This window comes from Sphingomonas xinjiangensis (genome assembly GCF_014199255.1).
GTDB lineage: Bacteria > Pseudomonadota > Alphaproteobacteria > Sphingomonadales > Sphingomonadaceae > Sphingomonas > Sphingomonas xinjiangensis.
Genome location: NZ_JACIJF010000005.1, coordinates 1 through 227,627, shown reverse-complemented (window position 1 = coordinate 227,627; position 227,627 = coordinate 1). Strand labels below are relative to the sequence as shown.

The following is a 227,627-nucleotide window of genomic DNA, read 5'->3' as shown; positions in this document are numbered from 1 at the left end:
GTATCTGGGCATCGTTGGCCCCGCCACGTCGGAGCTTCGCGCGCTGGTGAACAACATCAACATCCAGCGCAAGAAGCAGTATACCGATCAGGCGGCGTCGGGCTCTACCGTGGAGCAGATGGCATTCGTGACCGGGTGCAACCTGATCGCGCGGAGTGCTGCCGGGGAAAAGTACCGCGCGCCCGATGGGCGCTGGCTGACCCGCGGCAGCGATGCGCCGGTTCGGGATCCTCGTTGTCTCTGAACGGCGGTAATATTCGTCCAAGTCGCAGACGCCGAGGTGGAAGTTATCCTGTCCACCTTGGAGCGCGGGACTGCTACGCGAGGCGATGCTTCGATCTGCCGCCGCGCGGAGCGGCTATTGTTTGCTCCAGAACCTGCTTTTAACTCATGTGCCACGTTGCGCGATCCTCACAGCCGATGACTCTGCATTGCGACGTATCAAATCAGCGGCTGCAGGATTGGCTGCGCACGAAGATCATTAGCATTCCTCCGAGGAGTGCCAGCAGCGCGAGTGTCACCATCAACAGCGTGAAATTTTGAGGCGTTGCCAGCAACCAAGTCAGTGCCGGGCCCACTACTGCTGGCAGGGTGTTCGCTAAGTTGAGCAGGCCGAGGTCACGGCCACAACGCGCACGGTCGGGCAGCACTTGCATTGCGACCGCGGCATGAAGGTTCACGAAGACCTGCATGCCGATGACGTTGATGCCAAAGCCGATTGTTCCTATGAGTGGGTCGCTTGCGATTGCCATTACAAGCAGACCTGCCGTCATCAATATCGAGGCGCCAAGCAGGAAGGGCTTTCTTTGGCCGAGACGGTCGGAGAGGATACCAATCAACAGTGCGATTGGGAGTGAAGCGATATATGCGAGCGCTAGGGCCTGGCTGACTTGCGCCGCCAGCACAGCAGGCGTGATGTTAGGGGCGATACTTTCGAAATAATAAACGAGATACAGCGCCAATACATTGCCGGCGACCTGGACAAGCAGGCGTGCTGACCAGGTTATCATAAGATCATAGCGCGACACCTGCTCACTCGGAAGAGATGGAGTCTTGAGCTCGCGGAGCGGCGAGCGGATCAGCGCAAATGGTGTAAGGCAGGCGATCGCCACTGCCGCCACTACGCCTAAGCGTTCTGCCTCAGTGAGCGGGGTCGTAACGACGAGCGCGGCGAGCGCCGAGGCAGCCGGACTGGCCCAGGCCATGAGGCCTGCCATCAGGCCTTTTTGGGCGTCGGGTATTTCTTCGGCGAAGATCGCGAGGAGGGGGGCGAGGATCGCGTTCACTGCACATTGGAACAGCATGATCGCCACGATGAGATCGCCTGCCGAGCCAGCTTCGAGAATCAGCCCGTAAGCAAGCACGAGCCCCATGGCCCCCAGCAGCATCCAGCTGCGCCGGCCCCGGCGGCGTGCCACCGATCGGTCGCTCAGCCACCCGAAAACGATATTGGACAAGCTTGCCGCGATCGCCCCCCAGATCGCGGTAGCGGTGAGCACGCCGATCCGTTCCGCGCCTGCCATGGCAGCCACCTTGATGGGTAGCAACAGCGTCAGGAGGGGTAGATAGGCGATCGTGCCTCCTGCATATGCAAGTGCCGCGAATAGCAGCAGCGTAGTTGGCCGAGCCTTGAGGAGCGGAGAGGGTTGCATAGGCGACCAAACCCTTGCCCGCCCGCACCTTGCGGAGCAACGGCTGTCATCCACCTGCGCGATTGTCTCGGCTCAAAGCTTCACCGTTCTCGCGCGACGGCGGTGCTCCCATCGCGATATGCGGGCGCGACAAGCTGAAAGCTCAGACGAATCCGCAGGTTGTTGAGAGACGGCGCTGGGGAAATGCGGAGCCTGTTCCTTGCTGCTGAATGCCTTATCGGCAGTAGCCGGGCGGATGCCGCGGCGCGCGGCAGGCTTACCGATGTCACGCGAACTGAATGGGTCACCGTCAACGTTGACACGGAGCCTTGACAGCCTGCGACCATGGGAGGCATGTGAACGTTCTCAACGGCACGACTTTGTCTCAAAGACGATGTTCAAGATGCCGACAGATATAGGGGAGGAAGATCATGCGCCGCTCAAAGGCTCGCATCGTTTCACAGTTGTTCATCGGCGTCTCCACGCTCGCGGTTCTGGGAATGCCCGGTTTCGCCGCCGCGCAGGATGCTGCGTCGACCGTCGGCCAGCCCGGCCCGTCTGACATTCAGGATCAATCGGTGGCTGAAGAGCCGCAGGGTGACGACATCATTGTGACTGGCATCCGCGCTTCGTTGCGCGAAGCCGTCGACATCAAGCGTGAAGGTCAGGGCGTTGTGGACGCGATCTCCGCTGAAGATATCGGCAAGTTCCCCGACACCAACCTTGCTGAGTCGCTGCAGCGTATCAGCGGCGTCTCGATCGACCGGTCGAACGGCGAAGGTTCGACGGTGACCGTGCGCGGCTTCGGCCCGGAATATAATCTGGTTACTCTGAACGGCCGCCAGATGCCCACAGCGACGCTGGGTGACGGCGCCAGCGCGCCCGCCTCCCGGTCGTTTGACTTCGCCAATCTAGCTTCTGAAGGCATTGCCGCAGTCGAGGTCTACAAGACCGGTCGCGCCGCAATTCCGTCAGGGGGCATCGGCTCCTCGATCAATATCCGCACCCCGCGGCCGCTCGACAAGCCGGGCATGCGCGGCAGCATCGCGGCCAAGGCCGTCTATGATTCGTCCAGGAACCAAGGCGATCCGATCACGCCGGAAGTGTCGGGCATCTTTTCGTCGACCTTTGCCGACGATCGCTTCGGCATCCTGCTCTCGGGCTCGTATCAGAAGCGCGAGGCGAGCGTGAACTCGGCCAGTGTTGGCTTTCGCGACGGCTTCCTGGGTGATCCTGCGGCCAACGCGGCTGCCAACAATACGTGGGGTGAGCTTTCCCCTGCAGGCACGAACGTCACGAACCGTCCCACCGGCAGCGACGTGTATGAAATTCCACAGAGCGCGGCATACGATCTCCTCGACATCAATCGTGAGCGCATCAACGGGCAGTTGGTCTTGCAGGCGCGGCCCAGCGACAATCTGACCGCAACGGTGGACTTCACCTATTCGCGCAACAAGGTGGAAGTGCGTGACAGCAGCGTCGGCATCTGGTTCAACTTCGGCGACACTTCGAGCGCGTGGACCGATGGACCAAATGCCGGGCCGACCTTCTTCTCCGAAAACTTTACGCCTGGGGCGCTGATCAATCCCACCACGTCGACGGGCAAGGACCTGTCGTACAGTGGCGCGCTTTCGGCCAATCAGACCGAGAACAAGTCGCTGGGTGGCAATCTGACCTGGGAGGCGCCGGGGGGCGTGACGGTCTCGCTCGACGCACATCATTCCACGGCCGAGTCCAAGCCGACCAACAAATACGGGTCGAGCACTTCCATCGGTACCGCCATATTCGGCGTCGCCAGCCAGTCGATCAATTTCGAGAACGACCTGCCGGTCCTGTCCTACACCATGTCGCCGGGCATCGATCCGCTGAACGCGGGACTGATTACGCCGACCGGCAACTCGTTTCGCAACGCTTACTTCAAAGACGAGATCAACCAGGTCCAACTCAAGGGACACTACGACCATGAGGGCGACTTCCTGGACAGCATCGATGCGGGCTTCTCCTTCGTGGAGAACAAGGTCCGTTCGGCCTACGGCTTCATCCAAAACGAAACCTGGAGTGGCGTAGGGCCGGCATCTTCGGTTCCAGACGATCTGTTCGAGCTCGTCTCCATCCCCGACAAGTTCAAGGGTGTGCAGGGGAGCGGGACTGCGGGGATGATCCCGTCGTTCTACACCTTCGATTTCGAACGCATGGCCGACCTGCTGGAAAGCCAATACCAGGTTTGCAGCAACCCCGGCGCAGGCGAGGCCGCGCCTGGCACCTGCCTGGCGTCCTACACCACCGATCGCCGGCTCACCGAGAAGACGATCTCGCCCTACATCCAGTTCAACACCAAGTTCGAACTGGCGGGCCGGCGCGCGCACCTGATCGCAGGCGTGCGATACGATCAGACGGTGATCGACTCCACTGCTTTGGTGCCGATCCCGACAGGCACGCGCTGGACCGGCGCAAACGAGTTCGCCATCAACTTTGCAGGCGCGGACTTCACCCGCTTCAAGGGAAGCTACCAGAACTGGCTCCCTGCAATCGACTTCGACATCGAAGCGATCGACGATGTGAAACTACGCGCATCGTACAGCCACACCATCACGCGTGCTGATTATGGCAGTTTGCAGGGCGGACGTTCGATCGATACCAACCCCCGCATCGGTGGCGGCACGGGCAGTCAAGGCAATCCAGGCCTGATCCCGTACAAGTCCAAGAACATCGATTTCTCGGCGGAGTGGTATTACGGACGCGAGAGCTACATCTCGGTCGGCTATTTCAACAAGGACGTGTCGAACTTCATCGGCAATACGCTGATCAACACGCCTGCATTCGACCTGCGCAACCCGGGTGCGGGTCCGCGCTACCAGGCGGCGGTGGCGGCGCTGGGCACCACAGACGGGGTGCGCGTTCGGGATTACATCCTGCGCAACTTCCCTGCGTCCTCGCTGGTGACCGGCACGAGCGCCGATGGGCTTCTGACTGGAGATATCTTCGGTCTGCCCGAGGATCCGCTATACAATTTCCAGATCACCCAGCCGTTCAACAGCGATCAGAGCGCCAACATCCATGGCTGGGAATTCGCGGTGCAGCACCAGCTCTGGAACACTGGTTTCGGTACCATCCTGAACTATACGATCGTTCGCGGTGACGCGACGTACGACAATAGGGAAAGCCCCTATGTCGGGCAGTTCGCGCTGACCGGTCTCAGCGACAGCGCCAACGCGGTGCTGTATTACGACAAGAACGGGTTGCAGGCGCGCGTTGCGTATAATTGGCGCGACGGCTTCTACGCCGGCGGTTCGTTCGATCCCACCTATGTCGAGGCCTATGGCCAGTTCGACGCGAGCGCGAGCTACGAATTCGTGCACGGCCTGACGGCATTCGTGGAAGCGATCAACCTGACCGGGGAGAGCCGGCGCGGGCATCGCCGCTCGGAGAATTTCGTTACTTTTTCCCAGCCCGGCTATGCGCGCTACTCGGGCGGCGTGCGGTTCACCTTCTGAATCGCGCACCTCTCAGGTGAAGCATAAAGCGGGAGAGGCCACCTTCGCATGAGGGTGGCTTTTTCCGCTGCCACGAGGCAATCTTCGTGCATTGGCGGGATCGGGAATGGACGGGCTAGTCTCCAGGGTTGTCGTGATCGGCGGGGGCACGGCCGGCTGGCTTGCGGCATCGCTGATCGCAGCACGGGCTGACCCGGCCGCCGCGGTTCCCCTGATCGTCACGCTGGTCGAATCGCCCGATATCCCCGCGATCGGCGTAGGCGAGGGGACGTGGCCGACAATGCGGGCCACGCTGCAATCCATCGGCGTGAGCGAAGCCGAATTCCTGTTGGCGTGCGACGCGTCGTTCAAGCAGGGTTCGCGCTTCGACGGGTGGCGCACCGGTGCTGCCGGCGATTCCTATCTGCACCCCTTCACCCCGCCGCCGTCCGTACCTGCGCTCGACTTGGTGCGCGGCTGGCAGGCCCAGGGTCGTAACTTGAACTTCGCTTCGGCGGTGAGCGCGCAGGCGCGGGTCTGCGGGCTGGCCCTTGCTCCCCGGCAACGCGCCATGCCCGATTATGCCGGGGCGCTGAACTACGCCTATCACCTAGACGCTGCGAAGTTCGCAGCGTTCCTTTCAGGGCATGCGACGGGCAAATTGGGTGTGCGGCACATTCGCGACCATGTGGTCGCGGTGGATCGGGCAGAGGGTGGCGACATCCTTGCGGTGCGGACCGCGGCGTCTGGCCCTGTCGCAGGCGACCTCTTCATCGATTGCACCGGGCATGCTGCGCTGCTGGTCGGCGATGCGCTGGGCGTGCCCTTTATCGACCGGAGCGACGTGCTGTTCAATGATCGCGCGCTCGCGGCACAGTTGCCGGTTGCCCCCCACAGTCCCGTCGCGGCGCAGACCAACGCTACAGCGCATGCGGCGGGGTGGATTTGGGACATCGGCTTGCCGACGCGGCGCGGAATCGGCTGCGTATATTCGTCGCGGCACCTTACCGACGACGCCGCTGCCGCGACGCTGACCGGCTACCTCAAAGACACGCAGCTTGCAGGTGCCGGCGATTTGCCGTTCCGTCGGCTTACGTTCCGTTCCGGGCACCGCGAACGCTTCTGGGAGCGGAACTGCGTGGCGGTGGGGCTTTCGGCAGGCTTTTTGGAACCGCTGGAAGCGTCGGCGATCGTACTGGTGGAGCTCTCCGTGGGCGCGCTGCTCGATGGCTTTCCGCGCACGCGGGCCGCAATGGACCTGCATGCTGCTCGGTTCAACACGCTGTTCCGCTATCGCTGGGACCGTATCGTCGAGTTCCTCAAGCTGCATTACGTGTTGAGCCAACGCGACGAACCATATTGGCGCGACCATCGCGACGCCGGCACCGTGCCGACGCGCCTTTGTGAGCTGTTGCGGATATGGCGCGACCAGCCGCCCTCGCGAACCGACCTTCTGCAGGCTGATGAGATATTCCCGGCGGCAAGCTATCAATATGTGCTCTACGGGATGGGCTTTGCCACGCCGGCACAAGGACCGCTTCGGGTCGAAGCGCCCGATGCCGACGCGGCGCTCCGCGCCGTAGAACAGCGCGGCCGGACGTTAGCGGCAAGCCTTCCATCCAACCGCACCTATCTCGACGCGCTCAGGGCCGCTTCGCCCGCACTCAGGGAACAGATCAGCTGACATGGCCAATCACACGCTTCTGACCATCGAAGATCACCGCGACCTGCGCGTCCATACCCAGCGAGGAGCCGCCTTTGGCGACGATGTGATGAGCTGCATCACCGTGCCCGACGAGTTCCGCCGGGTGCAGAACCTGTACCCCATTTTGTTCCAGCGCGGCCGTGAGCGTGACGGCTTCAACGCAGTCGCGCTGTTCGGGTTCGAAGAAGGGGAGAACCTGTTCCTGGACGGCGGGCGATGGGATGCAGCATATCGGCCGCTCGCAATGGAAATCCAGCCCTTCCTGATTGGTGGGGCGGCAAGCGGATCCGACGCCAAGCAGGTGCATGTCGATTTGGACAGCCCCCGTATCGCGGCGGGCGAAGGCGTTCGGGTGTTCGACGAGTTCGGTCGTCCCACGCCGTATCTGGACGCAGTGGCAGAGCAACTCGGGAGCCTGGACATTGGCTATCAGCGCGCCGCAGACTTCTTTGCTGCGCTCGACCGGTTTGACTTGTTCGAGCCGCTGACGCTTGAGGTCACACTGGAAGACGGGTCTACCAACAGGCTGGTCGGCTTCCATGTTGTGGATGAGGAAAAGGTTCGTGCGCTCGACTCCACGGCGCTCGGTGAACTGCACCAGGCCGGGCACCTCATGCCCATGTTCATGGCGATCGCCTCGCTTGCCAATCTGGGCGCCCTGATCGAGCGCAGGAACCGGCGGCTGCGCCATGGCTGAGGCCGATCCGCACCATTTGGCCGCTGCTGCCCCTCTTCGCGAGATTGTTGTTGCCGGGAGCGAGGCGCTCAATGCGGCGTTATGGGGTGCCACCGAGCCCTTTGTGGTTCGCGGACTTGTGGCGGACTGGCCCTTGGTCGAGGCTGGGCGGCAGTCCGGGAAGGCTGCGCGCGATTACCTGCTGCGGTTCCGGCGCGATGTTCCCTTCGCCGTATCGGTCGGCGAACCGAGGGGTGACGGGCGGCTGTTCTACGATCAGACGATGCGCATGAACTTCCGCATGGCCCACGCCAAGCTGGAAGACGTGTTTGCTCGAATCGATGCGGAGGCGGGCAACCCTGAGGCGGCGCCGCTCTACCTCGCTTCCATCGACATCCATCAGTTCTTTGCGGGACTGCATGAAGCCAATCAGGTCGATCTTGGCGACCATAGCGTGCTTGCGAGCATCTGGATGGGGACGCGGACGCGCATCGCGGCCCACAATGATTTCCCGCAGAACCTGGCCTGTGTCGCGGCGGGGCGCCGACGCTTCACGCTGTTTCCGCCCGAACAGTTCTGCAACCTCTATTTGGGGCCGATCGACAACACACCGGCCGGCCGCGCCATCTCAATGGTCGACTTCCACAACCCCGACCTCGATCGGCATCCGCGTTTCGCCGAAGCGATGGGTCATGCACTGGTCGCTGAACTGGCGCCGGGGGACGCGATCTACATCCCGCCGATGTGGTGGCACCATGTCGAGGGGCTCGAGCCGTTCAACGTGCTGGTCAATTATTGGTGGCGCGAAACGCCGCGCTGGATGGGGCAGCCTCAGGAGGCGCTGAATCATGCCATCATGACCATCCGCGATCTGCCGCAGCATGAGAAACAGCACTGGCGCGAGGTTTTCGATTATTACGTGTTCAACAATGGCGATCAGACCGTCGGTCATATTCCGGAGGAAGGACGCAGCGTGCTCGCACCCCTAACGCCCGAGAGCGCAGGGCGCATCCGCGCGTTTCTGCTGCGGCAGCTCAGCCGATGAACGCACAAGGCGTGCGCCGAGTCGTGGTCGCCGGCGGCGGCACCGCCGGGTGGATGGCAGCCGCGGCGATTGCGCGGACTATGGGCCGCGCGGTCGAACTGACCCTGGTCGAGTCCGAAGCGATCGGCACGATTGGTGTGGGCGAATCCACCATTCCGCCCTTGGTGACCTTCAACCGTTTGATGGGCATCAACGAAGCCGAGTTCATGCGGGCCACCCAGGCGACGTTCAAGCTCGGGATCCTGTTCGACGGGTGGAAGGATGGCAGTGACCAGTATTTTCACAGCTTCGGCAACACCGGCAAGGATCATTGGGCGGCGGGGTTTCAGCATTTCTGGCTGCGTGGCCGTGAACTTGGACACGTTGCGCCCTATGACGAATATTGCTTGGAGCTAACTGCCGCACTGCAGAACAAATTCGCGCATCTACCCGACGACCGGATGAACTATGCGTATCAGCTCGACTCAGGGCTATACGCCAAGTTCCTGCGCAATCTGGCGGAAGGCGACGGCGCTCGCCGCATCGAAGGCAAGATCGCGCAAGTCGAACTGCACCCGGAGCGCGGTGATGTCGCCGCGCTGCGCCTAGATTCGGGCGAACGGGTCGAAGGCGATCTCTTCCTCGACTGCACCGGTTTTCGCGCGCTGCTGATCGAAGGAGCGCTTCATGCCGGCCATGACGATTGGACGCACTACCTTCCCTGCGATGCGGCGATTGCCATCCAGACGGAAAGCGTTCGACCTGCGGCTCCCTATACGCGCGCCATGACTCATGATGCCGGCTGGCAGTGGCGCATTCCCCTGCAAAGCCGGGTGGGCAACGGCATCGTGTATTGCAGCCGCTATCTCGACAAGGATGACGCGCTCGAACGGCTGCTCGGCAACATCGAAGGCAAGACGATCGTGGAGCCCAACTTCCTGCGTTTCGGCGCGGGCGCACGGCGGCGGCAATGGCACCGCAACGTGGTGGCCATCGGCCTGTCCGGCGGCTTCATGGAGCCGCTGGAATCGACCAGCATCCATCTGATCCAACGCGCGATCCTGCGCCTGTTGCGGATGATGCCGCTACGCGAGATCAGCGCGCGCGACATCGAGGAGTTCAACGATCAGCAGATGCAGGAAATGCTGCAGATCCGCGATTTCCTGATCCTGCACTATAAAGTGACGCAGCAGCGCGACAGCGCGTTTTGGCGTTATGTCTCGGATATGCCAGTGCCTGACACGCTTTCGCAAAAGATCGAGCTGTTCCGAGAGACGGGCCGCGTGTTCCGCAAGAATGACGAGCTATTCGCCGAAAATAGTTGGGTGCAGGTGATGATGGGGCAGGGGATCATGCCACGCGCCCGTCACCCCATCGCGGAAAAGCTGCGCGACGAGGAACTGGATACGCTTCTTGCGACGCTCCGCGAGAATGTCGCGCGCACGGTGTCGCAACTCCCCGACCACGCCACCTATGTCGCGCGCTATTGCGACGGCACCGGCGCGCGGGCGGCGTGATTAGAGGAAAGGCGCGATGGCGCGGCACCGTCAGGCGGTAACGATCAAGCACGTCGCGGCGGATGCGGGCGTGTCGCTTCAGACCGTCAGCCGCGTGATCAACAAGGAACCTAATGTTCGCGCCGAGATGGTCGACCGGGTTCAGGCGTCGATCGATCGGCTGGGCTATGTACCTTCGATCGCGGCGCAGCGGATGAGCGGATCGCGCTCTTATCTGATCCTGGCGTTGAACGATCGCGAGCGCACCATCGCCGACTGGCGTGCGCGCCAGGGCACCGACTGGGTGGACCAGATGCTGCTCGGCAGCATGCTCGCCTGCGCGCCGCACGGGTACCGCGTGATCGTCGAGCTGGTCGACACGCACAGCGATCATATCGAGCGTGAATTACTCGCTGCCATCGCAGCGCTGCGTCCGGATGGTGTTATCCTCACGCCGCCGCACTCTCAGAATCCTCTAATCACCGGCTTGCTGGCTCAACAGGGCATAAGCTTCGTTCGGATCGGATCGCTTGCTGAGGGACCCGGCTTTGCCTTGACGATGGGCGACCACGATGCGGCGCAATTGGCGACCGAGCATTTGATTGAGCTTGGTCATCGCCAGATCGCACTGATCGCGGGTTCGCCTGAGTATGAATTGAGCTCATGGCGGATCGCTGGCTGGCGTGCCGCGATGGCGCAGGCTCAATTCAGTTGCGAGCAGATGCTGGCGCACGGCGACTTCAGCTACGGCTCTGGCCTGAGCGCTGCCCGCCAGCTCCTGGCGGGCCCACAACCACCCACAGCCATCATCGCCAGCAACGATCAGATGGCGATGGCAACACTCTTTGTCGCACGCGAGATGGGGCTGAGCGTTCCCGACGATCTCTCTGTCATCAGCTTTGACGACACGCCGATCGTGCGCTTCAACCATCCGCCGCTCACTGCCATAGTCCAACCTATCGCGGAGGTAAGCGCGCGCGCCGCGGAACTGATCATAGCCGAGCGGGGAGGAAAGGATGTAGGCGACAGCCCTGCAATTCCCGCCAAGATAGCGATCCGAATGTCGACCACAGTTCCGAGAAACCCGACCCGCGTTGACTGTACCTCCCCTGCAAGACGCGGCTCGACCATTAGCAGCGATCATGGGTCGCAACGGTATTGATGTGTAACGATCCGCCGCTTTCCTTGGAAGGAACTTCGGAACCGAAGGCCGCGCTCGTCACTGGCTTATCGCTGCCCCAATAGACTTGGCCGCGATAGTTGATGCCGCCGCCGATCGTCAGTCCTTCGAACACGCTTGGCAACTCGTAAGTCGTGACGATCTTGAGCAGCCGGCGCAGCTGGTCGCCTGCGGCGCGAGGCCGCAGAGGACGTTGCTGTCATCGGCTATACGTCGGAAGAGGATGGGCTGCTTGGCGCGTACAATCGCGAACAACGGCTGTTGCCGCGACGACAGGCAGGCAGTGACTTCGCTGCCGCTCGAGAGAAGAGCCAAGCCGCACGGTGCTAAGGTGTCGCGGTTCGGCTCGGCTTGGAAGCCGCCGCCATCAGTCAGCTAGGCGGCTTCGATCCTTTGCTCCGGCGCAGCATGGCGCGCGCTTCCGACCGGGCGGCTTGCGTAGCATCATTGCAATGTTGTCCCGGTAGCCGCGCAAGTTCCTCCGGCTGACAGCGCATGATGGTAACGCACGCAATCGCGACTTCCCGATACCTTCGACGCATGTCCTTCAAGGTGGCCGGCGTATTTGCGCATGCTGCGTCCGAGGCGCGGCTGTTCGCTTATGCGTGCGGCAATTTCGGCAAGGGACTGGCGTTCGCCGGGGCCGATCTGACGATGTTGTTCCTGCTGACCGATCTGCTGGGCCTTAGCGCGGCGGCGGCGGGTACGCTGATGCTGGTGGCGGTTGCCGGAGATTTAGCCTTCGACCTGCTCGCCGCGAAGCTGGTCCTCCGCCTGCGCCGCTTCGGGCGCGACTACCGCTGGGTCGTGGTGGTCGGCGCCGTGCCGTGCGGCACCGCCTTTGCCGCGCTCTATGCACTGCCGGTTTGGGGCGTGACGCACTGGGCGATATTGGCGGGTGCGCTGCTGGCATTCCGCGGCGCCTATGCGGTGATCGACGTCCCGCACAACGCGCTGATGGCTCAACTTACCAGCGATAGCCGCGCGCGGGGACGTGTTTCGGGATATCGGTTGCTGTTCAGTACCGCCGCGTCGCTTGCGGTCGCCGCAGTTCTGACGCCGCTGGTGCAGCGGGCAGGCCACGAGAATGCGTTCGACACCTTGGCGCTGATCGGCACGATCGCCGGCGCACTGTTCATCGTCACGATGATCCTCAGTTCTGTGATCGGACGGAGCTCCGCACCCGCTGCTTTGGCAGCGAGCCGGGACGGGATAGACATTCCGTTACGCGACCCGCTGGTGATCGGCATGCTGCTGATCGCGCTGATCACGGGCTTGGCGATGCCCACCTTCGGACGGATGCTGCTTTACCTGTCCACTTATCTGCTGGATCGCCCTGATCTGGCCCGCACCATGCTGCTCGCAATGACGGCGGGGCAGTTTGCCGGGGTGCTTGCCTGGACCGCGCTGACCGGCCGCTTCGACAAGAGCCCGCTGCTCGCCGCGGGGCATGGAGTAAGTGGGGTGGGGCTAGTGCTGTTCGGGATTTGCCTGGGGCGGCCCGACGTGCTGCCTATATGTGCGGCGTTGATCGGCTTCGGCTTTGCCAGCGTGTTCATGCTGCCTTGGGGGCTACTTGCCGACAGCGTTGATTTCATCGCCCTGCGGCACAAGCGGCGTATGGAGACAGGGCTGTTCGCAGGCTATCTGGTCGCGGTGAAGGCGAGCGGCGCGGCGGGCAGCGTGCTGATCGGCTGGTCGCTGGGCTGGCTTGGCTATGTGCCGGCCCAGGTGCAGGCGGAGCCGGTCCGGCTGGGCATGGCGGCAATGGGCTTGGGCGTTCCGCTAGCCGGCTGCATCGGCGCGATGCTGGTGCTGCGCCGCTTCGATATCGGGCATCGCCGCCATGCACGTGCGGTCGCCGCACTCGGGCGCCGCGGAACGCTTTAGCCGGGCGCGGAGCCGGTCTCCGGATTGAAGCGCGGATTGGAAAAGTCGAGCGGACCGGGCGCGACCCGGGCTGACGGCACTGCACTTTCCGCCCATGCTCGGCACAGCATGTCGCGCAGCATCGCCGCACCCGCAGCGGTCTGCGTATAGATGAGTTCGCGGACATCCTTGTCGCCGAAGTCGGCGAAACGGGCACGCTTTTCGAGCTTGTACACCGTTTCCATCTTGTCGCCGGCGCTATCGAGGAAGGCGAGCACTGCGTCGAACATGTCACCGCTGCGACGGGCGGGGGCGCCGATCCGCGGGGCGAGGTCATCCGCGGTCAGGCCTATGCCATCTACAAATGCGCTTTCGAACCGGCCATGGATCGAACGATCGGTGGTGTAGCCGTTCGGGTTGGCGCCGCGCCAACCATCGCTGTTGACTGAATCGTGCAGGGGCTGGGCGCCGTCGCCAATATAATGACCCAGCCGGATCGCCTGGAACGCGCAATGCTGTTCGGGGACCGACGCGTCGGCGCCCTCGGACTGGGCGCGGCGGATCTGGCGCATGCACACGATCAGCCGCTGATAGGCTTCCATCGCCGCATAGGGCAGCGTGCCGGTCCAGCGAACATTGGTGCGTGCCGCAGTGGCGGGGTCGCGCACCTTGATCTTCTCATGCTGCTTGAACAGCGCCAGCACGAATTCGTAGCGTGATCGCGGGATCGGCTTGAGGAAGGTGAACTGTTCGCGGAACCAGCCATGGTTCGGGTCTTCCTCGATCTTCGAGAAGTTCTCAGCGTCGCCGCGCCAACTGTCGGGAAGCGATGCTGAGGTGGCGATGTAATCGGCATAACGTCGCAGAAACACGGGTCCGTCATCCGGGATTGCGCGAATGGCGGCGCGGTCGATCACCGCGTGCGCGGTGCCGCCCCAGGCAAGCGCAAAGGCAGGCGCGAGAGGAAGAGACAGTGCGGCGATCGTCGCAAGCAGGAAAGAGCGCATTGGAAGCTCCGTCAGGTTGAGCGGGTCAGGGGTCGAGGGGATCGCGCGGGTCGATCCACTCGGACTCAGGCGAGGGGCGAAACTCCAGCTCGGTCGGCGACATTCGCCGGCCGACGTGCCCGGGCTGATATCCCAGCTCCGCCATGTTGCGCGCGGCGAATTGGGGGCTTGCGAGGTTGGCGCTCTGCCCGGGATTGCAGACGATCAGCGCGTCTCGGCCAAGCGGCGCGCCCATCGTCATCAGCAGCCGCGTGGCGTTGCGCAGGTTGGTGGTGGTGTGCCGCGCATAGGGTTCGATCACGATCGCTGCGGCGGGCACCTTGTAGCGATCGATCAGCGCGGCGCGCATCTCGTCGGCTTCCACGAAGCCTGTGGCGCGGGGATGGGCGCGGCCGCCGGTCACGATGATGAACGCCGCGTCGCCGCGTCGCCGCGCTCCGCCGCGAGCCGCAGATGATATTTGCCGAATGGACTGAGCGGCATGTCGGGCACTTCTGGGCCGACGCCGGTGACGATCAGCGCGGTATAGCGGTACCGTTTCCAGTCGATGCTGCGGGCCCGCTGCATCGCGGGCGCGTTGAGGCCCTCGCCCAGCGGCTCGAAGCCGATCGCGTCGGTACGGTCGTTGGTGTCGAGTAGAGCCAGTGCGAATTCGGCACTGGGATCGAACGCGGCAAGCGAGCCCTCGCGCGGCGCGTCCGCAAGCCAGAGGGCGGCTTGAAGCCTAGCGCGGGTTTCCTGTGGATCGAGCGTGCCGGCGCCGTCGATCTCCGGGTAGTTCGGCGACTGACCCAGCGCATAGGTGCGCAGGATCACGTTGATCCCGCCGATCTCCCGCGCCGCCTGGGCGGCAGCGCCGTTGCCCGTGACCGCTGCGGAAAGCGTCGCTGCGTCGCTCTTGGTCCACACCATCGCCTGCGCGATGCAGGACAGGTCGTCGCCGCAGGCCGCGCGGGCGGATCGCCGTGCCTGAAGGATCGCGGCGATCTCGGGCCGCGCGCGGACGGGGCCAAGCTTGTCGGGACTGTCCGCAAGCGCGGTCAGCAGCGGGAACAGCCGGCGCGCGAGCAATTCCATTTTCACGTCGCGTACCGCCCCGGCCGAAGCCGGGGCAGCCGCGAGGACAAGCGCCGCGGCGGCGACGATCGGCGCGATTCTCACCAGGAGGTGCCGACCACGAGGCGGAAGTTGCGGCCGAAGATCGGACGGCCGTAGATCGCTTCCGCGCTGCCCTGTCCGCTCAGCGAATCCGTGCGGGTGTTGCCCTCGGTCAGGCCGTGCGCGTTGAACAGATTGTCGCCGACGAGCTGGAGCTGCCAGCCGCCGCGGCGCAGCGTCACGCCCGCGCCGACGGTGCCGTACGCGGGCAGTGCTGTGTTGTTGTACAGATCGACATAGCGCTTCCCCATATAGGTGTAGCGGCCGTAGACGGAGACGTCGGTACCGGCCGTGGTGAAGTCGAAGCTGGGACGGATGTTGCCATAGACCTTGGGCTGGCGGACAATCTGATTGCCTTCGGCCTGCTCCGGGTCGGCGCCGGTCGAGCTCTGGAAGTTCTTGTACTTGGGGTCGCTGATCGTCAGTGCGCCGTTCAGCGTAAACCAGGGCGACACGCGCCATGCGCCGTCGAACTCGATGCCCTTGACCTGTGCCTCGCCGATGAAAGGCACGTTGACGTCGTTGCGCCCGGTGTTCGGATCATAGGCCAGGAACGACGCATTGAGCGGATCGAAGTTGGTGTAGAAGCCGGTCACGTAGAGGTAGGAGCGGCCAGCGGCGAGCTTCAGACCAACCTCGTACTGATCGGCCACGGTGGTGATGATCGTGGGGTTGATGCTCATCACGGTCTGGACGTTCGGTGGCGTTTCGAGGTGCGAGGCGCGGCCATAGATGCCGATATGATTGTTGAAGTCGTAGTTCGCGCCAACGGTCCAGTTGGTGACATTGGGGGAGAGGCCGGCATTGACGACGGCGCCGGTGAAGGCGCGGGTGGTGTCGTCTGCCAGCGTGGTAACGTCGCCCAGGTTCGCCTGGCTGGTGAGCGCGGCCCAGCCCTCATAGTCATAGCGCTCGTGGCGGATGCCGGCGTCGATCCGCAGCCCCGGCACGATCTCCCAAGTGTCGTTGGCGTAGATCGCGATCATCTTGGCGTCGGAATCGCCCTTGCTGAGGGTCGCTGCGTAGTTGAGCACGCCATTGTCCGTCACGCGGCCGAGCACCGCGCCAGCTGCGGAATAGGCAACCAAGTCGAGGGTGCGAGGCTTGCTGGCGACCTCGATGAGGTAGTTCTGATAGGTGGTGGTGCTGTTCTCACCATAAAGGCTGGCGTAGAGGCCCAGCTTGAGGTCGTGGCTGCCGATCCCGGTGTCGAAGCGCTTGGCAACCGACAGGTTCGCCTGTGCCGAATAGAAGTTCGAGTGAATGTCGCGATACTGGCCCTGCATCACCAGGCCCGAGGCCGCATTTGGATCATATGCAGTTGTAGTACCGGCAAGCACGTAGCCGAAGCGCGAGACCGCGCCGAATGCCGAGGTCGCACGCGCCAGATAGCCATTGGCGAAGCTGGCGCCGTCTGCGGGATTGGTGGTCGAATAGAATGCAGAGAAATCGAGCTTGCCCTGCGTGTATCCGGCCTTGGCAGAGACCAGCCAGCCGCCATGATCGGCGTCATATTGGATGCCGATGTTGCCCATTTGCATGTGGCGTCCGTCGGACAGGTCGCTGGTGCGGTTCTGGATCACGCCCGCGCCATCACGGTACCTCAGGTCGACGTTCCGCAGGGCAGGCGAGTTCATCGTGCCGTTGAAATAGTCGATATAAGGATCGAGCGAGACGCCGGGGTTGCGCGGATCGGCGGTCGGGATCGGCAAGTAGAAGACATTGTGATCGTTGACGTAGTTGACGTTCAGTTTGATCGACCCGTTGTCCAGATCGTGCTTGATGTTGGCACGGAGCTGGCCGCCCTTGTCATTGGGGAAGCCGTTGTCGCGATAGCCGTCGTGATAGCGCAGAAAGCCGCCGATCGCGTAATAGGTGTTGCCGCCAAGCGGGCCCGACTGCACGGCGTCGAGGCGATATAGCCCGGTGTCGCCAAGCGTCACCTGCGCGCGGCCTCGCGGCGTATCGCCGCCGGTTACCGTGATGGCGTTGACGATCGCGCCCGAATAGCTGGCATAAACCGGGGCAGGGCCGCCGCGCACGACTTCCACGCGCTCGGTCATCAGATCCTGCTTGAGGATCGCGTCGCCGCGAAAGAACACGCCATCGTTCTCGTGGAACAGTGGCAGGCCGTCCTGCTGAAAGCTTACAAAGCCCCCATCGTTCGGCAAGCCGCGAATGCGGTAGATGTTCTGCACTTCGCCGCCGGTGATCTCGGTTTGGAAGCCGGGCAGCTGGCCGATCAGGTCGGCGAAATTCACCGGAGCGATCTTCTCGATATCCTCCTGCGAGATCGTGTTGATCGCGTAGGATGCGTCGAACCGGCGCTGGGCGCGTGTGGAACCGGTGATGATGACATCGTCGGCCTCGCCATCGGCGGGATCGCCCGCTGCAGTGGTTTCAGGGCCTGCGGTTTGCGCATGTGCAGGTGCCATGGCGCAGACGGTGAGCGCGAGCAGCGCGGTGCCGGTGGCGAGTACAGTCTTGAGCATGAAGCCCCCCCAAAGTTCAAATCGCGGCGCCGTCGAAGCGGCGGCGGGGACCCGTTGGCGGCGCAATGTGACACTCTTAATTATTCTTCAAATAATAAATAGAAAACGCATCATGCCACGCTAAACACCGTGCACATGCACGTTCCCGCATTCGGCAATGATCAAAGGCGGCTGATACGCGAGCTGCGCCGCGCGGGGCCGCTGCCGCGTTCGGCCCTGTCAGCGCGGTTGGGGTTGAGCCCGACTGCGCTCACCAAGCTTTCGCGCGAGCTTGCGGCTTGGGGGGTGATCGAGGAAGTCGCGGAGACGCTGGAGCAGCGCCGCGGGCGTCCGGCGGTGCCGCTGCGGCTCGCCGCCGGCGGCGGCTATGCCGTTGGCGCGACCGCGCACAAGGGCATGCTCGACATCGCATTGGTCGACTATGCGGGTGCGACCGTGGCGACGCATCACGAGCAGAGCGGGCCGCTCAACCCGCGCGACTTCGCCCGCCGCGTGCGGATGCGTACGCACGAACTGGTCGATCGACACGGCCTATTGGGCCGCCGCATGCTGGGCATCGGCGTGGCGGTGCCCGGGCCTCCGCTTTCGCTGGAGGGCGACCGCTGGAGTGTGGTCGACGACATGCCAGAGTGGCGCGGAGCCGATCTGCGTGAGATATTGCATGCCGAGCTTGGCTGGCCGCTCTGGATCGAGAATGACGCGAACACAGCCACCATCGCCGAGTTCTACCTGGGCGGGTTGCTTCGCGAAGCTTCGACGGCGGTCGTCCTGCTGTTCGGCTATGGCATCGGCGCGGGGGTGATCGTCGACGGGCGTCTGGTACGCGGGCAGTTCGGCGCGGCCGGAGAGATCGGCTGCCTGTTCCCCGGCGACCGGCCGCGTCCAAGCCCGCTAGACTTGCTTTCCTGCCTGCGCGCGTCGGGATGCGAGATCTCATCGGTGGCTGACATCGACCCCACCGCGGAACAGCAGGCGGCAGTGATCGCGAACTGGATGGACCGGGCCGCGCAGCAGCTCGAGGTCGTGTGCAACACCGCTTTGGCCTGGCTCGATCCAGGCGCTATCGTGCTTGCCGGGCCGCTGCCCGGTGCCATTTTGCGGGGAATCGCCGAGCGACTGCGCGGCGCCGACCTCGCCACCACGGTCCACGACCGCAAGCCGCCAATCCGCGTCTCCCACCTGCACGGCTCGCCGATCACGCTGGGGGCGGCGTTCCTGCCGATCCATGTCTCTTCGGCGGAACGCTGACGGGCTGAATGAATCCAGCGCGACGGCGAGCGATAGCAAGCCAGGCATCTTCGAAGCCGCCGTAACCTCATCAGCGGACGAACGGGTCGATCATCTGGATCGTGCCGTCGGCATTGAAGGTCAGCGGTGTGACCTTGACGTTGCGCAGGTAGTTTTTACCCGAGCGCTGGGTGTCGTGGTAGAACAAATACCATTTGCCACCGACCTGCGTGACCGAATGATGCGTGGTCCAGCCCTGCACCGGTTTCATGAAATGGCCGCGGAAGGTGAAGGGGCCATAGGGCGTGGTGCCGGTGGCATAGGCCAGCATGTGCGTGTCGCCGGTCGAATAAGTGAAGTAATAGGTGTCGCCGCGCTTGAAGGTCCAGCTGCCTTCGAAAAAGCGTCGGGCATGGTCACCGCCAAGGATCGGCTTGCCGGCTTGATCCAGAATCTGGACGTCGCGCGGCGTTTCGGCGAACTGCTTCATGCTGCCGTCCAGGCGGGCGATCTTGGCTGACAGTGCCGGTTTGTCATCCTGCTTCAGGTCGGTGTCGCCGCCATTCGGATCATAGCTGCCGTTCGCCCAACGCTGCAGCTGTCCGCCCCAGATGCCGCCGAAATACATGTAGCTTTGGCCGTCGCTGTCGGTGAACACTTGGGGGTCCATCGAGAAGCTGCCACGGATCGCTTCGGGCTCGGCCTTGAAGGGGCCGGTCGGCGACTTGGAAGTCGCCACGCCGATGCGGAACACGCCCTGCGGATCGCGCGCGGGAAAATAGAGATAGTAGGTGCCGTTCTTGTACGCGGCATCTGGCGCCCACATCTGCTTGGAGGCCCAGGGTACGTCCTTCACGTCCAGCGCGACGGGATGCACCGTCACTTTGCCGCCGATGCGGTCCATCGACAACACCCGGTAGTCACGCATCGCATATTGGGTGCCCAGATCATCATCGGGCACGCCGGACTCGATATCATGGCTGGGATAGATGTAGATGCGGCCATTGAAGACGTGCGCCGACGGGTCGGCAGTGAAAATCTCGCTGGTAAGCGGTTGCGACAGATAGCGTGCGTTGGCGGGGGGCGTCGGATCGCCGTCCTGACGGGCGGTCTGAGCGAGCAGGGCGGATCCGCTGGCAAGCGAAAAGCCCAGCGCCACGGCGAGTTTGAGGCGGTGCATGACTGTCTTCCTTCTCCTGGTTCGCGGACGTCTTCGTGCCTCCTGCGAACATGTTCGGTAGCGCTACCATATGCAGCGGCCGCGCTACCGGCAAGCGGCGCGGCTGGGTGATCAAGGTTCAGGCGATCTCGATGGCAACCGATTCCAGATCGGCCGAGTTCGGGCCCGCCATGATTATGAACCTGCCGGGCTCGACCACTTCCTCAAGCTGTCGATTCCATAGCGAGAAAGCACGCTTGTCGAGCGTCATCTTCACGGTGCGGCTCTCGCCTGGGGCGAGCGTGACACGCTGGAACTCGACGAGCTTCTTCACCGGCTGAGTGACGCTGGCGATTTCGTCATGAAGATACAGCTGGACCACTTCGTCGCCGGCGCGCTGGCCGGTGTTGCGGACGGTCACCGTCACGTCCACCGATCCTTCGCGTCCAATGCGAGGCTGCGACAGCACCGGCGCGCTCATCTCGAAGCGGGTGTAGCTCAGGCCATGGCCGAAGGGGAACAACGGACTGGTGGTGTCGAACAGATAGCCTCGCCCGACGCTCGGCTTCGCGTCATAATAGAGCGGTAACTGACCCACATTGCGGGCGACGGTCACCGGCAGCTTCGCGCCCGGATTCACATCACCCCACAGCGCGTCCGCCATGGCGGTGCCGCCTTCCTGGCCCGGGTACCAGCAGCCAAGCACGGCGTTGGCCTTGGCGACCACATTGGGCCAGCTGGGCGGGCGTCCGTTGATCGCGCATACCACAATCGGCTTACCCAAGGCATGAAGCGCATCGAACAGGGCATTCTGCTCTCCGATCAGGTCCAGGCTGGTGCGGTCGCCCAGATGGTTTCTGGCAAAGCCCTCTCGGCTGGTCTGTTCGGTATCTCCGATCGCCAGGATCACGATGTCGGCGTTGCGCGCGACCTCCACCGCCTGCGCCATCAGGCGACGGTTCTCGGCCGGATCGGCGAGTTCGACCAGATCGGCGGACCGGTCTTCGGACCGAGTGATGAACACGCCCTGTGCGTGCAAGACCTCGGCGCGCCCGCCCAGCTTGGCGCGCACCCCGTCCAGCAGCGACACCGCGACCTTGGGCTGACCCGAATAGCCGCCGAGCCGCGCCACCGCCGCGTTGGGGCCGATCACCGCCACCCGCTTGTGCGCACCGGGCGCCAAGGGGAGGGTGCCGTCGTTGGTGAGCAGGCACAGGGAGCGGTGCGCGGCCTTGAGCGCCAGCGCGCGCGCTTCGGCATTGCCGGTCAGGCGAGCCGCCACCCGGGCATCGGCATAGGGGTTCTCGAACAGTCCGGCGCGGAACTTGAGCGCCAGCATGCGCCCGCACGCGGCGTCCACCGCCGCCTGCGCAACGCGCCCGTCGCGCACCTGCGCCACCAGCGTGCGAAAGGCGGTGCCATCGGGCAGTTCGCTATCGACCCCGGCCGCTAGCGCGGCACGTGCGCTTTCTTCCTTGTCGGCGGTGACATGGTGGATGGTGCCGAGCTCTTCCACTGCGCCGTAATCGCTGACGATCGCGCCCTTGAAGCCCCATTCACCGCGCAGCACGTCTGTCAGCAGCCACTTGTTGCCGTGACTGGGGATGCCGTCCAGTTCGTTGTACGACGGCATCACTGCGGCGATGCCGGTGCGTTCGACCACGGCGCGGAATGGAGGGAAGAAATGCTCGCGCAACTCGCGCTCGGCGATGGGAGCGGGACCAATATTGTTGCCCGCTTGCGGCTGACCATGCCCGGTCATGTGTTTCAGCGTCGCGAAAACCTTGCCGGGCGCCAGCGTGCCGCCATCCCCCTGAAGCCCCCGCACCGCCGCCACGCCCATTTCGCCGCAGACATAGGGGTCTTCACCGAAGGTTTCCTCGATGCGGCCCCAGCGGGGATCGCGGGCAATGTCGACCACCGGGGATAACGCCAGATGGCTACCATGCGCGCGCACCTCGCGCCCGATCACCGCCTGCACATCGTGCATCAGTTCCCGGTCGAAGCTGCCGGCCATGCCGATCGCCTGGGGGAACATGGTCGCGTCGGGTGCCATATAGCCGTGGAGCGATTCTTCGTGAAAGATCACGGGAATGCCAAGCCGCGTCTCCTGCGTCGCCCAGCGCTGCACGGCATTCACGAACGCGATCGTCGAAGCGCCGCCGCGCCAGCGTGCGCCGGTTCCGCCCGCTACCGCCGCGATTTGCGGTCCGCCGCGTCGGTCGGACGGGCGCGTGACCTGTCCGAAGCCGTGCGGGTAATTGGTGCTCGCCTTTGCCGCATCGAAATCGAGCCCGCCGGAGACCATGATCTCCGACTTGGTGCCCCAGAGTGAAATGATCTGACCAACCTTCTCCTCCAGCGTCATCCGCCCAAGAAGATCGCGTACGCGCAAGTCGACCGGCGCGCGCGAGTCCTTGTAGACCGGGCCGACAGCGGCCAGTGCGGTGCCGGGGTTCAGCGCCAGAACCGAGGCGGAGCCTAACCAGCCCAGCAGCCCACGGCGGCTGGAACGCAGCCCGATGATGTCGCGCGAACCCATTGCTATCCTCTCCTTGGCCGCTCCCGGCCGAACGGCGGCTTGAGCCGCCTTGTCATTGATAACGCTACCATGATAGCCATGCCGCAATTGTCAAGGCCGCGCCGCGTAGCGACGGCTCATGGAAAAGGAGAGGCAATGCGCCGTCTTGTCGCACGATGTGCAGTGGTTCTGGCCCTGATATTCGGTGCCGCACCAACTCTCGCCGAGGATGGCTATGACCTGTGGCTGCGCTACCATCCGCTCTCGGCGGCGCAGAAGGCCGACCTGCCATCGTCGGTGTACGCCGAGGAAGGAGACGCCACCCTGCGCGTAGCTGCTGATGAAGTGACACGGGCACTCGCTGCTATTCGCGGTGAACCGGTTGTTCGTACATCCGGCGCGGCCCCCAGAGCCATTCTGCTGGGCACTGCCAACACCCCCAGGGTCGCGGCGCTGAAGCTGCCGCTCGCCAGCCTCGGGGAGGAGGGGTATCTGCTCCGCACCGCTACCGTGCACGGCCAACCGACAACCGTGATCGCCGCCAATCGTCCCGTGGGCGTACTCTATGGTGCCTTCGCGCTCATCCGCCGCATGCAATTGGGGCAACCGCTCAGTGGCCTCGACATCGTCGACCGTCCGCGCGTGAAGCTGCGCATCCTCAACCATTGGGACAATCTCGATCGCAGCGTCGAGCGCGGCTATTCCGGGCAGTCGATCTGGGATTGGTGGCGGCTGCCCGATGCCAAGGACCCGCGCTACATCGACTATGCGCGCGCCAACGCCTCGGTTGGCATCAACGGCACGGTACTCAACAACGTCAACGCCAAGGCCGAGAGCCTGACCGCGCCCTACCTCGCCAAGGCCGCAGCCGTTGCCGACATGCTGCGCCCCTATGGCATCAAGGTTTATCTCTCAGCCCGCTTCTCTGCACCGATTGAACTGGGCGGACTCAAGACCGCCGACCCGCTCGATCCCGCCGTGCGTGCCTGGTGGAAGGCCAAGGCCGATGAGATCTACCGCACCATCCCGGATTTCGGCGGCTTCCTGGTCAAGGCAAACAGCGAGGGCCAGCCCGGCCCGCGCGATTATCACCGCACCCATGCCGATGGCGCCAACGCGCTCGCTGCCGCGGTCGCCCCGCATGGCGGCATCGTGATGTGGCGCGCCTTCGTCTATGCCGAGACCGATCCGGAGGACCGCGCCAAACAGGCCTATACCGAGTTCAAGCCGGTCGACGGCAAGTTCGCCGACAATGTGCTGGTCCAGGTCAAGAACGGCGCGATCGACTTCCAGCCGCGCGAGCCCTTCCATCCGCTGTTCGGCGCGATGCCGAAGACGCCGATGATGGTCGAGTTCCAGATCACCAAGGAGTATCTCGGCTTCTCCACCCACCTCGTCTATCTCGGCAGCCTGTTCGCCGAGACGCTCAACGCCGACACCTTCGCAAAGGGGCGCGGCTCGACCGTCGCCAAGGTGGTGGATGGATCACTCGACGGGCACCGCCTGTCCGGCATCGCCGGCGTCGCCAATATCGGCAACGACCGCAACTGGTCGGGATCGGTGTTCGATCAAGCCAATTGGTACGCGTTCGGCCGCTTCGCCTGGAATCCGGGGGCCGACCCGCAGGCGATCGCCGCCGAATGGGCCGGCCTGACCTTCACGCCCGATCCGGCCTTTGTCCGCCCGGTGACGCAGATGATGATGCGCTCGCGGCAGGCGGCGGTGGATTACATGACGCCGCTGGGCTTGGCGCACCTAATGGCGACCGGGCACCATTACGGCCCGGGACCTTGGGTGTCGGACCTGTCCCGCCCCGAATGGAACCCCACTTATTATCACCGCGCCGGCGCCGATGGCATCGGCTTCGATCGCACCCGGACCGGCAGCAACGCCGTCGCGCAATATGCTGCACCGGTCGCCCGCCGCTTCGCAGACCCGGACAAGACCGGCGAGGACCTGCTGCTCTGGTTTCACCACTTGTCGTGGGATCGGCGCATGGCCGATGGCAGCACCCTGTGGGACACGCTGGTCCGCCGCTACGACCGCGGAGTGGCGTCGGTGGACGCCATGCGCGGCCAGTGGGACGCGCTGCGCCCGTTCGTCGGTTCGGAGCGCTGGCAGCACACCGCCAGCTTCCTGGGTGTACAGGCGCGGGAGGCGCGCTGGTGGCGCGATGCGAGCATCGCCTATTTCCAGTCGGTCAGCCGCCGTCCGCTGCCTCCTGGCACCGCCGCGCCTCCCCACACGCTCGACTGGTACAAGGCGCAGAGCTTCCCGTTCGCACCCGGCAATTAAGCCCAGTTGTATGACAGCTGTCCATTGACACGATGCCGCGTCGATTGTTACCGAGCAGAAATGTGATCGCTACCATAACCGGCTGAAGCCGGTGTGCGGATGGCAAGGAGCGGTCCTGGGAGGATGAAAATGACTGATCGTGCCACCACGCTTGCCGTGCGCCGTCCGCTGGCGCTCGCGACTACCTTGTTGCTGACCACCGCTGCCTGGCCCGCCTTCGCGCAGGTGCAGGGCACGCCTACCGCTTCGTCGAACAGCAGCGCCGAGACGCCCGCCACGGCGCAGGATACCGGCGCTGGTCAGACTGCCCCGACGCAGATCGACGATGCCGGTGCACAGGCGCAGCCCGCCGATCCCTCCGCCACCGGCAACGAGGATATCGTCGTCACCGGCTATCGCGCCTCCTTGCAGAGCCAGACCAACGCCAAGCGCAATTCGATCGGCTTCACCGACACGATCTTCGCCGAAGATATCGGCAAATTCCCCGACACCAACATCGCCGAATCGGTCAACCGCATTCCCGGCGTCACCATCAGCCGCGAAGTAACGGGGGAGGGCTCCAACGTCGCGATTCGCGGTCTGGGCACCAACTTCACGCGCGTGCTGCTGAACGGCGCGCCGGTCGCGATCGCATCCGTCCGCTTCGACGCACAGAGCACGAACCGCGAAGTCGATCTCGACATGCTGCCGACCGAGCTGTTCACCCAGCTGACGGTCAGCAAGTCGCCGGTCGCCAGCCAGGTCGAAGGCGGCGCCGCCGGCACCGTCAACCTGCGCTCGGCACGCCCGTTCGATAATCCCAAGCCCTATGTGAGCTATGCGCTTCAGGGTTCCAAGTCGGGTCCGGCGGACAAATGGGGCTATCGCGGCCATGTGCTGGCCAGCGCCACCTTTGGCGATTTCGGCCTGCTGGCCGGCGCGTCGCTTTCGCGCAACGAGTTCCGCGTCGACGGGTTCGAGACGATCGGCTGGACCAATCCCAACCTCCTCACGCCAGCGGTAACAGCCGGCGCCACTGGGCCCACCGCTGCGCAGATCGCTGCGGCCCAGTGCCGCACCGCCTGCAACACCACCGGCGGCGGCAACTTCACTATTCCAGGCACCGTACCGATCAACGCCGGCAACGGCCTGACCGTCGGCGCGCCGCTCAACCAGGAAGCGCTGCTCGCGCTAAATCCGGGTGCCAACATCACGCAGATCGATAACGGTCTGATCCCGCGCCTGGGCCGCCCGCGTACCGAGATCGGCTATCGCGACCGCAAGAGCTTCCTGGCCTCGGCCGAATGGCGGCCGAGCGATGCGCTGCATTTCTATGTCGACGGCATGTACGGCCGTCGGGTCAGCGAGTTCACCCGCACCGCGATGAACTTCGTCGGCCGCAACGGCGCGGCGATTCCGATCAACACCACGTATGATCGCAGCGATTGCACCACTGGCTGCGTGGTCACCGGCGGCACCTATGCCAACGCCCAGTTTTTCCTCGAATATCGTCCCTATCGCGATGTGCAGGATTATTGGGGCGTCAACCCAGGCCTCGATTTTGAAATCAACGATTGGGTCAAGGGCGACCTCCAGGCCAACTACACCAAGAGCAATTTCCGCCGCGAAAGCCCGACGGTGCTGGTCATCACGCCGCCCAGCAGCGGCACCACGGCCACTTATGTCAATGATGGCGGCATTCCGCAGATCAGCGCGAACATCGACCTCAACGATCCCCGCAACTTCGGCTGGAACGGCGGCGGCCGCGTCAACCTGAACGGCGAGGAACGCGCCACTGAGACCAAGGGCATCCGCGGCAGCCTGTTGTTCGGCGATGCGCGCCGCTTCAGCGTCCGGGTGGGCGCGGCCTACGACGATACGAAGCGCCGGATTACCCCGTTCGACAACACCAATCCGTGGCAGAACGCGATTTGCGGCAACGGCATCAACATCGCCCTGCTGGCGCCGAACACCGGCACCACTCCGTGCACCGGGCTGAACCAACCTGGCACGGCGACACCGGCCGGTTTCCCGACTTTCCCAGGCTATGGCACCAACGCCACCGTCGGTGCGCCACCGATCTCCTATGCCGGATCGCTGATCCCTACCGCGGCGGTGCCTGGCTTCCTGCGGCCGAACGACACCGGCTACGTTACCGTCGATTGGGACAAGTTCCGCACGGCTACCGGATATGACACCCTGTTGTCGCAGGCGACCGAGACTGGCGCGGGCAGCAGCGGCGCCAATGGCGGCCTGATCCAGGAAAAGGTCACCGGCACCTTTGCCGAGGCCAACGGTATCTTCGATATCGGCGACAACACGCTGCGGCTGAACGGCGGCCTGCGCTATGTCCGCACCGAACAGATCGTCGGCGGGCGCGTCAGCGTTCCCGATCCACGCAACACGCTGGCGGGGGGCGGTACGCTGCCGGACGGGGGGCGCTATCCCAACGTCAACACCTTCCCGAACACGCGCACGCTGTATTCCAACTTCCTGCCCTCGGCGAGCATCGCCTTCGACTTCGCGGGCAAGGCAGTGGTGCGCGGCTCCGTGTCGAAGACGCTGACCCGTCCCGATCCTAACGCTTTGCTGCCCGGCGCCAGCTTCGTTCAGCCTTCGGCGGACATCGGCACGGTGGGCAACAGCGCGCTCGATCCCTACATCTCGACCAACATCGATTTTGGCTTTGAATATTACACCGGCGGAGAGGGCGTGATCGCCTTTGCGGCGTTCCGCAAGTCGATCACCGGCTTTACGGTCAACGGCCTCAACACCGTGCCGTTCTCGTTCCTCGATCCCTATGGCATCACCATCGACTCGCTGACCCAGGCCCAGCGTGACGCACTGGCGGCGCGCGCTGCACCCGGCCAGTCGCTCAGCTCGGTGCCGATCGTGATCCAGCAACAGGTCAATTCGGACGGCAAGCTCAAGGTCAACGGCCTGGAATTTCAGATCACCCAGCCGCTCGACTTCCTCACTCGGTATATCGGCGTGGAAGGCTTCGGCTTCCAGGGCAACCTGACGCTGATCGACCAGAAGGGTGAGGGTGCCGGCGCGCCGGCCGTGGCGATCGGCGTCGCGCCGACTACCTACACCGCAACCGGCTATTATGAAGGCAACGGGGTCTCGGCGCGCCTGACCTACACCTTCAACGAAGGATCGCAGGGTTCGGGCCTCAATCAAAACGGCATCCCTAACGCCGCGATCTTCGGCCGCGATTATGGTCAGCTCGACTTCTCAGGCAATGTCGATCTGAGCAAGGTGCTCGGCGCAAAGTATCTGCCGACCCTGGTCCTCAATGTGATCAACATCACCAAGGAAGCGCAAAGCAGCTATTTCCAATTCGAGAATGCGACCTTCAACTCTTACAATCCGGGCCGCACCGTACTGGTAGGTATCCGCGGCCGGTTCTGACCCCTTTTAACAAAACCCCCCACTGGGCGGCAGACCTACGGGCCTGCCGCCTTTTTGTTGTTTGCTGGAAACGTTCAATGTTTTTTGAATAATGCCAATGGAACGGCCTGGCCCATCGCCCGGTATCCCGCCATCGACGGATGAAGATGGTCGCCGGAGTCATAGGCCGGGTTCAGCCGGTTAGGGCGGGCGGGATCGCGCAGAATTTTATCGAAATCGATGACCGCGTCGAACTGTCCGCTGGTGCGGATGAAGTGGTTCACTGCCTGACGCGCTGCCTCCAACGCAGGACCCGGGTGGTAATATTCGTTACCCCCAAAGGGCGTGATCGTCCCGCCGATCAGCTTGATCCCATGCGCATGCGCACGTGCGGCGACTTGCGAATAGGCCTGGATCAACTGAGTGACGATCGCTGCATGTGCCGCAGGCGTCGCCGGCGCATCGCGGGTCAGCATGCCCAGATCGTTGGTGCCTTCCAGCAGGATTGCCCAGCGCACGCCGCTGCGCGCGATCACGTCTCGGTCGAAGCGCGCGATCAAATTGGGTCCCGATCCATCGAGCAGGATGCGGTTGCCGCCGATCCCCGCATTGACGACCCCGATTCCCCGTGTCGCCGGATCGGCACGCAGTCTCGCCGCAAAGGCGTCGGTCCAGCGCCCGTGCGTGTCCGGCTTCACACCGTAACCGTCGGTGATCGAGTCTCCGATCGCCACCACCGCCGCGCTATCATCGGGCGCTTCGACTTCGATGTCTGCCAAGGCCCACCAGCGTGGCGATGGTTCGGCACCTGCCGGCGCGTCGTCGGCGGCGCGGTTTCCCGCGATAAGGAAGCTCGTCGCGCGCGATCCGGGGTGGCCGGTTTGAACGGCTGGCGCGGTGGGCAGATACAGGCTGACCGCCAGATCGCCGCCCGGCGCGACTGCCATCGAGATGGGATCGCTGTATATCTCGGCGCCTGCCGGAATGGTGATGCTGCGCTGGCCAGCAAAGCTCAGGCTATGGCTGCTGCCTTTCACCAGCGCCACGCCGCCCGGCGCAGCCTGCCTTCCCAGATATGCCGCGCCGATCACCAGCGGCGCGGTGCCGAACGCATTCGAGAAGCGGACGCGCAGCCGCTTGCCGCCTACGGAAAGCCGCACCACCTGACGCAGGGTAACGTCGCTGGCCCGCGCCGCCGGCAGCGCATTTTCGTCCAGCGGGATCATCTGGGCGGAACCCCAGCTGGCGACCCAGCGCTCGCCGGCCCAGGCGGGGCAGGACGCCAGCAATGCCGCAATCAAAGCGCCGATATGACTGGATCGCATTCGTTGTCCTTATCGAGTGCCGCTTGAGCTCCGCTCAAAGCGGGGAGGGGCAGTAGATTTTCAGGACCTCGGCATGACGGGGCATCGCCTTCACCGCGGTCATGACCTCTTGCCGGAGCGTATCCAGCGTCTTGCGCAGATTGTCGGCAGGCATCATCCGCGCGAGTTGGTGATGGCCCTGCGGCGCCAGCCCTTGCCCAAGCAAGACCTGCACCCAGCTATCGACGCGGAACAGATCGTCTCCGGCTTGATATGCCTGTGCCGCCTCCACGAACAAGGCGAGGCGCTCTGCCAGCGTTTGAGGAATGGCCATGGTCCGGCACCGCTCCCAAAATGGCTCTTCGCGGTGGTTGAGATGATAATGGAGGATGATGAAGTCGCGGACGCCTTCCATCTCGTGGCGAGCCTGGGCATTGAACCGCGCCGTCTGCGCTTCGCCGATGCCTCCAAACGGAAATGCCTGGATCAGCCGCGTGACGCCGGTCTTGATCAAGTGGATGCTGGTGGATTCCAGCGGTTCGATGAACCCGCTCGACAGGCCCAATGCGACGCAATTCTTGTTCCAAACCTTGCGCCGCTGCCCCGTGCGGTAGCGGATCAGCCTTGGGTCGAATAATGGCCGTCCATCCAGCGCATCGAGCAACTGTTGCCGCGCCGCTTCGGGCGACAGGAACTCGCTGCCAAACACCAGCCCGTTGCCGACGCGATGCTGAAGCGGGATCTTCCAGCGCCACCCGGCCTGGTGGGCGATCGCTCGGGTATAGGGTACCGGCGGCTCCGCCGTTTCCGTCTGCACCGCAAAAGCGCAGTCGGTGCTGATCCACTGACTCCAATCCTCGAACCCGCTTTGAAGCGTCTGCTCGCTCAGGAGCGCGCGAAAGCCGGTGCAGTCGAGGAATAGATCGCCCTCGATTCGCGCGCCGGACTCGAGCACCAGCGCCCTGAGGAAGCCGGATTCGCCATTCTGTTCGACGCGCGTGATCTTGCCTTCGACGCGGCGTACACCGGCATTTTCGCTCAGCCGCCGCAGGAAGCGGGCATAAAGCGTGGCGTCCAAGTGGAATGCATATTGAACCTGCGCCTGTGCCCCGACCTCCATGCGCCCGCTGGCCGCTGCGTTCAGTTCCAGGCTGTAGTCGGCCAGGTGACCGCCAAAGCCCTGGCTTTGTGCTTCCAGCCAGAAATGGTGGAAGTCCGCCATCCAACTCGCCTGCCGTCCGATCTGACCGAAGGAGTGGAAATATCGGTCGCCCTTGCGGGTCCAATCCTCGAACGAGATGCCCAGTTTGAAGCTCGCCTGGGTTTCGCGCATAAAGGCCGGCTCGTCGATGCCGAGCATCTGGTGAAAGCGGCGCGACGTCGGAATGGTGGATTCCCCGACGCCGACCGTGCCGATCTCGTCCGACTCCACCAAGGTGATATCCAGCAACGGGCCCAGTTGCTTCACCAAAGCCGCCGCTGCGATCCAGCCTGCGGTGCCGCCGCCGGCGATCACCACGCGGCGAACCCGTTGCTCGCTCATCGGTTCAACTTCCCTATAAGTTGTGCGCGAAGCCTGCGTGCCGTGGCGGCATCCAAACTACTCAGCGGCCCGCGCGCGTGTTCAGGCAAGTGCGCGCTCGCGCGCTCCGACGGGCCGAAAATGTAATAGTCGAATAACGCCTTCCACGCCGTTTTTTCAGGAGCAGGCCGATCCCGAAGGCTCAGCATGGCATGGAGCAGCGTGTTCTGCGGCGTGTCCATGAAGGCGGGTGAGGTGTTCCACCAATAGTTCACCAGCACGTTGAACGGATCGAGCGCTTCGACATGGTGCCACCATAAAGCCGGGTAGAACAGCACGTCGCCCGGTTCCAATTCGGCAATTTCGGCGGTCTCCAGCGCCGTTCGAAAGTCAGGGTGCGCGGCGAAGTCCGGCTGCCTGAAGTCGACCATGCTGACCACTTGCCCGCCCGGCGTCGGCTCCAGGGGCCCCGGATACAGGTTTGCGACTTGCTCGGGTGGAAACAGCGTGAACCGGCGCCTCCCTACGGCGCAGCAGGCAAGATTATGGGACATGTCGTAATGGGCCGTGGCGACGGTGCGGTTGCCGATCCAGATGCTCGTGATCGGCGGGTTCGCGACGAACATCGCATGGTTCAGGACTAGGTCGTTTCCCGCCTCACGCAGTCCGGGCAGATACGTGCCGAGATCCGTGGAGCCGATGTAGAAAGACGGCGCGTCGACGTCGACCAGATGATCGACAATGCGCTTCAGCATGGCCGACAGGCCCACCCGCGCTCCTTCGAAATTGAAGCCGGTCAGCGCCTCGTTGTAGAAGAACCGCCCCTGGATGGCAGGCGCGCCGGTAAAGGCCACAACCGACCGCCCGGCGTCGAAGCCCGCGAGATAATCGAGAGCGCTCTTGGCGGAACCCAAACCTTCGCGAACCAGTGGCCAATCGCATGCCACACCGCGAAGGATCGCAGGCTGTTGCTCCACCATCAAGGCGTCGAACGGGATCGCATCGGGCGCAATGCCTTCTATGACGCGCGTGCGCCGCTCCACGCGCGCGGCATGGCTCATATAGCTGCTAGCCGCGCGTTCTTGCGGGCGATCAATTGGCTGATGTTGCTCAGCGACGCCGCGATCAGGAAGGCGGGTCCGAGGAAACCCCTTTGGTGGAGCGCGGCCAAAGCAGCGCCATTCAGTGCCGCCAAGCGTTCGGCGGACAGCACCTCGTGCCCGGTAATCGCATAACGCTGTTCTTCGTTCAGCATCACCTCCAGCGCAATCGGTTGCACCAGCCCGAATTCGTCGAACGCGGCATACATAGCTTTGGCGGCATCCACCCCAGCATAGATCGCCTGAAAGAGCTTTGTGATATGCTCCAGATAGCGGGCGTTGCCCCCGTGCGGCAGGAACAAGGGCGCTCCGTCAGCCGCACCGACGCGGGGGTCGTCTAGATCGATGTGGAGCATAGGCTCTCCTGCGCCTGGCGCTGGCACATCGATCGAGAATGGCCCGCGCTGCTGGACCAGCGGAATGTGCCGGCTCTGCCAGCGCTTTCCCTCCAGAAACAGGTTCTCGTCGCGGTCGAGCCCGAGCAGGGCTACCGCTTCGAGCTCATCGCCTCCCCGGCGGAACAGGATCGGGAAGTCCCGCTGTGCTTCCTCAAATTCGGTCGGAAGAACCAGCACCTGATTTACCGCATCGCCGAACGCCGCTCCGTGGCGTATCGCCACGACCAGATCGGCATGCTCGACATTGTTGAGTACGACCGTGTTGGCCATCGAGCGTCATCCAACTGCTTTGATGGATTGCGAACATCATGGCGCAAAGCCTGCTCGTCCTCAACCAGCGAGAAAGAGCCGCTGCTCGCGCAACGGCCCTTCTCCATTTATTCCGACAAGCTGCTCAGAACCGGAACCGCGCGCCAAGCAGGAAGCGCCGATCGAGCTCCTGCGCGAACCACAATTGCTGCTCGTCACGCGCATAGGTGCGCACGCTTTCTTCCAGCAGGTTGATGCCCTCCAGTGTGATCGCGATTTGCGGCGTGATCTCGTAGCTGAGGGTGGCATCCAGCTGGCCGAACGGGGCCGTAAACTCCGGATTGCGCGAAGACCCACGGTTGATGCCCGACAGGAAGTTGTCGCGCCAGTTATAGGCGACCCGGGCAGAGAGGCCGTTCTTTTCGTAGATCAGCGTGCCGCTGACAGTGTCGCTGAGTCCCAGCAGCGCGAACTGGTCCTCGCTTGGACTTGCGCCGATGTTGAACCCGACATCGCCCCGAACCAGCGTGTACGCCGCGGCAACGCCGAAACCGGTGCTGCCGAGGAAATACTGACCTGCGATTTCCATGCCATAAATCTCGGCATCGCGATTGTTGATCGGACGCGTCACCTGGAACTGGTAGAGCGGGTCCGTCGGCAGCGCCGCCACGTCCAGCGAATTGTTGATCGACTTCAAGTAATCATCGTTCAACGACCGTGTGGCCGGATTGTAGTTCGCGCTGAACTGAGTGGTCGCGGCACCGATCGAGCCGGTCGAATCTAGCAGCGCGGTCATCACGAATAGATTGGCGTCGCTGATGTCCGCGCCCAGGCCGACCAATGCATCCCGGGCGATGCCGGACCGGCTTCCCGCTGCACCCGAGCTTGGATCGCGCAAGCCGTACAAGTCCGAGGTGAACTGGCCGTTGCCTATGAAATTACGCACCCGCTTGTCGAACAACGCGATCGACACATAGCTGTCCGGCTTGAAATACCATTCGAGCGACGCATCGAAATTGTCCGAAATCAGCGGCCGAAGGCGAGCGTTGCCGGTGTTTGCAGTGGCAATGCCGCCATTATTGATCGGGCGCGGTGGCCCCCCCACGGTGGTGGCGGTGTACAGGCTGCCATAGTTCGGGCGGGAAATCGTCTTGCTGTACGAAATGCGCCCGAGCAGGTTGCGGGCCACTTCGACCTGAAAGTCGATCTGAGGCAGGATGTTGTCATAGCTGCCGCTCTCGGTGACGAACCGCGTTTCATTGGAAATCGACACGGTAAAGTCGTTGTCCGACACCCAGGTGATCGCCCCGGGGATCGCCTCCAGGGAGGTGGTCTCCGACTTGGTATGCTCGTAGCGGATTCCTGCCACAAGCCGGGTTGGTGCACCCGCCAATTCGCCCTTCCAGGTGAGCTGGCCATAAGCGGCCCAGATTTCTTCCTTAACCCGGTTGTCTTGATTGCCGGTCACGCCGACCGCGTGCGGACGCGCCGCGCCGGTATCCAGGCCGGCATAATAAGGCGAAAGGATCGAGTAGATAGACGACGCGTTGCCACGGAATGCAACTTGCGATTCAGGATCGCCGCCGGGATTATACTTGTCGAACTTGCATTCGAGACAGAAGGTCTGAAGCGCACCCGGCGCCAGTCGCTCGACATCGCCGGGGTTGTTTATGCCCCAGTCACCCAGCGTTTGTTGTGTCGAAACCGATGTCTGGCGCATGTCGGCGGTGCGATAGTTCGCGCCGAAGTCGAACCGGTTCTCTTCGCCCAAGTTCCAGCCGAAATCGGCCCGGACTTCCTTGACCTCCTGCTCCTGGGTGTTTGTGAAGGTACGTCCGATTTGCGAACCGACATCGCCAAGGTCGAGCGGGCCGCTGGGTCCGAAGCTGATATCCTGCTGCGGGATACCGTTACTATAGTCGACGGAGTGCTGCGACACGACGTTGGCGCCCAATCCGACGAGTGTAGAGGAGGCGCCATTGGGGTTGTCCGGGCGGCTCGACGCTTTGGAATAGTGGCCATCCAGGTTGAGTGAGAAGTTGCTCGCCATCTCCCACTTGGCGTTCAAGCCATAATCTTCGAGTTTGCCCTTCTGACCGCGCGTTTGTGCTTCGAAGCCTTCGTCCTTCTGGCCGTTGATCGTCTCGCGCAGATAATTTGCCGTGGCGACGGTCGTGTTGCCGTCAAACGTCACGACGTCGAACGGGCGGCTGAACCAGTTGGAGAGATCCGAGCGGATTTCCGACTGGGTGTTCTGCGCATACAACGCGTCGGCGGTGAGTGTCAGCGAATCGGTGGGCTTGAACTGCACCACTGCCTGGCCGTTGATGCGCTCGCGCGTGCCCTCAGCATAGTGGTAGCGGCTGTCGTTCGGGATCGCGACCAATTGGTTGGGATCGGTCGGCGCATTGTTGACGACCGTGCAGGTGGGCGAGGGCGTACCGCCCGCACACGCACCGCCGCTGCGGGCGAAACCGCCGGTCAGGAAAGTGCTGTACGGAATGATGTTCCAATCGTTCGACGTGGCGGCGATCGACGTGAAGTTCCGCTTCTGATAACTTCCGAACAGCGAGACGCCGAAGCGCTGGTCCGGATCGCTCCAGCTCAACACGCCGGAAAACTCGGGCGTCACCTTCGAGCCGCAATCGATGCAATCGTTCACGCTGGTGTCGTACACCGCCTTCGCGCCGATGCTGCCGTTCAGCCCGGAGTCGCGGCTATCGAGCGGGCGGCGCGTGACCACGTTGATCGTCGCGCCGATGCCGCCCGACGGGATGGCTGCGCGTCCGGTCTTGTAGACCTCCAGCGTGCGAACGCCTTCGGTGGCGAGGTTCGAAAAGTCAAAGGAACGGCTGGTGCCCTGCGCGCTGTCGGCGTTCTGATCGCCGCCGACGACCGACACGTTGGACGTCGCCAGCTGACGGCCGTTCAGCGTCACCAGATTATAGGTTGGGCCAAAGCCGCGCACCGTCACTAGCGAGCCTTCGCCGTTGGTCCGGTTGATCGACACGCCGGGAATGCGCTGGAGCGACTCGGCCAGGTTCGTATCCGGGAATTTGCCGATGTCCTCGGCGGAGATTGCGTCGACAATGCCCGATGCATCGCGCTTGATCGCGATCGCACGCTCGAGTGACGCGCGAATGCCGGTGACGACCACTTCGTCGGTGGTCGGTTCCTCTTGTGAGATGGGGGAAGCGGCTTCCGCCCCGGCGGTGGTGCCTGAAGATGCGGCGTCCTGCGCGGCGGCTGTGCCGGACATCAGGAAGCCAGTGGTGATCGCAAGAATCGAAGCTGAGCGCGACAACGCCAGCGCAAGTCGTGAACTAGTCATATCCCCTCCTGGACAATGGCTGCTGGAGAGCCACTTGTGTCACCGGCATGCATTTTTGCCTTGCCGGTGATAACGCTAACACAGGCGGGAGTGTTGTCAAGCGTTGTCAGGCCTACATTCCCAAGACGAACTAGCTACGCGTCGACACGGCGCAAAGGCTGCGCAAGTGCAATTTATAAGATTAATAGTTGGTTCTGCGCCTAGGAGGCTTCGCCATCATAAGCCCCTCGTCTGCACTCGTTGCGAATCGGAAGACCTTGACGCTGTGCAGTGGGTTCTTGGGTCAGGACACTGTGGCAACAGGCGCCCGCGGCCACCCTCATCATCGGTTGACGGGTGAATTGCGCCCTGATCCACCGCGAGCGGGCCGTAGCTATTTTATTGGCTTCGTCAGCCTGACTCCCCGCCGGCGGCCAGCGCAGGCTTTTCGCGTCCTGCCAGCCGCAGCACCGCCATGTCCGCAGTGACATTGCCGACGGTGCGGAACAGATCGGGGATCGTCTCGACTGCAAGGAGGAGCGGTAGCAGTTCGACGGGTACGCCAAGCGCGAGGCAAACCGGCCCGATGGTCGCGAAGAACGATACCTGCGCGGGCAGGCCGACCGCGGCAAGGCTGACTGCGGCGGCGGCCAGCGCGCCGATCACCAACATGCCCGGGCTCGGAACCTGCCCGTAGAGCGCGGCAAGATACAGCGCCACGGCGATGTTGGCGGCTGCGCTAGCCCCCCGGAAGATCGAGACCGCGAGTGGCAGGATGATCCCCGCCGAAGCCCGGCCGACCGACAATCCCGGCGCGGCTTCGATCATGGCGGGGAGGGTGGCGAGCGAGGATTGCGTGCTGAGGGCGACGATCTGCGCCGGCAGGGCCGCTTTGGCAAAACGCAGCGGCGACAATCGCCCGAACACGAACACGGCGGCGTAGGCGAGAATGAGGATCAGCAAACAGGCGCTGGCGACAGTGACGATGTAATGCACCAGCACGCCCACGCTGTCGGCGCCGGCGCGAACGCCAAGCCCAAAGGCAAGGGCAAAGACCCCGAGCGGCGCGACGATCAGCACCCAGTGCACGACAACCAGCATCGTTTCGGCAATGGCGCGGAACAACAATTGCAGCGCGCGCTGCAATTCGGCCGGGATGCGTGCGGCGGCAAAGCCGAAGAAGAGCGCGAACACGACGAGCGGCACCATCGCCGTCTCGGCTGCGGCCTTGATCGGGTTGGTCGGGATGATGCCGCTGATCCAGTCGGCTGCACCGCCAAACGCCGGCACGGCGCCTTCGGGCCGCAGGCTGGCTGCGGCGTCGCCGACTGGCCAGAGCTGGAGCAGCAGCGTGGTGCTCATTGCCGCTGCCAGGCACCCGCCGGCTAGAAGCGCCGCAAACCAGAGCATCGCCCGTAGCGCGACACGGCTCTGGCGTGCATCCTCGGCGGCTCCCAGGATGCCGGTGACCAGCAAGGAGAAGACCAGCGGCACCACGGTCATCGTCAAGGCGTCGAGCCACAAACGCCCTATGGATGCCGTCACCGCCAGGATGGGCGTCGCGCCGGCCCGGCCTGCCATGATGCTGCCGCCGACCAGACCCAGGGCAAGGCCGCACAGGATGCGCAGTGCCGCCCGGTTCATGCTCCTGCCTCAAGTGTCTGCGCCACGCGCGCCCGGGTTAAGAAGGAGGCGGGCATGCAGATTCTCCGGGTGAGACGGGCTGGGTGATAGACTGATGTGACGCGCTGAATGCGCTGGTGGTGCGACACCATCGCGGACTTGGTGGAAAGGGCAAGCAGCATTCTTGAAGCCCTTGCGGCAGCGTATTTGCCGAGCGCGGCTTTCTTGCCCGTGGCTGCCCTGATGGAATTGATGTGGCCCCAGAAGACTTCGGTGTTGCCGGTGCGCAGACGCGCCACCAACCGCCAATAATCGGTGAAGGGGGCTGCGGTCGGACCGATTGTCTTCACATATCCGCCGGCCATGGTCGCGGTTAGGTAGAGCTTCTTCGCCATCTCCGCGCATTAGCGGCTTGTGTGCCTGAACGCACGGCGCCTTCGATAAAGGCAATGTGCCTTCGAACACCCTGACTCTGGAACCGAGCTGTTTCCCGCTCGTACTCCCGCCATCACGGCAAGGGATCAGCTATGGCGCGAAGCATCGGTCAACGCAGCCGCGGGCGACTGGCGATAGGTGGGCATCCCATTTATTCGACTCTTTTGCCCATCCCGATCCTGTGCTTCATCGGTGCACTGGTCACGGACATCGTCTACACTCGCTCTCCGGAGATGATGTGGCTCGATTTCTCGAGCTGGCTACTGTTTGCCGGCTTGATCGGCGGTGGAATAGCAGGTGCCATCCTGATCATCGAGTTGGTCCGCTCAGGCCGAGCGCGTAGCGGCGCGTTGTCGATCCACTTCGTGCTGCTGCTTTCGGCCTGGATCGTGGAAGTGCTGAACTCCTTCATTCACGCGCGCGACGGTTGGACGGCCGTGGTGCCGACAGGCATGACCCTGTCAATCGTGGCAGTGGTGCTCAGCCTGCTAGCAGGCTGGTTCTGGCAGTCGGCAAATAATGGAGATCGGCGATGAACAATCGGGTCGCGGCGATCTTCGCACTTCTGCCGCTTGCGGCCTGTGGCGGTGGGCAGGACATTGACGCGAACAAGCAATATGGCGCTACGCCGTTGCTTCCCGAGCCGCACGAGCAGTTGATCGCCGACGTCGGCGTTTACGAGACGGTGGGCTGGAAGCCTGGCGAGACTCCCACCGTTCCGGCCGGGTTCCGTGTTGAGGCGATCGCCACCGGGCTTTCCAATCCCCGCAACATCTTGCCGCTGCCCAACGGCGACGTGCTGGTGGTCGAATCCAAGAACGAAGCCGGCGAGCCGGTGCAGCGGCCCAAGGATCCGATCCGCGACTGGATCATGGCGCGTGCGCACAGCCAGTCGCAGAGCGGGCAGGCGCCGAATCCCAGCAACCGCATCACGCTGATCCGCGACGCCAACGACGATGGCCGGCCCGATGGCCGTTCGGTGCTGATCGACCACCTGAACGCGCCGTTCGGCATCACCATGATCGGAAACGAGCTGTACGTCGCCAACACCGATGCGATCGTCCGCTATCCGTTCACGCCGGGGCAGACCCGGATCACGGCGCCTGCGGTGAAGATCGTCGATTTGCCAGCCGGACCGATCAACCACCATTGGACCAAGAGCCTGACCGCCAGCCCCGATGGTACCCGCCTGTATGTCGGAACCGGATCGAACAGCAACGCGATGGAACGTGGTCCCGAAGCTGAGGCAAACCGCGCTGCCATCTTGGAAGTCGATCCGCGCAGTGGCCTCTGGAAGGTCTTCGCCAGCGGGCTGCGCAACCCCAACGGCCTGACCTTCTATCCTGGCACCAGCACCCTGTGGGCGGTAATCAACGAGCGTGACGAACTCGGACCCAACCTGGTGCCGGATTATATGACTTCGGTCCGCCCGGGTGCGTTCTATGGCTGGCCGTACAGCTATTACGGCCAGCATGTCGATCCGCGCGTCCGGCCGCAGCGGCCCGACATGGTCGCTCGTGCGATCGCGCCCGATTACGCGCTAGGGTCGCACGTCGCGGCGCTGGGGCTCGCCTTCTATGCGGGGCAAAGCTTCCCCGCCGGGTACCGCGGCGGCGCCTTTGTCGGTGAGCATGGCAGCTGGAACCGCAGTGAGCCGCACGGTTACAAGGTCGCTTTTATCCCGTTCCGTAATGCCAGGCCTGCCGGTAATCCGGTCGACTTCGTCTCCGGGTTTCTGAAGGACGGCAAGGCGCGCGGCCGACCGGTTTCGGTCGCGGTCGATCGAGCGGGGCGCCTGCTGGTGGCCGACGACGTCGGCAACACCGTATGGCGGGTCAGCTACGCGGGGCGCTGAGCAGCGGACAGCGGCCGGAAACCCTGTGGTTCCGATGCTGGCCTTGTGATCGCGGCTCGAAGACCGCACTTCGCGATCGTCACTGCGTAGCGAGGTCGCCATGAAGAAGATCGGGTTCCTGTCTTTCGGCCATTGGTCGGCGGCCCCGCATTCCGCGACTCGCTCGGCCAGTGACGTGCTGATGCAATCGATCGAACTGGCCGTAGCTGCGGAGGAACTCGGCGCGGACGGCGCGTACTTCCGTGTCCATCACTTCGCCCAGCAACTGGCCTCGCCGTTTCCGCTGCTTGCAGCGATCGGCGCGCGGACCAAGCGCATCGAAATCGGCACCGGCGTGATCGACATGCGCTACGAAAACTCTTTCTACATGGCCGAGGATGCCGGCGCCGCCGACCTGATCGGTGGCGGACGGCTGCAGCTGGGCATCAGCCGCGGTTCGCCCGAGCAAGTGATCGAGGGCTGGCGCCATTTCGGCTACGCGCCCGCGCAGGGGGAAAGCGACGCCGACATGGGTCGCCGCCATGCCGAGGTGCTGCTGGATCTTCTCGAGGGTCAGGGCTTCGCTCAGCCCAACCCGCAGCCGATGTTCCCCAATCCGCCCGGCCTGCTGCGCCTCGAGCCGCACTCACCGGGACTGCGCGAGCGCATCTGGTGGGGGTCGGCATCTAACGCGACCGCGGTTTGGGCGGCGCAGATGGGCATGAACCTGCAAAGTTCGACGCTGAAGGCTGACGAAAGCGGCGAACCCTTCCACGTCCAGCAGGCCAAGCAGATCCGCAGCTATCGCGCCGCTTGGAAGGAAGCCGGGCACACCCGTACACCTCGCGTCTCCGTCTCACGCTCGATCTTCGCGCTGGTGGACGACCGCGACCGCGCCTATTTCGGCCGGGGGGACAGCAGCGATCAGGTCGGCGTCATCGACAATATGCGTGCGGTGTTCGGCCGCTCCTACGCCGCCGAGCCCGACCGGCTGATCGAGCAGCTGCGCGGCGACGAGGCGATCGCCGAGGCCGACACGCTGCTGCTCACCGTGCCCAATCAGCTCGGCGTCGATTATAACGTCCATGTCCTGGAGGCGATCCTGACTCACATCGCCCCCGCGCTCGGCTGGCGCTGATCCTGGCATAGAGCGGCACGGCAACGCTGGCGTTCGCTGCGGAATCGGCCATGACGGCAGCGGGTGTCGGGGGTCACGCACCGCTCGGTCTGGCCCTGTTTATGCTACTGATTCGCGATAGGTGACGAACGTGCGCGATACCCGCGCATAAGCAGCGCTTCCGGCGCCTCTATCCGCGCCCAAGTGCAATTGACAAAAGTCTTTCCATATTCGATCCTGCTCCTTGTCGATGAACCGCGGCCAACAGCGGTTCGGGACGGGAGAGGGCTGCCCGCCTTCGCATGAAAGAGGGGCTTTCGAATGGCCAAGCAGCACGGCGTCCGGCATTTGCGCGCGCGGTTGACGCGCACGTCGCATTATCTTCTCTTCGGTTCGATCCTGTGCGCCGCCGCGCCGCTTCCCGTCGTCGCGCAAGCGCAACAGGCCCAGCAGGCCGCCGGACGCCCCGATGCAGCCTATACCGGGCTGGTCACCACTCGCTGGGGGCGCCAGGTCACGCCCGAAAACGCGTGGCGCAGCTATCCTCGCCCACAGCTCAAGCGCGACCGGTGGCAGAACCTCAACGGCAACTGGGACTATGCCATAACAAAGGCGAATGCGGTCCGGCCCGATCGGATGGACGGCAAGATTCTGGTTCCCTTTCCGGTCGAGTCGCGGCTCTCTGGTGTCGCCCGCCGCGTCACGCCCGATGACCGCATCTGGTATCGCCGCAGCTTCACCGTGCCCGCCAGCTGGTCGGGCCAGCGCGTCATGCTCAACTTCGGCGGCGTCGATCACGAGGCGCATGTCTGGGTGAACGGGGCCGTGGTTGGCGCGCATAAGGGCGGCTTCGACACCTTCGGCTTCGACATCACCGATCAGCTTCGCGCGGGCGAGAACGAAGTGGTCGTCCAAGTCGCCGATCCCAGCTCGGCCGGAAGCCAGCCGCGCGGCAAGCAGATCCTCGATCCCTCCGGCATCTGGTACACCGCGGTCAGCGGCATCTGGCAGACCGTCTGGCTCGAGCCGGTGTCCAAGCTCCACATCGCCGATGTCCGCGCCACCCCTGACATCGATCGCGGCGTGGTCGACGTCGAAGTCGCGCTCAGCGCCTGGGCCGACGATACCGACGCGGTGCGCGTCACCGCGCGGTCCGGGGGCAAGGCGATCGCCTCCACCCTCATCCGCGCCAATCGCCGCGCGACGCTCGCCATTCCCGGCGCGCATCTCTGGTCGCCCGAAGACCCGTTCCTCTACGATCTCACCGCCGAGCTGGTGTCGGTGCGCGACCCCTATGCCGGGCAAAAGGACCGCAACCGTTCGTCCTACGACGCTCGCTTCACCCCGGCCGAGGACGCGACCTATGCCGCCGCGCAGGTCACCGGCGCTTCGCGCGATAGCGTCGACACCTATTTCGCGATGCGCAAGATCTCTGTCGGGCCCGGCCGGGTCGCCGGCCAGCCGGCGCTGCTGCTCAACAACAAGCCGTACTTCCACAACGGCACGCTCGATCAGGGCTGGTGGCCCGACGGCCTGTGGACGCCGCCCTCCGAGGAAGCGATGCGCTACGACCTCGAATGGCTGAAAAAGGCGGGCTTCAACATGGTCCGCAAGCACATCAAGGTCGAACCGGCGCGCTTCTATTACGATGCCGACCGCCTGGGCATGCTGGTGTGGCAGGACATGCCCTCGGGCGGGGGTGAGGATCAGTTCGTCACCGGCAACAGCAAGGCGCAGGCGGTGATGTCGTCCGACATGATGGCCCAGCATCAGGACGAACTGACGCACATGATCGGCGATCTGCGCGCTTTCCCTTCGATCGTGATGTGGGTGGTCAACAATGAAGGCTGGGGCCAGTATGACTCCGCCACGCTCGCCCGCTATGTGAAGGGCATGGATCCGTCGCGGCTGGTGAACGCTGACAGCGGTTGGCTCGACGTCGCGCCCGACGTGTCGGACGTGCTCGACATCCACACCTATGAGGATGTGCCCAACGTGCCCGCCCGGCAGAGCCGCCGCGCAATCGTAATCGGCGAGTATGGCGGCATCGGCCTTCCGGTCGCGAACCATCTCTGGCGCCCGGGCAAGGACAATTGGGGCTACCAGGCCGCCAAGGACAAGGGCGATTATCTCACCCGCTATCGTCGCAAGATGGAAGGCGTGATCACCCAGGCGCGCGACCATGGCCTCAGCGCTTCAGTCTATACCCAGACGACCGACGTCGAGGATGAGATCAACGGTCTGCTGACCTTCGATCGCGCGGAAGCAAAGGCGGACGCCGACACGTTGGCACGGATCGCCGCGCCACTCTGGCCCAAGAACTAGGAGCGAAACCGCCGCGGCGAGAAGAAGTGGAAATGTGGACGAGCTGCGTCCAAATGCAATTGACAAGTGAATTGTCATATTATTGAATGAGGCCAAGCCAAGATCGATTCAGATCCAACAGCCGGCATTAAGATCGGCACTTTGGCTACGTGGGAAATTACCGGTCGCGCACCAGTTGCGGCCAAATGGGGAGGTAATGAGCTATGCGTGCTCTCAATCTGTACACGACATCCACTGCACGGCGCCGCACCTTGGCGTCCACCTTGCTGCTTTCGGCGAGCATGATCGCCGGCATCGCACCCGCAGCCTATGCGCAGGACGCTGCCGGCGCGCAGACGGGCGATGCCACCGCCATTCAGGCCCCTGGAACTCCGGGCGGTGCCACCGGGCCATCTCAGGATAGCTCCGATCCGAACCAGGCAGCTACGACTGAAGACGTCGTCGTCACCGGCTATCGCCGCTCGCTCGAAGAAAGCGTGAACCAGAAGCGTGAGGCCAACGCTTTCGTTGACGTCATCACCGCCGAAGACGTCGGCAAGTTCCCCGACAAGAACGTCGCCGACGCGCTGCAGCGCGTGCCGGGCGTGGTCATCACGCGCGACGGCGGTGAGGGCGCGCGCGTCAGCATCCGCGGCCTTCAGCCCGGCCTGTCGCTGACTCTATTGAACGGCAACTTCCTGGCGGGCGCGGACAGCGGCCAGCCGCAGCGGTCGTTCAACTACGTCCTGCTGCCGTCGACATTCATTGCCAGCACCGAAGTCTACAAGTCGCCAGAGGCGCGTATCGAGGAGGGCGGTGTCGGCGGCACCATCATCCTCAACACCCGCCGGCCGCTCGACGTGCCCTCCATGTCGGGCTTCGTGTCGGCAGAGGGCACCTATGCCGATACCACGGAGAAGTTCGAACCGCAGCTCGCTGGTCAGATCTCTTGGAAAAACAAGGACGAAACCATCGGCCTGCTGGTCGGCGGCGTGTACCAGAAGCGATCCAACCGCGAGCTGCGCGGCGGTGCCGGCCCGTGGCGCTGGTGGAGCGACCGGACCAACGGCGTGGTCAACACGCGCGCCACGGATGTGAATGGCAATCCGTATGAGAACGATGCCGCCATCTCTTATTGGCCCGGCACCGGTCAGGCCACCACCGACGGCAGCCAGCGCTATTCGGGCTACTGGGCACCGCAAGTGGTGACCGCCGAGGCGTTCAACCAGGATCGTGAGCGCTGGGGCGTTCAGGTCACTGGCCAGGTTAAGCCGACAGACGAGCTGACCATCACGTCCAACTACTTCCGCTTTCAATATTCGAGCGACTTCATCGCCAATCGCATCCAGGTGCCGGAATGGGGTTATGGCCGCTTCTTCACCGGGGCTACGCTGGATCCGAGCGGCACGATCTTCCAAGGGGCGAACTTCGCGTTGCCCACGCCCGGCACCGGCTGCCTCGCACCCGCCAATCCCGCGACCACGCCGATCTGCACCATGGAAACGCCTTGGCTGACGGGAACCTATAGCCGCGAGAAGCAGGTATCGAACACCTTTGAGACCGAGGCTCGCTACGAGCGCGACCACTTCATCGCAGTGCTCAAGCTCGGCAAAACCAAGGCGGAGGGTGGCCCGTCGACCCGCTTCCAGGTCGCGGTCAAGCCGCGCCTCACCATCCGTGGTCAGGAGGCGAACGGCAGCACCTACAGCAACTGGGACATCTCTGAAGGACGTGTGAACTTCGAGTTCGACCCAGCGGTCCAACAAAACATCAAGAACGGCATTGCGCAGGTTGATATCGGCTCCACGAACTCGGGCTTCGACAACAGCAAGATTTCGCAACGCTATGTCCAGCTCGACCTGACCCGTAGCTTTGATGACAGCTTCATCCGATCGGTGCAGATCGGTGCCAAGTGGCGCGATCTAGGCATCCTGCGCGAGACCGGCCGCAACGAGTGGTACACGACCTACGAGGGCCAGCAGCGGCGGTATCAGGACACCCCGGACGGCGCGGTGGCGCGGCCAGAGTTCTTCTATGACAAGCCGATCGACAACATCACCGGCGGTTTCACCACCAACATCATGCCAGGCATCGATTTCGAGCGGTTCCTGAACTACATCAACACGACCTACGGCCAATCGACCCGTGTTCCTGAGCCGAACAACCTCTACCGTGTCGGCGAGAAGGTGTGGGCCGGTTACGCCCAGATCAATTTCGGCAGCGGCGGGTTCCGCGGCAACATTGGTCTCCGCATCGCCAAGACTAACCAGACGAGCGACACCTCCGATCGCCTCGCCTACAATCTCGACTATTGCGTCGATGGCCCTGGCGGTCCTTTCTCCACCGTTGGTCGGCCGCTGGGTGCGGACGGCAACTGTCTGATCCGGCCGCTGGCGGAGCGTGAGCGCATCATCAACGTCCGCACCGGCGGGGAACGCAGCTACACTGACTGGCTGCCCAGCCTCAACCTGTCCTATGAGCTGGCGCCCGACCTGCTGATCCGCGGTGCGGTGGCAAAGACGGTTGCTCGGCCGGCGCTGTCTGACCTCGGTGGAGCGCGCTCGCTGACGTTCAACTCGCCCGAGTTTACCTTCGATCGCGCCGAATTCGGTGCATTTGAGGGCTGGTCGGGCAGCGGCGGCAATCCGGACCTGCAGCCGTTCCAGGCTTGGCAGTACGACGCGGGCATCGAGTGGTATTTCGCCCGCGGCTCGGTGGTCGGCGCGACCGCGTTCCGGAAGGATGTGAAGAACTTCGTCGTACCGCTGACCATCGACGTGACCCGCGACGTCGCAGGGGAGCAGGTGCTGATCCGACCCTACTCGACTCAGGCCAATGGCGGTGACGCGGTGTCGCAGGGCGTCGAGGTCTATGCGCAGCACACGCTGCCCTTCGGGCTCGGTGCGCAGGCTAACTTCACCTACAACGACACCTCCTCGGCCGAGATCACGCTAAACGGCCAGAGTGTGGGGTCCTCGGCGTTGGTGGGCAGCGCTAAGACGCAGATCAACGGCTCGATCTTTTACGAAAACGAGCGTCTGCTGCTCCGCGCCTCCTACAACCGTCGCGGCGAAGTGGTGGGCGGGCTCTCCTCGGGTCTCAATGTCTACACAGCGCCATATGAGCAGGTCGATCTGAATGCGTCCTTCGAGCTAATGAAGGACCTGGTGCTCACCGCCTCGGTGATCAACCTGACCAAGTCGGAGGAGCGCAGCTATCTCGGCAACGACACCAAGGCGCGCCTCACCAATCGCAACTATTTCGGCCGCCGTGGCTATGTCGGAATTTCCTACAACTTCTGATCGCGGTCGGCCCCCCTCCGCGCCTTGGGTGGCTCCTTCGGGAGCCACCCGTTTTTTTCTTGAAAAGGCGGTGCAGATGATGAAGCGGCTTCTTCGCCTGGGGCTCGGCGCCACTGCGCTGCTCGCCTGCGGGCTCGCCACAGCCTCCAACCCGATCGTGCCGGGCTGGTATGCCGATCCGGAACTCCGGGTGTTCGGCGGGCGCTACTGGATCTATCCCACCTATTCCGATCATGCGGGCACGCCCGATGTAACCGATCGCTTCTCGCCGGCCCAGCAGGAGGCACGCAAGCGCAAGACGGTGCGCCCGTCCTACGGGATGCAGACTTTCTTCAATGCCTTCTCCTCAGCCGATCTGGTGCATTGGACCAAGCACAGCCACGTCTTCGACGTGCGAAACGCCGCTTGGGCGGCCTATGCGATCTGGGCCCCTTCGGTGATCGAGGCGAACGGGCGCTATTACATGTTCTTCAGCGCCAACGACATTCAGAGCGACAATGAACTGGGCGGCATCGGCCTGGCGGTCAGCGACAAGCCGGGTGGGCCGTTCAAGGACGCCATCGGCAAGCCGCTGATCGATAAATTCCACAATGGCGCGCAGCCGATCGATCCCTTCGCCTTCCGCGACAAGGATGGGCAGGTCTATCTCTATTATGGCGGCTGGCAGCACTGCAACGTGGTGCGACTCAGCCGTGATTTGAGGTCGGTGGTGCCGTTCCCGGACGGCTCGACGTACAAGGAGATCACGCCGCCCGGCTATGTCGAGGGCTCGTTCATGGTCGAGCGCAAGGGCGTCTATTATCTGATGTGGTCGGAGGGCGGCTGGACCGGCCCGGACTACAGCGTCGCTTACGCGATGGGGCCGAGCCCTACGGGACCGTTCAAGCCGATGGGCAAGATCCTCAAACAGGATTTCGCGATCGCGCGCGGGGCGGGGCACCATTCGGTCGTGCAGGTGCCGGGCACCGACGACTGGTACATCGCTTATCATCGCCGTCCGCTCGACACCGACCGCGGCGAGCATCGTCAGGTTGCCATCGACAGGATGGTCTTCAACGCGGATGGTACCATCGCGCCGGTGGTGATGACGCGCGAAGGCGTCGCGCCGCGGCCGATCGCGACCAAGTAACGAACATGGGGAGAGACAGGGTGAAGAACGCTTGGGTGAAGCGGCTGCGCGCCGGGACCGCAATGTTGGTGACGCTGGGGCTGGTGGCGCCGGCGCCGCTGCTCGCCCAGGCCGCGCAGCGCGAAGCCCTGGTCGATCTGGTGAACCCGCTGATGGGCACCGACTCCGACTATACCTTGTCCTATGGCAACACTTATCCCGCGGTGGCGGTGCCATGGGGCATGAACTTCTGGTCGCCGGTCACTGGCAAGATGGGCAGCGGCTGGGGCTATACCTATGACGCGAACAAGATCAGCGGCATCAAGCAGACGCACCAGCCCAGCCCTTGGATGAACGACTACGCCGCGTTCGAATTGATGGGGACGACGGGCCCTTTGCGGATCAAGCAGGATGAGCGCGCCTCCTGGTTCAGCCATAAGGCGGAAGAGGCTAAGCCTTACAGATACAAGGTTTATCTTGCCGATCACGATGTAACGGCAGAGGTCGTTCCCACCAGCCGCGCCGCCCAGTTCCGCTTCACCTTCCCCGAAAGCGACGACGCCCACATCATCCTGGACGCCTACAACGAAGGCTCCATGGTCAATATCGACACGAAAAATCGAACGATTTCAGGGTATGTAAGGAACAACAGCGGCGGCGTCCCGCACAACTTTCACAACTTTTTCATAGCGAAATTCGATCACGACTTCACCGTAAGCCGCACCTGGGATCAAAACTGGCAATTACGCGACAATTCTCGAAGCGAAGGCGCCCATGTCGGCGCGGTGGTCAGTTTCAAGACCAGACGGGGCGAGCAGGTGGGCGTGAAGGTCGCCTCCTCCTTCATCAGCCCCGAACAGGCTGAACGGAACCTCACCCAGGAAGTCGGTAGCGATAGCTTCGCGCAAACCGAAGCCAAGGCGCGCGCGATCTGGGAAACCGAACTGTCGCGCATTCGCGTCGCCGATCCCGATAAGGATGCGCGCAAGACCTTCTATTCGGCGCTGTACCGGATGCTCCAGTTCCCGCGCACCTTCCACGAGGTCGATGCGCAAGGGAAGACGGTGCATTACAGCCCCTATGACGGACAGGTGCATCCCGGGCCGATGTTCACCGACAACGGCTTTTGGGACACTTGGCGCGCGGTCTTCCCATTCTTCGCGCTGATGTATCCGGATGTCGACAGCCAGATCATGCAGGGTCTGGTCAACACGTACAAGGAGTCGGGATGGTTGCCGGAATGGGCAAGTCCGGGCCACCGCAACGTGATGATCGGCTCCAATTCGGCGAACCTGATCGCCGACGCTTATGCCAACGGGGTGCGCGGCTTTGACGTCGAGACGCTGTACGAAGCGATGGTCAAGAACGCGACCACGTCCGAAGGCCGCCCGCGCGACGCCAAGGGCAATGTCGTTAACGCCGTGGGACGCGAGGGCGTCGAATATTACAACCGCCTAGGCTATGTGCCCTATGACGTCGGCATCAACGAGAATGCGGCGCGGACCCTGGAATATGCGACGGCAGACTTCTCGCTGTCACGCCTGGCGGCGATGCTGGGCAAAAAGGAGGATGCGGCGAAATACGCCAAGCAGGCGCAGAACTATCGCAAGCTCTATGACACGCAGTCGGGCTGGATGCGCGGTCGCAATCAGGACGGCAGCTGGTCGACGCCGTTCAATCCGCTGAAATGGGGCGACGCGTTCACCGAAGGCAATTCGCTGCACTATAGCTGGTCGGTGATGCAAGATGTGCAGGGACTGATCGACCTGATGGGGGGCGACAGGAAGTTTGTCGACCGGCTAGACTCGATCTTCACTGCGCCGCCGCTATTCGACGACAGCTACTATGGCCAGACGATCCACGAGATCCGCGAGATGCAGATCGTCAACATGGGTAATTACGCCCATGGTAACCAGCCTATCCAGCACATGATCTATCTGTACAATTGGGCTGGGTCACCTTGGAAGGCGCAGTATCACGTACGGGACGTGATGAAGAAATTGTACGCGCCAACGCCCGACGGCTACCCTGGCGACGAGGATAATGGGCAGACGTCAGCATGGTATGTGTTTTCTGCGATGGGGTTCTATCCAGTTACGCCGACGGTCGGGCAATATGCTATCGGTAGCCCGCTGTTCCGCAACGTCCAGCTGGCACTGCCAAATGGCAAGCGATTGTCGATCGAGGCGGAAAACAACACCGCCGACAATGTCTACATTCAGTCGGTCACGCTAAACGGCAAGCGGCACGACAAGAGCTGGCTGTCGCGCGAGCAGCTGATCGGCGGTGGTACGCTACGCTTCGTGATGGGCAGCAAGCCAAATACCGCCTGGGCGAGCAGCAAGGCGGCAGCGCCGTTCTCGATGAGCGCACCGGCGAAATGAAAGAAACAGCCATGAACATCACCCGTCGTGATCTGGTCGCCGGCACCGGCGCGCTCGCGCTCACCGCGCTGATGCCTGCACCCGCTTTTGCCGCACCCTTCGTATCGCAGCGCCCGCCGCGCGAGAAGCGCGCCTTCACCAGCCCCGCCGTAGAAGCCGAGATCAAGCGAGTGAAGGCGAAGATCGCCGACCCGGAGCTCGCCTGGCTGTTCGAGAATTGCTACCCCAACACTCTCGACACCACGGTCCAGCCTGGCACCCTGGACGGCAAGCCCGATACCTTTGTTATCACCGGCGACATCAACGCGATGTGGCTGCGCGACAGTTCGGCGCAGCTTCAAACCTATGTGCACCTGACGCCCAAGGACAAGGCGTTGAGGCGTCTGTTCCATGGCGCGCTTCAGCGGCAGGCGCGGTGCATCTTGGTCGACCCGTACGCCAACGCGTTCATGAAGGAAGCGACTGCCAAGTCGAACCTGGGCGCGGTCAACGATCTGACCGAGATGAAGCCGGGCGTTGCCGAGCGGAAATGGGAAATCGACTCTCTGTGCTACCCGATGCGGCTGGCGCATGCCTATTGGTCGGCGACGCGCGACAAGGCCCCGTTCGACGATTTCTGGGCGAGCGGTATGAAACAAGCCGTAGCGACGCTTAAGGAGCAGCAGCGGATCGACGGGCCGGGATCCTACCGCTTTCAGCGGCGCGATCCTTCGCCCACCGAGACGCTGATGTTTGGCGGTCTTGGTTCGCCCACGAAGAAGGTTGGATTGATCCATTCGGGGTTCCGCCCGTCCGACGATGCTTGCGTGTTTCCCTTCCTGATCCCGTCGAACCTGTTCGCGGTTTCGGCGCTAAGGATGCTGGCGACGGTGCTGCGCGAGGCACGGGGGGATGTCGAGGGCGCGGTGGAAGCCGAAGCGTTGGCGTCGGTCGTCTCGGACGCCCTGGAGAAACACGGCAAGATGCCCGACGGCCAGACCTGGGCGTTTGAGGTGAATGGATATGGCGATGCCATCTTCATGGACGACGCCAATGTGCCAAGCCTGTCGGCGCTACCGCTGCTCGGGGCTGCGGATCGCCGCGATCCGCTCTACCGCCGCACCGCCGCGCTTGCCTGGAGCCCGCGCAACCCGTATTTCTTCGCGGGCAGTGCGGGCGAGGGGATCGGCGGACCCCATGTCGGCATGGACATGATCTGGCCGATGTCGATCATCACGCGCGCGCTGGTGAGCGATGACGAAGCCGTTATCCGCCAATGCCTTGGCTGGCTCAAGAAAACCCATGGCGGCACCGGCTTCATGCACGAGAGCTTCCACAAGGACGATCCCGCGAAGTTCACCCGCAGCTGGTTCGCCTGGGCCAATGGCCTGTTCGGCGACCTGATCCTCGACGTTGAGCGCCGCATGCCGGCATTGCTCAACGTAAAATACTGATTGTACCGGAAGGCTTAGTTCATGATCACCGCCAATCGTCGCCAGCTTCTCTCCGGCACCGGCCTAGCGCTCGTCGGCAGCGTGGTGCCTGGCACTGCGTGGGCACAGGCGCCCGCGGCGGGAAAGCCCGATCTGTTCGTCGGCACCGGCGGGCATGGCCATACCTTTCCGGGGCCATCGCTGCCGTTCGGCATGGTGCAGCTGGGACCGGACACCGACAATGCGCGCTGGGACGCCTGCTCGGGCTACCACCGCACCGACGGTTCGATCATGGGGTTCAGTCATACGCATCTGTCCGGAACCGGCATTGGCGACATGCTGGACGTGCTGGTGGTGCCGACGCGCGGCAAGCTGGAGCTGAAGCCCGGCCCCCTCGATAACGCGGATGGCGGGTACCGGCAGCGCTTCTCCGATGAATTCGCGGAGCCGGGCTATTACCGCGTGCGGCTGGAGTCTGGCGTCGCTGCCGAGCTGACGGTGACCGAACGCGTAGGCCTGCACCGCTACCGCTTCCCGCAGGGGGCCGGGCACATCCTGATCGACTTCGCTCATATGATCCTGGACAAATGGGACAAGGGTGCACTGATCGAGAGCGCGTCGCTGGCGCTGGGCAGCGACGGCATGCTGACCGGCAGCCGCAAGGTGAATCGCTGGGCCAAGGGCCGTGACATCCATTTCGCCATGCAGCTTTCGCGCAAGCCCGACCGGGTTGAGTTCTTCGGCGACGACGACAAGCCTGCCGCAAAGAGCGCGAAGAGCGTCACGGGGAAGAGCCTGAAGGTCGCGTTGTTCTTCGATCAGGCCGGCGGCGAGCCGATCCTGATCAAGACCGGCGTGTCGGGCGTGTCGGTAGACGGCGCGCGCGCGGCACTGTCTGCTGAAGCGCCGGACTGGAACTTCGACGCTGCCGCAGTTGCGGCGCGGCGAACCTGGGCGCGCGAACTGGACTGCGTGCGCGTGAAGGGCGGCACGCCAGCGCAGCGCACCATCATGGCAAGTGCGCTGTACCACACGATGCTGGCGCCCACGCTTTTCACCGATCGCGACGGCCGATACATGGGTATGGACCGGCAGGTACATCAGGCCCCCACGGAAGCGCCGGCGTTCAGCACCTATTCGACGTGGGACACCTATCGCGCGCTGCACCCGCTGCTGACGTTGATCCGCCCCGAACATGCGGAGATGTTCACCCGCGACCTGATCCGTCAGACCCAGCAAAGCCCGTATGGCCCGCCAGTGTGGCCGCTGCAGGGAATTGAGACTGGCTGCATGATCGGCTGGCACTCGGTAGTGATCATGGCCGAAGCCAAAGCAAAGGGCATTGACGCCGACTATGCCGCCGCCTGGCCCAACATCCGCCGCCGCGCGTTCGACCCCAAGTTCAAGGACAGCGACAGCTCGCTCGGCCGCGAACATTACTATGCGCTGGGCTACATCCCCGCCGACAAAGTGTGGGAATCGGTCAGCCGCACTCAGGAATATGCCTATGATGACTGGGCAATGGCGGTGCTGGCCGACGCGGCGGGCGCGCATGACGATGCCGCGGCACTGCGCAAGCGCAGTCTCAACTATCGCAACGTCATCGACCCGCAGGTCGGCTTCGCGCGTCCACGCTTTTCGGACGGGAAATGGTGGGGTGCGCCGTTCGATCCGATCCAGATCGGCCATATGCCCAAGCCATGGTGGCGCGATTATACCGAGGCGAATGGCTGGCAGGCGACCTTCCTCAACCAGCATGACACCTATGGTCTTATCCAGCATTTCGGCGGAGAGGCCAAGTTCGAGGCGAAGCTAGACGCGTTCTTCAACGGGCCCTCGACGCTGCCCGAAAACGCGCCGCCCGACATCAGCGGCTTGGTCGGGCAATATGCTCATGGCAATGAGCCGGATCAGCACGCCGCCTATCTGTATGCGTTCTGCGGCAAGCCGTGGAAGACGCAAGCGATGGTCCGCCGGCTGCTGACTGAGATGTACAAGGCCGATCCGGACGGGGTAATTGGCAACGACGATTGCGGGCAGATGAGCGCCTGGTTCGTACTGAGTGCGCTCGGCTTCTATCCGGTGGATCCGGTCAGTGCGACCTATGTGTTCGGATCACCTTTGTTCGATGAGGCCGAGCTGGACCTCGGGCAGGGGCGCAGACTGCGCGTCCGCGCGCGCGGCAACGGTCCGGACAGTCCTTATGTGCAATCCGTGCGGTGGAATGGCCGACCGTGGACGCGCAACTGGATCTCGCATGCCGATCTCGTCAAGGGCGGCGAGTTGGTTTTTGAAATGGGGCCGAAGCCTTCAGCGTTCGGGACCAAGCTGGCGGATCGTCCGCCTTCCTACGGCGGGATCCCAGAGTGAGATAAGGCCGGCACCCCGATTTCTACGGCGCACTCGAAGTCTGGGGGGCGGTAGCTGAGGCATCGGAGTTCCGCCTGAGCACCGCCGCAGCTGCGCCTCGATCTTCTCCCCGACAAACGGTTTTCTGTTAAGGTGACTACCGGGATCGGGCCGGGCATTTACGCGGGCCCGTAGCTGGCTTTGGAGGTGCATCCTGCCACCTCCGTAACGCCGGCTATAAGCCCGGGTGACGAAGGTGGAATATGCGCTGAGCCTAGAGCACCTGTCGGAGGCCCGCGCCATCGGCGGGGGCTTTCCACAAGGCGCCCGGCTTGGGCAGCAGGAAGTGGCTGAAAGGCAGGATGGCGGCGCCCACCGCTGGCGCGTCCTGGGACAGTTCGGCCCGTGCGACCGGGGCGATCGCGGGAAGGGTGCCGGCCCCCGCTTCCATCAAGCTGTTGGCGCGTTCCGCCAGCCGCTCCACCAAACTGGCGGGGAGACGCCCGCCGATCAGAATGACGGCGGGATTGATGAGACAGTTGATCGCTGTGAGTGGCGTCACGAGGCGCCTTGCCGCCTGCTCGATCCAGGCCTCGACGCAGGCCTCGGCTTCAGGAGCCGGCGTGCTGCGCATCATATCGCGAAGCCCGAAGCCATGCTCCTCCAGATGCCGCGAAAGCCCCGAAAGCGAGACGAGCTTCTGCACCTGTTCCCCGCCCGCGCCATCGTCCAGTGCGCGCATGAAGCCCAGCTCACCGCTGCGACCGTTGGCGCCGCGGAGATAAGCATTATCGATCACCAAGCCCCCGCCAAGACCCGAGGAGATAAGGATGTAGAAAAAGCTGCCATGCCGCTGGCCATGGCCGAACTGCATCTCCCCCATCGCGGCGGCAGCGGCATCGTTTTCGGTGAAGACCGGGAGGCTGAAGGGTTCGTCGAACAATTGCGCAAAGTCAACGCTCTCCCACGCGGCATAGGCTGGCGGCCGGCCCGGTAGGTCGACGCTGCCCAGCTGGTCGGGAACCGCGACGCCAAGTCCGACGACCTTCGCGATGTCCACCTGTGCCGAGCGCAGCATGTCGTGGATCGAGCGGCGATACAGCGCTCGGACCTGATCGGGCAGGGCGAAATCGACTTCTTCCGACACCCGGGCGAGCATCTGACCGGCGAAATCGACAAGCACGATCGTGACATGGTCGCGGTCGACATTGACGCCGATCGAGTAACAGGCGTCTGCCCGGACGACGAGCTTGGTGGGAGGCTGGCCTCGGCTGCCGCGCTGCTGCCCTGCCTCCTCAATCAAGCCGTCCTGTAACAGGCGACGGGCTATGTTGGCGATAGCCGCCGGGGTAAGCCCGGTGATACCCGCAAGCTCGACGCGCGTCAGCGAGCCGCAAACCCGAATGGCATGCAGCGTGACCCGCTGGTTATGATCGGCGGCGCGCTCCAGATTGGTGCCGGAAAGCCGCGGACGGGTGCGAAGAGCAGGTGCCATCACCCCTGCTTTCGAAGCGGGCGGCGCAGTCTGTCGTCGGCCCGTGAAGGGCGCGAGGCGGGGGAGGTCATCGGTATAGTTAGCCCTGATGAGTGTCGGATGCGCAGTCCGAACATTGCAGCGCCTGCCAGCTGTGTCCAGCGTCGTGGCCAGAATGATCGAAAGACCTCACAATGCAGGCACTAGATGAAGTGGCTGCGCCGTGGTGGACTATTGGAAGTCTCGAAGCTTCGGGCCGAGATTAGTGGCATCAGGGTAGTGCCGACTCGATCGAGCGTGCGGGACGGAGCGAGATTCGCCTTGCGGCATGCACATGACGACATCGCCTTCTCCCCTGTATGGAAAGGTCGTCTGCCGGTCGGCAGCGCCTCTTGACGAGCCAGCATGCCGCCACTCTCGGCCCGGATCAAGATCGTTCAATTTGGTCGTCGATCAGAGGTGAAGCGCAGGGTTGCCGATACCGGGAAGTGATCGGACGGGTAGACGCTCCCTTGATGGTAAGTGTGCGTTTCGGCAGCGATGACGGCGAAGCCGCGGGTGAAGAGATAGTCGATCCGGCGGTCCGGAACGCCGGTGAAGTCGTGAAAAGTCATTTTGGGGCCGCGGCGTCGGGCGGCATGTTCGCGCGCGTCCGCCAGCGCGGCGACGAAGGCGCGATAGGCGCCGCTGTCCGGACGGGCGTTCATGTCACCGGCCAGGATGATGGGCAGATCTCCGGCCAAGACAGGCAACTGGCCCACGATCAGTGCAGCCGCCCGCGCCCGCGCAGCGGCATCCTGTTCGCGGTGCGCCAGATGCGTGTCGATGAACAGGAAGCGGTGCGGGCGCGCGCCGCGCGTGTCGAAGATGCCCCAGCTGGCCAAGCGGGGCAGGTCGGTCCCCCAGCTCATGCTGCCAGGCTGTTCGGGTGTGTCGGACAGCCAGAAATCGCCCGAGTGCACAAGCCGCAGCCGGTCGGGACGGTAGAAGATGCCCATATGCTCGTCGGCGTGCTCGCCTCTGCGATCGCGTCCGAACCAGCGGTAGCCGGGCAGCGCGCGCACCAGATCGTCACCCTGGCGCTGAAACAACTCCTGCGTGCCGATCAGGTCGGGCCGCGCCTCGCGGATCAGGTTCACCATCACTGGGCGCCGGACCGCCCAGGGCTGCGGCCCTTGATCGGAGGGGTAGCGGACGTTGAACGACATGACGTGCAGCGAAGGCGCGCAGGCAGTCAGAAGGAAGAGCGCGAGCAACGCTCCGAGACGCGGGATCAGGGACAAGCGGCTTGCCTTCGATAAAGTGGCCGTATCCGACCAACGGACGGGTTGATCTTCGCGTTTGTGCCACGATGATGCGAGCGGTAACAAGACGTGAATAGGAGGAACCCCTAGATGCCGGATGTGGGGCAGGCGACCGTTCGCCGAGTGACGTGGCGGCTGATGCCCTTTCTGGGGCTCTTGTACATGATCGCGTATATCGACCGGCAGAACATATCCTACGCCAAGCTGCAGATGGTCGACGCCCTGGGCCTGAGCGAAGCCGCGTATGGCCTAGGCGCGTCACTGTTCTTCATCGGCTATTTTCTGTTCGAAGTACCGAGCAATTTGTTGCTCCACCGCGTTGGCGCGCATGTGTGGTTCACGCGCATCATGGCAACATGGGGCATCATCACGGTGCTGCTGGCGTTCACGCCCAACCCCACGGTGTTCTACCTGCTGCGCTTCCTGCTGGGCGTGGCGGAGGCGGGGTTTTTTCCCGGTGTGCTGTACGTGCTGACCTTGTGGTTTCCGGTCGAACATCGCGCGCGGGCGGTGGGGCTGTTCATGCTGGCGAGCGCAGTCGCCAACGCAGTGGGCGCGGCGATCGGCGGGTTGCTGCTGGACCAGGACGGCACCTTCGGGCTGGCGGGCTGGCAATGGGTGTTCCTGGCGACTGGATTGCCAGCAGTGGCGCTCGCGCCCGCGGTGTTCTTCCTGCTGCCGCGAGGACCCGAAGCGGCGCGCTGGTTGAGCACCGAGCAAAAGGCATGGCTGGCGAGCACGCTGGACGATGGCAGCGCCGCGGCCGAGCACGGAGGCGTGCTGTCCACGCTGCGCGACCGCCGCGTGCTCCTGCTGTGCCTGGTCTATATCGGCTTTCCGCTCGCGGCTTATGGCCTCAGCTATTGGTTGCCGACGATCGTCAAGAGCTTCGGGGTGTCGAACACCACCAATGGCTTGCTTAACATCATCCCTTGGACACTTGTAGGACTCGCGCTGTGGGGGGTACCGCGAATGGCGGCGCGGTTCCGCAACCAGGTGTGGTTTGCGGCCGGGCCGGCGCTGGCAGGTGCGATGCTGCTGGTATTGAGCGTGCTGGTGACCGATGTGACGCTGCGCTTCGCGTTGCTGAGCCTGGCCGCCGCGGCGATCTTCTCGGGACAGCCGGTGTTCTGGACGCTGCCGCCGCGTTTCCTGTCGGGTGCGCATGCAGCCGCGGGCTTCGCCGCAGTGAACTCGGTGGGCAATCTGGGCGGTTTCGTCGCGCAGGCGGTGGTGCCCACGATTCGCGACCGCACCGGCAGCGACATCGCGCCGATGCTGTTCCTGGCGGTGTGCCTGGCAGCGGCTGGGCTGGGCGTGCTCGCCGTGGAACGGATGCTGCCGCGCCCGCGCTAGTCGGTCATCGGAAAAGCCTTGAGCACCGCGTCATATTGGCGGCGCGAGATCTGGATCATCGATCCGTGTCGCACATCCGTGGGCATGGCGTAGCGGTCCCAGTCTGGCTGGCCGGTGTTGCCGGATACCTGATACCAGGGCCCTTCAAGGCTGCGGCCCTTGGACAGGCCATAGCTGGTGCCGGCATATTGCTCGTAATAGAGCAGCCATTCGCGATTGTTTGGCGCACGAATGATCGTCGGCGCTTCGCGGAAATTTGGGCTGAGCGGTGGTCCCGGCAGCGGGTACGGGCCGAGCAACGAGGCCGCGCAGCTGATGCGGATCGTCTTGCCGGTGGTCCATGCATAGGACGGGTAGCGTTCGTCCTTTACGATCGCGCAATAGCCTTCGCCGTCTTCGCGGGGCTGAATGACCGTATCGATCGTCGCCATGTTCCAGTCGAACAGCCGCCTGGGGGCACTGGCGAAGCGGCGTAGATCCTCCGACACGACATAGACGGTGCGTTGGCTGGTCCAATAGCTTTCGGGATCTTCCTTCGAACCCGGAACGGTCGGGGTGTGCCAGGTCAGCAGGAACTGGCGGGACGCCTTGTCGAAGAAGAGCTTGGGCGCGCCGATGCGCTGCTGCGCATTGGTCAGGCCCGGGATGTGCGCCAGATCGGGCTGGTAGGTGGCGTAGGGTGTCCAGCGGATGAGATCGGTGGAGACCCAAAACCGGATCAGGCGATCGTCGTCGCTATTGTTGCCGACCAGGAAGTAGCGGCCATCGACCCCCTGCGCGATTGAGGCATGGCCATGATAAACGCGCGAGACGGGGGCTCCGCTGTTTAGCCGCTTCCAATGCAGCCCATCAAGGCTGACCGAGTAGTGGAGAACGCCGTATCGGGCCTTGGTCATGTGCGCGAAGAGATAGGCCCTGTCCGGATCGACGAAAGGCGTTTCGGGCGCACCAGGAGGCGGACCGGGCTGAAGGGTCTGTTGCGCACTGCCCGGAGTGGCCGTCAGCGATGCGGCGATGATGGCGGCGGGAACGAGTGCGCGCGCCGAGCGCAGGCGCTGGAAAAGACGAGACAAGCGATGCTCCCATAATGCGCGTGGGTTGAACTGGCGACCCCGAGGCGTGCCGATCAGGGCGATGCGAGGTTGCCGGCCGGAATGCTCTCATCCGCCACATCCTCACCAGGCACGTAGCGCACCACCCATTCGGGTTGGCCCTTCGGCGACAGCTCGATGTCGGGCATCCCGATCGGATCACTGCCGGTTTCGACCCATCCGGCGCCCATGCAGCGGGGACAGACCGCCCGTTTGCAGCGGAAGCTGACCAGGTCGATCTCGGTGTTCCATTCGCCATAGCCATGACAGACTGGACATTTGGCATCCAAGGTCCCGTTGCGCGGCTTCAACGGAATGATGTCGAAGGCGTGCGGGGCGTCGGGACCAGCGGGGTGAACTATTTTGCTCGCGTGAGGCATGGAGCCCTAACGGTTTGCGACCCTAGCGGGTCCTTTCGCGATGATCCCCCGGTGCATGACGAAGTCGACATGTTCCAGGCGTGTGACGTCTTGAAGCGGGTAGCCGGTCACCGCGATTATGTCGGCAGTCTTCCCGGGGGCAAGTGTGCCTATGTCGTTACGGCCGAGCAGGTCGGCGGCGTCGATCGTCGCGGCGGCGATGGCTTGGCTGGGGGTTAAGCCGTTTTGGACGAGGAGCGCGAATTCGGTGGCATTATCACCGTGCTTCGACACCCCGGTATCGGTTCCGAACGCGACCTTCACCCCTGCGGCATAGGCGCGGCGGTGATTGGCGGCCATGGCAGCAGCGGCTTCCTCTGCCTTTACGATCGTCGCGGGCGGCAGGGCGCCGCCGCGCGCCTGCGCCAGCGCGGCGACAGGCGCGATCTCCGTCGGGACCAGATAGGCGCCCTTGGCCTTGAACAGCCTGATGGTCTCATCGTCCAGGAAGGTGCCGTGTTCGATGGAGTCGACACCTGCCTCAAGCGCGGCCCGCGTGCCTTCGGTCGCGTGGCTGTGAGCCGCGACCTTGCGGCCGAGTGCATGCGCTGTTTCGATGATCGCGCGCATCTCCTCGGGCGTCATCGCGCGCCCAAGTCCGCCACTCACGTTGGAGAGCACGCCACCTGTCGCCGCGAACTTGATGACGCGGGCGCCGAGCGCCACCTGCGCGCGCACCGCGCGGCGGCAATTATCGGGACCGTCGCACAGGTTGATCTCCTTGGCGTGGACCATGTCGGCAAATTCCTCCGCCAGACCGTTGCCATCGTCGCCATGCCCGCCCGTCACTGAGATCATCTCGCCGGCGTTGGTGATGGTTGGTCCATCGACCAGCCCGGCATCGATCGCGTCGCGCAGCGCACGGATACCGCGTGGATCGCCGCCCAGATCACGAACCGATGTAAACCCCGCCGCAAGCGTGGTCTTCGCGTTGGCAACCGCCGTCATCTGATTGTCGAAGCGGTCACGTGTCAGCGCCTCCAGCCGCGCCCGCATCGGATCACCGCCGACCCCCCAAAGGTGGACATGCATGTCGATCAGCCCGGGCAGGACGAATGCGTCGCGCAGATCGATCAGGGCGGCGCCGGCTTCGGGCGGGGCGAACCCGTCGCGGACCTCAGCGATGTTGCCGTCACGTACGATGATGGTGCTGTTGCCGCGCGGCGGACGGCCGGGGCGGTCGAGCAGCGTGCCGGCCTGAATATAGGTCGTCTGGGGCGTGGTGGGTCGCGCCGGCGGGATCTGCGCCAGCGCGGGCGTGGCAATCGTGGTCGCGAGCGCGATCAGGAACGGCTTCATCGTCGGTATCTCCCCTGTGACAGCATGCTCGCCCAAGTGCCGCGCTTCCGCAAGCCAGATCGCCCGGGGCCGACGCAACCGCCGGAACGATGCGAAGGGCGTTCGGTTTGTCGATTACGACGAAAGCGAGGAGCGTGATGCACAGCGAGGCTACCCAACCCAACCGCAAGGAGCGGCGGCGTCTTGCGGCGCTGATCAAGCGCCCTGCCGAGCGAGCTTGCCGCTGTTGTCAGAGCGGAAACGGGATGGCGGAAATTGATGTACATGCTGTAGGTGGCCTGCCTGAAATGAAGCCCATCCGCTGAAGCTTCTGTTCAACCGCAGCCAGCGTAAATCTTATCCTCAGTATTGGGCCCTAGGCTTGCCTCGGTGGACAGAGGCGAGTGACTTAATTGGGCGGCACCTTCATCTGCGAGCGCGCGGCAGTCGACGATCCCGTCGTGGCGGATGCGTGGGATGCGCTTGCGAAGACCGCGGGGACGGCGAACCCGTTCTATGGGCGCAAAGCGCTGGCAGCGTGCCTCGATCTGCCCGAAGCGCAAGTGCCGCAGCTGCTGCTGGTGCGCCATTCGGAAAGCGGGGCGTTAGCCGGGCTGTTGCCCGTCGCTACGCGGCGCAAGCGTGGTGTGGCGGTTTGCGTCGAGAATTGGGACCAACGGGTCCGCGCGCTTGGCGAGCCGCTGGTGCACGCCGGGGCGGAGCGGAACTTTTGGCGAGCAGCGCTGCCGGTGCTCGCGCGCATGCCTGGGCAGTATCTGCGGTTGTCGGCGCTGGATGGCGACAGCCCTTCGACGTTGGCGTTGCTGACCGTGCTGCGCGACGCAGGGCGCAGCCATTATGTCACACGCGATTATGGCCGAGCGGTGCTGAACCGCGGCCTTTCCAGCGAGGCGCATGCGGTGGCGCATGTCCGCCCCAAGGTGCTGAAGGAGCATCGCCGCCTTCGCGCTCGCCTGGGCGAACACGGGGCGCTGAGCTTCGAACGCCTCGCACCCCGTGAGTCCGTGGACCCGTGGATCGACACGCTGTTCGAACTGGAGGCCACGGGATGGAAGGGCCGGGAAGGGGTTGCCGCGAATGCTGATCCGGCGACCGAACGATGTTTCCGCACCATCCTTCACGCCGCCAATCGCGCAGGAACCCTGGACTTCCATCGAATGAGGGTTGGTGATCGCACGATCGCAATGCTCGCCAATTTGGAGCGCGGCGACGAAGCGTTCCAGCTCAAGATCGCGTTTGACGAGGATTGGGCGCGCTATTCGCCCGGCGTGCTGATTGAGATGGAATATCTGCGCCATGCGTTGGACGTGCGCGACCTGCGGCAGGTGGATAGCTGTGCCCGCGCCGACCACCCCATGATCAATCGGATCTGGCCCGATCGGCGCCGGATCGTGTCGCTTGCCATTCCGTTCGAGAGCCTTGGCTCACGCCTGTTGTGCGCGGCAATGGCCCGGATGCGGCAGCGCGCCGATGGATCGCTTACCTCCACAACGGCAGGATGACGGCCATGACCATGCAAGCATGCTTTGCGCCCGATGGGCTTTCCGCCTTCGCAGCGGCGTATCCAGGATCGCCGGCTGCGGTACGGCACCAGTTGCACCATCATCCGCTGTTCGCGCTGGAGGAGCTGGCGCGGCTTGCCGAGCGGCTGCCCGCCAGTCATGTCGAGCACAGCTTCGGCAACCTGAAGGTCGACCAGGATCCGGCCGGCATCCACCAGGCCGACATGCCGGTGGGCGAGATCGTCCGCACCATCGAACAGAATGGCTGCTGGATGGTGTTGAAGAAGGTGGACATCGATCCGGCTTATGCGGCGTTGATCGACGCCTGCTTAGCGGAGATCGCGCCGGTGGTGGAGCCGGCGACCGGCGCCTATCAGCGGCGCGAGGCCTTCGTATTCCTGTCGTCACCCAATGCCGTGACTCCCTTCCACATGGATCCCGAGCACAACATCCTGCTTCAGATCGCCGGCAGCAAGACCATGCGGGTCTATCCGGCAGATGATGCCGATATCGTCGCCCAAGGCATGCACGAGGCGTTTCATCGCGGTGGGGCACATCGCAACATGCGCCACGATCCCGAATTCGACCCTAAGGCGCAGGATTTCGCGATGGGGCCGGGCGACGCGGTCCATGTGCCCGTCAAGGCGCCCCACTGGGTGCAGAACGGGCCGGAGCGCTCGGTCTCGTTCAGCATCACTTGGCGATCGCGGGCAAGCGATGGCGAGGCGCGGCTGCATCGCGTCAACCGTCGGCTGCGCTCGTTCGGCCTTTCGCCGGCAGCGCCTGGAACGCATCCGGGGGCCGATGCGGCGAAGATCGCGGCGCACCGGTTGGCGAAGGGCGCGATCCGGACCTTTCGGCGGCTGGGCGGCCAGCACAATGGCCGCGAGGCCTATTGAACCAACGCTGCAGGCGTTCGACCGGGGAAGAACAAGTCGAGTTGGCGGCGCGTATTCACGGCAAGATCGAATTCCATCGCGACATGTGCGCGGCCACGGCGAGCCATCGCCAGTGCCGCTTCGGGATCGCGGTGCACGCGCAATAGCGCCTCGGCGAGCCCCGCGGGATCGCCGGGCGGCACCAGCAGCCCAGTGTCGCAGTGGCGGATCAGCTCGGGAATGCCGGATATGGCGGTGGTGATCGCGGGACGCTGATAAGCGAGCGCTTCGATCATCACGTTGGGAATGCCTTCCTGACGGCCATTGCGGCCGATGATGCTGGGCGCGACGCAGACGCTGGCGGAGCGATACGCCTCGGCCACCGCTTCGAACGGCTGCATGCCGAGAAAGCGGACGCGGTCCCCTAGGCCGAGCGCAGCGGCGCGGCTGCAGAGCGCCTCGGCGTCCGGACCGTGGCCGATCAGGCGGCAGGTCCAGTCCCCAAGCTTCGGTGCGGCGAGCACCAGCGCGTCGAGGAGGTGGTCAACGCCCTTCTTGGGCTCAAGCGCGCCGACATAGAGGATTTGGAACGGAGTGGTGCTCGACATCGTATCGACCGGCACGATGCGCCCGACATCGACGCTTGAGTGAATGACGTCGATGGGGAGGTGGGCGATGGCCGGGATCCGCTCGCGTAAAAAGGCACGGCCGAAATTACTGACGGTGCGGATCGCGGCTGCTTCGCCCAGTTTTTCGGCAAGCAGCGCCTGGGTGCGGAAGATGTCATGGGCGCGGCAGCTGACCGAATAAGGCAAGCCTCCGGCGTGTCGCCCGATCCAGGCTGCGGTGGCGGGGTGGCCTGCGAACTCCGCGTGAACATGGCTGGCGCCAAACGCGCGCGCGTCTTCGGCGATGGCCAGAGCCTTTGGCACCAAGGCAAGCGACTTGGCGGCAATCTTGGGGTGGTGGCGATAGGCCCAAAGCATCCGCGCCACTGCGGAGATCAGGGAGCGGGGGCGTCGTAGCAGCGCGCGAAATAGGGCGCGGGGCTGCCAGAAGCGCAGATCCACGGCGCGCTCCTTCAGCGGCGCGGCGAAGCCATGCAGCGTCTGATCGCGCCGGAACGGCGTGAGGTGGTATAGGCGAACATCCACCCCGGCCTCTACGAACTTGACTAGGTCGCGATAGATGAAGGTCTCGGTCGACTTGGGAAATTCGGTAACGATGACGGCAAGCTTCACGGCGAGGTCCCTTCGGCGGCGCGCAACCGCCCGGCCTGAATCGCGAGCGCAAGCAGCAGCCACAGATAGCGCAGGTCCTTGTGCGGCATGAAGAAGCACCCGACCAGCAAAGCGGCGAGCGCAATGCTGAGCGCATAGCCGCACGCGGCGAGCATCGGGTCGAGCGCACTCGTGGCGCGCGTGGCGGAGAGCAGCGCGTACGCCAAGAGAGCAGCGAAGATGAGGAAGCCGACCAATCCGTATTCAGTGGCGGCGTCGAGATAGGTGTTGTGAAGTTCACGCGGAAACGGCTCGCGTCCCGGCATCCAGCGATAGGCGTCGGTCACATAATATAGTGGGAAGTTGCCGGGCCCCACACCCCATATGGGGGAATGCTCGATCAGATCGGCGCCGATCCGCAGGTAGGTGATGCGGCGGAACAGGGTCTGATCCTGCGCGAAGTTGCCGATCGCGGCAAAGCGGTCGAGCAGCGTGGGCGGCAGGAAGGGGATCGCCGCGATCAGCGCCACGATCCCGCCGACGATCAGCAGGGGAAAGAAAGGACGGTGGCGGAAGCGCCAGACGATCAGCGCGAGGGCGGCGCCCAGCCCCAGCACCGCGCTACGCGCGCCGCCGAGGACCAGCGCGGCAGCCCCGATCGCCACAAAGCCCAGCAGCGGGAGGCGGAACCGGCGCTCACCCGCGAACAGCAGGCCGAGCGCCAGCGCCACGGAAATCAGCAGCATCTGCGCGGCAGTGCTGGGGTTCTCGTCCGATCCCCCGGCCGAGCGCGCAACGCCCTCGAACCCCGCGGTCGTCGCGGCGATGGACGTGGACACGATGCGCCCGCCGGTGCGCGTCTCGATCAGGACGATCACCGCCGACACTGTGCCCGCGCCGATGATCGCCCAAAGCATCAGGCGCAGCCGCCCAGGACGGTCGACAATGATCAGGGTGCAGAGGCCGGGCAGGATCGCAATGCCGAGCTGGATCAGATAGCTGAGGCCGGCATCCTTGTGCCGGGACAGGGTCCAGCTGAACACCGCCCACCAGAACAGCATGGCGATCAGCCGAACGCCGGTGGCGCCACGAACGCGGCGCTGCGGGCCTTCGGGCAGCAGGCAGACGAGCAAAGTCGCGCCGAGCAGCGCGGCGAGGGTCAGTTCGGTGGTGCCGATCGGCAGATGCGCCGACAGCCGGTTGCCCACCGCGTCGAGCTGGCCGAGCACCGCATAGACAAGCAGCGGCACCATCGCCAGGAACCGCATCGCCTCCGCGTCGGGTGCCCGGGCGGCGGGCTCAGCGATCGAAAGCGACGACATAGGCGCCCTGCGCCGGCGCGTCTTCGGCGCGGCTTCGCCAGTCCGGCTGCGCCGCGTCGCCGCCGGCGAGGACGAGATGCCCGTCGGCAGGCAGATGCGCGAGAAGTTCGGGCCGAGCACTGCCGGCCAGCCCGCCCAGATAGACGAACGGCTTGCCCGGTCCGTCCCAATGTACCTCGCTCTGAGTGGCGTCGATGATCTGGAGTGCGGCGCCGGCGCGGCGCAGCAAGCCGTGGAGCAATTGGGAAAGATATTTCGCGTCGAGATCACCGCCGACTCCCCCGACGAACACCGGACGGCTGTCAGGCGCCAGCGGCTCCGCCAGCCAGTGGTTCAAAGGCCCGGTCAGCCCGACAATCTCGTCGGGCGTGTAGGACACGCCATTGGCGGGGCGGGGCAGGCGGAATGGCGAGGGGTGATCGGCGGGCAGCTGGCGAACGGGGGCGGGCTCCGGCGGCAAGGCCTCGATCGGCGGCGACGCCGGGATCGCCGTTGCGGGTAGCACTTCCGCTTCCTCGAATTCGATCCGGGGCTTGCGGGGGCCGAGCAGCAGCAACAGGCACGCGGCGAGCGCACAGCCGGCGATGAAGCCGAACACGGTGTTGAAGAAGATTTTTGGCGAACTGCGCACCAGCGGCGGGGTTGCGCGCTCGATCAGCTGGATTCGCGGGCCGTTGACGAGGTTTTCGGTCCGGCTGAAGCTCACGCGCTCGGTAAGCGCGGCGACTTCGGCCTGAAGTGCGGTTGCGCGGTCGTCGAGCGCCTTCACTCGATCCTCCGAGCCGCCGAGACTCGCGATCTGCTTTTCGATCTGGCCGATCCGTGCGGTGCGCACGGCGACGCTGCGCGCGAGACCGGCTGCGCGCGGCCCCTCGACCGCGATGGTCTGTTCCAGCGTCTGCTGCGCGCTCGACAGCTTGCCATTAGCCTGGCTGCGCAGCGCCGCGACCTGGATGCGCGCGGAATCCAGGGTCGCCCGATCGGTGGTCAGCTGCGCCTGTTCGAGCAGCCGGGCTTCGAGTAGCGATTGTTTTTGGCGGTCGATGTCGACGACGCCGATGCCCGACTTCAAGTCACGCGATTGCTTGAGCACGCCGGCAAGCTCGGCGCGCTTCTGATCGAGCCGGGCCTCCAGGGTGGTGGCGAGCTGCTGACCGGTCTTGCGCGAAGCCTCTTCGGCATGAGCGATAATGGCGCCAGACAATGCATTGGCGAACCAGGCAGCGGATTTGGGGTCCTCCCATTCCACGCTCAGACGGACAAGATAGGTACCCTCGACATTCTCGATCGTGGTGCCTTCGATCACGGCCTGGATCAGGTCTTCGCGCAGCGGCACGCTGGGCGCCTGGCCATAGTTCAGGATCGAAAGGATGCGGCCGGGCGAGAAGCCGGGCGGGTTCGAATTGGCCGCGATCCAGCGATCCACACTCATGCCCGATGCAGCAGCCTGCTCGGCGACATAGCGGTCCACGATCGGCTCGACGACGGGCCGGGTATGGGCGAACTCGGAATAGGTGCCAAGCAGCACGCTGCCGCCATCGAAGGTGGAGCCGCGCACGAAGCGCGTGGCATAGTTCAATTCCTCGGGCGTTGGCACGATGTTGAGGCGAGCGGCCGCTTCGAACTTGGGCTTCTGCGCGAGGTAGAGCGCGCTGAACGCCCACGCCGCCACCGTGCACAGCACGATCGACCCGAGGACCAGACGCCAGCGCGACAGCACGATGCGCAGATAAGTGAGGCCCAGGCTCATCAGGGCTGGATCAGCGTGACGGACGAGCCGAGATTGACGCCGTTGAAGCCGATGATCTGGCGGATCTGGCGGGCGCGGTCGACGTCGCGGGCGATGCCCGTCGGCGGCACGATCAGGATGGTATAGGGCGGCAGATAGTCGATCGGCCGCTGGCTGCCATGCAATGTCGCCGACAGGTCGAGCATCCGTGCTTCCAGCTGATCCCCGACCGGAGTCAGCGCGACAACGCGGGAGAGGTCCGCGTCACGATTGCCGCCGCCTGCGCGGGCGATCCCTTCGAACGGGGTGGTGCCGTCGCGATAGGGGAAGTTGCCCGGCTTCACGACTTCGCCGAGCACGAAGATCTCAGGCGGGGGCGGCGGGCGGTTATATTCGAGCAAGGCGACCGAAACTTCCGGACGAGTCAACTTGGCGCGGTACAACGACTCCAGCCGCGCCTGAAGCTGAGCCGCGGTGGTGCCGCGCGTGGAAATAGGCGAGAGCAAGGGCGGGCTGATCGCGCCCGACAGCTGTACCCGCTGATCGCTGTTGAGTTGCGGCATGTAGGGGAAGCTCAGCCGCACGAGGTCGCCGGCGTGAAAGTCGCCATCCTGGTTCAGCCGATCCTCTACCATGCGGGTCGCCTCACGCGCGATATCGAGCGACCCGCGCGTAAGCGCGACCTCGGGCGCCGGCGCATAGCGCACCGGCCCGGCACAGGCGGTAATGGTCAGCGCGAGCAGGCTCGCGGACAGAAGACGGCGGCGCATCAGTGCCTCGCAGGAAAATAGTCGCATCTTCTATGAACTGCCTATGTAACTTTACTCTTAAGGTGCTGTTGACGGTGTCAGGATCGTGTCGAGCAAGGCGGTGAATGCCTGGGTCGAGGCCGATACGTCATAGGCGCGGGCGGTCTCCAACGCGGCGGATCGGACCAAGAGCCGGCGAGGGAGATCGGCGAGCAGCGCCCGGATTGCCTCGGCCAAGGCCGCGGCGTCATTCGCAGGCGCAAGGAAGCCGTTCACGCCGTGGTCGATAAAGGTTTCCGGTCCACCCGCGCGGGTGGCGAGAACGGGCAGGCCCTCAGCCATGGCTTCCACAAGAACATTGCCGAAGCCCTCACGGCGCGAGGAGGAGACGAGCAGATCGGCTTCGCGGAACGCGACCGCCAAGGTGGCGCTCTGACCCATGAGCGCTACCCGGGTGCCAAGGCTATGCGAGTCGATGCGAGCCTGAAGATCGTCGCGCAAGGGGCCATCGCCATGGATGGCGAGGGTGAAGGCGACGCCTTGGGCGGCGAGCAAGGCGGCCGCGTCGATCAGCGTGTCGAAACCCTTTGCCTGTACGAGGCGGCCGGCGGCGATCAGCCGGGCCCCGTCAGGCGACCGGCGCGGCACTTGGCGCGGGACGGCGCGCACTACCGGGTTGGGGAGGACGTGAACGCGCGGGGCCGACAGTTCGTCGGCAATCGCGTGCGTCGGAACGGCGACGGCGGCGGCGCGGCGATAGAGAAAACGCGTGGCCAGCGCCCGCGCCCAAGGCCACTTCATCTCCTGCCGGAACGCGCCGGGCGAGGTATGCTCGGAGACGATACGGGGAACGCGCGTAGGCGCGGCGAGCAGCGCGAGGTTCATCGCACTGGTGGCGGAATAAGCGATGTCGATGCGATGACCGGCAAGGGCTCGAGCGATCCGCAGCGGGCGCAGCAGCGCGCGGCCACCGCCCAGCGCGATCCGCGGCACGTCGCCGGGGAGCAAGTCGAGAAACGCGCCTTCCTCGCGGCCGAGCATCAGCACCGGCTGATAGCGGGTGCGGTCGAGTGCCCCGATCCAGTTGAGCACCACCCGCTCCGCGCCGCCGGTGCGGAAATGGGGAAGCAGGAAGGCGACGCGGCGCGGGGTCATGCGCGGCGGCGGAACTTGGCGGTGAGCGCGTGGGCGATCTCGCGCAGATTGGCGACTTCGGGCACGCGCAGCATCACCGCCGCGGCGAGATAGGCTAGAACGATAAGCCCGCCGAGCGCGGTGAGCATGGCGAGTTCGGTCACCACCATTTGCGGTTCCGGGCAAAGGCGCAGCAATGCCCATCCGGCGAGCGCGGCCAGCCCCGCGCACAGGGCGCTGCGGGCGAGATCGGCGATCTGCGCGGCGAGGTGGAAATGGTAGAAGCGGCGGACGGCCACTATCTGGGCGACGCCGAAAATGAGGGCCGTGGCAATCGCTGCGCCCCAGGCGATGCCGGCCGCGCCCCATAGCGGGGTGGCGACTGCGAGGGTGGCGGCGCGGATCGCGAGGCCCACCACCGCGACGATGGTGAGGTCCCTCAGCGATGAAGCGTGCGGGTCGGCATAGATGGCCGAGGTGATCGCGCTCATCGGCGCCAGGAAGATCGCGGCGGCGGCATAGCCGGCGGTGCAGGCGGCTGCGGTGGCGATAGCCGTCGCGTCGAACGCACCATGGCCGAACAGCGCGCTGACCATCAGCGGCGCGCCGAGCATCATGCCGACCGACACCGGAAGCTGGGCGAACAGCGAAATCCGCTGGAACCGCTGAATGCCTGCCGCGGCCTGGGCGCGGTCACTTTGCTGGACTGCACGGATCAGTTCAGGTGCGAGAACGGTGGCAAGGCTGGACATGACGAGGCCGGGCACCAGCGAGACCAGCCGTGCGCCATATTCCAGCGCCGCGACGCCGCCGCCCTGCGTTGTCGACGCGAAGCCGAAATCCAGCAGGCTGCAAGCCTGAAAGTACAGATTGATCACGATCGCGGCGGCCAGGCCCTGGCTCCGCACCGGAGCGGCGTCCTGCGCGGGGAGGGAGGGGGCTGCCGTCACGCGTGGCCGGACGATCGACCAGGCGCCGGCGAGCAGGATCAGGAAGCCGACCACGCCGCTGACCAGCATCGTCCACGCCCCGGCGACGATGCCGAGCGGGGGGATGAACAGCGCGAGGACCAGCACCAGGATCGCGCGCTGGACCAGGTTGGTGCCTTCGCTGAGCAGATATTTGCGTCGTGCCTGAAGGATCGCGGCAAGCAGCGAGGCCACCACCGCGATTGGCAGCAGCGGCATCATGATCCGCATCATCGTTTCGGTAAGGCTGTGCTGCGCGCCCTGGAAGCCCGGCGCGAAGAAGGAGACCAGCACGCCCGGCACCAGCATGCCCGCGAGCATCACCAGCGCGAAGGTCGCCAGGAACCAGGCGGAGCGGCGCGGAAGGAGGTGGACGCTGGGCGCGATCCCGCGGTCCATCGCAGCGATCACCGGCGGCAGCACGACCTGGCCGACCAGTTTGCGGATGGTGTCGGCGATGCCCACCGTGGTGCGCCGCGCGAGAAAGAAAGCATCGAGCTGGCCCGACGCACCGAAGCGGTTGGCCAGCAGCACCGAGACGAGGAACGAGAGGCCGAAGTCGAGCCCGCGGATCAGCGCAACCACGCCTGCGGAGCGGACCAGCGTCCGTTTGGAATTCCGTACCGGCGCGACGCCAGCCGCGTCCGCCGTCATGCGCGCCGCCGCCGGCGTGGTTCGGAGAGGCCGAGGGTCCCGGCATAGCTTGAGACACGCGTCCAGCGCGTATGCAGCAGGTAGAAATGCCGCACCCGGACGCCGCACTCGCGGTATCCGAAATGCGACAGCACCTGATAAGAAGCGCGGTTCGCGCGATCGACCACGCCGAACTGGCGCTGAATGCCCAGGCTGCGCAGGCTCGAGACGAAATAGCGTGAAAAGGCCATCGACGTCCCGCGCCGGCGCTCTTCGGGCTCGACCAGCAAGCTGTAATGATAGGCTTCGCCGGGCGCGACGCGGTAATGCTCGCGCGCCTTTGGATCGTGATGATCCTCGATCGACACCCAGACGCAGCCCACCGCCACACCGTCGCGCAGCACGAACAGGCCGAGCTTGCCGTCTGCCAGCATCGCGTCGAAATCGCCGCGGCGATGCGCCAGCCACGGACATAAGGGCGGGACGGCGTCGCCGCGCCGCAGCGTCAGGAACTCGATGCCTTCGGCTGCGCGGGGATCCCCCGCACGCAGCAACTCGGGATTGCATTCCAGGATCACGCTTTCGCTGTGGCGGAACACATGGTCGCCCCAGAGTTTGGCGAGCGTCCGGCGTACGCCCTGCTGGGCGGCGCGGCGGCGCAGCCGGGCGACGAACGACTCAGCCATGGGCCGCACCCCGCAGCCGCCGCAGCGTGCGGAAGGCGCGCCGCGCGCCCAGGATCACCATCTGGGGCATCGGGCCGAAGCCGGCGCCCTGCATGGGCGGCATGATACGCCGGTGCGGCGCGAACCCGTTCTTGAACTGCATGCGTCCTGCCTCACCTGGATCTTGTGGGTCGCTTTGCGGAATGCCGGCGAGATCATAGCCGACGCAGCCGAGCGCACGGGCGCGGCGCATTCCCTCCCACAGCAGCGGGTAGCCGGGCGACGCGCCGTCGCGGTCGAGCGTTGCGAGCGACAGCCAGATCGCCTCGTCCGCCTGCACCACAAAGGCATGAGCGCCCACCGGCACGCCGTCGCGCTCGGCCAGCAGCAGGGCGCCGCCCTGCCGCTCCACCAGGATCGCCTGGCCGTGGGCATCAGGCTGGCCGCGCATGTCATAATCGGGGCGCGCCGCAGCGAAGGCGTCGAGCAGCTGCTGATAGCGTTCGAGGTCGGCGGGGCCATCGACCGCGCGTACGGTGACCCCGGCCTTTTCGGCGGCGCGCAGTGCCCGGCGGGTGCGCTGCTTGAAGCCGGCGAGGATCTCCGCCTCGGGCTTGTCGAGCCAGACGATTCCGGTGACGTGATGCAGCGCCTGATCGGCCGCCAAAAGGGGCGCGAACCCCTGCGCGCGCATCGCCTCGGCCATCGGCGGCAGCGCACGGCCGCGCACGCGGGGACCGATATGCACCAGGCAGCAACCGCTGCGGCGCAGCGCCCGCTTGAGTTCGCGCAGCACGCTGGCCAGCCGCTCGGCATCGTGCACCACCGGTCCGCGCTGGATGCTGGCCATCCACAGGCCCATCGGCAATCGGGTGCAGCGGATCACGGCGGCCCCGATGACAGCGCCGTGCTCCCGGCACAGGAAATAGCGCCATTGGCGGCGGTCATGCGCGGGCGCGGCCAGCGGCCAGGCACGCGATTGCTGATAGGCGGCAAAGGGGCTCTCGCGCACGAACGCGTCGAAGGCGGCAGCGTCCTGCGCCTCGAGCATGGGTGCGAGATGGGACTCGATGGTCATAGCGGCTACGGAAGCCAGTCCCTTATCTTCACGAATTATTGGTCAACGGCGTAGTAGTCCCCGGTTACTGGCAGCCGATTTCAGAGTGGTTAAATGCTGGCAACGGAAACGGGTGAAGCGTTTCACCTGCAAGATGGCTGGTTCGACGCCTGGAAAGCGGCCTTTGGCGGCGCTTTCCAGCGCGACGGACTGACGCTGGTCGATGGCCGCGAGCGGCTGGGGCCGCTTGGCTATCGCGTGCTGTCCAGCGCCACCAATCCGCACAGCGTGAACTATGACGTCGCGCGGGCGTGCGCGGTGCCGCCTGATCTGCCGAAGCGGCTTTTGACCGACGCGGCGCTGGTGCGGCTGAGCTATCTCCATGCCGAGTCGCGGCTGCTGGCGGCGGCGATGGGCTGGCGGGGCAGCCATCGCCAGATCGTCGCGCCGCATGCGCTGACGCCGGTGATCGACTGCCGGGGGAGCTATGACGCGTGGCTGGCGGCGCGCAGCAGGCGTTTCCGCCAGCGGCTGCGGCGCGACGAAGCGCAGGCGACCGGCGCCATGGCGATGCGATTCGAAGTGCGGCGCGACGATCCCGCCTCCAGCGGTCTGTTGCAGCGCATGTTCACGCTGGAACAGGCGGGATGGAAGGGCGCGGGTGGAACCGCCGTGCAGGACGATGCCGCGACCGAGCACTTTTATACCGAACTCGCGCGCAACGCCGCCGCAGCCGGTGCGCTGCGCCTGGCCCTTCTGTGGGATGGCGATCGGCTGGTGGCGTTCGAATATGCCATACTCGGCGGGCGGCGGCTGTTCGTGCTCAAGGTCGCCTATGACGAGCGTTTCGCCGACCTGTCGCTGGGCTATGTCACCGCCGCGCTGCACCTTCGCCACTGTTTCGCGCAGCCGGATATCGATCGCTACGACCAGATGGGCAACGGCATGACCCCCGCTGGCTACAAGCTGCGCTTCACCGACGATTGCGAGACGCTGTACCGTGTCACGTTGTTCGCACCCGGGCTGTTGGGCACGATCCTGTTTTTTCGCGATCGGGCACGCGCGCGCGTGAAGGCGTGGCGCAATGCACATCGCGCCAGGGCGAAGCAGCCGTGACGCGCAAGGCGGAGCGGCGCGCGCGCGTGTTGCGCTGGCTGGCAGCCCTTGCCGGCGGCTTGGCAGTTGCCGCGATTGCAATGGCCGCGCTGCCCGGGGTCGCCGGAACCGCGCTTGCCGTGCTGACGGTCCTGGGCGCGCTCGCACTCGGTCATCGCTGGATGATAGCGCCGCCCGGCGTGGCGATCCTGACCTATCATTCAATGAGCCCGTCGCCGGGCTGGCTGCCCTGGTCGCGGGAGATCGCGGTGCATCCCGACACCTTCGCCCGGCACCTGCGCACGCTGCAGGCGATGGGCGTGAATGTGATCGGCAGCCGCGCGCTGATCGCGCAGCGGCGGGCCGGGCAGGGGGTTCCGGCAGGGAGCGTCGCGCTGCATTTCGACGACGGCTATCTCGACAATCACCGCTATGCCGCACCTATGCTGCGCACGCATGGCTTTGCCGCGACCTTTTTTCCGTCGCTCGATTTCATCGAACCTGGTGAAACGGTGCGCCGGGACGGGCCGTCCGACGGTTACATGCGCTGGGCCGAGCTTGCCGAGCTGGAAGCCGAACCCGGGTTCGAAGTGGAGCCGCATGGCGTGGGCCATGCCCGAGTGCCAGTATCCGCCGCGACCCTTGGCATGCTCGATGCCGATAACTGGCGCCGAAACGCCTGGATGCAGTGGGCGGCGACGCCGGGACCCAAGCATGACTGGTTCCGCATGGCAGCGCCGGTGGCGGTGGCGTTGGGCAGCCCCATTCCGGCGTCGGGGCTGGCACTGGCCGAACGCGGCTGGCGCGAGGGGCGGCGGGAAAGCGAAGCGGATCTGGTGCACCGGATCGAAGGCGATCTGACCGCCTGCCGCACTGCCTTTCAGGCGCGTCTGGGCGTTACCCCGCAGCTGTTCTGCTGGCCGGAGAACAAAAGCTGTCCGCAGGGGCGCGCAATCGCCGGAGCGCTCGGTTATCTGGCGACGACCGGCGGCACCGGCCGCAACACCGCAGGCGAGCCGGCGGAGGTTCTGTCGCGCATCCATGTCGGCGATCGGGTGCTGGGGTTTCGCTGGCTGCTGGCGGAAGGGCTGCATCTGCGCGCATCCGTCCGGCTGATGCAGGGCAATCACTATTGGTATCTGGTGGTGGCCCCGATGAACGCGATGCGGCGGCTGGTCTTCGCGATCCGTTCCGCTTTGGGACAGACCTTCGTTTGAGCTGGCGGTAACCATCTATTAAGCAGAATTTTGTGCGTGTTGGGGGCAAGACCGGTTGCCGAGCAGTATCGAGTATGAGTCGCGCATGACCGACAGCCTTGTTCATCCGATCCAGGAGCGCCGCAGCGACCTGGCTCGCCGCGTCCGCTTCGAATGCGACATGCGCGGAGTGCCGTTGCACCTGGAAGTGAAGCAGGGCGCCTATGCGCGCTGGCTGAAGCCGCTGATCGACGGAACGCTGGCGCTGATCGCGTCGATCCTGTTCCTGCCGGTCTTTCTGGCCGTAGCCGTGGCGATCAAGCTGGATGATGGCGGGCCGGTGATGTTCGTGCAGGATCGCACGGGCTATCTCGGCCGCCGGTTCCGCTTGTTCAAGTTCCGCACGATGGTGGTGGATGCCGAGGCGCTGAAGGAAGCCCTGCGCGCGCACAACGTCCATGCGGCGGACTCGCCCGACTTCAAGCTGGCCGACGATCCGCGCGTGACGCGCGTGGGCAGGTTCCTGCGCAAGACCAGCCTGGATGAGCTGCCGAACCTTTGGAACGTGATCCGCGGTGAGATGGCGCTGGTCGGACCCCGGCCGACGTCGTTTTCGGCAACCACCTATCGCATGGCGCATCTGCCGCGGCTGGCGGTCAAGCCGGGACTGACCGGGCTGTGGCAGGTATCAGGCCGCGCCAACATCGATTTCGACGAGCGCGCCGAATTGGACGTGCGCTATATCCGCTCGCTGGGCGTACGGCAGGATATCGGGCTGCTGGTGAAGACCGTGGACGCCGTGCGCAAGGGTAACGGCGCCTGCTGAGCTAGCGGCTGACCGTTACTCGAACATTGTCGAACCAGGCCATTGCCGGGATTTGATTGGAATTGGCAGTGATGCCGATCTGAACCCGGTCGACCGCAAGGCGGGGCAGGTTGGCCAGCGTGGCGCCGCGCGCGGCGAGCACTTCGTTGCCGTCCAGGGTGACGCGGGTATGGCCGTCATCGCCTGCGCCGAGGCGGACCTGCCAGATGATATGGTGCCAGCGGTCCTGGTTGAGGGGCTGCGCGTCGTAGCGGGCCCAGGCGTGCTGAATGCCGATCTTGGACCGGTCGATGCGCAGGCGCCCGCGGCGCAGATAAAGCCGGATGCCGGGATTGCCGCCCTCGCCGCAGGTGGCGCATTCCAGATCGACCAACTGTAGCGAGTTCAATGGCGTGCCTGCCGGAATGCGCAGGTCGAAGGCGATGGTGACGCGGGTGCCGGGTGGCAGAGGCATAAGGCGGGCGACGACATCGGCCTTGGCGACGCCGCCGGACTTTGGGGCTGCACGGGCGAGCAGAGCCTGGCCGGGCCGCCCGGGCGCGGGTGCGGCGCGAACGGTGCCGCGAACTTCCTGTTTGATCGCCCAAGGCGCGCCTGGGCAGCGGCCCACGCAGAGGCCGTTGTCGAAATCGTCGGCGAAGCTGCCGCGCTGTGGCTCGGCCTGCGACTGGGCGAAGGCGGCGGCGCAGGCCGCGACGCCCAAGACGAGCAGGGCTATGCGCGGACGGTTCACGCGCCCTGCCTTTGTGGGGTCCATTGCGCGTAGCGGCGACCTGCGGCGAAGAACAAGGTGCCGAGTGCAAGCCCGGCGAGGTGCAGCATTACGCCATGCACCAGCTTCAACGGCCCGCGCAGCCGCAGGCCGGCAGCGCCAGCGAGGGCGATCAGCACGGCGGCTGTGATCCCTGCGCAGACCAGCGCCCAGAACATGTCAGACCGCAAAGCAAGAAGGCCGCTGATTGCCCATAGCGGGAGCAGGGTGAGCGGCGCCAAGCGGCGGGCGACCTTGTGGAACAGGAGGGCCGGGGCATACCAGCCGGTGCGCAGCGGGTTCATCAACGCGCGGCGGCGCCATAGCGCAGTGAGGCCACGCACCGTGATACGGATGCGGCGGCGGAACTGCTGGCGTCCGCCAGGGATACTATGCTCCCAGACGCGGGCCTTGTCGGCAAAGGCAATGCGGTAGCGCGCCGCAACGGCGGCGGTGCTGATGAAGAAATCGTCGGTGACGTCGGTGGGCACCTGGGGCGCGAGCGCGCGGCGGATGGCGTAGACGCCACCATCGGCCGAGACGCAGCCGAACAGCGCATCCTCGGCGCTGCGCAATGCGGACTCGTACTGGCGAAACCAGCGATCGGCGGCGGCGAAGCGGCCGGGCCTGGTGGTGAGCGTCTCCACGCGGCCGGCAACCGCGCCGATGCGCGGGTCGGCGAAGGGGGCGAGGAGCGCGGGAAGGGTCTCCGCGTCGAACAGCGGATCGGCATCGGTCATCACCAGTATGTCGCCCAGCGCCTGCGGAATTGCTTGATTGAGCGCGGCAGCCTTGCCGCCGCGCGGCAGGCGGAGGACGCGGGCGCCCGCCTGCTCGGCAAGCATGGCGGTGTCGTCGGCAGAGCCGTCGTCCGCAACCAGCAGTTCGATCTGTCCGGGCCAGGCGGCGATGGCCGCACGAACCGAGGCCAGCTTTTCGGCGATCATGCCCGCTTCATTGTGCGCGCAGATCAGGATGGTGGCGGATGGGAGCGCGGCCAGCGGCCGGGCAGCGCGGCGCGGACGCAGCGCCGCTACCCCGATGACCAGGGCTGGATAACCCAGGAAGACCGCGAACGGCAGGAGGAGCAGGATCCAGGCGGTGAGCTGCATAGCCTTGCTCTAGCGCGACGCAGTTAGCAGAAGCCTAAGCTGCGGGGTTGTTCCTGGACCCGTGCGGCAATAGCGTCGCCTGCATGAAACTTCGCACCATGCTGCTCGGCGCAGCGTTCGCCGCTCTCGCTTCTTCCGCCTCCGCTCAGGATCAGGGCGCAGCGGAGCGAGTCACCGCCACGGTGAAGACGCTTGCTTCCGACGCGTTCGAGGGCCGGGCGCCAGGCACGGCGGGCGAGACTAAGACGATCGAGTATCTGGTGCAGCGTTTCAAGGATCTGGGGCTGGAGCCTGCCGGGCCAAACGGCCAATGGGTGCAGCCGGTGCCGTTGCTGCATACCAGGCTGGGTGCTGCCACGCGGATGGCGTTCCAAGGCCCCAAGGGCGCGATGCCGGTGGTGGCCGGGCAGGACCTGTATGTCTCGACCATCCGCCCGGAGGACAGCGCACGGATCGATGCGCCGGTGGTGTTCGTCGGCTATGGCGTGAATGCGCCCGAGCGCGGCTGGGACGATTTCAAGAAGACTGACGTGCGGGGCAAGGTCGTCGTGTTCCTGGTCAACGACCCCGACTTTTACGCCAAGCCGGGCGAACCCGCGGCGGGCAAGTTCGGTGATCGGACCATGACCTATTACGGCCGCTGGACCTACAAGTTCGAGGAAGCCGCGCGGCAGGGCGCGGTCGGCGCGCTGATCGTCCATGACACGGCAGGTGCCGGCTATGGCTGGAACGTCGTGGTCAGCCCTGGCGGCGAGAATTACGACATCGTCCGCAAGCCCGCCGAAGTCACCAGCGTCCGCCTGCAAGGCTGGTTGGCCGAAGCGGCGGCAAAGCGCCTGTTCGCCTCGGCCGCGCTCGACCTGGACGCGCTGAAGGCCGCGGCGCGCTCACCGGGTTTCAAGCCGGTGGAGCTCAAGGGCGTGCGCTTCCAGGCGGATGTGCCCGTAACGCATGAAGTGGTTACCAGCCACAATGTGCTGGCCCGCATTCCGGGTACCAGCCGCGCCGACGAAGTGGTGATGTTCGGCGCGCATTGGGACGCCTATGGCAAGGGCAAGCCCGACGCGCAGGGCCGCGTCTACCGCGCCGGCGCCAATGACGATGCGCTGGGCATCGCCGGCATGCTGGAGATCGCGCGGGGCATGAAGGCAAAGCCGGCGCCCGCCCGCAGCGTCGTGTTCGCGGCGTGGACCGCCGAGGAGCGGGGGCTGCTCGGCTCGGAATTCTATGCCGCCAATCCGGTCTATCCGATGGCGAAGACCGTCGCCAATCTGACGCTCGACATCCTCCAGACCGCCGGCTTCGCCAACGATGTGGTGCTGGTCGGCAAGGGGCAGAATACGCTTGAGGACGACATGGCGCGCGTCGCGGCCACTCAGGGGCGGCGCGTGACGGTGGAAGGGCTGCCTGAACGCGGGCTGTTCTACCGCGCCGATCATTTTTCGTTCGCCAAACGCGGCGTGCCGGTGCTGCTGATCATGGGGATCGCCGGCGCGTCCGACTTGAAGCAGGGCGGAGTGGCTGCGGGGCAGGCGTGGATCGATGCCTATACCGGCTCCTGCTACCATCAGGCATGCGATGCGTGGAGCCCGGATTGGAACCTGGACGGAGCGCTTCAGGACATCGCGCTGGTCGGGACGATCGGCGGCGAACTGGCGGGATCGGGCACGTGGCCTTCGTGGAAGGCGGGCTCGGAGTTCCGCAAGCTGCGGCCCCTGCCGGGGCGGCTCGCCGGCCGAATAAAGGTCGGGGATAGCAGTTCCCCGGCTGCACCGGGGAATGCGTCGACGGAAACGTTGCGGAAGTGGCGGATTACGCCTTGGGCGTGACCCAGACGAACACCGGCGTGACGACCTTGCCGGGCGCAGGCTTGCCGACTTCGACGCGGTCTGCCTTCACCAGCTCACCGCTTTCGAGATTAAAGGAAGCCCAGGGCTTGGGCATGCGGCCGAAGCTCATCTTCTGGATCGGTTCGCCGGTGCTCGTGTTCATGATCGTTGCAATGATACCCATGCGGGTTCCGATAGGGGGCACGGGCGGCCGCTGTCCAGCGGCCGATGCGCCGGAAAGGTGACGGCCGGTGGAGCGATGGTGGGCCGAAGCGCGGCGCTCAGCCGTCGAGCCAGCCCTGTGCCAGCCGAGCCGCATCATCGGCGGCGCGGCCACCGCCCAGCGCGACCGCCAGGAGCAGCCGGAGCTTGCGCGCGCTGAGGTCGCGGGCGCCGATCACGCCCATGGCGGCAAGGCTAGCGCCGGACTGATAAGCCGGGGCAATGCCGCCTTCGATGCAGTGCGTGGCGAGGCCGACGAGCACGCCGGCGGCCCGGGCGCGCTCGATTGCGGGGAGGATCTGGCCAGGCACGTTGCCGCGCCCGAACCCCTCGATCACCAGGCCGCGCGCGCCGCCGTCGACAAGCGCGTCTACCAGGGCGGACTTGCTGCCCAGGCCCAGCGCGACGATCTCCACGGACGGGTCGGGCTTGACCGGATCGAAAGGCGCGACGCGGCGCGGGGTGGAGAACAGGCGCGCGCCGTGATCGTCGACGCGCCCGATCGCGGTGCCGTGCGGGCCGAACGCTTCCGGGCCGCTGCTGTCGAGCTTGCGGGCGCTGCGTGCCGGCAGGATGCGTCCGCCAAACACGATCGCGGTGCCGATGCCGCGCGCCGCCTCGGTCCGCGCCACGCACACGGCGTCGTGCAGGTTGGCAGGACCATCGCAGCCAGGTAGTGCGGCCGCGCGCTGTGCGCCGGTGAACAGCACCGGCATCTCGCCGCCGTGGAACAGGTCGACGAGGAAGGCGACGTCCTCCATCGTATCGGTACCGTGCGCCACGACCACGCCGCGCGCGCCCTGCGCAGCGGCTTCGCCGACCAGCGCGGCGATATGCATCGCGTCGGTGAAATCCATGTCCTCGCTCAGCCCGGCATAAGCGTGACGTTCGGTCACGCCCTCGCGCAGCGCTGGGGCGAGCACGTCGCGCAGTCCCGCACTGCCTTGGCGCCCGACCAGAACGCCGGCTGCGTCGGGGAGAGAGGCGATGGTCCCGCCGGCGTCGATCAGCACAAGGTCAGACATGCCTGCCACCTGACGCAGAAACGCCGTCTTGGCCAGAGCTGACCGGCCGGCCATGTGGCCAGCCTGCCAGAGCGGCAAAAGAAAAGGGCCGGTCGAACCCTGTGGTCGCCGGCCCTTGAAGAAGTGCGGATTCCCCGGTCAGTCGAGCCTGCGGGCCAGTTCCTTGTTGAGGCCGAGCGCCACCAGCGTTGCGATCGCGCCCGAGAGCAGATAGGCGCCCGCCGCGATCAGCCCGAAATGCTCGGCCAGCAGGAGCGCTGCCAGCGGTGCGAAACCGGCGCCGAACAGCCAGGCGAGGTCCGAGGTCAGCGCCGCACCGGTGTAGCGCGCGCGTTTGGGGAAGTTGCTCGTCACCGCGCCCGAGGATTGGCCGAACGAAAGGCCGAGCAGCACGAAGCCGGTGATCATGAACAGCGTTTCGCCCACATGGCCGCCGTTCAGCAGCTGCGGCGCGAAGCCGGAGAACACGGCGATCGCCGCGGCGGTGTAGCCAAGCAGCGAACGGCGGCCGATCCGGTCGGCCAGCAGCCCCGAGGCGATGATCGACAGCACGCCGACAACGGCACCGACCATCTCGATCATCAGGAAGCGCGTCACGCTCTCCCCGGTGAACACCGCCACCCACGAAAGCGGGAACACAGTGATCATGTGGAACAGCGCGAAGCTGGCGAGCGGCGCGAACGCGCCGATGACGATGTTGCGCCACTGCGACTTCAGCGTCGCGCCGACCGGCGACGGCGTCAGCTCGCGGCTCTTGAACAATTCGGTATATTCCGGCGTCACCACCATGCGCAGCCGGGCGAACAACGCCACGACGTTGACGGCAAAGGCGACGAAGAAGGGGTAGCGCCAGCCCCAGGACAGGAAGTCCTCTGGCGACAGCGTGCCCAGGAAAAAGGCGAACAGCCCGGCGGCGAGCAGCAGGCCGAGCGGCGCGCCAAGCTGCGGCACCATTGCCCACCAGCCGCGGCGCTTTTCCGGCGCGTTGAGTGCGAGCAGCGAGGACAGGCCGTCCCAGGCGCCGCCCCAGGCAAGCCCCTGGCCGATGCGCCCGACCGCCAGCAGCACCGCCGACGCGGTTCCGACCTGGTCATAGGCAGGCAGGAAGGCGATCGCCACGGTGGAGGTGCCGAGCAGGAACAGCGCGATCGTCAGCTTCGTGCCGCGGCCGTGCTTTCGGTCGACCGCCATGAAGATCTGCGAACCGATCGGCCGGGCGATGAACGCCAGCGGAAACAGGCAGAACGACAGGATGGTCCCGCCCAGCGGCTCCAGATACGGAAACACCAGCGCCGGAAACACGATCACCGACGCAAGCGCATAGACAAAGAAGTCAAAGAACTCCGACGTCCGGCCGATCACCACGCCAATGGCGATCTCGCCGGGTTTGGCGTCGTGATGGCCACGCGCGTTCACGTTGCGGGCATCGCGCTCTAGCGATGCGGAATGGGCGACGGCCTCAGCCATGATTCAGGTTTCCAAGCATGTCGAACGTTTGGGAAGGGCTGTAGAGAGGTGCAGCCAGCGTTGGGATAGGACAAATTGTCCTATTTCGCAGCTGCACAAACGGGCCTAGCTCGCGCCCGTGATGTCTCGCCTTTCCCGTATAACGCCCTTTGTGGCGCTTCCGCTCCTCGGCGGCTGCAACACCGTGGTCATGAACCCCGCGGGCGATGTCGCGCGCCAGCAGGCTGACCTTATTCTATGGTCCACCGGTCTGATGCTGCTGATCATCGTGCCCGTGATGATCCTGACCGTCCTGTTCGCCTGGCGATACCGTGCGTCCAATAAGGATGCCGAATATCTGCCCGACTGGGACCACTCGACCGGGCTGGAGCTGATCATCTGGTCGGCGCCGCTGCTCATCATCATCGCGCTGGGCGCGCTGACCTGGGTCGCGACTCACACGCTTGATCCCTACCGGCCGATAAGCCGCCTCGCGCCCGGCAAGGCAGTGCCCGCGAATCAGCGTCCACTTGAAGTCCAGGTGGTCTCGCTCGACTGGAAATGGCTGTTCATCTACCCCGAACAGGGCATCGCCACCGTCAACGAGCTGGTGGTTCCGGCAAATCGCCAGGTGCGCTTCCGTCTGACCTCTTCGTCGGTGATGAACACCTTCTATGTGCCCGCCATGGCCGGCATGATCTACACCATGGCCGGCATGGAGACGAAGCTCCACGCGGTACTGAACCGCACCGGCCAGTTCGGAGGCATGAGCGCCAACTATTCGGGCGCCGGCTTCTCCTACATGAACTTCACGACGCATTCGGTGGACCAGGCCGGTTTCGACCGCTGGGTTGATGGCGTGCGCGGCAGCGGGCTTCAGCTTCGCCGCGACGAGTATCTCAAGCTGGAGAAGCCCAGCGAGAAGGTGCCCGTCATCCGCTTCTCCGCCGTCGAGTCCGGGCTGTTCGATCGCATCGTCCAGTTGTGCGCACATCCCGGTGAAACCTGCATGGGTGCGACCATGGCGCATGATGGCCACCAGCCGGGGAGCCATCCGCCGGTGAACGACCGCGCACCGCGTGCCGGTGAGCCGAAAGGCGCGCTGTTGAAGGACCCCGGCGAAAAGGGTTCGAGCCCGCACGTCACTGCGCCGCATGGCCAGCCGCACGGCAACCGCGAACCCGGCAATGACAGCAACCGCAACATGACCCGCCTGGAGCTGCCGGCACTGCCCGGCACCGCGCGCGCCGCCCAAGGCTGAGACCCAGACAATGTCCGACACCCTGATCAAGACAATCTTCGGGCGGCTGACGCTCGAAAGCTTTCCCATCCATGAGCCGATAGTGCTCGCCACGTTCGTCGTGGTCGCGCTGGGCGGCGTCGCGCTGTTGCTGGCGCTGACCTACTTCAAACTGTGGGGCTATCTCTGGAAGGAATGGTTCACCAGCGTCGACCACAAGAAGATCGGCATCATGTACATGGTGCTTGGTCTGGTCATGCTGCTGCGCGGCTTCGCCGACGCGATCATGATGCGGCTTCAGCAGGCGATGGCCTTCGGCGCCAACGAAGGCTATCTGAACGCGCACCACTTCGATCAGATCTTCACCGCGCATGGCGTGATCATGATCTTCTTCGTGGCGATGCCGTTTGTGACGGGTCTGATGAACTATGTCGTGCCGCTTCAGATCGGCGCGCGCGACGTCAGCTTTCCGTTCCTCAACAATTTCAGCTTCTGGATGACGGCGGCCGGCGCGGTGATCGTGATGGCCAGCTTGTTCGTGGGGGAATTCGCCCGCACCGGCTGGCTGGCGATGGCGCCGCTTTCAGGGCTCGATTACTCGCCCGATGTCGGCGTCGACTATTACATATGGGCGTTGCAGGTCGCCGGCGTCGGCACCCTGCTGTCCGGCGTCAACCTGCTCGCGACCATCGTCAAGATGCGCGCACCCGGCATGACCATGATGAAGATGCCCGTCTTCACCTGGTCGGCGCTGGTCACCAACGTGCTGATCGTCGCCGCCTTCCCGGTGCTCACCGCCGTGCTCGCGATGCTCAGCCTCGACCGCTATGTCGGCACCAACTTCTTCACGAACACCGGGGGCGGCAATCCCATGATGTACGTGAACATGATCTGGATCTGGGGTCACCCAGAGGTGTACATCCTGATCCTGCCGGCGTTCGGTATCTTCTCCGAAGTCGTGTCGACCTTCTCGGGCAAGCGCCTGTTCGGCTACACCTCGATGATCTACGCGCTGATCGTGATCTGCATCTTGGCCTATCTGGTCTGGCTGCACCACTTCTTCACGATGGGCTCGGGCGCCAGCGTCAACAGCTTCTTCGGAATCACGACGATGATCATCTCGATCCCGACGGGTGCGAAGATCTTCAACTGGCTGTTCACGATGTACAAGGGGCGGATCCGCTTCGAACTGCCGATGATGTGGTCGATCGCGTTCATGCTCACCTTCGTGATCGGTGGCATGACGGGCGTGCTGCTGGCGGTCCCGCCGGCCGACTTCGTGCTCCACAATTCGCTGTTCCTGATCGCTCACTTCCACAACGTGATCATCGGCGGCGTGCTGTTCGGCCTGTTCGCCGGTATCAATTATTGGTGGCCCAAGGCGTTCGGCTTCAAGCTGGACAAGAAATGGGGTCTGGTCAGCTTCTGGTGCTGGGTCGTGGGCTTCTGGGTGGCGTTCACGCCGCTCTACATCCTGGGCCTGATGGGCGTGACGCGGCGCCTGCGCCACTTCGACGATCCGTCGCTCCAGATTTGGTTCATCATCGCCGGCATCGGCGCCGCGATCATCGCGGTCGGCATCGCTGCCTTCCTGATCCAGATCTTCGTCAGCGTCCGCAACCGCGAGCAGCTGCGCGACTTCACCGGCGATCCGTGGGATGGCCGCAGCCTGGAATGGGCGACCTCGTCGCCGCCGCCGGAATATAACTTCGCCTTCACGCCCGTGATCCACGATCTCGACGCGTGGTACGATATGAAGAGCCGTGAGGCCGCACGCCCTACGACCGGCTTCCGCGACATCCATATGCCCAAGAGCACGGGCGCCGGCGTGATCCTGGCCGGGCTTTCCGCAGTGATCGCCATGGCGATGATCTGGTACATCTGGTGGCTGGCCATCCTTGGCTTTGTCGGGCTGCTGGTCGTGGCGATCGGCCACACCTTCAACTATGACCGGGACTTCCACATCCCGGCTGAAGAAGTGACCCGTGTCGAGAACCTGCGCACGCAAGCGCTGGCGGCGAGGGGCTGAACCATGGCGACCACGATGACTGAAACCACGCCGCCGGGCACCGAAGCGCCCGCATTCTGGGACCTCGATCCGCACGAGCATCCGCCGGGGGCCAGTACCATGCTGGGCTTCTGGCTCTACCTGATGAGCGACTGCCTCATCTTTGCGATGCTGTTCGCGGCCTGGGGCGTCTATGGCGCCGCTTATGCCGGGGGCCCGACGCCCAAGGAGCTGTTCGACCTGAAGCTCGTGGCGGTGAACACCGCCATGCTGCTGCTGTCGTCGATCACGTACGGCTTCGCGATGATCTCCAGCGACGAAAAGCGGCAGGGCGCGGTGCTCGGCTGGCTTGCCGCCACCGGCCTGTTCGGCGCGGCGTTCCTGGCGATCGAGCTGTACGAGTTCTCGCACCTGCTCCACGAAGGGGCGGGGCCGCAGCGCTCGGCCTTCCTGTCGGCCTTCTTCACGCTGGTCGGCACGCACGGCCTGCACGTCACCTTCGGTTTGATCTGGCTCGTGACGCTGATGGTCCAGGTCGCCCGCCGCGGGCTGGAGCCGGCCAATCTGCGCCGCCTCCAGTGCCTGTCGCTGTTCTGGCACTTCCTCGACGTGATCTGGATCGGCGTGTTCACCTTTGTCTATCTTCTCGGAGTGATGCGATGAGCGCGGATACGCACGCCGCCGGTCCTGGGCATGATGCGCATGGCCATGGCGACCATGGCGGCGCACCGCACGGCACCCGCCGCAGCTACCTGACCGGCTTCGGCCTGTCGGTGCTGCTGACCGCCATTCCCTTCGCGCTGGTGATGGGCAATTTCATCGCCAACACCCAGGTCGTGATCGGCATCTGCATGGCGCTCGCGCTGGTCCAGATCGTCGTCCACATGATCTACTTCCTGCACATGAACAGTAAGTCGGAAAGCGGCTGGACGCTGATGGCGTTGATCTTCACGATCATCATCGTCGTGATTGCGCTGGCGGGAACGCTGTGGGTGATGTTCCATATGAACCTGAACATGATGCCGGGCATGGAGATGCCCGGCGGCATGTAAGATGCGTGCCCGCCGCATCGTCGGTGGTACGCTAGCCGCCATCGCCGTCCTGCTGCTGGTCGGCCTGGGCGTGTGGCAGATCGAGCGCCGCGCCTGGAAACTGGCGCTGATCGAGCAAGTGGAGCGGCGGCTCGCCGCCGCTCCGGTTGCCGCTCCCGGGCCGAGCGCCTGGCCTGCCATCGGCAGCGATGCGGCCTATACGCGGGTCCAGATACGCGGCCGCTTCCTCCCCAATCGAGACAGCTATGTTCAGGCCGTCACCAGTCTCGGCGGCGGCTTCTGGCTCCTGACGCCGCTGCGCAGCGACGCCGGCTGGAGCGTGCTGGTCAATCGCGGCTTCGTACCCGCCGACCAGCGCGGCAGGATCGCCCCGCCTGACGCGGCGCCGGTCACGGTCTCGGGCCTCCTGCGCACTACCGAACCGAAGGGTGGCTTCCTGCGCCGCAACGATCCCGCGCAGGACCGCTGGTATTCGCGCGATGTGCAGGCGATCGCGGCGCGGCATCGGCTGGGCAGGGTCGCCCCCTATTTCATCGACGCCGATCGGACCGGGGCAGGGTGGCCGCGCGGCGGCATGACCGTGGTCCGCTTCCCCAACAGCCACTTGGTCTACGCGCTCACCTGGTTCGGGCTCGCCGGCATGGTCGTCGCGCTGACGATCATCGCGCGGCGCCGCGGACGATGAGACCGATGTTCGCCGGCGACGAAGCCGCGCGCCGCAACCTCCTGCTGCTCAGCCACCTGCGCTGGCTCGCCGTCGGTGGGCAGCTCGCCACCATCCTGGCGGTCCACATGCTGCTCGGCGTCCGCCTGCCGATGACGCCGATGCTGTTGACGCTGTTCGTGCTGGTCATGGTCAACCTGCTCGCGCTCACGCTGTACCTCAAGGGACCGGTGAACAACACCACGCTGCTCGCGACGCTGATCATGGATGTCGGCTGCCTGTCGGTGCAGCTTTATTTCAGCGGCGGCGCGACCAACCCGTTCCTCGCGCTCTATTTGCTTCAGGTCGTACTGGGCGCGGTGCTGCTCGAGGCTTGGTCGAGCTGGCTACTCGTCGCGCTCACCAGCGGCGCGTTGGGCATCCTTGCGCTATGGGCGCCATCGCTAGATCTGCCGTCCGCGCTGCGCATCGCCTTGCCGCGCCCCTATATCCTCGCGCTGTGGTTCAACTACACGCTCGCCGCGGTGCTGCTGGAGCTGTTCGTCACTCGCGTCACCCGCAACCTGCGCCACCGCGACGCCTATCTCGCCACGCTGCGCCAGCGCGCCGCGGAGGAGGAGCATGTCGTCCGCATCGGCCTGCTCGCCAGCGGCGCCGCGCACGAACTGGGCACGCCGCTCGCTTCGCTGTCGGTGGCGCTGGGCGACTGGCGCGCCGAACCGGCGGTGAGCGCCGATCCCCGTCTGGCCGAGGAAGTCTCCGAGATGCAGGCCGAGGTCGCTCGCTGCAAGGAGATCGTCGCCGGCATTCTGTTCGCCGCCGGCGAAGTGACCGGCCAGGCGCCCGAGCGCACCACGCTGCGCCGCTTCCTGAACGGCATCGTCGCCAATGCCGCGGCGCGCGACTCGATCCGGATCGAGGATCGCCTGGGCCGCGATATCGCCATCGTCTCGGACAAGGCGCTTGGCCAGGCGCTGCTCAATCTGCTCGACAACGCCGCCGAAGCCGATGCATCGAACATCCTCCTTTCCGCTGCGTTGAGCGAGGATATGCTGATCCTGTCCGTCCAAGACGATGGCCGCGGCTTTCCCGCCAACATCCTGTCGGCGCTCGGCCAGCCCTATCAAAGCACCAAGACGCGCCGAGGCGCCGGATTGGGGCTGTTCCTCACCAACAACGTATTGCGCACGTTGGGCGGCACGCTGGAGGCGCGCAACCGGCCGGGCCGCGGCGCGCAGGTCGCGCTGCGCCTGCCGCTCGACGCGCTAGCGATCGAGGCGCCATGAGCGACCGCCGCCTGCTGATCGTCGAGGACGACGCCGTGCTCGCCCGCACGCTGGCCCGCTCGTTCGAGCGGCGGGGCTACCGAGTCGAGATGCTCGATGGCCCCGGCGATCTGGCCGCCGTGGCAGAGCGGCTGCAACCCACGCACGCGATCATCGACCTCCGTCTCGGCGGCGCCTCGGGCCTGGGCTGCATCAAGGCGCTGCACGAGCGCGAGGCGGACACGCGCATTGTTGTCCTCACCGGCTTCGCCAGCATCGCCACCGCGGTGGAGGCGATCAAGCTGGGCGCGACCAACTACCTCACCAAGCCCGCCAACACCGACGATATCGAAGCCGCATTCGACAAGGTGAAGGGGGATGAGGACGCGAACCTCGGCACCCGCCCGACGTCGATCAAGACGCTGGAGTGGGAGCATATCCATCAGGTGCTGGTGGAAACCGACTTCAACATCTCCGAAGCGGCCCGGCGCCTGGGCCTCCATCGCCGCACGCTCGTCCGCAAGCTGGAGAAGCGCCACATCTGATTGCCGCCGCACGCGGTCTAGGGCCTAAGATCACACCCTGTGGAAACCCAGATCCAGCCCGGGCATGCTGCCCGCCAAACTTGCCGGAGAGACGCGATGAAGCCGCGCAGCGACGCCGAACACACTGCCAAGATGAAGAAGATCCAGGCCGCGCACGAAAAGAAGAAGGCAACCAAGACGATCGAAAAGGGGCTGGTGATCGTCCACACCGGCACGGGCAAGGGCAAGACCTCCGCCGCGCTCGGCATGGTCGTGCGCGCCATCGGCCACGGCATGAAGATCGGCGTCGTCCAGTTCGTGAAGGGTGCCATGGCGACCGGCGAAAAGGCGGTGTTCGATCGCTTCGCCGATCAGGTCGAGTTCAAGCCCATGGGAGAGGGCTTCACCTGGGACACGCAGGACCGCGCCCGCGACATCGCTGTCGCGCGAACCGCCTGGGAAGAAGTGAAGCGGATGATCGCCGACTCTTCCTACAACATGGTCTTGGCAGACGAACTCAACATCGTCCTGCGATACGAGTATCTTCCGGTTGGGGAGGTGCTGGAAGCGCTGGCCGCCAAACCTGAGATGACTCACGTCATCATCACCGGCCGCAACGCGCCCCAGCCCCTGATCGACGCTGCCGACCTAGTGACCGAGATGGCGTCGGTGAAGCATCCTTTTCGCGAGCAGAATGTGAAGGCGCAGCCGGGCATCGAGTTCTGACGATCCGCGCGGTCCACGCCACCATGCTCCGCGCCGCCTTGGTAATAGCATCGCGGTGCCGGTCGCCCCGTACCGTGAAGGGTTCCAGATCGCCTTTCTGTGAAGGCCGCACCTGAACCGCCGCGCATCCGGTTCGTTGGCCCACCATGCTCGATGTTCCAGCTTCCCGCGCGGTCACGTGGCGGCCGCGCCGGGTGGTCGCCACGCGATCCGCGCTGGCACTGCCGCATGGCCGGGCGATCCTGGAGCGCGCGGCAGGGCAGGGGATCGATGTGGTCGAGTTGCCGTCGGACCGCATCACGCTGGCCTATTCCGAAGACCCCAAGCGCGCGTATGCCGAAGCCAAGGCGACGCTGGCGGTGGTCGTCGCGCCTCCGTCGAAGCGGCGGCTTCAGCCGATCGCGCCCAGCGCCGATTGGCGCGTCGACCTGGCCGAGGGATGCCCGGCGCATTGCAGCTATTGCTACCTCGCCGGATCGCTTAAGGGGCCGCCGATCACCCGCGTCTACGCCAATATCGAGGAGATATTGGACGGTCTTCCCGCCTATCTGGGGCAGGGAACGGTCACCTCGCGCAGCGCCACCCGCGCGCATGAAGGCACCACGTTCGAGGCATCCTGCTACACCGACCCACTGGCACTCGAGCCGCTGACCGGATCGCTATCCACCGCCATTGCCTGGTTCGGGCAATGGGATGCGGAGGTGCAACTGCGCTTCACCACCAAGTTCGCCTCGGTCGATCCGCTGCTGGGCCTTGCGCATGGCGGCCGGACGCGGATGCGGGCTTCGGTCAACCCCAGCGCCTTTGCCCGCTTCGAAGGTGGTACGGCGCGCGTGTCTGAGCGTCTGTCGGCACTGCGGCGCATGGCGCTGGCGGGCTATCCGGTGGGGCTGACCATTGCCCCGATCATCGCCGCGTCGGGGTGGCAGGACGCCTATGGCACGCTGATCGAGGATGCTGGGGCGGCGCTCGGCGATCTTGCCGGTATCGACTTGACCGTGGAACTGATCACCCACCGCTTCACGGCGGGGTCGAAGGCGGTGCTCGACAGCTGGTATCCGGGATCGTCGCTCGACATGACCGGCGAGAACCGCAGTACCAAGCGGACGAAGTTCGGGACCGAGAAGCAGGTCTATGACGCCGATACCATGCGGGCGCTGCGCCCCTTCTTCCAGGATCGGCTGAGTGCGGCGCTGCCGGCGGCGCGCATTCTCTATTGGACGTGAGGCTCAGCCGAGCAACAGCACGTGCAGGAAACGCGGGCCATGGGCGCCGCGCACATATTGCCCCTCGATATCGGTGGTGCCCGACACGCCGGTGATCCAATAGCGGGCACGCGGCTGCTCCAATGGAGCGGGAATATCCTCCAGGTGCGCGACCAGCGTTTCGTGGCGAACGACCACCAGATGGTGGAGCGCCAGGAAATTGGGTAGCATCGGCGCGGTTGGGGAGGTGTCGAGCACCAGCGACCCGGTCTCCGCCACCGCCGCGGTGGCGACGGCGAGCGCTGCTCCGCCATCGACCGTCACCGCCGCATCAAGCGCGATGCCCCGCCAGTCGAGTGCCTGAAGCCAGGCATCGGGTGGAAGGTACAGACCTGGCATCGGCACGTGCTGGGCAAGATGGCGCGCCACTGCCGCCGGAAGCTGCTGTGCGACGGGCACCCGTTCCAGGCTTGCCGCGACGCTGGGCGCCGCCAGCCGTTCGGCGAAGGTCTCCGCAAGGGCGGCGGGGTCGACCGGCGGGCGCTCGGGCGCGCGCAGCAGCGCCCGTGCTTCGTCAGCAACATCGCCGGCATTACCGCCCAGCCGCCGCAGGATTGCCTCGCGCGCGCTCACCGCCGGCGCTCGCGATATTGTTCCATAAAGGTTCGCCCCTGTGGTGCCGGCAAGTCGCGATGCCGGGTCCAACCGGAAGCAAGCGGCATGCTGGTGATCCACTTTCCGCCGAACAGCCGCATGCCCCGTACCGCCAGCCGCGAACCGAAACGGTACAGCCAAGGCTGCCGCGCCGCCCAGGCCCATAGCCGCACGGCGCCCCGGGTGGAGGCGGGCTCCAGCCCCTCACGCCAGCTCTTTTCCCGCCAGCCGCGCAGCAGCGTGGGCAACGGGATGCGCACCGGACAGACCTCCTGGCATTTGCCGTTCATCGTGCACGCCTGGGGCAAGTCGCGCGACGCGGCTAGGCCGTCCAGCGCCGGGGTCAGCACCGCGCCCATAGGCCCGGGATAGGTGCCGCCATAGGCATGGCCGCCGATCTGCCGGAACACCACGCAATGGTTCATGCACGCGCCGCAGCGGATGCAGCGCAGCATCTCGGCCAGCCCTTCGTCGCGCATCTTCGTCCGGCCATTGTCGATCAGGACGATGTGCATCTCCTCCGGGCCGTCCAGGTCGGCGCCGCGCTTCGGCCCGGTATAGAAGGTCGTGTACTGCGTGAGCGTCGCGCCGGTCGCCGACCGGGCGAGCATGCGCAGCAAGTGGACGGCGTGGTCCATTGACGGCACCAGCTTTTCGATACCGGCCGTGACGATGTGGACGCGCGGCGGCACCACCGACAGTTCGGCATTGCCTTCGTTGGTAACGGTGCAGACCGCGCCGCTGTCGGCCAGCAGGAAGTTGGCGCCGGAGATACCGACATCCGCACCGAGCATGGCGGCGCGAAGGTGGCGCCGTGCACTCTGCGCCATCGCGGCGATGGTCTCCTCGGCATGCGGCTCGGCATGGCGGGCGCGGAACAGCGTGGAGACCTGCTCGCGCGTCTTGTGCATCGCCGGCCAGACGATGTGCGACGGCCGCTCGCCGGCAAGCTGGATGATATGTTCGGCCAGATCGGTTTCGACGCGCTCGATACCCGCTTCGGCCAGCGCGTGGGGCAGGCCGATCTCCTCGCCCAGCATCGATTTGGATCGGGCGACGGATTTGGCGCCGGCACGCCGGCAGATGTCGAGGACGATCTCGCACGCCGCATCTGCGGTCTCCGCCCAATGCACCTGTGCGCCCGCGGCGATGGCATTGGCTTCGAACTGTTCCAGATAATGTCCCAGATGGGCGATCACATGGTCCTTGATCGCTGCCGCGCGAGTGCGTGCCGCTTCGAAGTCCTCGAACGCGGCGACGGCGGCGGCGCGCTTGGTCTCGGCGGTGCCGGCGGTGCGCTCGACTGCGACCTTCAGCACCGGATCGGCCAATGCCTCGGCGGCGCGCGCCTTGAAGCCGGCGGTCATTCCGCTTCCCCGATCGCGGGGCCGGCGCCCATGCCGGCAAGCACTTCAACCGTGTGCATCACCCGAACCGGGGAGCCCTGCCGGTGCAGCTTGCCCGCCATGTTCATCAGGCAGCCGAGATCGCCGGCAAGCAACAGGTCGGCGCCCGACGCTTCGATCGCCTGCGCTTTCTCTTCGGTGATCGCGTTCGAGATCGCCGGATATTTTACGCAAAAGGTGCCGCCGAAACCGCAGCAGGTCTCCTCGCCGGCAAGGGGCATGAGGCGCAACGCCTCGATGGCGGCGAGCAGCCGGCGCGGCTGCGCCTTGATGCCGAGTTCGCGCAGGCCCGCGCAGCTGTCATGATACGCGGCGGCGACCGGCAGCGTCACGCCCTCGGGTCGCCAGCCGCAAACCTGGTCGAGAAAGGCAAGAATCTCCCAGGTTCGCCCCGCCAGCGCTTCCGCGCGAGGGCCCCATTCCGGATCGCCGGCCAGGATCTCGGGATAGTGGACGCGGATCGTGCCGGCGCACGAGCCGCTGGGCACCACCACATGGGCATACTTTTCCAGCACCGCGATCGTCTGGCGGGCGAGCGCTTCGGCATCGCGGCGCGCTCCCGAGTTCAGCGCCGGCTGCCCGCAACAGGTCTGCGCCGCCGGCACCACGACCTCGCAGCCCGCCGCTTCCAGCGCGGCGATCGAGGCGAAGCCGATACGCGGGCGCATCGTGTCGACCAGACAGGTAACGAACAGGGCGACCTGGCGGCGTTCGGTCATCGGCGGGAGACCATCAGGTTCGACCTCGTCAAAGCATCGCATCGCCGCCGAAGCGGGGCTGCGCTCTTGGCATCGGCGCACCCTTACGGCAAGCGGGCGCTCCACGAACCCTTGCACGAGAGAAGCACCTCGATGAAATTCTGCCGCTTCGGCCCGCGTGGCCAGGAAAAGCCCGGCCTGGTCGACTCCGATGGAATGGTCCGCGACCTGTCGGGCCATGTCGCCGACATCACTGTGGATGCGTTGGCCCGCCTCGCGGCAGTCGATCCGGCGAGCCTCCCGGTGGTCGAGGGCGCTGCGCGGCTGGGCGTGCCGGTGAAGGGCATCGGCAAGATCGTCGCGATCGGTCTCAACTATGAGGACCATGCGATCGAATCCAACCTGCCGATCCCGACCGAGCCGGTGATGTTCATGAAGGCGCTGTCGAGCCTGACCGGCCCGAACGACGAAGTGATGATCCCCCGGGGTTCGACGCACACCGACTGGGAAGTCGAGCTGGGCGTCGTGATCGGCAAGACCGCGCGCTATGTCGAGGAAGCCGACGCGCTCGACCATGTCGCTGGCTTCACCATCGCCAACGACGTGTCCGAACGCTTCAACCAGAAGCAGCGCGGCAGCCAATGGTCTAAGGGCAAGGGCCACGACACCTTCTGCCCGGTCGGCCCGTGGCTGGTTACGAAGGACGAGATCGCCGACTGCCAGGAGCTCGACATGTTCCTGGACGTCAATGGCGAGCGGATGCAGACCGGCAACACCCGCACGATGATCTTCAACGTCCGTCAGATCATCGCCTATGTCAGCCAGTACGTGACGCTGTATCCCGGCGACCTGCTGATCACCGGTACGCCCCCGGGCGTGGGCGAAGGCAAGAAGCCGCAGTCGATCTTCCTCAAGACCGGCGACACGATGCGGCTGGGCATCGCCGGGCTGGGCGAACAGCAGCAGCAAGTGGTCGCGTGGCGCCATCTTGGCGACGAGGTGCTCGGCTGAACCCGGCGGGGGCGGGAACCAGCCCGCCCCCGAACGGTTCCGAAATGAACGAGATCGCGGCAGGGAACGTAGCGCAGCATGGAGCCGGCAATCTGGACACCCTATTGCGGCGTGGCGCCCGGCCCGGGCGACCTGCTCGCGCGCTGGAACTTCGATCCGCTCGTGCTGCTGACGCTCGCCGCAGCCACCGCCGCCTTTCTCCGCTGGGCGCCCGCTGACACCGCGCAGCGCCGCTGCTTCCCGGCCGCGATGGCGCTATGCGCGGTGCTGTTCGTCTCCCCCTTGTGCGCGTTCACCTCCGCGCTGTTCTCGGCGCGGGTCGTGCACCATCTCGTGCTGACCGCCGCAGTCGCCCCGCTGCTCGCCTGGTCCTGGTCGGGCCGCGCGCCCGGGAGCCTCGGCACCTGGGTCGGCCTCCACGCGGTGATCTTCTGGGGCTGGCATTCGCCGCCGGTCTATGGCTGGGCGCTGTCCAGCGACGCCCTCTACTGGCTGATGCAGGCGACCCTGCTGGGCAGCGCCTTCGCGCTGTGGAGCGCGGTACGCCGCGCCACCATTGCCGGCGCCATCGCCGCGCTGCTCGGCTCGATGGTGCTGATGGGCCTGCTCGGCGCGCTGATCACCTTTGCCGGCGCGCCGCTTTACGCGCCACACCTTGTCGCCCCGATCGCCTGGGGCTTCACGCCGCTGGAGGACCAGCAGCTCGCCGGGCTCATCATGTGGGTGCCGGGCGGCGGCATCTACCTGCTTGCCGCGCTCGGCATGGCCGGCCAGTGGTTCGCCCGCGAGCAGGCGCTGGCGTGAGCGAACGGCTCCGCGCCTGGGCACGCTCCTATAGCGTCCGTGGCCGCTACAGCCCGGTCGGCATCGCCTTTCACTGGATCATGGCGTTCCTGGTCCTGTTCCAGATCGGCTGGGGTTACTATACCAGCTGGACTCCCGCGGGCGGCGACAAGCTGCTGGCCTATCAGGTGCACAGCGCCGTGGGCCTGCCGATCCTGCTGCTCGCCCTTGCGCGGTTCGGCTGGCGGCTGATGATCCCCGGCCCGCACAATGATGCCGACACGCAAGGCTGGCAGACGGTGGCGGCCAACGCGATCCATTACGTGTTCTACGCCGCATTTTTCGGCCTGCCGCTCAGCGGGTGGGTGATGTGGTCCTCGATCGCCGAGCCCGGCCCGCTCTACCTGGCCGGCGTGATCCCCTGGCCGCAGCTTCCCTTCGAGTATCTGCCGCTAGAGCTGCGCTGGCGCATCATGGGCACGGCCGAAAGCGTTCACCAGCTCTTGGTCCTCACCCTGCTTGGGGTCATTCCGCTTCATATAGGGGCCGCGTTGAAGCATCATTTCTGGGATCGCCACGATGTGCTGCGGGGAATGCTGCCGGAGATACCGGACGCGGAGGACCCCCGGGCAGGCCCGCAGCATAGCGGGCGAGAGCCGCGGACTGCGCGGGTGACAGCCGGCGGCTGATCGCCAGCATCACGTTGCCGCCATCGCTGCGCCGGGCGCTGCGGCGCCATTGCGCCAGCTGCTCGGCGAGATAGGGGGCGGGCTGCCCGGCCAGCGGCGGATTGCCCCCGCCATCGCCTTCGCCATTCGGCCCATGGCATGACGCGCACGGCGCCAGCCCGCGCGCCGAGTCTCCCTGCTGGTACAGCGCCGCCGCCGCCGGCTCGGGCGCACCCGCAGCAGCCGGATAGGCAAAGCCCAGCCGGGCATAATAAGCCGACACCGCCTGGCGCTGCTCCGGACGCAATTTCCGCGCGATCGCATGCATCTCGGGATGCGCCCGCCGCCCGTCGCCATAGGCCTCGAGCTGCGCCTCCAGATAGCCTTGGTTCAATCCTGCCAGCCGCGGCGTCCCCGCGCCATTGCCGCGCCCGTCCACCCCATGACAGGCGATGCAGGCATAGGCCGCCCCGGCATCGCCCCCGCTCATCGCCACCAGCTCGCCGGTCGCGGCAAGCCGGTCGGCGCTCGTGCGCTCGGTGGCCCCGCACGCGGCGAGCAGGAGCGGCAAAGCGGGCAGCAGCGAGCGACTGTGAAAAACCATTGCCGAAGGAACCGGCGCCACGGCCAAGTGGTTCCGGAAGTGTAACGCCTAATGGCTGCATCGGGGGAAGCTTGGTCATCGTTCGCGTCTTGCTGCCCCTGATGCTGTTCGCGTCCTGCAAGCCACCGCCCGACGAGGAACATCACATGCCCCAGGCAGATCCGGCACGCGGCGCCCAAGCGATCGAGCGCGTCGGCTGCGCGGCCTGCCACCAGATCCCTGGCATAGCCTGGCCGCAGGGCGCCTCGGGACCCTCGCTCGCCGGGTTTGCCGATCAGGGGCTGATCGCCGGGCGCCTGCCCAACCGCCCGGACGTGCTCACTGCCTTTGTCCGCAACGCCCCCGCGACGCTGCCGGGCACGACCATGCCGGCCATGCCGCTTACCAAGGAGGAGGCGCGCGACGTGGCGGCCTATCTATATGCAACCGGCAGCCGCTAATACCGGGCCGGGCTGGCCGGCCTCGATCTTCGATCCCGCCGGGCCCTATGCCGGCTCGATCACCACACTCAGCTGGCTGCTGCTGGCGATGGCGGCGGGCGTGTTCCTGGTCGTGCTGGTGGCATTGTGGGTCGCGCTGTTCGGCAAGCATCGGCTGCAAAAGCGCCTTGGCGGCACCCGCACCATCTGGATCGGCGGCATCATATTCCCCGTGATCGTCCTCTCCGGGCTGCTGGTCTATGGCCTCAGCCTCACCCGCAATCTCGCCGAGCCGGTCCCCGCGAACGCGATGCGCGTGCGGATCACCGGCGAGATGTGGTGGTGGCGCGTCGCTTATCTCGACGCGCGGGGTCAGCCGGTGAACATCGACGCGAACGAACTGCACATCCCCGTCGGCCAGCCGGTGGTGCTCGAACTCGAATCCAGCGACGTGATCCACAGCTTCTGGGTGCCCCAGCTTTCGGGCAAGCTCGACATGATCCCCGGCCGGCGCAACATCCTGCCGATCCAGGCCGATCGCCCGGGCACCTATGGCGGGCAATGCGCCGAATATTGCGGCGGGCCGCACGCGCTGATGGGCTTCGTCGTGATTGCGCATGAACCCGCGCAATATCACGCGATCATGGCCGCTCGCCGCACGCCGCGTCAACAGGTGGCGGGCAGGGGCGAGCAGCTGTTCCGCTCCACCGGTTGCGCCGCGTGCCACCGCATCGCCGGCACCGACGCCAATGGCATCGCCGGTCCCGACCTCAGCCATGTCGGCAGCCGCAGCTCGCTGGGCGCTGGCATCCTGCCCAACAATCGCGGCACGCTGATCGGCTGGATCGGCGACAGCCAGTCGATCAAGCCGGGCAACCGCATGCCGGCGTACAAGATGCTGCCGGCGCAGGATCTCGCCGCCATCGCCACCTATCTGGAAGCGCAGAAGTGAAGTCGGAAACCGGCTTCGATCCCGCGCTCTACGACCGCTTCCCGACTGAAGGTGAACGGCCAGAGGGGGAGCTGGAAGAACTCGAACGCATCTGGTGCGCGCCCAAGGGGTGGCAGCTGCTGGCGGCGGTCAACAACAACTATGTCGGCACCTTCTATGTCGGCACCGCGTTCCTGTTCTTCGTGCTCGCCGGCATCCTCGCGCTTGTGATGCGCGTGCAACTCGCGCTGCCGCTCCAGGGCATCCTGCCGCAGGAAACCTACAACCAGTTCTTCACCATGCACGGCACGGTGATGATGTTCCTGTTCGCGGTGCCGATGATGGAGGCGCTGGGCGTGCTCCTGCTGCCCCAGATGCTCGCCGCGCGCGACCTGCCGTTCCCGCGGCTCTCGGCTTATGCGTTCTGGGCGTATTTCTTCGGCGGGCTGTGCTTCTTCGCGTCGATCTTCTTCGGCCTCGCCCCCAATGGCGGCTGGTTCATGTATCCGCCGCTGACCGGCATGGCCTATTCGCCCGGGATCAACGCCGATTTCTGGCTGCTTGGCATCGGCTTTATCGAGATTTCGGCGATCGCCGGCGCGATCGAGATCATCGTCGGGGTGCTGCGCACCCGCGCGCCGGGCATGACGCTGGACAAGATGCCGATCTACGCCTGGGCGATGCTGGTGTTCGCCGCGATGATCGTCGTCGGCTTCCCGTCGATCATCCTGGGCACGCTGCTGCTCGAGCTTGAGCGCGCCTTTGCCTGGCCATTCTTCGATCCCACCCGCGGCGGCGATCCGATGCTGTGGCAGCATCTGTTCTGGTTCTTCGGCCACCCCGAAGTTTATATCATCTTCCTGCCTGCCTCCGGGCTGGTGTCGATGATGGTGCCCACGCTCGCGCGGACCAAGCTGGTCGGGCAGAATTTGATCGTGATGGCGTTCCTCGCCACCGGCTTCATCAGCTTCGGCGTGTGGTCGCACCACATGTTCACCACCGGCATGCCGCGCCTGTCGATCGCCTTCTTCTCGGCGGCCAGCATGGCGGTCAGCGTGCCCGCGGGTATCCAGGTTTTCTCCTGGATCTCGACCTTTGCGGTGGGCAAGCCACGCTTCAACACGCCCACCCTGTTCGCGCTCGGTGGCCTCATCACCTTCGTCATCGGCGGGCTGACCGGCGTGATGGTGGCGATGGTGCCCTTCGACTGGCAGGCGCATGACAGCTACTTCATCGTCGCGCACCTCCATTACGTGCTGATCGGCGGCATGGTCTTCCCGCTGTTCGCCGCGCTTTATTACTGGATCCCGATGATGAGCCAGCGGGCATTGTCGGAGCGGCTGGGCAAATGGGTGTTCTGGCTGATGTTCGTCGGTATGCAGGTGACCTTCTGGCCGATGCACATCCTCGGGCTGATGGGCATGCCGCGCCGCGTCTATACCTATCTGCCGGGCCGCGATTGGGACACGATCAACTTCATCTCGACGCTGGGCGCGTTCACCATCGGCCTGGGCGTGCTGCTGTTCGTGATCGACCTCGCGCGCAACTTCCGCTTCACCCCCGATAACGATGCCGGCAACGTCTATGGCGGCGGCACGCTCGAATGGCTGCCGACCGGGCTCTATTCGACGCGCAGCATCCCGGTGGTGAAGAGCCGCGAGCCGCTCTGGGACGATCCCGATCTGGCGAAGAACGTCGAAGAGGGCCGCTACTTCCTGCCCAACTCCGCGACCGGCCTGCGTGAGACCATCGTCACCAGCCCGCTGCGCGCCGAACCCCAATATCTGCAGATCATGCCTGGGCCGTCGGTGTGGCCATTGCTCGCGGCGATCTTCACTGCCGGCTTCTTCATCATCATGACGATTCAGGCGTACAAGTTCAGCTTCGCCTGCGGCATCCTCGCGATCGTCTGTGTGCTGCGCTGGCTGTGGGACACCGATCGGCTGGTGAAGGAAGAGACGGTTGATGTCGGCGCCGGCATCCGCCTGCCGACCTATTGCACCGGCCCTTCCAGCCATGGCTGGTGGGCGACGATGGTGCTGCTCACCGTGGTCTTCATGATCTTCGTCATGGCGATGTTCAGCTTCGTCTATCTCTACGGCGTGCATCCGCGCTTCTGGACCGCGGCTGCCGACAAATGGTCGCTGCTCGCGATCCTGCCGGCCTATGCCGCCGCCGCCGGGCTGGCGCTGCTCTCGCGCCACATGCTGGCGCGTGAGAAGACGGAACATTGGACGCCCGGCGTGCTGTTCGTGCTCGCGGTCTGTGCGCTGGTCGCGGGCATCGGCATCGATTTCTGGAGCTGGCTGCGATCGGGGCTGCTGCCCACCACCAGCGGGCAGGGGGCAACGGTGTATGGGCTGCTTTCGCTCGAAAGCATTCTGGTGTTTATCGCCGTGCTGATGGCCGGCTATATCTCCGCGCGCAACGGCCGCGCGCTGATCGTCCGCCCGCGCAATAACAGCCTCGATCTGTGCGTGCTGTTCACCGTCTATGCGGCGCTCGAAGGGGCAGTGACCGCTATCCTCACGCGCCTGTTCCCCTGGGTCTGACCGGTGCGTGGCTGGACCTTCCTGCTCGCCGGGCCGATCGTGTGGACGGTGCAATTCTTTGCGCTGTACGGGATCGCCAGCATCTTCCTCACCAGCACCACCACGCGCGTGCTGGCGGGCCTGGTGTCACTCGCCTGCCTCGCCGCCATCGCCTGGCTGTTCGTCCATGTTCGCCGCTCGCAGCCGGTGGACGATCCCGACGCGTGGATGCACCGCGTGTCGCTGCTCGGCATCGGGGTGTCGGCCGTGGCCGTGTTCTGGCAATCGCTCCCCGCCCTGATCGCGTAGGGCGTCTCAGATGCGGCTCATCCTCCCTCGCCCTTGCAAGGGGGAAAGGGTTGCGCAAACTTAGTCTCTGCGCAGCAAAGGCTTTAGTCCGAGCCGGGAGAGGGGGTGCGGCCGCGGCGCATGGCGCCGCTCTACCCCTCTCCGAGCTACGCTAAGCAGCAAGCTGCCACGCTTCACTATCCTCTTCTCTAGCAAGGGGCGAGGATATCTAGGCACCCGCACCTATTTCAGCGCCAGCGGCAGCCCTGCGGCAAGGAAGTGGACCCGGTCGACGGCCGCCGCCACCCGCTGGTTGATCGTGCCGGCCATGTCGCGGAAGCGCCGGGCGAGTGCGTTGTCAGGCACGATGCCCAAGCCCACTTCGTTGGCGACAAGGATCAGCGTCCCGTGATGCGCCTGGATTGCCTCGATCAACCTTGCCGTCGCATTTTCCCAGTCGGCTTCGTCCAGCAACAGATTGGATGTCCACAGGGTCAGGCAGTCGACCAGCACGGTATGTCCGCTCACGTCACCGATAGCTTCGGCCAGGTCCAGCGGCGCTTCCACGGTGCGCCACCGGCCGTCTCGATCCGCCTGATGCCGGGCGATCCGGTCGCGCATCTCGTCGTCAAACGCTTGTCCCGTCGCGACGAACACCAATTCGCCGCCGCGCGCCTCGGCCAGCGCTTGGGCATGCCGGCTCTTGCCCGAACGCGCCCCGCCCAGCACCAACAGGCCGCGGTCGCCCTGCTCGAACCTCGCCGTCATCCGCTTTCCCCTTGCCAGCCGCGCCGGGGATGCCGATGGACGGCGCGAACCTGCAAGTCGAGGCCCTGCGTTGCACGCTCTGACATTCCATGGCGGACGCCTCGACGAAGCTGCGCGCTGCTATCCGGATGCGCCGCAGCCTTGGCTTGACCTTTCGACCGGCGTCAATCCGCTGCCCTGGATGCCCGCCACGCCGCCCGACATCGATTTGCACGCGCTGCCTTCGGTCGCCGCGCTGGATGCGCTGATCCGGGCCGCCGCTGCCGCGTTCGGTGCACCCGGCCTCGCCACCGCCGCGCTGCCGGGCAGCGAGATCGGCCTGCGCCTGCTCGCACAGCTCGATCTCCCCCAGCCGTGGAGGCTGATCGGCCCTAGTTACCGCACCCACCACGCCGCGTTGCCGGGCGCGCAGAGCGTCGCATTTGCGGAGCCGGGGGAGGGTGGCACCGTGCTTCTTGCCAACCCCAACAATCCCGATGGCCGTCTGATCGCGCCCGAACGCCTGCGCGATCTGGCCCGCACGCTGGCGGCGAAGGGGGGGCTGCTGATCGTCGACGAGGCCTTTGCCGACGCCATCGACGGCGCCAGCATCCTGCCGCTGCTGGGACCCGAGGACCGCGTGCTCGTGCTCCGCTCCTTCGGCAAGTTCTACGGCCTTGCCGGCGTTCGCCTCGGCTTCGCCTGCGGTGCCGCCGACCTTGTCGCGCGACTGACCGATCTGCTCGGCAGCTGGCCGGTGTCGAGTACCGCTATCACCCTCGGGACCGCCGCTTACCGCGACACTGCCTGGGTATCCGAAACCCGCACCCGGCTGGCGCGGGACGCCGCCAGACTGGACGCGCTGCTCGCCAGCCACGGCTTCGCCGCGCAGGGCGCATGTCCGCTTTTTCGGCTGATTGAGACCGGTCGCGCGTCAAATCTGTTCGATCACTTGGCCAGTTCAGGCATCCTCACGCGCCCGTTCGACTACGCTCCGACCTGGCTGCGCCTGGGTCTTCCTACCGACTTTGTCCGTCTCGATCAGGCACTTGGCCGTGGCTGAACCCATTGCGCTCGCGGCGCTTATGCTCGACGCCGCGTTCGGCTGGCCCTCCGCGCTCTACAATCGCATCGGCCACCCCGTCGGCGCCTTCGCTCGCCTGATCGACGGGTGCGAAGCCGCCTGGAACTGCCCAGAACATACTGAAAACAGGCGTAAAATGATGGGCGTCGCGACCCTGCTCCTAGTCATCCTGCTAGGCGCAGGCATCCCGTGGCTGATCGAAGTCAGCGTATACAAGATGCTCGACTTCTCGATTTGGCCGATACTAGCACTCCTAGCCTTTCCAGGCTTGGCGCAGCGCAGTTTGCACGACCACGTCCATCCCATCGCCACTGCCCTGGAAGCCGGAGACCTCGAAAAAGCCCGTCAATCGGTTGCCCAGATCGTCGGTCGCGACACCGCCAAGCTGGACGAACCCGCCGTCGCCCGCGCTGCAATCGAGAGTCTGGCCGAAAGCTTCTGCGACGGCATCGCAGCCCCGCTCTTCTGGCTGCTCATCCTCGGCCTGCCGGGCCTCTGGGCGTACAAGGGCATCAACACCGCCGACAGCCTGATCGGCCACCGCGAACCCCGTTGGCGCGCATTCGGCTGGGCCGCGGCCCGTTTCGACGATCTCGCCAATCTGATCCCGGCACGCTTGGGTGGTGCTATCCTCTGCGTAGCTGGGGGCGGGGGCTGGCGCACGATGTGGCGCGACGCACGCCTCCACGCCTCGCCCAATGCCGGCTGGACCGAAGCCGCGATGGCTGGTGCGCTCCGCCTTCGTCTCGCGGGGCCCGTCGCCTATGACGGTGTGATGACCGATAAGCCCTGGATCGGTAGCGGCGACAGTCAAGCCACCGCCGCCGACATCCGCCGCGCACTAGGTGTGTACCGCCGGGCCTGTCTAATCCTCTGGATCATCGCGGGAGGCGCCGCATGGGCGCTTTGATGCTTCAGGGCACCGGCTCCGACGTGGGGAAGTCGGTGCTGGTCGCGGGCCTTTGCCGTGCGTTGAGCAACCGCGGGCTTCGCGTTTCCCCGTTCAAGCCGCAGAACATGTCCACCAACGCAGCCGTCACGCCGGGCGGCGGCGAGATTGGTCGCGCGCAGGCGACCCAGGCGCTTGCCGCCCGCGTGCCGCCGCACACCGACATGAACCCGGTGCTATTGAAGCCGCAGGGGGACCGCACCTCGCAACTGGTGGTGCATGGCCAAGTCCGCGGCACCTTGCGCGCCGCTCAGTGGCGCGAAGGCCGCGAGGGACTGCTCGACGACGTTCTCGCCAGCTACCACCGGCTTCGGGGCGCCGCCGACATCGTCGTAATCGAGGGGGCGGGGTCGCCTGCCGAGATCAACCTGCGTGACGGCGACATTGCGAACATGGGTTTTGCGCGTGCCGCAGGGGTGCCCGTCCTGCTAGTCGGTGACATCGACCGAGGTGGTGTCATCGCCTCGCTGGTGGGCACTCGCGCAGTGATAGATCTCGCTGACGCCGCGATGATCCACGGCTTCCTGATCAACAAGTTTCGTGGAGATCTCGCTTTGTTCGCTGACGGATACGCCGCAATCGAGCGGCGTACCGGCTGGCGCGGCTATGGCGTGGTTCCGTGGATGGCCGACGCGGTCCGCTTGCCGAGCGAGGACGGCGTCGTGCTCCAACGCCCTGCCATTCCGACCACTGACAAGCGGGTGACGATCGCTTGTCCAATTACCCCACACATCGCCAATTTCGACGATCTCGATCCACTCCGGCTGGAGCCGGATGTCGATCTGGTCCTCGTGCCGCCGGGGCAGCCGATCCCTGACGCACAACTTATCATTCTTGCGGGTTCGAAGGCGACGTCTGCCGACACGGCGTTCGTGCGCGCACAGGGCTGGGACATCGACATCCGCGCGCATGTCCGTCGCGGGCGGCCCGTGCTGGGGTTGTGCGGCGGGTATCAGATGCTCGGTCGGACGATTGCGGACCCGCAGGGCATCGAGGGAGCTGCGGGAACTGTCGAAGGACTAGGCTTGCTCGCCGTCGACACTGTGCTGAGTGGCGAGAAGGCGTTGATGGAGGTCGCCGGCCTGGCAGATGGGGAGCGGTTCACGGGTTATGAAATGCACATGGGCCGCACCGATGGCCCGGACACCGCGCGTCCTGTCGTCCGCTTCGACGATGGACGCGAGGATGGTGCCATAAGCCCGAACGGGTTGGTTAGCGGCAGCTATGTCCATGGTCTGCTCGGGCTGGCTGGCCAGCGGCGCGCGCTGCTCGCACGATTGGGATCGGAAGGAAAGGGGCCAGACCATCATGCGTCGGTGAATGCCGCGCTGGACGCGATCGCTGCCGAACTGGAGCGCCATCTCGACATCGATGCGCTGATCACACTGTCAGAGACGGCTCGCGGCGATTGAGACGAAAAGCAGTGCGGTTTCGCACCACTCGATCCCGGCGCCGTGGCTATCGCCGCTGATCCCGCCGATGCGCGCCTTTAGCCACCAAGCCCAGCCCAGCAGGGTCACGGGCGCGACCATCAGCGGCGGGAAGAGCAGGCAGGCAGCCGCCCACATCGCGGTCCACCCGGCCAGATCGCGTAGGCGCACCGCCGAGGCGACGCTAGCCCCCAGGCCGGGCTTCAGCGGCGGCAGCCATCGTGCCCAGAATAACGGGCCGATCCGCGCGGCAAACGGTATCAGTACAAGGGCGGTCCAGTGGATGCCGGCATGCAGCAGCACCAGCTTCGCGAGCAGCTGGACGATGATCGCAACTACGCCGAAGCTGCCGATATGCGGGTCCGTCATGACCGACATCATTCGCCCCCTGTCGCCATGCGCCGCGCCGAGGCCGTCTGCCAGATCACCAAGCCCGTCCAGGTGTAACGCGCCTGTAACTGCAACCCATGCGATCAGCCCCGCCAACGCGCCGATCCAAGGATCGATCCAGCTGCCGGCCCAAACCGCGAGCGCCACGATTGCCCCTAGCGCAAGGCCTACCGCCGGATACCAGCGGATCGCGTCGGCGAAATCCCCCGCATCAGCCTCTACCCGAGGCATCGGCAGGCGCGTAAGGAAACTGAGCGCGACGATGAGGCTCTTCATGCGCGCAACCCAGTTATTTGTGCAGTCAGCGGCTCGCCTGACCAGACCTTCAAGGACAATATCGCGGCGTAGGGCAGATCGAATGCCCAGCTGCCACGAAGGCTGAGGCCGCAGGCTTGCGCAAGGACTGCCCGCATCGCGCCACCATGCGTCACCACCAAAGTAGGCACGTGGATCTCGGCCAGCGCAGCCCTTACGCGCGCCTTGAGATCTACCCAGCGTTCGCCGCCCGGCGGAGGATAGGCGTCGGGATCATCATAGAAGCGAGCGAGCGCCACCGGATTGACCTGCTCAGCAGCCAAGCCGTCCCACTCGCCAAAGTCCAGTTCACGCCAGCGTGGGTCGGCTTGTACGGGCACGCCGATCGCCTGGGCACACGCCACCGATCGCCGCAGGTCTGATGTCAGGATCATGTCCACCGCGAGCCCCTCGGCAGCGCGGACGCAAGCGGCAATGCCCTCTGCCGTGACGCCGCAGTCGGTACGTCCGAGCAAGCGCCCAGCAAGTTCAGGCGCGCCGTGGCGCATAAGGTGGACGGCGACCGGGTTCACCCGTCCGACACGCCGGCTTCGGCAAAGGTCGCCATCTGATCGTGGGCAGCGACCGCCGCGCGAACGATCCCCGCCGCAACCGCGGCTCCGCTCGCTTCCCCCAGCCGCATGCCGAGCGCAAGCAAGGGTTCCAATCCGAGTTGGTCAAGCAGCCGCTGGTGCGCCGGCTCCGCCGAGACATGACCGGCGAGACAATGCTCAACCACGCCCGGAACTGTAACTGCCAGCGGCGCGACCGCCGAACAGCAGATGAAGCCGTCGAGCAGCACTGGCACGCGCGCCATTCTCGCCGCCACCACCGCGCCCGCCAGAGCCGCGATCTCGTGCCCACCGAGTCGCCGCAGCCGCTCCAGCGGCGCGTCCGCCCCTGCATGAAGCGCGAGGCCCGCTTCGACGACGGCCAGCTTGGCCGACAGCTGTATGCCGTGAACACCAGTGCCAGGGCCGACCCAGTCGGTTGCCGAACCGCTGAAACTTGCTGCGCATAGCGCTGCGGCGCTCGTCGAGTTGCCTATCCCCATCTCGCCCAGCACCAACAGGTCCAAGCCGGGTTCGACCACCGCCGCGCCGGCATTCACCGCCACCAGACACTCATCTTCCGACATTGCTGGGCCGATGGTGAAATCCGCCGTGGGGCGACCCAGTTCGAGCGGCACCACCATAAGCTCCAGTCCCGCGGCACCCGCTAAGGCGTTGATCGCCGCCCCGCCTTCGCGAAAGTTGCGGACCATCTGCGCCGTCACCGCCGGAGGAAAAGCACTGACACCCCGCGCCGCCACCCCGTGATTGCCCGCGAACACCGCCACTCGGCTTCTGTCCAGCCGGGGGCGCTCGCGTGCTTGCCAACCGGCTAGAAAGACCGCGATCTCTTCCAGCCGGCCCAAGGATCCAGCCGGCTTGGTCAGCACGGACTGCCGTGCCAGTGCAGCGGCACGGGCGGCTTCGTCTGGACCTGGCAAGATCCGCAGTGCAGCTTCGAATGCCGCTGCCGACTTGAACCCCGTCATGCGACGACAAAGCCAGCGGGCGGGGTTCGCACGATGAAATGCCCTTTCACGCCGTCCGGCCATGCCTTGTACGGCACTTGGCCTACTTCGCTCGCAGAATAGTGGACGGCATAATCCAGAATGGCCCGCGCAGCATCCTCTTCAGGGGCAAAGCGGCCCATGACATAGCCGACCTTGCCCGCACCGCGCAGATGCACGGTGCAGAACTCGGTGCAGGCGAACAGGCAGGGCATCTCCTCGACCTTCAGCTCGGCATATCCAGGGTCGCTGGCTTGTATTGCCCGAAGGGCTGCAACCATCAACGCGCCGCCCCGCCGGCCCTCGCCATCGTCCTTATCCGCGGCGCTGAAGCGGCAGCTGTTGCAGGCGACGATTGCCGGACCGTCACCGACGGGGACCAGCTTCATGCCGCTGCCATCGGCGGGCGTGCCGCCGGCACGCCGATCGCGACCAGCGCGCGATACAATGCGAGCAGTCCTGCCATGATGGCGGCATTGCGCAGTAATTGGCGTCCCAGGACCTCCGCAGTGAAGGCGGTGCATGGGTCGCCCTTCGCTAGGGTAAACGCCAGAATTACCAGTTTAAAGGCCGCGAACCCCGCCAGATACGCTGCCGCCAACCGTGCGGCGAGCGGCGCGGTCATGCGGGCCGCGGTGGCATGCGCGGCGATGGCACCTGCAACAGCGGCAACACCGATCGCCGCGCCCACTAGCATCGTCCCTAGATCATGCGGATAGCCCAGAAAGCCGAACCCAACTGCTTGGCTTGCCACCCATGCCGCAATCGCCAGGGCGACGCCGTCCCGCTGCCGCATATGCACCGCGGTGAGCGCCGCCAGTGCGGGGAAGGGTGTCGCGCAGGCGAATGCAAGGGTCGTTGCCGTACTCGCCAGTGTAAGCACCATGATCCACAGCGTTGATGCACGCTGCGATGTGACGGAATTGGTCATGCTCGCTCCTCCTCTTGGTTTCAGAAACGACCGCGAAATCCGGCATACAGGCTGCGTCCTAGCGTGCCGTAACGGTAGGTGGTCTGATATTCCTCGTCGAACAGGTTCTCGACGCGCGCGAATAGCTTCACCTGATGGGTCACCGGCAGCTCGGCACGCAGGTCGACAAGCGTGTAGCTCTCGAGCCGCGTCGTGTTCGCCGCATTGTCGAAGCTGTCGCCTGCCCAACGGGCGGCAACGCCAAGTGCGTAACCATGGGGCAGCGTATAGGTGATGGACGCATTGGCCGCATGGCGGGGGCGGCGTGGCAACCACAGCCCATTCGTGGCGCCGGGGGAGCGGTCTTCGGACTCGGTCCAGCTGTAATTGCCGTCAAGCGTCAGGCGGGTGCCGACCTGTGCATGCGCGACCGCTTCCACTCCGCGCGCGAACGCGCGGGCGACATTCTGGTAGTAGCCGGCGCGCCGCGTGTTCGATCCAGGCTGAAAGCAGAGCGGCTCCGTCGGCCGCGCGGGGCAGGTATTGTAGATGATCTGGTTGGTGGTGCGACGTTCGAAGTAAGTCGCGCCGAATGCAAGCACACCGCCAAGCAGCCGCTGTTCGGCGCCGGCTTCCCAACCCTTAGCCTCCTCGGGGTTCAGCGCCTGATTACCAAATTCGGAAAAGAGCTGATACAAGGTTGGCGCCTTGAACGCTTCGGCATAATTGGCGCGCAACACGGTGCCGGTCGGCAGCGCCCAGACTGCGCCGCCCGCGAACAAAGTCTGGCTGCCAAAGCGATTGTGATCGTCATTGCGCACGCCCCCGGTGAGCGTCAGTCCATCGAAGAGCGTGGCGTTCAGCTCGGCATAGACGCCGGTGATCTCCGCGCGGCCTTGGGCCGGTGCAGGCACCGGTGTGGCGAGCGACGCCAAAGGCGACACAGAGCGAAAGCGCGAACGCTCATTCTCCACGCCAAAGGTCGCGTTCCATCCGGCCGCAATGGCAAAGCCGCCTTGATACTCCAGCCGCTCATTGCGTCCCGCAGCATCGAAGCTTTGCGCGCGGGCACGTGCCGGATTGTAGTTGTCGCGGTCGGTGTCGGTATAGCCATAGGCAAAACGGTTGCGCAGCCGTGCGTCGAACAAGTCGATGTTCAGACCGGCATAGCCGACGAATTCGCGATTGAGCGAGTAGTCGCGGGTGTCGGCGCTGGTTGAGTCAAGCTCCGTGCGCCCGCGCGAATAATAGCCGCGGACATCGGCACTGACTCCGCTGGTGATGTCCAGCATTGCGCGTCCTTGCACGCTCTGATTCGAGTAACCGTCCGTGTCGCGGCCACCGAATGTTGGGGCGAGTGCCGACATACCCTGGGTGCTGAAGGCTTGCGCGCCCACTCGCCATGCCAGTGGTCCGGTCCGTCCGCCAATCGCCGCGCGTCCGCTCACCGTTTGGCGCGATCCCGCCTCCACGTCGAAGCTGCTCTCCAGATCGCGTTCGCCAAGGGGCGTGACGATGTTCACTACGCCGCCGATTGCCTGGCTGCCCCACAGGATCGACTGCGGGCCCCGTAGCACTTCGATGCGAGCGGCGTCGCCCACGAGTAGATTGGCGAAGTTGTAGCCGCCGCCCGCCGAGGACGGGTCGTTCAGCTTCACGCCGTCGATAACCACCACCGTCTGATCGGGCTCGGCACCGCGGATGCGTAGGCTCGTGTTGGTGCCATAACCACCGTTTCGGGAAAGCGTCACCCCGGGCGTACGCAGCAGCAGGTCCGCCACGCCAAAATCCTGGTTGCGGTCGATCGCCGCCTTGTCGAGCACGGTGACCGACGCCGCCACGCGGTCGATCGGCGTTGCGGCGCGGGTAGCCGTGACGACGACGATATCGCTGTCCGGGCCCGCGGCGGCGTCAGGGCGCGGGGCTTCCTGCGCCCAGGCGGTGGTGGATAGGAGCACGGCCAGTAACGGTGAAAACTTGATCAAGAAAACCTCCACGCACGAACAGGAGTCCGCACGGCGCAAGCGAGGAGAAGCGCGCACGCCACTTCCTCCGCGAGCCATGCGGACCATGCTATCGTCACGCTGGGGTTGACCGGCTCCGCTGACACGGGCGGCCGTTCCCGTCCGCTCGGCGCACCCTGGCCGGACGAAGGACGACTGCGGCAGGCAGGTCTCCTGGCTCACGGGTCTATGCCGGTCCGTGCCGCCTTCTCAGACCTTTCGATCCAATGGCATGTGGCACGGCGGCTCGCCGCTTACAGTTGCAGGGGCAGCCGGGGTTTTCCCGTTCCCTTTTCATCCCCCTTCGGGGAACCTGTCGCGTTTGGGCCTCTAGGCGTGTCGTGGATGATGGTCAACGGCATGGAACCATGCAGGAAAGCGTTCAGCTTTAGGTGATTGCGGAAAGATTCTTCTAAGTCGTGGTGCAGCGAACACGCAGGATGATCGAAGCATGCTGACGCTTTGCCTAACAAGCCTTTGATACTCGTGGTCGTTCCATTCCCAACCGGTCAGGAAACAGAAGAACACGGGTGCCGCGATACACTAGGTGTACCGTGCTCAGTTGAGCGGGGTTGCTCTGCCAGGTGCTCCATGGGTATCATGTCAATAGCGGATCTGGACGGTATGGTCCGCTTTCTGTTCAAGGAATCTTGTCAGATCTTCGCCGCAGGCATGGTGCGCGAAATGGCAAGCCACATCCGCGCCGGACTGCCGGATGTGGCTTGATGTTCAGATTAAGCCGGCATTGTCAGAGGACGTTCAAAGCTCTGGCTGCGCGCCGAACGCCAGCGCGTCGGCTGATCCCAGTTCCTGTTCGCCCGCGAAAAGCCGGTCCAACCGCGCCTTGATGTCGTGTCGGTAGCTCTGGCACGACACCGCACGTGGCGCCGCGACCGAAACTTCATCGGCGATCGCGCTTTTGATGCGGTCCATCGCTGCCTCATCCAAGACCTTTGCCCGCTGCAACTCGATGCACAGCTGCACCAACCCGACAGCAGTCGCATGCGCGCGAAGGCCGACATTCGTCACTTCGAAATGCAGCTTCTTCTGTTTCTCGTACGGGGTGGTCATCGTCCGCTCCTTAATTTTTTGTAACGCTAAGAAGCACCTGCCGAGAGATGGGGTCAAGGATAGCGATGCATCGCGGGCTTGGATCGACGCGTTGCTACCCGCAAAGAGGGTTTCTAGGGCCCTTGGGCAAGGCGCCAGCTGAAGATGCCCCTCGTTTCTCTGGCCTCTGCAAGCGCAGCATCAGGCTTAGCCTGACGTGACCATATAGTAGATGTTATACCCCACGAAGATGGTGACGATGATTAGCAGCACGACCAGGGCCACGCTTCCCAGTCCCTTGCGCGCCCGCTTGTCCACGGGGTCCGAACTCCGATCCACTATGACCTATCCTTCCGACGTTGCTATGACAGGAAAGACGCGTGGGGGCTCGGATCGTTGCGCTAAGGGCCGATCAGCTGCCTTATGCGATGACGTGGAAGAACGTGCCGGACGCCAGCCCGCGGCGGTGTCCCGCCGGTGAAAGCGTGACGCCTTCGCCGTCCGTCATAGCCGCGAGATCCCCGGCTTCGCCGCCGCAGATGGTGGCGTGATGATATTCATGGCCCCAGGATCGCACGCCCGCTTCGGCGAACGCCACCGAGTGACTCCAGATCGCGCTGCGGTACCCCAGATGCAGTTTGCGCGCGGCGAAGCTTGTTTCGACTGGTAACAGCCCTGCCATCGGGTGCACAGCGCCATCGGCGTCGGTCAGCGTTTGGCCCAGCACCATGTACCCGCCGCATTCGCCATGCACCGGCCGTGTCGCGGCAAAGTCGCGCAAGCCGTGGAGGAACCGCGCGTTGCCGGCCAGAGTACCCGCATGAAGTTCGGGATAGCCGCCGGGTAGCCAGCAGGCATCGCAGATCGCTGGCGGCGGCTGGTCGGCGAGAGGGGAGAAGCGCACGATCTCTGCGCCCGCACGGCGCCAACCCTGGAGGAGGTGCGGATACATAAAGGTAAAGGCCGCGTCTTGCGCGACGGCGATGCGCTGCCCCGGTGGGCGCACCGTAGGCGATGGGAGCGGGGCGTCGATCGTCGGACCGGCTGCGGCGTGGATTGCAGGCAGATCGCAATGCGCCTCCACGACGTCGGCTATGCGGTTGAGCCTGATGTCGAGGTCTGTGGTTTCGCTTGCCTGCACCAGCCCAAGATGCCGTGAGGGGAGGGCCATGCGAGGGTCGGCGGGGATCATCCCGAATATGGGGATGTCAACCGCGGCGAACCCGGCTTCGATCATGCGGCGGTGCCTGGGGCTTGCTGCGCGGTTGACGATCACGCCGGCTATGCGGGGTGCGCCGGGCATGCGGGCCAAGCCCAGTGCAACTGCGGCGATGCTTTGTGCTGCGCCACTTGCATCGAGCACCAGCAGTATCGGCCATCCGAGTGCGGTGGCGACACTGGCGGTGGTACCGGATCGGGTGGGGCTGGCCAGTCCGTCGTAGAGCCCCATTGCGCCTTCGCCGATAACCACTTCGGCGTCGCGGGCGGAATGTGCCGCCAGACCGGCGAGTACCGGAAGTTCCAGCGCAAAGCCGTCAAGGTTGAGCGATGGCCGCCCCGTCGCGACGGCGTGAAAGGCGGGATCGATGTAATCGGGTCCGCATTTGGCGCCCGCGACCTTCAGGCCAGTGCGGGCGAAGGCGCGTTGCAGTCCCGTGGTCACCACCGTCTTGCCTGCCCCCGACTTGGCTGCCGAGACGATCAAGCCGGGTGCCAACATCGCCAAACCACGTCCTTTCTATGTTCTTGTATACGCTGATAGCTGTGTTTGGCTGCGGTGCTACTTGATCCATCGGGCCAATCAAGCATTAGGAGAGCATGACCGCAGCAACCCTTCTCCCGCGCCTGTTGCGTAGCTGCGCGGGCGCGGCGCTGATCCTCGCACCGCTTATGAGCAGTCCGACGCAAGCCGCCGATCCCGCGCCCTTTGATCTACCGGGCCCAGGTCTCCACATCACCGTGACGCGGAGCGGCGTCACGCTGCCGATCGGGCAGGTGCCCGACCTTGAAGCGGGGGACAAGCTGGTGATCCGGGCCGATCTGCCCGAAGATCAGCGTATCCGCTTCCTGCTCGTATCGGCGTTTCTGAGCGGCGCAACCAACCCGCCGCCAAACAAGTGGATCGAGAGTGCCGAAACCTGGAAGCGCAAGGACAAGGACCGGCTGCTCAGCCTCACCGTCCCTGAAGGCGCAAAGCAAATGGTGCTGTTCCTGGTTCCGGAAACCGGCGGTGCGGCCAGCACGATCGGCGATGCCGTAAAGGGGAAGCCAGGCGAATTCGTCCGCGCCACGCAATCGATCAACCAGGCCTCGCTTGACCGGTCTCGGCTCAACGCGTTCATTGCCGCCATCCGCGCACAGGAGAACAGCCACCCCGAGTTCCTGAAGAACCTGGCGCCAGTGCTCGCGCGCAGCCTGGCGATCAAGCTGAACGCTGACTGCTTGGCAAAGGTAGTCGAGTTTCAAGCCGCGTGCCTGCTAGAGGATCGGGAGACGCTGGTTCTCGCCGACGTGCACAGCAGCTCAGTCGCTGAGACACTGGCCGGCGCGCCCACCGACTTGGCGCTTCAGCTCAGCTACACGCGCGAAGGGGGCTTTGGCTATTACAGTCCCTATATCGCCGTGGTGCGCGACATCGCGCGCGTGTTTGGCGCGTTCAGCAGCCCCCAGTTCAACTATCTGCCGGCGCTCAGCCTGCGCGATGGTGAGCGCGTCTCACTGGTACTGAACAGCGCGCCATCGTTCGCCAAGCCCAAGTCGGTGCTGGTCGCGTCCATGCCGGCGATCGGCACCGACAGCCCGCCGCGGCTGCGCGCCGTCGGCGATGCGCCGATGTGCGGGGCCAATTCAAATTTGGTGCTGCCGGTAGAGGGCGCACCGCTGATCTATTCGACTGATTACGCCCGCAACATGGTGCTGCGCGTCGGGGCCACCGACGTGCCGGTGCAGGCGCGAGCTGAGCGTGGCGGCTATGTGTTCGCACAGCCGCTGAATCAAAGCGGGCTAGGCGGCACGGTTGAAGGACGGCTTCAGGGTTTCTGGGGGTATCAGCCTTTTGCGGGCCCCAGCTTCACGCTGCAATTCCCAACCGGAGAAGCTTGGAAGACTGGCGCCGATGCAACCAGCCTGGTTACCGGACGCGACAACAAGCTGATCCTGACCGGATCGGCGCCATCGTGCGTATCGAGCGTCACCATGCGTGTCGGCGATGGGACGCCGCAGCCGGTGGCGTACACCACCGCCGGCGACAAGGGGTTAGCGCTTACCCTGCCGCTCAAGGACGCGCGGTCCGGCGACGTGACGCTGGAAATTCGGCAGATCGGCCAGGCCGAGCCGGCGGCGGTGACGCTGCGCGCATACCGGCAAGCGAGCAAAGTGAGCGAACTCACGGTGCATGCAGGCGACCGCGCCGCGCAGCTTACCGGCCAAAGATTGGATCAAGTCGCGGCGATTCAGCTGGGCGGGCTTTCCCTGAAGCCGGACGGTCTAACTCGCGACGGCGATATCGATAGGTTGCAGTTGGTGGGAGAGGGGGAGCCGCTGAAGCCCGGCGATCTCACCGCCCGCGTGTCACTCTCCGACGGAAGGACGCTCAGCCTGCCGGTGACGGTGCGTGCGCCACGCATCGGCATCACGCTGCTCGACAAGAGCGTGCAGGCGAAGGACGCCGCTGCACGTCAGCGGCTGACTGCGCCTGCTGACACGCTGCTGCCCGATAGCGCGCGGCTGATCTTTTCGGTTCGGGCAAGCGGGGGCTCGCTTTCGCGGAACGACGCGCTGGAGATTGCCGGCCCGAGCGGGCAGCCGCTTCGGCTCGTTGCCGGGCCGAACCTCCAGCTTCAGGGGCAGGACGTACTGGTTGCGACACTGGACCCGGCGGCGCTTGGCCCATCGGGGTTCGGGGCGCTACGGGTGCGGCTGGTGCGGGATGGGGAAGTAAGCGACTGGCAGCCGCTGACCACGCTCGCGCGGCTGCCTAAGGTGGACGGCGTCGAGTGCAAGCGGGAGGCATGCACGCTGAGCGGCGAGTCGCTGTTCCTGATCGAAAGCATCGCAGCCACGCCGGCATTCGAAAAGCCGGTTTCCGTGCCGCAGGGCTATACCGGCGGCGTCGTGAAGGTGCCGGTTCCGCAGGGAGGCAAGCTGTACCTGAAGCTGCGGGACGCGCCAGATCAGGTGGTGGTGTTGAACGCGGGCTGATCCGGCAGGGCTTCAGGGAAAGAGGGTTTCACGCGAAGGCGCGAAGACGCGAAGAAGCAGGGCAGAAGAAGAGGTTCGCGCGGAGGCGCAGAGGCACGCCCTCCGGCGGCGTCAGCCGCCCCTCAGTCGGCAAGCAGCTTGGCAAGCGGCGCGAATTGAAGGCCGCTGGTGCGACGAGCACCACTCCGCGCCTCCGCGCGAAATCCCCTTATCTTGAGCTTGTACGGGCCTCTGTCTCCAGCAAACCCGACGTTTGCAGAAGAAGCAGAATCCCGGCTAAAGGCCGGGACGACGTAAGTTTTGACAGCTGGACGATCCTCCCCCGCACCGCGGAGGAGGCGTGACCTTCAAGCTATTGCGGGCAGGCGGGCCAGGTGCTTGTCGAGGGTGATCGGATAATCGCGCACGCGCACGCCAGTGGCGTTATAGATCGCATTCGCAACGGCGCCGCCGACGCCGCAGATGCCGAGCTCGCCGACACCCTTGGCCTTCATCGGCGAGGACACCGGATCGACTTCATCGAGGAAAATCACTTCTTGGTGCGGAATATCGGCATGGACCGGGACCTCGTACCCGGCGAGATCGTGGTTCACGAAGAAGCCGAAGCGCTTGTCGACAGCCAGTTCCTCCATCAGCGCTGCGCCGAGGCCCATCGTCATTCCGCCGATGACCTGGCTGCGTGCTGACTTCGGATTCAGGATACGGCCGGCCGCACAGACGGCCAGCATGCGCCGCACGCGGATTTCGCCGGTGAAGCTGTCGACTGCCGCTTCGACGAAATGGCCGGCAAAGGTCGATTGCTGGTACTTCTTGCCCAGGTCGCCATATTCGATGGAGTCCTCAGCAACCAGTTCGGAGCCCTTGGCGGCATCGGCCAGCTTGGCGTGGCGGTTGCCCGACCGCACTTCGCCATCGGCGAACGCCGCATCGGCTGAGTTGAACCCAAGCTTCACCGCGACCTGTTCGCGCAGCTTGACGCACGCGGCGTAGACGCCGGCGGTGGAGTTGTTCGCGCCCCACTGACCACCTGAACCCGCCGAGACGGGCATGTCCGAGTCGCCTAGCCTCACCACCACCCGGTCGAGCGGCACGCCCATCATCTCCGCTGCGGTCTGGGCGAGGATGGTGTAGCTGCCCGTGCCGATATCGGTCATGTCGGTTTCGACCGTCACGACGCCGCGCCCGTCGAGCCGCACGCGCGCCGCAGACTTCATCAGCAGGTTGTTGCGGAAGCCCGCCGCCACGCCCATGCCGACCAGCCAGCGGCCGTTGCGCACCTGGCCCGACTTGGGGTTGCGCCTGGCCCAGCCGAAGCGCTCGGCGCCGATGCGCAGGCACTCGTTAAGTTGACGCTGCGAATATTTCCGCTCGGGCTTTTCCGGATCAACCTGGGTGTCGTTGACGATGCGAAATTCGACCGGGTCCATGCCGAGCTTTTCCGCCATTTCGTCCATGGCGACTTCGAGCGCCATCATGCCCGGCGCTTCGCCGGGGGCGCGCATCGCGTTGCCTTCCGGCAAGTCGAGCACCGCAAGACGCATCGCGGTCAGCCGGTTTTCGCCGGCATAAAGCAGCCTGGTCTGCGACACCGCCGTTTCCGGGCCGCCGCCGGGCAGATCTCCCGACGTGCTTTCATGCGCGATGGCGGTCAAACGGCCATCTGGCGTCGCGCCCAGGCGGATGCGCTGGATCGTCGCGGGACGGTGCGTAGTGTTGTTGGCGATCAGCGGGCGCTGGAGCGTCACCTTGACCGGACGCCCCGCAGCCCTTGCGCCGAGCGCCGCCATCAGCGCATCGGCGCGCAGGAACAGCTTTCCGCCGAAGCCGCCGCCGACATAGGGCGAATCCAGCCGCACATTCTCCTTGGAGATGCCGAGCGTCTTGGCGACTTCGTTTTTGCCCCAGGCGATCATCTGGTTGGAGGTCCATAGCGTCACCTTTTCGCCATCCCAGGCGGCAATGGTCGCGTGCGGCTCCATCATCGCATGGCTGTGATCGGGGGTGGTGTAGGTGGCGTCGAGCGTTACCGGCGCAGCCTTGAACGCGCCTTCGAAATTGCCGGTCCGATCAATAGGAGGGGCGGCGCTGCCTTCGCCGCTATTCTCGCCGTCCAGCGGTGCGCGCTTCGCCTCCTCGGCCAGATCGAAGCGGCCCTGTGCACGGACATAGTCGACGCGGACGAGCTGCGCGGCGGCACGCGCCTGTTCGAAGGTTTCCGCCACCACGACGGCGACAGCCTGGTGATAATGCTCGATATCGGGTCCGCCGAGCAGCTTGGCGGTGTTCATGCTGCCCTTTCCGAGCTTGCCGGCATTTTCCGCCGTGACGATGGCGAGCACGCCGGGTGCCGCCTTGGCGTCGCGCAGGTCCATCGACTTGATGCGGCCCTTTGCGATAGCGGCGCCGACGACATAGCCATAGGCGGCGTTCGGCGCGACATCGTGCCGTTCATAGGCATAGGGCGCGCGGCCGGTGGTCTTGAGCGGGCCGTCGATGCGGTCGGTGGGCTTGCCGATGACCTTGAGCTGGTCGATCGGGTTGGTGCCGGCGGGAGTATCGAACTTCATGGGATCAGCCCCTTGCTTCGTGCATCACCGAGGCGAGCGTGCGCTCCACCAGCGGCAGCTTGAACGAATTGTCCTGCGTCGGGCGAGCGCCGGCGAGGAGGGTGCCCGTCACCGCCTTGGCGCCTTGCTTCATGTTCGCTTCCGCAGCCTCCACGCGCCATGGCTTGTGGGCGACGCCGCCTATCGCGACGCGGCCGCTGCCATCCTTCTGGATGACCGCCGCGACCGACACGAGCGCGAACGCATAGGACGCGCGGTCTCGGGTCTTGTGGTAGAAATGCTGGCCCCCGATCGGCTTGGGCAGCGTGACCGCGGTGATGAGCTCACCGCGCCCCAGCACCGTATCTAGGTGTGGTGTGTCGCCGGGCAGGCGGTGGAACTGCGCGATCGGGATCCCGCGGGTCGCGCCGGCCGGGTTGACCGTCTCCACCGTGGCATCGAGCACGCGCATCGCCACCGCCATGTCGCTGGGATGGGTGGCGATGCAGGCATCGCTCGACCCGATCACGGCCAACTGGCGTGAATAGCCGCCGATCGCTGCGCACCCCGAGCCCGGACTGCGCTTGTTGCAAGGCTGGTTAGTGTCGTAGAAATAGGGGCAGCGGGTGCGCTGAAGCAGGTTGCCCGCAGTGGTGGCCTTGTTGCGCAGTTGTCCTGACGCGCCGGCGAGGAGCGCGCGCGACAGCACGGCATAGTCCTTGCGAACCCGCTTGTCGGCGGCCAGATCTGTGTTGCTGACCAGCGCCCCGATGCGCAGGCCACCGTCACCGGTCTTCTCAATCTTGTCGAGGCCCAGATCGTTGACGTCGATCAGGTGGCGCGGCGCTTCGATCTGAAGCTTCATCAGGTCGAGCAGATTGGTGCCGCCAGCGATGAATTTGCTGCCTGGCGTGCGTGCCGCCGCCTGCGCCGCCTGCCCGGGCGAGTTGACGCGTTCGTAGGTAAACGGCTTCATGCCTTTTTCCTTCCTGCCGCCACTTCGGCGATCGCCTCGGCGATGTTCGAGTATGCGCCGCAGCGGCAGATGTTGCCGCTCATCCGCTCGCGGACTTCCAGGTTGCTGGCCTGGGGCTTGCCGTCCAGATCCTGCGTCACATGGCTGGGGATGCCGGCCTTGATCTCATCGAGCACTGCGACTGCCGAGCAGATTTGGCCCGGCGTGCAATAGCCGCACTGATAGCCATCATGCTTGACGAAGGCGGCCTGCATCGGGTGCAGCTTGTCGGGGGTGCCCAGCCCTTCGATCGTGGTGATCCGGTCGCCCTGGTGCATCACGGCCAGGCTGAGGCAACTGTTGATGCGGCGCCCGTCGACGATCACTGTGCATGCGCCGCATTGGCCATGGTCGCAGCCCTTCTTGCTGCCGGTGAGGTGGAGATGCTCGCGCAGCGCGTCGAGGAGGGTGGTGCGGGTGTCGAGTTCCAGCTGCTGGGCACGGCCGTTCACTTCGAACGACACCGCCATCATGCTGGGCTGGTCCTCTGTGACAAGCGGCATCGTCTGGGCCTCTGCTGCGGGAACTGCGGTGACCGCCGCCGATGCTGCGCCGCCGATCAGCAAGTCGCGACGACTGAGTTCAAGCTCGCCGGCGTCGGGCATCGGGTTCCTCCATGTTGGTATGCTGGGCAGCATAGCGGCGGAGGGTAGCAAGGGCTAGCCTGGGTCAGCTTGCCATTTCGCTCAGCAACGCTTCGACACGGTGCAATCGCTGCATCGGATCGTCGATTGCTTCGGCAAGCAGCAGGCGACTGTTTTTCTCGGTGAGGCCGAACGTGGCGGGATCGCCCGCAAAGCTGGCGTCAGGCGTGAGGGCGAGCGCGGCAGGGCCGGCATCGATGCGGCGAATGCCCGCCGAACGGGCGAGCAGGCGCGCGCGGGCGAGGGCGATCAGCGTCTGCACCTCGTCGGGCAGCTCGCCGAACCGGTCTTCCAGTTCGGCTTCGAATCCGTCCATGCCGCCGACGCTGTCGATCCGGGCGAGGCGAGCATAGAGCGTGACGCGCAGTTCCTCCTCAGGCACCCAATCCTCGGGCAGGCGGCCATGGACGCCCAGGTTCAACTGTGCGGTCCAGCGCTCGACTTCCTCGCCGCGGGTGCGGCGGACGGCGATTTCGAGCAGATGCTGGTAGAGGTCGATGCCAATCAGCTTCATGTGCCCGGCCTGCGCTTCGCCGAGCAGGTCGCCAGCGCCGCGCATGTCGAGGTCGCGCGCGCTGATTGCGAAGCCAGCGCCCAGCCGGTCGAACGCCTGGAGCGTGCGCAGGCGCGTCAGGGTGCGCGGGGCGATCTCCGCCTCTGAGTCGGTCACTAGCAGCACCTGTCCGCGCCGGCTGCCCCGCCCGACGCGGCCGCGCAGCTGGTGAAGCTGGGACAGGCCAAACCGGTCGGCGCGCCAGACGATCATGGTGTTCGCGCGCGGCACGTCGAGCCCGGCCTCGATGATGTTGGTGGCGAGCAGCACATCGCCCTCCCCGGTGCCGAAGCGGACCATCACGTCGTCAATATCCTGCGCCGGCATCTTGCCATGCGCTTCGAAGATCTTGAGCTCGGGTACCAGCTTGCCAAGGCGCTCGGCGAGCGAATCCATGTCCTCGATCCTGGGGACGACGACGAAGCTCTGGCCGCCGCGGCTGCGTTCGCGCAGCAGGGCAGTGCGCAGCACCTGCGCGTCGAAGGCGAGCACGGCCGTGCGGATCGGCTGGCGGCGGGCAGGCGGCGTGGCGATCACCGACAGCTGTTGCAAGCCGACCAACGCGGTTTGGAGCGTCCGGGGAATCGGCGTGGCGCTGAGCGTCAGGACATGACCTTCGCCCATCGTGCGCAGCCGGTTCTTGTCGGCGGCGCCGAAGCGCTGCTCCTCGTCAATCACGACCAGCGCGAGATCCTTGTACACCACGCCCTTGCCGGCCACCGCGCCGGTGCCGATCACCACCCCGACCGATCCGTCGGCTAGGCCGGCCTTCACTGCCTTCTTCTCGGCCGCGGTGGAGAGGCGCGATAGGCCGGCGACCCGGATGCCCGTGCCCTCGAAGCGCTTGGTGAAGCTCTCCAGATGCTGGCGCGCGAGCACGGTGGTAGGAGCGGCAACTGCGACCTGGCGCCCGGCGAGCGCGGCCAGCGCAGCCGCGCGCAGGGCGACTTCGGTCTTGCCATAGCCGACATCGCCGATCACCAGCCGGTCCATCGGCTTGCCCGAAGCGAGATCGTCGCGCACCGCCGTGATCGCTTTGGCTTGATCGGGAGTCTCGATGAACGGGAAGCCGCTGGCGAAGCGTTCATAGGCAGCGGGATCGGGTTCGATCACCGCGGCGGCGCGCTTCTCGCGCTCTGCGGTGAGCGCCAGCAGCGCCTTGGCGCTTTCCTCAACCGCTTCGTTGATCGCGCCGCGACGCTTTTGCCAACTCGATCCGTCGAGCCGGTCGAGCGTGACCGCCTCCTCGTCGGCGCCGTAGCGCCAGACGCGGTCGGCTTCCGCCACGGGCACCAGCCGCCGGCCATCCTCGGCATAGCGCAGCTGGATGCCGTCGCCCGCAGGCTCGCCCTCGGTGACGGGGAGCGGCGCCAGGCCCTCCACGACGCCGATGCCATGATCCTCGTGCACCACCACGTCGCCGACACGGATATCGCCCAGGTCGAACAGTTCGGCGCCCGAAGCGACGCTCTGGCTGTCGTCCAGCTTGGCCCGGCTGCCGAGCAAGTCCGCCGCCGCGACTGCAAGCACGCCGTCGACGCGAAACCCGCGGTCGACCGGCATCGCCAAGGTCGCGAGGCTGCCGGGAGGCGCTGCGGCTACCACCGGCCAGCTATCCGCCTCTACCACGTTGCAGCTGAGCACCTTCGCCGCCCGCCGTTTCAGAAAGCGCAAGTCGCGCGGGCTGCCCACCAGGACCACGCGATCGCCATCTGCGAACGCCGCGCGGGCCACCTTGGCAAAACCGCGCATGGGCGTGCGGCTCTCGACGAAGCGCGCCGGCGGTTCGCCGGGCTCAGGCAGCGTCAGCGTCTCGCGCCCGATCAACGCCTCGATCCACCGCGCGTTCTGGCACACGCCGCGCCCGGAGCCGGGCCGCTGCCGCTCTGCATCGGCGGCGAGCGCGAGGAAGCGCACCCGCCGCTTGTTTGCGCTTGGCTCGATCACCACTACGGCGCCCGGAACGTGATCGAGCAGCGGTACGGCGTCATCGAGTTCGGGCTCGGTCACACGGCCCATCTCGAGCGACTCGGCCTCGCCGACCGTAAGCTGACTGGCGGGGTCATAGGGCCGCAGCCAGGTCACTCGCCCATCCTGTGCCTCGATCCGATAAGGCTGGCCTGCATCGGCTGGAAAGATGTCGATCACTTGGCCGCGCAAGGCGACTTCGCCGGGCTCATCGACACGCTCGTCATGGATATAGCCGATCTCGACCAGCTTTTCAGCAAAGGCGGCAAGGTTGATCTCCTGTCCGACGGCGACCACCGGCGGCGCGGTGTCAAAGGCGGGCGGCGGGGGGTAGAGCCGCGCCGCTGCCTCTCCGGTGCTGACCAGCGCAACGCGGCGTTCGTCCGCCATGGCGACACGCAGCCGCCGTAGCGCGGCCACGCGCTGGCCGACATTGGCGGGGGACGCTGGTGCGCCATCTCCCGGAAGCGCGTCGCTGCCGGGCGCGAAGACCACCGTCGCCTCCGGCACGGCCGCGGCGAGCGCCCGCTCAACCGCGGCCGCCCGAGCCTCGTCCGGCGCAAGGAAGAGGACGTCGCCCTTCAGCAGTGCCTCCGTCAGATGCACCGCGACTTCACCGACGCTCAAAGTCTCACTCACGATTTCGCTGCCCCGCGCTTGCACAGGCCAGCCGAACGAGTGCCGATGACGGACGTTCCAGGTACATGTGGACGATCTGCAACTCCCTCCCTGCTGAGTGGGGGAAGCGCACGGGTCAGTCGCGCACTCCAAACGCGCGCAGGAACACTTCCGCCGCGCGCTCCGCCTCGATCGCGACCTTGTCCGCGCCGCCTTCGTCCTGGCCCCACAGCATTCGCTGGTGCAGCCCGCCCAAGCACAAGGCTGTCATCACCCGCGCGGCATCGGCCGGGTCCTCGTCGCGGAGCTGGCCGGCCGCCATCGCCTCGGCGAGGAAGCCGGTCAGCAGTTCGCGGGTGCGCTGCGGCGCGCGCCGGTAGAAGATCTCGCCGACCTCAGGGGCGCGACCCACCTCGGCGGCCACGAGCCGGTGAAGCCGAAGCGCATCGGGCGTGGTCAGCTTAGTCAGGAAGCCGCGCGCGAACTCCGTCAATGTGGCCCGCACATCGTTGGACGGCTTCAACAGGTCGGTAAGCTGCTGGCGATACTCGCGCGTCGCCTCCTCGAGCACCGCTGCGAACAGCTCTTCTTTGCTAGGAAAATAGTTCCACAAGGTGGCCTTGGAGCCGCCGAGTTCTGCGGCGATTGCAGACATGGACGTGGCCGAATAGCCATTGTCGAGAAACGCACGCCGCGCCGTGCAGAGAATGGCCATGCGGCGATCCTGCTTACGCGCCTCACGTTTGCTGGGGGCGGGGGGAGAAACTTGCATAGCTGTACTATAGGGTACAGTTTCATATTGACAAGGCGGGGCACCATCGCCATTTACGTTTCCGTACCAATCAGTACGGCGTTTTTTCATGCACATATCTCGTCTTCTATCCGCGGCTGCGGGCGCAGCACTGCTGTCCGCCTGCGCAACTGTCCCAGATCTCGGGACCCGTCCCGAGCCGCGCGCGTCCCAAAGCTTTGCCGCAACTCAGTCGCTCGCATCTGACGCTACAGCGGTCGTCTGGCCCGGCGATCATTGGTGGGCTGACTATGGCGATGCCCAGTTGTCTGGCCTGATCGAAGAGGCCTTGCGCGGCGCACCCGACCTCGCGGCCGCCGCTGCGCGTCTCCGTTCGGCCCAGGGCTATGCTGAGCAGGCCGGCGCCGCGCGCCTGCCGTCCGTGGGCGTGGAGGGTAGCGCCTATGAGGCCAAGCAGAGCTACAACAACGGCATTCCCGCGGAGTTCGTGCCGCATGGCTGGAACGACACGGGCCATGTCGCGGCGACGCTGAACTTCGACCTTGATTTGTGGGGCCGCAACCGCGCAGCGCTGCGCGCGGCGACCTCGGATGCCGAGGCCGCGCGCATTGAACTGGAACAAGCGCGTCTGGTGCTCTCGACCAACATCGCCAGCGCGTATGCCGATTTAGCCCGATACGCCCGCCAGCGTACAGTTCAGGTCGAGGCGCTCGAGATCCGTACGCGTACCCAGCGACTGGTAACCGATCGCGTGACCAGCGGCCTCGACACCCAGGCGGAGCAGAAGCAGGCTGAGGCAGGCGTCCCGTCCGCCCGCGCCGATCTTGCCGCTACGGACGAGGCGATCGGCCTGACCCGCAATCGCATTGCCGCGTTGCTGGGGCAGGGTCCTGATCGGGGCTTGAAGATTGCGCTTCCGGCAGCGCCGACGGTCGCGCACGGCCTGCCCGCCGGCTTGACTACCGATCTGATCGGCCGCCGTCCTGATATCGCCGCGTCTCGTGCTCGGGTCGAAGCGGCTGCCGCCCGGATCAAGGTTGCACGCGCGGACTTCTACCCTGCGGTTAACCTGAGCGCGCTGATCGGCTTCCAAGCGCTTGGTCTCAACAAGTTGTTCGACGGCGGCTCGACCTATGGCCAGGTTGGCCCGGCGGTCAGCCTACCGATCTTCCGCGGCGGTCAGTTGACCGGCCAGTATCGCGGTGCGCGCGCGGCGTTCGATGAAGCAGTCGCCAATTACGACAGCACGGTCTCGACAGCCTATCGCGAAGTCGCCGACGCCGTAACCAGCCAGCGGGCTCTTGCCACCCGCTTGTCCGAAAGCCGCCAGGCGCTCGCGTCTTCCGAACAGGCCTATGGCGTGGCGCGTCAGCGCTACGAGGGCGGCCTGTCGACTTTCCTCGACGTGCTCACCGCTGAAGAGCGCGTGCTTCAGGCGCGCCAGATCGTCGCCGATCTGGAGACCCGCGCCTTCACCCTCGATGTTCAGCTTGTCCGTGCGCTTGGCGGCGGATTCTCCACCACTTCTGCGGCCGCTGCCGCTTCCAAGGACCAGACCCATGGCTGATGCCGATCCCCAGATCCGTAACCAGGCCTCGCAAGCAGCCCCTGCCGCAGAGGCGCCCGCTCCCGCGCTTGACGCGCCCGCTGCCAAGCGCGGCGGCATGCGCAAAAAGCTGCTCGGCGGGATCGGCGCGCTCGTGCTGATCGGCGGCGTCGGCTATGGCGCGTGGTACACGCTGGTTGGCAGCCACTTCATCGGCACCGATAATGCCTATGTGGGCGCGGATACTGCCGCGATTACCCCTATGCTCGCGGCGCAGGTGGCCGAAGTCGCCGTCAGCGATACGCAGGCGGTGAGGAAGGGCGATGTGCTCGTTCGTCTCGACGACAGCGACGCCAAAATTGCCGTTGCCCAGGCCGAAGCCGATCTTGCGCGCGCCCAGCGCCAATACGGCCAGACCTCGGCCACCAGCGCGGCGCTCGCAGCGCAGGTCCAGGCGCGCGAGGCCGATATCACTCGCGCACGGGCGCAACTCACCTCGGCCCAGGCCGATTACGAGCGCGCCCGCGTCGATTTGGAGCGCCGCCGACGTCTTGCACCCAACGGTGCGGTGTCGGGCGAGGAACTGAGCTCGGCGACGAACGCCTTTGCGACCGCGCAGGCCAATCTCCAGCTCGCGCGCGCCGCCATCGCGCAGGCGACGTCGACCCGCGGCGCCGCCTCGGGCGAACTCGCTGCGAACAATGCGCTGATCCGCGGCACCACGACTGCGACCGCACCCGAAGTGCTCGCTGCCCAGGCCAAGCTCGCCCAGGCACGGCTCGACCTTCAGCGCACCACCATCCGTGCGCCGATGGACGGCGTGATCACGCGACGGAACGTCGCGGTCGGCCAGCGGGTCGCGCCGGGCACCCAACTGATGCTGATCGTGCCGGTCGGCCAGCTTTATGTCGACGCGAACTTCAAAGAAGTGCAGTTGACCAACGTCAAGGTCGGCCAGCCGGTGACGCTCACGTCCGACCTGTATGGCGGCGACGTGGAGTATCATGGCCGCGTCGTCGGGCTGTCGGGTGGCACGGGCTCTTCCTTCGCGCTGATCCCGGCGCAGAACGCCACGGGCAACTGGATCAAGGTGGTGCAGCGCCTGCCAGTCCGCGTCGCGCTCGATCCCAAAGAGCTTCAGGCGCATCCGCTGCGCGTCGGGCTCTCCATGGATGCCGAGATCGACATCACCGCCAAGAACTGAGGACGCTGCCATGAACGGCAAGGCCGAGGATCTGGAGCCGCTTAGCGGGTTCAAGCTGATCCTCGCGGGCGCGGTGCTCGCGCTCACCAATTTCATGGTGGTGCTCGACACCACCATCGCCAACGTGTCGGTGCCCCATATCGGCGGCAGCCTCGGTATTTCAGCCAGCCAGGGGACGTGGATCATCACGTCCTATGCGGTGGCCGAGGCGGTGTGCGTGCCGCTCACCGGCTGGCTTGCGGGCCGGTTCGGTACGGTGCGGACCTTCACCTACGGGGTGATCGGCTTCGGCATCTTTTCGGTGCTGTGTGGCATGTCGTCCACGCTAGGCATGCTCGTTGCCTGCCGTATCGGCCAGGGTTTGTGCGGCGGCCCGCTGATGCCGCTCAGCCAGACGTTGCTGATGCGCATCTTCCCGCCCAACCAGCGGGCTCAGGCGATGGGCATCTGGGCGATGACCACCGTCGTCGCGCCGATCCTGGGGCCGATCCTAGGCGGCACGATCTCCGACAGCTGGTCGTGGCACTGGATTTTCTTCATCAACATCCCCGTCGCCGCGCTTTGCGTGTTCGGGTCGATCCGTCTGGTCTCTCGCGCCGAAACGCCCACGGCGATGCTGCGCGTCGATAAGGTCGGGTTGATGCTCATGCTGCTGTGGATCGGCGCGCTGCAGGTCATGCTCGATCTCGGCCGCGAGCATGACTGGTTCAACGACGGCACGATTATCTGGCTTGCCGTGATCGCCGTGGTGGGCCTGCTGGTCTTCCTTGCCTGGGAACTTACCGAGGATCAGCCGATCGTCGATCTGCGCGTTTTCCGCCACCGCGGCTTCACTGTGGCGGTGATTTCGCTGTCATTCGCATTCGCGACGTTCTTCTCGTCCGCGGTGATCATCCCGCAATGGCTGCAGACCAGCATGGGCTACACCGCGACCTACGCCGGCTACGCGACGGCGTTCACGGGCGTTGCGGCCGTGATCATGTCGCCGATCGTCGCCAAGCTTTCGACCAAGGTCGATCCGCGCGCACTGGTGTGCTTCGGGATCTTGTGGCTGGGCATGGCGTCGCTGCTGCGCGTCGGGTGGAACAGCCAGGCTGACTTCTGGTCGCTTGCGCTTCCGCAGATGCTCCAGGGCTTCGGCATGCCGTTCTTCTTCATACCGCTGACGACGCTCGCCCTGGGTGCGGTTGAGCCGCACGAGACCGCATCGGCCGCCGGCCTGATGAGCTTCCTGCGCACGATGGCGGGGGCGATCGGCACGTCGATCTCGACCACGATGTGGGACAATAGCGCGCGGGTCGCGCGCAGCGAAATGGCGGCGCGGCTGAACGAACAGAGCGCTACGCAGGCGCTGACCGCTCAGGGCTTCTCGATTGATCAGATCCGTGGCGTCATCGTGAACCTGGTCGAAAAGGAAGCGTTTGCGGTGGCGACGACGCATATCTTCATGCTGTCGGCGGTGATCTTCGGCTTCTCAGCGATGATCATCTGGCTGACGCCGCGGCCACGCCGGGCGGTGGGACCCGGCGCGGCGCACTAGCGGATCAAGGCGTAGGGCTTGTCGGCCAGCATCTGGTCGACGCGGAAACCGTTCACTTCGGTGTTGCCCCACCAGGCGGCGTCGAAGGAAAGGTCGGGCCTGACCGCTTCTGCGCAACGGATCGGAACGACGACGAGCAAGTCGTTGACTTGGAAAGCGAATATGTTCCCAGCCCTTGCGCCTGTAGCCTCAACGGGCGTGAAGGCGGCGCCCGTCGACTTCGCCGCCAGGCACTCGGCAATGGCCGTCTGCTTGACCTTGCCCGTGCGCCAGTCGCCGCTGGTGCCGCCCTGGCGTGCGGTATAGTCGACGGGGCGGCGATTATCGGGATCGACCAGGCTCAAGTCCCAGAAATCTGCGCCCTGATAGCAGTCGGGGACGCCGGGGAGGGTGGAGCGCAGCACGGCCTGGACGATGCCGTTGACGGCGCCGGCCGGGGCGATCCGCGCAACGAAATCGGTGAGTTCGCCGCGTAGTTCGGTGCTTTTCAGGAAGTTCTGGATGAAAGCGGCAACGCGGGCCTCATAGGCTTCGCCGGGCAAAGTCCAGGACGAACGCAGCTTCGCCTCACGCAATGCCTTTTGCGACCATTGCACGACGCGTTCGGCGAAGCTTTCGGGATCGTCGAGAACGAACGGGCACGCGCCGACCAATGTCTGGAGCACCTGGTAGCAGTCGCCGGCGTCGATGCCCTCGGCGATCGACAGCTCGGCCCAGCGGGTAGCGGTCTCGATCCACGCATCGGGCATTTCGCTGAGCACCGCCAGGCGGGCGCGGACATCCTCGCCGCGCTTGTGATCGTGCGTGGCGGTGGTGAGCATCGCATGGGGATAGTCGGCGGCGCGCGCCGCCACCGTCGCGGCGAATTCGGCGGGGGAGAGCGAGAACCGGTCGGCGTCGAAGCCGACATCGGTGCGCGAAAGCAGCCGGCCATAGCGGTAGAAGGCGGTGTCCTCGACCGACTTGGCGGCGAGCGGGGCGCTCAATTGCTCGAAACGGCGAGTGGCGTCCCTTGCGTCGGGTCCCTGCATCCAGCCCACCAGAATGTCGATCACCGCCGTCTCGGATGGCGGCACCGCCTCCTTGGCCGCTGTCGCGGCGCGGACCAGCCGGTTATCAAGGCTCTGGCCGCCATAGCTGCGATAGGCAGTGAACTGCACAAGGATCGCGGCAAGCGCGCGGCGGATCATGCCGAGCGTCACGTCGCGGGTAGCGAGGTCGGCGCGCGCGATCTGGTGGAACGCGGCCGCGACGGCATCCAGCTGGCCGGGGAAGGTGCGTTCCAGGATTTCGATACGGGCGGCGTGTTCCTCCTCCGCAAAGTCCGCCGCCCGGCCGCTCAGCTCGTGCCAGTGGCGAGTGAGCGGGGCTTCGCCGGCAGGATCGTGGAGCAGCCCGGCAACCTGGTTCATGAAGTCATAGCCGCTGGTGCCGTCGGTCCGCCAATCAGTCGGCAGCGGCTCACCTGCGGCGAGGATCTTCTCGACGATCAGATAGGCCGAACCCTCGCGCTGCGCGTCGAGCGCCGCGCGCAGCCGCCGGCAATAACCGCCGGGATCGGCGAGGCCATCGACATGGTCGACGCGAACGCCGTCGATCAGCCCCTCGCCGTAGAGGCGCAGGGGCAGCGCGTGGACGGCGTCGAATACCGCCGGCTCCTCGACGCGAAGCCCGGCCAGTTCGGTGATGTCGAAGAAGCGCCGCCAGTTGATCTCATCGCCGGCGGTGCGCCACCAGGCGAGGCGATAATGCTGGCGTTCGAGCAAGGCGTGCAGCCGCTCGGCACCCTCGGCGGTCCGACCGTCATAGCGCGTGGCGAGGTCGCCTTCACTCGCAAGCGCAGCGCGGTCTTCGCGACGGATGGGGAAGCGGTGCGTGCCATGCGCCATCACCGCCGATCCATCCGCCTCCAGCGTGAGAGCGCCGCTGCGCAGCGCCTCGCCATAGGCCATGCCCAGGAACGGCGCGAGCAGCTTGCCGTGCATCGCAGGGTCAGTGGGCTCCCAGTCGATGTCGAAGAAGCGTGCATAATCGCTGCCGGGGCCGTGTTCGAGCACGTCCATCCACCAGCGGTTGTCCGCCGCGCCCACCGCCATGTGATTGGGCACGATGTCGAGGATGATGCCGAGCCCTTCGGCCTTAAGCGCAGCGGCAAGCGCGCGAAAGCCTTCCTCGCCCCCAAGCTCGGGATTGATCACGGTCGGATCGACCACGTCATAACCGTGAGTCGAGCCCGAGCGCGCGGTGCCGATCGGCGAAGCATAGAGGTGGCTGATGCCAAGCGACTTGAGATAGCCGGCAAGCGGGATCCCGGCTTCGAAAGGGAAGTCGCGGTGAAACTGGATGCGGTAGGTGGCGCGCGGGATCATGGTTTCCTGGCTTCGCGGATGAGAGTGAGGCGGCGCGCTACGTCGTCGCGCGCGAACAGTGCCTGCGCGCGATCGGGCAGGCGGCGGCGCCAATTGGGATGTTCGTCGACCGTGCCGGGCAGGTTGGGCGCTTCGTCCAGGCCGAAGAGGTCCTCGGCAGGGACGATCAGCAACTCGCAGGGGGCCTGCGCGGCGAAGGCGATGGCGGCGTCGAGCGCCCGTTCGGGCTGATCCGGCGCGGGTTCTGGACTTTCGGCAGCGCCGGCATCGGTGCAGGCCTGCCACAGCCGGGTTCGATCAGCGGCGCGATCGGTGCGTTCAGCATCGCGGTCGCCGGCAGCGCCCATCTGTTCGCGCCAGTCGATGTCGCGGCCCTCCCACCAGCCAGCGATCGGCGTGAGGTCGTGGGTGCTGGTCATCGCCGCAGCCTGTTCGTCCCAGCTGGATGACGGCGTGAAATCGCCCGCATCGTCGCGTTCGAAGGGCAGCACGCGCATGCCCATCAGGCCCTTGTCGGCGATGGTATCGCGGAAGCCGGGGGGTACCACGCCCAGATCCTCACCGATCACCAGCGCGCCGGCACGATGCGACTCCAGCGCAATGATGCGCAGGATGTCCTGTTCGGGGAAGCGCAGATAAGCGCCGTCAAGCGGCTGCGCGCCGCTCGGCACGACCCAGAGGCGCCGCAGCCCCAGTGCGTGATCGATACGGATGCCGCCGGCATGACGCATCGCGCTGCGGATCAGGCCGATGAAGGGCTGGTAGGCCAGTTGCTGCAAGGCGAAGGGCGAGAAGCTGGTGATGCCCCAATTCTGGCCCGCAGCCTGGAAGGCGTCGGGCGGGGCGCCGATGCCGATGCCCATCATCAGTTCCTCGCCGCGGCTCCAGGCATGGCTGCCGCCGGCGTCGAGCCCCACCGCAAGATCGGTGACGAGGCCCACGGACATGCCCCTTGCAGCCTCACCGGCACGGCACAGCGAGTGGTCGGTCCACCATTGCAGGAATAAGTGGAAGTCGACGTCTTCGGCGTGTTCGCGGGCGAACTGCTCGACCTGCGGCGAATCGGCGCGGCGATAGGCTTCTGGCCAGTCCTGCCAGCCGCGCGCCTGCGAGGTGGCGAAGAAATGGGCGTGGAGCGCTTCGAAGCGGGCATGGCCGATCAGCGTCGCATCGGCACCGGCGGCGAAGCTGCGGAAACCGGGATCTTCGCGTTTTGCAGTGTAAAGGGCGCGGAGCGCCGTCAGCTTGGCGGGCACCGCCTGTTGCCAGTCGATCAGCCCTCCGGTTTCGCCGGTGAACCAATCCGGGCCGGCATCGGCGAACCAGGGGTTGAGGAAGTGGCGGCTCGAGGGGGAATAGGGGCTGTAGCGGCTGGGGTCGGTGGTGAAGAGCGCGTGCACCGGGCTCATCATCACTGCGTCGGCACCAGCGATCCGGGCCTGATCGACAAAGCCTGCCAGACTGGCGAAGTCGCCGAAGGGCTGGTGGTCGCGCAGAGCATAGATTTGCGCGGCGGTGCCCCAAGGACGGGTGCCCGGCGCTATTCCGACGCAACGCGGCGGCGCGACGATGATCGGCAATTCGCCGCCAGCCCATTGCAGCCGGTGATAGCCGATGGCATCGAGGCTGGGCGAGGTGGAAAGGTCGAGGTTGCGGGTGGTCCCGTCTTCAAGCACCAGCTGACCCGGGCCGGTCAGGCCGGTGATCGCCTCACCGGCTTCGAGCACGCGGCACGATGGTTGCGCGGTGGTGCCGAGCAGGGCGATGCTGTCACGGCACTGCGCCGCGCTGTCGCAGGCGAAGCCAAGGCCGGAGAGCACCAGCCTGAGGCTTTCGGGCGACACGCGTCGGGCTGTGCCGTCGGCATCCTCCCAGTCGATCGTGATGCCTGCCGCTTGCGCCAGCTGTTCGACGGCTGCGTCGGTCACGCCGCCCACCGTGCCGCGAAGCTTGCCGGCATGAGGCCGGCTTCGGTGGTGCCGGTTCCGATCGTCACCAGTGGGTCGCCCTCGGCGGTGACGGGGACAGGGGTGTCACCGAGGTTGATGGCGAGAGTGAGCACGGCGCTGCCGAGTTGCCAACGCGCCATCACGGCCCGGTCGCCGATCACCTGCGCGCCCAGCGGCCTGCTGTCCGCAAGGTTGGGGACGATGCGCTCCCGGCGCAGCGCGAGCAGGTCCTTGTAGAGCGTCCGCCACGCGCCGGCATCCGGACCCGGAACGGGGCGGGACGCGTCCAAGGTGGACCGGGCGTTGGGATCGGGAATGCGCTCGCGCAGCGCCGGATCCGAAAAGCCGGGGAAGTTGGCGAACTCACCGCGGCGGCCTTCGCGTACGGCATCGGCCAGCTCGTCGTGAAAGTCGGTGAAAAACAGGAACGGGGTTTCCGACCCTTCGGCATCGCCGATAAAGGCCAGCGGGATCTGCGGACAGAGCAGCAGCAGGCCGGTAGCGGCGCGGAGCCGTTCGGCACTGGTGAGGGCGGTCAGCCGCTCGCCCAGCGCGCGGTTGCCGATCTGATCGTGGTTCTGGAGGAAGGAAACGAAGCGGAAGGGGGGCAGGTGGCCGCTGGGGGTGCCACGCGGCTTCCCCTTCTGGTTGGGCGATCCCTGGCCCTGATAAATGAAGCCTTCGCCCAGGCACCGGGCGAGTTTCTCCTCCGGCTGCTGAGCGAAGTCCTTATAATAGCCATGGTCTTCGCCGGTCAGCAGAACGTGCATGACGTTGTGGAAGTCGTCGTTCCACTGCGCGTCGTAGCTGCCCTCCAGCCGGGCGGCATCATTATGCTCGTTTTCCAGCACCAGGTGGATGTGCCGGTCGGGGAAGGCTGCGCGGATCTCTGCGGCCATGCGATCGAGAAAGGCGTTATCGGCGATCGCATGCACCGCGTCGAAGCGCAGGCCGTCGAAGCGGAACTCGCGCAGCCAGTAGATCGCATTGTCGATGAAGAAGCGCGCCACCGGCTCCCTGGCGAAGTCGATCGCGCCGCCCCAGGGGGTGTCGACATCGGCCTTGAAGAAGTCCGGCGCATAGGCGGAGAGGTAGTTACCGTCGGGCCCAAAGTGATTGTAGACGACGTCGAGGAACATCATCATGCCCCGGCCATGGGCGTGGTCTACCAGGGCCTTGAGCGCATCGGGTTCGCCATAGGAGGCGGCGGGAGCGTAGGGGAGGACACCGTCATAGCCCCAGTTGCGGGTGCCGCCGAACGCTGCGACGGGCATCAGTTCCAACGCGGTGAAGCCGGTGTCGGCGGCTTGGGCGAGCATCTTGTCGACGCCGAAAAAGCCCCCCGCGACACCGGCATGGCATTCCAGGATAACCGTTTCGTTCCAAGGCCTTCCGCGCCAATCAGGGTGTTGCCACGCATAGCTGCCGGGGTCAGTGACGATGCTCCAGCCATGGACGTCGCTGCTCTGGGCACGTGCGGCCGGGTCTGGCACGGCAGTGCCGTCGGGCAAGCGAAAGCGATAGCGGGCGCCCGCGCCGCAGGGGACCTCGACGGCGAACCAGCCATCGGCCTGGCTTTCCATGGCGAGGGGTTCGAGACCGTCGACTTCGAGCGTCAGCGCATCCAGCGCCGGCGCCCACAAGGCGAAGCGCGTCTGGCCAGGGGCCAACAATACCGGACCCCAGTTCATTCGACCGAACCCGTGGCGTAGAGCAGCACCGCCGCGCGATCCTGCACCTGCACCGTCGTGCCTTCCAGATCGCGCTCGCCGATGCCGGTATCGGCGCTGTCGACCAGCAGGCGCCGGTAGTCGTGCGGTTCGGGCAAGGCGAAGTCGAGCGGCACCTGCGACCCGTTCATCAGCAGGGTGATCGCTTCATACCGACCGCTTTCCAGCAGCCGAGCGCGGCGCATCACCAGCGCCTTGCCTTCGGGGTTCTGCCAGTCGTCCGGGGTGAGCGACTGGCCGCGCTCATCGAACCAGTCGAGGTTGCGGATGCCCGGCGCGATCTCTTCGCCATACAGGAAGGCGCTGGAACGCACGAGTGGGTAGTGCTTGCGGATCAGGATGAGCCGACGGACAAAGTGCGACAGGCTCTGCCCCTCTTCGCTCGCGGCCTGCGCCCAATCGAGCCAGCTGATCTCGTTATCCTGGCAATAGGCGTTGTTGTTGCCTTGCTGGGTGCGGCCGAATTCGTCGCCGGCGAGCAGCATGGGCGTCCCGAGCGACGCGAGCACGGTGATCAGCATCGAACGGCGGACGCGCTCGCGCACCGCCTTGATCGCAGGATCGTCGGTCGGACCTTCCACGCCCCAGTTGCACGACTGGTTATCCGAATGGCCGTCGCGATTGTCTTCGCCATTGGCTTCGTTGTGGCGCTGCTCATATTCGGTCAGATCCGCGAGCGTCTGGCCGTCATGGCTGGCGACATAGTTGACGCTGGCCCAGGGGCGGCGGGCGCGGCGATCGAACAAATCCCCGGAGCCCGACAGGCGCGCGGCGAATTCGGGGCGGACGCCGGTATCACCCTTCCAGAAGCGGCGCGTGGAATCGCGGAATTTGTCGTTCCATTCGGCAAAACCAGGTGGGTGATTGCCGAGCTGATAGCCGCCCGGGCCGATGTCCCAGGGCTCGGAGATCAGCTTGACGCGGCCGAGCACCGGATCCTGACGCAGCACGTCGAAGAAGGACGCGCCGGGATCGAAGGCGCCGTCGCCGGTGCGGCCGAGGGTCGAGCCCAGATCGAAGCGGAAACCGTCGACATGGTAGGATTCGACCCAATAGCGCAGCGAATCCGTGACCATCTGAAGCACGCGCGGCTGATCGAGGTTGAAGGTGTTGCCGGTGCCGGTGTCGTTGACGCAGTAGCGCGGATTGTCCTTCTGCAACCGGTAATAGGTCGCGTTGTCGAGCCCGCGGAAGCACATGGTCTGGCCCAGCTCGGAGCCTTCGGCTGTGTGGTTGTACACCACGTCGAGCAGCACTTCGATGCCGGCGGCGTGGAAGCGGCGGACGGCCAGGCGCAGATCGTCGGCATCGCCATCGCCCAGATAGCGCTGTTCGGGCGCGAAGAAGGAAAGGGTGTTGTAGCCCCAATAATTGACCAGCCCCTTTTCCTGAAGAAAGCGGTCCTGCACGAAGCCCTGGATCGGTAGCAGCTCGATCGCGGTGATGCCCAGCCGTTGCAGATGGGCGATGACGTCGGGGTGGCTGAGCGCGCGATAGGTGCCGCGTTCGTTGTGCGGCACATTCTCCATCAACTGAGTGAGGCCCTTTACATGCGCCTCATAGATCACCGTCTCGGACCAAGGGGTGTTCGGGCGGCGATCGTCGCCCCAGTCGAACGAATTAGAGACGACGACCGACTTTGGCATCGCCGCCGCGCTGTCGCGCCGGTCGAAGCTCAGGTCGGCGCGCGGGGAGTTTACGCGATAGCCGTGCAGCGCGTCGCTCCAGCGGATCCGGCCAAAGGTGCGGCGGGTATAGGGGTCCAGCAGCAGCTTGTTGGGGTTGAAGCGGTGCCCCTGTTCGGGCGCATAGGGTCCATGCGCGCGGAAGCCGTAGAGCATGCCTGGGCGCGCATCGGGCAGATAGCCGTGCCAGATCTCGTCGGTCCATTCGGGCAGTTCGAGCCGGGCGATCTCACGACGGCCATATTCGTCGAACAGGCACAATTCGATCTTTTCGGCATGCGCGGAAAACACCGCGAAGTTCACGCCCAGGCCGTCAAAGGTCGCGCCGAGCGGGTAGGGGGAGCCCGCCTCGAGGCGATCGGGAATACGAGTCACGCAGCAGTTCCTTCAAAGCGCAGGATGATGGCCGCCAGAGGCGGGATGGTGAGGTCGAGCGACTGGTTCTGGCCGTGGCTCGGGACGTCGGCGCTTTCCAGCGCCTCACCGTTGCCGAGACCACCACCACCATAACCGGGGGCGTCGCTGTTCAGGAATTCGGCCCAGCGCCCGGCATGCGGCACGCCGACGCGGTAGCCGTGGCGCGGCACCGGGGTGAGGTTGACCGCGACCAGAAGCGGCGCACCGCCATATTCGGAACGGCGCAAAAAGACGAAGACGCTGTTCGCAGCATCGTCGCCGACGATCCACTGAAAGCCGCGTTCGTCGGCATCGCTCTGGTGCAGGGCCGGCTCGTCGCGATAGACGCGGTTCAGGTCGCGGACGAGCGCCTGGACGCCGGCATGGTCGGGCGCCTCCAGCGCCTGCCATTCCAGCTGGCCGTCATGCTGCCATTCGCTCCACTGAGCGAGCTCGCCGCCCATGAACAACAGCTTCTTGCCCGGATGCGTCCACATGAACGCGAAATAGGCGCGCAGATTGGCGAACTTCTGCCAGTGATCGCCCGGCATCTTGGCGATCAGCGAATGCTTGCCGTGAACGACCTCGTCATGGCTGAGCGGCAGGATGAACTTTTCAGTAAAGGCATAAACCAGCCCGAAGCTCATGTCGCCATGATGCCAGCGGCGGTAGGAAGGATCGCGCTCCATGTAGCGGAGCGTGTCGTTCATCCACCCCATGTTCCATTTGTAGGTAAAGCCAAGCCCGCCATATTCCACCGGCGCCGTGACGCCGGGGAAGGCAGTGGATTCCTCGGCAATGGTGATCGCGCCGGGGCAGCGCTCGGCCACTGCCTGGTTCATACGCTGTAGGAAGGCGATCGATTCCAGATTCTCGCGACCGCCGTGGCGGTTGGGCACCCATTCGCCTTCGCGCCGGCTGTAATCGCGATAAAGCATCGAGGCGACGGCATCGACGCGCAGCCCGTCGATGTGGAAGCGTTCCAGCCACCACAAAGCCGAGGCGATCAGCATCCCCGACACTTCCTGGCGGCCCAGGTTGAAGATCAGCGTGTTCCAATCGGGATGATAGCCTTCACGCGGATCGGCATGTTCATAGAGCGCGGTGCCGTCGAAATTGGCGAAGCCATGCGCGTCCGATGGGAAGTGCGCGGGCACCCAGTCGAGGATCACGCCGATCCCCGCAGCATGGCAGCGGTCGACGAAGCGGGCGAATTGCTGGGGGCTGCCGTGCCGTGAGGTGGGCGCGAACTGCGAGAGCGGCTGATAGCCCCAGGAGCCGCCGAACGGGTGCTCCATGATCGGCATCAGCTCGACATGGGTGAAGCCCATATCCTGAAGATAGGGGATCAGCTGTTCGGCGATCTGATCCCAGTCATGATCGCCGCCATGCCAGGGCCGCCGCCACGATCCGACGTGCATCTCATACACCGAGATCGGGGCGCCGGGATGCTGGCGCTCGGCGCGGCCCTCCATCCAGGCGCTGTCGGTCCAGGCGAAATCGGGGGCGGGGGCGACAATGGAAGCAGTGGCGGGCGGCAGCTCGGTCGCGCGGGCAAGCGGATCGGCCTTTTCGCGGAGAACGCCGTCCGCGCCGGTGACGGCGAATTTGTAACGGGCGCCGGCATGTACGCCGGGCACGAAGATCTCCCAAAGGCCGGCGCCGTGGCGCAGCCGCATCGGCAGGCGCTGGGCGTTCCAGCCAGTGAAGTCGCCCGTGACGCTTACCGAGCGGGCGTTGGGCGCCCAGACCGCAAAATGGGTGCCTTCCACGCCGTCATGGCTGATCGGGTTTGCGCCGAGACGGACCGGCAGGTCCCAATGGCTGCCCGACCCGAACAGAAAAAGATCGAGATCGCCCAACACGGGGCCGAAAGCATAAGGGTCCGCGGCCTCGCTGGTTCCGCCACCGGGCCAGGTGACGCGCAGCCGGTAATCGCCGTGGGGCGCCGCGCCGGTGAACAGCCCCGGCAGCGCGCCCGTGTCGAGCGGCTGCTCCACTCCATCGGCGATCAGCGTGACCGACTGTGCGCCGGGCTGGTAGGTTCGCACGACACCATCGTGCCGGCCAAGAAACGAGAATGGGTCGTGCAGCCACGTGTCGACGGAATTTCTACCCTGCTGCACCCCTTGCCCCTTCTTTGTACCGGCTGCCGAACGACCAAGCGCCAAGAAAGTGCCGGCCGATCTTCAACATCATGGAACCCGAACGCCAACAAACCGCTTCCACTGCGGTTTCATCTGGACGGACACAGCATTCATGCCCCCTAGCGCGACGTTGCGAGGCCTGGTCACCCGGCAAGCCATGGCCATTGTGTTGGCGGGAGGCCGCGGCAGCCGCTTGATGGAGCTGACCGACTCCCGCGCGAAGCCGGCGGTGTATTTCGGCGGCAAGACCCGGATCGTCGACTTCGCGCTGTCCAACGCGCTGAACTCCGGCATCCCGCGTATCGGCGTGGCGACCCAGTACAAGGCGCACAGCCTGATCCGCCACTTGCAGCATGGCTGGAGCTTCTTCCGGCCAGAGCGCAACGAAAGCTTCGACATCCTGCCGGCCAGCCAGCGCGTGTCGGAGGAGAATTGGTATCTCGGCACTGCCGACGCGGTGTTCCAGAACCAAGACATCATCGAAAGCTATGCACCCAAATATCTGCTGATCCTGGCCGGCGACCATGTCTACAAGCAGGATTATGGCGTGATGCTGGAAGAGCATTGCGAGAGCGGCGCCAGCGTCACCGTCGGCTGCGTCGAAGTGCCGCGCATGGAGGCCAGCGCCTTCGGGGTGATGCACGTCGATGAGAATGACGGCATCATCGAGTTCCTGGAAAAGCCCAAGGACCCGCCCGCGATGCCGGGGCACCCCGATCTGGCGCTTGCCAGCATGGGCATCTATGTCTTCGAGACCAAGTTCCTCTTCGACGTGCTGCGCGAGGATGCTGAGGACCCGAATTCCTCGCACGATTTCGGCAAGGACATCATTCCCAAGATGGTGAAGGACGGCAATGCCCGCGCCCACCATTTCAGCCGCTCGGCGCTGCGTTCCGGCCCCGAGGCCGAGCCCTATTGGCGCGACGTCGGCACGCTGGACGCCTATTTCACCGCGAATATCGATCTGACCAACACCGTGCCGGATCTGGACCTGTACGACCGCGAATGGCCGATCTGGACCTATGCAGAGATGACCGCACCGGCCAAGTTCGTGCATGACGAGGATGGCCGGCGCGGCGAGGCGATCTCGTCCCTGGTATCGGGCGACTGCATCGTCTCGGGCGCGGCGCTGCGCCACTCGCTGCTGTTCACCGGCGTGCGGGTGAACAGTTTCTCGACCATCGAGAACGCGGTGATCATGCCGCGCGTGAACATCGCCCGATCGGTGCGGCTGAAGAACGTCATCATCGACCGAGGGGTGCATATTCCGGACGGGCTTGTCGTCGGCGAGGATCCGGTCGAGGATGCGCGCCGGTTCCGGCGGACCGAGAATGGCGTCTGCCTGATCACCGCCAAGATGATCGCTGCCCTGGACAAATAATGCCGCTTCAACTCCTGTCGGTCACGTCCGAAGTCTATCCGCTGATCAAGACTGGCGGGCTGGCCGATGTCGCGGGCGCCCTGCCTGCCGCCCTGGCGCGGCAGGACATCGCCGTCACCACGCTGATGCCGGGATATCCGGCAGTGATGCAGGCGATCGGGGAAGGGGAGCCGGTCCGGCGCTACGAGAATTTGATGGGTGGGCCGGGGACGCTGCGCCGCGGGCGTGCCGCCGATCTGGACCTGCTGGTGCTCGACGCGCCGTATCTCTTCGCGCGGGACGGCAATCCGTATCTCGGGCCCGACGGGCGCGACTGGCCGGACAATCCGCTGCGCTTCGCCGCGCTGTCGCGGGTGGCCGCGGACATCGCCGAAGGGGCACTGGGCAGCTACGCGCCCGATGTGGTGCAGGCGCATGACTGGCAGGCCGGACTGACGCCGGCCTATCTCCACTATAACCGCCCCGCGCGGCGGCCGCCGGTGGTGACCACCATCCACAATCTGGCGTTCCAGGGCGTGTTTCCTGCCTATCTGCTCGGTACGCTGGGCCTGCCGGCTGAGGCCTTTTCGCTCGACGGGCTGGAATATTTCGGGGCGATCAGCTTCCTCAAGGGCGGGATCCTGTTCGCCGACCATGTGACCACCGTCTCACCCAGCTATGCGCGGGAGATCACCACGGCTGAGGGTGGGATGGGGCTGGAGGGGCTGCTCGGCGGCCGCACGCGGTACTTGTCCGGCATCCTCAACGGCATCGACACGCGGATCTGGGATCCGGCGCATGACCCGCTGATCCCTGCACCTTTTTCCGCCGACGACCTGGCCGGACGCGCCGGCGACAAGGCCGCGCTGCAACGCGAGTTCGGCCTTGCCGCCTCGCCCGACGCGTTTCTGATCGCCTCGGTCGGGCGCCTGACCGAACAAAAGGGGCTGGACCTGCTGCTGGGCGCCTTGCCGGCGCTGCTGGCCGAGGGCGCGCAGTTCGCGATCCTGGGCAGTGGCGACCGCGCGCTGGAGGCTGCCTTCACCGCGGCGGCGGCGAGCCATCCCGGGCAGATCGGGTGCCGCATCGGCTATGACGAAGGGCTCGCGCATCTGCTTCAGGCCGGTGCGGACGCATTGGTGGTGCCGTCGCGCTTCGAGCCGTGCGGGCTCACGCAGCTTTGCGCGCTCCGCTATGGCGCCGTGCCGATCGTGTCGCATGTCGGCGGCCTTGCCGACACGGTGATCGATGCCAGCCCGGTGGCGCTACGCCAGCGCGTGGCCACGGGCTTTCAATTCACGCCGTCTTCCGAACCGATGTTGATCGACGCACTGCGCCGCGCCGCAGCGCTGTTCCGCGAGGATCGCGCCGCCTGGAAGCAGCTTCAGCAGAACGGCCTGGCTACCGACGTTTCGTGGGACAGCGCGGCACAGGAATATGCCGCGCTGTTCCGCAAGCTGCTTACGCCTTCGGCTTGACCGCGCGCTTCTTGCGGGGGGCAGGCGTGGCTTGCTCCACCGCCGCCGGAGTGTCCGCTGCCGTGGGGCTTGCGGCAACGGGCGCGCGTGAAGATGCTGCTGGCGCTGCCGTCGCCGGCTGTGCTGCTGCTTCGGATCGGTCCTGCGTCTGCGAGGGCGGAGCGGTGTCCGTGACCTCGCTATGGGCCTGGCGCCAATGCTCTTCGTGCCGGCCGCTCGGGCGGCCTTCGCTTTCCCACAAGGCATAGGCGCGCTGGCGTACCTTATGCTCCCGATCGTCGTTCATTCAGGCGCTCCCTTACCGTAACGGCGGCTGTCATCCGACGACACAACGATATCCGGTTCGTGCCGTTCCTATGCACGATGGTATCGGCTCGCCAGCGCGAACAGCTTGGGCGTGTCTCTATCGGGATGCCGGCATTGGGCAACGGGGAAGTTGTTCCAGAAATCCGCGCACGCAACTTCTCCGCTGATGGGCGCACCGTTTCACACGACACTGGCACCACCTTTGCAGGCCGGCTTTCGCGCTTGTTAGGCGGGTAGGGTCGCGTTACCCTTCTGGTTAACCGGTGTCATAGGCCGGCTCGCCAATGAAGAGGTGATGATGCGACTGACACGGCGTGATGCGTTCGGTGCGGCTCTGGCGGGAACGGGGACCGCGCTGATACCGGCGTGTGCCGAAGCAGCGGCAGCGCCCAACGCCCCCGATTGGAAGCGCGGGTTCGACAATCAGCGCGTCTGCGATCTGGGCGACGGCCGCTTCCTCAATCCGCTGTTGGCCGGCGACCATCCGGACCCCGCGATCCTCAAAGATGGCGCGGACTATTACATGACCTTCTCCAGTTTCGATTCCTATCCGGGGCTGACCATCTGGCACAGCCGCGACCTGGTGAACTGGCAGCCGCGCAAGGCGGCGCTCACCAAGAATATCGGATCGGTGTGGGCGGTCAGCCTGGAAAAGCATGGCGGCCGCTATTTCCTCTACATTCCGGTCAAGGCGCAGCCCAACTCGATCTTCGTGATCTGGGCCAACCATATCGACGGGCCGTGGAGCGACCCGATCGACTTGAAGCTGCCCAACCATATCGACCCCTGCCACATAGTCGGCGAGGACGGGTCGCAATGGCTGTTCCTCTCGGGTGGCGATCGCATCCGGCTGTCGGAGGACGGGCTGTCGACCGTTGGTCAGGTCGAGCATGTCTATGACCCGTGGCGCTATCCCGACAGTTGGGACGTGGAAGGCTTCTCGCCCGAGGGACCCAAGATCCACCGCCATGATGGCTGGTTCTACATGATCACCGCGGTTGGCGGGACCGCCGGCCCGCCGACGGGGCATATGGTGATCGCCGCCCGATCGCGCTCGATCCACGGGCCGTGGGAAAACTGCCCGGCCAACCCACTGGTCCGCACCACCAGTCTGGACGAGAAATGGTGGTCGCGCGGCCACGCCTCGCTGGTCGAGGCGCCCGATGGCAGCTGGTGGTCGATCTATCACGGTTTCGAGAATGGCTATTGGACGCTCGGGCGCCAGGCGCTGCTCGATCCTATCGAATGGACGCGCGACGGCTGGTTCCGGATGAAGGGGGGCGACCTCTCCAAGCCGATCGCCAAGCCCAAGGGTGGTGCCGCCGTGCCGCACGGCCAGCCGCTGTCCGATGACTTCAGCAAGCCGCTCCAGCTCGGCCAGAAGTGGAATTTCTTCAAGCCTTCGCCCGACGAAAGCAAGCGGGCGCGCGTCGCGGGGGGAACATTGCTGCTCAAGGCCAGCGGCAAGGCGCCGGCGGATTCCTCGCCGCTGCTGCTGATCGCCGGCGACACCGGCTATCAGTTCGAATGCGACATCGAGATCGCGCCGGGCGGGGTCGCCGGGCTAGTGCTGTTCTATGACGAGAAGCTTTATTGCGGGCTGGGTTTCGACGAGAAGCGCTTCGTCACGCACCAATATGGCATCGAGCGTGGCCGCCCGGCCAATCCCCATGGCCGCCGCTTGCGAATGCGGGTGACCAACAATCGCCATATCGTCGCCTACCACACTTCGGGCGATGAAGGCCGGACCTGGCAGCGGTTCGACCGCGGCATGGAAGTGTCGGGCTATCACCACAATGTTCGCGGCGGGTTCCTGATGCTGCGCCCCGGCCTCTACTCGGCGGGGCAGGGCGAGGCGCGTTTCCGCGACTTCCGCTTCCGCGCGCTCTGAGGAGAGGCACATGCGATGTCGATGAGGCGCGTGCCGCTGATCGGCCTTCATGCCGCGCGCAGGGTGCGGCCAGTCGTTCGACAACCTTCGGCGGCTTCAAGATGACTTGAAACACTCCCACGCCGCGTGACGGGACGGCTCGTCCCAGAAGGTGTTAGTCACGATGATTGCTGCAGTGGATCCGCCAACATCACGATCGGCGATCGCGTACCCGAACCAAGAACGGTTTCGCCGGAAAACGCGTTTGTCACTCGTGAGTGGCGCTGCCGTCAAATCCTTTAGGGTCCAATGCGGCCGAAGCTGATCATCATAGAACTCGGCGAGATCACTGCCGCTCGTCGTCGGAATCGTCAGGAAGCGAGCTTCAAGGCATTCGGCTCCGTCCTTTCTCATATCGCGCATGATCAGGTCGGCGATCTGGATCAGGTCGCTGCGATAAGGGTCAGGGAACGGGATCTGCGCATCGGCGACGGCGTAGCTCGGGTCCTTGGGCGAGGCGACCGGCGCGGCTGGTGAACAGGCCGCGCCGGTCAAGATCAGCGTCAACGCAACCGCGAGCCGATCAGGGCCGCGCGTTCGCCGAGACGAAGTTGAGCGTCGACAGGAATGCCGAGCGCGAGTTGGAGAGCGAGGAGTCATTGCCTGCAGCGTCCGTCGGAAGGGCGGCGTCGGTCAAGGCCTGAGTCGGGTGATTGCCACCGGCGCCCGCGAGCGAGCTTTGAGCGGTGCGCACCCAATCCTTGGCGACCGCCGCGGCGACCGACGCGACACCGAACTTGTCGAGCAACGTCAGACCCGAGGCCAGCGTGTTGCCGATTAGCTGGTTCTGCGCTGCATTGTCGCTGTCGATCGACCGCGCCGCGGCTGAAGCGGCACCGATGAAGTAACCGAGCCCAGTGGCAGTCCGATATTGACCGTTCACCGCATGGTCGAAGGCAGCGTCCGGAGTCGCCTGACCAACGTTGCCGGCCGCGACACGGGCCATCTGAGCGCCCAGACGGCCCTTGGCACCCTGATCATTCTCCAGCATCGTGCGCGCATAGCTGGCGAGCGCATTGCCGTTGGCCGTGGCGACGTCGCCGGAGCCTGCCGGCGGCTGGCGGAACTGCGACAGGTCGTTGACGATGCCGCTCGGATCGCTGTCGATAATGTTGCCGAGCGCGTTGGCCATCTCGAGCATCGCCCGCTTCGGCTCGCTTGCGTTCTGACCCGTGAGCACCGCGGTGGTCGGCGGCCGCTCGCCACGCAGAACTTCCGCGCCGACAGCAAAAGCCTGTGCCTTTTGGTGCGCGCTCGGCATGGTCGCGAAAGCTTGGGACAGCTCGGTAAAGAGCGCGGTGTTGTAGCCCGGTGTCTGAATCGGCGAGCCCTGGCCAGTGAAGTGGGACGACGTCTCGCCGATTGCCGCCTGGAAGACCGCTCGCTGCTGGCCCGAGTCGAGCGTGTTGAACGCAGTTTCCAATTGGGCGCCGCGCATCGAGCTCAGCACTTCGCCCACGGCGACGGCCTGAGGATTGCCATGATGGGTGGTGCGGCTGAGAAGGCCGTTGTCGAACTGCGTGTTGCCGTCGGCGTTGACTGTGTCGGGGCCGAGCGCGCGGACGAAGTCGATCTTCGTCTGCGGCGAGGCGTGAGCGGCGACGGCCTGGCCGAGTTCCTGCACATAGCCGGCACCCTCACGACCCCGATCGCCGCCGATCGTATCGAACGCGCGGCTCAAGAACGCGAGATTGTTGCCGTCGAGCTTGCCGGCCACGTCGGTTATGAACTGGCGGCGTTCATCGGCCGAGAGGTTGCCCGTGAAGACGCTGCTCGAGGTGATCGTGCTGGCAAGATCGTCGAGGCGACCATCGGCCTGAAGACCCGCGACCACCGCGTTGGCATCGGTTGCCGACAGGCTTGCAAGCGTGCTGGCGATCGCCTGATCGTCACCATGGGTCTGGGCGTTGAGAAAGCCGGTGCCGTCGAGGTGCTCGTCGATCTTGGCCCGGGCGGCCTGGGCCTCGGGGCTTGGTCCGGTCGGCGTCTGGGCGGGTTGCGTCGGAACCTGGCTGGGCAGTCGTGCCTGAGCGAGCTGAACCGTGGTTCGGGGCGCTGGCGGTGCGGGGGGCGGAGGAGGCGCTGTCCGCGTGCTCGCACCGTCGACTGCTGAAACCATGACGTCCCTCATTGGCTGGGAGTGAGTAGCTGCCGATGAGGGTTAGGCGGGTGACGCTGGCCTGTACCTAGACGATTCGATTAGGCGGGCGAGTTAGCTGCGATTTCGGCGCAACAACATCGCGCCGCCAACGCCAACGCCTGCGCCACCGGCGACAAGGGCAAGCATGCCGTAAGACGGGTTCGGCGTACCGCTCGGTTTGGAAGGACCCTCTTCGGCTATTGGCGGTTCGATACTGCTGGCAGAAATCGGCACGAACCCGCTCTCGGTCAACTCCATGGCCGTCAGATCGAGGCCCATCCGCTTGGCGCCTTGATTGACCGCGGCGCCGAAGCGGCGAAGGCCATCAGGATTCTTCTCGTTCTGCGAAACCGCGGTATCTACGAGCGCCATTTGAACCAGCAGCGCCTCGGCGAGCTCCTGCTTCGCGGCATCACCGGCACCTGCGATCTCGGTTGACGAGCCCAATGCTCTCTCAAGCTGGGAGCGAACAGCTTGGACCTTGCCCCGGCTCGGCGTCTCGTTGCGACCGCGCGTGGCGTTCCACGCGGCGATCATCCAGACAGTATAAGCGTCGGCGACATTGTCGACGCGAATGCCGAGGGGGGCCAGCAAACCGCCGAGTCGGTCGATGAAGTCCCCCTGAGCAAACAGCCGCTCCAAGTCTTGCGCATTCCCTGGGTCGATCGCCCGTGTCTTGCTAACAAACGCCTTGAGATTGGCGGCGCGCCGCGCCTTGGAGGGCGTGTAGCGCAACTGAGCCACTTGAGCGGAGGATGCGGCTGGAGCATCCAGAATACGTCGCGACTGGCTGCTCCCGCGGGGCTGGGACGAGCGCGGCTGTCCGCGCATTTGCTCACGCAGGTGGAGGCCAAGGGTGTCTGTGCCGGTTACAGACGGAATGATGGTGCTCCAGCCCATGTTCTGGGCCGATGCGCTGGCCGGCCAGATCAGTGACAAGCCAAGCAGGATCGCCGCCGCACGCTTCATGGATACCCTCCACAAACAAAAACAAAGGGGAAAGCGGCTTTTACGCCGCTCTCCCACCAAAGTGAAACCGGTTGGTCTTATTGCTTGCGCGACATACCGCTCAGACCTTCGCCGATCGTCTTGATGACGGTGCTGCTGGCGTTCATAAGATAGGAGAATTCCTGGCCGGCAACTTGGAGGTCCGTGGAAGCTCTGACGGACTTGTTGCTGCCCTGCTTGTCGAGCGCCTTGGCCATCGTGTCCATGTCCTGGACCTTTTTGTCTAGCGCATCTGCCATCGAGTCGGCGATGACCTGCAGCCAGCTGCGGCCATTCTTCCCGCCCTTGGTCTTTTCGGCTTCGGCGCGGTCCTTGCCTTCCTTGAAGGCTTCGGCGAGCTTGTCGAAGATGTCGCGCGAGTCCTGCTGAGCGGCGCGCTGCAGCTCACCCTGTTCGCGGGGCGAGAGGTTGAAGGCCTGTGTCAGCTCAGCAATCGCCTCGGGGATGCTAGCAGGACCGCCGATGGTGCCGGTGGCCGCCGAAAAGGCGTTCTGCGCCATGTTGATCATGCCCTGCGGCAGTCCCAGCTGCTGGCCGACCTGGCCAATGACTTCCTTGATGATCGCCGTGCCCAGGGTGCGGGTGGCAAGCGCCGCCCAGCCGGCCGGACCCGCAAGCGCCAGGCCAGCGTTGATCGGGTTGAAGAAGGATCCGGTGAGAGAGCCGATGAAACCGCCGCTCATGCTACTTCCTTTCGCTTCGGAATTTTGCGCTCCATTCGGGGAGCTGGCCGGTTGCGACCTGTGGCCGCTACAAGGGGAGATTGGCCGCAAATGCCGCGGGGCGCGCTCCACGATTCGTTTAGTTCGGCTCAACGATCCGCTTAGATCGGTCATTGGATCGGCAGGAAAAGCAGTCCCGCCAGGCTGTTGAGCTCGCGAACGCCGTCTAGGTCGAGCTTGCGGATCGCGTTGTTCATATGGGTGCGCACCGTGTTCTCGGTCATGTTGAGCAGCGTGCCGATGTCGCCGTTGGCGCGGCCCCAGCCGAGGAAGCGCAGCACCGCGGCTTCGTTGCGGGTGAGCGTCTGGAGCGCGGCCAGGTGAAGCAGCGGCACGCGCCAGCCGACGACGATGAACTCGCCGATCTGGATCTCGCGGGCGTGTGCGTCTCGCTTCGCCTCGGCCTCGCGTAGCTGTTCGATTAGTCGAGCGAGATCGTCGGCGCCGGCATCGCGGGGCGGATCTTGGCGAAGGACTTGCCCGGTCATCGCGGCGCCGCCGTTCGTTGAAGCACGCCGCCGGCGATCTCTTCGCGCGTGCCGAGATCCGCGACGATCGCTTGGGCGAGCAAGGGCAGGGTGAGGATCACCACGAAGGCGGCGGCGGCCGCCTTGATCGGCATCGACATCGAAAAGACGTTGAACGACTGGGCGAAGCGATTGAGGAAGCCCATGCCGATGTCGATGACGTAGAGCACCGTCAGCACCGGCGCGGCGAAGAGGAAAGCGAGCGCGAACAGCCGGCCGAATTCGCCTTCAAAGAACTGCAGCGCGCGCATGTCGAGCTGCAAGCCGCCCGGGCCGAGCGGCCAGACGAGATAGCTGCCCATCACTGTTCCGACGAGCAGCATCAGCCCGCCGGCGGTGACGAAGACGACCTCGGCGAAGCGGCCGAGCAGAATACCGGTCAACGAGGTGGTGGTGCCGCTCAGCGGATCGACCAGCTGGCCGATCGTGGCGCCCACCTTGGTATCGATGATTTCGCCCGCTGCGGCGAGCGCCCAGAGTACGGTGCCGAAGAAGAAGCCGATGATCGCGCCGGCCGAGGCCTCCTTGAAGAGCATCGTCACCCAGCCCATGGCGGTCAGATCGGCGGGGCGGAAATCCGGCTGCATCTGCAGCGCGACGAGGCCGAAGGTGACGATGATGCTGTTGCGCACGGTCCCCGGCATCACGTCGCGCGAAAACACCGGCACGAAGACGAAGGCGAAGGCGAAGCGGGCGGAGGCAACTGCAACGGTCAGCAGCTGATCGAGCCAGGGCATTGCCGCGAATAGCGGAATGCCGACGCCCGGAGGCGCTGCCTCGATCATCGCCCGACCCCCGCCAGGCCGGTGAAGATCGTGTCGGCATAGCTGTAGAGCGTTCCCGCCATCATGCTGGCGGTGACGAAAATGCTGATCACGATCGCGAAGAACTTCAGCGTATATTGCAGCGTCTGTTCCTGAAGCTGTGTCGCCGCCTGGACTATCGCGACCAGCAGGCCGACGACCGACGCAGCGATGATCGGCGGCGCCGACAGCAGCAGCACCAGCCACAGCGCCTGGGTGGTCAGGGCGACGATGTCGTCGCTCATCGCGCGCGTGCCTCAGGCATAGGAGAGCACCAGGCCGTGGCTGAGCTTCACCCACCCGTCGACCAGCACGAATAGCAGGATCTTGAACGGCAGCGAGATCGTCACCGGCGAGAGCATCATCATGCCCATCGCCAGCAGGATGTTGGAGATGACCATATCGATGACGAGGAACGGCAGGAAGATCAGGAAGCCGATCTGGAAGGCGAGTTTCAGCTCCTTCACCACGAAGGCCGGGATGACGATGACGAAGTCGGTCTCCTTCAGCTGTGACGCCTTGGCCGGATCGCCGATTCGCTGCTGAGTGCGCCAGAAGAAGGCGCGTTCGCGCGGGTCGCTGTGCTTGACCAGGAAGGCGCGCAGCGGCTCCTTGGCGCGATCGGCCGTCGCGAAGATGTCGCCGGTGCTCTCGATCGGGTTTTCGGCGGCTGGCGGTGGATCGCCCGGCATGGTGGGCGAGGTCGGCCCCTGAACCGCGGCGGCGGTCTGCATCTTGTCGAGCGTCGGGTACATCACGAACACGGTGAGGATCAGCGCCAAACCGTTCAGCACTAGATTGGGCGGCACCTGCTGCAGGCCCAGCGCATTGCGCACGAGGCTCAACACCACGACGATCTTGGTAAAGCTGGTCACCATCACTGCGAAAAAGGGTGCGAGAGCGATCAGGACGACGGTGATCAGCGCCGAGCCGGGTGTGAACTCGGCGAGGTTCATGCGGCGTTCTCCGCCACGTCGCCTGGCTCTGCAGGATTGGCGGTATCGTCCATGGCCGCCCGATGATCGATCAGCACGGCGAAGCGATCACCGAGCTGGACCAGCTCGCCATGGGCGAGCAGTCGGCCGGCGACCAGCAGGTCGACCTGCATCCCTTCGGTGACCGGCCCAAGCGGCAGGGACATGCCTGGTCGCAGATCGGCGAGGCTGGCGGCGCTCACCATGCGTTCGGGCAGGCGTAGAGTCAGCGGTACCGCGAAGTCCCGCGACGAAGATGATGCGTCGTTCATGGGCGCTCCTTGAGGGTGCGGCGTGAAGGTGCCAGAGAAGAAGTCGAACTGGCCGCTCGTCTCGTCGAGCATGGCGCCGGGCCGGGCGGAGATCAGGACGAGGTCGCCCGGCGCAAGCTCACCCGCTTCGGCGATCGGCAGCCGCGGACCCCGAAGCATCAGCTGCGCGAGCATCGGCATAGTGGCGAGCAGCGGCGGCAATGCGGCGGCGCGGACCTCCCATTGCGCACGGAGGGGGTGATCGAGAGGAAGGGCGATCTCGCCGGAAGCATGGTCCCGCGCAAAGCCGACGACCGCGCTGTTATCGCCCAGGTCGGCGATGATGTTCTCGGGTTCGAGCGCCAACCCGAGGGTCGATTCGACCGCGCTCAGCAGCGGTTCGGCGGTGTCGAGCAGCGCGGACGCCTCGGCAATGCGCTCGGGGTGCAGCATCGCCTCCGCCAGTCGGAACCGGCTGCCGTCCAAACAGCTGAACCAAGGTCCGATCCCAGGCGCGGGCACGAGCTGTGTGGTGAAGCCGGACGCTTCGAGCAGGCGGCTGATCGCCTGTCCGAAGGCGCTGACTTCAGGGTCGACCTTTGGCAGGCCGACCAAGGCATTCATGCGGAGAGCGGTAGCCATCAGAACCGCGCCTTCGTCGGGTCGGCGGGCAGGGGCACGGGAGGAGACGATCCGGCCGGCCAGCGGGCAAGCAGGTTGATCGAACCCGCGGTGACTCCGACCAGCATGGTCTCACCTCGCGCCTCGATTAGCACGACGCGCTCACGTTGGCCGAGCGGCATCGAGCGGAGGAAGCGGATCGGCTGTTCGCCCTCGCCATTCGCGGCGACACCGAGCTGGCGGTCCTGAAGCTTCTTCAATAGCCAGATGACGCCCCAGGCCATGCCTAGTACGAGCGCCAGCGCCAGCACGATCGCGACGATCGACGAGATTACGGCTCCGATTCCCATGTCGCTTGTCCGTCTCCCTTTATGAAGTTTAGTGCGCTGCGGCGGCAGCCATGCGGCGCGGTGCGGCATCCATGTCGTGGAGCATCGGCGCATCGCCGCTGCGCGCCTTGGCCGCCCAGAGGATCACTGCGGCGACGGCGTCGAACAGGTCCTCGGGCACGATCTCGCCCACTTCGCCCCGCGCCCACAGAGTTCGGGCGGCCTGGATGTTGCGGATGATGGGGACGCCCGCGCTTTCCGCCTCCTGGCGCATCGCCGCCGCCAAATCGCCGACGCCCTTGGCGGCGATCATCGGCACGGGGCAATGCTCCTCGTCATAGTCGAGCGCGATCGAAATGTGAGTGGGGTTGACCAGCAGCGCCGCGGCGCCGCGGGTGGCGCCCAGATTGTTTTGGTTCGCCCATTCCTGATGCATGTCGCGGCGCATCGATTTGACCTGCGGGTCGCCTTCATCCTCCTTGTGCTCCTGCTTGATGTCGCGGCGGCTCATCTTCATCTTCTTGATGAAGCTGTGCTTGGCGTAGACGCGATCGGCGACCGCCACGAACAGGAAGACGGCGACGATCATCGCCAGCATCTTGAGGGTGAGCGAATAGGTGAGGCCGAGCGAGCTCATCGCGGCGCCGGCGCCGGCATTGTCGATTGGTGAGGTGCCCACCAGACGGATCAGCTGGCCGGACTCCTCGAGCGCGATGCGAATCACCAGCCAGGCGATCGCGACGATCAGTCCGACCTTCACCAGCGTCTTGGCAAGTTCAAAGAGGCCATCCTTGCCGAACATCCGCTTGAACCCTTCCATCGGGTTCAGCTTCTCCAGCCCGAACTTCATCTTCTCGGTCGTCATCACCGGGCCGATCTGGAGGAATTCGGTCACTGTGCCGATCACGGCCACAGGCACCAGCGTCACGAAGCTGATCCGCAGCAGCGTCCAGGCGGCGTCCCACCCGGCCGTGGTCGCAGCCTGATCGAAGGATGCCGTCGCAGCCGTCTTCAGCGTGTCGCCAGCCAAGCGGGCGAGCTCGCCCGCCGCATAGCCGGACACGCAAACGAACAGGATCAGCCACGCCAAGGTCAACAGGCCAGTGGCCAAGTCCTTCGACTTGGCAACATCGCCCTTCTTGCGCGCATCCCTGAGCTTTTTCGGCGTCGGTAGTTCGTTTTTGTCAGCACTGTCGTTGGATTGGCCCACGCAGGTACTACTCCTCTGCGCGAGATCTATGCAGATGAAAGCATAAACTGGCGCAGCTCAGCAGGTCGCGGCGACGACAGCCCGTGGGGCGGGGCTGCCGTCTTCATCAAAATCCGGCAGAGTGGGCCGTATGGTCAACCATAGAAATTAAGGAGCAGGCCCGAAACGACCGCTCTAAGTTATTGATTTTACAGAAGACGATATGATTCGGCGCGCGATGAACCGTTCAACTCACCCGTTCAGCCGTACCAACAAAGCTGTTAGTTGGAGAAATTTTAGTGAAGTTCCGCGAGCAAAAATCAATTGATCGCTTAATTGCCACGGCTGAACGTGTGAGGACAACACAAAATAAAAATCAACCGATGACTTGAAACTGCAAGAAAACGTCGACAGCCTTACGGAGTTCCCGGACAAGCAGGACGGGAACGGTGGGGCATCGTGCTGAAACAACTGTTGGCCGCAAGTGCGGCTGGTAGGCGAGGAGCGGTGCAAAATGTCACGTTTTTCTGAAGGTGCTGCGGGCCTGATCGGAACCGCGGCTGCGATGGTGTTGGTGCAACCTGCGCAGGCGCGGGAAGAGACGCCGCCACCGCCCTGTCCACTGACTGCCACGTTGCGAGTGGCGGAAGCGTCGTCGCTGGCGGGGATTCAATCCTTGACCAACTGCGCGAGCAGTATCGTCGTCGCGCCTGCCAGGCCGACGGAGGGCCTGCCGCCGCCCACCATGCGAATCGTGCCGGGGGAAGAAGTGCCCGACGACATTCGACGAGCCGGCGGTGCAGTGATGTTCGCTGCTTCGGCCGGGGGCGGATCGAAGCGGCCCACGTCGACACGTCGGCCGGAAACCGGCCCCGTGCAGGTGACGGCGACTGCGCCCAGCGCAAACGAGCCGGTCACGGTTGCCGCAGTCGCGCTGCCCGCGACGGAGGCGGAGGCGATCCTGGCGATGCGACCCGTTTCCTACGCGACGCCCTATGATTCGATGATCACCCGAGTCGCGGCGCGACATCGGATTGATCCGCTGCTGCTTCATGCCGTGATCGATCAGGAGTCGCGATACCGCGCCAATGCGGTAAGCCACGCCGGCGCCCGCGGGCTGATGCAGTTGATGCCCGGCACTGCCCAGATGCTGAACGTCAGCCAGATCGCCGATGCTGAAGCCAATGTGGATGGCGGCGCGCGTCTGCTCCGTAAGCTGCACGGCCGCTACAACGACTTCAGCCTGACGCTGGCCGCCTACAATGCCGGCGAGGGCGCGGTGCGCAAATACGGCAACCGCGTACCTCCCTATCGCGAGACGCAAAATTACGTCGTGCAGGTGATGGGGCGGTACAACAAACTCGTGTCGGAGCAGGCGGTCGGGAAGCGCTGATTCATGGCTCGTAGTCTCTCCTTGCGGCGCTTGGGGCCACTGCCCGTGCGGGTAGCCGATGTGCTGCTCGTCGGCATCCTGGTGACGGTCGTCATGTTGATGATCGTGCCGATGCCGCCGCTGGCGCTGGACGTGCTGATCGCCACCAACATGACGATCGGTATCCTGCTGCTGCTGAGCAGCATGTACGTCACCAAGCCGCTCGACTTTTCGACGTTTCCGACCGTGCTGCTGCTTTCGACGCTGTTCCGTCTGGCGATCAGCATCTCGACGACCCGCATGATCCTGACCGAGGTGGATGGCGGCGACATCGTCGAACAGTTCGGCGAGATGGTTGCCGGAGGCAATCTGATCGTCGGGCTGGTCGTGTTCCTGATCATCACGATCGTCCAGTTTATCGTGATCTCGAAAGGCGCCGAGCGCGTCGCCGAAGTGGCGGCGCGGTTCAGCCTAGACGCGATGCCGGGCAAGCAGCTGTCGATCGACAGCGACCTGCGATCGGGCATCCTGACCAAGGAGGAAGCCAAGGAAAAGCGGCGTACGCTGGAGCTGGAAAGCAAGCTGCACGGCAGCCTGGACGGCGCGATGAAGTTCGTGAAGGGGGATTCGATCGCCTCGGTCATCATCGTGCTGGTGAATCTGATCGGTGGCCTGGCGGTTGGCATGCTCTACCACGACATGTCGGCGAGCGAGGCGGCGACCACCTTCTCCATCCTGACGATCGGCGACGGATTGGTGGCGCAGGTGCCGGCGCTGTTTTCCGCCATGGCGGCAGGCCTGCTGGTCACTCGCACCACCGACGACGAGAAGGACAGCGACCTGGGTCCGGCGATCGCACGCCAGCTTTCGGGCAAGCCGCACGTTCTGATGATCGCGGGCGGCCTCGCGTTCCTGCTGGGACTGATCCCGGGATTCCCCACATTGGTCTTCTTCGCGCTGGCGGTGGCGCTGCTGCTGGGCGGCGCTGCCACTCACCCGCGATCGGGTGCGTGGATCCGCGGCAAGCTTGAAGTGCAGCCTGCCGATGCGATCGCTCTAACGGGCGAAACGGTTATCGAGGCCCGAGCACTGCCGGTGCTCGATCCGCTTCGATTGTCGGTCGGGCTGGGCGCTGACACCCCGACGTTCCAGGCGCTTCGCGATCGGGTGAGCGCGGTCGTAGCGCGGCTTCAGGAGCGGAGCGGCATTGCCATTCCAAGCCTTCGCATCGTGCCTGACGCGAACCTTGGCACCGGGGGCTGGGCGCTGGCCGCCTATGACGCGCCGCTAGGTGCCGGCGCGGTCCAAGGCGATGATTTGTCGGAACTCATTGCGGACCACGTCGAACGGTTGTTGAACCGTAACCTGGTGCTGTTCCTAGGCCTGCAGGAAGTCACCGACCAACTAAACCGGCTGGGCGACAGCTATCCCGAAGTCGTCAAGGAAGCGGTTCGTGCCGTACCCACCGGCCGCATCGGTGAAGTGCTCCGCTTGCTTGCCGAAGAGCGCGTGCCGCTGCGCAACTTCCGCGACGCGGTCGAGGCGATCGGCGAAATTGGCCAGTACGAGCGCGAGGCGGTGCCCATGGCCGAGCGCGTCCGCGTCGCCATGCGCCGTCACCTGATTGCGCCATTGTGCGACGAGGGCCGACTGCGCGTGCTGATTGTTGGCACCGACTTGGAAGATGTGATCCGCCAGACGCTGACCCCAGTCGACGGCCAGATGCGGCTCGCGATCAATCCGCATCAGATGCGGGCGCTCAATCAGCTGCTCGCCAGCCAAGTCTCAACCACCGGCGCGCGGGCGATCCTGACTGCGCAGGATCTGCGCCGCCCGCTTCGGCTGTTGATCGCAGGCGACTTGTTCGACGTGCCCGTCATCAGCTTCAACGAGCTCAACCCGGCCGTCCCGCTGGACATCGTCGGCGAGCTCAATTCCGCCCCGGACAGCCTGACCAGTCAGGCGCAAAACGAGTTTGCCCTATGATCCGTCTGTCGCGTGCCGTGATGTTGCTCGCCTGCGCTGCGCTGTTGCCGCAGCCGGGCGCGGCGCAGGAGCCGCCGCTCAACGAAAAGACGATTACCTTCACGGCTCGCGCGCAGAATGTGGATGCGGCGGTTGCCGACCTGTTCGGCCAGTCTGGGCTGAAGGTGAAGGTGAGTTCCGCCATTTCCGGCAAGGTGAACGGCGTTTGGACCGGCAGCCCTAAGAAGATCTGGAGCCAGTTGTCGCGCGCCTTCAACCTGGTTGCCTATTACGACGGCGCCGTCGTTCGCGTTTATTCGAGCGCCGAGATCCAGTCGCGCAGCTTTAACGCCGCCAATCCGCGAGGGGTCGTGCGCGATGCGCGCAAGCTGCGGATCGTCGATGATGCCAACAAGGTTGCCGCATCCTCAGGCAGCGTGAGCGCGACCGGCGTGCCGGCATTCCTTGACCGTGTGGCACAGCTTGCGGGCAGCGCCAGCGGCGCCCCGGCCATCATTCACGCGTCGACTACCCCATCCACCGCCGCGGTGATCTCGCCCTTGCTCGGCCCCGCAGCACTCGAAACGGTGAGTAGCGTGCCGATCCGCTCTCGCGTGTTGAGCAGCGCCACGGCGCGATCACCCTATGAAGTGCGAGTCTTCTACCTGCGTTATGCCCGGGCGGACGACACCATCCAGAAGAGCTTCGACCGGACGATCACCATCCCCGGTGTCGGATCGATCCTGCGCGGCATGATGGGCGATGGTCGTCCGTCGAACACCGTGTCGACGGCCGGCAACTTCGACATTCAACGCCAGTCGCTGCCGCGTCTTGGCGGACGCGGGCTGAACGCTGTGCCTCCCGATGAGGATCAGCGCAGCTTCGACCAGCAGGGTACGCCCGGGCTCGACACTGTGGTCATCCAGCAGGCAGCGGTGCGCGACATCAACGGCCCACGCGTCGAGGTTGATCCAACCAACAATGCGGTGCTGGTCCGTGACCGTCCAGAATCAATGAAGGTTTATGAGGACATCGTCCGTGCACTAGACGTTGAACCCCGCGGCGTCGAGATCGAGGCAACGATCCTGGAGCTCGACACGAGCCGGCTGAAGGAACTCGGCCTCGATTTCGGGTTCGGAACCGGCGGTCTTGGCGCGCTGTTCGGTGGCACGGCGATGAACCCGACCGAGAGCTTCAGCAACGGCAATATCGGTGCGGCCTATCTGACCGGCGGCCTCGACCTGTTCGTGGCGCGCATCACCGCGCTGGAGAAGACCGGCGCGCTTCACGTCATCTCGCGGCCGCGGTTGAGCACGCTCAACAACATCCCAGCGGTGTTCAATAATCAGGTTCAATACTACGTTCGCGTCGCCGGCGACCGCCAGGTGGACCTGTTTCCCGTGACCGCGGGCATGGTGATGCGCGTCAACCCATCGGTGCTGTTCGACGGCGGCGAACTGCGCACGCGGCTGTCGATCGAGATTCTCGACGGATCACCGAGCGGCATGATCGTCGACGGCATCCCGGCGGTGAAGCAATCGAGCATCAACACCAGCGCCGTCGTCAAGCAGGGCGAGAGCCTGTTGATCGGCGGCATGACGGTCGACCAGCAGTACGACTTCAAGTCGAAGGTGCCGGTCGCGGGCGACATTCCAATTCTCGGGCAGGCATTCCGGAAGCGGAAGAAGGGCGCGCAGCACATGGAGCGCATCTTCCTGATCACCCCGCGGGTCGTGTCGCGCAGTTCGCAGGTGGCGGCGATGCGGCCGAGCGCGACCGATCCGATCCCGATCGAGCAGATCCACGCCGCGGCCAAGGGCAAGAAGCGGGGGCGCAAATGAACGCGCCGTTCGCGCCGCTGATGGTCGGCACCACGGTGCTGCGGGTGCTGAGCGGCCGGCTGAGCGGCGCCGAGCACCGGCTGCATGCGGGCAAGTTCGTGCGAGTGGGGCATGGTTTCGACCATGACATAGTGCTGCGCGACGCCAGCACTCGGGGAGTCTCGATGGAAGTCGCCTTGGGCGACGATGTCGCGCGCGTGCGGGTGATCGGCGGCCGGGTGATGCTGCTCGGTCGGCCTGTGCTGGACGGCGAGGAGGTGGCGCTGCCCCCCTATGTGCCGATGCGGATCGGGGTGTTCGCGGTCGCGATCGGCGATCCGCGGTCCACTCGCTGGGAAGAGGCGGCGCGCCTCTCGACCATGCTGTCGCCGCAAACCGATGCCGAGCCGCCCGAGCGTGCCGGGATCGGCGAGCGGGTCGCCACCCGCCTCTACCCGATGCGCGGGGCGCTGTCGCTCGGTCGGCAATGGCCGCTCTATGGCGTCGTCGCCGCGCTGTTCCTGCTCGTCACGCTGGCGGCGGCGCCGGCTTCGCATTGGATCGCGCGCCAGTTCCGCGATGCCGGCATCGACCGGGCAATGCTGGCAAGCGCTGGCTTCGGCGATCTGAAGGTCAGCGACGGGCCGGATGGCACGGTGATCCGCGGGACCGTAAAGGACGATGCGGCCCTCGCCCGGTTGCGCATGATCGTATCAGACCGGATCGGCCCGGCGATACTCGACGTCGATACGATGGAGGGCCTGGCCGCCTCTGCGACTGACCTGCTGCGTGCGCAAGGCGTCGATGGCGAGGCGAAGGCGCGGCGCGGCAATGCGCTGATGGTGTCGGCGGAGTTCCTGCCCGCCGATCGCCAGATCGAGCTTGCCAAGCTGATCAAGCAAGATTTGCCCGCCGTGTCGCGGGTCTATTTCGCGGCGGACGCCAAGCGCGGCGACCGCGACCTGCAGTATTTCTTCTCCGGGTCGCAATTTGGCCTGGCGACCTTCGTCGACGGCGATCCCGGCTATCTGACCACCGCTGACGGCACCCGCTGGTTTGCCGGTGCGCAGGTGCCGACCGGACATCGCATCATCGCCATTGGGCAGGGCCGCGCTAGCTTCGAGCGCGACGGCCAGGTCGAAGAACTCGTCCTCGGGCCCAGCACGCCGCCGGCCCCGGACCAATCCATCCCTGTGAGCGGCGAGACCAGCGGAGTAACCCAGTCATGACCAATCCGATCAACAGCGCTAGCCTGTCGACTCTGGCGTCCCTCGGCACCATGGGTACCAACGAGACCCGTACCGGAAAGGGCAATTGGTTCGAGGCGTTCGGCGAGGCCTGGGGGAAGGCACTCGACACCCAGGCGGATCAGATCACCAATCAGGCTGACATCGTCAGTCAGGGTGGCGACAAGCCGTCGGACATCACGCAATTGACCACCGAGTCGATGCGCATGAGCTTCATGGCAAACAGCTCGCACACTTCGATCGATAGCGTGTCGAAGGCGCTGGAAACCATGGCGCGGAAGAACTGATCGTGAGCGTCGATGCGATCGGCGCGCTGGCGGGACCAGCAGGCGCAGGCGGCAGTACGCGGGCGTTCGAACTGCTGCCCGCCGGGGGCGGGGCAGGGGGGCTAAGCCCCGGAGCGGAGGGCCGATTCCAAGCTGCGCTGGACAAAATGGGCGGAATCGAGGGCGCCGTGCAGGCCGGTCCGCTTCCGCCTGCGCTGAAGGGCATGTTCAATGCGCTGGATCAGGTCAACATCCAGGCTCGATCCGTCTCTCGCTATGCGCAGGCGGCTGAGGCCAGCGGCGGCCAGCTGACCCCTGGCGAAATTGTTCAGCTCACCATGAAGTGCTCCGAATTCATGTTTCAGGCGCAGCTCACGTCCAACATCGCCAACCGGAGTTCCGACGGCGTGCAACAGCTCTTCAAGCAGCAATGACGGCGCTTCCCCTTCATCGATGCTGGCAGGGGCGCATCGCCGCGCCCCTGCTGTTCATCGCGGCGCTGGGCCTGGGCGGCTGCGGCAAGCAGGAAGTCTATGGCAAGCTGAACGAAACGGCCGCCAACGAGATGATCGCGGTGCTCAGCCAGTCCGGGATCGTCGCCAGCAAGGTGGAGGGCGAGAAGGGAGCGTGGAGCGTCGATGTCAGCCAAGGCGACTTCGCCAAGGCGGTCGAGACGCTGCGCGCGCATGGCCTGCCGCACGAGGAGTACGACTCGCTTGGCACCGTATTCAAGAAGGAGGGTTTCACTTCCACGCCGCTCGAGGAGCGGGCGCGGCTGGTCTATGGCCTGTCGCAGGAGCTGAGCCGCACGATCAGCAACATCGACGGAGTCGTCCAGGCGCGCGTCCACCTGACCATGCCGGAAGCCGATCCGCTGTCGCGCGAAGCCAAGCCGTCGGCGGCATCGGTGTTCGTCAAATACCGGACCGGCTTCGACCTGCGCAGCCAGACCGGTGCGATCAAGGCGTTGGTGACCAACGCAATCGAGGGGCTGACCTATGATCGCGTGTCGGTCGTGATGGTGCCGGCGCAAACACTGCCGGTGCTACCGCGGGAAGAAGGCATGGTGCCGATCGCGACGCTGCTGGCGCTGTTCGCGCTAGGTGTGCTGGGCGTGGCCGGGAGGGCGTTCTGGCGCATGCGGCGTCCGAAGCCCGGGCTGCCCGATACGGTGCGCTCGTGAACCCGGCGCTGCGCTCCCGCCGGATCGCCACCCTCGCACCGAAGGGACGCGGCGCGCGCTTCGGCGCGCGCGCGAGCGGGAACGCAGCACCACGGTACGACGATCTCGCCAAGCTGCCCGACTGGCTCAACCAACCCATGGAGAAGCGCGAGCAGGTTGCGGCACTGGCGGCGCTGCTGCGCTATCGACGTGCCATCGATGCCGAACTCTCGGGCCCTCGCCTCGCGCAGATCGCGGCCGCCGTCGGTGAAGCCCTGTTCGACGCCGCTTGTGAAGTGCCGGCATGGCGAGAAGGGCCGCAAACCCTGCCGCCACCCGACCGGCTGATCGCGGACGGGCGTGCGTTGATGGTTGCGGCGCTGCCGCACTCGCTTTCCGATCGCTTCTCGGGGGCGCGCGACGATGCGTCGGCCCGCGCGATCGTCGTTCGCGCTCAGCATATCGCAGAAGCACTCTCATGACCTATCACCTGGTCCATGCCGATGATGCGACGCTGTTGGCGAGCGATCGCGCCGTGATCAAGCGCAGCGAGCGCGCCACCTTCACCGACGCGGTCAGTCTTCTTAGAGAGGCAGGCGTCATCCGCATGCGGACGCAAGCCGATGCAGATGCCGCCCGGGACGCCGCGCGTGCCGAAGGGCTCGAGGAAGCGCGCGCCGAGGTCCAAGCGCTGATCGCAGAACAGGTCGCTGCCTTTGCCGAAGCGCTGGAGCGCCACGAGCAATCTCGCCGAGCCGAAATCGCCGAGGCTGCCTTTGCCGCCGTGCGCGCAATCATCGGCTCGTTTGACAACGAGATAGTAGCCGCCGGCCTGGTCGAGCGGACGCTCGCCAAGTTGCCGGCTTCGGGGCCAATGACGGTATTCGTCGCGCCGCCGGTCGCCACGGCGGTCCAGGATCGCGTGGGGGACCTCAGCCATGTCACGCTGAAGGCGGATCCCGATCTTGGCTCGCATGACTGCCTAGTTCGCACCAGCACGGGTCAAGTGATCGCCAGCCTGTCGATACAGCTCGGCTCCCTCGCGAAGCGTTGGGGCGTGGCGACGTGACCATGCGAGGTGACGCCCTCTCGCTCGTGCGCGCGCTCGATGCCGCGCCGATGTTTGAGCAGCATGGTCGCATCACCGGCGCGCTCGGCACTACCCTGCGCGTCACTGGCGTGCGGGCGCGGATCGGCGAGAACTGCGAGATCGTCGACGCGGAAACTGGCTTCTCGCTCTGGGCCGAGGTGATCGGCCTCGCCGACGGTGGCGCGGTCCTGACGCCGCTCGGGGACTTGCGCGGCCTCTCGCTCGATAGCGACGTGATCCTGCGCAGTGGTGAGGATCGCGCGCCCTATGGCACCGACATGTTCGGCCGCGTGCTCGACGCGCGGTTGCAGCCGCTGGACGGTCTCGGCCCGATTCGTCGCGGTGCGGACCGACCGATCCATGGCGACTCGCCCAATCCGATGGATCGCCGCCCGATCGACCAGATGGTCGAAACCGGCATCCGCGCGATCGACGGGCTGCTCTCGATCGGCATAGGCCAGCGGGTTGGCATCTTCGCGAGCGCCGGCGTCGGCAAGTCGACGCTGCTCGCCAATCTGGCGCGCCAGGCGAAGTGCGACGCAATTGTCATCGCGCTGATCGGCGAACGTGGACGCGAAGTCCGCGAGTTCATCGAGGAGACGCTCGGCGAGGAGGGGCTAGCGCGATCGGTGGTGATCGTCGCCACCTCCGACCGCCCTGCGATGGAGCGCGTTCGCGCCGCACATATCGCCACCGCCATCGCAGAGGGACTTCGCGAGGAGGGGCGGCATGTCCTATTGTTGATGGACAGCGTCACCCGCTTCGCCCGTGCGCTGCGCGAGATCGGGCTGGCGGCTGGCGAGCCTGCCGTGCGCCGTGGTTTTCCGCCCTCCGTGTTCGCCGAACTGCCGCGGCTGTTCGAACGCAGCGGCGCTTCGGCGGCCGGGGCGATCACAGCGCTCTACACCGTGCTGCTCGAGGATGAGGACGGGGATCCGATCGGCGAGGAAGTCCGATCGCTGCTCGACGGCCATATCGTGCTGTCGCGCAAGCTGGCGTCACGCGGCCATTATCCGGCGATCGACGTGCTCGGCAGCCTGTCGCGCCTGTTTCCGCGGCTTTCGACGCCGGCGCAGCAGCGGGCTGCGCACGGCCTACGCGTAATGCTTGCCAAGCTCGACGAGATTGAACTGCTCGTTCAGATCGGCGAGTATCAGCCCGGCCGCGATGCGCTGGCCGATCGCGCGCTGGCCGAGCGTGGCGCCATCAACGCATTCTTGCGCCAGGGCGGCGGCGACCGCTCGGCACTTGGCGAATGCATTGCCCGGCTGCGCACCTTCGAGGAGATGGAATATGGCCGCTGATCAGCGCGGGCCGATGCTCGCCCGTATCGCGCAAGTGAAGGGTCAGCGGCTGACGCGACTGGCTGGCGAAGCACGCAGCGCCGCCGATCTGGCGGCGACCGAGACAGAGCGCGCGAGTGCCGAACGCTCCGCTGCAGAGGCGCAGCGCAGCGAGGCGCGATCGGCGTTCAACCTGATGCCCGGCTGCCCTCAGGCGCGGCTATGGCTCGACAAGACGATCGCTGGCGAAATTGGCGCGGTTGCGACGCTTGCCGACAAAGTTGCGCGGCTGGATCTCGCCCGCGACGCGCATGGTGCCGCGGTTCGTGCGCTAGACCAGCATCGGGTGCGCAGCGACTTGCTCGCCGAGCATCACCGGGGCGTGCGCCGCGTCGAGGGGCGTCGCGCAGAGGATCGCGCCGAGGCCGACATGGTCATCCGATCAACGGGGCGCACCCTATGAACAATTTCTCTTCCTCACCCAGCGCAACATCGTCGCGCACTCCGAGACCACGCCCCGCCGAACCGCGGGGCGAACTTCGCCAAACGGGGTCGCGCCCCGCCGATCCACAGCCCAACCATCGCCGCGTCTTTGCCGAGGCGCTGTCCAAACATGCCGGCAAGGGCATGGCCAAGGAGTTGCTGAAGGAGACGGGCGACGGACTAGCCGCCATCGCCAGTTCGCGTGAGTTCGCCAACGCCGCGCTGACCGCTCAGGCATCGCCAGCCGGAGACATCGACGCCGGGCTGCATGCCCAGCTTGACCGCATCGCCGCCGCCATCGCCGAAGTGGCAAAGAGCGGGGCGCAGCCTGAGGTGCACCTGTCGCTACCGCTCGGCGCCTATGCGGTAGAGGGCGCAGTGCTTGGCCGCGACTTGGCGGGGCGCGTCAACGTGACGCTGATCCCGAATGGCGCGGTGCCGCCGACGGTGGCGGCGCAATGGAGCGAGCAGCTGAGCGAGCGGCTGATCCGGCGCGAACTCCGCGTCGCGAAGGTCGGCGTTCAGGCGATGGGCAGGCGATCGCTGCCACCGGCATAAAGGGCAAGCGCACGCTGAACCTCGGAATTGTCGGAGCGGGTCGGCGCGCCTTGAAGATTGCGGCCGATCGTCAGCATCAGCGAATCGATCTGAGCGTATGCGACGAAACTGGAGATCGCGCCCGACACTTCACGCAGGCTGAGCGTGCGCTTTCCGGGACCATAGCGTCGGCCGACCGCCGTCTGGTTCAGGACCGTCTGAGTGACGGCATTGCCATATTCGTCGCTCCAGCTGCCGGTCAGGTCAGCGACGATGGTGAGGCCGTCGCGGGTCGCCGCGTCCAGCGCCTCGCCCTCGTGGCTCTGGACGACGGCCAGATCGCCGAGCGTCGTCTCGGCGATGCCGGTGATCACCATCGCGCGCTCGGCCTGAGTGACGGTCAGCTTGTCGAGGCGGAAGAGGCCGGCGATCGCCGGATCTTGCGCGGTTTCCATCGTGATCTTGGTGCCGTTGCCGAGCTCCACCGTCGTGGTGCCCCAGAAGCGGGCGTCGTCGGCACCATCGAGCGCAATCTGGGCGTTACCCCACACCAGGATGGTCTCGCCGGTGTCGCCGTGGGCGACGAAAACCGCCGATCGCGCCTCGTCGATGGTCAGCGAATAACCATCGGACAAATCGAGTACCACCGATCCGATGGCGATCGCCTTCACTTCGAAGGCGGGGGGTCCGGAGATCGCCGGCAGGTCCTTGGCCGGTGCCAAGAACAGCGCGACGTCGGCGCTCACGGGCAGGGTGGCGGCGCTGTCGGCAGGCGCGGCGATCGGATCGAGCAGCACCAGAGCATTGATGAGCACCGGCGTATCGCCAGCGCCTGCGCCCCCAATGCTGCCGACGGCGCCAGCGCTTACGGGGCTGAGGTCCATGGCGTATCTTCCCGCAGGCGGAACACCGCCGCCTCAATCGCGGCGCAGGCGTGATCGGAGGCGTCCATCCCCTGACGCCCGTCGGTATCGACCAGGTTGAAGTGCAGGCCCGACACCATGCCGAGCACGCTGCTGTGCGGCTTGGCGGCGAGCAAGGCGGCGATTTCGCTGGTAAACTCACCCAGTGCTCGCGACAGGCGCCCGGCATCGGCCGGACCGGCGCCAAGCACGGCGGCGAGGTCGTTGGCGACACCGTTTACGTCATAGCGATCGCCGCCACGGCCAAACCCGCGAGGAGCGCCGCCCGACGCGAGGCCGAGCTCGCTGGCGATGGTGGTGGCGACGCGACTCGCAATCGTGCTCATCGCCTGGCCGGCGAGCGCTGCCGGACTGCTGCCGGCAGCCTGCGCGCTGCCAAGCGGCACGGGATTGGAGCGGCCGACGCCGATGGGCTGGGTCATCGCTGAACCTCGTCGGAGGAATGGAACATACCATCGTAGATAGCGTGTAAGCGCCCGTTTCGCGCTCAACGAATCGCTTAGGGATTGTTACGGATCGCCGAGCCCAATCAGGAGTGAAATGCATGATCCTGACTCTCGCCGCCGCCGCGATGCCGCTTCCCCAGGCTGAGCGCAGCGCCGTGCTCGACACTGCGCACCAGGCCATCGAACGGCGGATCGGCAAACGCGCCAAGCTGCTGGTGCGGACGCTGAACAGCGAAGGCGACTGGGCGTTTCTGGTCGCGGCGATGCAGGACCCCACCGGCAAGCCGATCAGCTATGCCGGGACGTCGCTCGCCTCAGCCGAGGCGGAGGGCATGATCTCAAAGGATTACGCAGCGCTGATGAAGCGGCAGGGCGGCGGCTGGCGGATCGTCGTCCAGGCGCTGGGGCCGACCGACGTCGCCTGGGCGGGATGGGCAGGCGAGCACGGCGCTCCGGCCGCGCTGTTTCGCTGAGGCGTCCTCAATAGCTCCCGTGCTCGTTGCCGCGGGTCCAATATTGGAAGCTGCGGTCCAGCGCGCGCGTGGAGAAGACCACGTTGCCACGATTGAGCTCAAGACCCATCGCCGACTTTCCATCGAGCGTACCCGCCCACCAGCCCGAGTTGCGCCGACCCGAAAACGTCACCTGCTTGCCGCTGCGCCCGCGTGCGCGCAGCAGCGTGGCACCGCCCGCCCCCGCCTGGAAGGTGACTTCGCACGGTTCTGGCGGGGCGGTGTCGAACACGCAGGTGGCGGGTTCGCCGGCGAGCGCAGCGGCGATCAGGGTCAGGATCATCGCTGGTAAATGGTGTTGGCCAGCTGCGCGCGATACGCGGAATCGCCGACGATATCTGCAGGCCGCTCATAATAGCGGCAGACGATCGCCGCGGCGTCGCCCGCATTAGTCGCGCCCTGCAAGCGCTGCCCGGCCGAGCGTTCGGTCGTGGTCAGTTCGTGCTGGATGAAGCGCAGTTGCTGCTCGAAGGTCGAGCTGCGGATGTCGTGCCCAGCCCAGCGGGCGAAGTCCGCCTGGCGCGGCCCTTCCCATTGCGCCAGACCGAAGCCCGGCCCGCCGCCATGCTGCCGAATGCCAGCATCCATGCCGCTTTCGGCATCCAGGTTGGCGACGATCCCCGCCGCCTGGGCGCGGCTCCAGCCCTGGTTCTGGAAGAAGGTCATCGCCTGGTCGATGCGGCCCTGACGGCTGCCTGCGGCTGGGCCGACGCCGCCGGCATCGTTGGCTGCGGTCGGCTGGCTCGCACCCGCCGGCGCGCGCAGGATCTTGCCGCCGTTCGACAGTGCCCAGGACAGGCTGCCATAAGTGACCTTCTGGCTGCCATCGGGATTGCGGTTGTTCGAACCGATCGTCTGCCCGTTGCCGGCATAGAGCACGGTATGCGAGACGCCGCCGCCCTGGATGACGACGACATCCCCCGGTCGTGCATTGGCGGCGCTGACTTCGGCCCAGCCGCGGCCGCGCAGCGTGCTGTCGAGCTGATCGACCGAGTCCGTGTGGAGATTGCCCGGCAGCTGCCCGGCCTCGGTCAGCACCGCCGACACGAAGTTCGCGCAGCACACGTTCGCCGGCACATTCGCGTTCATCGGCAGGTTGTCGCTGCGATCGCTGCGGAGATCCAACGCATTGCGGCCGAGATATTGGCGGGCGACGTCGGCGGGGTTGCGGCCGTTACCGGCCTCGGACGGACCGTTGTCGACGCCGCGAGTGCCACTCACGCCGCCGCCGCGTCCGGCTGCTCCGTCCAGCCGGATGGTCTGCCCCGGGAAGATCAGGTGTGGATTGGCGAGGCCGTTGTCCATTGCCAGCTGCCGCCAGTCGAGCCCGTTGCGGGCCGCGATCTCCGAGAGTGTGTCGCCGGGACGCACCGTGTAGCTGCTGCCGCTCGGCGGACTATCGCTGGTACGCGCGCTCCTGCTGGATTGGGAGCGGGCTGCCGTAATCGCCTCGACCATGTTGCACCTCCTGAGCGCTTGGATGCGGAGTCGCATTTCGGCGCCGGTGCGTCTCTCAGCGATTCGTTTAGTGCCTTTCGGCTCGCAGCTTTTCGAGCACGGCTGGCGCTACGGTCACGCCGGCCTTGACCATGTCCGCCGTCGGCCAGTTGCCTGCTGTCACCATGCGCTTCACGGTCGCGCGATTGGGCGGCGGCCAGCCGATGCCGTCCTGCTTCGCCCGGGCGATCAGTCGCGCCCGCGCTGCTTTCGCGGCGTCGCTCCCGAACACCACCGGCTCGCCGAGCAACTCGTGCGCGGCCATGCTGCCATCACCGGCCACGCTCCATAGCGTGCCGCCCTTGTCGACCAACAGTTCTGCGATTTCCGCCTGCTCGGCATCCAGCGCCAATCGCACCCGATCGATTCCGAACGAGTCGCTCCAGCGCGGATCGGCGCCGTGCCGCAACAGCGTCATCACGCCGCCGATGTGGGAAAAGGTGATCGCCGCCCGCATCGGATCTTCGCCGCCGCGTTGCTGGGGATCGGGCGAGGCGCCGGAACGGAGCAGCAGCTCGGCCATGCGTGGATCGTCGGCCAGGATGGCGAGCGACAGTGCATTGCCGGCCAACACGCCATCGCGGGGCATGCCTTGGTCGAACAGCATTCTCGCCGCGTCGGCATCGCATCGCGACACAGCCAAGGTGAGAAGATCGCCATATTGCCCTGCCGGAGGCTGAATACCGTTCGCCTCAGGAAGCACCGCCGTGTCGATCAGCCGCGGATCCCGGGTCAGGATCGCCCGTGCCTCGTCCACGCGCCCGTCCAGGATCGCGTCGGCCAGCGTCCGACCCGAAGCCCCATTGCTCAGCGACGCCAGCACGCGATTGCGATCGGGTCGCACCACCGACGGGCGCTTGCTGAAGCAATTGATATCAGCAGCCGCCATGCATCCCCCGATCGGTGCGGCCGCGAGTGCCAGGGCTAGCGCAAGGCACAGGCGGCGGCTCATGCCAAGGCTCTACGCAGCCAGGTCACCGCCGGTCAATAACTGCCCAGGCTGCTCAGCACCCAGTCCATGCCGTGCCGCGCGACCGGGTTGTCCTGGTACCATTTCTCGCCAACCGGCTGCATCGGATCCAGCGGCACGCGCGTGCCATAGGCCTCCGGCGCATCGGCCAGCACGCCGCCGATCGCGCCGCCGAAGATAGCACCGGCGACGCGGTCGCCGCCGTCCTGCACCGCCGACAGGATCTCGCCACGCACATAGAAGGCGGCGATGCGCGGGGTAGGACCCGCATCCGATCGCGCGCGCTGCGCCTCCGCCTGGCGGATCGTCGCATTGCTCAGGCCGGCGGCGTTGAAGGTCTGCGCGTCTCGCCCGCTCGCCAGCGCCGCGGCGGAAGCCAGTCCGCCGCCCAGCGAATGGCCGGTGATCGTCACCTGCGCCTCGGGATGGCGGGCAACTGCCTTGGCGATCAGCAACGCTCGGGCGTAATGATCGGACGACAGCCCGACGCCCTGTTGCGCGTTGGCGCGCCAATCGCTGCCACCGGTCGATCCGCGAAAGCTGACGACGAAATGCGGGCCGCCGTCGCCCTCGCTGACGTACACGCGCGCGCGAAAGGCGCTCTGTGGCGACGTCAGATCCTGCGTCCGCAGCCCGATGCTGGCCAGATCATTGTCGCTTGCTGTCCGATAGCCGGGCGGCGGCGCAGGCACGTCGTTATAGACGTCCGCCGCAAGCAGCGCGAGTTCGCGGGTAGAAGGTGCGCCGATCCGTTCAATCGCGGCCGGTGGGGCTTCGGCGCGGACGAACCGGATCGGCGCGGCGGCCTGCTGCCAGGCATGCAGCTCGAGCGCGGGCAAATGCTGAGATTGGAAGTCGTCGTTGGCCGCCTCCCTGAGTCGCGCTACGACGGCACTGGATGGGACGATGCCGTGGTTGCGTGCGACTAGGTTCGTGGCGGTCATTGGCTCCCTCACTCTCTGCGTTGCCGGGATGCCATGATGGCGAGGGCGCGTCGCTAGACGATTCGTTTAGTCGATCTAATCGATCCGCTGAGTGTTCCGACGCGCGGACCGTGCAACCTTCAAGGCACAGAGCGGCCCAGACCGTTCTTCGAACAGCCAAGAGGATCACGCGCCATGACGACGATTTCCAACGGCCAGTCCGCCCAATTCGCAACGAGCGCCAATCTGGTCGCCAACGGCAATGCGCTGATGTTCGCCGCCGGCATAATGGCGCAGTCCTTCCAACCCTTCAATGCCGGGCCGCTCGCCTTTTCCATGCTGCCCGCGATGTTTGCGGTCCGCCTGGGCACGCTTGCGCAGGGCGCGGCGCCCAGCCAGCTGCAGCAGCAGGCCGGCTATACCGCGCATACCACCGGCCAGCACACCGCGAACGTCGGCCTGGGCGACGGCTACAAGCTCGAAATCGACGAGCGCAGCAGCCAGATGAGGATCCTGAACGAGAACACCGGTCAGCGCACCCGCGTCTGGGGCGATCCGCATGTTGAGGTCGACGGCAAGCATCAGTTCGACTTCTACGGCACCACCACTTTCGAGCTCGATAACGGCACTAAGATCACGATCAACACCGAACAGGGCCGCGGCAATCCCAACGTCTATTATGCCAGCCAGGTCGTGGTGACTAAGGGTGAGAACGCCGTGATCATCGACGGGATCAGCGAGCAGCAACTCGGTGACCTGTCGGTCAGCGTTTCCGCGAACGGCTACGCACTCGATGCCGCAAATCGCGACGGCTTCACCGTCCACGAGGATGCCGCCGGCTGGCAGACCGAATTGGGCGCAAAAGTCACGCAGGCAGAGGCCGACATTACCCGCCCGGGCCAGCTCTACGGTCCAGGTAGCGACGCGCCGAGCCTAGCCGAACTCGGCACGGCGATCGGCCACTTCCTGTTCTTCGGCAGCCTGTTCTCCGGCAGCGCCGATGCCTCGGTCCGCCCCCAGGCGTTGGCTCCGGACAGCAGCAAGCTGCTGCGACAGCTGCTCGTCGCCTGAACGCCACCGCGGCGACGAGCACTGCCGTGGTCACCGTCGTGAACGGCGTCACTTGAGCGACGCGCAACCTGTCGAAGGCCAGCGGGCTCGGCGAGGCGCTGGTCGTCGCCATTAGCTGCGTCACGATGCCTTCGATCAGCGCGATCTTGGCATCTTCCAGCCCTTGGAACCGCCAGGCATTTAACTTGATGCACAAGACGTCGTCAGTGCCGGCCAGTGCGCCTTCGATCATCTCTAGAACGCTCGACCTCCCCGCGCCCCAGTCGCATGCACACCGACAGTTACGGCCCGCTCTGTATCTTCACCAATGAGTCCTACGATTGTCTTCGCAATCGCTTCGTTGTTGAGCAAATCGAATTTGAGTTCATGGCTGGAAACGGGCCGCAAAGCCCGCAATGCGTGGGCGCATGCCATGAGAACACCTGGGGCGCCTGACGTCCACGCGTGCGTGTCAGCTGCCCGTGCGCTGTTCAAACAGCTGCTCGGGATCGACCTCGTCTTGCAAACGGGGGGCCGGGGAGGCGTTCCGCAATGGCCGATTTGGATGCTCTTGCGGCCGGAGGAGTGACAAAAGGTCCGACAACGCCGGCCCACGTTCGCGTTCAGATGACGAACAACGGGTGGGTCGGCGCGGAGGGGCTGCCGACCCGCTGCGTCAAGCTGATGGGCAGGCCACCGTCGGTGCGGCATATCGTAAGGTCGACAGGCCAATTCACGGCCGCGCCGGCTGAAGACGCCTGCGCCTTCTCGATGCAGGCCATCCCCCATGCCGCCAGGTCGAACGAACCGGCGCCGACGTTCCTGGCGGCGAACTCCGTTTTTGCGATCGCCAGAAAATCCGGCTGAGCGGTGCCATCCGCATAAACCGGTGCGGGCTGCGGAGTGACTGCCTTGGAGCGCCAGTCGAGGGTCATGATCTGTGCGGCGCTGCCGCTGCGGGAAGCCTCGGTGACGATCAGCGTCCCGTCCACTTTATCGGCGTTCGCCTGACGCGCGAGCCGATCGATCTCCGCCTGCAGGCGCGCGTCGGCCACCTGACCGAAGGCGTGCGCGATTCCGACCGACGTCAACATGCTGGGATGACGATGCTGCCAAGACATCAGTTCGCCGATGAGCCGCTTAAGGCCTTCGCCGAAGCCCGTCTGGGGAATGACGATGTTCTCGCTCCAACGGACGGCCTTCGGCGCGACGGTCGCATAGCCATGGACCTCGCGCTTGGTGTCGCTCGCGACGAATGCGACGTCGCCGCCCACAAAGGTGAATATCGCCGTCAAAGTTCGCGCCCTCCGCTCGCCAGCCGTCTTCGGCGTCGATCCTAGCCGGGTCACAGCGATCGATCTCACGCTCGCCGCCCCGGCGATGCTTACGCCGGCAAGCGGCCGATGCCGACCAGGCGTTCCGGCAGGTGCTTGCCGCCCCTTCAAAAGGGCAACTGACGACAAGAGCAGCAAGACGCGAACAGACCTGAGCCGCCTCAAGACCGCTTGCGCGAGTTCAGGGTAACGATTCGCCTGTCTCCTTCCGGCCAAAAAGCCGCCCAGAAGGGTTCCGACCTCCGTCAATTTCGAGGAGGAAAGTATCGCAATCGCTGTCCAGGGCATGCCAAATCATGCCACTGAAGCCGCGAGAAAGTGTGGGACGAAATGGGGGGGGGGGCGAGTTTCGGGAATTCGTCCGGAATAGCGCTTTGCCGCCATGTTCCGCTTGACGATGGTGACCCCTACGGAACGGCTGAGATTCGGCGGATAGCGGACGTGCGGCGATCGAGCGATACTGCAGGGATAGGGGACACTCTCCCAGAGCTTGACCCTGTAGTGACTTCACCCTTTATGACCCTAGCCGTCAGTCGGCAGTTCGGCCCTGACCGCTCAGGGATTTCTCATTTTGCCTCCACGCCTCACGCATCTTTCGATCGCCGCGCTTGCTGGTCTGGTCTCCTGCTTGCCGATCGCCGCGCATGCGCATGCGCATGCGCATGCGCAGGAGCACTGGGCCGAGGCGGAGAGCGAGGAAGGCGAGGAGATCATCGTCGAGGCGACCCGCAGCGGCCGCCGCGTCCAGGACGAGCCGATCCGGGTTGAGGTGATCAACCGCGAGGAGATCGAGGAGAAGCTCCTCATGACCCCCGGCAACATCGCCATGCTGGTCAGCTAGACGCCGGGCGTGCGGGTGCAGGTGACCTCGCCCGCGCTAAGCGCGGCCAATGTGCGGATGCAGGGACTGAAGGGTCGCTACACCCAGATCCTCGCCGACGGCCTGCCAATCTATGGCGGCCAGACCCCCTCGATAGGCCTGCTCCAGATCCCGCCCACCGATCTCGGCTAGATCGAAGTGATCAAGGGCGCGGCCTCGGCGCTTTACGGTCCGTCGGCGCTCGGCGGCGTGATCAACCTCGGATCGCGCCGCCCCAGCGACGCGCCGCAGGGCGAGTTGCTGCTCAACGCCACGACGCGGGACGGGCAGGACGTGACCGCCTATGCCGCGTCTCCGCTCAGCGACGCGTTCAGCGCATCGCTGACCGCCGGCTTCGATCGTCAGACCCGGCAGGATATCGACGACGATGGCTGGGCGGACATGCCCGGCTACACTCGCTGGACCGCGCGCCCGCGGCTATTCTGGGAAGGTCCGGCAGGCGCCAGAGCACTGCTCACCTTCGGCGCGATGACCGAGCGGCGCGAGGGCGGCACGGTGCCGGGCCGCACGGTGCCCGATAAATCGTCCTTCGTGCAGGCGCAGCGCAGCGAGCGGTTCGACCTGGGGCTCAACGCCCAGACGCCGCTCGACGGCATCGGCACGCTCTATCTTCGCGCGTCCGGCGTAACTCAGTCGCACCGCCATCGCTTCGGCGAGACGCTCGAGCGCGACCACCACCGGACCGGCTTTGTCGAAGCCTCGCTCGGCGGCACGGCGGGCAGCACGACCTGGCTCGCCGGCGCGGCGTTCCAGGCCGATGGCTATCGGTCGCGCGCCTTTCCGGCCTTCGACTACGGCTACACCGTCCCGGCGCTGTTCGTTCAGGGCGAGAACGACGTCGCCGACACCCTGACGCTGGCGGCAAGCGCGCGCTGGGACGGGCATAGCGACTATGGCTCGCGGGTGAGCCCGCGCCTCTCCGCGCTGTTCCGGCCCCGGCCAGTGGACGGTGCGCGCGTCGCTTGGGCGCGGCTTCTACGTGCCGACGCCGTTCGTCGAGGAGATCGAGGCCAACGGCCTTTCGCGCGTACAACCCTATGCCCGGCTGCGCGCCGAAACCGCCGATACCGCCTCGATCGACCTAGGCTATGCGCGCGGGCCGCTCGAAGCTAGCGCCAGCCTGTTCGCGTCGAACATCGACGGCGCCGTGCAGCTTCGCCAACTGTCCGCCGACCGCATCACGCTCGCGAACGCCGAGGAGCTGACCCGCACCCGCGGCGCCGAGCTGCTGCTGCGCTATCGCTGGCAGGCAGTCACGCTGACCGGCACCAAGGTGGAGACGATCCGCTATTACGAGCGGATCGGGCTGCTGCCCAAGCCGCCGCGGACCAGCGGCAATTATCGCGATTATGGCCAAGTCGAGCTTGGCCGGCTGTCGTTCGTGCGGCGCGCGCGCGATCTCGGCTTCTCGCTCGATCAGGTACGCGCGCTGCTCGGCCTGTCCGACGACCGCAGCCGCGATTGCGCCGAGATCGACCGGATTGCCGAGGCGCATCTGCGCGAGGTCGACCGCAAGCTCGCCGACCTTGCTGCGTTGCGGCGCGAGCTCAAGGCGGTGATCGACTCGTGCGAAGGCGGCTGCGCGGCAGACTGCCGGATCATCGAGGCGCTTGCACCGTAACGGCGCGCCTCAAACTGGCGCCAATCATCTCAGGCCGTCGCATAACGATCGCTACCTTCAGCGCTACCTTGAGAGGTGACCGCTGCAAACGATGGGCGCTAAGTCATTGAAAGAAGTGGTGGACGCACTTGGGCTCGAACCAAGGACCCGCTGATTAAGAGTCAGCTGCTCTACCAACTGAGCTATGCGTCCATTCCGGGGCGTGAAAGGCGCTTGTTGGAAGAGCGCCACCGCGTTGGGAAGGCGCCTTTAGCGTCGCTTTCCGCGGCTTGTAAACCCCTAAATGCGTAAAAAGATCACCACCGGGTCACGCGTCGGTTTCCGCGGTCGATCGACATCAGGATGCCCAGGCAGATCATGATCGTCATCACCGCGCTGCCGCCGAAGCTGACCAGCGGCAGCGGCACGCCCACCACCGGCGCCAGCCCCATCACCATCGCCATGTTGATCGACGCGTAGAGGAAGATCGTGCCCGCCAGCCCGCCAGCCGTCAGCCGCCCGAACTTGGTCTTGGCGCGCAGGCCGACATTGACTCCCCAGCCGATCAGCAGGCCGAAGGCAATGATCAGTGCTACGCCGCCAAGCAGCCCCCATTCCTCCATCATCGTTGCCAGCGCGAAGTCGGTATGCCCTTCGGGCAGATAGTCGAGATGGCTCTGCGTCCCGTTCAGGAACCCTTTGCCGAAGATGCCGCCCGACCCGATCGCGATCTTGGACTGGCTGATATGATAGCCTGTGCCCAGCGGATCGCTTTCCGGATCCATGAAGATCAGCACGCGGTTGCGTTGATAATCGTGGAGCAGGAAAGTGACCGCCAGCGGCGCTGAGACCGCGAGCAGCAGCGCGCCACCGATGAACAGCCGCAGCGGGATGCCCGCCAGGAACATCACGATCACGCCGCAGCCGGTGATCATCAGCGCGGTGCCGAGGTCGGGCTGCAGCATCACCAGCCCGGCGGGCAGCCCGATCAGCACCGCCGCCGGCCAGAGCGCGCCGAACTTGCGGATCTCGCCCGCGGGCAGCATCTCATAGAAGCGGGCCATCGTCAGAACGATGACCGGCTTCATCAGCTCGGACGGCTGAAGCCGGATAAAGCCGAGGTCCAGCCAGCGCTGGCTGCCGCCTGCCACTGCGCCCAACAGTTCCACGCCGAACAGCATCAGCAGGATGACGCCGTACACGGGGAAGGTACCGAGCGCCCACCAGCTCTCGGGCACCCGCGAGAGCGCGATTGCCATGCCTAGGAACACGACGAACTTCACGCCCTGGTTCCAGGCCCAGGGATAGAGGTTGCCGCCGGCGGCAGAGAACAGCACCACCAGCCCGAACGTGCCGATCGCGAGCACTAGCAGGATCACGCGCCATGGCAGCTGAGCCAGCGGTTGCGGCACCAGGCCCGGCCCGAGCACGCTCATGGTTCAATCTCCGCGCTGCCGCGCTCGGCGGCCCTGGGGTCGATGGTGTTGGATGTCGTCGCGTTGCCGGCTTCCGACGCGATGTTGCTGACCGCGCCCGCCGCATCTTCGGGTGCTGGCGGGGGCGGTGCGCTTTGCGCCGCCTTGAACGCGTCCGCCTGCGCCTTCATGCGCGTGGTATAGTCGCCGCCCCAGGTCGGCTCGACCTCGTGCAGCGATTTGATCGCGCGCTCGCGGTCGAACAGGAACGTCATGATGTCGCGTCCGATCAGCGGGGTATCGAGATTGCGGATCGTGTGGCCGTTATGCTCCAGCACGATGCCCGCGGCGTATTTGGGATTGTCGGCGGGCGCGAAGCACACCAGCAGCGCGTGGTCGCGCAGCTTGAAGGGCAGCTGCCCGTTCTTGAGCACGCCGCCGCGCCGCTCGGCCATGGTGATGCGCCGCACCTGCGCCGTGCCGGTCTTGGCGGCCATTGCCACGCCGGGCACCAGCATCCGCGCGGCGCCGCCGGTGCCGCCGGCATTCACCACCCCGAACATCGCGTCGCGAACGATCGCCAGCTGTTCGGACGTCGCCGTCAGCGGTGCGGCCGGTTCCATGTGCGTGCCGGCGATCAGCCGCGGCACCAGCGCCCGGCCGGATGCGATGCGGCTGGCCATCACCGCCAGCTGAAGCGGGTTGGACAGCACATAGCCCTGGCCGATCGACGCGTTGAGCGAATCCGCCACCGTCCACTTGGTCTTGTAGCGCCGCTGCTTCCATTCGCTGTCGGGCACTGTGCCATAACGCTGGCTGGAAAAGGGCAGATCGAACTTCTGCCCCAGACCCAGCGCGCGGGCTACGGGGGCGATCGCGTCGTAACCGACGCGGCGGATCATCTCATAGAAATAGATGTCGCAGCTCTGCATGATCGCGTTCCGCAGATCGAGCGGACCATGCCCTCCGCGCTTGTGGCAATGGAATACGCCATTGCCGACGCGCATCGCGCCGGAACATTGGATGCGCATGTGCGGGTCGACGCCCGCCTGCATCAGCGCCAGCCCGTTCATCGGCTTCACCGTGGAGCCCGGCGGATACAGCCCCTGAAGCACCTTGTTCATCAGCGGGACGTGATCGTCCTCTGCCAGGATCTTCCATTCGCTTTGGCTGATGCCGTCGGAAAAGGCATTGGGATCATAGGAAGGCACCGACACCATCGACAGGATGTCGCCATTGGCCACGTCGATCACCACCGCCGAACCCGAATTGGTGCCCATTCGGCGGGCGACATATTCCTGCAACAGCGCATCGATGGTCAGCTTGATGTTCTTGCCGGGGACGTCGGGCCGGGTTTCGAGCTCGCGCACCAGCCGCCCACGCGCGGTCACTTCGACGCGCTTAGCCCCGGCCTTGCCGCGCAGCTCCGCCTCCATGGCGCGTTCCAGCCCGTCCTTGCCCAGCTTGAAGCCAGGGGTGACGAGCAACGGGTCTTTTTCCTTCTTATATTGTTCGGCGGAGGCGGTGCCGACATAGCCCACCAGATGCCCGACGCCGGCGCCTAGTGGATAGTTGCGGGCAAATCCGCGTGTGGGAGCGACGCCCGGCAATTCGGGCAGCCGCACGCTGATCGCGGCGAAGCGCTCCCAATCCAGGTTCTCTTTGACTGCCACCGGCTGGAAACCGGCAGCACGCTTCAGATCGGTCTGGATCCGCGCCATGTCCTCGGGGGTGAGGCTCAAGATCTGCTGGAGCGTGGCGAGCACCCGGTCCCGGTCGACCAGCCGATCGGGGATCAGGTCGACGCGAAAGTCGGTGCGGTTGTTGGCGATCGGCACGCCGTTTCGGTCGACGATCCAGCCGCGGCGCGGCGGCGACAGCGTCATGTTGACGCGATTGCTCTCCGCCAGCAGCTTATAGTGCTCGTTCTCAAACACGGCGAGCCAGGTCATGCGTCCGGCGAGCACCAGGCCGACGGCAGCCTGACCGCCGCCGAGCAGCAGCGCACGGCGTGAAAAGCTATAGGCTTGGCTTGCCTCGGTGATACGCGCCATCAGACTTTCTTAGCATCCCGGTCCAGCCAGGCACATAGGCGGAAGATTACGGGGAGGAAGGCCGCCGCGGCGAGCAGCTGGAACAACAAGGCGGTGTCGACATGCGCCCAGAGCGGCGCGGCGAACAAGCGCCCCGCCGCCAGGCAGAAGCCCACGCCACCTGTCGCGATCACCCAATCCTGCCAGAAATCACGCCATACCAGCCGGGTGTCCAGCACATCGATCGCCAGCACGCACAACGTCCATAGCAGCATAGCGCTGCCAAGCGGCTGCCCACTCACCAGATCGTCGAACAGCCCCAGGGGAACGGGTGCCCAGACACGCATCGAATTGCCGCGGATCATGCGCCATCCGAGCAGCATCATCAGCCCAAAGGGGGGCAGGATCGGCACTGACGCGATCAGCGGGATCAGCGTCACGGCGGAGCCGAGCATCACCGACAGCGGCGCCAGCCAGCGTGCGCGCGGTGGCCGCTCAGCCTGACCGAAAGGGATGATCTCGATGCCGCTCACTGCGCTGCCGGCGTCGCGGCGGGCGTCGGTGATGGTGTGGGCGGCGGGGGAGGGGGCGGCAGGAAGCTCGGCTGGACGATTGCGAAGTCGAGCACGCTTGGATTGGCCGCAGGCTCGGCAACTGCGACGTCCCGCCCCGGCTTCACCACATGCGCGACCGGAACGTCGGGCGGAAAGATGCCGCCGGTGCCGGAGGTGACGAACGCATCGCCGGGGCGAAAGATCATGGCGGCTGCGCCTGCGGAGCGGATCTCGATCAGGCCGTCGCCGCGTCCGGCGGCGATCGCTGGCAGCCCGTCGCGCGTACGGCGTACGGGAACGATGCTCTCGGCGTCCACGATCAGCAGCACGCGCGCGGTGTTGGGCCCGCTCTCGATTACTTGGCCGACCAGACCGCCGGCCTCGCGCACGGGCTGCCCCTGGCGGACGCCTTGCCAGAGGCCGGCATTCAGCGTGGCATAGCGCCGCGTGCTGGTGGCGGAGCTGTTGACCAGCCGCGCAGTGACCACGATCTCGTTGCCGACGTCGCGAAGCTTCAGAAGGGCTCGAAGCTTTGCGTTCTCACGCACCAGCGTCTGCGCGCGGGTAACAAGCGCGCGTTCATCGGTCAGCTGCTTCTTCAGCCGCGCATTCTCTGAATGCACCGCGAAATAGCTTCCGACCACGCTCGGTACGCCGGCGACGCCATCGGACGCCCAGGCAAGGCCAGAGGAAACTGGCGTGATCACTTCGGCCACTGCCCGGCGGAGAGCGGCGAACGCCGGGGGATTGAAGGCCGACACCAGCAACAGCACCGCGCCGGCCAGCGCACCGCTGATCGCACCGACATAGGTGAAGAAAAGCCCGTACTGCGCGCGCCGCGAAAAGCCCGGGCGCCGGTTACCTGGCGGCGCCATGTGCCTCGGACCTCCTGATCAGACGGCGAGCAGGACGCCGCGGAACTGCGGATCCTCGAGCGCGCGGCCGGTGCCGAGCGCCACGCAGGTCAGCGGGTCCTCGGCGACCGTCACCGGCAGGCCGGTTTCGTCGCGCAGCACTTCGTCCAGACCCCATAGCAGCGCGCCGCCGCCGGTGAGCACGATGCCCTGGTCGACAATGTCGGCGGCCAGTTCCGGCGCGGTGTTCTCCAGCGCGATGCGGACGCCCTCGACAATCGTCCCGACCGGTTCGGACAGCGCTTCGGCGATCTGGCCCTGATTGATCTGGATTTCCTTGGGAACGCCATTCACCAGATCGCGGCCCTTGATGTGGATCGTCTTGCCGATGCCGTCGACTGGCGGCTTGGCCACGCCGACTTCCTGCTTGATGCGCTCGGCCGTGGCTTCCCCGATCAGCAGGTTATGGTTGCGGCGGACGTAGGAGACGATCGCTTCGTCCATCTTGTCGCCGCCGACGCGGACGCTGGTCGAGTAGGCCAGACCACGCAGGCTCAGCACCGCGACTTCGGTGGTGCCGCCGCCGATGTCGACGACCATCGAACCGATCGGCTCGGTCACCGGCATGTCGGCGCCGATCGCGGCTGCCATCGGCTCCTCGATCAGCCACACCTGGCTGGCGCCAGCATTGGAGGCGGCGTCACGGATCGCGCGGCGCTCGACACTGGTCGAGCCCGAGGGCACGCAGATAACGATCTGGGGCCAGCGCATGAAGCGGCGTTGACCGTGCACCTTCTGGATGAAGTGCTTGATCATCTGTTCGGCGACATCGATGTCAGCGATCACACCGTCGCGCAAAGGACGAATCGCCTCGATGCTGCCCGGGGTCTTGCCCATCATCAGCTTGGCGTCATCGCCGACCGCCTTGACCTTCTTCACGCCGTTCAGCGTCTCGACCGCGACGACCGAAGGCTCGTTCAGCACGATGCCGCGTCCGCGCAGATACACCACCGTGTTCGCGGTACCCAGGTCGATCGCCATGTCGTGGGACATGAATTTGAAAAAGCGGGAGAAAGCCATTCTTTGTTCCGTCCTGCCCGGTCGGGCGCCCGCCGCCGGCTGTTCGCTTTAGATTTTAGTCCGGACCCTTCCGGGGCGGATTTGGGTAAATCCGTCTCGGTGCATGCGCTTGCGGGTCGCGGGATGCCGTCCGTTGGGCTAGACGCATTGGCATGTCAATACGCCGTCTGCCCGAGCATCTTGTCAATCGAATTGCCGCCGGGGAAGTGGTCGAGCGCCCCGCGTCTGCGCTGAAGGAACTGGTTGAAAACGCCATCGACGCGGGCGCAACCCGCATCGTGGTTCGGCTCGCCGCAGGTGGCACAGAATTGATCGAAGTCGTCGACGACGGCTGCGGCATGAACGCGGCGGAAATGGCGCTCGCGCTGGAGCGTCACGCCACCTCCAAGCTGCCCGACAACGAAATCGACCAAGTCACGACGTTGGGATTTCGCGGCGAGGCGTTGCCATCGATCGCCAGCGTCGCGCGGCTGGTGCTGGAGAGCCGCGTGCGCGGTGCCGATGGCTGGGCGCTGACCACCGACAATGGCGAGCGTGTGGGTGAGGGACCGGCCGCGCTGCCGCCCGGCACCCGCGTCCGCGTCGAGCAGCTCTTCGCCCGGGTGCCCGCGCGGCGGAAGTTTCTGCGTTCGTCGCGCGCCGAATTCGCCGCGGCGATGGACGTGGTCAAGCGCCTCGCCATGGCGCGTCCCGACATCGCCTTCTCGATGGAGCATGACGGGCGCCGCGTTCTGTCGGTCCAGGGTGGCGAGAACCGGCCGCAGCGCGTCGCCGGCCTCACCGACCGCGAACTCGCCAACAACAGCGTCGCAATCGATTTCGAGCGCGAAGGGCTGGTGCTGGGCGGCGTCGCCGGCATCCCTACCTTCAACCGCGGCGTGGCGGACCACCAATATCTGTTCGTCAACGGTCGCCCGGTGAAGGACCGCCTGCTCGCCGGCGCGGTGCGTGGCGCTTATGCCGAGATGCTGCCGCGCGACCGGCATCCGGTGCTCGCGCTGTTTCTCGACGTTCCCGCCGACCAGGTCGACGTCAACGTCCACCCAGCCAAGACCGAAGTCCGTTTCCGCGACCCCGCACTCGCCCGCGGCCTCATCGTCAGCGGTCTGCGCCGCGCGCTCGACGAAGCCGGGCACCGCAGCGTCCAGCGCCCGAGCGACGCTGCGCTCGGCATGTGGACCCCCGAGCCCGCGCAGCCCGCGCCCGCCTACCCGCCGATGACGCGCTATTCCGGCGCGGTTCATGAGGCCCGCCCGACCTTCTTCGCGCCCCCGCCACAGGCCCGCGCCGAGCCCGCCGCTGCGCCGGTACCCGCCAGCATCGAGTTCCCGATGGGCGTCGCCCGCGGCCAGGTCGCCAAGACCTATATCGTCGCCGAAGCCGCAGACGGCCTGGTGCTGGTCGATCAGCACGCCGCGCACGAGCGCCTTGTTTTGGAACGCATGCGCCGCGCCGTGCAGGGCGGCGGCGTCGCGTCGCAGGCGCTGCTGCTCCCCGAAGTCGTCGAACTCGACGAGCCCGCCTGCGACCGGCTCGAGGCCCGCGCCGCCGAACTCGCTGAGTTCGGCCTCGAGCTCGAACGCTTCGGCCCGCGCGCGATGCTGGTCCGCGCCACCCCGGCGTTGCTCGGGCACAGCGACATCCACGGCCTGGTCACCGACCTTGCCGACGAACTCGCCGGCTATGACGAGGCGCTGTCGCTCAAGGAACGGCTCGACCATGTTGCAGCCACCATGGCCTGCCACGGCTCGGTGCGCGCTGGCCGCATCCTTTCGGTCGCCGAGATGAACGCGCTGCTCCGCGAGATGGAAGTCACGCCGCATTCGGGCCAATGCAACCATGGCCGCCCCACCTGGGTGAAGCTCGCACATGGCGACATCGAAAAGCTGTTCGGCCGCAAATAGCGCTCAGTAGCGTCCGGTCGGCGTACGGGCGTATTCCACAACGCACATCGTTCCATAGACCTTGTGCGGCCCGCATTTCGCGCCGGCAAAGCGCATTTCGGCGGCGAAGACCGTACGCCGGTGCCCGCGCGTCGGCACATTGTCGTCGACGATCAGCTGGCGCACCACTTCGGCGGCGGTGTCGGGGCCATAGGTGATCGTTTCCGCGACATAATTGCCGCCGCCCAGCCGCTGCATGCGGTCGCGCGGATCGGCGCCATCGCGCGAGCGGTGCCCGGTGGCGCCGCGCGGCCCCTGCTCGGCGACATGTACCCCCGCCGCACGTACCAGCAGCGGCGCGGCGGCAAGCGGCGGGGCGGCCGGCTGGCGCTCGAGGAACGCAACGGCCTCGTCGACCGCCTTCACGCCTTCCGCCGTGCGGATGCCGGCGGGGCGGGCGGGGGTATAGACCACGCGTCCCTTGAAGTGCCGCCGATAGCGCCGCAGCGTCTCGGCATAGCGGCGCGGCTCCGCCCGCGCGAAGTTTAACTCGGCAACGATCGCCCGCTCCAGCGGAGAAGGCGCCGCGACTGCAAGTCCGACCGGCAACAGCAAAGCAAGCACGCTACGCTACTCCGCGCACAGGCCTGAACCGTACGCGAACCGCCGGTTCATCTGCGTGCAACCTTCCCGTAAATCGACCGTTTTACCAGCAAGTTACCAGGCAAGGCATGATCCGATGAGCAAGGTGGTTCCCGTTTTCTTCGCGCTGATCCCGCTCGCGGCAGTGATCGGCGCCTGCGTGTCCTGCCCCTAAGGGAGGCTGCAACGGCTGTACTTGATGAAGGGCTGCCCTGACCGGCGGCCCTTTTGCTTGGGCGCCGCCGGCATGAACCGGAACAGCAAAAAGGCCGCCCCGGAAAATCCGGAGCGGCCTTTCTGTTGGTTCAGCACGAAGGCTGGCTTCAGGCGTTCTCGCCCTCGGCCGGCTCGTCGCGGACTTCGGCGCTCGCGCCCGGCTCGGCGTTGGGATCGTAATCCTCGATAAAGCCGGACTCGTCCTTCTCGAACATCGCCGTCATGACGTCGACGCCCTGCGCCTGCATCTCGGCCTCTTCAGGCGAGCGTGCGACGTTGACCTTCACGGTCACCGCGACTTCTGGGTGCAGCGCAACGCGCACTTGGTATACGCCGATCGACTTGATCGGCTTGTCGAGCACGACCTGCGCCTTGTTGACCTTGTGGCCGTCGGCGACAAGCGCGTCGACCAGATCGCGAACCGCGACCGAGCCGTAGAGCTGGCCGGTGTTGGAGGCCTGGCGGATCAGCGTCACCGAAGTGTCGTTGAAGCTGCCGGCTTCCTTTTCAGCGTCGCTGCGGCGTGCCGCATTGTCGGATTCGATGCGCGCACGGTTGGCTTCGAACACCTTGAGGTTGGCCGCGTTCGAACGCAGCGCCTTCTTGTTCGGGAGCAGGAAATTACGGGCGAACCCGTCCTTTACCTTCACGACGTCGCCGATGACGCCGAGCTTTTCGATGCGCTCCAGCAGGATGACTTCCATGGTCTGGTGCTCCTTACTTAACGATGTAGGGCAGCAGGCCCAGGTGACGGGCGCGCTTGATGGCCTGGGCCAGCTCGCGCTGCTTCTTCGCGCTCACCGAAGTGATGCGCGAGGGTACGATCTTGCCGCGCTCGGACACGAAGCCCTGGAGCAGACGGACATCCTTATAGTCGATCCGGGGAGCGTCCTTCGCGGAGAAGGGGCAGCTCTTGCGACGGCGGAAAAAGGGACGTGCCATGATTCTCTAAGCTCCTTACTCGCCGCCACCGAAACCGGTGTTGCTGCCGCCTTCGTCGCGGTCGCGACGGCCACGGCCGCGCTCGCGCTCCTGGCCCTTGCGCATCATCACGGTCGGACCTTCTTCATGGCCGTCAACCTTGACGGTCATGTAGCGGATCACGTCTTCGTTGATCTGCGTCTGGCGCTCCAGCTCCGCGATCACCGAACCCGGTGCGTCGATCTCGAGCATCACGTAATGCGCCTTGCGGTTCTTCGCGATGCGATAGGCGAGCGAACGAAGACCCCAGCTCTCCGTCTTTACGACGCGGCCTTCGTTGTCCTGGATGATCTTGGTGGCGGTTTCCGCCAGTGCGTCCACCTGCGCCTGTGCCAGATCCTGGCGCGCAAGGAACACGTGCTCGTACAGAGCCATGCATTCTCTTTCTGTTGGCCGATCGCTGACGTGCACCCCGTGTGCAACGCCCCTCCGGCTGTCGTCTTCACTTCAATAGGTAACAGGGGCGAAGACAGCGTCTCCACCCCGGCTGCGCTGCCTATGACTGCAAAGCCGTTGAATTGCAAGGACCCAGGGTGACGACCGCCGCATCTCTACTTGTCATCCCGGCTCAAGGCGGGAGTGACGAAGGGTTACCCCTCCCGCCGCCGCACGAAACAATCGAACCCCGCCGCCACTGCACCGCGGCAGAATGCCTGCGCCGCCTCGGGCTGCGCCGCCGCCGCGCTCTTCAACCGGAACAGCGCCCCGTCGCGGTGCACCGCCACTGGCAGCGGCAGCGCTGGGAGCCGGGCCTGCTGGCGCTTCGCTGCTTGCGCACTGCCGAACGCGCCCAGTTGCGCTTCCCATCCCGGGCCTTGCGACACCGCACCTGCCACCGCATCGGCCAGCTTCAGCGCGCGCCGCTGCCGCTGGACTTCGATGGCTTGGGCCAGGGTGATGCTGCCCGGGCGATGGGTGTGAAACCGCTCGTCATGGGCAAAGGCGTCGCGCCGCTGCGCGGCCTCCAGCAACGCCGGCGTATTCTGCCGGCTGCTGCTGGCCGTGCTGAGCATGGGATACAGCGCGGCACCGCCGCCAAGCGCGGCCAGGCCGAACAGCCAAAGCGGACGAGGGAAGGGCAAGCGGATCAATCTTCGGGAACTCGCAACATGGTTTGCACCGCGTTAACCACGCAAGCCCGTCAAGTTTCCAGCACCCGTCGCGGCGGAGTGCGTCCAAAACAGGGACGACGGAGCCGAAGCCCCGCCGCCTTGTTCACCTATCACGACGTTTCAATGGCTTAGCGGATCAAGTTCGCAAACACTGCGGAGATGATCCCGCTGGTGATCCCGACCAGCACCGCGTCATTCCCCGACTGGACATAGCGGTAGCCGCGCGGCGGCGCCCGCAGGCCACGGTACTGGCGATAGTCGATCTGGCGATAGTTGCGGGCATAACGGTTGTCGAAGCGCTCGCCGCGGTGCCAGCTGCGATATTGCGGTGCGCGATACGCGGTGCGCTGCTGAACGTAGCGCTGCTGCTGGATCGTGTTCCGCTGCTGGACCGTGCGCTGCTTCACCACCGTGGTGCCGTTCGGCCGCTGCTTCACGACGGTGCGCTGCACTTCGGTATGGCGCTGCGGCTGCGGGGCGGCGGCGGCCATCACCGGCGTTGCTGCGACCGAAGCGGCGACCAGACCCAGGATAAACTTCTTCATGGCTCCATTCCTTTGTACCGCGCCGCGTCCTGCGGCGTTGATCAATAAGTAGGAGCCGGTTGTCGCAGCCCCGTCCCAGCCAGGGTGCGAATTGGTCGCGAATTGTAACGGCCTTCTTCACCCCTCCCTGCAAGGAAGGCGCAGGGGTGGGTTGCGAGCAAAGCGAGCGCCTGCGCTTACCACAAGCGCGGCCCTGCGGCCCGCGCACCCTTGCCCCCAAACCCTACCGGTACTAACCGCGCCGCTTCGAATTCGGCGAACAGGAGAGGCCAAATGCGCGCATTCATCTTCCCGGGCCAGGGCAGCCAGGCGGTTGGCATGGGCAAGGCGCTCGCCGACGCCAGCGCCACTGCGCGCGAGGTGTTCCAGGAAGTCGACGAGGCGCTCGGACAGAGCCTGTTCCGCCTGATGCGCGAAGGTCCCGAGGATCAGCTCACCCTTACCGCCAACGCGCAGCCCGCGATCATGGCCAATGCCATCGCCGTGCTGCGCGTGTTGGAAAAGGAAGGCGGCATCCGCCTCGCTGACAAGGTCGATTACGTCGCTGGCCACAGCTTGGGCGAATACACTGCGCTGTGCGCCGCCGGCGCGCTCGACCTGTCGACCACGGCAAAGCTGCTGCGCATTCGCGGTGACGCGATGCAGGCGGCGGTGCCGGTGGGCGAGGGGGCGATGGCCGCCTTGCTCGGCGCGGATCTCACCAAGGCGCAGGCGATCGCCGACGCTGCGGCCGAAGGCGAAGTCTGCACCGTCGCCAACGACAATGATCCGACCCAAGTCGTGATCTCGGGCGCCCGCGCCGCGATCGAGCGCGCCATCGCCATCGCCAAGGATCACGGTGCCAAGCGCGGCATCCTGCTACCCGTCTCCGCGCCCTTCCACTGCCCGATGATGCAACCTGCCGCTGACGCAATGGAAAAGGCGCTCGCCGACGTCGCGATACAGGCGCCCTTGGTCCCCCTCTACGCCAACGTCACCGCCGCCCCGGTCGCCGATCCCGCCACCATCCGCACGCTGCTGGTCGAACAGGTAACCGGCATGGTCCGCTGGCGCGAAAGCGTTGCCGCGATGGGCGAAGCAGGCGTCACCGACTTCGTCGAACTCGGCGGCAAGATCCTGGCCGGCATGGTCAAGCGCATCACCCCGGACATCCCCGTCACCAGCGTCGTCACCATGGACGACATCGAAACCCTGGCGAAGACGCTTTGATCGGGAGATAAGAAGGTAGAGGTTCGCGCAGAGGCGCGGAGGCGCAGAGGACGATCGCTTGACGGACATCGACCGCATCAGTGGCGACGTGGTGGATGTGGCGATGCGCTTGCATCGCGATCTTGGCCCCGGTCTGCTTGAGAGTGTCTATGAGATGATCCTCGCAGCTCGGCTCAGCCGCATGGGTTATTCGGTCGCGCGCCAGCGCGCGATAGACGTCGAGTTTGAAGGGCTTCGGTTCGACGCAGCCTTCAGGATCGATCTTATTGTCGAGGACCGGCTGCTGGTGGAGATCAAGTCGGTCGATAAGCTAGTCGCTGTGCACGCCAAGCAATTGCTGACCTATCTTCGCCTGACCAAACAGCCCGTAGGGCTGCTTCTGAATTTCGGCGGCGAGACGCTTAAAGAAGGCATCCGACGCATCGTCAACAACCACACCTCCTCTGCGCCTCCGCGCCTCTGCGCGAACCCCTAACTTCTTCTTAGAACACCACGGAGACCACCCATGTTCGATCTCACAGGCATGACCGCCCTCGTCACCGGCGCTTCGGGCGGGATCGGCTCAGCCATCGCCAAGGGCCTGGCCGCGCAGGGGGCCCGGCTCGCCATTTCCGGCTCCAATCCGGAGAAGCTCGAAGCCTTCAAGGCCGAACTCGACGGCGACCACGTCACCCTGCAGGCCAACCTCTCCGACGCAGCGCAGGTTGACGCGCTGATCCCCCAGGCTGTCGAAGCGCTCGGCAGCCTCAGCATTCTGGTGAACAATGCCGGCGTCACCCGCGACAACCTCGTCATGCGGATGAAGGACGATGAATGGGATCAGGTCATCACCGTCAATCTCGAAGCCGCGTTCCGCCTGATGCGCGCCGCGGCCAAGCCGATGATGAAGGCCCGGTTCGGGCGTATGATCTCGATCACCTCGGTCGTCGGCGCCACCGGCAATCCGGGTCAGGCCAATTATGCCGCGTCCAAGGCCGGGCTGGTCGGCATGTCCAAGGCGCTTGGCCAGGAACTCGCCAGCCGCAACATCACCGTGAACTGCGTAGCCCCCGGCTTCATCCGCTCGGCGATGACCGACGGCCTGCCCGAGGCGCAAAAGGAAGCGCTGACCGGCCGCATCCCGGCGGGCAAGCTCGGCGAGGGCGAGGATATCGCCGCCGCCGTGGTCTACCTCGCCAGCAAGGAAGCCAGCTACGTCACCGGCCAGACCTTGCATGTGAACGGCGGAATGGCGATGCTGTAAGGCGTCCTGGGGGCAGGAGTGAAGTCATTGCGTATTGTTCTAGCCGCCTTCCTGTCCCTGGCTGCCATCCCGGCCCAGGCCGCCGATCTCGCCACGCTCGATTGCGTGTCCACCAAGCTCGACGCCGCCGTGCGCGGCCAGATCGAATCCGAAGCGACCGCCGCGCTTGTGGAGACCGGCAAGCGCCTGACCTATTCGCCCGCGGTGGGGCAGGGGCTCGGCACCGCCGCCAAGGCCTGCGCGGCCGAGCATAAGTGGACAAGCGCCGCGGCCAAGGCGGCCGGCTTCTACGCGCTTGCCAAGATTGGGTTGCCGCTGGCGCGCAAGGCAGTCGAGGAAAAGGGCTTCGACGCATCGGCGCTGGAGGACCAGTTCCAGGCGCTGCCCGAGGACAAGCGCACCCGGGTGCTCACTGCGCAGGATACCCAGGCGCTGGTCCAGGCGGCGGTGACCGAGGAATCGCAGCAGACCCGCGCGAATGCGGAACTGCTCGCCGAATATTTCTCGTTCCTCAGCACCGCCCACTATGCGGCACATGATTTTTCCGCCGCCTGAAGGGGTGCGACGCCTCTTGCCAGCGCTTCGGCACCCAATTAGGTGCGGTCACACATATTCAGAGCCCAGTCACAAAGGATAACAGGGACCATGGCCAACCAGGAAGAGATCACCACCCGCGTCAAGTCGCTCGTGGTCGATCACCTCGGCGTCGACGAAAAGGAAGTCGTGCCGACCGCCAGCTTCATCGATGACCTCGGTGCCGATTCGCTCGACATCGTCGAGCTGGTGATGGCCTTCGAGGAAGAATTCGGCGTCGAAATCCCCGACGATGCCGCTGAAAAGATCACCACCGTCCAGGACGCGGTGAGCTACATCAGCGAGCACCAGGAAGGCTGATCGCCAACTTTGGCGAATTCCGTACCCTTTGATGGGGGTCGGCATGCCATTCAACGGCTTCCCGTCCGGCTCGCAAGAGAGGACGGGGAGCCGTTTCCTTTTGGACAGGGCTGGAAAGATGCCCCGCTCCGCACAACTTTCATGAACTTCGACGGAGAGAAATGCCAATGCGCCGCGTAGTCGTGACCGGCCTCGGCCTCGTCACCCCGGTGGGGGCCGATGTCGAAACCGCCTGGAAGAACATCGTCGCCGGCAGGTCCGGCGCTGAGATCATCAAGCGCTTCGATGCCACCGACTTCCACACCAATTATGCGTGTGAAGTGAAGGCGCCGGACCATGAATTCGGCTTCGATCCGTCCAAGCGCGTCGATCACAAGATCCAGCGCCAGGTCGATCCTTTCATTGTCTACGGCATCGACGCCGCGGGCCAGGCGATCGAAGACGCCGGCCTGCTCGACATGGACGAGGAAACCCGCTTCCGCGCCGGCTGCTCGATCGGCTCGGGTATCGGTGGTCTGCCGGGGATAGAGAGCGAATCGCTGGTACTCGCGGCCAAGGGGCCGAAGCGCGTCAGCCCCCATTTCGTGCATGGCCGCTTGATCAACCTGATTTCGGGTCAGGTCTCGATCAAATACGGGCTGATGGGTCCGAACCACGCAGTCGTGACCGCCTGCTCGACGGGCGCCCATTCGATTGGCGACGCCGCTCGGATGATCGCGATGGACGATGCCGACATCATGCTCGCAGGCGGCGCCGAAAGCGCGATTTGCCCCATCGGCATCGCTGGCTTCGGTCAGGCGCGTGCGCTCTCCACCGGCTTTCGCGACGATCCCACCAAGGGCAGCCGTCCGTATGACAAGGACCGGGACGGTTTCGTCATGGGCGAGGGCGCAGGTGTCGTCGTGCTTGAGGAATATGAGCATGCCAAGAAGCGCGGTGCCAAGATCTATGCCGAAGTCATCGGCTACGGCCTGTCGGGCGACGCTTATCACGTGACGGCCCCGCATCCTGAAGGCGCTGGCGCGTTCCGTTCGATGCAGATGGCAGTGCGCAAGTCGGGCCTCGCGTTGGAGGACATCGATTACATCAATGCGCACGGCACCTCGACGCCGCTCGGCGACGAACTCGAACTCGGGGCGGTGCGCAAGCTGTTCGGTGACGCAATGGGCGGGCTGGCGATGAGTTCGACCAAATCGGCGATCGGCCACCTGCTGGGCGGCGCGGGCGCGGTCGAGGCGATCTTCTGCATCTTGGCAATGCGCGACAGCATCGTGCCGCCGACGCTCAACCTCGACAACCCAAGCGACAATTGCGCAGGCGTGAACCTGGTCCCCCATGTCGCGCAGGAGCGCAAGGTCAAGGCGATCCTCAACAACAGCTTCGGCTTTGGCGGTACCAACGCCAGCCTGGTCATGAAGGCGATCTGATCCCATGAGCGAGCGCCGTCTGGGTAAGCGGCGCGGTGGATGCGCCCTGATCGTTGTGGCACTGATCCTGTGTGCAGCGACGTTTGGGGTGCTCCATCTCTGGGGCGGGGCGGGGCCGGCGCGGGGCAACGTCACGGTTCTGGTGCCGGAGGGGGCTAGCCTCAGCCGGGCTGCCGACGAGTTGGAGAAGGCCGGGGCGATCCGCTCCGCGCGTCAGTTCCTGCTTTTGTCCAAGATCCTTGGCGCAAGCGCACCGATCAAGGCCGGAGAATACCGCGTGCCGGCGGGGCTCAGCCAGTCCGATGTCCTCAAGATGATGCAGGGCGGCAAGACGCTTCAACGCTTCGTGACGATCCCTGAAGGCACGCCGTCCATCCTGGTCTATGAGGCGCTCATGAAGGCGCCGCAGCTATCCGGCCCCGTTTCGGTGCCTGCCGAAGGCTCGGTGCTGCCCGACAGCTATGCCTATAATCGCGCCGATACGCGCCAGGCGGTGCTCGCGCGCATGCAAAAGGCGATGACCGACTATCTCGCCAAGGCTTGGGCCGCCAGAAAGCCTGCCATCGCGGTGTCGACGCCGCAGCAAGCGGTGACGCTCGCCTCTATCGTCGAAAAAGAAACCGGCAAGCCATCGGAGCGGCGCATGGTCGCCGCCGTATATGGCAATCGGCTGCGCCAGGGTATGCGGCTTCAGGCCGATCCCACGATCATCTACCCGTTGACCAAGGGCAAGCCGCTGGGCCGTCGTATCCTCAAGTCTGAGATCCAGGCCAGGAACGGCTACAACACCTACGCCATGGCAGGTCTGCCGCAGGGGCCGATCGCCAATCCAGGGCGGGCCAGCATCGACGCCGTGCTCGATCCGGAGCGGTCCAACGCGCTCTACTTCGTCGCCGATGGCACGGGCGGCCATGTGTTCGCGGAAACGCTTGAACAGCATAACGCGAACGTCGCCAAGTGGTACGCGCTGCGCCGGGCCCGCGGCGAAATGTAAGCGGAACGGCGGCCGCAGCTTTGCGGCCGCCGTCCAATCTTACTTGCCGAGCGCCACTGCCTCGCGCGCGAGTGCTTCGACTTGCTCGAAGCTGGCGCCCTTTGGCGTGACCCAGCTGCCGCCGACACAAAGCACCGGATCGAAGCCCAGCCAATCTGCAGCAGTTGCGGCGCTCACCCCGCCGGTCGGGCAGAACTTGGCCTCGTAAAAGGGCGCGGCCAACGCCTTCAGTGCCTTCAACCCGCCGCTGGTCTCAGCGGGGAAGAATTTGAAATGGCGCAGGCCAAGGTCATAGCCGCGCATGATGTCGCCGGCATTGGCGATCCCCGGGAGGAAAGGCACGCCGCTATCCACGATCGCGCTGCCCAGCCGGTCTGTCAGCCCGGGCGACACGATGAACTCGGCACCTGCGTCCATCACTTGGGCGAATTGGTCGGTGTTGACCACGGTGCCCGCGCCCACGATCGCGCCCTCCACTTGCTTCATCTCGCGGATCGCGTCGATCGCCGCGGGCGTGCGCATCGTCACTTCCAGAACCCGCAGCCCACCTTTCACCAGTGCTTCGGCAAGCGGGCGGGCAGTCGCGGCGTCGTCGATGACCAGCACCGGGATAACCGGGCTGGTGCGCATGATGTCGGCAATCGTGGTCGTCAAAGTGCATGCTCCTGAGCAAAGGCTGCCGCCGCGCCATACAGGCCCGGCTGCTCGTGCGTGATGATCTTTACCGGAATCGTCGACATCAGGCTCTGGAACCTTCCCTTGGCAACGAAACGCTGGCCGAAGCCGGACTGCACCAGCTTGTCCTTGAGGCGCAGCCCCAGCCCGCCGGCGATCACGACGCCAGTAGGGCCGTGGGTCAGCGCCAAGTCACCGGCAACGGCGCCCAGGGTAAGGCAGAAGCGCTCAAGCGCAGCGGTGGCGAGTGCGTCCGTCCCCGTGAGTGCCAGTTCCCACAGCCGCTTGTCCTCCAAATGGATCACCGGCTTGCCCTGCATCTGCGCGAGCGTTTCATAGATGTTGACCAGCCCGGGTCCGGCGCAGACCCGCTCCGCCGACACGCGCGTATAGGTCGGCCGCAGGCGGCGAATGATCGCGTCGTCGATGTTGTCGAGCGGCGCAAAGTCCATGTGCCCGCCCTCGGTCGAGATCACGTGATAGCTGCCGCGGTCGCGGAACACCTGTGCCACGCCCAGGCCTGTGCCTGGACCGCATACGGTGATCGACCCGTAAGCCGGCAGCGGGACATCGGGACCGCACAGATGGACATAGGCTTCGCCATCGAGCTGCCCGACCGCATGGCCGATCGCCGCGAAATCGTTGATCAGCGTGTAGGTGTCGACGTTCAGCCGCTCCTTGATCAGCGGCGGACGGATGATCCACGGATTGTTGGTGAACTTGATCAGCGTGTCGTTCACCGGCGAGGCGACGGCGATGCCGGCTGCGCGTGGTACCGGACGTCCAAGCTGTTCGCCGAACGCTGCCCAGGCGAGCGGGAAGGTTGCATGCTCGGCAACCTTGAGCGTCACGGGCTCGGCAAGCGAGACGACGCGGCCGCCCTCCACTTCGGCGATGGTGAAGCGAGCGTGCGTGCCCCCGATATCTACCGCGACGACTTCCATTGCAGCTCCCTGATCCTCACCATCTTCACCGCCTGTCAACGTTGGCAGCGAAGGCGCCGGCCTTTTCCGCGCAACACGTTTGGAAGTAAAGCGCGCGCCTGCAGAGGGCGGGCGTTACAGCCCGGCCTCTGCCAACATCGCGGATGCACCTTCCTCGGCCGCGCTGGCATGGTGGCGCATCATCGCGAACAACTCGCGCCCGGTGCCCTGCGGAACGGGTGGGGCTTCGGTATGAGGGCGTGCGTCCCATTCCGCGGCGTCGACCAGCGCCTCCAACGTACCTGCCTGCGCATCCAAGCGGATGATATCGCCGTCGCGTACCTTGGCAATTGGGCCACCACCCAACGCTTCGGGTGACAAGTGGATCGCACAGGGCACCTTGCCGCTCGCGCCGGACATGCGCCCATCGGTCACCAGCGCCACCCGGAAGCCGCGGTTCTGGAGAACGCCAAGCGGCGGAGTCAGCTTGTGCAGTTCGGGCATGCCGTTCGCACGCGGCCCCTGGAAGCGCATCACGACGATAACGTCGCGGTCCAGCTCGCCCGCCTTGAAGGCCTCCTGCACGGCATTCTGGTCGGTGAAGACACGCGCAGGCGCTTCGATGATCCAGCGATCGCGATCGACGGCCGAAACCTTGATGCACGCGCGGCCAATATTCCCCTTCAGGATCCGGAAACCGCCTTCGGCAGAGAAAGGCGCTTCGAACGTTCGCACGATCGTCTCATCGTCGCTCTTGGCGGGCAAGTCGCGCCAGACGAGTTCGTCCTGATCCATATGCGGCTTGCGGCTATAAGCCTGCATGCCACCCGCAGCCACGGTGAGGGTGTCGGCATGCATCAGTCCGCCACGCAGCAGTTCCTTGATGACGAAGGGCGGGCCGCCGGCATCCTCGAACATGTTCACGTCGGCCGATCCGTTCGGATAGACGCGGGTCAGCAGCGGGATCGTCCTCGACAGGCGGTCGAAATCGTCCCAATCGATCAGGATGCCGGCAGCGCGCGCGAACGCGGGTACGTGGATCAGGTGATTGGTGGAGCCGCCGGTGGCAAGCAGCACGATCGCCGCATTCACGATCGACTTCTCGTCGACCACATGGCCGATCGGGCGATAATCCTCGCCATTCCAGCCGATCTCGGACAGCCGGTGCACGGCCGCGCGTGTCAGTTCCTGGCGCAGCTTGGTCTGCGGGTTGGCAAAGGCCGCGCCGGGCATGTGGAGGCCCATGGCCTCCATCATCATCTGATTAGAGTTGGCGGTGCCGTAAAAGGTGCAAGTGCCCTTGCCGTGGTAAGCGGCGATTTCGGACGCCAGTAGTTCCTCGCGTGTGGCCTTGCCCTCGGCATAGCGCTCGCGAACCGCGGCCTTCTCCTTGTTGGCCACGCCCGAGCGCATCGGCCCGCCCGGGATCATCACCATGGGCAAATGCCCAAAGCGTAATGCGCCCATCAGCAGCCCGGGCACGATCTTGTCGCAGATTCCGAGCAGCGCGGCCCCTTCGAACACGCGGTGCGATAGCGACACGGCGGTGGACAGCGCGATGGTGTCGCGGCTGAACAGCGACAGCTCCATGCCCTCATAGCCCTGTGTCACGCCATCGCACATCGCCGGGACGCCACCGGCGACCTGTGCCGTAGCGCCGGCTTCGAGCGCCCAGACCTTCATCTGCTCGGGGTAGCGATAATAGGTCGCGTGCGCCGACAGCATGTCGTTGTACGACGTGACGATGCCGATGTTCATCCGGTTGCCCGGGGTCATCAGATCGCGTTGCTCGTCGGTCCCGGCATAAGCGTGCGCCAGGTTGGCGCAGCCCAGCTTTGGACGATCCGCCCCGGATTCGCGCTCGCGCCGGATAAGCTCAAGATAGGCTTGGCGGCGCGCCTTGGAACGCTCGATCACGCGGTCGGTGACGGCGGCGATTTCAGGATGCAGCATCGCCATCACGCACTCCAGTGAATGTCGACCGGCAGCTCGACGTCGGCGAGGATGCGGCCCACCGGATAGTTGGACGAAGCACCCTGCCGGATCGCATCTTCCAGCACGCCGCGCTTTGCGTCGCCGGTCAGGGCGATCATCAGCGCGCGGGCGGAAACGATTGCCGTCCGGCTGAGCGTGACGCGGGCGACCGGCGCCTCCGGCGGCAGCGGGTCGGGCATGACGCCCAGCGCGCGCCGCTCACGCGGGCCGTTCAGCGCCTCCTCGAAATCGGGGCCGGGGAAGATCGATGCGGCGTGGCCATCGCCACCAACGCCGAGCAGGCAAAGGTCGAGCGGCCAGTGCAGGTCCTGAAGTCGCGCATCGGCGGCGCGGCCTGCGGCCTTGTAATCTTCGGCCTTGTCGCTGATCAGCGGGATTACACGCGCGCCCTTGGGGAGGAACATCTTGCCGATGGCGGTGACGTTGGAGAGCGGATCGCCCAGGGGGACCAGGCGGTCATCACCCGGGATAATCGTGACGCGCTTCCAGTCGAGCTTGGCCTGGACCAGCTTCTCATAGATCGGCAGCGGCGTCTTGCCGCCCGCGAGCGCGATGACCGCGGCGCCACGCGCATCGATCGCGCTCTCGATGATGAATTGAATGTCACCCGCGACGGCATCGGCCATCTCGCCGGCGCCGTCATATTCCCACCATTCGATCTCAGTCGTCATTCCGGCTCCTGCGTGCTTCTCGCGGCCAATCCCCGTCCGATATGGGGAGCGGCGGTTATTCGTTCCACGTCACGCCGTCACGCTCGGTGAGCGCGACCGATGCGGACGGACCCCAACTGCCCGAGGCGTAAGGCTTCGGCTTCATGTCGTTCGCATTCCAGCCGGCGCGGATGCCGTCGATCCACTCCCACTGCGCCTCCACCTCGTCGCGGCGGACGAACAGCGTTGGATCACCTTCGATCAGGTCGAGCAGCAGCCGTTCATAAGCGATGCGGCGTGTGGTGCCGGCGAATTCGCTTTCCAGGCTGAGGTTCAGCGGCACTTCGCGCAGGCGGACGCCCTCCCGATCAAGGCCGGGCTGCTTCGCCATCACCAAAAGGCGGACATATTCTTCCGGCTGAAGGCGGATCACCAGCGTGTTTGGCTGCAACGACGCGCCGCGCTGCGCAAAGATCGAATGCGGCACGGGCTTGAACTGGATCACGATCTCGGAACGGCGCTCCGCCAGGCGCTTGCCGGTGCGCAGGTAGAACGGCACGCCGTGCCAGCGCCAATTGTCGACATGCGCCTTGATCGCAACGAAGGTTTCGGTCGTCGAGGGCTTTTCGAGGTCGCTGGCGTAGTCGCGCACGATTTCGCCCTTCACTGCACCACCGCCATATTGACCGGTGACGGTCAATTGCGGCGCTTCCGACGCGCTGATCGGCCGCAGCGAGCGCAGAACTTTGACTTTCTCGTCGCGAATGGCCGTGCCGTCGAAGCGGGCGGGAGGTTCCATCGCGATCAGCGCGACCAGCTGAAGCATGTGGTTCTGGACCATGTCTCGAAGCGCGCCGGTCTCGTCATAGAAGCCGGCGCGGCCCTCAAGACCAACTGTTTCAGAAACAGTGATCTGGACATGGTCGATGCCTTGGGCATTCCACACCGGCTCGAACAGCGAGTTGCCGAAGCGGAGTGCCAGAATGTTCTGGACCGTTTCCTTGCCCAGATAATGGTCGATCCGGAAAGTGCGCTCCTCGGGAAACGCTGCGGCGACCAGGTCATTGATCTCGCGACTGGATTCCAAGTCGCGACCCAGCGGCTTCTCCAACCCGATGCGGACATTGTCGCCCGCGAGACCGGCCGCTTCCAGCCCTTTGATGGTCGGCCCGAATAGCCATGGCGCCGTCGACAAGAAGATCGCCAGACCGCCGGAGATATCGCCGACTTTCTCCTTCAGCGCAGCAAAGCCGTCCATCTGCGAAGCGTCGAGCGACTGGTAGTTCAGACGCTCCAGGAATCCATCGAGTGCAGCTTCGTCCTTACGGTCGCCCGGCAGGAACTTGTCCAATGCCTCACGGGCAAATTCCCGGAAGGACGCGTCATCATGATCGGACCGCGCCGTCGCGGTGATCGTCAGCCCGGCAGGCAACAGGCTGTCGGCATGCAGTGCGTAGAGCGACGGCAGCAGCATGCGCTGCGCCAGATCTCCGGTTGCTCCGAACAACAGCAATTTGCCAACGGGCTGATGCATCGCGTCCCTCTCGATTGATTTCGCCCGCGAGACACCAATGGCGATCAAAGATCAAGTCGCTAGCGGGGCAGGGCGTGCGAGATCCGCAGGCTGGGGGTCAGACGATCAACCCGGCGACGGGATCGAGGCCGGCCATGATGTTCAGGTTCTGCACGGCGGCCCCCGCAGCGCCTTTGCCCAGATTGTCCAGCGTCGCGACAAGCCGGGCCTGGCCACGTTCGGGGTTGCCGAAGACGCGCAGCGACAGACGGTCGGTCCCTGCATCGGCCTCGATTGAAACGCTGCCCATCTCCGCCGGCAGCACCCGAACCAGCGGACTATCCTTGTAAGCGTCGCGCAGCGCATTCTCGACCGCCTCGATCGAGGGACGCCGCGTGAACGCGTGGAGCGGCAGGGGAACCTCCACCAGCATGCCGCGATACGTTCTTGCCACGGATGGCATGAAGATCGGTGGATGTTCCAGCCGCGCGTGCTTCTGCATTTCGGGCACATGCTTGTGCGCAAGCGAAAGGGCGTAGCTCCGATACGCAGTGTCCGTGAACTCGGCTGCGTCGCGATCTTCGAATTCGGAGATCATCGACTTGCCTCCTCCGGAATAGCCGGAGACGGCGTTCACGCTAAGGGGATAATCGTGCGGGACGATGCCGCTGCGAATCAACGGCCGCACAAGTGCCAGGAACCCGGTTGGATAACATCCCGGGTTGCTGACGCGGGCGGATTCGGCGATCGCAGACATCTGGCCTGGCTCGAGTTCGGCAAAACCATAGGTCCAATCTGGCTCTGTCCGATACGCGGTCGAAGCGTCGATGACGCGTACATGCTCGTTGCGGATCATTGCCACGGCTTCTCGCGCCGCATCGTCGGGCAGACAGAGAATGACGAAATCTACCGAATTGAGCGCGTCCTCGCGCTTCGCGCGGTCCTTGCGATCGGTGTCCGCAAGGATGACCTGCTCAATGCCGGTACGATCACTCAAACGCTCACGGATCTCGAGCCCGGTCGTGCCGACGGCGCCATCGATGAAGACGCGGATCGTCATTCTGCGCTCTCAAGCGCGTCGGCGGGGATATAGCCCACGAGCCCGACGGTCGGAGAAATGCCCCATGCGTGCTGGCCGGCAAATTCCAGGACTTCGAAGGAGGCGGAGGCCTGTAGTTCGGCTAGGACATCAGAGGTCGGCGCGGACGCACTTCTGAGTTGGACGGTGCGGGTCAAGCGGCGAAGCAAAGGCGCCGCATAATGCGGCGCGAAGACCTGATCCGCCAAGCGGACGTCTGCCAGATCGCGCCGGACTGCCTGGACACGCGGGTCAACTTCCACCGAACGTCCCGTAAGCGCGAATCGATTACGCGTGTGCCCGCCGGGCGATGGGCTCACCGATGGCGTCGCCCGCGAGGAAATGCCCGAATTCTGCAAGAAACTCTGCCCCTTCAGGAGTACGTGCGACGAAGATGTTTCGTTTGTCGGTGTCGTCGCGCTGACGGCGCAGATAGCCCAGCGTGCCTAATCGATTCAAGGCGCGCGTCACTACCGGTTTGGACACGTTCAGGGCACGCGCCAAACCCCGGACCGTATGAGGGCCTTGGTCTAGATATACCAACATCAAGAGGGCCATCTGCCGATTAGTGAGATCGGGCTCGCCCGAGCGCACGTAATCGATCAGCGTGTTCTTCCAAGATGACAACGACTGGTCGGACATTGCGTTCACGGCATCTACTCATCCGTTACAATCCCGGCTCGCCTCGGGATATGCCACACAAACGCGGCGAGAGCGCCGAGGTTTCAGTGCGTTGGCGAAATGTTACGGGTTTGTTTGCCACGCCGGGCGCCACGACCGACAACGCGGCGGTTGATCCGGCAACGTGGGTCCCCTATGTCGCCGCTTTCCGCCAACAGGTCCGGTCTTCAATGTTCACCTTTCTGCTCGTCGTCCATGCCATCATTGCGGCACTGCTCGTCACTGTGATCCTTATGCAGAAGTCCGAGGGCGGCGGGCTGACCACGGGCGGTAGCCCCTCGGGCCTGATGTCGGCACGCGGAGCCGCGGACTTCCTCACGCGCTCCACCGCCGTTCTCGCGGCGATCTTCATCGGCATGAGCATCCTCCTCGCAGTGATCGCGGCCACGCGCCACTCCGCATCGATCGACACTTCGCTTCAGCGCGCGCCCAGTGCGCCCGTGACTTCCCCGACGGCTGCGCCTGGCGTTCCGTTTGCGGGCGACAACGCTTCTGTGCCGGCTGTGGCGCCTGAGGCCAGCGCGCTAAGCGGCAACGGCTCGACGATGGCGAACGTCCAGTAAAAGCAATCCGTCCCGTGCAATACGGGACTTGACTAAAAAAAGCGCGCCGGCTCCGGATTCGGGTGCTTGTCGGCGCGCGCTCAAACACGTTAGGCGTTTTCTCCCATGGCGCGGTATATCTTCATCACCGGCGGCGTGGTCTCCTCGCTTGGCAAGGGTCTGATGGCAGCAAGCCTTGCGGCATTGCTCCAGGCCCGTGGCTATCGGGTCCGCATCCGTAAGTTCGATCCGTATCTCAATGTCGATCCCGGCACGATGTCACCGCACCAGCACGGTGAAGTCTATGTGACGGATGACGGCGCTGAAACCGATCTCGACCTTGGTCATTATGAGCGCTTCACCGGCGTTGCGTCACGCCAGTCGGACAACATCACCTCAGGTCGGATATACAAGACGATCATCGAGCGTGAGCGGCGTGGCGATTATCTCGGCGCGACGGTGCAGGTGATCCCGCACGTTACCGACGCGATCAAGTCGTTCGCGCAAGATGACACCGACGATCTCGACTTCGTTCTTTGCGAAATTGGCGGCACGGTTGGCGATATCGAATCGCTGCCGTTCATCGAAGCGATCCGCCAGCTGCGCAACGATTTGGGCCGCGGCCAATCGGTCAGCATTCATGTGACGTTGGTGCCTTACATCGCGGCTGCCGGCGAGTTGAAGACCAAGCCCACGCAGCACAGCGTCCGCGACTTGGCGTCGCTGGGCGTTCAGCCCGACGTCTTGGTCTGTCGGTCCGAGCATAACTTGCCTGCCGGCGAGCGGGCCAAGATCGCGCAGTTCTGCAACGTGCCCGCGTCGGCGGTCATTCCGGCGCTGGATGCGAAGAGCATCTATGCCGTGCCGCTCCAATACCATCGTGAGGGGCTGGACGTCGAGGTGCTCAAGGCGTTCGGCATCGAGCCCGGTGACGCACCGAACCTGGATCGATGGGAGCAGATCGTCAGTCGACTTCAGAACCCGGAGGGCGAAGTCACCATCGGCGTGGTCGGCAAATATATGGGCGTGCCCGACGCTTATAAGTCGCTGACTGAAGCACTGGTGCACGGAGGCATTGCCAACAGCGTGAAGGTCAATATCCGCTGGCTCGACGCCGAGGTGTTCGAGCGTGGCGAAAAGGAAGTGGCTGCCGAACTTGAGCCGATGCACGGCATCCTGGTTCCCGGCGGCTTCGGCGAGCGCGGCAGCGAAGGCAAGATTGCGGGGGTGCGGTTTGCGCGTGAGCGCAAGGTGCCGTTCTTCGGCATATGCCTTGGCATGCAGATGGCGTGCGTCGATGGCGCGCGTGCTGAGGGGCTGGATACCGCCTCGACGACCGAGTTCGGACCCACCGAAGAACCGGTGGTCGGGATGATCACGGAATGGATGACCGCCGAAGGCTTGCAGAAGCGGGAGGCCGGGGGCGATCTCGGCGGCACAATGCGCCTGGGTGCTTATCCTGCCAAGCTGGGCGGCAACAGCGTGGTCGCGTCGATCTATGGCGCGGAAGAGATCAGCGAGCGGCATCGCCACCGCTATGAAGTGAACACGCATTATAAGGGCGTGCTCGAAAAGAGCGGGTTGGTGTTCTCCGGCATGTCGCCGGATGGGTCGCTGCCTGAAATCGTAGAGCGGCCAGACCATCCCTGGTTTGTGGGCGTGCAGTTCCACCCCGAACTCAAGTCCAAGCCGTTCGAGCCGCATCCGCTGTTCGCCAGCTTCATCGAGGCGGCGCTGAAGCAGAGCCGGCTGGTCTGATCACAGGCAAGCAAAAGGCGTCCGGATGCTTGATCCGGACGCCTCTGCTGCGGCACCCAAGGGAGGAAAGCGCCGCTAGCGCTTAATCAGCCCTCAGGCTGCGTTGCGGTGGTCGATCGCAATCGGCTGTTCGCCGGTGGTCACTGCGATCTTCTTGGGCTTCATCGCCTCCGGCACTTCGCGCACCAGCTCGATCACGAGCAGGCCGTCCGCGAGATTGGCGCTGTCCACCCGCACGAAATCGGCGAGTTCGAAGCGGCGCTCGAAGCTGCGGTTGGCAATGCCGAGGTGCAGATAGCTGCCCTGGTTATTCTCGTTCTCGCTTTCCTTGCGGCCAGCCACCAGCAGCAGGTTCTGTTGCGCGGTGATGTCGATCTCGTCCGCTTTGAAACCGGCGACGGCCAGCGTGATGCGATAGCGGTCCTCTGCAAGGCGCTCGAGGTTGAACGGGGGGTAGTTCTCGCTGCTGGTCTGGCGTGCGCTGGTTTCGAGCAAGTCGAACAGGCGGTCGAACCCGACGGTGGAGCGGCGGAACGGAGTGAAGTCGATCTGACGCATTTCCAATCTCCTCAAATGAGCAAGTCTAGCATCTTGTCTACGCGGAAACTGAGGTTCCCGGCGTGGCGGCGCAGCCCATAAGGCACTGCGCCGATGCGTTATTTTGGAAGTCGACGGATGGACGTCAAGAGGGTGAGGCACGCACTCAAACACGAGCTACGGCACCGGCAAGATTAGGTTGTTCGCTAATATCCCCCGTTGGAGTGGAGATTGTACTCAGAACCAAAGAGGGGGATTGGAATGAGCCTGCCGCTATCGTTGCTGCTGCTTGCGAGCACCTCGCCGCTGGCCACACCTATGCCGGACCCACAGGCGGTGCAGCCAGGACCCGGCGATCAGGCGCGGACCGAAGAAGACGTCCAGCGCAGTTCGGCCGCCGCCGACGTGGTCGTAACGGCGCGGCGGCGCGAGGAACGGGCGCAGAATGTACCAATCCCGATCTCGGTCGTGGGGGTGAAGGAGCTCGACAGTACCGGCAGCTTCAACGTGCAGCGGCTTCAGCAATTGCAGCCGACTTTGCAGTTTTATTCGACGAATCCGCGCAACTCGTCGGTTAATATCCGCGGACTGGGTGCGCCGCTGGGACTGACCAATGACGGCATCGAGCAGGGTGTCGGCGTCTACATCGACCAGGTCTATTTCAGCCGCGTCGCGGTCGCCACGCTCGACTTCCTCGACGTGCAGCAAGTCGAGACGCTACGCGGACCGCAGGGCACGCTTTATGGCAAGAACACCGTCGCCGGCGCGATCAACATCACCAGCAAGGCGCCAAGCTTCGACTTCGAAGGCCGTGCCGAGTTGAGCGTTGGCAATATGGAGTTCAAGCAGGCCAAGGCGTCGGTCTCCGGCCCGCTCGCCGACGATCTGGCAGTGCGGCTGGGAGTGAGCACCACCAGTCGGCGCGGCACGATCTACAATGTGGCGAGCGGCAATCACGTGAACGCGCAGGACAATATCGGCCTTCGCGGCGCGCTGCTGTGGCGCGCGACTGACACGCTGAACCTGACGCTGTCGGGCGACTGGAACCGGCAGAACCCGGAATGCTGCGCGCAAATTTATGTGCGCTATGGGCCAACCCAGCGGGCGGCCAACCGGCAATATCCGGCGCTGACGCAGGCGCTTGGCTATGCGGTGCCGAGCGCCAATCCGTTTCATCGGCTGACCGATCTTGACGCGGAGCTGAACGCGCTGAACGAAATGGGCGGCGCGTCGCTGCGCGCCGAACTGGACACCGGGAACGGCACGCTGACGTCGGTCACCGCCTGGCGCTTTTGGAACTGGGGACCGGCCAACGACCGCGACTTCACTGGGCTGCCGATCACGACGCTGTCGCAGAACCCGACCAAGCAGGACCAGTTCACGCAGGAGTTCCGCTACGCCGGTGAGGGCAAGGGGTTCGACTATGTGCTGGGTGCCTTTGCTTTCTACCAGGGCATCCGCACCACCGGTGTGCAGCAGCAGGGGCCGGCGGCGAGCCGCTGGCTGATCAACCCGAGCAGCGCGCTGGCCAATGATCCGAGCGTCCTGAACGGGCTGACGGCGGAGAACGACATCCGCCTGAAGAACTTCAGCGGCGCGCTGTTCGGCAAGCTCAACCTGAAGCTGGGCGACAAGTTCACGGTCTCGCCCGGCGTGCGGGTGAACTATGACGACAAGGTCGGCAGCTATATCAGCGTGGTGACCGACTCTGCGGGCAACCTGGTGCCTTATAGCGGCGGCAATGCGCGGCAGGCGGCGCAGCGCGACGCGCTCCAGCCCCAGGCTTTCGAAGACGAGAAGTACCGCGCCTGGAACGTCTCCTACGACCTGACCCTGTCGTACAAGCCGTCGCGCGACGTGCTGTTGTACGCGACCTATGCGCACAGCTTCAAATCGGGAGGGCTGAACCTAAACGGCGTGCCGGTGGTGAACGGCGTGGTGCAGACTGAGCTGGCGCAGGTCGATCCCGAGCAGGTCGATCACTTCGAGCTGGGAGCCAAGACCCAGTTCTGGGACCGCAAGGCGACGCTGAACATCGCCGGGTTCTGGACGGTGATCAAGGATTACCAGGCGGTGGTGAACAACGGCGCGAACTCGACGCTGCGCGGCTATCTGGCCAATGCCGGCGAAGTGCGGGTGCGCGGTGTCGAGACCGACTTCTCGCTGCGGCCCTCGGAGCGGCTGAACCTGTACGTCAACGGCGCCTATACCGATCACGAATATGTCGAGTTCGGCAATGCGCCGTGCCCGCCTGAACTGTCGGGTGGTTCGGCGGCGCCGGTGGGCAGCGCGGGTGGGACGCCGGGCGTGCCGGGGCAGCTAAGCCCGGTGGTGTGCGACATTTCGGGTCAGTGGCTTCCGGGAATCTCGAACTGGGCGTTCTCCTATGGCGCCGAGTACAACGCGCCGGCGGAACTATTCGGCCTGGAGGGCGAATTCTATCTAGGCGGCGACGCCAATTCGCGGTCGAAATTCTCGTCCAACGCGTCACGGTCGATCTACACCGATATCCAAGGGTACACGCTGGCGAACTTCCGCGCAGGCTTTCGGACCGACGACTTCAACCTGTTCGGCTGGGTGCGCAACGCGTTCGACGAGGCGCATTTCGAAGTGCTGGCGACGACGCCGGGGAACACTGGGCTGATCTCCGGCCAGCCGGGGGACCCGAGGACCTATGGGCTGACGCTGAGCAAATCGTTTTGAGACTTGGGGTGAAGCGCTGCGCACTCCTCCCCTTGCAAGGGGAGGATTGGTGACGGGCTACTCCTCCCCTCTGGGGGAGCATGATCAGGGGGTCGAGCTAGCGTCTCGCCTGGCCGGGAGACGTTGGGGCGGGGAGGTGGTGCTTGCGCTGCCTCCCCATTTTTCCGGGGTCTCGTTCAGCGGCGTGAAAGCTTTGGTGCCTAGAACGGCAAACGCCCGGACCGTTTCCAGCCCGGGCGCCTGCGTGACGATCGCTCGTCAGCCCCCTTGTGATGGCTCGCCCGCACGCTTTCGTATCGCTACGAAGCGGGGCTGAACCCTCCCCGAACCACGGCCGTTTGCTGCCTGCGTTTCGATGTAGTGTTGCTACGGTGGTGGCAACGCTTTGTCACGATGCCTTAGAGGGTGGTGAAGTAGATTGGTTCCCCCCTGTGTTGAAATGGCAACAGAGGGCGCGCGCTAGGCGGGATCCTGAGCTAGAGGGTACTCGCATCGTGCGTCGCTTGTGGAGCGCCCCCTCTACCATCAGCCGCGCTGGCGGTCCCCCTCCCCGTGCCCGAGAGGATCTTCGGGGTGCATTGCCTCGCTGAGACGCTTGGCCTAGGAGCGGCGGCGAGTATTTCGAGAGGCGTAGATCAGCCGCATGCTACTTTCACGCTATGAGCGGATGATCGCTCGCCGGTATCTGTTGCCGGGGCGGAGCGAGGCGTTCATCGCCGTTGTTGCCGGGTTCAGTCTGGTTGCCGTGATGCTGGGCGTCGCCGCGCTGATCGCAGTGATGAGCATCATGAACGGGTTTCGCGCCGAGTTGTTCGGCAAGATCACCGGACTGAACGGTCATGCGGTGGTGCAAGGCTATGCCGGGCAGCTGCGCGACTGGCGCGACATCGCCGCGGCCGCCAAGGCTACGCCGGGGATCACCAGCGCAGTGCCGCTGATCGAACAGCCGCTGGCGGTTACGTATAACGGACGGCTAGAGGCGGCGCAGGTGCGCGGCATGCGCTATGACGACATCGTCAACAATCCGACACTGAAGGGCAAGGAAGTGCTCGGCTCGCTCAAGCGGCTGACGCCGGGCAGCGAGAATGTGGCGATCGGATCACGGCTGGCGGAGTCGCTAGGCGCGACCATCGGCAGCGAAATTTCCGTGTTCAACCCGCAAGGCGCTTCCACGCCATTTGGAACGATGCCGCGGATCGTGAAGTACAAGGTCGCCGCAATTTTCGAGATCGGCGTCTATGATTTCGACAAGATTTTCGTGATCATGCCGATCGAGGACGCGCAGACGCTGCTGCTGCTGGGCGATGCCGTAAGTATGATCGAGATGAACACGGTGGATCCCGATCGCGTGGCAAAGATCGTCGCGCCGCTGGTTCCCCAGGTAGAAGGCAAGGGCCAGATCACCGACTGGCGGCAGATGAACCGCGAGCTGTTCGAAGCACTGGGCGTGGACCGGATCGTGTCTTTCACGGTGCTGTCGATCATCTTGGTAGTCGCGGCGTTCAACATCATTTCGTCGCTGATCATGCTGGTGCAGTCGAAGCGGCGCGACATCGCCGTCCTGCGAACCATGGGGGCGAGCCATAGCGCGCTGATGCGGATCTTCGTGACCGTCGGGACGACGATCGGCGCGCTTGGGGTGCTGGGCGGGGCGATACTGGGCCTGCTGTTTGTCGCATTCCGTGAGCAGGTGGCGTCGTTCATCGGGCTGGTGACGGGGCAGAATATCTGGGATCCGTCGATGCGGTTCCTGAGTGAATTGCCCGCCAAGACCGATCCGTTCGAGACCATCGGCATTTGCGTTATGGCGTTGCTGTTCAGCTTCCTGGCCACATTGTATCCGGCGTGGAAGGCAGCGAAAACCGATCCTGTACAGGTGCTGCGGTATGAGTGAGCCGGTTCTCCAGACGCGCGGGCTGCGCCGCCGCTTCACTCAGGGCGAAGCGACGATCGAAGTACTGCGCGGCGTCGATCTGGACATCATGCCGGGTGAAATCGTCGCCCTGCTCGGGCCGTCGGGCTCGGGCAAGTCGACGCTGTTGCAGGCCGTCGGGCTGCTTGAGGGCGGGTTTGAGGGGTCGATCCGGATCGCCGGCAAGGAAGCCGCGAAGCTGCCCGCCGGCGGGCGCACCGAGGTGCGGCGCGACAGCTTGGGCTTTGTGTATCAATTCCATCATCTGCTGCCCGATTTCAACGCAGTGGAAAATGTGGTGCTGCCACAGATGATCCAGGGTGCGACGCGGGCGCATGCGGATGCGCGGGCGGAGGAGCTGCTGGTCGCCTTGGGGCTTGGTGCACGCTTGAAGCATCGGCCCAATCAGCTTTCGGGCGGCGAGCAGCAGCGGGTCGCGGTGGCGCGGGCGCTGGCCAATCGGCCGGCGCTGGTGCTGGCGGACGAGCCGACTGGCAATCTGGACGAGGCGACGGCGGACCGGGTATTCGCCGAGTTCGTGTCGCTGGTGCGCACGCAAGGATCAGCGGCGCTGGTCGCGACGCATAACGAGCGGCTGGCCGCCCGGATGGACCGCGTGGTGCGGCTGCATGAGGGCGTGCTGGCATGAACGCGTTGACGACCATTCCCGTGAAAGCGGCGGACGGCAGCACGACCGACTTGTCGGCGCATGAAGGCCAGGTGCTGCTGATCGTCAACACCGCTTCGAAATGCGGGTTTACGCCGCAATATGCCGAGCTGGAAGCGCTGTGGCGGGATTATCGCGGCCGCGGCTTCGCGGTGCTGGCGTTTCCGTGCAACCAATTCGGCGCGCAGGAGCCGGGCGATGCGGCGGAGATCGCGAACTTCTGTTCGCTGACCTATGATGTCAGCTTTCCGGTGTTCGGCAAGATCGATGTGAACGGCGCCGAGGCGGCGCCGCTGTTCGAGCGGCTGAAGGAAGAGGCGCCCGGGCTGATGGGGTCCAAGGGGATCAAGTGGAACTTCACCAAGTTCTTGGTGAACCGCGAAGGCCAGGTGGTGGAGCGTTACGCCCCGACCACCAAGCCGGCGAGTTTGGAGGGGGCGATCGAGGCGCTGCTCTGATCGCCCGAGCGGGGTGTCAGTTGGTCTTGAGGTGCGGCAGGCGGATAACCTTCTGCTTCTTCTCGGGCAGCGTGTCGTTCGGCTCGTCCTCGACCAGCCTGCCGATGCGCGTGAGGAGGCCCATTACCGACGCGGTGCCCTGCATCGGCCGGCCGCGCGGGTCGCGGCGGGGCTTGGGGCGGGCGTTGCGCGGATCGCGGCGGCGCGGCGGAGTCATGCGGGCCATGCGCTGGGCGACCGAGGCCGCATCATCCGAACGGCCGAACTCGCGCCAAACCACTTGGAAGCCGGTGGGCACCTGCGTCCACTCGGCGCTGTCGGCAAAGCGGATCAGGTCGCAGCCGCAGTGATGGCACAGGCTGAATTCAAGGCCCTGGTTCTGGTGGCGCTGCGCGCTGGGGGTGTGTCCCATGACCGTGCAAAGGATTGCCATGTTGTGTTCGTCCCTGAGTAGTGCCGGGCGGCGTGTACCGCTTTGTTAACCAGGGTTTAGACGAACGATTGGTTGCGCGACCATTCAGGGCGGCTCCCATCCGAGGTTACGCTTTACGGTGGGTTACGGAGCGAAACGGTTAACAGCCGTTAACGCGAACCGTTGAGCGCGGGCGGCCTTGAAGAATCGGGGGCGCAGCGCCTAGAGTCCGGAATGCATTCGGGTTTCGTTCCGCTTCGGGTTTTCTCCTCCTTCACCATGCTGGAAGGGGCCATCGAGCCCAAGGCGATCGCCAAGCAGGCCAGGGCGCTGGGCTTTCCGGCGGCGGGCGTTGCGGACCGCAACGGGCTGTACGCGGCGATGTCCTATTCCGATGCGGCGAAGAAAGCCGGCGTGCAGCCGGTGATCGGCACGCTGCTGGCGGTGAAGCGTCCCGACATGCCCGAAGGGGTGAGCGCGCCGATCGATTGGCTGGCGCTCTATGCACAGGACGAGACGGGATATCTGAACCTGTGCGACCTGGTATCGCAGGCGCATCTAGACCGGCCGATCGAGGAAGAGGCCCATGTCTCGTTCGAGGCGCTGGAAGGGCGCGTGGAGGGGCTGCTGTGCCTGACCGCGGGGGCGGAGGGCGCGCTGGCGCGGCTCTATGCCGAGGAGCAGGATCGCGCTGCGGAAGCCTATGCCGCGCGGCTGGAGGCGCTGTTCCCGGGCAAGCTGTATGTCGAGATCGCCCGGCGCGGGGATGATGTCGAGACGCGCTCGGAAGCCAAGCTGCTCGACTATGCCTATGCGCGCGACCTGCCGATCGTAGGGACCAACCCGTGCTGCTTTGCCGAGGCCGATTTCCACCAGGCGCATGATGCGATGCTGTGCATCGCCAACTCGTCCTATGTCGCATCGGACGACCGCCCGCGCAGCTCGCCTGACGCGTGGATGAAGCCGGCGGACGAGATGAAGCGGCTGTTCGCCGATCTTCCCGAAGCGATTGAGAACACGCTGATCGTGGCGCAGCGCTGTGCCTATGCCGCGCCCAAGCGCAAGCCGATCCTGCCGAGCCTTGCCGGCGATCGCGAAGGCGAGGCGGCGATGCTGCGCGAGCGCAGCTGGGTGGGGCTCGACGCGCGGCTGGAAAAGGCGGGGATCACCTCGGTGGAGGACCGCAAGGCGTATGAGGATCGGCTGGAGTTCGAGCTGGACGTCATCATTCAGATGGGGTTCCCGGGCTATTTCCTGATCGTCGCCGACTTCATCCAATGGGCCAAGGCGCACGATATTCCCGTAGGGCCGGGGCGTGGTTCGGGCGCGGGATCGGTGGTCGCATGGGTGCTGACGATCACCGACCTCGATCCACTCAAGCTCGGGCTGCTGTTCGAGCGCTTCCTGAACCCGGAACGCGTGTCGATGCCCGACTTCGACATCGATTTCTGCGAAACGCGGCGTGGCGAAGTGATCCGCTATGTCCAGGAGCGCTACGGCGCCGACAAGGTTGCGCAGATCATCACCTTCGGGACAATGAAGGCGCGCGCGGTGATCAAGGACATCGGCCGCGTGCTCCAGATGAGCTATGGCCAGGTGGACCGGCTGGCCAAGCTGATCCCGAACCACCCCACCGATCCCTGGACGCTGGAGCGGACGCTGAACGGCGTGTCGGAGTTCCACGCAGAATATAAGAGCCAGGCCGATGTGCGGCGGCTGGTCGATTTGTGCATGCGGCTGGAAGGGCTGCCGCGGCACTCGTCGACGCACGCGGCCGGCGTGGTGATCGGCGACCGGCCGCTCGCGCAGCTGGTGCCGCTGTACCGCGATCCCCGATCGGACATGCCGGTCACGCAGTTCGACATGAAATATGTCGAGGGCGCCGGGCTGGTAAAGTTCGACTTTCTCGGCCTCAAGACGCTGTCGGTGCTGAAAAAGGCCGTGGAGCTGCTCGGCGACCGGGGGATCGACGTCGATTTGGATGCGCTCAGCTGGGACGATACCGAGGTATACGACCTGCTCCAGCGCGGCGACACGGTGGGCGTGTTCCAGCTGGAATCCGAAGGCATGCGGCGCACGCTGACGGCGGTGCGGCCGACGAACTTCGGCGACATCATCGCGCTCGTCTCGCTGTACCGTCCGGGCCCGATGGACAACATCCCGAGCTTCGGCAAGCGCAAGCAGGGCAGCGAGCCGATCGTCTATCCGCACCCGCTGCTCGAGCAAGTGCTGGGCGAGACCTATGGGATCTTCGTTTATCAGGAACAGGTGATGCAGGCAGCGCAGATCCTGGCGGGATACTCGCTGGGCGGCGCCGACATGCTCCGCCGCGCAATGGGCAAGAAGATCAAGGCGGAGATGGACCAGCAGCGGGCGATCTTCGTCGAAGGCTGCGCGAAGGTTAACAACATCAAGGCGTCGAAGGCCAACGAGCTGTTCGATTTGATCGACAAGTTCGCCGGCTATGGCTTCAACAAGTCGCACGCCGCCGCGTACGCGCTGCTTGCGTACCAGACGGCGTGGCTGAAGGCGCACCACCCGCACGAATTCTTTGCCGCCTCAATGGCGTACGACATCCACCAGACGGACAAGCTGGCGATCTTCGCCGACGATATGCGCCGGCTGAACATCGAGGTGCTGCCCGCCGATATCAACAAAAGCCTGGCCGACTTTCACGTTGAGAAGACCGACGCCGGCCTGGCGGTTCGCTACGCACTCGGCGCGCTAAAGGGCGTCGGCGAGAAGGCGATGGAGGAGCTGGTCGAGGAGCGCGACGGCAAGGGCCGCTTCAAGTCGCTCGACGATTTCGCCAAGCGCGTCGATCCGCGGCTGATCAACAAGCGCCAGTTGGAGACCCTGGCGGCGGCGGGTGCGTTCGACGCGATCCAGCCGAACCGCGCCGGCGTGCACGCCGCCGCCGAGACCATCCTGGCGGTGGCCCAGCGTACCTTCGCCAACAAGACCAGCGGGCAGGGCGGCCTGTTCGGCGAGGCGGAGCCGAGCGGCAGCGCGATTCAGCTGCCGCGGGGTGCAAGCTGGTCCAAGTCCGAGCAGATCAATGCCGAGCGCGACGCCTATGGCTATTATTTCGAGGCGCATCCGCTCGACCGCTATGGGCACCTTACGCGGATACATGGTGTTCGCCAGATTGGATCGCTGGGCGAGATGGATATCCCGGTCGGCGGGCGCGTCGGTGCGACGATCGCCGCGCTGGTCGAGGATGCGCGCTGGCGGACCTCGGCCCGGGGCAACAAATATCTGATGGCGACGATCTCCGACCAGAGCGCGCAGACGCTGACGACGTGCTTCGACGAACTGGCCGCCAAGGACCTAGAGGAGGCGGCCAAGGCGGGTGGGTGCGCGGTGCTGACGGTGGAGCTGGACAAGCGCGCGGGCGAGGACACCCCGCGGGTGTCGGTGAAGCGGGTGCAGCCTTTTGAGGAATTGGCCGACGCGGCGCGACTGATCATCGACCTGGAAGTGGACGATGCCGGCGTAATGCCGCGGCTGGCGCAGATGATTGGCCCACTGCGCGGGGGGCGCAGCACGGTGCGGCTGTGGGTACCCTATGGCCCCGAGGGGCAGGCCGAAGTAGTGATCGGGCGCAATTTCCGGCTGGACGAGGAAATGATCGAAACATTGCGCAACGTGCCCGGCGTGCGCTCAGCCCGGTTTGGGCGGCCCGAAGTCACGCTGGCGGTGGCGGCTTAGTTCCCATGTGATCCTCTCCCGGAGGAGTGAGGACCCGCGCACGTGGTGGAGAGGTAGACTCCGCGAGCGGTGTGTTGCGAGGGCAAGGCCCCTCCACCGCTCGCTGGCGTGAGCGGTCCCCTTCGGGGGAGGATCTTATACGCCCATAACGCTGGCAATCCCCCAGCGTAGGCCGGAGCCCAGCTGCCACACAGTCGCCAGAGCGGGCTGCTTTAACGCCTTGGGCCGACACTGGGCCCCGGCCCTTCGCCGGGGAACTGATGGGACGGGGCTGGCGGCCTGGCCTTCCATGACGAAGTGTTGCGCAGCCCTCGACTTTGCTTTGCCATGCGATACCCTCGCTTCCAAACATAAAGCCGGAGAGCATGATGTTTGGAGGGATGCAGGATTTTCCGCTGCGGGTGACGCGGCTGCTGGACCATGCCGCGCGCGAGCATGGACACCGGGAGATCGTGACGCGCTGGGCCGACGGCGGCGAGACGCGGACGAACTGGGCGGGCGTGGCGCATGATGCCCAACGGCTGGCGCAGGCGCTGGAGCGTCTGGGCGTGCGGCCTGGGGACCGTGTCGCGACGCTAGCGATGAACCATGCCCGGCATCTGGTCGCCTGGTACGGCGTGGCCGGGATGGGTGGGCTGATCCACACGATCAACCCGCGGCTGTTCGACGACCAGCTGGCGTTCATCGCCAACCATGCCGAGGACAAGGTGCTGTTTTATGACCGGGCCTTTGCGCCAATCGTCGAGCGGATGCGGGGGCAGTGGGCGAGCATCGAGCAGTATGTTTGCTTCGACGACGGCGCGTTCGACGCGCTGCTCGACGGTGAGACCGGTGAATATGCCTGGGTAGAAGGCGATGAGCACGAGCCCTGCATGCTTTGTTACACAAGTGGAACGACTGGCAACCCCAAGGGCGTGGTGTACAGCCATCGCTCCACCGTGCTGCACGCGATGAGCGAGATGCAGCCCGACGTGTTCGATTTGTCGCGGCGCGCGGTGGCAATGCCAATCGTGCCGATGTTTCATGCGGTGGGCTGGGGCCTACCCTGGGCCGCGGCGGGAGCGGGAATCAAGCTAGTGTTTTCCGCGGTCAACGAGCCGCAAATCCTGTGCGAACTAATGAACCGCGAGTGTGTGACACATTCGGCCGGGGTGCCCACCGTCTGGTTCGCGATGTTCCAGTATATGGACGCGAGCGGCGCGGCGCCCGAGCATCTCAAGATCGTCACCATCGGCGGATCGGCCGCGCCGCGCGCGATGATCGAGCGGTTGATGCAGATGGGCATTCGAGTGAACCATGCCTGGGGCATGACCGAGACGTCGCCGATCGGGACCATGGGTGCGCCCTCGCCCGACTGGGACGAACTAAGCTTCGACGCGCAGGTCGACCAGGTTTCCAAGCAAGGAACGGTGCCGTTCGGCGTCGAGCTGCGCGTGGTGGGCGAGGACGGCGCGGTGCTGCCGCGTGATGGCGTCAGCTCGGGGCGGCTGCACGTGCGCGGCCCATGGGTGATCGGCCGCTATTTCAAGGACGCGCAGCCCGCGGTTGATGCGGACAATTGGTTCGACACCGGCGACGTCGCCGTGCTGCACCCCGACGGCACAATGCAGATCACCGACCGCGTGAAGGACGTGATCAAATCCGGCGGCGAATGGATCAGCTCGGTCGAGTTGGAGAATTGCGCGGTAGGGTGCCCGGGTGTCGCCGAGGCAGCGGCGATTGGGGTACATCATCCTAGATGGGAGGAGCGGCCACTGCTGCTGGTGGTACGCAAGCCGGGCGCGGATGTCGACGAAGCGGCGGTTCGTGCGCATCTATCGGCGCGTGTGGCAAAATGGTGGCTGCCCGACGCCGTGTTGTTCGTTGATTCGCTGCCGCATACCGCGACGGGGAAGCTGCTGAAGACGGCAATCCGCGAGGAATATCGCGGATTTCGGCTGGAGGGGTGAGTGTGCCGATCCTCCCCCGCAAGGGGAGGTGCAGCGCGCAGCGCTCATGATGCGGTATCGCTCCCCCGCTAGCGGAATTCCCTCCACCGCTTCGCGGCGGTCCCGCTCCCCCGCCGGGGGAGGTTCTTTATCACTGCACCGCAATCAGGGCGTCGCTGACTTCGGCGGCCTTGGCGTCGCGAAAGCGGGCGCAGTTGCGGATAGTGTCGAGCGCGCGGTCGAGGCCGAGCGTGCTGGCGTTGGCGAGTTGGGGACGGAGCTTGGCATCGACCTGATCTGCCTGTTCCACCGAGCAGAGCCCGTCAAAGGTCGCCGCTAGGCGGGCCGAGAAGATCCCCCCACCGCCGGCCGCCTTCGAATATTCATCGAAATGGGCGAGCATGAAGCTGCTGGCGATGTCGCGGGTGGCCGGGCCACCGAGAAACAGTGGCGTGATCATCAGCTTCGCTTCGGCCGTCAGCCGTGGATCAGCGAAGTCGTTGAAGAACCAGCGCGCGACTTGGGGATTGTTCGATGCAGCGATACCTTGGAAGGCGGCATCGCCGAGGCTCGGCGTTGCGTTCGCCAGCACCTTGTCCGCGATCAGCCGGGCAAAGGCGGGGCCGCGATCGTGAGTCGAGACCGCGATCGCCAACTCGATGAATGTAGCATCGATGGCCTTCAGGTCCCCGGCGAGATAAGCGTCGAGGGCCACGGTCAGCTTCGCCCGTACCTCCGCATCGTGCGCGGCGACAAGCGTTTGGAGCAGATCGGCGCGAAGCTGGCGCGTGTCCGGATTTTCCGCTGCGTAGGCGCCGGCCGCCGGATCGAAGCCGAGCTTGTCGAGCATCGGCCGGTAGATGGCGGCAAGAAGCTTGCGGTAGGCGGGTAGCGCCGCGTCGGAGACGAGACCATCTCGTTCAAGCCCGCGCAGGCGATCGGCATTATCGAGCGCGATGCGGCTGGCGGGATGGGTGGCCATGACGCGGGCCAGCTGAATCAGCTGCGCCGTGCGCGGCTGGCCGGCATGAAAGGATGCCCACAGGCTGTCGTCGAGCGCGAGCGCTTCGGGTTCCGGCAGGGTGGCGCCCGCGGCGATCAGCGCGTCCCAATCGGCCTGGTCGAGCTCGAAGCGGTAATAGCCCCAGCCGCCCGCGTTCGGGACGACCGGGCCCTGACCGGCAGGCGCGGCGACGCTGGTGGTGGCGCCGTCGATCAGGGTGCAGTTCTTGGCCTCGGCGAAGCGCAGGCAGAGCGGCACCAGCCATTGCTGAGCGGGCGCGTTGCTGCCGAAATAGGCGTAGCGCTGTTGGCTGGCATCGAAGCCGGTTGCGGTGCGGCGCAGCGTTATCACCGGCACGCCCTGCTGATCGACGAAGCTGCGCAAGGAGGCGAGGACGCGAGGGTCGTGCGCGGCCTCGGCGAGCGAGCCGAAGAATTCATCCGTGCTGGCGTTGCCATGCAGATGCCGGCGCATGTGGAGGCGGACGCCGTCGCGGAACTTGTCCTCGCCCATATAGGCGGCGATCATGCCGACGACATGCCCGCCCTTGCCATAGGTAATGGCATCGAACGCGGCGTCGATATCGGCATCCTTGGTGATGTGTTCGTGGATCGGCCGGCCCGAAGCCAGCGCGTCGAGCTTCATCGCGTCGAAGCCTTCCTTGATGGCATCCACGCCGATGTTGAGATCGGGCCGCCAGGCGTTGCCGATGCGATAGCCCATCCAGTTGGCGAAGCTTTCGTTCAGCCACAGATCGTCCCACCAGGCGGGGGTGACGAGATCGCCGAACCATTGGTGCGAGAGCTCGTGGGCAACGACCATGCCGAAGGTCTGCTTGGTGGCCGTCGAGGCTTTCTCGTCGAGGAACAGGATGCTGTCGCCATAGATGTCGGCGCCGGCATTCTCCATCGCTCCGGGCATCACCGGCGAACCGATCTGGTCGAGCTTGGGATACGGAAAGGGCTGGTCGAAATAGGCTTCGAGCAGCGTGACGATCTTGCCCGATTCATCCAGCGCAAATTGCAGCTGGCCGGCGTTGGACTTGGTGCCGATGACGCGAAGCGGCAGCGGTTCCTTGCGCTGCGGCGAGGGCGGCACGACCGTCTGCACGCTGGCGAAGGGACCGACAACGAAGGCGATGAGGTAGGTCGGCAGCGGCTTGGTGGCGACGAAATCGTGGCGGACGAGCTTGCCGGCCTTGACCGGCTTGCCGGTGTCGGGCGCGTTGCTGACCGCCATCAGGCCGGGCGCGGTGCGGATCGAGACCGTGAACGGCGTCTTATAGCCGGGTTCGTCGAACGAGGGGAATGCCGAGCGAGCGTCGATCGATTCAAATTGCGTCCAGCTGTACCACTGCTTTTCAACGTTCACGCGGTACAGCCCGGCCGGTCCAGTGGCGAACGCGGCGTCGTGATCGAATTTAAGGGTGATGCGGCCGGCGGGGACCATGCGACCGAAATCGAGCTGCGCCAGGCCCTGCGGCGTCTTTTGCGTGAAGGTGGCGGGGCCCTCCTCACGGCCGACCCGAACCACTGCCTTGGCGATGTGTAGATCGCGGCCGTGCAGGAAGATCGAGCGCGCCGGCTGCTTCAGGTCGACATCGATTTCGGTATGCCCGCTGAAGCGCGGCTGATCCGGGATGATGGTCATGTCGAGGCGATAGGCGACTGGCCTGGCCATGTCGGGCAGCTTGCCGGTGGGGAGCGTGTCGGCTTGAGCAAAGGCAAGGGCGGGAGCGAACAGGGCGATCACCGCCAGCAGGAAAGCGCGCATCGAGGATCCTTGAAGGGAAGCGAATGCTTACGGACGCGGGTTGAGCCTGGCAATCAGAACAGCTCGCCCTGGGCGCCTGGCGGCGGGCGGAACAGATCGGTGCGCAGATGGACACGATCGCTATCCAGCCCGTGGCGTTTTGCGGCGATGTTGAAGCGGGTGCGCAGCAGATCCGCCCAGGGCCCTTGCCCCTTCATGCGCGTGAAGAAATTGGGATCATTGTCGCGCCCCCCGCGGATCGACTGGATGGTGGCCATCACCTTGGCGGCGCGATCGGGAAAATAGGTGTCGAGCCAGGCGCGGAACAGTGGCGCGACTTCGTGGGGCAGACGGACCGGCATGAAGAAGGCCGAGCGCGCGCCGGCCTGTGCCGCCTGTTCCACGATATGCTCGATCTCATGGTCGGTGATCTGGGGGATGACCGGCGCGAGTGAGACCAGCACGGGCACGCCCGCATCGGTGAGCGTACGGATCGCGGCGATGCGGCGGCTGGGCGTGGTGGCGCGGGGCTCGACCGTCATGGCGATGCGCGGATCGAGCGTAGTGACCGACATCATCACCGCCGCCAGCCCCTTGGCGGCCATGGGGGCGAGCAGGTCCAGGTCGCGGGTGACGCGGTCAGACTTGGTGGTGATGGTGATCGGGTGGTTGCACGCCGAGAGTACTTCGATGCAGCCGCGGGTGATGCGCCACGTCGCTTCAATCGGCTGATAGGGATCGGTGTTGGTGCCAAAGGCGATCGGCTTGCAGACATAGCCGCGCTTCTGGAGCTCGGCGCGTAGCAGGGCAGGGGCATCAGGCTTGGCGAAGAGCTTGCTCTCGAAATCGAGGCCGGGCGAGAGATCGTGAAAGGCGTGGCTGGGGCGTGCGAAGCAGTAGATGCAGCCATGCTCACAGCCCACCAGCGGATTTACACTCCGGTCAAATCCGATGTCAGGGCTTGAATTATAAGAGATAATTGTCTTCGGCTTGAGGATGCCGACGGTCGTTTTCAGTTTAGGCTGAGCGCCGTCGACAGCCACCAAAGCGTCCAGCCAATCCCCGTCGGCTTCACGCTGTGGCAGATTAAAGCGCGCGCTCGCGGAGTTGTCCGTTGCACCGCGTTGCGCTCGTGGTTGCTTCATAGTCAGCCCCTCAGCCTCCGCACCAGACGCGCCCAATTCTGTTCCGATGCCATCCACTCGGGCCGATCAGGAGGGAAGGGCGTCGGTCCCCAGCGTTTGGGGTGATTGCCGCACCTCGAGCAGCGCAGGTGCATCCCCAGCATTTCGAAGGTGGTGTTCCAGCGGAAGCAGTAGAACCAGCGCCCGACCTTATGCGCGTCGAGCACGCCCTTATGACCGCACCAGCAGAACGCCATAAGGTTCGCGTCGTAGCGACCAAAGTCGGAGAGGTCTTTGAAACGGACACTCCACGACACCTCAGAGCGGGAGGCTCAGCTGGTTATGATCGTAAGCAGGACCATCACCCAGCGCCTCGGCAATCGACAGCGCGAGTTCGTGAGCAGCACGCTCGCGCAGGCGCTCGTTAGGTGCGGTAAGGCCGATCCTCGCCCATCCAGGCGTAGAGAAGAGCAGGGCTTCGGCGATCGCGGTGGGCTGGAGGGAATCGGTCTGCATGGCGGCAGAATGGAACGAATAGAGAACATTGGCAACCCGGTGCGGTTTCTGGGTTGCGCCTCTTTGATGCGGTGAGTGCCTCGTTCGAGTGAGCCGCTGCTCGCATCACGCTCGCGGTTGTGTCAGAAGGTTTGGGTGAAGACCCAAGTTGACGAATTGGTCCTCAAGCTGGGCCGACAGATTGCTGATCTGCGCGAAGCGACGGCAGACATTGCTAATCCTGAGACCGCGCGGCTGCTCAGCCAGCTGATCTGCCATTTCGAAGTGCTGCTGGCGGATAGGGTCGCGAGCACCATGGATGTTGGCCGGGAGGCCGAATGGTGGTCTGAGTGGAAGAAGAGGTCGGACTAGGTCCTCAGATCTTCAAAGCGAGCTTTGGCCGAGCAGAGCATCGCTCTGCTTCCTCTGCCTTGTTCTCGTGCTGAGCTGCCATCACGAGCAGCGTATCTCTATCCGGCCCCAACATGCCTTGTGACAGGCGTCGGCACTTCTCTGCTGTGACGCGATGGTGCTCGGCGGAATTGTCGGAAGAGTTCATGATCAAGCTCGGGTAGATAAGGGAAGGGCGCCGGCCACTTAGTGAATCGACGCCCTTCGGGATCCTGTTGCCCACCGGGGGGGATGGTTCTGGCAACTTGGTCAGAAACTGAGGACGGCTAAGCTGGTTCCAAGCTACAAGACATTTTTTGGGCCTACCTGCGTCCGGCAATCTCCAGCAAAGCCTGTCCTAGCGTCTGCGCGAACCAGTGATGAGGATCGAGGTCGAGCAGGGCAACGATGTCGTTGCGGGTAATCTCCTCGGCTTCCTCGTCGGTCATTACCGACACGAGTTTGACCGGCGCGCTCATCGGCGCATCAGCTTTGCGAAGATGCGTTCTACCAGCTCGCTTGCCCCATTGAGCAGGTTTGCGATTTCCGAGTTGGCTTGAGCCCTATCAAGTGCAGCCAAAGCCGCCATGGTCTCGTCGTGGCGCTTTTGCATTGCGTCTCGCGTAGCCGTCAGCTGCTCGATTGAGGCGTCCAGTGCTGCGATTGCTGCTTTGCTCATCGACGGCCTCCCTTCTTCGACGCTTTCAAAGCTGCTGCCTGGATCGCTGGCATCGCGGCCATAACCTGTTCGACTACCTGCGCGCCGTATTCCTCGCTGGTCATGTGGTCAGCTTCGTCCAGGCGCTGCACCAGGGATGCGACCATGGCTTCTAGGTCCGCGAGGCGCTTGACCTGTTCATTCATGCGCTCGGTTACGTTGTGAAGTGCAAGATGCACCGGGTCAGTTGGGTTGTGCTGGTATTCCATGGGAGTTTTCCTCTCTCTTATTGTTCTGTTTTTGCGGCTTCTCGGGCCAGCTTAGTGGCCCGCTTCGTGGCAGCAATTGCCGCCTTGTGCTCTGCCGTTTTCGGCTTGCTCATCTTTGCGCGGGTAGCATCTGACTTTGGCCTACCCTTGAGGGCGGTACTTCTCTTCTGACGCTCTGTCGGGTCCTGCATCTTCAGCGTCGTCACCGCTTTCATCTTCTCGCGGCGGACCTCAGTCGTAAGGGCCATCGCAGATTTCATTTTGCGTATAACATCATCATCAAACACGACCGCGCCTCCGCAGTTCTTGTTCAGGAACGCAACACTGCGGTGCAGTTCGAAGTGCTGATGATGTCTAATTCGGCGGCAATCGCTTCGTTTGCCGTTAAGAACGTCTCAAGCACTTCAATGTGATCTGGGTCGCCATACTCCGCGCGTAGGCTCGCCACGTGGTCGCTCGATGTGAAGTAAGACTTCCAAAACTCGTCTGGATGACAGCCCTTCCGATAGCGCACGCCAACATAGGCGAGGTTGAGTTCTGTCCACATGATTGCGTAAACATAAGGACGGCGACCCAAGAAGGGGTTCAGCTGGCGTGTTTGGTTCAACACCTGTTGTCTCCTTCTGTTTTAGTTGAGGCGTGGCTTGCCGCGTGGGTTGAAGAGGACGGGCGTAAGAGCCTGTTCGGGCGTCCAGCCTCGCTGGATGCGCTGCTTGATAGTCGCCGCTGGGATGCCAAGTTCGCGAGACCACTCCTTGAGTGTCTGAATGCGGTCGCCCAATGGGATCAGCGCACTGTAGTGAGTGCGAACCGTGCCGTTCCGATCCACGAGCGTGTAGCTACCAGTTCCCCAGCCGAGGTTGCGGGTCCAGTCGGGGTGGCGACGATGGCGCTGCTGAACTTGCCTGGAGGTCCAGGCGAGGTTTCCAACCACGTAGCCCTTGTCGTTATCAACTCTGTCCAAGGTCAGTGCCGGTTTTGGCTTAGGGCCAACTGCTTCAAGGAAGGCTTCGAAGCCGCCGATTGGGTCCAGGAAGAGCGGGTCTACGGTTATGCCCCTGCCGCCGTAGTCCTTGAACTGTGGGTGGTTGCTGCGAGTGCAGCGGTCGATCGCGTTCTTCAGCGCGCAATACTCGGAAGTGTATCGAGCCTTAAGGCTTCTTGTTTTCATACTCTCACCATTATGTTTTCGTTGGCCGGCAACTTGCCGACACACTTACTTACGCGGTGAGGTGGGTGACTTAACTACGCACTTAAGTCAGAAAGGCGATGTTTCTTGTCCTGATAAGTTAGAACATGGATAAGAACACAAAGGCGTTCGTGCTCAGCGCCAGATCACTCCGAGCACTTGAAGGCGTGGATGAGCGACTGGTTCGCGTCGTAAAGCGCGCCATCGAACTCACCAGTGTAGACTTCATGGTTGTTGAGGGGGTCCGCACTCGCGAACAGTGCCGCATCAACTACGGCAAAGGGAGAACGGCAACGGAGTGCTTGGCTAAGGGCATTCCGGCCAGCTATGCGCGGCCTGGACTTGCAAGGGTCACTTGGTTGAACAACCCCTATGCGAGCAAGCATGTGACTGGGCTCGCAGTTGATCTGCTTCCCGCACCCTACGACTGGAAGAACCTCGCGAACTTCGATGCGGTCGCGAAAGCTATGTTTGCAGCGGCCAAGGAACTCGGCATCGCGATCCGCTCGGGTGCCGATTGGGACGCGGACGGTAAGCCGCGCGAGCGTGGCGAAACTGACTCGCCTCATTTTGAGCTGGCCTGATGGCGATCAAAACCAGCAGCGCCAAAGCCAAGGGCCGCAACCTCCAGAAGAAGGTGCGTGACGCCGTTCTGGCGAAGTATCCTGAGCTTACGGAAGACGATGTTCGCTCGTGCCCCATGGGCAGCAACGGGGAGGATATCCAGCTATCGACGGCGGCGAAGCAGGCGTTCCCCTACAGCATCGAGTGCAAGGCCAGGGCAAAGATCGCGCTGGTCTATGACGCGCTGGAGCAAGCGCGGTCGCAAAACGACCTAACGCCGGTCGCCGTGATCAAGGCCGACAGAAAGGAACCGCTCGTGGTCCTCACGTTGGAAGCATTCATGACGCTCACGAAGTAGAGATGACGACAACGGGACGCCGAACCACGGCTGCTCAAGTCCCGTCGTCGTGACCCTTCGGCGCTTTTGGGCACCGAAGGGTTTCCTATCTAAAGACTCACACACACGAACACACATCCGTTAACCAAGAGAATGATTCTCAACTTGGCGGGTGCTCATTTTCCCTATTGTGGTTTTAGCGGAACGCTGATATCTGTCTCGCCATCGCAGCCGATAGGTTGCGAGGCTGTTTGGACCGATGGTGCCGCTTAGGCCCGATACTTGTCCGAACGTCAGATCGAACGGCCCTCAGGCCATTTCGCTCGCGAGGTATGTCGCCCCGCGTGATGACGTTTGGAGTTTATTTGTGTCCCTACCAAAACATGATTGGCTTTCGCCTGAAGATCAGGCGATCATGGACTCTGCCACCGGCAGTGCTTCCGCATACTCCCATGTTGCCCTGCTCAAGTGGAGCGGTCTTCGTAAGGATCGGCGCAGGCTGATCCGAAACGAAGTCGAACCGGATGCAGGCGATTTCATCCGCGCCAGCACGCTCGCCCCGCGCGTCGGCCACGAGTATGGCCTCGGCAATGCCGCGTTGGTTCGGCTCAAGCCGGAGCAGGTCGAACCTATCAAGGTCGCATACCCAAACGCCGCGATCCATCCCGATCCGACCGGCGAGCAGTGGGGCAACCTGCTTATCGACCAAGCGACCATGAAGGCGCGCCAGCGGACGCACCTCTGCAATCCCGAATCTAACGCGAAAAGCATCGTGTCGTTCGGCCTGCATGGCAGTTACGGCACGACTGCCGCCGACGCTGCTAGGTGGGGCGAAGAACGGGCCGGTCGCGAGGGGGCTGAATGATGCAGTACGAGCATCAGCATAGCCTTGCCGATCTGCTCGCCAACGTCGCGGACGAGTGGTTCCGCTACTATGGCGAAACCGAAGAGCAGCTGGAAGAGATGCGTCAAGTCATAGACGGCGTGTTCTCTGTGCGGAAGGAAAGTGGCCTCGCGAAAGTAGATCACGTAAGCGGAGGGATGCTCCAGGCCAACGCGCAGATCGGACCCAATGATGGCGTTCGGTTTGGAGTAATAAGATGACCGAAGTAACGATGCAGATGGTGATTGACGGCGAGACCCTGACGTTCACTTTGCCACCTGAAGCCTTTGCGGGCAAAGAGCCAGATGTTGAAGCTATCCTGTGCGCGATGATTGAGCAGATGCCCAACTACACCGACGCAGACAGAGCGAAGGCCATTCGGAAGTGGATCACCGAATGGGTTGGTGAGGAATAATCCTCGCGGTGCAGAAAAATACTGCGTTTAATGGTTCGCCTGTTGTATAAGTAAAGATGTAGACGGTGTGTGGAAACGCTGTTCTCGGCGTCAAGCTCACCGAAAGCGACTTAGACCCGATGATGTGATCCACACCACATCATCGGGTCTTCCCGTTTGAGCCGGCTTCCCTAGCCCCGCACTTAGCTCAACAAACCTCCCAGCAGCCACACGGCACTAAGGCCACAATGAAACAACACTCCCGGTAGGGGAGTAGGGCCCGAAGGGGCACCGCGCACGCTGGCCGCGCAGACTGGAAGAAACGGCGACCGACCTCCCTCGGCAACGCATGGCACCAGGATAAAAATGCACCACCCGACAGGGGCCAGTAGGGTTTGCTGATTAACTTCAGCACTGCAAAAGCAGGACAACCGACTGGTCGTTGGTAGGGTTCAAATAGGAGGATGCTCTGTCTGTTACCCGACAACATCCTACAACTCCTGGAGCCATTCGGACGGCAACAGGAGACACCGCTATTGGCACTGCCCTCACGAGGGGCATCCAGGAAGCCTGAACGCAAGTGCGACCGTTAACCCCGCAGCTCAACGAGTTTCAGGTCCGAAGTGTGTAGGACCCTATACTGGAATACCTACTCACCGCTTCTCCCTACTACATGAGAATTGAACAATACAATCATCCGCTGGTTGTTTGTTGTATGGCTCATGTAGTGGGGGGGAAGTGTGTATCTCCCTACCTGGAATTGATCAATCATCCACTTCATCAGACATCGGCTCTTGAACTAACATCAAATGCCAAGTGCTACAGAGCGCGAGTTTACGAGTGCGATGTAGGACGAGTGCGTATGCGCTCGGCCTCTGACCTGTCCCATAGAGCCGCTTACATCGCTGCGCGTGCGTTAAGCCATTCCTCTTGATCTGAGGAGGTCGTGCTTCCCTCTGATCCCGGTGTAGTCTTCGAGAGCAGTCGCTTCCGCTCCGCTTTCAGAATGGCTTCGCGGTTCTCCTGTATGGAAGTCACGAGGAGATCAGCGTCGTTCTTAGACACGCCGGGCAGGGATCGCAGTCGCTCGATCGTGTCAGTGACGTGTGCATCCAATGCTTCTTGGAAGCTTTTTAAGGAAGCATCTTGAGGTTTGTCGCTTTGGGCCATGCCGCCCCGGTGATCGTGCCTTGTGGCAGCCATATGACGTGGCCCGTTTATGGGCAGCGCCAGAGTTTCGTTACGACGACCTTCCCACCATCCGGGTTCCGCTACTGCCCATCCTGAAGTGCTCGCGCTCTCCGTGCTCGGAGCTCACTTTGGTAGCAACCGTCATGCTTGCGATCCCAAAGGTGGTGATCGAGCCAAGCCGCCGCGCCGGCTCCGGTCAAGCAGAGCATGAAGGCGACGCTCTGCGACGCATAGAGCTGTAGAAGACTGAAGCAAATGAGCAGGATCATCGCGCCTCCGACGGCACGCACCAGGTAGGGCGCTAGCTCCGAGCCAGGAGCTGGAACGTGTGTGTGCGCCACCAACAGCGACTGTGCGTGATCATCTTCTCTCATTCTGAAACTCACTCGTGGTCGTCACCCAGTTTGTAAACCTAGCGCCGGCACAAGACCGACTGCGGTAATCAAACATCAAATTGTCAGATCGCGGAGTTAGACATCTCTGGGACACAAGCAAGGGGTCCACTTCCGCGTGCGACTTGCAGTTTCAGAAGGTGCGGAGCGATGTGCCACGTGCTGATCATCGAAGATGAGCCGCGGATAGCCTTGATGATCCAAGATGCGTTAGAAGAGGTGGGGGCCACCTCCTTCTCCTTCGCCTTGACGGAGAACGAGGCCGTCCAAATGGCAGAGGTGCAAAGGCCAGCGGTTATATCCGCTGACGTGCAACTTCTCGAAGGAACGGGTCCAGCAGCAGTCGAGCGGATCTATGCCGCGCTCGGACGGATCCCGGCCATGTTCGTCACGGGTAACCCAGACATGTGCGAGCCATCCTACGGATGTGAGATCCTCGAAAAGCCGGTAACGCTGCATCAAATACAGGCCGCATTCGAGCGCATCGCCCCCGCGGAAGTCCTGCAAGCAATTTTCAAGGCAGCTAGCGGCCCTGCATGACGGGAGGCTGGCGGTGCTTCACCAGCATCGGCCGATGAACGATCCTCCTCCGGCGGCGTTGAGCTTGGACGTGCAAAGGAAATCAACATGAGCGACGGAAAAGTGCCGATGCCGGCGAGCGGGCAGAACAGTCCGAAGCTTCGCGGCGATGGCGTCAGCGACGTCGATACGCACGGCCTGGGCGGCAAGAGCCAGTCTGACGGCGGAGCATATGAGAACCCGCACACCGGCAAGGAAGCCCGTGGCGAAAGCGAGGGCTTCGAAGGGGGCCAGAGCACCCAAGGGTATTTCGGCAAGGGGCAAAACAACGGGAACAAGGTCGATCCCGAGGAACCCGGCGCTGTTGGCCAGGGCGGTCTGAAGGAAGACTGACCTCAATCGGCTGCGGCCGGCTTTCAGCGGGTTGCATTAGGTTGAGGAGCAAGGATGCGACGACTGATCTATACCAGCAGATCCCGCATCCATGCCGATCCCCTGGAGCTGAATGCCATCCTGGCGGTGTCGAGCGCGCGCAATAGTGAAGCTGACATCACAGGCGTGCTCTGGTCAGATGGCACGAACTTCGCGCAGATAGTCGAGGGTGGTTGGGAGGCGGTCGGCGCCACTATGGACCGCCTGCGGGCTGACCCGCGGCACACTGACATCAATGTCGCTTTTGATCGCGAAGTTCAGACCCGCCAATTCGGGAATTGGGCGATGATCCTCGCCAACGACGGAGAGTCGGCGACGGCTGCCACCGCCTATATGATCGGGGTTTCGCTTAACGAACGGAAGCCCTCCGCAGAGAGATTACGCGAGGTGATCTTGAGGAGCGAAAACTTACTATGAGGCTTGGCGAGCTTTCGGCTCGCCTAGGCTAGGGTCGACTGAGGTTGGGCGTTAGCCATCGATCAGCGGACCTGTGTTACCTTCAGCGTTCCGGCTGGTGCAGGCCGCAGAACGTCGCCGGCAGGCACGGCAGGATTGAGCCACTTCGCCCAATCCTTGCGGCCTAACACGACGACCTGACGGTTGTGATAAGGAGCGATGTCCGGACCCGGTGAGGTCGTCAGCATCGTATATGCCTCGCCAACGCTTGGCTCGGTCCTCAGAAGGCCAGCGATGCAGAAGAAGGGCTCTCCCGTCATCGTGAAGAGCCATTTCCTCTTTGGGCGCTTCTTTGGGGCGCCTTCAACCGGAGGAGCGTCGGTGAACTCGTAGAAGCCATCGGCGATGATCAGCACGCGCCCGCTGTCGAACTTCCGGCCCTCAGATCGGAAGTTGTAGACCGGCTTTCCCGTCGGTCCTGGCCAGCTCCAACGCCGCACGACAAGCTCAGCGCCTTCGGCTCCCGCGCGAACGATGGCGTGCCGATCCGTGATCTTGATGCTGTCGGTGGGTGGGAGGTTCGGAATGCCCTCGGGGAACCGAACAGGCATGCCGACCTGAGAAAACTCATACGAGAGCTGGTCGATGTCGACGTGGCTGCGATGCTCGTTGCACATAGCTGGTCGAATGCCTGAGTGTTCAAAAGGTGTCGATACGGCGGGGCGGCGTAGCTCAAGGTCTCAAAGCGCCGTGGACGAACCCCGTATGGGCGGGCTCATCCTCGGCGCCTTAGGTTTACTTCGCGTCTTTCTCGATCAATCCAATTCGCTTCGCCCCGGTCCAAACCTCGCAGGTCGGGCAATTCGTATCGTCTTCGGCGGCCCTCATCGCCTCGTCGTCATTCTCGGCATGCAGGTCGTCGCCTGTCACAATTTTGCCGTCCACGTCACTGAGCTTGTAAACACGGTAATGCTGCATTCCCCACCTCCGAGGGGGCGGCTATCTGTTTCTGGATCATTTCTCAAGGCCCGGCGACCGAAAATTTTGTAACGATCCCAGAACTATAGCAACGGCAACAGCGCCATTCTGTTCTTCAATCCTTAGGAGAGCAGAATGCCCAGGTTCCACTTCCGCGTTTTGAGCGGATCACAAGAGCATCTCGCGGATTGGTGGGAGCTTCCGGACGTTCCCGATATGAAAGCCTGCGCGTTCCGCTTAGCAGGAGACCTCATTCGAGACCTTCCTGGAAGCGGCTCGTGTGACCTCGACATGGAGATGAATGTGACCAACGACGCGGGTCTTGTGCTGTTCACGATCACCATGGTCGCGCTAGAAGCTCCCGCCATCCGTTTGGCTAGACCCTAGCGGCGACCAAGCGACCAGTTCAGCAGGCTGGCCAAAGGCAGGAAAACCGTATGGCGAACGTCACTAGGTTGTCAGTTGTGGCTGAGCGGATCGACCGGCGATTGTCGCTCGGATCTGTTTGCGGATGGAGAGGCCAGCGAGGTGCTGATCAACGCCGGAATAGCCTTCGGCGTTAAGAGTGCGCTTGATCTGCTCAACGTCGCGGCAACTGCTCTCGCGCGCAAGCTCAAGCGCACGCTCTAGCGTGGTCTTTCTCATCTTGCGCTCAGCCCTTCAGGTGCTTTTCAACGTCTTCGGCGCTGTGGCCGACTGCATCGACGGCTTCCTTGAGCTGCTCGTGCGTGACACCGAACTTGTTGGACCAGTAGCGGACTTCGTAATCCTCGTGGAGGGCGATGCGCGAGGCATCCTGAGGCGCACGAAGCTCTTTGTTGTCGGACATTCAGATCTCCTTCGAGATTATAACGCTTCCGACTCCTCAAGGATGCAGACGAATGGTGAATGGCTGTATTTGAGTAGCTTGCAGAAAGGTAACTTTAGGAGCGTTATGCGTCATAGCTGTGTTTGGGGCGTGGTCGCGAGAACGACCGCTTATGCTCCAAATCGCGGGCGTCCGCTGATCGGATGAACTGGGTCGAGGACATGCTGCATGAACCAAGATAGCTCCCGGAAGAGACTGGCAGAGGCGCGCCGGCAGGCCAGAGTTTTGACGAGCGGTGTGTTCGGCATGCGGGGCGATGCCGAGCTCTGTAAGATCGTTGAGGAAGCCGCCACGGCAATGCGCTTCCCTTATGCGGCAGTGTCCATCGTGGACCGGTCCCGGCTATGGCTTGCGGTCGCCTACGGCTTTGACCCGAGAGAATTTCTACGGCCGGACAGTTTTTGCGACGCCGCAATTCAGTTGCCCGGCTTCGCACCTCTCTGCGTTTCAGATGCCTGGCGCGAGCCGCGCTTCAAATTTGCCCCAGCCGTGGTCGAGATGGACGTGCGCGCCTACTATGCCGCGCCAATGGTAACCGACGACGGTTTCGCTCTCGGTACGCTGTGCGTGTTAGACCAGAAGCCGCGGACTATCGATGAAACCGCACTCGCGCTGCTGACCAGGCTTGCAACCGATGCCACCGCGGTGATCGACCGGGAGTCCAACGCAATGGCCCATGCCGAGTACGCCATCGGTGAACTAGTCACTCGCATCCGCTTCGCCGTCGCCGACGAGGATGAGGAATTGGCGACGCTGCTTGATGAGGAGCTTCGTCAACTAGAAGCGAAGATGAAGCCGGACTGGGAGCCAAAGGCTCAGTAGGTGCCCCCTAAATTGAAGCAATCTTCGCCTTCGCTTGATCGACCTTTATGTCATAAGATCTCTCTGACGGCCACTGTTTAGCGAAACGGCGACCCGACATCATCCGCACTGTGCTCGTTGATGTCGCCGCTACCCTTGAAGCATCGGCGAGCTGAAAACGACGCCGTGCGACCGCCGGCTGCTCGGTGAAGCGATTTTAACACGGTATTCCACGCTGCTGAAGACCCTCATGGTTCACGGCCCGGATCAATTGCCAGGTTGGGCGAAAGCCACCACCACTGAACCGGGGACCGTCGATTAGGCTTATGAGCAAGACCTACGAGCGTGTCGCGATTGCCTCCTCAAAGGGGACAGTCGCAAGCTGAGGTGGCCCCTCAAATGACCTGACAGGGTCTCGCTCTTAGATAAGAGTGAGGCATATGACTGACGGTACGACTAGGCGTTACAACGATGGCGA

General features: G+C 65.0%; 208 protein-coding genes, 1 tRNA gene, 2 pseudogenes and 1 riboswitch (1 of these 212 running past the window's edge). Of the genes and pseudogenes, 99 read left to right on the top strand and 112 right to left on the bottom strand.

Annotation, left to right across the window (positions count from 1 at the left end; translation table 11 throughout):
• A protein-coding gene (locus FHT02_RS11095) for a YdbL family probable chaperone protein (RefSeq protein ID WP_184087481.1) crosses the window boundary here: on the top strand, nt 1-244 show its 3' portion. Its footprint begins 125 nt before the window's first position; the window shows 244 of its 369 coding nt (coding positions 126-369); the start codon falls outside the window, past its left edge; its stop codon occupies nt 242-244.
• A gap of 202 nt (nt 245-446) precedes the next feature.
• Here FHT02_RS11095 and FHT02_RS11090 read toward each other — a convergent pair whose 3' ends face one another.
• A complete protein-coding gene (locus FHT02_RS11090) occupies nt 447-1,547 on the bottom strand; it encodes an MFS transporter (RefSeq protein WP_221239435.1) in 1,101 nt (366 codons plus the stop codon).
• A 515-nt stretch (nt 1,548-2,062) separates the two neighbouring features.
• On the opposite strand from FHT02_RS11090, the gene FHT02_RS11085 reads away from it, so the two are divergent.
• The 7 genes from FHT02_RS11085 (at nt 2,063) to FHT02_RS11055 (ending at nt 13,075) form a co-directional block, all read left to right on the top strand.
• Nucleotides 2,063-5,125: a TonB-dependent receptor gene (locus FHT02_RS11085; protein ID WP_184087477.1), complete on the top strand. Its 3,063-nt coding sequence runs from the start codon at nt 2,063-2,065 to the stop codon at nt 5,123-5,125.
• A 106-nt stretch (nt 5,126-5,231) separates the two neighbouring features.
• Complete coding sequence (locus FHT02_RS11080; RefSeq protein ID WP_184087475.1) at nt 5,232-6,788, top strand: tryptophan halogenase family protein; 1,557 nt, start codon at nt 5,232-5,234, stop codon at nt 6,786-6,788.
• Nucleotide 6,789: 1 nt separating this feature from the next.
• Nucleotides 6,790-7,506 (top strand): SapC family protein, encoded by a 717-nt coding sequence (locus tag FHT02_RS11075; protein ID WP_184087473.1) that lies wholly within the window; start codon nt 6,790-6,792, stop codon nt 7,504-7,506.
• Nucleotides 7,499-8,530, top strand: coding sequence for a cupin-like domain-containing protein (locus FHT02_RS11070; protein ID WP_184087471.1), 1,032 nt, complete (start codon nt 7,499-7,501; stop codon nt 8,528-8,530). The genes FHT02_RS11075 and FHT02_RS11070 overlap by 8 nt, the downstream gene beginning before the upstream one ends.
• Nucleotides 8,527-10,026: a tryptophan halogenase family protein gene (locus FHT02_RS11065; RefSeq protein WP_184087469.1), complete on the top strand. Its 1,500-nt coding sequence runs from the start codon at nt 8,527-8,529 to the stop codon at nt 10,024-10,026. The genes FHT02_RS11070 and FHT02_RS11065 overlap by 4 nt, the downstream gene beginning before the upstream one ends.
• A 16-nt stretch (nt 10,027-10,042) precedes the next feature.
• A complete protein-coding gene (locus tag FHT02_RS11060) occupies nt 10,043-11,167 on the top strand; it encodes a LacI family DNA-binding transcriptional regulator (protein ID WP_184087467.1) in 1,125 nt (374 codons plus the stop codon).
• A gap of 558 nt (nt 11,168-11,725) precedes the next feature.
• Entirely contained in the window at nt 11,726-13,075 is a 1,350-nt protein-coding gene (locus FHT02_RS11055; protein WP_246352337.1) for an MFS transporter, read from the top strand.
• Here the strand turns inward: FHT02_RS11055 and FHT02_RS21560 are convergent.
• From FHT02_RS21560 to FHT02_RS11045, 4 genes are read right to left on the bottom strand one after another with little or no spacing between them, the layout of a single operon-like run.
• Nucleotides 13,072-14,061, bottom strand: coding sequence for a phospholipase C/P1 nuclease family protein (locus FHT02_RS21560; RefSeq protein ID WP_246352336.1), 990 nt, complete (start codon nt 14,059-14,061; stop codon nt 13,072-13,074). The two genes, FHT02_RS11055 and FHT02_RS21560, sit on opposite strands and share 4 nt — an antisense overlap.
• A gap of 25 nt (nt 14,062-14,086) precedes the next feature.
• On the bottom strand, nt 14,087-14,464 hold the full coding sequence (locus tag FHT02_RS21555; RefSeq protein WP_343056914.1) for an ElyC/SanA/YdcF family protein: 378 nt from the start codon (nt 14,462-14,464) through the stop codon (nt 14,087-14,089).
• Entirely contained in the window at nt 14,461-15,222 is a 762-nt protein-coding gene (locus FHT02_RS22050; RefSeq protein ID WP_343056913.1) for a hypothetical protein, read from the bottom strand. Before FHT02_RS22050 ends, FHT02_RS21555 begins: the two co-directional genes overlap by 4 nt.
• Nucleotides 15,219-17,711 (bottom strand): TonB-dependent receptor, encoded by a 2,493-nt coding sequence (locus FHT02_RS11045; protein ID WP_184087465.1) that lies wholly within the window; start codon nt 17,709-17,711, stop codon nt 15,219-15,221. The genes FHT02_RS22050 and FHT02_RS11045 overlap by 4 nt, the downstream gene beginning before the upstream one ends.
• Before the next feature lie 135 nt (nt 17,712-17,846).
• Between FHT02_RS11045 and FHT02_RS11040 the strand changes: the two genes are divergently transcribed.
• Nucleotides 17,847-18,959 (top strand): ROK family transcriptional regulator, encoded by a 1,113-nt coding sequence (locus FHT02_RS11040; RefSeq protein WP_184087463.1) that lies wholly within the window; start codon nt 17,847-17,849, stop codon nt 18,957-18,959.
• Nucleotides 18,960-19,029: 70 nt separating this feature from the next.
• On the opposite strand, the gene FHT02_RS11035 is transcribed toward FHT02_RS11040, so the two are convergent.
• The gene (locus tag FHT02_RS11035) at nt 19,030-20,118 is read right to left on the bottom strand and encodes a glycoside hydrolase family 43 protein (RefSeq protein ID WP_184087461.1); all 1,089 of its coding nucleotides are present in this window, start codon (nt 20,116-20,118) and stop codon (nt 19,030-19,032) included.
• A 118-nt stretch (nt 20,119-20,236) separates the two neighbouring features.
• Nucleotides 20,237-22,639, bottom strand: coding sequence for a glycoside hydrolase family 3 N-terminal domain-containing protein (locus tag FHT02_RS11030; RefSeq protein WP_184087459.1), 2,403 nt, complete (start codon nt 22,637-22,639; stop codon nt 20,237-20,239).
• A 135-nt stretch (nt 22,640-22,774) separates the two neighbouring features.
• Here FHT02_RS11030 and FHT02_RS11025 point away from each other — a divergent pair, with 135 nt between their 5' ends.
• Nucleotides 22,775-24,913: an alpha-glucuronidase family glycosyl hydrolase gene (locus FHT02_RS11025; protein WP_184087457.1), complete on the top strand. Its 2,139-nt coding sequence runs from the start codon at nt 22,775-22,777 to the stop codon at nt 24,911-24,913.
• 129 nt (nt 24,914-25,042) lie between these two features.
• Complete coding sequence (locus tag FHT02_RS11020; protein WP_184087455.1) at nt 25,043-28,306, top strand: TonB-dependent receptor; 3,264 nt, start codon at nt 25,043-25,045, stop codon at nt 28,304-28,306.
• 74 nt (nt 28,307-28,380) lie between these two features.
• Here FHT02_RS11020 and FHT02_RS11015 read toward each other — a convergent pair whose 3' ends face one another.
• The 7 genes from FHT02_RS11015 to FHT02_RS10985 all read right to left on the bottom strand — a co-directional run bounded on the left by FHT02_RS11015 (nt 28,381) and on the right by FHT02_RS10985 (nt 38,186).
• Nucleotides 28,381-29,610, bottom strand: a complete 1,230-nt coding sequence (locus FHT02_RS11015; protein WP_184087453.1) for an SGNH/GDSL hydrolase family protein — start codon at nt 29,608-29,610, stop codon at nt 28,381-28,383.
• 34 nt (nt 29,611-29,644) lie between these two features.
• Nucleotides 29,645-31,132 carry a tryptophan halogenase family protein gene (locus FHT02_RS11010; RefSeq protein WP_184087451.1) on the bottom strand — a complete coding sequence of 496 codons (1,488 nt, stop codon included), beginning with the start codon at nt 31,130-31,132 and terminating at the stop codon, nt 29,645-29,647.
• The gene (locus FHT02_RS11005) at nt 31,129-32,172 is read right to left on the bottom strand and encodes a cupin-like domain-containing protein (RefSeq protein ID WP_184087449.1); all 1,044 of its coding nucleotides are present in this window, start codon (nt 32,170-32,172) and stop codon (nt 31,129-31,131) included. Before FHT02_RS11005 ends, FHT02_RS11010 begins: the two co-directional genes overlap by 4 nt.
• A complete protein-coding gene (locus tag FHT02_RS11000; protein ID WP_184087447.1) occupies nt 32,169-32,879 on the bottom strand; it encodes a SapC family protein in 711 nt (236 codons plus the stop codon). Before FHT02_RS11000 ends, FHT02_RS11005 begins: the two co-directional genes overlap by 4 nt.
• 124 nt (nt 32,880-33,003) lie before the next feature.
• Entirely contained in the window at nt 33,004-36,189 is a 3,186-nt protein-coding gene (locus tag FHT02_RS10995) for a TonB-dependent receptor (RefSeq protein WP_184087445.1), read from the bottom strand.
• Nucleotides 36,190-36,579: 390 nt separating this feature from the next.
• Nucleotides 36,580-37,812, bottom strand: a complete 1,233-nt coding sequence (locus FHT02_RS10990; RefSeq protein ID WP_184087443.1) for a dicarboxylate/amino acid:cation symporter — start codon at nt 37,810-37,812, stop codon at nt 36,580-36,582.
• Complete coding sequence (locus FHT02_RS10985) at nt 37,809-38,186, bottom strand: hypothetical protein (protein ID WP_184087547.1); 378 nt, start codon at nt 38,184-38,186, stop codon at nt 37,809-37,811. The genes FHT02_RS10990 and FHT02_RS10985 overlap by 4 nt, the downstream gene beginning before the upstream one ends.
• A gap of 132 nt (nt 38,187-38,318) precedes the next feature.
• Here FHT02_RS10985 and FHT02_RS10980 point away from each other — a divergent pair, with 132 nt between their 5' ends.
• From FHT02_RS10980 to FHT02_RS10940, 9 genes are all read left to right on the top strand, one after another.
• Entirely contained in the window at nt 38,319-38,762 is a 444-nt protein-coding gene (locus FHT02_RS10980) for a DUF2231 domain-containing protein (RefSeq protein ID WP_184087441.1), read from the top strand.
• Nucleotides 38,759-40,081, top strand: a complete 1,323-nt coding sequence (locus FHT02_RS10975; protein WP_184087439.1) for a PQQ-dependent sugar dehydrogenase — start codon at nt 38,759-38,761, stop codon at nt 40,079-40,081. The genes FHT02_RS10980 and FHT02_RS10975 overlap by 4 nt, the downstream gene beginning before the upstream one ends.
• A 100-nt stretch (nt 40,082-40,181) precedes the next feature.
• Entirely contained in the window at nt 40,182-41,198 is a 1,017-nt protein-coding gene (locus FHT02_RS10970) for an LLM class flavin-dependent oxidoreductase (protein ID WP_184087437.1), read from the top strand.
• 300 nt (nt 41,199-41,498) lie between these two features.
• Complete coding sequence (locus FHT02_RS10965) at nt 41,499-43,502, top strand: glycoside hydrolase family 2 protein (protein WP_184087435.1); 2,004 nt, start codon at nt 41,499-41,501, stop codon at nt 43,500-43,502.
• A gap of 203 nt (nt 43,503-43,705) precedes the next feature.
• Nucleotides 43,706-46,783: a TonB-dependent receptor gene (locus FHT02_RS10960; protein ID WP_246352335.1), complete on the top strand. Its 3,078-nt coding sequence runs from the start codon at nt 43,706-43,708 to the stop codon at nt 46,781-46,783.
• A 76-nt stretch (nt 46,784-46,859) separates the two neighbouring features.
• On the top strand, nt 46,860-47,912 hold the full coding sequence (locus FHT02_RS10955) for a glycoside hydrolase family 43 protein (RefSeq protein WP_246352334.1): 1,053 nt from the start codon (nt 46,860-46,862) through the stop codon (nt 47,910-47,912).
• Nucleotides 47,913-47,974: 62 nt separating this feature from the next.
• Nucleotides 47,975-50,275, top strand: coding sequence for a GH92 family glycosyl hydrolase (locus tag FHT02_RS10950; RefSeq protein WP_184087535.1), 2,301 nt, complete (start codon nt 47,975-47,977; stop codon nt 50,273-50,275).
• Between the two features lie 11 nt (nt 50,276-50,286).
• On the top strand, nt 50,287-51,708 hold the full coding sequence (locus FHT02_RS10945) for a glycoside hydrolase family 125 protein (protein WP_221239434.1): 1,422 nt from the start codon (nt 50,287-50,289) through the stop codon (nt 51,706-51,708).
• Between the two features lie 21 nt (nt 51,709-51,729).
• On the top strand, nt 51,730-54,057 hold the full coding sequence (locus FHT02_RS10940) for a GH92 family glycosyl hydrolase (protein WP_184087431.1): 2,328 nt from the start codon (nt 51,730-51,732) through the stop codon (nt 54,055-54,057).
• Nucleotides 54,058-54,310: 253 nt separating this feature from the next.
• On the opposite strand, the gene FHT02_RS10935 is transcribed toward FHT02_RS10940, so the two are convergent.
• Nucleotides 54,311-55,531: an ROK family transcriptional regulator gene (locus FHT02_RS10935; protein ID WP_184087429.1), complete on the bottom strand. Its 1,221-nt coding sequence runs from the start codon at nt 55,529-55,531 to the stop codon at nt 54,311-54,313.
• Nucleotides 55,532-55,947: 416 nt separating this feature from the next.
• Nucleotides 55,948-56,793, bottom strand: coding sequence for an endonuclease/exonuclease/phosphatase family protein (locus FHT02_RS10930; protein WP_246352333.1), 846 nt, complete (start codon nt 56,791-56,793; stop codon nt 55,948-55,950).
• Between the two features lie 111 nt (nt 56,794-56,904).
• On the opposite strand from FHT02_RS10930, the gene FHT02_RS10925 reads away from it, so the two are divergent.
• Nucleotides 56,905-58,170, top strand: coding sequence for an MFS transporter (locus FHT02_RS10925; RefSeq protein ID WP_184087427.1), 1,266 nt, complete (start codon nt 56,905-56,907; stop codon nt 58,168-58,170).
• On the opposite strand, the gene FHT02_RS10920 is transcribed toward FHT02_RS10925, so the two are convergent.
• From FHT02_RS10920 to FHT02_RS10910, 3 genes are read right to left on the bottom strand one after another with little or no spacing between them, the layout of a single operon-like run.
• The gene (locus tag FHT02_RS10920) at nt 58,167-59,243 is read right to left on the bottom strand and encodes a glycoside hydrolase family protein (RefSeq protein ID WP_246352332.1); all 1,077 of its coding nucleotides are present in this window, start codon (nt 59,241-59,243) and stop codon (nt 58,167-58,169) included. The two genes, FHT02_RS10925 and FHT02_RS10920, sit on opposite strands and share 4 nt — an antisense overlap.
• Nucleotides 59,244-59,296: 53 nt before the next feature.
• The gene (locus FHT02_RS10915; protein ID WP_184087426.1) at nt 59,297-59,641 is read right to left on the bottom strand and encodes a hypothetical protein; all 345 of its coding nucleotides are present in this window, start codon (nt 59,639-59,641) and stop codon (nt 59,297-59,299) included.
• Between the two features lie 6 nt (nt 59,642-59,647).
• Nucleotides 59,648-61,057 (bottom strand): metal-dependent hydrolase family protein, encoded by a 1,410-nt coding sequence (locus FHT02_RS10910; protein ID WP_246352331.1) that lies wholly within the window; start codon nt 61,055-61,057, stop codon nt 59,648-59,650.
• A 314-nt stretch (nt 61,058-61,371) separates the two neighbouring features.
• On the opposite strand from FHT02_RS10910, the gene FHT02_RS10905 reads away from it, so the two are divergent.
• Together FHT02_RS10905 and FHT02_RS10900 are read left to right on the top strand one after the other, a co-directional pair.
• Nucleotides 61,372-62,481: a GNAT family N-acetyltransferase gene (locus tag FHT02_RS10905; RefSeq protein WP_184087422.1), complete on the top strand. Its 1,110-nt coding sequence runs from the start codon at nt 61,372-61,374 to the stop codon at nt 62,479-62,481.
• Nucleotides 62,482-62,486: 5 nt separating this feature from the next.
• The gene (locus FHT02_RS10900; RefSeq protein ID WP_184087420.1) at nt 62,487-63,380 is read left to right on the top strand and encodes a cupin-like domain-containing protein; all 894 of its coding nucleotides are present in this window, start codon (nt 62,487-62,489) and stop codon (nt 63,378-63,380) included.
• Here the strand turns inward: FHT02_RS10900 and FHT02_RS22045 are convergent.
• From FHT02_RS22045 to FHT02_RS10860, 8 genes are read right to left on the bottom strand one after another with little or no spacing between them, the layout of a single operon-like run.
• Complete coding sequence (locus FHT02_RS22045) at nt 63,374-64,600, bottom strand: glycosyltransferase (protein WP_184087418.1); 1,227 nt, start codon at nt 64,598-64,600, stop codon at nt 63,374-63,376. The genes FHT02_RS10900 and FHT02_RS22045 overlap by 7 nt on opposite strands.
• Nucleotides 64,597-65,901: an O-antigen ligase family protein gene (locus FHT02_RS10890; RefSeq protein ID WP_184087416.1), complete on the bottom strand. Its 1,305-nt coding sequence runs from the start codon at nt 65,899-65,901 to the stop codon at nt 64,597-64,599. Before FHT02_RS10890 ends, FHT02_RS22045 begins: the two co-directional genes overlap by 4 nt.
• The gene (locus tag FHT02_RS10885) at nt 65,879-67,651 is read right to left on the bottom strand and encodes a GumC domain-containing protein (protein ID WP_184087414.1); all 1,773 of its coding nucleotides are present in this window, start codon (nt 67,649-67,651) and stop codon (nt 65,879-65,881) included. The genes FHT02_RS10890 and FHT02_RS10885 overlap by 23 nt, the downstream gene beginning before the upstream one ends.
• Complete coding sequence (locus tag FHT02_RS10880) at nt 67,651-68,400, bottom strand: polysaccharide biosynthesis/export family protein (RefSeq protein WP_184087412.1); 750 nt, start codon at nt 68,398-68,400, stop codon at nt 67,651-67,653. Before FHT02_RS10880 ends, FHT02_RS10885 begins: the two co-directional genes overlap by 1 nt.
• 57 nt (nt 68,401-68,457) lie before the next feature.
• The gene (locus FHT02_RS10875; protein ID WP_184087410.1) at nt 68,458-69,534 is read right to left on the bottom strand and encodes a glycosyltransferase; all 1,077 of its coding nucleotides are present in this window, start codon (nt 69,532-69,534) and stop codon (nt 68,458-68,460) included.
• Nucleotides 69,531-71,135, bottom strand: a complete 1,605-nt coding sequence (locus FHT02_RS10870; protein WP_184087401.1) for a lipid II flippase MurJ — start codon at nt 71,133-71,135, stop codon at nt 69,531-69,533. Before FHT02_RS10870 ends, FHT02_RS10875 begins: the two co-directional genes overlap by 4 nt.
• On the bottom strand, nt 71,132-71,800 hold the full coding sequence (locus FHT02_RS10865) for a GNAT family N-acetyltransferase (RefSeq protein WP_184087398.1): 669 nt from the start codon (nt 71,798-71,800) through the stop codon (nt 71,132-71,134). Before FHT02_RS10865 ends, FHT02_RS10870 begins: the two co-directional genes overlap by 4 nt.
• Nucleotides 71,793-72,857 (bottom strand): lipid II:glycine glycyltransferase FemX, encoded by a 1,065-nt coding sequence (locus FHT02_RS10860; protein WP_184087396.1) that lies wholly within the window; start codon nt 72,855-72,857, stop codon nt 71,793-71,795. The genes FHT02_RS10865 and FHT02_RS10860 overlap by 8 nt, the downstream gene beginning before the upstream one ends.
• 93 nt (nt 72,858-72,950) lie before the next feature.
• Here FHT02_RS10860 and FHT02_RS10855 point away from each other — a divergent pair, with 93 nt between their 5' ends.
• The 3 genes from FHT02_RS10855 to FHT02_RS10845 all read left to right on the top strand — a co-directional run bounded on the left by FHT02_RS10855 (nt 72,951) and on the right by FHT02_RS10845 (nt 75,953).
• Nucleotides 72,951-73,952, top strand: coding sequence for a GNAT family N-acetyltransferase (locus FHT02_RS10855; protein ID WP_184087394.1), 1,002 nt, complete (start codon nt 72,951-72,953; stop codon nt 73,950-73,952).
• Entirely contained in the window at nt 73,949-75,148 is a 1,200-nt protein-coding gene (locus tag FHT02_RS10850) for a polysaccharide deacetylase family protein (RefSeq protein WP_184087392.1), read from the top strand. The genes FHT02_RS10855 and FHT02_RS10850 overlap by 4 nt, the downstream gene beginning before the upstream one ends.
• Before the next feature lie 85 nt (nt 75,149-75,233).
• Complete coding sequence (locus FHT02_RS10845) at nt 75,234-75,953, top strand: sugar transferase (protein ID WP_221239433.1); 720 nt, start codon at nt 75,234-75,236, stop codon at nt 75,951-75,953.
• Between the two features lies 1 nt (nt 75,954).
• Here FHT02_RS10845 and FHT02_RS21905 read toward each other — a convergent pair whose 3' ends face one another.
• Nucleotides 75,955-76,686 (bottom strand): heparin lyase I family protein, encoded by a 732-nt coding sequence (locus tag FHT02_RS21905; protein ID WP_184087390.1) that lies wholly within the window; start codon nt 76,684-76,686, stop codon nt 75,955-75,957.
• Nucleotides 76,683-77,816, bottom strand: coding sequence for a glycosyltransferase (locus FHT02_RS10835; protein ID WP_184087388.1), 1,134 nt, complete (start codon nt 77,814-77,816; stop codon nt 76,683-76,685). Before FHT02_RS10835 ends, FHT02_RS21905 begins: the two co-directional genes overlap by 4 nt.
• An 83-nt stretch (nt 77,817-77,899) precedes the next feature.
• On the opposite strand from FHT02_RS10835, the gene FHT02_RS10830 reads away from it, so the two are divergent.
• Nucleotides 77,900-79,645, top strand: a complete 1,746-nt coding sequence (locus FHT02_RS10830; protein WP_184087386.1) for a M20/M25/M40 family metallo-hydrolase — start codon at nt 77,900-77,902, stop codon at nt 79,643-79,645.
• On the opposite strand, the gene FHT02_RS10825 is transcribed toward FHT02_RS10830, so the two are convergent.
• From FHT02_RS10825 to FHT02_RS10815, 3 genes are all read right to left on the bottom strand, one after another.
• Nucleotides 79,629-79,829, bottom strand: coding sequence for a hypothetical protein (locus FHT02_RS10825; protein ID WP_184087384.1), 201 nt, complete (start codon nt 79,827-79,829; stop codon nt 79,629-79,631). The two genes, FHT02_RS10830 and FHT02_RS10825, sit on opposite strands and share 17 nt — an antisense overlap.
• 97 nt (nt 79,830-79,926) lie before the next feature.
• Entirely contained in the window at nt 79,927-80,892 is a 966-nt protein-coding gene (locus tag FHT02_RS10820; RefSeq protein ID WP_184087382.1) for an asparaginase, read from the bottom strand.
• 138 nt (nt 80,893-81,030) lie between these two features.
• Nucleotides 81,031-82,359, bottom strand: coding sequence for an MFS transporter (locus tag FHT02_RS10815; protein WP_184087380.1), 1,329 nt, complete (start codon nt 82,357-82,359; stop codon nt 81,031-81,033).
• A gap of 121 nt (nt 82,360-82,480) precedes the next feature.
• Between FHT02_RS10815 and cyoA the strand changes: the two genes are divergently transcribed.
• From cyoA to FHT02_RS10770, 9 genes are all read left to right on the top strand, one after another.
• Nucleotides 82,481-83,599, top strand: coding sequence for a ubiquinol oxidase subunit II (gene cyoA, locus FHT02_RS10810; protein ID WP_184087378.1), 1,119 nt, complete (start codon nt 82,481-82,483; stop codon nt 83,597-83,599).
• 10 nt (nt 83,600-83,609) lie between these two features.
• Nucleotides 83,610-85,607, top strand: coding sequence for a cytochrome o ubiquinol oxidase subunit I (gene cyoB / locus FHT02_RS10805; RefSeq protein WP_184087376.1), 1,998 nt, complete (start codon nt 83,610-83,612; stop codon nt 85,605-85,607).
• Between the two features lie 15 nt (nt 85,608-85,622).
• Complete coding sequence (gene cyoC, locus FHT02_RS10800) at nt 85,623-86,249, top strand: cytochrome o ubiquinol oxidase subunit III (RefSeq protein ID WP_184087528.1); 627 nt, start codon at nt 85,623-85,625, stop codon at nt 86,247-86,249.
• The gene (gene cyoD, locus FHT02_RS10795) at nt 86,246-86,638 is read left to right on the top strand and encodes a cytochrome o ubiquinol oxidase subunit IV (protein ID WP_184087375.1); all 393 of its coding nucleotides are present in this window, start codon (nt 86,246-86,248) and stop codon (nt 86,636-86,638) included. Before cyoC ends, cyoD begins: the two co-directional genes overlap by 4 nt.
• 1 nt (nt 86,639) lies before the next feature.
• Nucleotides 86,640-87,323, top strand: coding sequence for an SURF1 family protein (locus FHT02_RS10790; protein WP_184087373.1), 684 nt, complete (start codon nt 86,640-86,642; stop codon nt 87,321-87,323).
• Nucleotides 87,320-88,588 carry an ATP-binding protein gene (locus tag FHT02_RS10785; RefSeq protein ID WP_184087371.1) on the top strand — a complete coding sequence of 423 codons (1,269 nt, stop codon included), beginning with the start codon at nt 87,320-87,322 and terminating at the stop codon, nt 88,586-88,588. The genes FHT02_RS10790 and FHT02_RS10785 overlap by 4 nt, the downstream gene beginning before the upstream one ends.
• The gene (locus tag FHT02_RS10780; protein WP_184087369.1) at nt 88,585-89,112 is read left to right on the top strand and encodes a response regulator transcription factor; all 528 of its coding nucleotides are present in this window, start codon (nt 88,585-88,587) and stop codon (nt 89,110-89,112) included. Before FHT02_RS10785 ends, FHT02_RS10780 begins: the two co-directional genes overlap by 4 nt.
• A gap of 96 nt (nt 89,113-89,208) precedes the next feature.
• Nucleotides 89,209-89,817, top strand: a complete 609-nt coding sequence (gene cobO / locus FHT02_RS10775; protein ID WP_184087367.1) for a cob(I)yrinic acid a,c-diamide adenosyltransferase — start codon at nt 89,209-89,211, stop codon at nt 89,815-89,817.
• 146 nt (nt 89,818-89,963) lie between these two features.
• Nucleotides 89,964-91,043, top strand: a complete 1,080-nt coding sequence (locus tag FHT02_RS10770; RefSeq protein ID WP_184087365.1) for an SPL family radical SAM protein — start codon at nt 89,964-89,966, stop codon at nt 91,041-91,043.
• Between the two features lie 3 nt (nt 91,044-91,046).
• Here FHT02_RS10770 and FHT02_RS10765 read toward each other — a convergent pair whose 3' ends face one another.
• The 3 genes from FHT02_RS10765 to FHT02_RS10755 are packed head-to-tail and all read right to left on the bottom strand — an operon-like array spanning nt 91,047 to nt 93,801.
• The gene (locus FHT02_RS10765) at nt 91,047-91,655 is read right to left on the bottom strand and encodes an LUD domain-containing protein (RefSeq protein ID WP_184087363.1); all 609 of its coding nucleotides are present in this window, start codon (nt 91,653-91,655) and stop codon (nt 91,047-91,049) included.
• Nucleotides 91,652-93,043, bottom strand: a complete 1,392-nt coding sequence (locus FHT02_RS10760; protein ID WP_184087361.1) for a lactate utilization protein B — start codon at nt 93,041-93,043, stop codon at nt 91,652-91,654. Before FHT02_RS10760 ends, FHT02_RS10765 begins: the two co-directional genes overlap by 4 nt.
• On the bottom strand, nt 93,040-93,801 hold the full coding sequence (locus FHT02_RS10755; RefSeq protein WP_184087359.1) for a (Fe-S)-binding protein: 762 nt from the start codon (nt 93,799-93,801) through the stop codon (nt 93,040-93,042). The genes FHT02_RS10760 and FHT02_RS10755 overlap by 4 nt, the downstream gene beginning before the upstream one ends.
• A 132-nt stretch (nt 93,802-93,933) precedes the next feature.
• On the opposite strand from FHT02_RS10755, the gene FHT02_RS10750 reads away from it, so the two are divergent.
• The 3 genes from FHT02_RS10750 to FHT02_RS10740 all read left to right on the top strand — a co-directional run bounded on the left by FHT02_RS10750 (nt 93,934) and on the right by FHT02_RS10740 (nt 96,263).
• On the top strand, nt 93,934-94,791 hold the full coding sequence (locus FHT02_RS10750) for a 2,4-didehydro-3-deoxy-L-rhamnonate hydrolase (RefSeq protein ID WP_184087357.1): 858 nt from the start codon (nt 93,934-93,936) through the stop codon (nt 94,789-94,791).
• A gap of 78 nt (nt 94,792-94,869) precedes the next feature.
• Nucleotides 94,870-95,595 carry a cytochrome c oxidase assembly protein gene (locus FHT02_RS10745; RefSeq protein WP_184087355.1) on the top strand — a complete coding sequence of 242 codons (726 nt, stop codon included), beginning with the start codon at nt 94,870-94,872 and terminating at the stop codon, nt 95,593-95,595.
• The gene (locus tag FHT02_RS10740) at nt 95,592-96,263 is read left to right on the top strand and encodes a cytochrome b (RefSeq protein WP_343056911.1); all 672 of its coding nucleotides are present in this window, start codon (nt 95,592-95,594) and stop codon (nt 96,261-96,263) included. Before FHT02_RS10745 ends, FHT02_RS10740 begins: the two co-directional genes overlap by 4 nt.
• Before the next feature lie 13 nt (nt 96,264-96,276).
• On the opposite strand, the pseudogene FHT02_RS10735 reads toward FHT02_RS10740, so the two are convergent.
• A pseudogene (locus tag FHT02_RS10735) lies at nt 96,277-96,732 on the bottom strand (c-type cytochrome); the annotation flags it as partial.
• Between the two features lie 260 nt (nt 96,733-96,992).
• On the opposite strand from FHT02_RS10735, the gene FHT02_RS10730 reads away from it, so the two are divergent.
• From FHT02_RS10730 to FHT02_RS10715, 4 genes are read left to right on the top strand one after another with little or no spacing between them, the layout of a single operon-like run.
• The gene (locus FHT02_RS10730) at nt 96,993-97,286 is read left to right on the top strand and encodes a c-type cytochrome (RefSeq protein WP_246352330.1); all 294 of its coding nucleotides are present in this window, start codon (nt 96,993-96,995) and stop codon (nt 97,284-97,286) included.
• A complete protein-coding gene (gene coxB / locus FHT02_RS10725) occupies nt 97,267-98,217 on the top strand; it encodes a cytochrome c oxidase subunit II (protein ID WP_184087349.1) in 951 nt (316 codons plus the stop codon). Before FHT02_RS10730 ends, coxB begins: the two co-directional genes overlap by 20 nt.
• On the top strand, nt 98,214-100,748 hold the full coding sequence (locus FHT02_RS10720) for a cbb3-type cytochrome c oxidase subunit I (RefSeq protein ID WP_184087347.1): 2,535 nt from the start codon (nt 98,214-98,216) through the stop codon (nt 100,746-100,748). Before coxB ends, FHT02_RS10720 begins: the two co-directional genes overlap by 4 nt.
• Before the next feature lie 3 nt (nt 100,749-100,751).
• Nucleotides 100,752-101,036, top strand: coding sequence for a hypothetical protein (locus tag FHT02_RS10715; RefSeq protein WP_184087345.1), 285 nt, complete (start codon nt 100,752-100,754; stop codon nt 101,034-101,036).
• 222 nt (nt 101,037-101,258) lie between these two features.
• Here the strand turns inward: FHT02_RS10715 and cobU are convergent, their stop codons facing one another.
• On the bottom strand, nt 101,259-101,783 hold the full coding sequence (gene cobU, locus FHT02_RS10710) for a bifunctional adenosylcobinamide kinase/adenosylcobinamide-phosphate guanylyltransferase (RefSeq protein ID WP_184087343.1): 525 nt from the start codon (nt 101,781-101,783) through the stop codon (nt 101,259-101,261).
• A 70-nt stretch (nt 101,784-101,853) separates the two neighbouring features.
• On the opposite strand from cobU, the gene FHT02_RS10705 reads away from it, so the two are divergent.
• Genes FHT02_RS10705 through FHT02_RS10695 form a run of 3 tightly spaced genes read left to right on the top strand, consistent with a single transcriptional unit; the run spans nt 101,854 to nt 105,207 of the window.
• Nucleotides 101,854-102,825, top strand: a complete 972-nt coding sequence (locus tag FHT02_RS10705) for an aminotransferase class I/II-fold pyridoxal phosphate-dependent enzyme (protein WP_184087341.1) — start codon at nt 101,854-101,856, stop codon at nt 102,823-102,825.
• Nucleotides 102,818-103,756, top strand: a complete 939-nt coding sequence (cbiB, locus tag FHT02_RS10700) for an adenosylcobinamide-phosphate synthase CbiB (protein WP_184087339.1) — start codon at nt 102,818-102,820, stop codon at nt 103,754-103,756. Before FHT02_RS10705 ends, cbiB begins: the two co-directional genes overlap by 8 nt.
• Complete coding sequence (locus FHT02_RS10695) at nt 103,744-105,207, top strand: cobyric acid synthase (protein ID WP_184087337.1); 1,464 nt, start codon at nt 103,744-103,746, stop codon at nt 105,205-105,207. The genes cbiB and FHT02_RS10695 overlap by 13 nt, the downstream gene beginning before the upstream one ends.
• Here FHT02_RS10695 and cobS read toward each other — a convergent pair.
• From cobS to FHT02_RS10665, 6 genes are read right to left on the bottom strand one after another with little or no spacing between them, the layout of a single operon-like run.
• Entirely contained in the window at nt 105,184-105,891 is a 708-nt protein-coding gene (gene cobS / locus FHT02_RS10690) for an adenosylcobinamide-GDP ribazoletransferase (RefSeq protein WP_184087335.1), read from the bottom strand. The genes FHT02_RS10695 and cobS overlap by 24 nt on opposite strands.
• Complete coding sequence (locus tag FHT02_RS10685) at nt 105,888-106,442, bottom strand: histidine phosphatase family protein (RefSeq protein WP_184087333.1); 555 nt, start codon at nt 106,440-106,442, stop codon at nt 105,888-105,890. Before FHT02_RS10685 ends, cobS begins: the two co-directional genes overlap by 4 nt.
• Nucleotides 106,439-107,449 carry a nicotinate-nucleotide--dimethylbenzimidazole phosphoribosyltransferase gene (gene cobT, locus FHT02_RS10680; RefSeq protein ID WP_184087331.1) on the bottom strand — a complete coding sequence of 337 codons (1,011 nt, stop codon included), beginning with the start codon at nt 107,447-107,449 and terminating at the stop codon, nt 106,439-106,441. The genes FHT02_RS10685 and cobT overlap by 4 nt, the downstream gene beginning before the upstream one ends.
• Nucleotides 107,446-107,856 (bottom strand): DUF1636 domain-containing protein, encoded by a 411-nt coding sequence (locus FHT02_RS10675; protein ID WP_184087329.1) that lies wholly within the window; start codon nt 107,854-107,856, stop codon nt 107,446-107,448. The genes cobT and FHT02_RS10675 overlap by 4 nt, the downstream gene beginning before the upstream one ends.
• Nucleotides 107,853-108,398, bottom strand: a complete 546-nt coding sequence (locus FHT02_RS10670; protein ID WP_184087327.1) for a hypothetical protein — start codon at nt 108,396-108,398, stop codon at nt 107,853-107,855. Before FHT02_RS10670 ends, FHT02_RS10675 begins: the two co-directional genes overlap by 4 nt.
• A 20-nt stretch (nt 108,399-108,418) precedes the next feature.
• Nucleotides 108,419-110,362: a TonB-dependent receptor plug domain-containing protein gene (locus FHT02_RS10665; protein ID WP_246352329.1), complete on the bottom strand. Its 1,944-nt coding sequence runs from the start codon at nt 110,360-110,362 to the stop codon at nt 108,419-108,421.
• 165 nt (nt 110,363-110,527) lie between these two features.
• Nucleotides 110,528-110,712: riboswitch (cobalamin riboswitch) on the bottom strand.
• A gap of 259 nt (nt 110,713-110,971) precedes the next feature.
• On the opposite strand from FHT02_RS10665, the gene FHT02_RS21900 reads away from it, so the two are divergent.
• On the top strand, nt 110,972-111,106 hold the full coding sequence (locus FHT02_RS21900) for a hypothetical protein (RefSeq protein WP_281393167.1): 135 nt from the start codon (nt 110,972-110,974) through the stop codon (nt 111,104-111,106).
• A gap of 33 nt (nt 111,107-111,139) precedes the next feature.
• On the opposite strand, the gene FHT02_RS10660 is transcribed toward FHT02_RS21900, so the two are convergent.
• The 3 genes from FHT02_RS10660 to FHT02_RS10655 all read right to left on the bottom strand — a co-directional run bounded on the left by FHT02_RS10660 (nt 111,140) and on the right by FHT02_RS10655 (nt 113,150).
• Complete coding sequence (locus tag FHT02_RS10660; RefSeq protein WP_184087323.1) at nt 111,140-111,451, bottom strand: hypothetical protein; 312 nt, start codon at nt 111,449-111,451, stop codon at nt 111,140-111,142.
• Between the two features lie 186 nt (nt 111,452-111,637).
• Nucleotides 111,638-111,769: a hypothetical protein gene (locus tag FHT02_RS21895; protein ID WP_281393165.1), complete on the bottom strand. Its 132-nt coding sequence runs from the start codon at nt 111,767-111,769 to the stop codon at nt 111,638-111,640.
• 82 nt (nt 111,770-111,851) lie between these two features.
• Entirely contained in the window at nt 111,852-113,150 is a 1,299-nt protein-coding gene (locus FHT02_RS10655) for a cobyrinic acid a,c-diamide synthase CobB (RefSeq protein WP_184087321.1), read from the bottom strand.
• Between the two features lie 98 nt (nt 113,151-113,248).
• Between FHT02_RS10655 and FHT02_RS10650 the strand changes: the two genes are divergently transcribed.
• Nucleotides 113,249-115,630, top strand: a complete 2,382-nt coding sequence (locus FHT02_RS10650; RefSeq protein WP_184087319.1) for a hypothetical protein — start codon at nt 113,249-113,251, stop codon at nt 115,628-115,630.
• Nucleotides 115,631-115,977: 347 nt separating this feature from the next.
• Here FHT02_RS10650 and paoC read toward each other — a convergent pair whose 3' ends face one another.
• The 5 genes from paoC to FHT02_RS10625 form a co-directional block, all read right to left on the bottom strand.
• Nucleotides 115,978-118,197, bottom strand: coding sequence for an aldehyde oxidoreductase molybdenum-binding subunit PaoC (gene paoC, locus FHT02_RS10645; RefSeq protein WP_184087317.1), 2,220 nt, complete (start codon nt 118,195-118,197; stop codon nt 115,978-115,980).
• 4 nt (nt 118,198-118,201) lie between these two features.
• A complete protein-coding gene (locus FHT02_RS10640) occupies nt 118,202-119,152 on the bottom strand; it encodes an FAD binding domain-containing protein (protein ID WP_184087315.1) in 951 nt (316 codons plus the stop codon).
• Nucleotides 119,149-119,796, bottom strand: coding sequence for an aldehyde dehydrogenase iron-sulfur subunit PaoA (gene paoA / locus FHT02_RS10635; protein WP_184087312.1), 648 nt, complete (start codon nt 119,794-119,796; stop codon nt 119,149-119,151). Before paoA ends, FHT02_RS10640 begins: the two co-directional genes overlap by 4 nt.
• Nucleotides 119,797-119,860: 64 nt before the next feature.
• Nucleotides 119,861-122,995, bottom strand: coding sequence for a helicase-related protein (locus tag FHT02_RS10630; RefSeq protein WP_343056910.1), 3,135 nt, complete (start codon nt 122,993-122,995; stop codon nt 119,861-119,863).
• Nucleotides 122,996-123,110: 115 nt separating this feature from the next.
• Entirely contained in the window at nt 123,111-123,689 is a 579-nt protein-coding gene (locus FHT02_RS10625) for a TetR/AcrR family transcriptional regulator (RefSeq protein ID WP_246352328.1), read from the bottom strand.
• A gap of 145 nt (nt 123,690-123,834) precedes the next feature.
• On the opposite strand from FHT02_RS10625, the gene FHT02_RS10620 reads away from it, so the two are divergent.
• The 3 genes from FHT02_RS10620 to FHT02_RS10610 are packed head-to-tail and all read left to right on the top strand — an operon-like array spanning nt 123,835 to nt 128,015.
• Nucleotides 123,835-125,292, top strand: a complete 1,458-nt coding sequence (locus tag FHT02_RS10620) for an efflux transporter outer membrane subunit (RefSeq protein ID WP_184087308.1) — start codon at nt 123,835-123,837, stop codon at nt 125,290-125,292.
• Complete coding sequence (locus FHT02_RS10615) at nt 125,285-126,475, top strand: HlyD family secretion protein (protein WP_184087306.1); 1,191 nt, start codon at nt 125,285-125,287, stop codon at nt 126,473-126,475. Before FHT02_RS10620 ends, FHT02_RS10615 begins: the two co-directional genes overlap by 8 nt.
• A 10-nt stretch (nt 126,476-126,485) precedes the next feature.
• Complete coding sequence (locus tag FHT02_RS10610; RefSeq protein WP_184087304.1) at nt 126,486-128,015, top strand: DHA2 family efflux MFS transporter permease subunit; 1,530 nt, start codon at nt 126,486-126,488, stop codon at nt 128,013-128,015.
• Here the strand turns inward: FHT02_RS10610 and treY are convergent.
• The 5 genes from treY to glgB are packed head-to-tail and all read right to left on the bottom strand — an operon-like array spanning nt 128,012 to nt 138,270.
• Nucleotides 128,012-130,384, bottom strand: a complete 2,373-nt coding sequence (treY, locus tag FHT02_RS10605; protein ID WP_184087302.1) for a malto-oligosyltrehalose synthase — start codon at nt 130,382-130,384, stop codon at nt 128,012-128,014. The genes FHT02_RS10610 and treY overlap by 4 nt on opposite strands.
• Nucleotides 130,381-132,312 (bottom strand): 4-alpha-glucanotransferase, encoded by a 1,932-nt coding sequence (gene malQ, locus FHT02_RS10600; RefSeq protein WP_343056909.1) that lies wholly within the window; start codon nt 132,310-132,312, stop codon nt 130,381-130,383. The genes treY and malQ overlap by 4 nt, the downstream gene beginning before the upstream one ends.
• A complete protein-coding gene (gene treZ / locus FHT02_RS10595) occupies nt 132,309-134,024 on the bottom strand; it encodes a malto-oligosyltrehalose trehalohydrolase (RefSeq protein ID WP_184087300.1) in 1,716 nt (571 codons plus the stop codon). Before treZ ends, malQ begins: the two co-directional genes overlap by 4 nt.
• Entirely contained in the window at nt 134,021-136,123 is a 2,103-nt protein-coding gene (glgX, locus tag FHT02_RS10590) for a glycogen debranching protein GlgX (RefSeq protein ID WP_184087298.1), read from the bottom strand. Before glgX ends, treZ begins: the two co-directional genes overlap by 4 nt.
• Nucleotides 136,120-138,270, bottom strand: coding sequence for a 1,4-alpha-glucan branching protein GlgB (gene glgB / locus FHT02_RS10585; RefSeq protein WP_184087296.1), 2,151 nt, complete (start codon nt 138,268-138,270; stop codon nt 136,120-136,122). Before glgB ends, glgX begins: the two co-directional genes overlap by 4 nt.
• A gap of 133 nt (nt 138,271-138,403) precedes the next feature.
• Here glgB and glgC point away from each other — a divergent pair, with 133 nt between their 5' ends.
• Nucleotides 138,404-139,672: a glucose-1-phosphate adenylyltransferase gene (glgC, locus tag FHT02_RS10580; protein ID WP_281393162.1), complete on the top strand. Its 1,269-nt coding sequence runs from the start codon at nt 138,404-138,406 to the stop codon at nt 139,670-139,672.
• Entirely contained in the window at nt 139,672-141,129 is a 1,458-nt protein-coding gene (glgA, locus tag FHT02_RS10575; protein ID WP_221239430.1) for a glycogen synthase GlgA, read from the top strand. Before glgC ends, glgA begins: the two co-directional genes overlap by 1 nt.
• Here glgA and FHT02_RS10570 read toward each other — a convergent pair.
• Nucleotides 141,113-141,415 carry a DUF2934 domain-containing protein gene (locus FHT02_RS10570; RefSeq protein ID WP_184087292.1) on the bottom strand — a complete coding sequence of 101 codons (303 nt, stop codon included), beginning with the start codon at nt 141,413-141,415 and terminating at the stop codon, nt 141,113-141,115. The genes glgA and FHT02_RS10570 overlap by 17 nt on opposite strands.
• A gap of 318 nt (nt 141,416-141,733) precedes the next feature.
• On the opposite strand from FHT02_RS10570, the gene FHT02_RS10565 reads away from it, so the two are divergent.
• Nucleotides 141,734-143,326: a family 43 glycosylhydrolase gene (locus FHT02_RS10565; protein WP_184087520.1), complete on the top strand. Its 1,593-nt coding sequence runs from the start codon at nt 141,734-141,736 to the stop codon at nt 143,324-143,326.
• Between the two features lie 96 nt (nt 143,327-143,422).
• Here FHT02_RS10565 and FHT02_RS10560 read toward each other — a convergent pair whose 3' ends face one another.
• The 11 genes from FHT02_RS10560 to FHT02_RS10510 form a co-directional block, all read right to left on the bottom strand.
• Entirely contained in the window at nt 143,423-143,872 is a 450-nt protein-coding gene (locus FHT02_RS10560; RefSeq protein WP_184087290.1) for a hypothetical protein, read from the bottom strand.
• Between the two features lie 16 nt (nt 143,873-143,888).
• Nucleotides 143,889-145,484 (bottom strand): hypothetical protein, encoded by a 1,596-nt coding sequence (locus tag FHT02_RS10555; RefSeq protein WP_184087288.1) that lies wholly within the window; start codon nt 145,482-145,484, stop codon nt 143,889-143,891.
• Nucleotides 145,485-145,577: 93 nt separating this feature from the next.
• Entirely contained in the window at nt 145,578-146,474 is an 897-nt protein-coding gene (locus FHT02_RS10550) for a DUF6683 family protein (RefSeq protein WP_184087286.1), read from the bottom strand.
• A gap of 77 nt (nt 146,475-146,551) precedes the next feature.
• Nucleotides 146,552-147,196: a hypothetical protein gene (locus FHT02_RS10545; protein WP_184087284.1), complete on the bottom strand. Its 645-nt coding sequence runs from the start codon at nt 147,194-147,196 to the stop codon at nt 146,552-146,554.
• Nucleotides 147,197-147,345: 149 nt separating this feature from the next.
• Nucleotides 147,346-147,723, bottom strand: coding sequence for a helix-turn-helix transcriptional regulator (locus FHT02_RS10540; protein WP_184087282.1), 378 nt, complete (start codon nt 147,721-147,723; stop codon nt 147,346-147,348).
• A complete protein-coding gene (sctT, locus tag FHT02_RS10535) occupies nt 147,720-148,499 on the bottom strand; it encodes a type III secretion system export apparatus subunit SctT (RefSeq protein WP_246352349.1) in 780 nt (259 codons plus the stop codon). The genes FHT02_RS10540 and sctT overlap by 4 nt, the downstream gene beginning before the upstream one ends.
• A gap of 44 nt (nt 148,500-148,543) precedes the next feature.
• Complete coding sequence (gene sctS, locus FHT02_RS10530; protein WP_184087277.1) at nt 148,544-148,810, bottom strand: type III secretion system export apparatus subunit SctS; 267 nt, start codon at nt 148,808-148,810, stop codon at nt 148,544-148,546.
• Between the two features lie 12 nt (nt 148,811-148,822).
• Complete coding sequence (sctR, locus tag FHT02_RS10525; RefSeq protein WP_184087275.1) at nt 148,823-149,521, bottom strand: type III secretion system export apparatus subunit SctR; 699 nt, start codon at nt 149,519-149,521, stop codon at nt 148,823-148,825.
• Nucleotides 149,518-150,432, bottom strand: a complete 915-nt coding sequence (locus FHT02_RS10520; RefSeq protein ID WP_184087273.1) for a FliM/FliN family flagellar motor switch protein — start codon at nt 150,430-150,432, stop codon at nt 149,518-149,520. Before FHT02_RS10520 ends, sctR begins: the two co-directional genes overlap by 4 nt.
• On the bottom strand, nt 150,432-150,761 hold the full coding sequence (fliO, locus tag FHT02_RS10515; protein WP_184087271.1) for a flagellar biosynthetic protein FliO: 330 nt from the start codon (nt 150,759-150,761) through the stop codon (nt 150,432-150,434). Before fliO ends, FHT02_RS10520 begins: the two co-directional genes overlap by 1 nt.
• Nucleotides 150,762-150,789: 28 nt before the next feature.
• Entirely contained in the window at nt 150,790-151,950 is a 1,161-nt protein-coding gene (locus tag FHT02_RS10510) for an EscU/YscU/HrcU family type III secretion system export apparatus switch protein (RefSeq protein WP_184087270.1), read from the bottom strand.
• Between the two features lie 493 nt (nt 151,951-152,443).
• On the opposite strand from FHT02_RS10510, the gene FHT02_RS10505 reads away from it, so the two are divergent.
• The 12 genes from FHT02_RS10505 to FHT02_RS10450 are packed head-to-tail and all read left to right on the top strand — an operon-like array spanning nt 152,444 to nt 163,175.
• On the top strand, nt 152,444-153,322 hold the full coding sequence (locus tag FHT02_RS10505; RefSeq protein WP_221239429.1) for a lytic transglycosylase domain-containing protein: 879 nt from the start codon (nt 152,444-152,446) through the stop codon (nt 153,320-153,322).
• Between the two features lie 3 nt (nt 153,323-153,325).
• A complete protein-coding gene (locus FHT02_RS10500; RefSeq protein ID WP_184087268.1) occupies nt 153,326-155,287 on the top strand; it encodes a flagellar biosynthesis protein FlhA in 1,962 nt (653 codons plus the stop codon).
• Nucleotides 155,284-157,107 (top strand): type III secretion system outer membrane ring subunit SctC, encoded by a 1,824-nt coding sequence (gene sctC, locus FHT02_RS10495; RefSeq protein ID WP_184087266.1) that lies wholly within the window; start codon nt 155,284-155,286, stop codon nt 157,105-157,107. Before FHT02_RS10500 ends, sctC begins: the two co-directional genes overlap by 4 nt.
• On the top strand, nt 157,104-158,315 hold the full coding sequence (locus FHT02_RS10490) for a hypothetical protein (protein WP_184087265.1): 1,212 nt from the start codon (nt 157,104-157,106) through the stop codon (nt 158,313-158,315). The genes sctC and FHT02_RS10490 overlap by 4 nt, the downstream gene beginning before the upstream one ends.
• Nucleotides 158,312-158,620: a hypothetical protein gene (locus FHT02_RS10485; RefSeq protein WP_184087263.1), complete on the top strand. Its 309-nt coding sequence runs from the start codon at nt 158,312-158,314 to the stop codon at nt 158,618-158,620. Before FHT02_RS10490 ends, FHT02_RS10485 begins: the two co-directional genes overlap by 4 nt.
• A 2-nt stretch (nt 158,621-158,622) precedes the next feature.
• Nucleotides 158,623-159,033, top strand: coding sequence for a hypothetical protein (locus tag FHT02_RS10480; RefSeq protein ID WP_184087261.1), 411 nt, complete (start codon nt 158,623-158,625; stop codon nt 159,031-159,033).
• Entirely contained in the window at nt 159,030-159,782 is a 753-nt protein-coding gene (sctJ, locus tag FHT02_RS10475) for a type III secretion system inner membrane ring lipoprotein SctJ (RefSeq protein WP_184087259.1), read from the top strand. Before FHT02_RS10480 ends, sctJ begins: the two co-directional genes overlap by 4 nt.
• Complete coding sequence (locus FHT02_RS10470; protein WP_184087257.1) at nt 159,779-160,243, top strand: hypothetical protein; 465 nt, start codon at nt 159,779-159,781, stop codon at nt 160,241-160,243. The genes sctJ and FHT02_RS10470 overlap by 4 nt, the downstream gene beginning before the upstream one ends.
• Entirely contained in the window at nt 160,240-160,830 is a 591-nt protein-coding gene (locus FHT02_RS10465; protein WP_184087255.1) for a FliH/SctL family protein, read from the top strand. Before FHT02_RS10470 ends, FHT02_RS10465 begins: the two co-directional genes overlap by 4 nt.
• Nucleotides 160,831-160,832: 2 nt before the next feature.
• Nucleotides 160,833-162,155: a FliI/YscN family ATPase gene (locus FHT02_RS10460; RefSeq protein WP_184087253.1), complete on the top strand. Its 1,323-nt coding sequence runs from the start codon at nt 160,833-160,835 to the stop codon at nt 162,153-162,155.
• Nucleotides 162,145-162,597, top strand: a complete 453-nt coding sequence (locus FHT02_RS10455; protein ID WP_184087251.1) for a hypothetical protein — start codon at nt 162,145-162,147, stop codon at nt 162,595-162,597. The genes FHT02_RS10460 and FHT02_RS10455 overlap by 11 nt, the downstream gene beginning before the upstream one ends.
• Nucleotides 162,594-163,175, top strand: a complete 582-nt coding sequence (locus FHT02_RS10450; protein ID WP_184087248.1) for a hypothetical protein — start codon at nt 162,594-162,596, stop codon at nt 163,173-163,175. Before FHT02_RS10455 ends, FHT02_RS10450 begins: the two co-directional genes overlap by 4 nt.
• On the opposite strand, the gene FHT02_RS10445 is transcribed toward FHT02_RS10450, so the two are convergent.
• Nucleotides 163,139-164,038, bottom strand: a complete 900-nt coding sequence (locus tag FHT02_RS10445; RefSeq protein ID WP_184087246.1) for a DUF1521 domain-containing protein — start codon at nt 164,036-164,038, stop codon at nt 163,139-163,141. The two genes, FHT02_RS10450 and FHT02_RS10445, sit on opposite strands and share 37 nt — an antisense overlap.
• Nucleotides 164,020-164,499 carry a hypothetical protein gene (locus FHT02_RS10440; RefSeq protein ID WP_184087244.1) on the bottom strand — a complete coding sequence of 160 codons (480 nt, stop codon included), beginning with the start codon at nt 164,497-164,499 and terminating at the stop codon, nt 164,020-164,022. Before FHT02_RS10440 ends, FHT02_RS10445 begins: the two co-directional genes overlap by 19 nt.
• 122 nt (nt 164,500-164,621) lie before the next feature.
• Here FHT02_RS10440 and FHT02_RS10435 point away from each other — a divergent pair, with 122 nt between their 5' ends.
• Nucleotides 164,622-164,996 carry a hypothetical protein gene (locus tag FHT02_RS10435; protein WP_184087242.1) on the top strand — a complete coding sequence of 125 codons (375 nt, stop codon included), beginning with the start codon at nt 164,622-164,624 and terminating at the stop codon, nt 164,994-164,996.
• Between the two features lie 7 nt (nt 164,997-165,003).
• On the opposite strand, the gene FHT02_RS10430 is transcribed toward FHT02_RS10435, so the two are convergent.
• The 4 genes from FHT02_RS10430 to FHT02_RS10415 form a co-directional block, all read right to left on the bottom strand.
• Complete coding sequence (locus FHT02_RS10430; protein ID WP_184087240.1) at nt 165,004-165,318, bottom strand: hypothetical protein; 315 nt, start codon at nt 165,316-165,318, stop codon at nt 165,004-165,006.
• Entirely contained in the window at nt 165,315-166,493 is a 1,179-nt protein-coding gene (locus FHT02_RS10425; protein ID WP_184087238.1) for a phage tail tip lysozyme, read from the bottom strand. Before FHT02_RS10425 ends, FHT02_RS10430 begins: the two co-directional genes overlap by 4 nt.
• A 67-nt stretch (nt 166,494-166,560) precedes the next feature.
• The gene (locus FHT02_RS10420) at nt 166,561-167,484 is read right to left on the bottom strand and encodes an ankyrin repeat domain-containing protein (RefSeq protein ID WP_221239428.1); all 924 of its coding nucleotides are present in this window, start codon (nt 167,482-167,484) and stop codon (nt 166,561-166,563) included.
• A 32-nt stretch (nt 167,485-167,516) separates the two neighbouring features.
• The gene (locus tag FHT02_RS10415; RefSeq protein WP_184087234.1) at nt 167,517-168,446 is read right to left on the bottom strand and encodes a Tle-like phospholipase domain-containing protein; all 930 of its coding nucleotides are present in this window, start codon (nt 168,444-168,446) and stop codon (nt 167,517-167,519) included.
• 174 nt (nt 168,447-168,620) lie between these two features.
• Between FHT02_RS10415 and FHT02_RS21540 the strand changes: the two genes are divergently transcribed.
• Nucleotides 168,621-169,496, top strand: coding sequence for a DUF1521 domain-containing protein (locus FHT02_RS21540; RefSeq protein ID WP_246352327.1), 876 nt, complete (start codon nt 168,621-168,623; stop codon nt 169,494-169,496).
• Between the two features lie 151 nt (nt 169,497-169,647).
• Here the strand turns inward: FHT02_RS21540 and FHT02_RS21535 are convergent.
• Nucleotides 169,648-169,728: pseudogene (locus tag FHT02_RS21535) on the bottom strand (KAP family P-loop NTPase fold protein); the annotation flags it as partial.
• Between the two features lie 370 nt (nt 169,729-170,098).
• The gene (locus tag FHT02_RS10405) at nt 170,099-170,770 is read right to left on the bottom strand and encodes a hypothetical protein (RefSeq protein WP_184087232.1); all 672 of its coding nucleotides are present in this window, start codon (nt 170,768-170,770) and stop codon (nt 170,099-170,101) included.
• Between the two features lie 667 nt (nt 170,771-171,437).
• On the opposite strand from FHT02_RS10405, the gene FHT02_RS10400 reads away from it, so the two are divergent.
• From FHT02_RS10400 to FHT02_RS22040, 3 genes are all read left to right on the top strand, one after another.
• A complete protein-coding gene (locus FHT02_RS10400) occupies nt 171,438-171,650 on the top strand; it encodes a hypothetical protein (protein ID WP_184087546.1) in 213 nt (70 codons plus the stop codon).
• Nucleotides 171,651-171,665: 15 nt separating this feature from the next.
• Nucleotides 171,666-171,821 carry a hypothetical protein gene (locus tag FHT02_RS10395; RefSeq protein WP_184087545.1) on the top strand — a complete coding sequence of 52 codons (156 nt, stop codon included), beginning with the start codon at nt 171,666-171,668 and terminating at the stop codon, nt 171,819-171,821.
• Between the two features lie 817 nt (nt 171,822-172,638).
• Nucleotides 172,639-173,310, top strand: a complete 672-nt coding sequence (locus FHT02_RS22040) for a MerR family transcriptional regulator (protein ID WP_343056908.1) — start codon at nt 172,639-172,641, stop codon at nt 173,308-173,310.
• A 116-nt stretch (nt 173,311-173,426) separates the two neighbouring features.
• Here FHT02_RS22040 and FHT02_RS10380 read toward each other — a convergent pair.
• The 6 genes from FHT02_RS10380 to FHT02_RS10355 all read right to left on the bottom strand — a co-directional run bounded on the left by FHT02_RS10380 (nt 173,427) and on the right by FHT02_RS10355 (nt 179,225).
• Nucleotides 173,427-173,502 (bottom strand) — tRNA-Lys (locus FHT02_RS10380).
• A 104-nt stretch (nt 173,503-173,606) separates the two neighbouring features.
• Complete coding sequence (gene rodA, locus FHT02_RS10375; RefSeq protein ID WP_184087230.1) at nt 173,607-174,725, bottom strand: rod shape-determining protein RodA; 1,119 nt, start codon at nt 174,723-174,725, stop codon at nt 173,607-173,609.
• Nucleotides 174,722-176,758, bottom strand: a complete 2,037-nt coding sequence (gene mrdA / locus FHT02_RS10370) for a penicillin-binding protein 2 (protein WP_184087228.1) — start codon at nt 176,756-176,758, stop codon at nt 174,722-174,724. Before mrdA ends, rodA begins: the two co-directional genes overlap by 4 nt.
• Nucleotides 176,758-177,270 (bottom strand): rod shape-determining protein MreD, encoded by a 513-nt coding sequence (mreD, locus tag FHT02_RS10365; protein ID WP_343056907.1) that lies wholly within the window; start codon nt 177,268-177,270, stop codon nt 176,758-176,760. The genes mrdA and mreD overlap by 1 nt, the downstream gene beginning before the upstream one ends.
• Nucleotides 177,267-178,166, bottom strand: coding sequence for a rod shape-determining protein MreC (locus tag FHT02_RS10360; RefSeq protein WP_184087226.1), 900 nt, complete (start codon nt 178,164-178,166; stop codon nt 177,267-177,269). Before FHT02_RS10360 ends, mreD begins: the two co-directional genes overlap by 4 nt.
• Before the next feature lie 18 nt (nt 178,167-178,184).
• The gene (locus tag FHT02_RS10355; protein ID WP_184087224.1) at nt 178,185-179,225 is read right to left on the bottom strand and encodes a rod shape-determining protein; all 1,041 of its coding nucleotides are present in this window, start codon (nt 179,223-179,225) and stop codon (nt 178,185-178,187) included.
• Nucleotides 179,226-179,377: 152 nt separating this feature from the next.
• On the opposite strand from FHT02_RS10355, the gene mutL reads away from it, so the two are divergent.
• Nucleotides 179,378-181,129 (top strand): DNA mismatch repair endonuclease MutL, encoded by a 1,752-nt coding sequence (gene mutL, locus FHT02_RS10350; RefSeq protein WP_184087222.1) that lies wholly within the window; start codon nt 179,378-179,380, stop codon nt 181,127-181,129.
• 3 nt (nt 181,130-181,132) lie between these two features.
• Here mutL and FHT02_RS10345 read toward each other — a convergent pair whose 3' ends face one another.
• The 6 genes from FHT02_RS10345 to FHT02_RS10320 all read right to left on the bottom strand — a co-directional run bounded on the left by FHT02_RS10345 (nt 181,133) and on the right by FHT02_RS10320 (nt 184,604).
• Complete coding sequence (locus FHT02_RS10345; RefSeq protein WP_343056906.1) at nt 181,133-181,732, bottom strand: CAP domain-containing protein; 600 nt, start codon at nt 181,730-181,732, stop codon at nt 181,133-181,135.
• A 341-nt stretch (nt 181,733-182,073) separates the two neighbouring features.
• On the bottom strand, nt 182,074-182,670 hold the full coding sequence (rplI, locus tag FHT02_RS10340; protein ID WP_184087220.1) for a 50S ribosomal protein L9: 597 nt from the start codon (nt 182,668-182,670) through the stop codon (nt 182,074-182,076).
• A 13-nt stretch (nt 182,671-182,683) separates the two neighbouring features.
• A complete protein-coding gene (gene rpsR, locus FHT02_RS10335) occupies nt 182,684-182,908 on the bottom strand; it encodes a 30S ribosomal protein S18 (protein WP_010543816.1) in 225 nt (74 codons plus the stop codon).
• Between the two features lie 15 nt (nt 182,909-182,923).
• Nucleotides 182,924-183,322, bottom strand: coding sequence for a 30S ribosomal protein S6 (rpsF, locus tag FHT02_RS10330; protein ID WP_184087218.1), 399 nt, complete (start codon nt 183,320-183,322; stop codon nt 182,924-182,926).
• A 215-nt stretch (nt 183,323-183,537) separates the two neighbouring features.
• Nucleotides 183,538-184,029 (bottom strand): SPOR domain-containing protein, encoded by a 492-nt coding sequence (locus FHT02_RS10325; RefSeq protein ID WP_184087216.1) that lies wholly within the window; start codon nt 184,027-184,029, stop codon nt 183,538-183,540.
• Nucleotides 184,030-184,187: 158 nt separating this feature from the next.
• On the bottom strand, nt 184,188-184,604 hold the full coding sequence (locus FHT02_RS10320) for an RcnB family protein (protein WP_184087214.1): 417 nt from the start codon (nt 184,602-184,604) through the stop codon (nt 184,188-184,190).
• 273 nt (nt 184,605-184,877) lie between these two features.
• Between FHT02_RS10320 and fabD the strand changes: the two genes are divergently transcribed.
• The 7 genes from fabD (at nt 184,878) to mltG (ending at nt 190,371) form a co-directional block, all read left to right on the top strand.
• The gene (gene fabD, locus FHT02_RS10315; protein WP_184087212.1) at nt 184,878-185,813 is read left to right on the top strand and encodes an ACP S-malonyltransferase; all 936 of its coding nucleotides are present in this window, start codon (nt 184,878-184,880) and stop codon (nt 185,811-185,813) included.
• 58 nt (nt 185,814-185,871) lie between these two features.
• Nucleotides 185,872-186,288: a GxxExxY protein gene (locus tag FHT02_RS10310; RefSeq protein WP_184087210.1), complete on the top strand. Its 417-nt coding sequence runs from the start codon at nt 185,872-185,874 to the stop codon at nt 186,286-186,288.
• A 30-nt stretch (nt 186,289-186,318) separates the two neighbouring features.
• The gene (gene fabG / locus FHT02_RS10305) at nt 186,319-187,056 is read left to right on the top strand and encodes a 3-oxoacyl-[acyl-carrier-protein] reductase (protein WP_184087208.1); all 738 of its coding nucleotides are present in this window, start codon (nt 186,319-186,321) and stop codon (nt 187,054-187,056) included.
• Between the two features lie 27 nt (nt 187,057-187,083).
• Nucleotides 187,084-187,611 (top strand): hypothetical protein, encoded by a 528-nt coding sequence (locus FHT02_RS10300; protein ID WP_184087206.1) that lies wholly within the window; start codon nt 187,084-187,086, stop codon nt 187,609-187,611.
• 90 nt (nt 187,612-187,701) lie between these two features.
• Nucleotides 187,702-187,950, top strand: coding sequence for an acyl carrier protein (locus tag FHT02_RS10295; protein WP_184087204.1), 249 nt, complete (start codon nt 187,702-187,704; stop codon nt 187,948-187,950).
• 167 nt (nt 187,951-188,117) lie between these two features.
• Nucleotides 188,118-189,377, top strand: a complete 1,260-nt coding sequence (fabF, locus tag FHT02_RS10290; RefSeq protein WP_184087202.1) for a beta-ketoacyl-ACP synthase II — start codon at nt 188,118-188,120, stop codon at nt 189,375-189,377.
• Nucleotides 189,378-189,381: 4 nt separating this feature from the next.
• The gene (gene mltG / locus FHT02_RS10285) at nt 189,382-190,371 is read left to right on the top strand and encodes an endolytic transglycosylase MltG (protein ID WP_184087200.1); all 990 of its coding nucleotides are present in this window, start codon (nt 189,382-189,384) and stop codon (nt 190,369-190,371) included.
• Between the two features lie 39 nt (nt 190,372-190,410).
• On the opposite strand, the gene eda is transcribed toward mltG, so the two are convergent.
• From eda to FHT02_RS10245, 8 genes are all read right to left on the bottom strand, one after another.
• Nucleotides 190,411-191,025: a bifunctional 4-hydroxy-2-oxoglutarate aldolase/2-dehydro-3-deoxy-phosphogluconate aldolase gene (eda, locus tag FHT02_RS10280; protein WP_184087198.1), complete on the bottom strand. Its 615-nt coding sequence runs from the start codon at nt 191,023-191,025 to the stop codon at nt 190,411-190,413.
• The gene (glk, locus tag FHT02_RS10275; protein ID WP_184087196.1) at nt 191,022-191,990 is read right to left on the bottom strand and encodes a glucokinase; all 969 of its coding nucleotides are present in this window, start codon (nt 191,988-191,990) and stop codon (nt 191,022-191,024) included. Before glk ends, eda begins: the two co-directional genes overlap by 4 nt.
• A gap of 114 nt (nt 191,991-192,104) precedes the next feature.
• Nucleotides 192,105-193,928, bottom strand: coding sequence for a phosphogluconate dehydratase (gene edd, locus FHT02_RS10270; protein ID WP_184087194.1), 1,824 nt, complete (start codon nt 193,926-193,928; stop codon nt 192,105-192,107).
• Nucleotides 193,928-194,635: a 6-phosphogluconolactonase gene (gene pgl, locus FHT02_RS10265; RefSeq protein WP_184087192.1), complete on the bottom strand. Its 708-nt coding sequence runs from the start codon at nt 194,633-194,635 to the stop codon at nt 193,928-193,930. Before pgl ends, edd begins: the two co-directional genes overlap by 1 nt.
• 55 nt (nt 194,636-194,690) lie before the next feature.
• The gene (gene zwf, locus FHT02_RS10260) at nt 194,691-196,148 is read right to left on the bottom strand and encodes a glucose-6-phosphate dehydrogenase (RefSeq protein ID WP_184087190.1); all 1,458 of its coding nucleotides are present in this window, start codon (nt 196,146-196,148) and stop codon (nt 194,691-194,693) included.
• Nucleotides 196,149-196,245: 97 nt separating this feature from the next.
• Complete coding sequence (gene argC / locus FHT02_RS10255) at nt 196,246-197,187, bottom strand: N-acetyl-gamma-glutamyl-phosphate reductase (protein WP_184087188.1); 942 nt, start codon at nt 197,185-197,187, stop codon at nt 196,246-196,248.
• Complete coding sequence (locus FHT02_RS10250; protein WP_246352326.1) at nt 197,184-197,414, bottom strand: SH3 domain-containing protein; 231 nt, start codon at nt 197,412-197,414, stop codon at nt 197,184-197,186. The genes argC and FHT02_RS10250 overlap by 4 nt, the downstream gene beginning before the upstream one ends.
• Nucleotides 197,415-197,493: 79 nt before the next feature.
• Nucleotides 197,494-197,847, bottom strand: a complete 354-nt coding sequence (locus FHT02_RS10245; protein WP_184087184.1) for a MarR family transcriptional regulator — start codon at nt 197,845-197,847, stop codon at nt 197,494-197,496.
• A gap of 209 nt (nt 197,848-198,056) precedes the next feature.
• Between FHT02_RS10245 and secG the strand changes: the two genes are divergently transcribed.
• Complete coding sequence (gene secG / locus FHT02_RS10240) at nt 198,057-198,449, top strand: preprotein translocase subunit SecG (RefSeq protein ID WP_184087510.1); 393 nt, start codon at nt 198,057-198,059, stop codon at nt 198,447-198,449.
• A 105-nt stretch (nt 198,450-198,554) separates the two neighbouring features.
• Nucleotides 198,555-200,186, top strand: coding sequence for a CTP synthase (gene pyrG, locus FHT02_RS10235; RefSeq protein WP_184087182.1), 1,632 nt, complete (start codon nt 198,555-198,557; stop codon nt 200,184-200,186).
• Nucleotides 200,187-200,279: 93 nt separating this feature from the next.
• Here pyrG and FHT02_RS10230 read toward each other — a convergent pair whose 3' ends face one another.
• Nucleotides 200,280-200,744 carry an Hsp20 family protein gene (locus FHT02_RS10230; protein WP_184087180.1) on the bottom strand — a complete coding sequence of 155 codons (465 nt, stop codon included), beginning with the start codon at nt 200,742-200,744 and terminating at the stop codon, nt 200,280-200,282.
• A 240-nt stretch (nt 200,745-200,984) separates the two neighbouring features.
• Here FHT02_RS10230 and FHT02_RS10225 point away from each other — a divergent pair, with 240 nt between their 5' ends.
• The 4 genes from FHT02_RS10225 to FHT02_RS10210 all read left to right on the top strand — a co-directional run bounded on the left by FHT02_RS10225 (nt 200,985) and on the right by FHT02_RS10210 (nt 206,463).
• A complete protein-coding gene (locus tag FHT02_RS10225; RefSeq protein ID WP_184087178.1) occupies nt 200,985-203,426 on the top strand; it encodes a TonB-dependent receptor in 2,442 nt (813 codons plus the stop codon).
• Between the two features lie 643 nt (nt 203,427-204,069).
• Nucleotides 204,070-205,320, top strand: a complete 1,251-nt coding sequence (locus FHT02_RS10220; RefSeq protein ID WP_184087176.1) for a lipoprotein-releasing ABC transporter permease subunit — start codon at nt 204,070-204,072, stop codon at nt 205,318-205,320.
• Nucleotides 205,313-205,987: an ABC transporter ATP-binding protein gene (locus FHT02_RS10215; RefSeq protein ID WP_184087174.1), complete on the top strand. Its 675-nt coding sequence runs from the start codon at nt 205,313-205,315 to the stop codon at nt 205,985-205,987. Before FHT02_RS10220 ends, FHT02_RS10215 begins: the two co-directional genes overlap by 8 nt.
• Complete coding sequence (locus FHT02_RS10210) at nt 205,984-206,463, top strand: glutathione peroxidase (protein WP_184087172.1); 480 nt, start codon at nt 205,984-205,986, stop codon at nt 206,461-206,463. The genes FHT02_RS10215 and FHT02_RS10210 overlap by 4 nt, the downstream gene beginning before the upstream one ends.
• 16 nt (nt 206,464-206,479) lie before the next feature.
• On the opposite strand, the gene FHT02_RS10205 is transcribed toward FHT02_RS10210, so the two are convergent.
• A complete protein-coding gene (locus FHT02_RS10205; RefSeq protein WP_184087170.1) occupies nt 206,480-206,896 on the bottom strand; it encodes a hypothetical protein in 417 nt (138 codons plus the stop codon).
• A 213-nt stretch (nt 206,897-207,109) separates the two neighbouring features.
• Here FHT02_RS10205 and dnaE point away from each other — a divergent pair, with 213 nt between their 5' ends.
• Nucleotides 207,110-210,586, top strand: a complete 3,477-nt coding sequence (gene dnaE, locus FHT02_RS10200; protein ID WP_184087168.1) for a DNA polymerase III subunit alpha — start codon at nt 207,110-207,112, stop codon at nt 210,584-210,586.
• 368 nt (nt 210,587-210,954) lie between these two features.
• Nucleotides 210,955-212,535, top strand: coding sequence for a long-chain fatty acid--CoA ligase (locus FHT02_RS10195; RefSeq protein WP_184087508.1), 1,581 nt, complete (start codon nt 210,955-210,957; stop codon nt 212,533-212,535).
• Nucleotides 212,536-212,665: 130 nt separating this feature from the next.
• Here FHT02_RS10195 and FHT02_RS10190 read toward each other — a convergent pair whose 3' ends face one another.
• The 3 genes from FHT02_RS10190 to FHT02_RS10180 form a co-directional block, all read right to left on the bottom strand.
• Nucleotides 212,666-215,290 carry a M1 family metallopeptidase gene (locus tag FHT02_RS10190; RefSeq protein WP_184087166.1) on the bottom strand — a complete coding sequence of 875 codons (2,625 nt, stop codon included), beginning with the start codon at nt 215,288-215,290 and terminating at the stop codon, nt 212,666-212,668.
• A gap of 53 nt (nt 215,291-215,343) precedes the next feature.
• Nucleotides 215,344-216,414 carry a PA0069 family radical SAM protein gene (locus FHT02_RS10185; protein WP_184087164.1) on the bottom strand — a complete coding sequence of 357 codons (1,071 nt, stop codon included), beginning with the start codon at nt 216,412-216,414 and terminating at the stop codon, nt 215,344-215,346.
• A 297-nt stretch (nt 216,415-216,711) separates the two neighbouring features.
• Nucleotides 216,712-216,909 carry a DUF6771 family protein gene (locus tag FHT02_RS10180; RefSeq protein ID WP_184087161.1) on the bottom strand — a complete coding sequence of 66 codons (198 nt, stop codon included), beginning with the start codon at nt 216,907-216,909 and terminating at the stop codon, nt 216,712-216,714.
• A 135-nt stretch (nt 216,910-217,044) separates the two neighbouring features.
• Here FHT02_RS10180 and FHT02_RS10175 point away from each other — a divergent pair, with 135 nt between their 5' ends.
• A complete protein-coding gene (locus FHT02_RS10175; RefSeq protein WP_184087159.1) occupies nt 217,045-217,260 on the top strand; it encodes a hypothetical protein in 216 nt (71 codons plus the stop codon).
• Nucleotides 217,261-217,264: 4 nt separating this feature from the next.
• On the opposite strand, the gene FHT02_RS21335 is transcribed toward FHT02_RS10175, so the two are convergent.
• The 7 genes from FHT02_RS21335 to FHT02_RS10145 all read right to left on the bottom strand — a co-directional run bounded on the left by FHT02_RS21335 (nt 217,265) and on the right by FHT02_RS10145 (nt 219,376).
• On the bottom strand, nt 217,265-217,447 hold the full coding sequence (locus FHT02_RS21335; RefSeq protein WP_221239427.1) for a hypothetical protein: 183 nt from the start codon (nt 217,445-217,447) through the stop codon (nt 217,265-217,267).
• Nucleotides 217,448-217,601: 154 nt separating this feature from the next.
• Nucleotides 217,602-217,757: a hypothetical protein gene (locus FHT02_RS10170; RefSeq protein WP_184087157.1), complete on the bottom strand. Its 156-nt coding sequence runs from the start codon at nt 217,755-217,757 to the stop codon at nt 217,602-217,604.
• Nucleotides 217,754-217,957 (bottom strand): hypothetical protein, encoded by a 204-nt coding sequence (locus FHT02_RS10165; RefSeq protein WP_184087155.1) that lies wholly within the window; start codon nt 217,955-217,957, stop codon nt 217,754-217,756. The genes FHT02_RS10170 and FHT02_RS10165 overlap by 4 nt, the downstream gene beginning before the upstream one ends.
• Complete coding sequence (locus FHT02_RS10160) at nt 217,954-218,205, bottom strand: hypothetical protein (RefSeq protein WP_184087153.1); 252 nt, start codon at nt 218,203-218,205, stop codon at nt 217,954-217,956. The genes FHT02_RS10165 and FHT02_RS10160 overlap by 4 nt, the downstream gene beginning before the upstream one ends.
• A gap of 17 nt (nt 218,206-218,222) precedes the next feature.
• Nucleotides 218,223-218,492: a hypothetical protein gene (locus FHT02_RS10155; protein ID WP_184087151.1), complete on the bottom strand. Its 270-nt coding sequence runs from the start codon at nt 218,490-218,492 to the stop codon at nt 218,223-218,225.
• A 23-nt stretch (nt 218,493-218,515) separates the two neighbouring features.
• The gene (locus tag FHT02_RS10150; protein ID WP_184087149.1) at nt 218,516-218,815 is read right to left on the bottom strand and encodes a hypothetical protein; all 300 of its coding nucleotides are present in this window, start codon (nt 218,813-218,815) and stop codon (nt 218,516-218,518) included.
• An 18-nt stretch (nt 218,816-218,833) separates the two neighbouring features.
• Nucleotides 218,834-219,376: a hypothetical protein gene (locus FHT02_RS10145; protein WP_184087148.1), complete on the bottom strand. Its 543-nt coding sequence runs from the start codon at nt 219,374-219,376 to the stop codon at nt 218,834-218,836.
• A gap of 185 nt (nt 219,377-219,561) precedes the next feature.
• Here FHT02_RS10145 and FHT02_RS10140 point away from each other — a divergent pair, with 185 nt between their 5' ends.
• From FHT02_RS10140 to FHT02_RS10120, 5 genes are all read left to right on the top strand, one after another.
• Nucleotides 219,562-219,978 (top strand): M15 family metallopeptidase domain-containing protein, encoded by a 417-nt coding sequence (locus FHT02_RS10140; protein ID WP_221239426.1) that lies wholly within the window; start codon nt 219,562-219,564, stop codon nt 219,976-219,978.
• Nucleotides 219,978-220,316 (top strand): hypothetical protein, encoded by a 339-nt coding sequence (locus FHT02_RS10135; RefSeq protein WP_221239425.1) that lies wholly within the window; start codon nt 219,978-219,980, stop codon nt 220,314-220,316. Before FHT02_RS10140 ends, FHT02_RS10135 begins: the two co-directional genes overlap by 1 nt.
• Before the next feature lie 238 nt (nt 220,317-220,554).
• Complete coding sequence (locus tag FHT02_RS10130; RefSeq protein ID WP_184087144.1) at nt 220,555-221,160, top strand: hypothetical protein; 606 nt, start codon at nt 220,555-220,557, stop codon at nt 221,158-221,160.
• Entirely contained in the window at nt 221,157-221,399 is a 243-nt protein-coding gene (locus tag FHT02_RS10125) for a hypothetical protein (RefSeq protein ID WP_184087142.1), read from the top strand. The genes FHT02_RS10130 and FHT02_RS10125 overlap by 4 nt, the downstream gene beginning before the upstream one ends.
• Nucleotides 221,396-221,593, top strand: coding sequence for a hypothetical protein (locus tag FHT02_RS10120; protein ID WP_184087139.1), 198 nt, complete (start codon nt 221,396-221,398; stop codon nt 221,591-221,593). The genes FHT02_RS10125 and FHT02_RS10120 overlap by 4 nt, the downstream gene beginning before the upstream one ends.
• A gap of 876 nt (nt 221,594-222,469) precedes the next feature.
• Here the strand turns inward: FHT02_RS10120 and FHT02_RS10115 are convergent.
• Nucleotides 222,470-222,742, bottom strand: a complete 273-nt coding sequence (locus tag FHT02_RS10115; RefSeq protein ID WP_184087137.1) for a hypothetical protein — start codon at nt 222,740-222,742, stop codon at nt 222,470-222,472.
• A gap of 563 nt (nt 222,743-223,305) precedes the next feature.
• Here FHT02_RS10115 and FHT02_RS10110 point away from each other — a divergent pair.
• The 3 genes from FHT02_RS10110 (at nt 223,306) to FHT02_RS10100 (ending at nt 224,523) form a co-directional block, all read left to right on the top strand.
• Nucleotides 223,306-223,695 carry a response regulator gene (locus FHT02_RS10110; RefSeq protein ID WP_425506432.1) on the top strand — a complete coding sequence of 130 codons (390 nt, stop codon included), beginning with the start codon at nt 223,306-223,308 and terminating at the stop codon, nt 223,693-223,695.
• An 87-nt stretch (nt 223,696-223,782) separates the two neighbouring features.
• Nucleotides 223,783-224,067 (top strand): hypothetical protein, encoded by a 285-nt coding sequence (locus FHT02_RS10105; RefSeq protein WP_184087133.1) that lies wholly within the window; start codon nt 223,783-223,785, stop codon nt 224,065-224,067.
• A 54-nt stretch (nt 224,068-224,121) separates the two neighbouring features.
• The gene (locus tag FHT02_RS10100; protein ID WP_184087131.1) at nt 224,122-224,523 is read left to right on the top strand and encodes a BLUF domain-containing protein; all 402 of its coding nucleotides are present in this window, start codon (nt 224,122-224,124) and stop codon (nt 224,521-224,523) included.
• A gap of 62 nt (nt 224,524-224,585) precedes the next feature.
• Here the strand turns inward: FHT02_RS10100 and FHT02_RS10095 are convergent, their stop codons facing one another.
• Entirely contained in the window at nt 224,586-225,113 is a 528-nt protein-coding gene (locus tag FHT02_RS10095; protein WP_343056905.1) for an SOS response-associated peptidase family protein, read from the bottom strand.
• Between the two features lie 184 nt (nt 225,114-225,297).
• Nucleotides 225,298-225,480 carry a hypothetical protein gene (locus FHT02_RS10090; RefSeq protein WP_184087127.1) on the bottom strand — a complete coding sequence of 61 codons (183 nt, stop codon included), beginning with the start codon at nt 225,478-225,480 and terminating at the stop codon, nt 225,298-225,300.
• A 135-nt stretch (nt 225,481-225,615) separates the two neighbouring features.
• Between FHT02_RS10090 and FHT02_RS22225 the strand changes: the two genes are divergently transcribed.
• Together FHT02_RS22225 and FHT02_RS10085 are read left to right on the top strand one after the other, a co-directional pair.
• Nucleotides 225,616-225,867 (top strand): DUF6894 family protein, encoded by a 252-nt coding sequence (locus tag FHT02_RS22225; protein ID WP_425506431.1) that lies wholly within the window; start codon nt 225,616-225,618, stop codon nt 225,865-225,867.
• Nucleotides 225,868-225,942: 75 nt separating this feature from the next.
• Nucleotides 225,943-226,110 (top strand): hypothetical protein, encoded by a 168-nt coding sequence (locus FHT02_RS10085; protein WP_184087125.1) that lies wholly within the window; start codon nt 225,943-225,945, stop codon nt 226,108-226,110.
• A gap of 22 nt (nt 226,111-226,132) precedes the next feature.
• Here the strand turns inward: FHT02_RS10085 and FHT02_RS10080 are convergent, their stop codons facing one another.
• Nucleotides 226,133-226,309, bottom strand: a complete 177-nt coding sequence (locus tag FHT02_RS10080) for a DUF3606 domain-containing protein (RefSeq protein ID WP_184087123.1) — start codon at nt 226,307-226,309, stop codon at nt 226,133-226,135.
• A gap of 207 nt (nt 226,310-226,516) precedes the next feature.
• Between FHT02_RS10080 and FHT02_RS10075 the strand changes: the two genes are divergently transcribed.
• A complete protein-coding gene (locus FHT02_RS10075; RefSeq protein ID WP_184087121.1) occupies nt 226,517-227,170 on the top strand; it encodes a GAF domain-containing protein in 654 nt (217 codons plus the stop codon).
• Nucleotides 227,171-227,627: the final 457 nt, after the last annotated feature.

What these genes read in the sequence shown, in the direction of transcription:
- fliO (WP_184087271.1), bottom strand. Translation starts at nt 150,761, where the DNA reads ATGGGAATCGGAGCCGTAATCTCGTCGATCGTCGCGATCGTGCTGGCG.
- FHT02_RS10860 (WP_184087396.1), bottom strand. Translation starts at nt 72,857, where the DNA reads ATGACCATCGAGTCCCATCTCGCACCCATGCTCGAGGCGCAGGACGCT.
- FHT02_RS10145 (WP_184087148.1), bottom strand. Translation starts at nt 219,376, where the DNA reads ATGAAAACAAGAAGCCTTAAGGCTCGATACACTTCCGAGTATTGCGCG.
- FHT02_RS10640 (WP_184087315.1), bottom strand. Translation starts at nt 119,152, where the DNA reads ATGAAGCCGTTTACCTACGAACGCGTCAACTCGCCCGGGCAGGCGGCG.
- FHT02_RS10360 (WP_184087226.1), bottom strand. Translation starts at nt 178,166, where the DNA reads ATGGCGCCGCCAGGTAACCGGCGCCCGGGCTTTTCGCGGCGCGCGCAG.
- FHT02_RS11070 (WP_184087471.1), top strand. Translation starts at nt 7,499, where the DNA reads ATGGCTGAGGCCGATCCGCACCATTTGGCCGCTGCTGCCCCTCTTCGC.
- FHT02_RS10670 (WP_184087327.1), bottom strand. Translation starts at nt 108,398, where the DNA reads ATGACCAATTCCGTCACATCGCAGCGTGCATCAACGCTGTGGATCATG.
- fabF (WP_184087202.1), top strand. Translation starts at nt 188,118, where the DNA reads ATGCGCCGCGTAGTCGTGACCGGCCTCGGCCTCGTCACCCCGGTGGGG.
- FHT02_RS10445 (WP_184087246.1), bottom strand. Translation starts at nt 164,038, where the DNA reads ATGGACCTCAGCCCCGTAAGCGCTGGCGCCGTCGGCAGCATTGGGGGC.
- FHT02_RS10230 (WP_184087180.1), bottom strand. Translation starts at nt 200,744, where the DNA reads ATGCGTCAGATCGACTTCACTCCGTTCCGCCGCTCCACCGTCGGGTTC.
- FHT02_RS10220 (WP_184087176.1), top strand. Translation starts at nt 204,070, where the DNA reads ATGCTACTTTCACGCTATGAGCGGATGATCGCTCGCCGGTATCTGTTG.
- FHT02_RS10945 (WP_221239434.1), top strand. Translation starts at nt 50,287, where the DNA reads ATGAACATCACCCGTCGTGATCTGGTCGCCGGCACCGGCGCGCTCGCG.
- FHT02_RS10355 (WP_184087224.1), bottom strand. Translation starts at nt 179,225, where the DNA reads ATGGCTTTCTCCCGCTTTTTCAAATTCATGTCCCACGACATGGCGATC.
- rodA (WP_184087230.1), bottom strand. Translation starts at nt 174,725, where the DNA reads ATGAGCGTGCTCGGGCCGGGCCTGGTGCCGCAACCGCTGGCTCAGCTG.
- FHT02_RS10880 (WP_184087412.1), bottom strand. Translation starts at nt 68,400, where the DNA reads ATGCGCCGCCGTCTTCTGTCCGCGAGCCTGCTCGCGCTGACCATTACC.
- fabG (WP_184087208.1), top strand. Translation starts at nt 186,319, where the DNA reads ATGTTCGATCTCACAGGCATGACCGCCCTCGTCACCGGCGCTTCGGGC.
- cobS (WP_184087335.1), bottom strand. Translation starts at nt 105,891, where the DNA reads ATGAAGAGCCTCATCGTCGCGCTCAGTTTCCTTACGCGCCTGCCGATG.
- FHT02_RS10900 (WP_184087420.1), top strand. Translation starts at nt 62,487, where the DNA reads ATGACCATGCAAGCATGCTTTGCGCCCGATGGGCTTTCCGCCTTCGCA.
- FHT02_RS10625 (WP_246352328.1), bottom strand. Translation starts at nt 123,689, where the DNA reads ATGGCCATTCTCTGCACGGCGCGGCGTGCGTTTCTCGACAATGGCTAT.
- FHT02_RS10455 (WP_184087251.1), top strand. Translation starts at nt 162,145, where the DNA reads ATGGCCGCTGATCAGCGCGGGCCGATGCTCGCCCGTATCGCGCAAGTG.
- FHT02_RS10620 (WP_184087308.1), top strand. Translation starts at nt 123,835, where the DNA reads ATGCACATATCTCGTCTTCTATCCGCGGCTGCGGGCGCAGCACTGCTG.
- sctR (WP_184087275.1), bottom strand. Translation starts at nt 149,521, where the DNA reads ATGAACCTCGCCGAGTTCACACCCGGCTCGGCGCTGATCACCGTCGTC.
- FHT02_RS10615 (WP_184087306.1), top strand. Translation starts at nt 125,285, where the DNA reads ATGGCTGATGCCGATCCCCAGATCCGTAACCAGGCCTCGCAAGCAGCC.
- FHT02_RS11025 (WP_184087457.1), top strand. Translation starts at nt 22,775, where the DNA reads ATGCGCCGTCTTGTCGCACGATGTGCAGTGGTTCTGGCCCTGATATTC.
- cyoC (WP_184087528.1), top strand. Translation starts at nt 85,623, where the DNA reads ATGACTGAAACCACGCCGCCGGGCACCGAAGCGCCCGCATTCTGGGAC.
- FHT02_RS11065 (WP_184087469.1), top strand. Translation starts at nt 8,527, where the DNA reads ATGAACGCACAAGGCGTGCGCCGAGTCGTGGTCGCCGGCGGCGGCACC.
- treY (WP_184087302.1), bottom strand. Translation starts at nt 130,384, where the DNA reads ATGATCCCGCGCGCCACCTACCGCATCCAGTTTCACCGCGACTTCCCT.
- FHT02_RS10830 (WP_184087386.1), top strand. Translation starts at nt 77,900, where the DNA reads ATGAAACTTCGCACCATGCTGCTCGGCGCAGCGTTCGCCGCTCTCGCT.
- FHT02_RS21560 (WP_246352336.1), bottom strand. Translation starts at nt 14,061, where the DNA reads ATGCGCTCTTTCCTGCTTGCGACGATCGCCGCACTGTCTCTTCCTCTC.
- FHT02_RS10420 (WP_221239428.1), bottom strand. Translation starts at nt 167,484, where the DNA reads ATGAGCCGCCGCCTGTGCCTTGCGCTAGCCCTGGCACTCGCGGCCGCA.
- FHT02_RS10180 (WP_184087161.1), bottom strand. Translation starts at nt 216,909, where the DNA reads ATGCAGACCGATTCCCTCCAGCCCACCGCGATCGCCGAAGCCCTGCTC.
- FHT02_RS10430 (WP_184087240.1), bottom strand. Translation starts at nt 165,318, where the DNA reads ATGATCCTGACCCTGATCGCCGCTGCGCTCGCCGGCGAACCCGCCACC.
- FHT02_RS10120 (WP_184087139.1), top strand. Translation starts at nt 221,396, where the DNA reads ATGACCGAAGTAACGATGCAGATGGTGATTGACGGCGAGACCCTGACG.
- argC (WP_184087188.1), bottom strand. Translation starts at nt 197,187, where the DNA reads ATGACGATCCGCGTCTTCATCGATGGCGCCGTCGGCACGACCGGGCTC.
- rpsR (WP_010543816.1), bottom strand. Translation starts at nt 182,908, where the DNA reads ATGGCACGTCCCTTTTTCCGCCGTCGCAAGAGCTGCCCCTTCTCCGCG.
- FHT02_RS11020 (WP_184087455.1), top strand. Translation starts at nt 25,043, where the DNA reads ATGACTGATCGTGCCACCACGCTTGCCGTGCGCCGTCCGCTGGCGCTC.
- FHT02_RS10785 (WP_184087371.1), top strand. Translation starts at nt 87,320, where the DNA reads ATGAGACCGATGTTCGCCGGCGACGAAGCCGCGCGCCGCAACCTCCTG.
- FHT02_RS10770 (WP_184087365.1), top strand. Translation starts at nt 89,964, where the DNA reads ATGCTCGATGTTCCAGCTTCCCGCGCGGTCACGTGGCGGCCGCGCCGG.
- FHT02_RS10100 (WP_184087131.1), top strand. Translation starts at nt 224,122, where the DNA reads ATGCGACGACTGATCTATACCAGCAGATCCCGCATCCATGCCGATCCC.
- FHT02_RS10205 (WP_184087170.1), bottom strand. Translation starts at nt 206,896, where the DNA reads ATGGCAATCCTTTGCACGGTCATGGGACACACCCCCAGCGCGCAGCGC.
- FHT02_RS10750 (WP_184087357.1), top strand. Translation starts at nt 93,934, where the DNA reads ATGAAATTCTGCCGCTTCGGCCCGCGTGGCCAGGAAAAGCCCGGCCTG.
- FHT02_RS11005 (WP_184087449.1), bottom strand. Translation starts at nt 32,172, where the DNA reads ATGAGCCATGCCGCGCGCGTGGAGCGGCGCACGCGCGTCATAGAAGGC.
- cobT (WP_184087331.1), bottom strand. Translation starts at nt 107,449, where the DNA reads ATGACGGGGTTCAAGTCGGCAGCGGCATTCGAAGCTGCACTGCGGATC.
- FHT02_RS10890 (WP_184087416.1), bottom strand. Translation starts at nt 65,901, where the DNA reads ATGTCGTCGCTTTCGATCGCTGAGCCCGCCGCCCGGGCACCCGACGCG.
- glgA (WP_221239430.1), top strand. Translation starts at nt 139,672, where the DNA reads ATGCCGCTTCAACTCCTGTCGGTCACGTCCGAAGTCTATCCGCTGATC.
- pgl (WP_184087192.1), bottom strand. Translation starts at nt 194,635, where the DNA reads ATGACGACTGAGATCGAATGGTGGGAATATGACGGCGCCGGCGAGATG.
- FHT02_RS10980 (WP_184087441.1), top strand. Translation starts at nt 38,319, where the DNA reads ATGGCGCGAAGCATCGGTCAACGCAGCCGCGGGCGACTGGCGATAGGT.
- mutL (WP_184087222.1), top strand. Translation starts at nt 179,378, where the DNA reads ATGTCAATACGCCGTCTGCCCGAGCATCTTGTCAATCGAATTGCCGCC.
- FHT02_RS11000 (WP_184087447.1), bottom strand. Translation starts at nt 32,879, where the DNA reads ATGGCCAACACGGTCGTACTCAACAATGTCGAGCATGCCGATCTGGTC.
- FHT02_RS10610 (WP_184087304.1), top strand. Translation starts at nt 126,486, where the DNA reads ATGAACGGCAAGGCCGAGGATCTGGAGCCGCTTAGCGGGTTCAAGCTG.
- rpsF (WP_184087218.1), bottom strand. Translation starts at nt 183,322, where the DNA reads ATGGCTCTGTACGAGCACGTGTTCCTTGCGCGCCAGGATCTGGCACAG.
- FHT02_RS10950 (WP_184087535.1), top strand. Translation starts at nt 47,975, where the DNA reads ATGTTGGTGACGCTGGGGCTGGTGGCGCCGGCGCCGCTGCTCGCCCAG.
- FHT02_RS10675 (WP_184087329.1), bottom strand. Translation starts at nt 107,856, where the DNA reads ATGAAGCTGGTCCCCGTCGGTGACGGTCCGGCAATCGTCGCCTGCAAC.
- FHT02_RS10780 (WP_184087369.1), top strand. Translation starts at nt 88,585, where the DNA reads ATGAGCGACCGCCGCCTGCTGATCGTCGAGGACGACGCCGTGCTCGCC.
- FHT02_RS10570 (WP_184087292.1), bottom strand. Translation starts at nt 141,415, where the DNA reads ATGAACGACGATCGGGAGCATAAGGTACGCCAGCGCGCCTATGCCTTG.
- FHT02_RS10650 (WP_184087319.1), top strand. Translation starts at nt 113,249, where the DNA reads ATGACCGCAGCAACCCTTCTCCCGCGCCTGTTGCGTAGCTGCGCGGGC.
- FHT02_RS10115 (WP_184087137.1), bottom strand. Translation starts at nt 222,742, where the DNA reads ATGGCCCAAAGCGACAAACCTCAAGATGCTTCCTTAAAAAGCTTCCAA.
- FHT02_RS10555 (WP_184087288.1), bottom strand. Translation starts at nt 145,484, where the DNA reads ATGGTTTCAGCAGTCGACGGTGCGAGCACGCGGACAGCGCCTCCTCCG.
- FHT02_RS10505 (WP_221239429.1), top strand. Translation starts at nt 152,444, where the DNA reads ATGTCACGTTTTTCTGAAGGTGCTGCGGGCCTGATCGGAACCGCGGCT.
- FHT02_RS10655 (WP_184087321.1), bottom strand. Translation starts at nt 113,150, where the DNA reads ATGTTGGCACCCGGCTTGATCGTCTCGGCAGCCAAGTCGGGGGCAGGC.
- FHT02_RS10885 (WP_184087414.1), bottom strand. Translation starts at nt 67,651, where the DNA reads ATGAGCCTGGGCCTCACTTATCTGCGCATCGTGCTGTCGCGCTGGCGT.
- FHT02_RS11085 (WP_184087477.1), top strand. Translation starts at nt 2,063, where the DNA reads ATGCGCCGCTCAAAGGCTCGCATCGTTTCACAGTTGTTCATCGGCGTC.
- FHT02_RS10225 (WP_184087178.1), top strand. Translation starts at nt 200,985, where the DNA reads ATGAGCCTGCCGCTATCGTTGCTGCTGCTTGCGAGCACCTCGCCGCTG.
- FHT02_RS10090 (WP_184087127.1), bottom strand. Translation starts at nt 225,480, where the DNA reads ATGCAGCATTACCGTGTTTACAAGCTCAGTGACGTGGACGGCAAAATT.
- FHT02_RS10755 (WP_184087359.1), bottom strand. Translation starts at nt 93,801, where the DNA reads ATGACCGAACGCCGCCAGGTCGCCCTGTTCGTTACCTGTCTGGTCGAC.
- FHT02_RS10105 (WP_184087133.1), top strand. Translation starts at nt 223,783, where the DNA reads ATGAGCGACGGAAAAGTGCCGATGCCGGCGAGCGGGCAGAACAGTCCG.
- pyrG (WP_184087182.1), top strand. Translation starts at nt 198,555, where the DNA reads ATGGCGCGGTATATCTTCATCACCGGCGGCGTGGTCTCCTCGCTTGGC.
- FHT02_RS10485 (WP_184087263.1), top strand. Translation starts at nt 158,312, where the DNA reads ATGACCAATCCGATCAACAGCGCTAGCCTGTCGACTCTGGCGTCCCTC.
- FHT02_RS10130 (WP_184087144.1), top strand. Translation starts at nt 220,555, where the DNA reads ATGGTGCCGCTTAGGCCCGATACTTGTCCGAACGTCAGATCGAACGGC.
- FHT02_RS10210 (WP_184087172.1), top strand. Translation starts at nt 205,984, where the DNA reads ATGAACGCGTTGACGACCATTCCCGTGAAAGCGGCGGACGGCAGCACG.
- fabD (WP_184087212.1), top strand. Translation starts at nt 184,878, where the DNA reads ATGCGCGCATTCATCTTCCCGGGCCAGGGCAGCCAGGCGGTTGGCATG.
- FHT02_RS11015 (WP_184087453.1), bottom strand. Translation starts at nt 29,610, where the DNA reads ATGCGATCCAGTCATATCGGCGCTTTGATTGCGGCATTGCTGGCGTCC.
- FHT02_RS10125 (WP_184087142.1), top strand. Translation starts at nt 221,157, where the DNA reads ATGATGCAGTACGAGCATCAGCATAGCCTTGCCGATCTGCTCGCCAAC.
- FHT02_RS10550 (WP_184087286.1), bottom strand. Translation starts at nt 146,474, where the DNA reads ATGAAGCGTGCGGCGGCGATCCTGCTTGGCTTGTCACTGATCTGGCCG.
- FHT02_RS10135 (WP_221239425.1), top strand. Translation starts at nt 219,978, where the DNA reads ATGGCGATCAAAACCAGCAGCGCCAAAGCCAAGGGCCGCAACCTCCAG.
- FHT02_RS10160 (WP_184087153.1), bottom strand. Translation starts at nt 218,205, where the DNA reads ATGGAATACCAGCACAACCCAACTGACCCGGTGCATCTTGCACTTCAC.
- dnaE (WP_184087168.1), top strand. Translation starts at nt 207,110, where the DNA reads ATGCATTCGGGTTTCGTTCCGCTTCGGGTTTTCTCCTCCTTCACCATG.
- FHT02_RS10245 (WP_184087184.1), bottom strand. Translation starts at nt 197,847, where the DNA reads ATGTCCGACCAGTCGTTGTCATCTTGGAAGAACACGCTGATCGATTAC.
- FHT02_RS11030 (WP_184087459.1), bottom strand. Translation starts at nt 22,639, where the DNA reads ATGGGTTCGCGCGACATCATCGGGCTGCGTTCCAGCCGCCGTGGGCTG.
- mltG (WP_184087200.1), top strand. Translation starts at nt 189,382, where the DNA reads ATGAGCGAGCGCCGTCTGGGTAAGCGGCGCGGTGGATGCGCCCTGATC.
- FHT02_RS10450 (WP_184087248.1), top strand. Translation starts at nt 162,594, where the DNA reads ATGAACAATTTCTCTTCCTCACCCAGCGCAACATCGTCGCGCACTCCG.
- sctC (WP_184087266.1), top strand. Translation starts at nt 155,284, where the DNA reads ATGATCCGTCTGTCGCGTGCCGTGATGTTGCTCGCCTGCGCTGCGCTG.
- FHT02_RS10440 (WP_184087244.1), bottom strand. Translation starts at nt 164,499, where the DNA reads ATGACCCAGCCCATCGGCGTCGGCCGCTCCAATCCCGTGCCGCTTGGC.
- FHT02_RS10960 (WP_246352335.1), top strand. Translation starts at nt 43,706, where the DNA reads ATGCGTGCTCTCAATCTGTACACGACATCCACTGCACGGCGCCGCACC.
- FHT02_RS10295 (WP_184087204.1), top strand. Translation starts at nt 187,702, where the DNA reads ATGGCCAACCAGGAAGAGATCACCACCCGCGTCAAGTCGCTCGTGGTC.
- FHT02_RS10730 (WP_246352330.1), top strand. Translation starts at nt 96,993, where the DNA reads ATGCCCCAGGCAGATCCGGCACGCGGCGCCCAAGCGATCGAGCGCGTC.
- FHT02_RS11075 (WP_184087473.1), top strand. Translation starts at nt 6,790, where the DNA reads ATGGCCAATCACACGCTTCTGACCATCGAAGATCACCGCGACCTGCGC.
- FHT02_RS10185 (WP_184087164.1), bottom strand. Translation starts at nt 216,414, where the DNA reads ATGAAGCAACCACGAGCGCAACGCGGTGCAACGGACAACTCCGCGAGC.
- FHT02_RS10995 (WP_184087445.1), bottom strand. Translation starts at nt 36,189, where the DNA reads ATGACTAGTTCACGACTTGCGCTGGCGTTGTCGCGCTCAGCTTCGATT.
- FHT02_RS11055 (WP_246352337.1), top strand. Translation starts at nt 11,726, where the DNA reads ATGTCCTTCAAGGTGGCCGGCGTATTTGCGCATGCTGCGTCCGAGGCG.
- sctJ (WP_184087259.1), top strand. Translation starts at nt 159,030, where the DNA reads ATGACGGCGCTTCCCCTTCATCGATGCTGGCAGGGGCGCATCGCCGCG.
- FHT02_RS22225 (WP_425506431.1), top strand. Translation starts at nt 225,616, where the DNA reads ATGCCCAGGTTCCACTTCCGCGTTTTGAGCGGATCACAAGAGCATCTC.
- FHT02_RS10490 (WP_184087265.1), top strand. Translation starts at nt 157,104, where the DNA reads ATGAACGCGCCGTTCGCGCCGCTGATGGTCGGCACCACGGTGCTGCGG.
- FHT02_RS10760 (WP_184087361.1), bottom strand. Translation starts at nt 93,043, where the DNA reads ATGACCGCCGGCTTCAAGGCGCGCGCCGCCGAGGCATTGGCCGATCCG.
- FHT02_RS10835 (WP_184087388.1), bottom strand. Translation starts at nt 77,816, where the DNA reads ATGCAGCTCACCGCCTGGATCCTGCTCCTCCTGCCGTTCGCGGTCTTC.
- FHT02_RS11080 (WP_184087475.1), top strand. Translation starts at nt 5,232, where the DNA reads ATGGACGGGCTAGTCTCCAGGGTTGTCGTGATCGGCGGGGGCACGGCC.
- FHT02_RS11040 (WP_184087463.1), top strand. Translation starts at nt 17,847, where the DNA reads ATGCACGTTCCCGCATTCGGCAATGATCAAAGGCGGCTGATACGCGAG.
- secG (WP_184087510.1), top strand. Translation starts at nt 198,057, where the DNA reads ATGTTCACCTTTCTGCTCGTCGTCCATGCCATCATTGCGGCACTGCTC.
- mrdA (WP_184087228.1), bottom strand. Translation starts at nt 176,758, where the DNA reads ATGGCGCGTATCACCGAGGCAAGCCAAGCCTATAGCTTTTCACGCCGT.
- rplI (WP_184087220.1), bottom strand. Translation starts at nt 182,670, where the DNA reads ATGGAAGTCATCCTGCTGGAGCGCATCGAAAAGCTCGGCGTCATCGGC.
- paoC (WP_184087317.1), bottom strand. Translation starts at nt 118,197, where the DNA reads ATGAAGTTCGATACTCCCGCCGGCACCAACCCGATCGACCAGCTCAAG.
- FHT02_RS10965 (WP_184087435.1), top strand. Translation starts at nt 41,499, where the DNA reads ATGGCCAAGCAGCACGGCGTCCGGCATTTGCGCGCGCGGTTGACGCGC.
- FHT02_RS10540 (WP_184087282.1), bottom strand. Translation starts at nt 147,723, where the DNA reads ATGACCGGGCAAGTCCTTCGCCAAGATCCGCCCCGCGATGCCGGCGCC.
- FHT02_RS10320 (WP_184087214.1), bottom strand. Translation starts at nt 184,604, where the DNA reads ATGAAGAAGTTTATCCTGGGTCTGGTCGCCGCTTCGGTCGCAGCAACG.
- FHT02_RS10425 (WP_184087238.1), bottom strand. Translation starts at nt 166,493, where the DNA reads ATGGTCGAGGCGATTACGGCAGCCCGCTCCCAATCCAGCAGGAGCGCG.
- FHT02_RS21900 (WP_281393167.1), top strand. Translation starts at nt 110,972, where the DNA reads ATGGGTATCATGTCAATAGCGGATCTGGACGGTATGGTCCGCTTTCTG.
- FHT02_RS10660 (WP_184087323.1), bottom strand. Translation starts at nt 111,451, where the DNA reads ATGACCACCCCGTACGAGAAACAGAAGAAGCTGCATTTCGAAGTGACG.
- cyoD (WP_184087375.1), top strand. Translation starts at nt 86,246, where the DNA reads ATGAGCGCGGATACGCACGCCGCCGGTCCTGGGCATGATGCGCATGGC.
- FHT02_RS10940 (WP_184087431.1), top strand. Translation starts at nt 51,730, where the DNA reads ATGATCACCGCCAATCGTCGCCAGCTTCTCTCCGGCACCGGCCTAGCG.
- FHT02_RS10170 (WP_184087157.1), bottom strand. Translation starts at nt 217,757, where the DNA reads ATGAGCGCGCCGGTCAAACTCGTGTCGGTAATGACCGACGAGGAAGCC.
- FHT02_RS10855 (WP_184087394.1), top strand. Translation starts at nt 72,951, where the DNA reads ATGCTGGCAACGGAAACGGGTGAAGCGTTTCACCTGCAAGATGGCTGG.
- FHT02_RS10935 (WP_184087429.1), bottom strand. Translation starts at nt 55,531, where the DNA reads ATGGCACCTGCTCTTCGCACCCGTCCGCGGCTTTCCGGCACCAATCTG.
- cyoB (WP_184087376.1), top strand. Translation starts at nt 83,610, where the DNA reads ATGTCCGACACCCTGATCAAGACAATCTTCGGGCGGCTGACGCTCGAA.
- FHT02_RS11035 (WP_184087461.1), bottom strand. Translation starts at nt 20,118, where the DNA reads ATGCACCGCCTCAAACTCGCCGTGGCGCTGGGCTTTTCGCTTGCCAGC.
- FHT02_RS10545 (WP_184087284.1), bottom strand. Translation starts at nt 147,196, where the DNA reads ATGAGCGGCGGTTTCATCGGCTCTCTCACCGGATCCTTCTTCAACCCG.
- cyoA (WP_184087378.1), top strand. Translation starts at nt 82,481, where the DNA reads ATGTCTCGCCTTTCCCGTATAACGCCCTTTGTGGCGCTTCCGCTCCTC.
- FHT02_RS10500 (WP_184087268.1), top strand. Translation starts at nt 153,326, where the DNA reads ATGGCTCGTAGTCTCTCCTTGCGGCGCTTGGGGCCACTGCCCGTGCGG.
- FHT02_RS10915 (WP_184087426.1), bottom strand. Translation starts at nt 59,641, where the DNA reads ATGCCTCACGCGAGCAAAATAGTTCACCCCGCTGGTCCCGACGCCCCG.
- FHT02_RS10465 (WP_184087255.1), top strand. Translation starts at nt 160,240, where the DNA reads ATGACCTATCACCTGGTCCATGCCGATGATGCGACGCTGTTGGCGAGC.
- FHT02_RS10195 (WP_184087508.1), top strand. Translation starts at nt 210,955, where the DNA reads ATGTTTGGAGGGATGCAGGATTTTCCGCTGCGGGTGACGCGGCTGCTG.
- FHT02_RS10110 (WP_425506432.1), top strand. Translation starts at nt 223,306, where the DNA reads ATGTGCCACGTGCTGATCATCGAAGATGAGCCGCGGATAGCCTTGATG.
- FHT02_RS10990 (WP_184087443.1), bottom strand. Translation starts at nt 37,812, where the DNA reads ATGAACCGGGCGGCACTGCGCATCCTGTGCGGCCTTGCCCTGGGTCTG.
- FHT02_RS21540 (WP_246352327.1), top strand. Translation starts at nt 168,621, where the DNA reads ATGACGACGATTTCCAACGGCCAGTCCGCCCAATTCGCAACGAGCGCC.
- FHT02_RS10975 (WP_184087439.1), top strand. Translation starts at nt 38,759, where the DNA reads ATGAACAATCGGGTCGCGGCGATCTTCGCACTTCTGCCGCTTGCGGCC.
- FHT02_RS10165 (WP_184087155.1), bottom strand. Translation starts at nt 217,957, where the DNA reads ATGAGCAAAGCAGCAATCGCAGCACTGGACGCCTCAATCGAGCAGCTG.
- FHT02_RS10190 (WP_184087166.1), bottom strand. Translation starts at nt 215,290, where the DNA reads ATGCGCGCTTTCCTGCTGGCGGTGATCGCCCTGTTCGCTCCCGCCCTT.
- paoA (WP_184087312.1), bottom strand. Translation starts at nt 119,796, where the DNA reads ATGCCCGACGCCGGCGAGCTTGAACTCAGTCGTCGCGACTTGCTGATC.
- FHT02_RS10075 (WP_184087121.1), top strand. Translation starts at nt 226,517, where the DNA reads ATGAACCAAGATAGCTCCCGGAAGAGACTGGCAGAGGCGCGCCGGCAG.
- FHT02_RS10080 (WP_184087123.1), bottom strand. Translation starts at nt 226,309, where the DNA reads ATGTCCGACAACAAAGAGCTTCGTGCGCCTCAGGATGCCTCGCGCATC.
- sctS (WP_184087277.1), bottom strand. Translation starts at nt 148,810, where the DNA reads ATGAGCGACGACATCGTCGCCCTGACCACCCAGGCGCTGTGGCTGGTG.
- edd (WP_184087194.1), bottom strand. Translation starts at nt 193,928, where the DNA reads ATGGCGATGCTGCATCCTGAAATCGCCGCCGTCACCGACCGCGTGATC.
- glk (WP_184087196.1), bottom strand. Translation starts at nt 191,990, where the DNA reads ATGGAAGTCGTCGCGGTAGATATCGGGGGCACGCACGCTCGCTTCACC.
- FHT02_RS10925 (WP_184087427.1), top strand. Translation starts at nt 56,905, where the DNA reads ATGCCGGATGTGGGGCAGGCGACCGTTCGCCGAGTGACGTGGCGGCTG.
- FHT02_RS21335 (WP_221239427.1), bottom strand. Translation starts at nt 217,447, where the DNA reads ATGAACTCTTCCGACAATTCCGCCGAGCACCATCGCGTCACAGCAGAG.
- FHT02_RS11010 (WP_184087451.1), bottom strand. Translation starts at nt 31,132, where the DNA reads ATGAGCGAGCAACGGGTTCGCCGCGTGGTGATCGCCGGCGGCGGCACC.
- cobO (WP_184087367.1), top strand. Translation starts at nt 89,209, where the DNA reads ATGAAGCCGCGCAGCGACGCCGAACACACTGCCAAGATGAAGAAGATC.
- FHT02_RS10695 (WP_184087337.1), top strand. Translation starts at nt 103,744, where the DNA reads ATGGGCGCTTTGATGCTTCAGGGCACCGGCTCCGACGTGGGGAAGTCG.
- FHT02_RS10970 (WP_184087437.1), top strand. Translation starts at nt 40,182, where the DNA reads ATGAAGAAGATCGGGTTCCTGTCTTTCGGCCATTGGTCGGCGGCCCCG.
- FHT02_RS10815 (WP_184087380.1), bottom strand. Translation starts at nt 82,359, where the DNA reads ATGGCTGAGGCCGTCGCCCATTCCGCATCGCTAGAGCGCGATGCCCGC.
- FHT02_RS10825 (WP_184087384.1), bottom strand. Translation starts at nt 79,829, where the DNA reads ATGGGTATCATTGCAACGATCATGAACACGAGCACCGGCGAACCGATC.
- FHT02_RS11045 (WP_184087465.1), bottom strand. Translation starts at nt 17,711, where the DNA reads ATGCTCAAGACTGTACTCGCCACCGGCACCGCGCTGCTCGCGCTCACC.
- coxB (WP_184087349.1), top strand. Translation starts at nt 97,267, where the DNA reads ATGCAACCGGCAGCCGCTAATACCGGGCCGGGCTGGCCGGCCTCGATC.
- FHT02_RS10875 (WP_184087410.1), bottom strand. Translation starts at nt 69,534, where the DNA reads ATGACCCCGCGCCGCGTCGCCTTCCTGCTTCCCCATTTCCGCACCGGC.
- sctT (WP_246352349.1), bottom strand. Translation starts at nt 148,499, where the DNA reads ATGCCCTGGCTCGATCAGCTGCTGACCGTTGCAGTTGCCTCCGCCCGC.
- FHT02_RS10435 (WP_184087242.1), top strand. Translation starts at nt 164,622, where the DNA reads ATGATCCTGACTCTCGCCGCCGCCGCGATGCCGCTTCCCCAGGCTGAG.
- FHT02_RS10095 (WP_343056905.1), bottom strand. Translation starts at nt 225,113, where the DNA reads ATGCCTGTTCGGTTCCCCGAGGGCATTCCGAACCTCCCACCCACCGAC.
- FHT02_RS11060 (WP_184087467.1), top strand. Translation starts at nt 10,043, where the DNA reads ATGGCGCGGCACCGTCAGGCGGTAACGATCAAGCACGTCGCGGCGGAT.
- treZ (WP_184087300.1), bottom strand. Translation starts at nt 134,024, where the DNA reads ATGAACTGGGGTCCGGTATTGTTGGCCCCTGGCCAGACGCGCTTCGCC.
- FHT02_RS10520 (WP_184087273.1), bottom strand. Translation starts at nt 150,432, where the DNA reads ATGGCTACCGCTCTCCGCATGAATGCCTTGGTCGGCCTGCCAAAGGTC.
- FHT02_RS10845 (WP_221239433.1), top strand. Translation starts at nt 75,234, where the DNA reads ATGACCGACAGCCTTGTTCATCCGATCCAGGAGCGCCGCAGCGACCTG.
- glgC (WP_281393162.1), top strand. Translation starts at nt 138,404, where the DNA reads ATGCCCCCTAGCGCGACGTTGCGAGGCCTGGTCACCCGGCAAGCCATG.
- FHT02_RS10745 (WP_184087355.1), top strand. Translation starts at nt 94,870, where the DNA reads ATGGAGCCGGCAATCTGGACACCCTATTGCGGCGTGGCGCCCGGCCCG.
- FHT02_RS10565 (WP_184087520.1), top strand. Translation starts at nt 141,734, where the DNA reads ATGCGACTGACACGGCGTGATGCGTTCGGTGCGGCTCTGGCGGGAACG.
- FHT02_RS10215 (WP_184087174.1), top strand. Translation starts at nt 205,313, where the DNA reads ATGAGTGAGCCGGTTCTCCAGACGCGCGGGCTGCGCCGCCGCTTCACT.
- FHT02_RS10955 (WP_246352334.1), top strand. Translation starts at nt 46,860, where the DNA reads ATGATGAAGCGGCTTCTTCGCCTGGGGCTCGGCGCCACTGCGCTGCTC.
- FHT02_RS10790 (WP_184087373.1), top strand. Translation starts at nt 86,640, where the DNA reads ATGCGTGCCCGCCGCATCGTCGGTGGTACGCTAGCCGCCATCGCCGTC.
- FHT02_RS10865 (WP_184087398.1), bottom strand. Translation starts at nt 71,800, where the DNA reads ATGGCTGAGTCGTTCGTCGCCCGGCTGCGCCGCCGCGCCGCCCAGCAG.
- FHT02_RS10985 (WP_184087547.1), bottom strand. Translation starts at nt 38,186, where the DNA reads ATGGCGAAGAAGCTCTACCTAACCGCGACCATGGCCGGCGGATATGTG.
- FHT02_RS10870 (WP_184087401.1), bottom strand. Translation starts at nt 71,135, where the DNA reads ATGACGGCGGACGCGGCTGGCGTCGCGCCGGTACGGAATTCCAAACGG.
- cobU (WP_184087343.1), bottom strand. Translation starts at nt 101,783, where the DNA reads ATGACGGCGAGGTTCGAGCAGGGCGACCGCGGCCTGTTGGTGCTGGGC.
- FHT02_RS10415 (WP_184087234.1), bottom strand. Translation starts at nt 168,446, where the DNA reads ATGACCGCCACGAACCTAGTCGCACGCAACCACGGCATCGTCCCATCC.
- zwf (WP_184087190.1), bottom strand. Translation starts at nt 196,148, where the DNA reads ATGCATCAGCCCGTTGGCAAATTGCTGTTGTTCGGAGCAACCGGAGAT.
- FHT02_RS10460 (WP_184087253.1), top strand. Translation starts at nt 160,833, where the DNA reads ATGCGAGGTGACGCCCTCTCGCTCGTGCGCGCGCTCGATGCCGCGCCG.
- FHT02_RS10820 (WP_184087382.1), bottom strand. Translation starts at nt 80,892, where the DNA reads ATGTCTGACCTTGTGCTGATCGACGCCGGCGGGACCATCGCCTCTCTC.